The 224,611-nt window shown below is 58.7% G+C and carries 235 protein-coding genes, 3 tRNA genes and 1 pseudogene (1 of these 239 cut by a window edge); 129 read left to right on the top strand and 110 right to left on the bottom strand.

Annotated features, from left to right (window positions below; genetic code table 11):
* A protein-coding gene (locus R6Y96_RS01190; protein WP_318621664.1) for a pyridoxal phosphate-dependent aminotransferase crosses the window boundary here: on the top strand, positions 1-473 show its 3' end. The gene continues 658 nt to the left of window position 1, outside the view; only the last 473 of its 1,131 coding nucleotides appear in the window; its start codon lies beyond the left edge, outside the window; its stop codon occupies positions 471-473.
* 6 nt (positions 474-479) lie between these two features.
* Here the strand turns inward: R6Y96_RS01190 and R6Y96_RS01185 are convergent, their stop codons facing one another.
* On the bottom strand, positions 480-2,132 hold the full coding sequence (locus tag R6Y96_RS01185; RefSeq protein WP_318621663.1) for a tetratricopeptide repeat protein: 1,653 nt from the start codon (positions 2,130-2,132) through the stop codon (positions 480-482).
* A 191-nt stretch (positions 2,133-2,323) separates the two neighbouring features.
* On the opposite strand from R6Y96_RS01185, the gene radC reads away from it, so the two are divergent.
* The 14 genes from radC to R6Y96_RS01115 all read left to right on the top strand — a co-directional run bounded on the left by radC (position 2,324) and on the right by R6Y96_RS01115 (position 16,092).
* Positions 2,324-2,995: a RadC family protein gene (gene radC, locus R6Y96_RS01180; RefSeq protein ID WP_318621662.1), complete on the top strand. Its 672-nt coding sequence runs from the start codon at positions 2,324-2,326 to the stop codon at positions 2,993-2,995.
* 208 nt (positions 2,996-3,203) lie between these two features.
* Entirely contained in the window at positions 3,204-3,860 is a 657-nt protein-coding gene (locus R6Y96_RS01175) for a YIP1 family protein (RefSeq protein ID WP_318621661.1), read from the top strand.
* 1 nt (position 3,861) lies between these two features.
* On the top strand, positions 3,862-4,998 hold the full coding sequence (locus R6Y96_RS01170) for a COG1361 S-layer family protein (RefSeq protein ID WP_318621660.1): 1,137 nt from the start codon (positions 3,862-3,864) through the stop codon (positions 4,996-4,998).
* A gap of 5 nt (positions 4,999-5,003) precedes the next feature.
* Positions 5,004-5,675 carry an ABC transporter ATP-binding protein gene (locus R6Y96_RS01165; protein WP_318621658.1) on the top strand — a complete coding sequence of 224 codons (672 nt, stop codon included), beginning with the start codon at positions 5,004-5,006 and terminating at the stop codon, positions 5,673-5,675.
* Entirely contained in the window at positions 5,672-6,817 is a 1,146-nt protein-coding gene (locus tag R6Y96_RS01160; RefSeq protein WP_318621657.1) for an ABC transporter permease, read from the top strand. The genes R6Y96_RS01165 and R6Y96_RS01160 overlap by 4 nt, the downstream gene beginning before the upstream one ends.
* A gap of 389 nt (positions 6,818-7,206) precedes the next feature.
* Positions 7,207-8,565, top strand: coding sequence for a TrpB-like pyridoxal phosphate-dependent enzyme (locus R6Y96_RS01155; RefSeq protein WP_318621656.1), 1,359 nt, complete (start codon positions 7,207-7,209; stop codon positions 8,563-8,565).
* A gap of 52 nt (positions 8,566-8,617) precedes the next feature.
* Positions 8,618-10,066, top strand: coding sequence for an anthranilate synthase component I family protein (locus R6Y96_RS01150; RefSeq protein WP_318621655.1), 1,449 nt, complete (start codon positions 8,618-8,620; stop codon positions 10,064-10,066).
* Complete coding sequence (locus R6Y96_RS01145) at positions 10,066-10,647, top strand: anthranilate synthase component II (protein ID WP_318621654.1); 582 nt, start codon at positions 10,066-10,068, stop codon at positions 10,645-10,647. The genes R6Y96_RS01150 and R6Y96_RS01145 overlap by 1 nt, the downstream gene beginning before the upstream one ends.
* Entirely contained in the window at positions 10,644-11,660 is a 1,017-nt protein-coding gene (trpD, locus tag R6Y96_RS01140) for an anthranilate phosphoribosyltransferase (protein WP_318621652.1), read from the top strand. Before R6Y96_RS01145 ends, trpD begins: the two co-directional genes overlap by 4 nt.
* Positions 11,657-12,415, top strand: a complete 759-nt coding sequence (locus R6Y96_RS01135; RefSeq protein WP_318621651.1) for an indole-3-glycerol phosphate synthase TrpC — start codon at positions 11,657-11,659, stop codon at positions 12,413-12,415. Before trpD ends, R6Y96_RS01135 begins: the two co-directional genes overlap by 4 nt.
* Before the next feature lie 11 nt (positions 12,416-12,426).
* Positions 12,427-12,984, top strand: coding sequence for a phosphoribosylanthranilate isomerase (locus R6Y96_RS01130; RefSeq protein WP_318621650.1), 558 nt, complete (start codon positions 12,427-12,429; stop codon positions 12,982-12,984).
* Entirely contained in the window at positions 12,981-14,156 is a 1,176-nt protein-coding gene (gene trpB, locus R6Y96_RS01125) for a tryptophan synthase subunit beta (protein ID WP_318621648.1), read from the top strand. The genes R6Y96_RS01130 and trpB overlap by 4 nt, the downstream gene beginning before the upstream one ends.
* On the top strand, positions 14,153-14,959 hold the full coding sequence (gene trpA / locus R6Y96_RS01120; RefSeq protein WP_318621646.1) for a tryptophan synthase subunit alpha: 807 nt from the start codon (positions 14,153-14,155) through the stop codon (positions 14,957-14,959). The genes trpB and trpA overlap by 4 nt, the downstream gene beginning before the upstream one ends.
* Before the next feature lie 29 nt (positions 14,960-14,988).
* Entirely contained in the window at positions 14,989-16,092 is a 1,104-nt protein-coding gene (locus R6Y96_RS01115) for an ATP-NAD kinase family protein (RefSeq protein WP_318621645.1), read from the top strand.
* A gap of 528 nt (positions 16,093-16,620) precedes the next feature.
* Here R6Y96_RS01115 and R6Y96_RS01110 read toward each other — a convergent pair.
* Entirely contained in the window at positions 16,621-17,547 is a 927-nt protein-coding gene (locus R6Y96_RS01110; RefSeq protein WP_318621644.1) for a LarC family nickel insertion protein, read from the bottom strand.
* A 233-nt stretch (positions 17,548-17,780) separates the two neighbouring features.
* Positions 17,781-18,272 carry a DUF367 family protein gene (locus R6Y96_RS01105; RefSeq protein ID WP_214023019.1) on the bottom strand — a complete coding sequence of 164 codons (492 nt, stop codon included), beginning with the start codon at positions 18,270-18,272 and terminating at the stop codon, positions 17,781-17,783.
* 35 nt (positions 18,273-18,307) lie between these two features.
* Here R6Y96_RS01105 and R6Y96_RS01100 point away from each other — a divergent pair, with 35 nt between their 5' ends.
* From R6Y96_RS01100 to R6Y96_RS01080, 5 genes are all read left to right on the top strand, one after another.
* Complete coding sequence (locus R6Y96_RS01100) at positions 18,308-19,153, top strand: nucleoside 2-deoxyribosyltransferase (RefSeq protein WP_318621642.1); 846 nt, start codon at positions 18,308-18,310, stop codon at positions 19,151-19,153.
* Positions 19,154-19,575: 422 nt separating this feature from the next.
* Positions 19,576-21,285 carry a PAS domain S-box protein gene (locus R6Y96_RS01095; RefSeq protein ID WP_318621640.1) on the top strand — a complete coding sequence of 570 codons (1,710 nt, stop codon included), beginning with the start codon at positions 19,576-19,578 and terminating at the stop codon, positions 21,283-21,285.
* A 104-nt stretch (positions 21,286-21,389) separates the two neighbouring features.
* Positions 21,390-21,953: a LemA family protein gene (locus R6Y96_RS01090; protein ID WP_318621638.1), complete on the top strand. Its 564-nt coding sequence runs from the start codon at positions 21,390-21,392 to the stop codon at positions 21,951-21,953.
* A gap of 13 nt (positions 21,954-21,966) precedes the next feature.
* Positions 21,967-23,793, top strand: coding sequence for a DUF2207 domain-containing protein (locus R6Y96_RS01085; protein ID WP_318621636.1), 1,827 nt, complete (start codon positions 21,967-21,969; stop codon positions 23,791-23,793).
* 126 nt (positions 23,794-23,919) lie between these two features.
* Complete coding sequence (locus R6Y96_RS01080; RefSeq protein WP_318621635.1) at positions 23,920-24,648, top strand: putative hemolysin; 729 nt, start codon at positions 23,920-23,922, stop codon at positions 24,646-24,648.
* Positions 24,649-24,726: 78 nt separating this feature from the next.
* Here the strand turns inward: R6Y96_RS01080 and thiC are convergent, their stop codons facing one another.
* Complete coding sequence (gene thiC, locus R6Y96_RS01075; protein ID WP_318622534.1) at positions 24,727-26,016, bottom strand: phosphomethylpyrimidine synthase ThiC; 1,290 nt, start codon at positions 26,014-26,016, stop codon at positions 24,727-24,729.
* 25 nt (positions 26,017-26,041) lie between these two features.
* Between thiC and R6Y96_RS01070 the strand changes: the two genes are divergently transcribed.
* Genes R6Y96_RS01070 through R6Y96_RS01060 form a run of 3 tightly spaced genes read left to right on the top strand, consistent with a single transcriptional unit; the run spans position 26,042 to position 27,640 of the window.
* Positions 26,042-26,644, top strand: a complete 603-nt coding sequence (locus R6Y96_RS01070; protein WP_404810321.1) for an MBL fold metallo-hydrolase — start codon at positions 26,042-26,044, stop codon at positions 26,642-26,644.
* The gene (locus R6Y96_RS01065) at positions 26,637-27,092 is read left to right on the top strand and encodes a GIY-YIG nuclease family protein (RefSeq protein ID WP_318621632.1); all 456 of its coding nucleotides are present in this window, start codon (positions 26,637-26,639) and stop codon (positions 27,090-27,092) included. The genes R6Y96_RS01070 and R6Y96_RS01065 overlap by 8 nt, the downstream gene beginning before the upstream one ends.
* Positions 27,089-27,640, top strand: a complete 552-nt coding sequence (locus tag R6Y96_RS01060; protein WP_318621631.1) for a flavodoxin family protein — start codon at positions 27,089-27,091, stop codon at positions 27,638-27,640. The genes R6Y96_RS01065 and R6Y96_RS01060 overlap by 4 nt, the downstream gene beginning before the upstream one ends.
* Before the next feature lie 138 nt (positions 27,641-27,778).
* Here the strand turns inward: R6Y96_RS01060 and cofH (R6Y96_RS01055) are convergent, their stop codons facing one another.
* The 3 genes from cofH (R6Y96_RS01055) to R6Y96_RS01045 all read right to left on the bottom strand — a co-directional run bounded on the left by cofH (R6Y96_RS01055) (position 27,779) and on the right by R6Y96_RS01045 (position 30,821).
* Positions 27,779-28,873, bottom strand: a complete 1,095-nt coding sequence (gene cofH / locus R6Y96_RS01055; protein ID WP_318621630.1) for a 5-amino-6-(D-ribitylamino)uracil--L-tyrosine 4-hydroxyphenyl transferase CofH — start codon at positions 28,871-28,873, stop codon at positions 27,779-27,781.
* Between the two features lie 144 nt (positions 28,874-29,017).
* Entirely contained in the window at positions 29,018-30,124 is a 1,107-nt protein-coding gene (cofH, locus tag R6Y96_RS01050; protein WP_318621629.1) for a 5-amino-6-(D-ribitylamino)uracil--L-tyrosine 4-hydroxyphenyl transferase CofH, read from the bottom strand.
* 28 nt (positions 30,125-30,152) lie between these two features.
* Positions 30,153-30,821 (bottom strand): signal peptidase I, encoded by a 669-nt coding sequence (locus tag R6Y96_RS01045; RefSeq protein ID WP_318621628.1) that lies wholly within the window; start codon positions 30,819-30,821, stop codon positions 30,153-30,155.
* A gap of 219 nt (positions 30,822-31,040) precedes the next feature.
* Between R6Y96_RS01045 and R6Y96_RS01040 the strand changes: the two genes are divergently transcribed.
* The 9 genes from R6Y96_RS01040 to R6Y96_RS01005 all read left to right on the top strand — a co-directional run bounded on the left by R6Y96_RS01040 (position 31,041) and on the right by R6Y96_RS01005 (position 44,784).
* On the top strand, positions 31,041-32,441 hold the full coding sequence (locus R6Y96_RS01040) for a DNA-directed DNA polymerase II small subunit (RefSeq protein ID WP_318622533.1): 1,401 nt from the start codon (positions 31,041-31,043) through the stop codon (positions 32,439-32,441).
* A 91-nt stretch (positions 32,442-32,532) separates the two neighbouring features.
* Positions 32,533-34,557 carry a sodium-translocating pyrophosphatase gene (locus R6Y96_RS01035; protein ID WP_318621626.1) on the top strand — a complete coding sequence of 675 codons (2,025 nt, stop codon included), beginning with the start codon at positions 32,533-32,535 and terminating at the stop codon, positions 34,555-34,557.
* Positions 34,558-34,727: 170 nt separating this feature from the next.
* Entirely contained in the window at positions 34,728-35,444 is a 717-nt protein-coding gene (locus tag R6Y96_RS01030; protein ID WP_318621625.1) for a DUF2162 domain-containing protein, read from the top strand.
* Positions 35,441-36,061, top strand: a complete 621-nt coding sequence (locus R6Y96_RS01025; protein WP_318621624.1) for a MotA/TolQ/ExbB proton channel family protein — start codon at positions 35,441-35,443, stop codon at positions 36,059-36,061. The genes R6Y96_RS01030 and R6Y96_RS01025 overlap by 4 nt, the downstream gene beginning before the upstream one ends.
* On the top strand, positions 36,058-36,399 hold the full coding sequence (locus R6Y96_RS01020; protein WP_318621622.1) for a DUF2149 domain-containing protein: 342 nt from the start codon (positions 36,058-36,060) through the stop codon (positions 36,397-36,399). The genes R6Y96_RS01025 and R6Y96_RS01020 overlap by 4 nt, the downstream gene beginning before the upstream one ends.
* Positions 36,400-36,589: 190 nt before the next feature.
* Positions 36,590-41,287, top strand: coding sequence for a cobaltochelatase subunit CobN (locus R6Y96_RS01015; protein ID WP_318621621.1), 4,698 nt, complete (start codon positions 36,590-36,592; stop codon positions 41,285-41,287).
* 298 nt (positions 41,288-41,585) lie between these two features.
* Positions 41,586-43,037: an AMP-binding protein gene (locus R6Y96_RS01010; RefSeq protein ID WP_404810320.1), complete on the top strand. Its 1,452-nt coding sequence runs from the start codon at positions 41,586-41,588 to the stop codon at positions 43,035-43,037.
* Positions 43,009-43,488 (top strand): AMP-binding enzyme, encoded by a 480-nt coding sequence (locus R6Y96_RS10380; RefSeq protein WP_404810319.1) that lies wholly within the window; start codon positions 43,009-43,011, stop codon positions 43,486-43,488. The genes R6Y96_RS01010 and R6Y96_RS10380 overlap by 29 nt, the downstream gene beginning before the upstream one ends.
* Before the next feature lie 6 nt (positions 43,489-43,494).
* Positions 43,495-44,784, top strand: a complete 1,290-nt coding sequence (locus R6Y96_RS01005; RefSeq protein ID WP_318621619.1) for an L-lactate MFS transporter — start codon at positions 43,495-43,497, stop codon at positions 44,782-44,784.
* On the opposite strand, the gene R6Y96_RS01000 is transcribed toward R6Y96_RS01005, so the two are convergent.
* The gene (locus tag R6Y96_RS01000; RefSeq protein WP_318621618.1) at positions 44,781-45,251 is read right to left on the bottom strand and encodes a ribonuclease III domain-containing protein; all 471 of its coding nucleotides are present in this window, start codon (positions 45,249-45,251) and stop codon (positions 44,781-44,783) included. The genes R6Y96_RS01005 and R6Y96_RS01000 overlap by 4 nt on opposite strands.
* On the bottom strand, positions 45,248-45,736 hold the full coding sequence (locus R6Y96_RS00995) for a peptidylprolyl isomerase (RefSeq protein ID WP_318621617.1): 489 nt from the start codon (positions 45,734-45,736) through the stop codon (positions 45,248-45,250). Before R6Y96_RS00995 ends, R6Y96_RS01000 begins: the two co-directional genes overlap by 4 nt.
* A 148-nt stretch (positions 45,737-45,884) precedes the next feature.
* Between R6Y96_RS00995 and R6Y96_RS00990 the strand changes: the two genes are divergently transcribed.
* A complete protein-coding gene (locus R6Y96_RS00990) occupies positions 45,885-46,604 on the top strand; it encodes a nucleoside-triphosphatase (protein WP_318621615.1) in 720 nt (239 codons plus the stop codon).
* Positions 46,605-47,064: 460 nt separating this feature from the next.
* A pseudogene (locus R6Y96_RS00985) lies at positions 47,065-47,460 on the top strand (hypothetical protein); the annotation flags it as partial.
* A 57-nt stretch (positions 47,461-47,517) separates the two neighbouring features.
* Here the strand turns inward: R6Y96_RS00985 and R6Y96_RS00980 are convergent.
* From R6Y96_RS00980 to R6Y96_RS00955, 6 genes are all read right to left on the bottom strand, one after another.
* Positions 47,518-47,859, bottom strand: coding sequence for a putative zinc-binding protein (locus tag R6Y96_RS00980; protein WP_318621613.1), 342 nt, complete (start codon positions 47,857-47,859; stop codon positions 47,518-47,520).
* Between the two features lie 7 nt (positions 47,860-47,866).
* The gene (locus R6Y96_RS00975) at positions 47,867-48,259 is read right to left on the bottom strand and encodes a DUF2703 domain-containing protein (RefSeq protein WP_214023478.1); all 393 of its coding nucleotides are present in this window, start codon (positions 48,257-48,259) and stop codon (positions 47,867-47,869) included.
* Positions 48,256-49,380, bottom strand: coding sequence for an ACR3 family arsenite efflux transporter (gene arsB, locus R6Y96_RS00970; protein WP_318621610.1), 1,125 nt, complete (start codon positions 49,378-49,380; stop codon positions 48,256-48,258). Before arsB ends, R6Y96_RS00975 begins: the two co-directional genes overlap by 4 nt.
* Positions 49,381-49,670: 290 nt before the next feature.
* Positions 49,671-50,576 (bottom strand): permease, encoded by a 906-nt coding sequence (locus R6Y96_RS00965; RefSeq protein ID WP_318621607.1) that lies wholly within the window; start codon positions 50,574-50,576, stop codon positions 49,671-49,673.
* A gap of 24 nt (positions 50,577-50,600) precedes the next feature.
* Positions 50,601-50,756 carry a hypothetical protein gene (locus R6Y96_RS00960; RefSeq protein ID WP_318621606.1) on the bottom strand — a complete coding sequence of 52 codons (156 nt, stop codon included), beginning with the start codon at positions 50,754-50,756 and terminating at the stop codon, positions 50,601-50,603.
* Between the two features lie 167 nt (positions 50,757-50,923).
* Positions 50,924-51,334, bottom strand: a complete 411-nt coding sequence (locus tag R6Y96_RS00955) for an arsenate reductase ArsC (protein ID WP_318621605.1) — start codon at positions 51,332-51,334, stop codon at positions 50,924-50,926.
* A 298-nt stretch (positions 51,335-51,632) separates the two neighbouring features.
* Between R6Y96_RS00955 and R6Y96_RS00950 the strand changes: the two genes are divergently transcribed.
* Positions 51,633-52,028, top strand: a complete 396-nt coding sequence (locus tag R6Y96_RS00950) for an ArsR/SmtB family transcription factor (protein ID WP_318621604.1) — start codon at positions 51,633-51,635, stop codon at positions 52,026-52,028.
* Between the two features lie 11 nt (positions 52,029-52,039).
* On the opposite strand, the gene pdxT is transcribed toward R6Y96_RS00950, so the two are convergent.
* The 10 genes from pdxT to R6Y96_RS00900 form a co-directional block, all read right to left on the bottom strand.
* Positions 52,040-52,618 (bottom strand): pyridoxal 5'-phosphate synthase glutaminase subunit PdxT, encoded by a 579-nt coding sequence (pdxT, locus tag R6Y96_RS00945; RefSeq protein ID WP_318621603.1) that lies wholly within the window; start codon positions 52,616-52,618, stop codon positions 52,040-52,042.
* On the bottom strand, positions 52,608-53,504 hold the full coding sequence (gene pdxS / locus R6Y96_RS00940) for a pyridoxal 5'-phosphate synthase lyase subunit PdxS (protein WP_318621602.1): 897 nt from the start codon (positions 53,502-53,504) through the stop codon (positions 52,608-52,610). The genes pdxT and pdxS overlap by 11 nt, the downstream gene beginning before the upstream one ends.
* 3 nt (positions 53,505-53,507) lie before the next feature.
* Positions 53,508-54,428, bottom strand: coding sequence for an adenosylcobinamide-phosphate synthase CbiB (gene cbiB, locus R6Y96_RS00935; RefSeq protein WP_318621601.1), 921 nt, complete (start codon positions 54,426-54,428; stop codon positions 53,508-53,510).
* Entirely contained in the window at positions 54,407-54,931 is a 525-nt protein-coding gene (locus tag R6Y96_RS00930; RefSeq protein WP_318621599.1) for a DUF7524 family protein, read from the bottom strand. The genes cbiB and R6Y96_RS00930 overlap by 22 nt, the downstream gene beginning before the upstream one ends.
* Positions 54,932-54,940: 9 nt before the next feature.
* Positions 54,941-55,126, bottom strand: coding sequence for a methytransferase partner Trm112 (locus R6Y96_RS00925; protein WP_318621598.1), 186 nt, complete (start codon positions 55,124-55,126; stop codon positions 54,941-54,943).
* Positions 55,123-56,133 (bottom strand): adenylosuccinate synthetase, encoded by a 1,011-nt coding sequence (locus R6Y96_RS00920; RefSeq protein WP_318621596.1) that lies wholly within the window; start codon positions 56,131-56,133, stop codon positions 55,123-55,125. Before R6Y96_RS00920 ends, R6Y96_RS00925 begins: the two co-directional genes overlap by 4 nt.
* 129 nt (positions 56,134-56,262) lie before the next feature.
* Positions 56,263-56,865, bottom strand: coding sequence for a CDP-alcohol phosphatidyltransferase family protein (locus R6Y96_RS00915; RefSeq protein WP_318621595.1), 603 nt, complete (start codon positions 56,863-56,865; stop codon positions 56,263-56,265).
* A 194-nt stretch (positions 56,866-57,059) separates the two neighbouring features.
* A complete protein-coding gene (locus R6Y96_RS00910) occupies positions 57,060-57,941 on the bottom strand; it encodes a hypothetical protein (RefSeq protein ID WP_318621594.1) in 882 nt (293 codons plus the stop codon).
* Between the two features lie 35 nt (positions 57,942-57,976).
* Entirely contained in the window at positions 57,977-59,155 is a 1,179-nt protein-coding gene (locus tag R6Y96_RS00905) for an FAD-dependent oxidoreductase (RefSeq protein WP_318621593.1), read from the bottom strand.
* Between the two features lie 81 nt (positions 59,156-59,236).
* Positions 59,237-59,737, bottom strand: a complete 501-nt coding sequence (locus R6Y96_RS00900) for a rubrerythrin family protein (protein WP_214022494.1) — start codon at positions 59,735-59,737, stop codon at positions 59,237-59,239.
* A gap of 148 nt (positions 59,738-59,885) precedes the next feature.
* On the opposite strand from R6Y96_RS00900, the gene R6Y96_RS00895 reads away from it, so the two are divergent.
* Positions 59,886-60,830, top strand: a complete 945-nt coding sequence (locus R6Y96_RS00895; RefSeq protein ID WP_318621592.1) for a cation diffusion facilitator family transporter — start codon at positions 59,886-59,888, stop codon at positions 60,828-60,830.
* Here the strand turns inward: R6Y96_RS00895 and R6Y96_RS00890 are convergent.
* Positions 60,770-61,381, bottom strand: coding sequence for a flavodoxin family protein (locus tag R6Y96_RS00890; RefSeq protein ID WP_214022496.1), 612 nt, complete (start codon positions 61,379-61,381; stop codon positions 60,770-60,772). The genes R6Y96_RS00895 and R6Y96_RS00890 overlap by 61 nt on opposite strands.
* Positions 61,382-61,486: 105 nt before the next feature.
* Between R6Y96_RS00890 and R6Y96_RS00885 the strand changes: the two genes are divergently transcribed.
* Genes R6Y96_RS00885 through R6Y96_RS00870 form a run of 4 tightly spaced genes read left to right on the top strand, consistent with a single transcriptional unit; the run spans position 61,487 to position 62,870 of the window.
* The gene (locus R6Y96_RS00885; RefSeq protein WP_318621591.1) at positions 61,487-61,729 is read left to right on the top strand and encodes a zinc ribbon-containing protein; all 243 of its coding nucleotides are present in this window, start codon (positions 61,487-61,489) and stop codon (positions 61,727-61,729) included.
* An 11-nt stretch (positions 61,730-61,740) separates the two neighbouring features.
* Positions 61,741-61,866, top strand: a complete 126-nt coding sequence (locus tag R6Y96_RS00880) for a desulfoferrodoxin FeS4 iron-binding domain-containing protein (RefSeq protein WP_214022498.1) — start codon at positions 61,741-61,743, stop codon at positions 61,864-61,866.
* Between the two features lie 5 nt (positions 61,867-61,871).
* Positions 61,872-62,222 (top strand): carboxymuconolactone decarboxylase family protein, encoded by a 351-nt coding sequence (locus R6Y96_RS00875; RefSeq protein ID WP_214022499.1) that lies wholly within the window; start codon positions 61,872-61,874, stop codon positions 62,220-62,222.
* A 3-nt stretch (positions 62,223-62,225) separates the two neighbouring features.
* The gene (locus R6Y96_RS00870; RefSeq protein WP_318621590.1) at positions 62,226-62,870 is read left to right on the top strand and encodes a peroxiredoxin; all 645 of its coding nucleotides are present in this window, start codon (positions 62,226-62,228) and stop codon (positions 62,868-62,870) included.
* 23 nt (positions 62,871-62,893) lie between these two features.
* Here R6Y96_RS00870 and R6Y96_RS00865 read toward each other — a convergent pair whose 3' ends face one another.
* From R6Y96_RS00865 to R6Y96_RS00810, 12 genes are all read right to left on the bottom strand, one after another.
* A complete protein-coding gene (locus R6Y96_RS00865) occupies positions 62,894-64,177 on the bottom strand; it encodes an IS110 family RNA-guided transposase (RefSeq protein ID WP_318621588.1) in 1,284 nt (427 codons plus the stop codon).
* A gap of 302 nt (positions 64,178-64,479) precedes the next feature.
* Entirely contained in the window at positions 64,480-64,845 is a 366-nt protein-coding gene (locus tag R6Y96_RS00860) for a hypothetical protein (RefSeq protein ID WP_318621587.1), read from the bottom strand.
* 184 nt (positions 64,846-65,029) lie between these two features.
* Positions 65,030-65,212 carry a hypothetical protein gene (locus R6Y96_RS00855; protein WP_318621586.1) on the bottom strand — a complete coding sequence of 61 codons (183 nt, stop codon included), beginning with the start codon at positions 65,210-65,212 and terminating at the stop codon, positions 65,030-65,032.
* A gap of 54 nt (positions 65,213-65,266) precedes the next feature.
* On the bottom strand, positions 65,267-66,406 hold the full coding sequence (locus tag R6Y96_RS00850) for a hypothetical protein (RefSeq protein WP_318621585.1): 1,140 nt from the start codon (positions 66,404-66,406) through the stop codon (positions 65,267-65,269).
* A 50-nt stretch (positions 66,407-66,456) separates the two neighbouring features.
* A complete protein-coding gene (locus R6Y96_RS00845) occupies positions 66,457-67,404 on the bottom strand; it encodes a hypothetical protein (RefSeq protein ID WP_318621584.1) in 948 nt (315 codons plus the stop codon).
* Positions 67,405-67,644: 240 nt separating this feature from the next.
* Positions 67,645-68,376 (bottom strand): hypothetical protein, encoded by a 732-nt coding sequence (locus tag R6Y96_RS00840; protein ID WP_318621583.1) that lies wholly within the window; start codon positions 68,374-68,376, stop codon positions 67,645-67,647.
* A 1-nt stretch (position 68,377) separates the two neighbouring features.
* Entirely contained in the window at positions 68,378-69,166 is a 789-nt protein-coding gene (locus R6Y96_RS00835; RefSeq protein WP_318621582.1) for a hypothetical protein, read from the bottom strand.
* A gap of 807 nt (positions 69,167-69,973) precedes the next feature.
* Positions 69,974-70,420, bottom strand: a complete 447-nt coding sequence (locus R6Y96_RS00830) for a hypothetical protein (RefSeq protein ID WP_318621580.1) — start codon at positions 70,418-70,420, stop codon at positions 69,974-69,976.
* Between the two features lie 27 nt (positions 70,421-70,447).
* The gene (locus R6Y96_RS00825) at positions 70,448-70,897 is read right to left on the bottom strand and encodes a hypothetical protein (RefSeq protein ID WP_318621578.1); all 450 of its coding nucleotides are present in this window, start codon (positions 70,895-70,897) and stop codon (positions 70,448-70,450) included.
* A gap of 140 nt (positions 70,898-71,037) precedes the next feature.
* The gene (locus R6Y96_RS00820) at positions 71,038-72,231 is read right to left on the bottom strand and encodes an META domain-containing protein (protein ID WP_318621576.1); all 1,194 of its coding nucleotides are present in this window, start codon (positions 72,229-72,231) and stop codon (positions 71,038-71,040) included.
* Between the two features lie 11 nt (positions 72,232-72,242).
* A complete protein-coding gene (locus R6Y96_RS00815) occupies positions 72,243-72,926 on the bottom strand; it encodes a hypothetical protein (protein ID WP_318621575.1) in 684 nt (227 codons plus the stop codon).
* A gap of 19 nt (positions 72,927-72,945) precedes the next feature.
* Positions 72,946-73,848, bottom strand: coding sequence for a phospholipase C/P1 nuclease family protein (locus R6Y96_RS00810; protein WP_318621574.1), 903 nt, complete (start codon positions 73,846-73,848; stop codon positions 72,946-72,948).
* A 550-nt stretch (positions 73,849-74,398) separates the two neighbouring features.
* On the opposite strand from R6Y96_RS00810, the gene R6Y96_RS00805 reads away from it, so the two are divergent.
* The 3 genes from R6Y96_RS00805 to R6Y96_RS00795 are packed head-to-tail and all read left to right on the top strand — an operon-like array spanning position 74,399 to position 75,622.
* The gene (locus R6Y96_RS00805; RefSeq protein ID WP_318621573.1) at positions 74,399-74,647 is read left to right on the top strand and encodes a hypothetical protein; all 249 of its coding nucleotides are present in this window, start codon (positions 74,399-74,401) and stop codon (positions 74,645-74,647) included.
* Positions 74,648-74,661: 14 nt separating this feature from the next.
* The gene (locus R6Y96_RS00800; RefSeq protein ID WP_318621572.1) at positions 74,662-74,835 is read left to right on the top strand and encodes a hypothetical protein; all 174 of its coding nucleotides are present in this window, start codon (positions 74,662-74,664) and stop codon (positions 74,833-74,835) included.
* A gap of 40 nt (positions 74,836-74,875) precedes the next feature.
* Positions 74,876-75,622 (top strand): winged helix-turn-helix transcriptional regulator, encoded by a 747-nt coding sequence (locus tag R6Y96_RS00795; protein ID WP_318621571.1) that lies wholly within the window; start codon positions 74,876-74,878, stop codon positions 75,620-75,622.
* Between the two features lie 93 nt (positions 75,623-75,715).
* Here R6Y96_RS00795 and R6Y96_RS00790 read toward each other — a convergent pair whose 3' ends face one another.
* A complete protein-coding gene (locus R6Y96_RS00790; protein WP_318621570.1) occupies positions 75,716-76,408 on the bottom strand; it encodes a hypothetical protein in 693 nt (230 codons plus the stop codon).
* Between the two features lie 372 nt (positions 76,409-76,780).
* Here R6Y96_RS00790 and R6Y96_RS00785 point away from each other — a divergent pair, with 372 nt between their 5' ends.
* The 6 genes from R6Y96_RS00785 to R6Y96_RS00760 all read left to right on the top strand — a co-directional run bounded on the left by R6Y96_RS00785 (position 76,781) and on the right by R6Y96_RS00760 (position 80,987).
* The gene (locus R6Y96_RS00785; protein ID WP_318621569.1) at positions 76,781-77,746 is read left to right on the top strand and encodes an ABC transporter permease; all 966 of its coding nucleotides are present in this window, start codon (positions 76,781-76,783) and stop codon (positions 77,744-77,746) included.
* Between the two features lie 347 nt (positions 77,747-78,093).
* Positions 78,094-78,612 (top strand): hypothetical protein, encoded by a 519-nt coding sequence (locus R6Y96_RS00780; protein WP_318621568.1) that lies wholly within the window; start codon positions 78,094-78,096, stop codon positions 78,610-78,612.
* A gap of 49 nt (positions 78,613-78,661) precedes the next feature.
* The gene (locus R6Y96_RS00775) at positions 78,662-79,150 is read left to right on the top strand and encodes a hypothetical protein (RefSeq protein WP_318621567.1); all 489 of its coding nucleotides are present in this window, start codon (positions 78,662-78,664) and stop codon (positions 79,148-79,150) included.
* Positions 79,151-79,412: 262 nt separating this feature from the next.
* The gene (locus tag R6Y96_RS00770) at positions 79,413-79,694 is read left to right on the top strand and encodes a hypothetical protein (RefSeq protein ID WP_318621566.1); all 282 of its coding nucleotides are present in this window, start codon (positions 79,413-79,415) and stop codon (positions 79,692-79,694) included.
* 49 nt (positions 79,695-79,743) lie between these two features.
* The gene (locus R6Y96_RS00765; RefSeq protein WP_318621565.1) at positions 79,744-80,355 is read left to right on the top strand and encodes a flavodoxin family protein; all 612 of its coding nucleotides are present in this window, start codon (positions 79,744-79,746) and stop codon (positions 80,353-80,355) included.
* Complete coding sequence (locus tag R6Y96_RS00760) at positions 80,352-80,987, top strand: flavodoxin family protein (protein WP_318621564.1); 636 nt, start codon at positions 80,352-80,354, stop codon at positions 80,985-80,987. Before R6Y96_RS00765 ends, R6Y96_RS00760 begins: the two co-directional genes overlap by 4 nt.
* 49 nt (positions 80,988-81,036) lie before the next feature.
* Here the strand turns inward: R6Y96_RS00760 and R6Y96_RS00755 are convergent, their stop codons facing one another.
* Positions 81,037-81,621 (bottom strand): site-2 protease family protein, encoded by a 585-nt coding sequence (locus tag R6Y96_RS00755; protein ID WP_318621563.1) that lies wholly within the window; start codon positions 81,619-81,621, stop codon positions 81,037-81,039.
* Positions 81,622-81,717: 96 nt separating this feature from the next.
* Between R6Y96_RS00755 and R6Y96_RS00750 the strand changes: the two genes are divergently transcribed.
* Entirely contained in the window at positions 81,718-82,002 is a 285-nt protein-coding gene (locus R6Y96_RS00750; RefSeq protein WP_318621562.1) for a chorismate mutase, read from the top strand.
* A gap of 10 nt (positions 82,003-82,012) precedes the next feature.
* Here the strand turns inward: R6Y96_RS00750 and argB are convergent, their stop codons facing one another.
* Genes argB through R6Y96_RS00725 form a run of 5 tightly spaced genes read right to left on the bottom strand, consistent with a single transcriptional unit; the run spans position 82,013 to position 86,437 of the window.
* A complete protein-coding gene (gene argB, locus R6Y96_RS00745) occupies positions 82,013-82,882 on the bottom strand; it encodes an acetylglutamate kinase (protein WP_318621561.1) in 870 nt (289 codons plus the stop codon).
* The gene (gene argJ, locus R6Y96_RS00740) at positions 82,879-84,018 is read right to left on the bottom strand and encodes a bifunctional ornithine acetyltransferase/N-acetylglutamate synthase (RefSeq protein WP_318621560.1); all 1,140 of its coding nucleotides are present in this window, start codon (positions 84,016-84,018) and stop codon (positions 82,879-82,881) included. Before argJ ends, argB begins: the two co-directional genes overlap by 4 nt.
* Entirely contained in the window at positions 84,015-84,500 is a 486-nt protein-coding gene (locus R6Y96_RS00735; RefSeq protein ID WP_318622532.1) for a CBS domain-containing protein, read from the bottom strand. The genes argJ and R6Y96_RS00735 overlap by 4 nt, the downstream gene beginning before the upstream one ends.
* 13 nt (positions 84,501-84,513) lie before the next feature.
* Positions 84,514-85,500, bottom strand: coding sequence for an N-acetyl-gamma-glutamyl-phosphate reductase (argC, locus tag R6Y96_RS00730; protein ID WP_318621558.1), 987 nt, complete (start codon positions 85,498-85,500; stop codon positions 84,514-84,516).
* A 25-nt stretch (positions 85,501-85,525) separates the two neighbouring features.
* Positions 85,526-86,437 carry an ADP-ribosylglycohydrolase family protein gene (locus R6Y96_RS00725; RefSeq protein WP_318621557.1) on the bottom strand — a complete coding sequence of 304 codons (912 nt, stop codon included), beginning with the start codon at positions 86,435-86,437 and terminating at the stop codon, positions 85,526-85,528.
* A gap of 632 nt (positions 86,438-87,069) precedes the next feature.
* On the opposite strand from R6Y96_RS00725, the gene R6Y96_RS00720 reads away from it, so the two are divergent.
* The 11 genes from R6Y96_RS00720 (at position 87,070) to R6Y96_RS00670 (ending at position 94,468) form a co-directional block, all read left to right on the top strand.
* The gene (locus R6Y96_RS00720; RefSeq protein WP_318621556.1) at positions 87,070-87,534 is read left to right on the top strand and encodes a Na+/H+ antiporter subunit E; all 465 of its coding nucleotides are present in this window, start codon (positions 87,070-87,072) and stop codon (positions 87,532-87,534) included.
* Positions 87,531-87,794, top strand: a complete 264-nt coding sequence (locus R6Y96_RS00715) for a monovalent cation/H+ antiporter complex subunit F (RefSeq protein WP_318621554.1) — start codon at positions 87,531-87,533, stop codon at positions 87,792-87,794. The genes R6Y96_RS00720 and R6Y96_RS00715 overlap by 4 nt, the downstream gene beginning before the upstream one ends.
* Positions 87,782-88,096 (top strand): monovalent cation/H(+) antiporter subunit G, encoded by a 315-nt coding sequence (gene mnhG, locus R6Y96_RS00710; protein WP_318621552.1) that lies wholly within the window; start codon positions 87,782-87,784, stop codon positions 88,094-88,096. The genes R6Y96_RS00715 and mnhG overlap by 13 nt, the downstream gene beginning before the upstream one ends.
* Positions 88,093-88,338, top strand: a complete 246-nt coding sequence (locus tag R6Y96_RS00705; RefSeq protein ID WP_214022839.1) for a hydrogenase subunit MbhD domain-containing protein — start codon at positions 88,093-88,095, stop codon at positions 88,336-88,338. Before mnhG ends, R6Y96_RS00705 begins: the two co-directional genes overlap by 4 nt.
* The gene (gene mbhE / locus R6Y96_RS00700; RefSeq protein WP_318621549.1) at positions 88,335-88,610 is read left to right on the top strand and encodes a hydrogen gas-evolving membrane-bound hydrogenase subunit E; all 276 of its coding nucleotides are present in this window, start codon (positions 88,335-88,337) and stop codon (positions 88,608-88,610) included. The genes R6Y96_RS00705 and mbhE overlap by 4 nt, the downstream gene beginning before the upstream one ends.
* Complete coding sequence (locus R6Y96_RS00695; RefSeq protein WP_214022841.1) at positions 88,607-89,038, top strand: MnhB domain-containing protein; 432 nt, start codon at positions 88,607-88,609, stop codon at positions 89,036-89,038. The genes mbhE and R6Y96_RS00695 overlap by 4 nt, the downstream gene beginning before the upstream one ends.
* Positions 89,038-89,412: a cation:proton antiporter subunit C gene (locus tag R6Y96_RS00690; protein WP_318621548.1), complete on the top strand. Its 375-nt coding sequence runs from the start codon at positions 89,038-89,040 to the stop codon at positions 89,410-89,412. Before R6Y96_RS00695 ends, R6Y96_RS00690 begins: the two co-directional genes overlap by 1 nt.
* On the top strand, positions 89,409-90,914 hold the full coding sequence (locus tag R6Y96_RS00685) for a monovalent cation/H+ antiporter subunit D family protein (RefSeq protein ID WP_318621547.1): 1,506 nt from the start codon (positions 89,409-89,411) through the stop codon (positions 90,912-90,914). Before R6Y96_RS00690 ends, R6Y96_RS00685 begins: the two co-directional genes overlap by 4 nt.
* Position 90,915: 1 nt before the next feature.
* Positions 90,916-92,406 carry a monovalent cation/H+ antiporter subunit D family protein gene (locus tag R6Y96_RS00680; RefSeq protein ID WP_318621546.1) on the top strand — a complete coding sequence of 497 codons (1,491 nt, stop codon included), beginning with the start codon at positions 90,916-90,918 and terminating at the stop codon, positions 92,404-92,406.
* Positions 92,403-94,199, top strand: coding sequence for a proton-conducting transporter transmembrane domain-containing protein (locus R6Y96_RS00675; RefSeq protein ID WP_318621545.1), 1,797 nt, complete (start codon positions 92,403-92,405; stop codon positions 94,197-94,199). The genes R6Y96_RS00680 and R6Y96_RS00675 overlap by 4 nt, the downstream gene beginning before the upstream one ends.
* Positions 94,200-94,330: 131 nt before the next feature.
* Positions 94,331-94,468, top strand: coding sequence for a hypothetical protein (locus R6Y96_RS00670; RefSeq protein WP_318621543.1), 138 nt, complete (start codon positions 94,331-94,333; stop codon positions 94,466-94,468).
* 528 nt (positions 94,469-94,996) lie between these two features.
* On the opposite strand, the gene R6Y96_RS00665 is transcribed toward R6Y96_RS00670, so the two are convergent.
* The 3 genes from R6Y96_RS00665 to R6Y96_RS00655 all read right to left on the bottom strand — a co-directional run bounded on the left by R6Y96_RS00665 (position 94,997) and on the right by R6Y96_RS00655 (position 96,652).
* Positions 94,997-95,302, bottom strand: a complete 306-nt coding sequence (locus tag R6Y96_RS00665; RefSeq protein WP_318621542.1) for a hypothetical protein — start codon at positions 95,300-95,302, stop codon at positions 94,997-94,999.
* Positions 95,295-95,660, bottom strand: a complete 366-nt coding sequence (locus R6Y96_RS00660) for a hypothetical protein (RefSeq protein WP_318621540.1) — start codon at positions 95,658-95,660, stop codon at positions 95,295-95,297. Before R6Y96_RS00660 ends, R6Y96_RS00665 begins: the two co-directional genes overlap by 8 nt.
* A 62-nt stretch (positions 95,661-95,722) precedes the next feature.
* Positions 95,723-96,652 carry a ribose 1,5-bisphosphate isomerase gene (locus tag R6Y96_RS00655; RefSeq protein ID WP_318621539.1) on the bottom strand — a complete coding sequence of 310 codons (930 nt, stop codon included), beginning with the start codon at positions 96,650-96,652 and terminating at the stop codon, positions 95,723-95,725.
* Between the two features lie 55 nt (positions 96,653-96,707).
* Here R6Y96_RS00655 and R6Y96_RS00650 point away from each other — a divergent pair, with 55 nt between their 5' ends.
* The 11 genes from R6Y96_RS00650 to R6Y96_RS00600 all read left to right on the top strand — a co-directional run bounded on the left by R6Y96_RS00650 (position 96,708) and on the right by R6Y96_RS00600 (position 107,329).
* Complete coding sequence (locus R6Y96_RS00650; protein ID WP_318621537.1) at positions 96,708-97,559, top strand: HAD family hydrolase; 852 nt, start codon at positions 96,708-96,710, stop codon at positions 97,557-97,559.
* Positions 97,560-97,599: 40 nt separating this feature from the next.
* Complete coding sequence (atwA, locus tag R6Y96_RS00645) at positions 97,600-99,213, top strand: methyl coenzyme M reductase system, component A2 (protein ID WP_318621535.1); 1,614 nt, start codon at positions 97,600-97,602, stop codon at positions 99,211-99,213.
* A gap of 10 nt (positions 99,214-99,223) precedes the next feature.
* Positions 99,224-100,750 carry a methyl-coenzyme M reductase-associated protein Mmp3 gene (gene mmp3, locus R6Y96_RS00640; RefSeq protein WP_318621534.1) on the top strand — a complete coding sequence of 509 codons (1,527 nt, stop codon included), beginning with the start codon at positions 99,224-99,226 and terminating at the stop codon, positions 100,748-100,750.
* Positions 100,750-101,211 (top strand): methanogenesis marker 6 protein, encoded by a 462-nt coding sequence (locus R6Y96_RS00635; protein ID WP_318622531.1) that lies wholly within the window; start codon positions 100,750-100,752, stop codon positions 101,209-101,211. Before mmp3 ends, R6Y96_RS00635 begins: the two co-directional genes overlap by 1 nt.
* A 5-nt stretch (positions 101,212-101,216) precedes the next feature.
* The gene (locus R6Y96_RS00630) at positions 101,217-101,669 is read left to right on the top strand and encodes a methanogenesis marker 5 protein (protein WP_318621533.1); all 453 of its coding nucleotides are present in this window, start codon (positions 101,217-101,219) and stop codon (positions 101,667-101,669) included.
* Positions 101,666-102,904, top strand: coding sequence for a methanogenesis marker 15 protein (locus tag R6Y96_RS00625; RefSeq protein WP_318621531.1), 1,239 nt, complete (start codon positions 101,666-101,668; stop codon positions 102,902-102,904). Before R6Y96_RS00630 ends, R6Y96_RS00625 begins: the two co-directional genes overlap by 4 nt.
* On the top strand, positions 102,905-103,489 hold the full coding sequence (locus tag R6Y96_RS00620; RefSeq protein WP_318621530.1) for a methanogenesis marker 17 protein: 585 nt from the start codon (positions 102,905-102,907) through the stop codon (positions 103,487-103,489).
* The gene (locus R6Y96_RS00615) at positions 103,486-104,427 is read left to right on the top strand and encodes a methanogenesis marker 7 protein (RefSeq protein WP_318621529.1); all 942 of its coding nucleotides are present in this window, start codon (positions 103,486-103,488) and stop codon (positions 104,425-104,427) included. The genes R6Y96_RS00620 and R6Y96_RS00615 overlap by 4 nt, the downstream gene beginning before the upstream one ends.
* Positions 104,428-104,432: 5 nt before the next feature.
* Positions 104,433-104,882 (top strand): carboxymuconolactone decarboxylase family protein, encoded by a 450-nt coding sequence (locus R6Y96_RS00610; protein ID WP_318621528.1) that lies wholly within the window; start codon positions 104,433-104,435, stop codon positions 104,880-104,882.
* 24 nt (positions 104,883-104,906) lie between these two features.
* The gene (gene asnB, locus R6Y96_RS00605; RefSeq protein WP_318621526.1) at positions 104,907-106,733 is read left to right on the top strand and encodes an asparagine synthase (glutamine-hydrolyzing); all 1,827 of its coding nucleotides are present in this window, start codon (positions 104,907-104,909) and stop codon (positions 106,731-106,733) included.
* Between the two features lie 170 nt (positions 106,734-106,903).
* Positions 106,904-107,329 (top strand): rhodanese-like domain-containing protein, encoded by a 426-nt coding sequence (locus R6Y96_RS00600; protein WP_318621525.1) that lies wholly within the window; start codon positions 106,904-106,906, stop codon positions 107,327-107,329.
* Between the two features lie 77 nt (positions 107,330-107,406).
* On the opposite strand, the gene groL is transcribed toward R6Y96_RS00600, so the two are convergent.
* The gene (gene groL, locus R6Y96_RS00595; protein WP_318621524.1) at positions 107,407-109,020 is read right to left on the bottom strand and encodes a chaperonin GroEL; all 1,614 of its coding nucleotides are present in this window, start codon (positions 109,018-109,020) and stop codon (positions 107,407-107,409) included.
* Between the two features lie 12 nt (positions 109,021-109,032).
* Positions 109,033-109,305 carry a co-chaperone GroES gene (groES, locus tag R6Y96_RS00590; protein WP_318621523.1) on the bottom strand — a complete coding sequence of 91 codons (273 nt, stop codon included), beginning with the start codon at positions 109,303-109,305 and terminating at the stop codon, positions 109,033-109,035.
* Positions 109,306-109,438: 133 nt separating this feature from the next.
* On the opposite strand from groES, the gene R6Y96_RS00585 reads away from it, so the two are divergent.
* The gene (locus R6Y96_RS00585; protein ID WP_318621522.1) at positions 109,439-109,852 is read left to right on the top strand and encodes a winged helix-turn-helix domain-containing protein; all 414 of its coding nucleotides are present in this window, start codon (positions 109,439-109,441) and stop codon (positions 109,850-109,852) included.
* 398 nt (positions 109,853-110,250) lie between these two features.
* On the opposite strand, the gene R6Y96_RS00580 is transcribed toward R6Y96_RS00585, so the two are convergent.
* The 9 genes from R6Y96_RS00580 to R6Y96_RS00540 are packed head-to-tail and all read right to left on the bottom strand — an operon-like array spanning position 110,251 to position 116,063.
* Complete coding sequence (locus R6Y96_RS00580; RefSeq protein WP_318621521.1) at positions 110,251-110,988, bottom strand: proteasome assembly chaperone family protein; 738 nt, start codon at positions 110,986-110,988, stop codon at positions 110,251-110,253.
* Complete coding sequence (locus R6Y96_RS00575) at positions 110,970-111,137, bottom strand: RNA-protein complex protein Nop10 (RefSeq protein WP_318621520.1); 168 nt, start codon at positions 111,135-111,137, stop codon at positions 110,970-110,972. The genes R6Y96_RS00580 and R6Y96_RS00575 overlap by 19 nt, the downstream gene beginning before the upstream one ends.
* Before the next feature lie 11 nt (positions 111,138-111,148).
* On the bottom strand, positions 111,149-111,928 hold the full coding sequence (locus R6Y96_RS00570; RefSeq protein ID WP_318621519.1) for a translation initiation factor IF-2 subunit alpha: 780 nt from the start codon (positions 111,926-111,928) through the stop codon (positions 111,149-111,151).
* 7 nt (positions 111,929-111,935) lie between these two features.
* Positions 111,936-112,124: a 30S ribosomal protein S27e gene (locus R6Y96_RS00565; RefSeq protein ID WP_318621518.1), complete on the bottom strand. Its 189-nt coding sequence runs from the start codon at positions 112,122-112,124 to the stop codon at positions 111,936-111,938.
* Between the two features lie 7 nt (positions 112,125-112,131).
* Positions 112,132-112,410: a 50S ribosomal protein L44e gene (locus R6Y96_RS00560; RefSeq protein ID WP_318621517.1), complete on the bottom strand. Its 279-nt coding sequence runs from the start codon at positions 112,408-112,410 to the stop codon at positions 112,132-112,134.
* A gap of 37 nt (positions 112,411-112,447) precedes the next feature.
* Positions 112,448-113,104, bottom strand: a complete 657-nt coding sequence (locus tag R6Y96_RS00555) for a hypothetical protein (protein ID WP_318621516.1) — start codon at positions 113,102-113,104, stop codon at positions 112,448-112,450.
* Entirely contained in the window at positions 113,101-114,216 is a 1,116-nt protein-coding gene (locus R6Y96_RS00550) for a DNA primase small subunit PriS (RefSeq protein ID WP_318621514.1), read from the bottom strand. Before R6Y96_RS00550 ends, R6Y96_RS00555 begins: the two co-directional genes overlap by 4 nt.
* The gene (locus R6Y96_RS00545; protein WP_318621512.1) at positions 114,213-115,787 is read right to left on the bottom strand and encodes a tRNA uridine(34) 5-carboxymethylaminomethyl modification radical SAM/GNAT enzyme Elp3; all 1,575 of its coding nucleotides are present in this window, start codon (positions 115,785-115,787) and stop codon (positions 114,213-114,215) included. Before R6Y96_RS00545 ends, R6Y96_RS00550 begins: the two co-directional genes overlap by 4 nt.
* Before the next feature lie 3 nt (positions 115,788-115,790).
* Positions 115,791-116,063: a UPF0058 family protein gene (locus R6Y96_RS00540; protein WP_214022174.1), complete on the bottom strand. Its 273-nt coding sequence runs from the start codon at positions 116,061-116,063 to the stop codon at positions 115,791-115,793.
* A 68-nt stretch (positions 116,064-116,131) separates the two neighbouring features.
* On the opposite strand from R6Y96_RS00540, the gene R6Y96_RS00535 reads away from it, so the two are divergent.
* Positions 116,132-117,004: an ADP-ribosylglycohydrolase family protein gene (locus R6Y96_RS00535; protein ID WP_318621509.1), complete on the top strand. Its 873-nt coding sequence runs from the start codon at positions 116,132-116,134 to the stop codon at positions 117,002-117,004.
* 84 nt (positions 117,005-117,088) lie between these two features.
* Here R6Y96_RS00535 and R6Y96_RS00530 read toward each other — a convergent pair whose 3' ends face one another.
* Positions 117,089-117,541, bottom strand: coding sequence for a UPF0179 family protein (locus R6Y96_RS00530; RefSeq protein ID WP_318621508.1), 453 nt, complete (start codon positions 117,539-117,541; stop codon positions 117,089-117,091).
* A 7-nt stretch (positions 117,542-117,548) separates the two neighbouring features.
* Positions 117,549-118,631, bottom strand: coding sequence for an NAD(P)-dependent glycerol-1-phosphate dehydrogenase (locus R6Y96_RS00525; protein WP_318621506.1), 1,083 nt, complete (start codon positions 118,629-118,631; stop codon positions 117,549-117,551).
* An 11-nt stretch (positions 118,632-118,642) separates the two neighbouring features.
* Here R6Y96_RS00525 and R6Y96_RS00520 point away from each other — a divergent pair, with 11 nt between their 5' ends.
* Genes R6Y96_RS00520 through proS form a run of 3 tightly spaced genes read left to right on the top strand, consistent with a single transcriptional unit; the run spans position 118,643 to position 121,517 of the window.
* Positions 118,643-119,488 carry a DUF63 family protein gene (locus tag R6Y96_RS00520; protein WP_318621505.1) on the top strand — a complete coding sequence of 282 codons (846 nt, stop codon included), beginning with the start codon at positions 118,643-118,645 and terminating at the stop codon, positions 119,486-119,488.
* On the top strand, positions 119,481-120,047 hold the full coding sequence (locus R6Y96_RS00515; RefSeq protein WP_318621504.1) for a stage II sporulation protein M: 567 nt from the start codon (positions 119,481-119,483) through the stop codon (positions 120,045-120,047). The genes R6Y96_RS00520 and R6Y96_RS00515 overlap by 8 nt, the downstream gene beginning before the upstream one ends.
* A gap of 36 nt (positions 120,048-120,083) precedes the next feature.
* Complete coding sequence (gene proS / locus R6Y96_RS00510) at positions 120,084-121,517, top strand: proline--tRNA ligase (RefSeq protein WP_318621502.1); 1,434 nt, start codon at positions 120,084-120,086, stop codon at positions 121,515-121,517.
* Here proS and R6Y96_RS00505 read toward each other — a convergent pair whose 3' ends face one another.
* Both R6Y96_RS00505 and R6Y96_RS00500 read right to left on the bottom strand, forming a co-directional pair.
* Positions 121,518-121,973 carry a hypothetical protein gene (locus tag R6Y96_RS00505; RefSeq protein ID WP_318621500.1) on the bottom strand — a complete coding sequence of 152 codons (456 nt, stop codon included), beginning with the start codon at positions 121,971-121,973 and terminating at the stop codon, positions 121,518-121,520.
* A gap of 300 nt (positions 121,974-122,273) precedes the next feature.
* The gene (locus tag R6Y96_RS00500) at positions 122,274-122,834 is read right to left on the bottom strand and encodes a manganese efflux pump MntP (RefSeq protein WP_318621499.1); all 561 of its coding nucleotides are present in this window, start codon (positions 122,832-122,834) and stop codon (positions 122,274-122,276) included.
* Between the two features lie 23 nt (positions 122,835-122,857).
* On the opposite strand from R6Y96_RS00500, the gene R6Y96_RS00495 reads away from it, so the two are divergent.
* Positions 122,858-124,870 carry an agmatine deiminase family protein gene (locus tag R6Y96_RS00495; protein WP_318621498.1) on the top strand — a complete coding sequence of 671 codons (2,013 nt, stop codon included), beginning with the start codon at positions 122,858-122,860 and terminating at the stop codon, positions 124,868-124,870.
* 95 nt (positions 124,871-124,965) lie between these two features.
* Here the strand turns inward: R6Y96_RS00495 and R6Y96_RS00490 are convergent, their stop codons facing one another.
* The 4 genes from R6Y96_RS00490 to R6Y96_RS00475 all read right to left on the bottom strand — a co-directional run bounded on the left by R6Y96_RS00490 (position 124,966) and on the right by R6Y96_RS00475 (position 130,114).
* Positions 124,966-125,838, bottom strand: a complete 873-nt coding sequence (locus tag R6Y96_RS00490) for a thiamine pyrophosphate-dependent enzyme (RefSeq protein WP_318621496.1) — start codon at positions 125,836-125,838, stop codon at positions 124,966-124,968.
* A complete protein-coding gene (locus R6Y96_RS00485) occupies positions 125,835-127,523 on the bottom strand; it encodes a 2-oxoacid:acceptor oxidoreductase subunit alpha (protein ID WP_318621495.1) in 1,689 nt (562 codons plus the stop codon). The genes R6Y96_RS00490 and R6Y96_RS00485 overlap by 4 nt, the downstream gene beginning before the upstream one ends.
* A gap of 145 nt (positions 127,524-127,668) precedes the next feature.
* A complete protein-coding gene (locus tag R6Y96_RS00480) occupies positions 127,669-128,421 on the bottom strand; it encodes a hypothetical protein (protein WP_318621494.1) in 753 nt (250 codons plus the stop codon).
* A 103-nt stretch (positions 128,422-128,524) separates the two neighbouring features.
* The gene (locus R6Y96_RS00475; protein WP_318621492.1) at positions 128,525-130,114 is read right to left on the bottom strand and encodes an FMN-binding glutamate synthase family protein; all 1,590 of its coding nucleotides are present in this window, start codon (positions 130,112-130,114) and stop codon (positions 128,525-128,527) included.
* Between the two features lie 156 nt (positions 130,115-130,270).
* Here R6Y96_RS00475 and R6Y96_RS00470 point away from each other — a divergent pair, with 156 nt between their 5' ends.
* Positions 130,271-130,732: a hypothetical protein gene (locus tag R6Y96_RS00470; RefSeq protein WP_318621491.1), complete on the top strand. Its 462-nt coding sequence runs from the start codon at positions 130,271-130,273 to the stop codon at positions 130,730-130,732.
* Between the two features lie 57 nt (positions 130,733-130,789).
* Here the strand turns inward: R6Y96_RS00470 and R6Y96_RS00465 are convergent, their stop codons facing one another.
* Positions 130,790-131,470 (bottom strand): 2,5-diamino-6-(ribosylamino)-4(3H)-pyrimidinone 5'-phosphate reductase, encoded by a 681-nt coding sequence (locus R6Y96_RS00465; RefSeq protein ID WP_318622530.1) that lies wholly within the window; start codon positions 131,468-131,470, stop codon positions 130,790-130,792.
* 446 nt (positions 131,471-131,916) lie between these two features.
* Positions 131,917-133,203, bottom strand: a complete 1,287-nt coding sequence (tnpB, locus tag R6Y96_RS00460; protein ID WP_318621490.1) for an IS200/IS605 family element RNA-guided endonuclease TnpB — start codon at positions 133,201-133,203, stop codon at positions 131,917-131,919.
* Positions 133,204-133,232: 29 nt separating this feature from the next.
* On the opposite strand from tnpB, the gene R6Y96_RS00455 reads away from it, so the two are divergent.
* Complete coding sequence (locus tag R6Y96_RS00455; protein WP_318622529.1) at positions 133,233-133,475, top strand: sensor histidine kinase; 243 nt, start codon at positions 133,233-133,235, stop codon at positions 133,473-133,475.
* Between the two features lie 76 nt (positions 133,476-133,551).
* On the opposite strand, the gene R6Y96_RS00450 is transcribed toward R6Y96_RS00455, so the two are convergent.
* The gene (locus tag R6Y96_RS00450; protein WP_318621489.1) at positions 133,552-134,196 is read right to left on the bottom strand and encodes a phosphoribosylanthranilate isomerase; all 645 of its coding nucleotides are present in this window, start codon (positions 134,194-134,196) and stop codon (positions 133,552-133,554) included.
* 42 nt (positions 134,197-134,238) lie between these two features.
* A tRNA-Phe gene (locus R6Y96_RS00445) sits at positions 134,239-134,312 on the bottom strand.
* Positions 134,313-134,424: 112 nt separating this feature from the next.
* Here R6Y96_RS00445 and R6Y96_RS00440 point away from each other — a divergent pair.
* Entirely contained in the window at positions 134,425-135,402 is a 978-nt protein-coding gene (locus R6Y96_RS00440; protein ID WP_318622528.1) for a DHH family phosphoesterase, read from the top strand.
* On the opposite strand, the gene R6Y96_RS00435 is transcribed toward R6Y96_RS00440, so the two are convergent.
* Positions 135,389-136,153: a hypothetical protein gene (locus tag R6Y96_RS00435; RefSeq protein ID WP_318621488.1), complete on the bottom strand. Its 765-nt coding sequence runs from the start codon at positions 136,151-136,153 to the stop codon at positions 135,389-135,391. The genes R6Y96_RS00440 and R6Y96_RS00435 overlap by 14 nt on opposite strands.
* Positions 136,154-136,219: 66 nt before the next feature.
* Between R6Y96_RS00435 and metG the strand changes: the two genes are divergently transcribed.
* Positions 136,220-138,214 (top strand): methionine--tRNA ligase, encoded by a 1,995-nt coding sequence (metG, locus tag R6Y96_RS00430; protein ID WP_318621486.1) that lies wholly within the window; start codon positions 136,220-136,222, stop codon positions 138,212-138,214.
* Positions 138,215-138,320: 106 nt separating this feature from the next.
* On the opposite strand, the gene R6Y96_RS00425 is transcribed toward metG, so the two are convergent.
* The 3 genes from R6Y96_RS00425 to R6Y96_RS00415 form a co-directional block, all read right to left on the bottom strand.
* Positions 138,321-138,395, bottom strand: a tRNA-Arg gene (locus R6Y96_RS00425).
* An 84-nt stretch (positions 138,396-138,479) separates the two neighbouring features.
* Complete coding sequence (locus R6Y96_RS00420) at positions 138,480-138,869, bottom strand: DUF473 domain-containing protein (RefSeq protein ID WP_318621485.1); 390 nt, start codon at positions 138,867-138,869, stop codon at positions 138,480-138,482.
* A gap of 5 nt (positions 138,870-138,874) precedes the next feature.
* Positions 138,875-139,588 carry a proteasome assembly chaperone family protein gene (locus R6Y96_RS00415; protein WP_318621484.1) on the bottom strand — a complete coding sequence of 238 codons (714 nt, stop codon included), beginning with the start codon at positions 139,586-139,588 and terminating at the stop codon, positions 138,875-138,877.
* 59 nt (positions 139,589-139,647) lie between these two features.
* Between R6Y96_RS00415 and R6Y96_RS00410 the strand changes: the two genes are divergently transcribed.
* Positions 139,648-139,974: a DUF5611 family protein gene (locus tag R6Y96_RS00410; RefSeq protein WP_318621482.1), complete on the top strand. Its 327-nt coding sequence runs from the start codon at positions 139,648-139,650 to the stop codon at positions 139,972-139,974.
* A 587-nt stretch (positions 139,975-140,561) separates the two neighbouring features.
* Here the strand turns inward: R6Y96_RS00410 and leuS are convergent.
* From leuS to R6Y96_RS00390, 4 genes are read right to left on the bottom strand one after another with little or no spacing between them, the layout of a single operon-like run.
* The gene (gene leuS, locus R6Y96_RS00405) at positions 140,562-143,339 is read right to left on the bottom strand and encodes a leucine--tRNA ligase (RefSeq protein ID WP_404810318.1); all 2,778 of its coding nucleotides are present in this window, start codon (positions 143,337-143,339) and stop codon (positions 140,562-140,564) included.
* Between the two features lie 40 nt (positions 143,340-143,379).
* Positions 143,380-145,269, bottom strand: a complete 1,890-nt coding sequence (locus tag R6Y96_RS00400; protein WP_318621481.1) for a PINc/VapC family ATPase — start codon at positions 145,267-145,269, stop codon at positions 143,380-143,382.
* Between the two features lie 23 nt (positions 145,270-145,292).
* Complete coding sequence (gene hisI / locus R6Y96_RS00395) at positions 145,293-145,658, bottom strand: phosphoribosyl-AMP cyclohydrolase (RefSeq protein WP_318621480.1); 366 nt, start codon at positions 145,656-145,658, stop codon at positions 145,293-145,295.
* Positions 145,659-145,663: 5 nt separating this feature from the next.
* Positions 145,664-146,455: an A24 family peptidase C-terminal domain-containing protein gene (locus tag R6Y96_RS00390; RefSeq protein WP_318621479.1), complete on the bottom strand. Its 792-nt coding sequence runs from the start codon at positions 146,453-146,455 to the stop codon at positions 145,664-145,666.
* Between the two features lie 331 nt (positions 146,456-146,786).
* Between R6Y96_RS00390 and R6Y96_RS00385 the strand changes: the two genes are divergently transcribed.
* Genes R6Y96_RS00385 through R6Y96_RS00370 form a run of 4 tightly spaced genes read left to right on the top strand, consistent with a single transcriptional unit; the run spans position 146,787 to position 151,743 of the window.
* Positions 146,787-147,419 (top strand): hypothetical protein, encoded by a 633-nt coding sequence (locus tag R6Y96_RS00385; RefSeq protein ID WP_318621477.1) that lies wholly within the window; start codon positions 146,787-146,789, stop codon positions 147,417-147,419.
* On the top strand, positions 147,412-149,772 hold the full coding sequence (locus R6Y96_RS00380; RefSeq protein WP_318621475.1) for a type II/IV secretion system ATPase subunit: 2,361 nt from the start codon (positions 147,412-147,414) through the stop codon (positions 149,770-149,772). Before R6Y96_RS00385 ends, R6Y96_RS00380 begins: the two co-directional genes overlap by 8 nt.
* A complete protein-coding gene (locus R6Y96_RS00375; RefSeq protein ID WP_318621473.1) occupies positions 149,769-150,692 on the top strand; it encodes a type II secretion system F family protein in 924 nt (307 codons plus the stop codon). The genes R6Y96_RS00380 and R6Y96_RS00375 overlap by 4 nt, the downstream gene beginning before the upstream one ends.
* Position 150,693: 1 nt before the next feature.
* Complete coding sequence (locus R6Y96_RS00370) at positions 150,694-151,743, top strand: type II secretion system F family protein (RefSeq protein ID WP_318621471.1); 1,050 nt, start codon at positions 150,694-150,696, stop codon at positions 151,741-151,743.
* Positions 151,744-151,934: 191 nt separating this feature from the next.
* Here R6Y96_RS00370 and R6Y96_RS00365 read toward each other — a convergent pair whose 3' ends face one another.
* On the bottom strand, positions 151,935-153,407 hold the full coding sequence (locus R6Y96_RS00365) for a cobyric acid synthase (RefSeq protein WP_318621469.1): 1,473 nt from the start codon (positions 153,405-153,407) through the stop codon (positions 151,935-151,937).
* A 47-nt stretch (positions 153,408-153,454) separates the two neighbouring features.
* On the opposite strand from R6Y96_RS00365, the gene R6Y96_RS00360 reads away from it, so the two are divergent.
* The 3 genes from R6Y96_RS00360 (at position 153,455) to R6Y96_RS00350 (ending at position 155,930) form a co-directional block, all read left to right on the top strand.
* Positions 153,455-155,113 (top strand): adenosylcobalamin-dependent ribonucleoside-diphosphate reductase, encoded by a 1,659-nt coding sequence (locus R6Y96_RS00360; RefSeq protein ID WP_318621467.1) that lies wholly within the window; start codon positions 153,455-153,457, stop codon positions 155,111-155,113.
* Between the two features lie 42 nt (positions 155,114-155,155).
* Complete coding sequence (gene yciH, locus R6Y96_RS00355) at positions 155,156-155,461, top strand: stress response translation initiation inhibitor YciH (RefSeq protein ID WP_214022729.1); 306 nt, start codon at positions 155,156-155,158, stop codon at positions 155,459-155,461.
* 139 nt (positions 155,462-155,600) lie between these two features.
* Positions 155,601-155,930, top strand: a complete 330-nt coding sequence (locus R6Y96_RS00350; protein ID WP_318621465.1) for a type II secretion system protein E — start codon at positions 155,601-155,603, stop codon at positions 155,928-155,930.
* A gap of 4 nt (positions 155,931-155,934) precedes the next feature.
* Here R6Y96_RS00350 and R6Y96_RS00345 read toward each other — a convergent pair whose 3' ends face one another.
* Both R6Y96_RS00345 and R6Y96_RS00340 read right to left on the bottom strand, forming a co-directional pair.
* Positions 155,935-156,198 (bottom strand): hypothetical protein, encoded by a 264-nt coding sequence (locus R6Y96_RS00345; RefSeq protein ID WP_318621464.1) that lies wholly within the window; start codon positions 156,196-156,198, stop codon positions 155,935-155,937.
* On the bottom strand, positions 156,191-156,688 hold the full coding sequence (locus tag R6Y96_RS00340) for a YkgJ family cysteine cluster protein (RefSeq protein ID WP_318621463.1): 498 nt from the start codon (positions 156,686-156,688) through the stop codon (positions 156,191-156,193). The genes R6Y96_RS00345 and R6Y96_RS00340 overlap by 8 nt, the downstream gene beginning before the upstream one ends.
* A 153-nt stretch (positions 156,689-156,841) precedes the next feature.
* On the opposite strand from R6Y96_RS00340, the gene R6Y96_RS00335 reads away from it, so the two are divergent.
* Positions 156,842-158,020, top strand: coding sequence for an NDP-sugar synthase (locus R6Y96_RS00335; RefSeq protein ID WP_318621462.1), 1,179 nt, complete (start codon positions 156,842-156,844; stop codon positions 158,018-158,020).
* 96 nt (positions 158,021-158,116) lie between these two features.
* Here R6Y96_RS00335 and R6Y96_RS00330 read toward each other — a convergent pair whose 3' ends face one another.
* The 4 genes from R6Y96_RS00330 to R6Y96_RS00315 form a co-directional block, all read right to left on the bottom strand.
* Entirely contained in the window at positions 158,117-159,127 is a 1,011-nt protein-coding gene (locus tag R6Y96_RS00330; protein WP_318621461.1) for a hypothetical protein, read from the bottom strand.
* Positions 159,111-159,938: a hypothetical protein gene (locus tag R6Y96_RS00325; RefSeq protein ID WP_318621460.1), complete on the bottom strand. Its 828-nt coding sequence runs from the start codon at positions 159,936-159,938 to the stop codon at positions 159,111-159,113. The genes R6Y96_RS00330 and R6Y96_RS00325 overlap by 17 nt, the downstream gene beginning before the upstream one ends.
* 3 nt (positions 159,939-159,941) lie before the next feature.
* Positions 159,942-160,451, bottom strand: coding sequence for a hypothetical protein (locus R6Y96_RS00320; RefSeq protein WP_318621459.1), 510 nt, complete (start codon positions 160,449-160,451; stop codon positions 159,942-159,944).
* A 65-nt stretch (positions 160,452-160,516) separates the two neighbouring features.
* Positions 160,517-162,205 carry an IS1634 family transposase gene (locus tag R6Y96_RS00315; RefSeq protein WP_318621458.1) on the bottom strand — a complete coding sequence of 563 codons (1,689 nt, stop codon included), beginning with the start codon at positions 162,203-162,205 and terminating at the stop codon, positions 160,517-160,519.
* Between the two features lie 725 nt (positions 162,206-162,930).
* Between R6Y96_RS00315 and R6Y96_RS00310 the strand changes: the two genes are divergently transcribed.
* Entirely contained in the window at positions 162,931-166,902 is a 3,972-nt protein-coding gene (locus R6Y96_RS00310) for a PKD domain-containing protein (protein ID WP_318621456.1), read from the top strand.
* A gap of 1 nt (position 166,903) precedes the next feature.
* On the top strand, positions 166,904-167,389 hold the full coding sequence (locus tag R6Y96_RS00305; RefSeq protein ID WP_318621455.1) for a hypothetical protein: 486 nt from the start codon (positions 166,904-166,906) through the stop codon (positions 167,387-167,389).
* A gap of 168 nt (positions 167,390-167,557) precedes the next feature.
* Here the strand turns inward: R6Y96_RS00305 and tnpC (R6Y96_RS00300) are convergent, their stop codons facing one another.
* From tnpC (R6Y96_RS00300) to R6Y96_RS00285, 4 genes are all read right to left on the bottom strand, one after another.
* Positions 167,558-168,895: an IS66 family transposase gene (tnpC, locus tag R6Y96_RS00300; protein ID WP_318621454.1), complete on the bottom strand. Its 1,338-nt coding sequence runs from the start codon at positions 168,893-168,895 to the stop codon at positions 167,558-167,560.
* Between the two features lie 609 nt (positions 168,896-169,504).
* Positions 169,505-171,154: an IS1634 family transposase gene (locus R6Y96_RS00295; RefSeq protein WP_318621453.1), complete on the bottom strand. Its 1,650-nt coding sequence runs from the start codon at positions 171,152-171,154 to the stop codon at positions 169,505-169,507.
* Positions 171,155-171,223: 69 nt separating this feature from the next.
* Entirely contained in the window at positions 171,224-171,514 is a 291-nt protein-coding gene (locus tag R6Y96_RS00290; protein ID WP_318621452.1) for a hypothetical protein, read from the bottom strand.
* A complete protein-coding gene (locus tag R6Y96_RS00285; protein ID WP_318621451.1) occupies positions 171,480-172,508 on the bottom strand; it encodes a transposase in 1,029 nt (342 codons plus the stop codon). Before R6Y96_RS00285 ends, R6Y96_RS00290 begins: the two co-directional genes overlap by 35 nt.
* A 481-nt stretch (positions 172,509-172,989) precedes the next feature.
* On the opposite strand from R6Y96_RS00285, the gene R6Y96_RS00280 reads away from it, so the two are divergent.
* A complete protein-coding gene (locus tag R6Y96_RS00280; RefSeq protein ID WP_318621450.1) occupies positions 172,990-173,373 on the top strand; it encodes a hypothetical protein in 384 nt (127 codons plus the stop codon).
* Between the two features lie 716 nt (positions 173,374-174,089).
* On the opposite strand, the gene R6Y96_RS00275 is transcribed toward R6Y96_RS00280, so the two are convergent.
* Together R6Y96_RS00275 and R6Y96_RS00270 are read right to left on the bottom strand one after the other, a co-directional pair.
* Positions 174,090-174,878, bottom strand: coding sequence for a CBS domain-containing ParB/RepB/Spo0J family partition protein (locus R6Y96_RS00275; protein ID WP_318622526.1), 789 nt, complete (start codon positions 174,876-174,878; stop codon positions 174,090-174,092).
* A gap of 548 nt (positions 174,879-175,426) precedes the next feature.
* The gene (locus R6Y96_RS00270; RefSeq protein ID WP_318621449.1) at positions 175,427-175,900 is read right to left on the bottom strand and encodes an Hsp20/alpha crystallin family protein; all 474 of its coding nucleotides are present in this window, start codon (positions 175,898-175,900) and stop codon (positions 175,427-175,429) included.
* A 155-nt stretch (positions 175,901-176,055) separates the two neighbouring features.
* Here R6Y96_RS00270 and R6Y96_RS00265 point away from each other — a divergent pair, with 155 nt between their 5' ends.
* On the top strand, positions 176,056-176,757 hold the full coding sequence (locus tag R6Y96_RS00265) for a hypothetical protein (RefSeq protein ID WP_318621448.1): 702 nt from the start codon (positions 176,056-176,058) through the stop codon (positions 176,755-176,757).
* 45 nt (positions 176,758-176,802) lie between these two features.
* Entirely contained in the window at positions 176,803-177,081 is a 279-nt protein-coding gene (locus tag R6Y96_RS00260; RefSeq protein WP_214023322.1) for a thioredoxin family protein, read from the top strand.
* A 110-nt stretch (positions 177,082-177,191) separates the two neighbouring features.
* Here the strand turns inward: R6Y96_RS00260 and tnpC (R6Y96_RS00255) are convergent, their stop codons facing one another.
* On the bottom strand, positions 177,192-178,631 hold the full coding sequence (gene tnpC / locus R6Y96_RS00255; protein WP_318621445.1) for an IS66 family transposase: 1,440 nt from the start codon (positions 178,629-178,631) through the stop codon (positions 177,192-177,194).
* Between the two features lie 134 nt (positions 178,632-178,765).
* A complete protein-coding gene (locus R6Y96_RS00250; RefSeq protein WP_318621444.1) occupies positions 178,766-179,389 on the bottom strand; it encodes an HVO_0476 family zinc finger protein in 624 nt (207 codons plus the stop codon).
* A 32-nt stretch (positions 179,390-179,421) separates the two neighbouring features.
* Here R6Y96_RS00250 and R6Y96_RS00245 point away from each other — a divergent pair, with 32 nt between their 5' ends.
* Complete coding sequence (locus R6Y96_RS00245; protein WP_318621443.1) at positions 179,422-179,859, top strand: DUF371 domain-containing protein; 438 nt, start codon at positions 179,422-179,424, stop codon at positions 179,857-179,859.
* 33 nt (positions 179,860-179,892) lie between these two features.
* Here R6Y96_RS00245 and xseB read toward each other — a convergent pair whose 3' ends face one another.
* Both xseB and xseA read right to left on the bottom strand, forming a co-directional pair.
* Complete coding sequence (gene xseB, locus R6Y96_RS00240) at positions 179,893-180,078, bottom strand: exodeoxyribonuclease VII small subunit (protein WP_214021906.1); 186 nt, start codon at positions 180,076-180,078, stop codon at positions 179,893-179,895.
* Positions 180,062-181,309 carry an exodeoxyribonuclease VII large subunit gene (gene xseA, locus R6Y96_RS00235; RefSeq protein ID WP_318621441.1) on the bottom strand — a complete coding sequence of 416 codons (1,248 nt, stop codon included), beginning with the start codon at positions 181,307-181,309 and terminating at the stop codon, positions 180,062-180,064. Before xseA ends, xseB begins: the two co-directional genes overlap by 17 nt.
* A 63-nt stretch (positions 181,310-181,372) precedes the next feature.
* Between xseA and R6Y96_RS00230 the strand changes: the two genes are divergently transcribed.
* From R6Y96_RS00230 to R6Y96_RS00120, 23 genes are all read left to right on the top strand, one after another.
* Positions 181,373-182,173, top strand: coding sequence for a sugar phosphate isomerase/epimerase family protein (locus R6Y96_RS00230; protein WP_318621440.1), 801 nt, complete (start codon positions 181,373-181,375; stop codon positions 182,171-182,173).
* A gap of 94 nt (positions 182,174-182,267) precedes the next feature.
* Positions 182,268-183,563: a hemolysin family protein gene (locus R6Y96_RS00225; protein ID WP_318621439.1), complete on the top strand. Its 1,296-nt coding sequence runs from the start codon at positions 182,268-182,270 to the stop codon at positions 183,561-183,563.
* A gap of 6 nt (positions 183,564-183,569) precedes the next feature.
* Positions 183,570-184,199 (top strand): phosphoribosylglycinamide formyltransferase, encoded by a 630-nt coding sequence (purN, locus tag R6Y96_RS00220; protein ID WP_318621437.1) that lies wholly within the window; start codon positions 183,570-183,572, stop codon positions 184,197-184,199.
* 65 nt (positions 184,200-184,264) lie between these two features.
* Positions 184,265-184,582, top strand: coding sequence for a ribonuclease P protein component 4 (locus tag R6Y96_RS00215; RefSeq protein WP_318621435.1), 318 nt, complete (start codon positions 184,265-184,267; stop codon positions 184,580-184,582).
* Positions 184,579-184,821: a YhbY family RNA-binding protein gene (locus R6Y96_RS00210; protein WP_318621433.1), complete on the top strand. Its 243-nt coding sequence runs from the start codon at positions 184,579-184,581 to the stop codon at positions 184,819-184,821. The genes R6Y96_RS00215 and R6Y96_RS00210 overlap by 4 nt, the downstream gene beginning before the upstream one ends.
* Positions 184,822-184,889: 68 nt before the next feature.
* The gene (locus tag R6Y96_RS00205) at positions 184,890-185,339 is read left to right on the top strand and encodes a 30S ribosomal protein S19e (protein WP_318621431.1); all 450 of its coding nucleotides are present in this window, start codon (positions 184,890-184,892) and stop codon (positions 185,337-185,339) included.
* An 18-nt stretch (positions 185,340-185,357) separates the two neighbouring features.
* Complete coding sequence (locus R6Y96_RS00200; protein ID WP_318621430.1) at positions 185,358-185,696, top strand: DNA-binding protein; 339 nt, start codon at positions 185,358-185,360, stop codon at positions 185,694-185,696.
* A 2-nt stretch (positions 185,697-185,698) separates the two neighbouring features.
* Entirely contained in the window at positions 185,699-186,289 is a 591-nt protein-coding gene (locus R6Y96_RS00195; RefSeq protein WP_318621429.1) for a DUF7411 family protein, read from the top strand.
* A 22-nt stretch (positions 186,290-186,311) separates the two neighbouring features.
* On the top strand, positions 186,312-186,464 hold the full coding sequence (locus tag R6Y96_RS00190) for a 50S ribosomal protein L39e (protein ID WP_214022562.1): 153 nt from the start codon (positions 186,312-186,314) through the stop codon (positions 186,462-186,464).
* Between the two features lie 5 nt (positions 186,465-186,469).
* Positions 186,470-186,733: a 50S ribosomal protein L31e gene (locus R6Y96_RS00185; protein ID WP_318621427.1), complete on the top strand. Its 264-nt coding sequence runs from the start codon at positions 186,470-186,472 to the stop codon at positions 186,731-186,733.
* Between the two features lies 1 nt (position 186,734).
* Positions 186,735-187,397 (top strand): translation initiation factor IF-6, encoded by a 663-nt coding sequence (locus R6Y96_RS00180; RefSeq protein WP_318621426.1) that lies wholly within the window; start codon positions 186,735-186,737, stop codon positions 187,395-187,397.
* Between the two features lie 6 nt (positions 187,398-187,403).
* Positions 187,404-187,595 (top strand): 50S ribosomal protein L18Ae, encoded by a 192-nt coding sequence (gene rpl18a / locus R6Y96_RS00175; RefSeq protein WP_318621424.1) that lies wholly within the window; start codon positions 187,404-187,406, stop codon positions 187,593-187,595.
* The gene (gene pfdA, locus R6Y96_RS00170) at positions 187,588-188,043 is read left to right on the top strand and encodes a prefoldin subunit alpha (RefSeq protein WP_318621422.1); all 456 of its coding nucleotides are present in this window, start codon (positions 187,588-187,590) and stop codon (positions 188,041-188,043) included. The genes rpl18a and pfdA overlap by 8 nt, the downstream gene beginning before the upstream one ends.
* Positions 188,044-188,045: 2 nt before the next feature.
* The gene (ftsY, locus tag R6Y96_RS00165; protein WP_318621419.1) at positions 188,046-189,101 is read left to right on the top strand and encodes a signal recognition particle-docking protein FtsY; all 1,056 of its coding nucleotides are present in this window, start codon (positions 188,046-188,048) and stop codon (positions 189,099-189,101) included.
* A gap of 6 nt (positions 189,102-189,107) precedes the next feature.
* A complete protein-coding gene (locus R6Y96_RS00160) occupies positions 189,108-190,439 on the top strand; it encodes a signal recognition particle protein Srp54 (protein ID WP_318621418.1) in 1,332 nt (443 codons plus the stop codon).
* Positions 190,436-191,014 carry a tRNA (pseudouridine(54)-N(1))-methyltransferase TrmY gene (gene trmY / locus R6Y96_RS00155; protein ID WP_318621417.1) on the top strand — a complete coding sequence of 193 codons (579 nt, stop codon included), beginning with the start codon at positions 190,436-190,438 and terminating at the stop codon, positions 191,012-191,014. Before R6Y96_RS00160 ends, trmY begins: the two co-directional genes overlap by 4 nt.
* Positions 191,005-192,243, top strand: a complete 1,239-nt coding sequence (locus tag R6Y96_RS00150; protein WP_318621416.1) for a tRNA pseudouridine(54/55) synthase Pus10 — start codon at positions 191,005-191,007, stop codon at positions 192,241-192,243. Before trmY ends, R6Y96_RS00150 begins: the two co-directional genes overlap by 10 nt.
* 2 nt (positions 192,244-192,245) lie before the next feature.
* The gene (locus R6Y96_RS00145) at positions 192,246-192,539 is read left to right on the top strand and encodes a 50S ribosomal protein L21e (protein WP_214022422.1); all 294 of its coding nucleotides are present in this window, start codon (positions 192,246-192,248) and stop codon (positions 192,537-192,539) included.
* 21 nt (positions 192,540-192,560) lie between these two features.
* Entirely contained in the window at positions 192,561-192,911 is a 351-nt protein-coding gene (locus R6Y96_RS00140) for an RNA polymerase Rpb4 family protein (protein WP_318621415.1), read from the top strand.
* 20 nt (positions 192,912-192,931) lie between these two features.
* Complete coding sequence (locus R6Y96_RS00135) at positions 192,932-193,498, top strand: DUF655 domain-containing protein (RefSeq protein WP_318621414.1); 567 nt, start codon at positions 192,932-192,934, stop codon at positions 193,496-193,498.
* A complete protein-coding gene (rsmA, locus tag R6Y96_RS00130) occupies positions 193,495-194,268 on the top strand; it encodes a 16S rRNA (adenine(1518)-N(6)/adenine(1519)-N(6))-dimethyltransferase RsmA (protein ID WP_318621413.1) in 774 nt (257 codons plus the stop codon). Before R6Y96_RS00135 ends, rsmA begins: the two co-directional genes overlap by 4 nt.
* A 2-nt stretch (positions 194,269-194,270) precedes the next feature.
* Positions 194,271-194,840 carry a HemK2/MTQ2 family protein methyltransferase gene (locus tag R6Y96_RS00125; RefSeq protein ID WP_318621412.1) on the top strand — a complete coding sequence of 190 codons (570 nt, stop codon included), beginning with the start codon at positions 194,271-194,273 and terminating at the stop codon, positions 194,838-194,840.
* A 432-nt stretch (positions 194,841-195,272) separates the two neighbouring features.
* The gene (locus R6Y96_RS00120) at positions 195,273-196,145 is read left to right on the top strand and encodes a S16 family serine protease (protein WP_318621410.1); all 873 of its coding nucleotides are present in this window, start codon (positions 195,273-195,275) and stop codon (positions 196,143-196,145) included.
* Between the two features lie 11 nt (positions 196,146-196,156).
* Here R6Y96_RS00120 and mutL read toward each other — a convergent pair whose 3' ends face one another.
* Both mutL and mutS read right to left on the bottom strand, forming a co-directional pair.
* Positions 196,157-197,905, bottom strand: a complete 1,749-nt coding sequence (gene mutL / locus R6Y96_RS00115) for a DNA mismatch repair endonuclease MutL (RefSeq protein WP_318621408.1) — start codon at positions 197,903-197,905, stop codon at positions 196,157-196,159.
* Positions 197,902-200,523 carry a DNA mismatch repair protein MutS gene (mutS, locus tag R6Y96_RS00110; protein WP_318621407.1) on the bottom strand — a complete coding sequence of 874 codons (2,622 nt, stop codon included), beginning with the start codon at positions 200,521-200,523 and terminating at the stop codon, positions 197,902-197,904. The genes mutL and mutS overlap by 4 nt, the downstream gene beginning before the upstream one ends.
* A gap of 148 nt (positions 200,524-200,671) precedes the next feature.
* On the opposite strand from mutS, the gene R6Y96_RS00105 reads away from it, so the two are divergent.
* The 7 genes from R6Y96_RS00105 (at position 200,672) to R6Y96_RS00075 (ending at position 206,274) form a co-directional block, all read left to right on the top strand.
* Complete coding sequence (locus tag R6Y96_RS00105) at positions 200,672-201,925, top strand: 3-isopropylmalate dehydratase large subunit (protein WP_318621406.1); 1,254 nt, start codon at positions 200,672-200,674, stop codon at positions 201,923-201,925.
* Positions 201,926-201,930: 5 nt separating this feature from the next.
* Complete coding sequence (locus tag R6Y96_RS00100) at positions 201,931-202,422, top strand: 3-isopropylmalate dehydratase small subunit (RefSeq protein WP_214023123.1); 492 nt, start codon at positions 201,931-201,933, stop codon at positions 202,420-202,422.
* Entirely contained in the window at positions 202,407-203,528 is a 1,122-nt protein-coding gene (locus R6Y96_RS00095) for an isocitrate/isopropylmalate dehydrogenase family protein (protein ID WP_318621405.1), read from the top strand. Before R6Y96_RS00100 ends, R6Y96_RS00095 begins: the two co-directional genes overlap by 16 nt.
* Positions 203,529-203,561: 33 nt before the next feature.
* Positions 203,562-204,725, top strand: a complete 1,164-nt coding sequence (locus R6Y96_RS00090) for a nitrogenase component 1 (protein WP_318621404.1) — start codon at positions 203,562-203,564, stop codon at positions 204,723-204,725.
* A 96-nt stretch (positions 204,726-204,821) separates the two neighbouring features.
* The gene (locus tag R6Y96_RS00085) at positions 204,822-205,193 is read left to right on the top strand and encodes a tautomerase family protein (protein WP_318621403.1); all 372 of its coding nucleotides are present in this window, start codon (positions 204,822-204,824) and stop codon (positions 205,191-205,193) included.
* Between the two features lie 312 nt (positions 205,194-205,505).
* Positions 205,506-205,661, top strand: coding sequence for a hypothetical protein (locus R6Y96_RS00080; RefSeq protein ID WP_318621402.1), 156 nt, complete (start codon positions 205,506-205,508; stop codon positions 205,659-205,661).
* Positions 205,662-205,689: 28 nt separating this feature from the next.
* Complete coding sequence (locus R6Y96_RS00075; protein WP_318621401.1) at positions 205,690-206,274, top strand: PH domain-containing protein; 585 nt, start codon at positions 205,690-205,692, stop codon at positions 206,272-206,274.
* A gap of 27 nt (positions 206,275-206,301) precedes the next feature.
* On the opposite strand, the gene R6Y96_RS00070 is transcribed toward R6Y96_RS00075, so the two are convergent.
* From R6Y96_RS00070 to R6Y96_RS00050, 5 genes are all read right to left on the bottom strand, one after another.
* On the bottom strand, positions 206,302-206,775 hold the full coding sequence (locus R6Y96_RS00070) for a universal stress protein (RefSeq protein ID WP_318621399.1): 474 nt from the start codon (positions 206,773-206,775) through the stop codon (positions 206,302-206,304).
* Positions 206,776-206,862: 87 nt separating this feature from the next.
* Complete coding sequence (locus R6Y96_RS00065; protein WP_318621397.1) at positions 206,863-207,930, bottom strand: nitrogenase component 1; 1,068 nt, start codon at positions 207,928-207,930, stop codon at positions 206,863-206,865.
* A complete protein-coding gene (cfbC, locus tag R6Y96_RS00060) occupies positions 207,890-208,708 on the bottom strand; it encodes a Ni-sirohydrochlorin a,c-diamide reductive cyclase ATP-dependent reductase subunit (protein ID WP_318621396.1) in 819 nt (272 codons plus the stop codon). Before cfbC ends, R6Y96_RS00065 begins: the two co-directional genes overlap by 41 nt.
* Positions 208,709-208,949: 241 nt before the next feature.
* The gene (locus R6Y96_RS00055; protein ID WP_318621395.1) at positions 208,950-209,903 is read right to left on the bottom strand and encodes a galactose-1-phosphate uridylyltransferase; all 954 of its coding nucleotides are present in this window, start codon (positions 209,901-209,903) and stop codon (positions 208,950-208,952) included.
* Positions 209,904-210,033: 130 nt separating this feature from the next.
* Positions 210,034-211,026 carry a 5,10-methylenetetrahydromethanopterin reductase gene (locus R6Y96_RS00050; protein ID WP_318621394.1) on the bottom strand — a complete coding sequence of 331 codons (993 nt, stop codon included), beginning with the start codon at positions 211,024-211,026 and terminating at the stop codon, positions 210,034-210,036.
* A gap of 323 nt (positions 211,027-211,349) precedes the next feature.
* Between R6Y96_RS00050 and R6Y96_RS00045 the strand changes: the two genes are divergently transcribed.
* Positions 211,350-213,125: a tubulin/FtsZ family protein gene (locus R6Y96_RS00045; RefSeq protein WP_318621393.1), complete on the top strand. Its 1,776-nt coding sequence runs from the start codon at positions 211,350-211,352 to the stop codon at positions 213,123-213,125.
* On the opposite strand, the gene R6Y96_RS00040 is transcribed toward R6Y96_RS00045, so the two are convergent.
* Complete coding sequence (locus R6Y96_RS00040; protein WP_318621391.1) at positions 213,109-214,077, bottom strand: DUF128 domain-containing protein; 969 nt, start codon at positions 214,075-214,077, stop codon at positions 213,109-213,111. The two genes, R6Y96_RS00045 and R6Y96_RS00040, sit on opposite strands and share 17 nt — an antisense overlap.
* Positions 214,074-214,499, bottom strand: a complete 426-nt coding sequence (locus R6Y96_RS00035) for a dCTP deaminase (protein ID WP_318621390.1) — start codon at positions 214,497-214,499, stop codon at positions 214,074-214,076. The genes R6Y96_RS00040 and R6Y96_RS00035 overlap by 4 nt, the downstream gene beginning before the upstream one ends.
* A 55-nt stretch (positions 214,500-214,554) precedes the next feature.
* Here R6Y96_RS00035 and R6Y96_RS00030 point away from each other — a divergent pair.
* Positions 214,555-214,626 (top strand) — tRNA-Arg (locus tag R6Y96_RS00030).
* Positions 214,627-215,105: 479 nt separating this feature from the next.
* On the opposite strand, the gene R6Y96_RS00025 is transcribed toward R6Y96_RS00030, so the two are convergent.
* From R6Y96_RS00025 to R6Y96_RS00005, 5 genes are all read right to left on the bottom strand, one after another.
* The gene (locus tag R6Y96_RS00025; protein WP_318621389.1) at positions 215,106-218,216 is read right to left on the bottom strand and encodes a VWA domain-containing protein; all 3,111 of its coding nucleotides are present in this window, start codon (positions 218,214-218,216) and stop codon (positions 215,106-215,108) included.
* A gap of 153 nt (positions 218,217-218,369) precedes the next feature.
* Positions 218,370-219,767 carry a carboxypeptidase regulatory-like domain-containing protein gene (locus tag R6Y96_RS00020; RefSeq protein WP_318621387.1) on the bottom strand — a complete coding sequence of 466 codons (1,398 nt, stop codon included), beginning with the start codon at positions 219,765-219,767 and terminating at the stop codon, positions 218,370-218,372.
* Positions 219,768-219,806: 39 nt separating this feature from the next.
* Positions 219,807-221,330: an AMP phosphorylase gene (locus tag R6Y96_RS00015; protein ID WP_318621386.1), complete on the bottom strand. Its 1,524-nt coding sequence runs from the start codon at positions 221,328-221,330 to the stop codon at positions 219,807-219,809.
* Between the two features lie 592 nt (positions 221,331-221,922).
* Positions 221,923-222,057 (bottom strand): hypothetical protein, encoded by a 135-nt coding sequence (locus R6Y96_RS00010; protein ID WP_318621385.1) that lies wholly within the window; start codon positions 222,055-222,057, stop codon positions 221,923-221,925.
* Positions 222,058-222,301: 244 nt separating this feature from the next.
* On the bottom strand, positions 222,302-224,590 hold the full coding sequence (locus R6Y96_RS00005; RefSeq protein ID WP_318622525.1) for an MEMAR_RS02690 family S-layer glycoprotein: 2,289 nt from the start codon (positions 224,588-224,590) through the stop codon (positions 222,302-222,304).
* Positions 224,591-224,611: the final 21 nt, after the last annotated feature.

Here is a 224,611-nt window from a genome sequence, read left to right as displayed (position 1 = left end):
CAGGAATGGCGGAACGGACGATCACGGTCAACGGGTTCTCGAAGGCCTACGCGATGACCGGCTGGCGGATAGGCTACGCCGTTGCTCCCCGGCCGATCATCCGGCAGATGGAGAAGGTGCAGCAGCACACCGTATCGCACCCGACGACGTTTGCGATGTACGGCGCCCTCGCTGCCCTCCGGGGCAGCCAGGATTGCGTGGAGACGATGCGCCGTGAGTTTGAACGGCGCCGCGATTACCTCGTGCCGGCGCTGCAGGACCTTGGCTATACCACCGCCCCTGCAGACGGGGCGTTCTACGCCTACATCAATGTGGCTGGCGACGATATGGCGGTCGCCCGGTCATGGCTCCAGGACGCGCACCTGGCTGTCACACCCGGCACCGCGTTTGGCACACCCGGCTGGATCAGGCTCTCCTACGCCACCTCGATGGAGAACCTCAAGGAGGCGGTTGAGCGGATAGCGCGGGTTTAGCACCGATTAACCCCGCTGCAACCGCTGCAGCCTCATGTAGCACTTGGCCGCCTCGACAGGTTGGTCAAGGTTGATGAGAGCCGCCGATTTTCCTTTGAGCGCCCCGGTATCGTCAGGGTTCACCTCCAGAACCCGGTCGTAGCACTCGACCGCCTCCTCATAGCGTTCCAGGAGCACGAGAGCGTTGCCCTTTGTTGTCCAGACCTCGAGCCTTGCGGGATCGATCTCCAGCGCGTGCGAGCAGCAGGTGACTGCCTCGCTGTAGCGCCCCAATATGAAGAGCGCGAGGGCCTTGTTGTACCAGGCGTCAGCGTTCTCCGGGTGGGCCCGCAGTTCCCTGTCGTAGCAGGCGAGGGCTTTATCGTAGTGTGAGAGGACCGAGAGAACGTTTGCCTTGTTGCTCCAGACCTTCAGGTTATCGGGTTCAATCTCCAGGGCGCGTTCATAGCAGATGAGCGCCTCCTCGTAGCGTTCAAGGCGATATAATGCGTTGCCGTAGTTGTTCCAGGCGATGACGTTCTTTGGGTCCTTCTCGACGACGGCGCGGTAGCACTCGATCGCTGACCCGTAGTCCCCGAGGGCGTAGTAACTCTCGCCTCGGTAGTATTCGGCGTCGGGATGATCGGGCTTGAGCCTGAGAGCCTGGTTGAAACACTCTATTGCATCCTCGTAACGTTTCAGGAGTGTGTAGAGCATTCCTTTCTGGTACCAGATCTCTGCATCGATGGCGTTCTCCCGGATCGCCCGATCAAAGCAGGCAAGCGCAAGGTCGTAGCGTTTCAGTTTCTTGAGGACGATGGCCTTGCGGTACCAGATCAGGGGGAAATCCGGGTTGATCCGGAAGGCGCGTTCGAAACTATCGAGCGCCTCCTCATAGCGCTCCAGGTTCTGGAGCACCAGGCCGCGATTATACCATGCCTCCTCATCATCGGGCCGGATGCTGAGTGCGCGATCAAAGGAGGCGATTGCCCCTTCGTAGCGATGGAGGGCTGCAAACGTGCAGCCCCGAGCATACCAGGCGTCCGCGTGCCCAGGGCTGGCGGAAACGGCCCGGTCGAATGAGATGATCGCGTCTTCGTAGCGGAAGAGGAGGATCTGGATCGTCCCTTTTGCATACCATGCGTTTACGTTACCTGGATCGAGCGTGAGGACGCGATCATAGCAGTCAAGCGCCGCATCGTAGCGGCGTTCGGAAGCAAGCGCGGTTCCACGGGCAAGCCAGGCCTCAACACGGTCGGGTTCGATCTTTACAACCCGGTCGTAGCACTCGATCGCCTCGAGTGTCCGGCCGATCCTTCGCAGGGCATGGCCGCGGATGAGCCAGGCGTCGGTGCAGTCAGGTGCGAGTTTCACCGCCTGTTCGGAAGAACCTGCCGCTTCGCCGTACTCCCCGAGGTCGTACATCGCCCGTCCCCTGGCCTGCCAGAACCTGGCGCAGGTCGGGTCGATTCTGATGGCCTGGTCGAAACACTCTGCCGCTTCCCGGTCTCGCCCGGCTGCAGCCAGGGCAACTCCCTTGTAGTACCAGAGGACGGCCCTATCACTGTCCTGGCGGATCGCTTTATCGTAGCACTCGACCGCCCGGTTGTACTGCCCCTCCCTAGTGTATGCGCGCCCCTTCCTGCACCAGGCCTCGACACTCTTCCAGGGAAGTTCCATCCTGCTGATGGATTATCGAACACCGCTTGAAAAGGATTTCGGTAGAACCCGTTTGCTCCCCAGATCCGGGACGGCGAGATCCCCCCGCAGCTGGGATCGGAGATGAGCCGTCCACCGCATCATTTGGCAACATATACATGCTCCTTCATCCAGATCAGGTTACAGAAGAACCCCGATCCGGCAGTGTAAGCATGAGAAAGAGGATGCGTGATACCCCAAACCACGACCGCCCGCGAGAGAAACTGGCCAGTCGGGGCCCGCAAGCGCTCAACGACGCTGAGCTGATTGCCCTCCTCCTCGGGCGCGGCACAAAGGAGCGGGATGTCTGGCAGGTTGCAAACGATGTCAGGAATTATCTGAAGGATGCCGGCGGCACCCCGTCCTATAGCGATCTGCTGGAGATAGAGGGTATAGGTTCGGCGAAGGCCTGTGAGATTATGGCCTGTTTTGAGCTCGGGCGTCGCTATCTTGCGGGCGATGGGGTTGCGGGGCAGCGTGTCCTATCTCCTGAGGATATCCTCCCGCTTGTTGCGGAGTGGCGGGGCAAGAAGCAGGAGTACTTCATCTGCATCACCCTCAACGGCGCCGGTGAGGTGATCGAACGCCGGGTCGTCACGATCGGGATCCTGAACCAGAGTCTGGTCCACCCCCGGGAGGTATTTGTTGATGCTATCACCGACCGTGCGGCTTCCGTCATCCTGGTCCACAACCATCCTTCAGGCAGCCTCGAGCCCTCCACGCAGGATCTCGGTATCACGCGGCAGCTTGCCGAGGCCGGGTCAATCCTGGGTATCCGGGTGCTCGACCACATCATCGTCACAAAGAACGGGTATGCGAGTTTGAAGGAACTCGGTCACCTGTAGCAACGGTGAGGGCAAAAGTTATATTTTTCTAACACAACGTCATATGCAGACAGCGCGTGAACCGATGGCGTCTGGCAGCGGGTCTCCCCGAAAGAACCACAAAAAGTTTGGCCTCGCCGTTGAAACCGGAGATAGAGGGGTCGAGATTCCTGTCGCCCGGCAAAGGTTTATCGCCTTAGTTAGGGCAGAATTATAAAGGTGTGGTGAAATGGAAACAGGTTTTCTTCAGGTGCTGCTCAATCCCGGGCGGTTCTTTGAGTCCCGCATGCAGAAAGACCCGAGCCTTAAGGTGCCGGCGCTTATAGCGCTTGTCTGCGGGCTTATCGGTGCGGTCTCGGCCTTAATGATGGCTGATATAACCGTTGCCATGCTGCCCGCCGAGACGAAAGGGCTCGGATGGCTCATGGTGGCGTTCTTCGTCGCCATTGCCTTCATAGGCGGATTCCTGGCCTGGATCATATATGGTTTTATCTTTCATATCATCTCCATGGCCTTCAAGGGTCAGGGTTCACTCAATCGGACGCTGGAGGTCACGGGTTATGGACTCCTCCCTCAGGTCTTTGGTGGCATAATCGGGTCGATCTTTTCATACCTCCTCCTCTCAGGTCTGACTGTCCCGGTCATGAGCAGTGCTGAAGAGATTGCGGCATTCTCCGAGAACCTGGTGACCGTTCTTACAACCGACCCACTGGCGCAGGTTGCAGGTATCGTGAGTATCCTCTTCGTGATCTGGAGTGCAAACATCTGGATCTTCGGCATGAAATACGCGAGGAACCTGTCGACAAGGGATGCGGCCCTCACCGTCGGGATACCCGTGGGCGTCTACATCCTCTATACGGTAATAACCCTTGCTGGATGGCTGTAAGATGAAAGATCTCTACATTTTCATACTGGCACTCTCTGTCGCACTGGCACTGGCTTCACCTGTCGCGGCCGCCACTGCGGATATCGCCGTCGTCTCCTCCTCCCTCGATCCGCCGGTCATGATGAGTGGGGATACCGGGACGCTCACGATCGTTGTCCAGAACAACGGTGCCGACCCGGTCGCGATCCAGAGTGCCAGGCTCTACGGCAAAGGAGTTGTGCCAACAACCGACCCCTACCTGGCGGTCGGGGAGATCGGTGGAGGGAACACCAGGTCGTTCACCTTCACCGTCCGGGCTGACGCCGGGGAAGGGACGTTTTATCCCACTTTCGTCCTTGACTTCCGCGACGGTGGCAGTTTACGCAACCCTGTCCTGATCCAGGTCGAGGACACCCCGCTCAGCATCTCCATGGTTAAAAAGCCGGATGCCTTTTCCGAAGGCCGGACAGCCGGGATCACTCTCATGGTCGGCAACCCCCGGCCGAACGCTGTCTCCGGTGTCCAGGTGGTTCCGGAGGGGACGGGTTTTTCCGTCACCCCCACCAGTGGTTTTGTCGGCGGGCTGGAGCCTGACGCTTCAGGAACCGTCACCTTCAACCTGACGCCGGAGACGGAGACGGACGTCACGTTCCGGGTGGTCTGGCGCAACGGGATAAACACCCACACAACTGACCTGGTGCTGCCGGTCACGTTTGGCGAGGACAAGAAACGGGCCAACCCGGTCATCACCAACGTCGAGGTCACGCCTATCAGCGGCGGTTACCGGATCGTGGGCGATGTCATGAACGCCGGCCTCGAGTCGGCACGGTCGGTGATGATCGCCCCGGCCTCGCCTGCGATCCCGATCGACCCGTTCCGTGTCTACGTTGTCGGGACACTCGATCCCGACGATATATCATCGTTTGAGGTGACGCTTCGGGTCGATGCTGCTGTGGAGGATGTCCCGCTGGTCGTCGAGTACCGGGACGACGATGGAAACCTCTACACCAGCACGAGAACGGTCGGGCTTGGCGGCGGCACGGTGGCACCGGTTAAGGAGCAGGAGAGCGGCGGGTTCCCTGTCCTCGGGGCTGTGGTCGTCCTCCTGATCGCGCTCGGCGTCGCGGGGGCAATCTACCACTCCTGGAAGCGGACGTAACGACGATGCCGGTCATAAGTTTCGAGAACGTCACCAAGGTTTATCCCCTCCCGGCGGGCGACGTGGTGGCGCTTGACGGTGTCGATATCGCCATTGAGGAGGGTGAGTTCGTCCTCATCATGGGCCCCTCGGGGTCGGGGAAGTCGACCCTCCTGAACATCATGGGTTCGCTCGACGTCCCGACCTCGGGCGAGGTCACCATCGCCGGGAGAAAGATCAGCAGGATGGACGACGACGACCTGACGTTGCTGCGGCGTGACCATATCGGGTTCGTCTTCCAGCAGTTCAACCTGATCCCGCTTCTTTCGGTCGTGGAAAACGTCGAGTACCCGCTCATCCTGAAAGGACGGCAGAACGGTGCCAGGAAACGGGCAGAAGAGGTTCTGACGGCGGTCGGGATCGCAGCGACCCACTTCAGCCACAAACCGGGTGAACTCTCTGGAGGGCAGCAGCAGCGCGCGGCGATCGCCCGTGCTCTCGTCAACGACCCTGACTTTCTCCTCTGCGACGAACCGACCGGGAACCTTGACTCGAAGACAGGAACCGCGATCATGGATCTACTCTCCCGGATGAACCGCGAGGAGGGTAAGACCGTCGTCATGGTCACCCATGACATCCGGATGACCGAGTATGCCGACCGGACGATCCACCTCGAGGACGGGAAGGTGGTGGCATGACCTTCTTTGATCTCGCCGTTCGGAACATCAGGCGTCACTGGCTCAGGTCGTCGCTTGCGGTAATCGGGATCGTTATCGGCGTCATCGCTATCGCCACCCTGGGGATCATGGGCAACAGCATCGGTCTGATGTTCAGCGAGATGGTCACCGATGTCGGCGACACCCTGATCGTCTCGCCGGCGGCAGGCGTTGGCGGCGGAAAACTCACCGATCGGCAGGTGAGCGATATAACCAGGGCGGTCGGGTCCAACGTGGTCATACCCTTCTCGACCACCGCCGATAAGGTCACTGTGGGTGAAAAAGAGAGTGTGGTGATGATCTATGCCATCCCCGCCGAGGATATCCCCCTCCTCCTCGAGAAAGAATCGGGGAATTACCCCCGTGATACAGGCGGTGGATGCATGATAGGAAGCCAGGTTGCCGCAAACAGCCGGGAGAACGGTCTGAAACTCGGCGCCAGGGCCAGGATCGGCGGCGATACCCTCCGTGTCGTTGGGGTGCTCAAGGAGCGGGGGCTCGGGTTTGATATCAACCCGGACTACTCCATCATCGTGCCCTACTCCTGGTACTCGAACCACTATGATGAGGAAGATTACGACCAGGTGATCGTGAAGGTCCGGGATATTAACGACCTGGACGCGGTCAAAGAGGCAATCGAGCAGAAGATGAACCGTCGTGAGGATGTCGTCAACGTCATGGATACGCGGGGGATCCTGGAGAGCATCTTTGCGGCTACAGATGCCATCACCGTCTTTTTAGCCGGGATCGGCGCGGTATCGCTCGTCGTAGCCGGTGTCTCGATCCTCAACGTGATGCTGATGTCGGTCACCGAGCGGACGAAGGAGATCGGCATCCTGCGAAGCATCGGCACCCGGCGGAAGGAGGTGATGCGGATGTTCATCTACGAGGCGCTCATCCTGGGGTTTGTGGGTGCCGTCATAGGCGGGGTGCTCAGTTTCTGCGCGGGGTATGTGACGACTGCGGTCTTTGTCGGAAACCCCGATTACCTCTTCCATCCAAAAAGCCTCGTCTACATCTTCTTCGGGATGGCGTTCGGGGTCTTCACAAGTGTGGCCTCCGGCCTCTATCCGGCCTGGAAGGCGGCGCACTTAAACCCGATCGAGGCGTTGCGCTACGAGTGAGTGCCCAGGCCTATACACCGCTCTTTTTCCCGATTGATATCGTCACGGAAAGGTTTGAGGGGATCGTCGATCGCCCGTGGCGCACCCCTTCGTGGCCATTGTGACCGGTGAAAGAAGGCAGAGCGCCTGGATCGGTGCCGTAGCCCACGCACCTAGCGAGGATGACTCTAGCGGGGTGGTCTGTCCCGTTCAGGCCGTGTTCGATCGCTGCGCTAACGATGCTGAGGGGAGGACCATCGTGTTGTGGGTGAAGAAGGCAGATCGTTGCCCGGTGGTGGAATGGGTATAGGCCATTCCTCTGTCTTCTGACTGGTTTTCAGGATAATCAGATCATCACAGATCAACAGTGGATAATAATGTATATATGTGTGCAAAGAACACGTTGATCTATGCAGACCAAGATCCTCCTTGACGAGGGGGAGATGCCAAAGCGGTGGTACAACATCCAGGCGGATCTCCCGACACCAATGGATCCGCCCCTTCACCCGGTGACGGGAAAACCGGCGACGCCGGATGACCTCCGTCACATCTTTCCCATGGAGCTGATCCGGCAGGAGATGAGCACGGAGCGCTACATCGATATCCCTGGCGAGGTCCGGGATATCCTCACCCTCTGGAGGCCAAGCCCCCTCTACCGTGCAAGAAGGCTTGAGGCGGCCTTGAAGACGCCGGCGAAGATCTACTACAAGTGGGAGGGTGTGAGCCCGCCGGGCTCGCACAAGCCCAATACCGCCATAGCCCAGGCCTATTACAACCGGGAGGAGGGGATCGAGCGGCTTGCAACCGAGACCGGGGCGGGGCAGTGGGGTTCTGCACTTGCGTTCGCAACGAGCCTCTTCGATATGGATTGCACCGTCTACATGGTCCGGGCCTCCTACGACCAGAAACCCTATCGCAAGAGCATGATGCAGGTCTACGGTGCCGAGTGCATCCCGAGTCCCTCTGATAGGACGCAGGCCGGCAGAGCGGTGCTTGCCCACGACCCGGAGACACCGGGCTCCCTCGGTATCGCCATATCCGAGGCGGTTGAGGACGCCGCGAACCACGATAACACCAACTACTCGCTTGGTTCCGTCCTCAATCATGTCTGTCTCCACCAGACGGTCATCGGCCAGGAGGCAGAAGAGCAGGTTGCGATTGCAGACGATTACCCGGATGTGGTGATCGGCTGTGTCGGCGGGGGGAGCAACTATGCGGGGCTCACCTTCCCGTTTGCGGGCGCGAAGTTGACCGGAAAGCACCCGGATACCGAACTCATTGCGGTTGAGCCCGCCGCCTGCCCGACCCTGACAAAGGGGTTATACACCTACGACTTCGGGGATGTCGCAGGGCTGACACCGCTCCTGCGGATGTTCACTCTCGGGCACGACTTCATCCCGCCGGCGATCCACGCTGGAGGGCTCCGCTATCACGGGGCATCTCCCCTGGTATCGAGGCTCGTCCACGACGGGGTGGTCAGGCCGGTCGCCTACCATCAGAACGAGGTCTTTGAGGCAGCCTTGACCTTCGCCCGGACGGAGGGCATCATTGTCGCGCCCGAGGCCGCCCACGCGGTTAAGGCCGCGATCGACCAGGCGCTCCTCTGCCGTAAGACTGGTGAAGAGAAGGTTATACTCTTTAACAACTCCGGGCACGGTAATTTCGATTTCTCCTCTTACGAGGCCTACCTTGCGGGAAAGCTTCCCGACTACGAATACCCCCTCGAGTTGGTCAAAGAGTCTCTCTCCAGGCTGCCGGTGAGGGGGTGATGCCGGTGGACTGGACTGCGCTCGAAGAGAGCTGACCCCAATCCAGGGATTCATGGAGGCCGCGACCGACCGGCCTCTCGTAGTCCCGGTATTTCTTGAGGTTCCACTCCCTCCCTCTTCTCCGGCAGATATCTATGCGTCCCTCCGGGACGGCCCCGGGTTCCTGCTGGAGTCGATCGAGGGGAGCGAGAAGATCGCTCGCTACTCTTTTATCTGCACCGCTCCAACCGCGATGATCGCCGTCGCCCCGGACGGGGCGCTGACGGTCTCCGGCGATCCCTGTATCCGCGAGGTTGCCGCCGGAATCGAGGCCGAAGACCCGGTCGATGCCGTCCGCCAGTTCATGGAACGGTTCCGGGTCGTGCCGTCCACGTTACCGCGGTTCTCCGGCGGGCTTACCGGCTACTTCTCCTACGACCTGGTATCGTCTATACACCCCGTCCGCTGTGTGGAGGAGACCACAGACCCGGTCGCCCGGTTCATGCTGGCGCAGGACTGCCTCGCGCTCGACCACCGGCGGGGTCGACTTGCGGTGATCGAGAACCTCCTCCTCACCGATGAATCCGACCTGGAGGAGGAGTACCTCCGCGCCCTGACGGCTATAAAGAACCGGATCACAGGGCTCTGCCACCTTCCCCCATCCTCTCCCGTCGAGGCGTTCAGTGCCGGTGCCGTGACGTCGTCCTGCACCCGGGAAGAGTTCTCAAACGCTGTTTTAAGGATCAAGGAGCATATCGCGGCAGGCGACATATTCCAGGCCGTTCTCTCCAGGCGGCTTGCCTGCCGGTTCGAGGGCGAACCGTTCGGGGTCTACCGGAGACTCCGGGAGAAGAATCCCGCTCCCTACACCTACTTCCTGGACTTCGGCGACCTGGTGGTTGCCGGGAGCAGTCCCGAGATGCTGCTGCGGGTGGAGGACGGCCGTGTGACGACCGTCCCCATCGCCGGCACCCGGCCCCGGGGACGGACAGAGGCGGAGGACGACCAGCTCGCGGCTGAACTCCTGGCGGACGAGAAGGAACGTGCAGAGCATGTCATGCTCGTCGACCTGGCGAGGAACGATATCGGGGCGGTCTCGGCCTATGGGAGCGTCTCGGTGACCGATTTCATGGGTATCGAACGGTTCTCGCACGTTCAGCACATCGTCTCGACCGTCTCTGGGAGGCTCCGGGAGGGCTACGACCGGTTCGACGCGCTCCGGTCATGTTTCCCGGCGGGAACCGTCTCGGGCGCCCCGAAGGTCAGGGCGATGCAGATCATAGGTGAGGTGGAAGGGTTCCGGCGCGGGATCTACGCAGGTGCTCTCGGGTATATCGCGTTCTCCGGCACGATGGATCTCGCGATAACCATCCGGACGGTCATCGTGCAGGACGGGATCGCTTCCGTCCAGGTTGGTGCCGGGATCGTGGCTGATTCCGAACCCGGTCGCGAGTTTGCCGAGACCGGTAGCAAGGCCAGGGCGATGCTTGCGGCGCTCGGCAGAGAGGAGGAGGTGGACTGATGCGGGTGCTTGTGATCGATGCCTACGACAGTTTCACCTTCAACCTCTGCCAGCAGATCGGGGTGCTCGGGGCCGAACCGGTCGTGGTGAAGAGCGACACCCCGTTTGCGCTGATCAGGTCGCTGAGATTCGATCGCGTCGTCCTCTCGCCAGGGCCGGGGCACCCGGGCGAGTGTACCCTCTACCGTGAGGTCATCGAGACTATCAGCAGGATTGTCCCAACGCTCGGGGTCTGTCTCGGCCACCAGGCGATCGGGCTTGCATTCGGCGCAAATGTGGTCCGGGCAGAGCGGTTGATGCATGGAAAGCGGTCGGTCATCCACCACGACGGTGCCGGGATCTACGAAGGGGTGCCCGACCCGATCATCGCTACCCGTTACCACTCGCTCCTGATCGACCCCGAGACCGTCCCCGACTGCCTCGAAGTGACGGCAAGAAGCGACGACGATGGGGCGATCATGGGTGTCCGGCACCGTGAGTTCCCGATCGAGGGGGTGCAGTTCCACCCGGAGAGTATCCTCACCCCCGATGGGGACAGGCTGATTGCAAACTTCCTCTCCGGCAGAGGCGGTGCAGCATGATCCGCGAGGCGATCGCCCGTGTATCCTCGGGCAGCGACCTCACCGCTGTCGAGGCGGAAGGAGTGATGGAGGAGATCATGCGCGGCGCCGCGACTCCTGCCCAGATCGGAGGTTTCCTGACAGCGCTAAGGATGAAGGGGGAGACCGTTGCTGAGATCGCAGCATTTGCCCGGGTGATGCGGGCGTCGGCTGTCCCTGTCCCTCTCCCCGACGCAGGGATGCGGGTGGATACCTGCGGGACGGGGGGTGACGGCGCGGGGACGTTTAACATAAGCACCACGGCCGCTTTTGTGGCGGCAGGGGCGGGCGTTCCCATCGTGAAGCACGGGAACCGGGGGGTGTCGAGCAGATGCGGTTCGGCCGACGTTCTCGAGGCGCTCGGCGTCGCCGTAGCGATCCCGCCCGACCGGGTGGCGGCCGTCCTCTCTGCTGCCGGGATCGCCTTCCTCTTCGCCCCCGCCTACCACCCGGCGATGCAGTATGCCAGGGCGGCCCGCCAGGAGATCGGGATCAGGACGGTATTCAACCTCCTTGGGCCGCTCACCAACCCGGCGGGGGCGGCAGGTCAGCTCCTGGGGGTCTACAACCCCCATCTTGTCGTCCCGCTTGCCCGGGTTCTCGGCGATCTCGGCGTCCGGCGGGCAATGGTGGTCCACGGTGCAGGGCTCGATGAGATCACCACGACCGGGGAGACGACGGTTGCGGAACTCCATGACGGGGAGGTGGTCTCGTATACGCTTGACTGCACAGAGTTCGGTATCCCGCGCTCGCCGCCTGCCGTCATCAGGGGTGGCAGCCCGGAGGAGAACGCCAGGATCCTCCTATCGGTCCTCGCCGGTGAAGACGGCCCGGCACGGGATATCGTCCTCCTCAACGCCGGGGCGGCGATCTACATCGGCGGGAAAGCCGATGACCTTGCCGGAGGCATCGAGTGCGCGGAGGCGTCGATCGACTCAGGGGCGGCGCTTGACCGGCTCCACAGGCTTGCCAGGGTGAGCGGAGGTGGGGCATGATACTCGATGAGATCGTCCGTGCGGCAGGTGAGCGGCTGGCGGGTCTTGACCAGACGAAGGCCGCCGAGACCGGAGGAATGCCTCACCGGAGCCTTGAAGCGGCCATTCTTTCCTGCCGGGAGCGGCACGCGATCATCGCCGAGGTGAAGTACGCCTCCCCCTCCCGCGGCAGGATCCATGACGGCGCCACACCGGCGGCGATCGCCCGGGAGTTTGCCGATGCCGGAGCTGTAGCGCTCTCGGTACTCACCGAACCCAACTACTTCGGGGGGAGTATCGAGAACCTTGCCCGGGTGCGTGGGGCGGTCTCCCTCCCCATCCTTCGCAAGGACTTCATCATCGACGAACGCCAGGTCGCCGAGACCCGGGCGTTCGGCGCCGACGCTGTCCTCCTGATAGCCCGTCTGCTCGGCGATCAGCTCTCTGCGTTCGTCGAGGCGGCGTTTGAGATCGGGCTTGAGCCGCTTGTTGAGGTTCACAACCGGGACGAGATGGAGCGTGCTCTTGCGACAGGTGCAAACCTGATCGGGATCAACAACCGCAACCTGGAGACGATGACGATCGATCTCTCGACGACCGTCCGCCTGGCGGGGGTGGCCCGGGATGCCGGGAGGATCGTGGTCTCTGAGAGCGGGATCGCCTGGCCCTACGATGTCAGGCGTCTATCGCGGCACTGTGACGCCTTCCTGATCGGTTCGGCACTGATGTCGGCAAAAGATCGCCAGAAACGGCTGGAGGGGTTTGTATTCGCGTAAAGATCTGCGGGATGACGAACGTTCGCGACGCACTCCTCGCCGTTGAGGCCGGGGCCGACGCGATCGGCGTGGTGCTTGCAAGCCCCTCCCCCAGGTCTGTGAGACCGGAAGAGGCTCGCGAGATATTTGCGGCGGTCCCGCCGTCTGTGACCACCGTCGCCGTTTCATCGATCGGAAGACCGGAAGACCTCCCGGCCATCCTCTCTTTACGGCCGGACGCGGTCCAGGTGCCGGCTGACCTGGAGGTGCCCTCCCGTGCGGGTCTCCGGGTCATCAGGATGCTTGCTCCCGGCGACCCTCTGCGGGACGACTGCGACGCTGTGATCATCGATGCAAGCCACGGCAGAGGGCGGGCGTTTGACCCCGATTATGCCCGGCGTTGCGTGGTCTCCTCCAGCGTCCCTGTAATCCTGGCGGGCGGCCTCAACCCGGGGAACGTGGCCGCGGCCGTCCGGGCGGTGCGGCCGTATGCCGTCGATGTTTGTTCAGGTGTCGAGGCGATGCCGGGTCTGAAGGACGGGCGGCTTGTGCGTGCGTTTGTAAAGGTATGCAGGATGATGGATCCATGAAAGCAGGACGATACGGTATATACGGTGGGCAGTACGTGCCCGAGACGCTGATGAGTGCGCTGATCGAACTTGAGGAGACCTACACCAGGGTGCGGGATGACCCGGATTTCTCCAGCCGGCTCTCCTGGTATCTTCACGAGTACGCCGGCCGGGAGACACCGCTCACATTCTGCGAGAACCTCTCCCGTGACCTGGGTTGCCGGGTCTACCTGAAACGGGAGGACCTCCTCCATGGGGGTGCGCACAAACTGAACAACACCCTGGGTCAGGGGCTGATGGCAAAGTACATGGGGAAGAGACGGCTCATCGCCGAGACCGGCGCCGGGCAGCACGGTGTCGCGACCGCGATCGCGGGGGCAGTCCTTGGGCTTCCCGTGGAGGTCTACATGGGGGAGGTGGATACCCGGCGCCAGGCGCTAAACGTCTTTCGGATGGAACTCCTTGGCGCCAGGGTCATCCCTGTCACCTCGGGGACGCGGACGCTCAAAGACGCCATCAACGCGGCGATGCGGGACTGGGTGGCAAACCTCCGGGACACCCACTATCTGCTCGGCTCCTGTGTCGGCCCGCACCCATTCCCCCGGATCGTCAGGGACTTCCAGTCGGTCATCGGCGAGGAGACGCGGCGGCAGATCCTTGAGCGGGAGGGAAGCCTCCCGGACATGATAGTTGCCTGTGTCGGCGGGGGATCGAACGCAATCGGTATATTCTACCCGTTTGTGGGTGATGCCGACGTGGCTCTCGTGGGCGTGGAGGCCGGCGGCGAGGGGCCGGAGTCCTGCAGGCACGGCGCTTCTCTCTCGCGGGGTTCGGTCGGGGTCTTCCAGGGCTCTCTCTCCTACCTGCTACAGGACGACGACGGCCAGACCCTTGAGACGCACTCGATCGCCGCCGGGCTCGACCATCCTGCCGTCGGCCCGGAACACGCCATGCTGAAGGATTCCGGCCGGATCAGGTATGAGATGGCCACCGATACCGAAGCGCTCCAGGCCCTCAGCTGCCTCTCCCGCACGGAGGGCATCATCCCGGCGCTCGAGTCGGCCCACGCCGTCGCCTTTGCCCTCCGCGCGGCGGATGAACTTGACCGTGACGGGATCCTGGTAATCAACCTCTCGGGGAGGGGCGACAAGGATGTCGTCGAGGTCGCGAAGCATCACGGAGGTCTGGAATGAGCCGGATCGAGAGGGTCTTTGCCAGGGGCGGCCCGGTCTTCATCGGGTTTACCGTTGCCGGTGACCCTGATATGGAGAGATCGTTCAGCGCGGCAACGGCCATGATCGACGCGGGAGCGGATATGCTTGAGATCGCTGTACCTTACTCCGACCCGGTTGCCGACGGCCCGGTGATCGAGCGGGCGCACCACCGCGCTCTGCGGGCCGGGACCAGACCTGTAGACGTCTTTCTCCTTCTCAGGAGGCTCCGCGATTATGCACCCGATCTCCCCCTCGTCCTCTTCACCTACTACAACATCGTCTACCGGCGTGGAGTAGACCGGTTCTTTTCCGAAGCCGCGGCCGCCGGCGCGGACTGTCTCCTCATAGTCGACCTTCCCGTCGAGGAGTCAGAGGAGGTCGCGCCTCACGCCGCCAGATACGGCATCGACCGGATCGCCCTCATCGCCCCGACGACCTCGCCGGAGCGGCAGCATGCAATCCTCCGGGAGGCATCGGGGTTTGTCTACCTCATCTCGCTTGAGGGGGTGACCGGCGAGCGCGACCACCTCCCGCCCGGTCTCGCGGGGCTGGTCGGCGCGGTGCGGGAGAAGACCGATCTCCCGCTCGCCGTCGGGTTTGGGGTCTCGCGCCCGGAGCATGTCAGGACGGTTCTGGATGCGGGGGCGGACGGTGTCATCGTGGGGAGTGCGCTCGTCAGGCTGATAGAGGAGCATATGGACGATGGGCCCCGGTTGTGCGAGGCGCTCCGGGCGGCTATAGTCTCCCTGCGGGATGGGTTTTCATCCTCATCCCGAACCTGATATATGCCCTGATGCGAAAGACTGCATGGATGATGCGGAGTATAGGGTTCCTGGTAAACCCGGTTGCAGGGATGGGCGGGGCGGTTGGCCTTGCGGGGACGGACGGCAAGGCCGATGAGGCGATCCGGCGGGGTGCGGTTCCGCGTGCTGCTGACCGGGCGCTCCAGGCTCTCTCCCCACTCCGCGGCGAGGAGATCCGGTGGTACACGTCTGCGGCGCCGATGGGTCGGGATGTCCTGGCGTCGGCGGGGATCGAGCGCTGCACCGTCCTCCACCACCCCGCCACCCCGACCACTGCCGCCGATACAAGGGCAGCCTGCCGGGCGTTTCTTGAGGCGGGGGTTGACCTGATCCTCTTCTGCGGCGGGGACGGGACGGCCCGGGACGTCCTGGATGCAGTGGGCCGGGAGGTTCCGATCCTGGGGATCCCGGCCGGTGTGAAGATGTACTCGGCGGTCTTTGCGGTCAACCCGGCGGCCGCGGCCGACCTCATCCGCCGGGCGGGCGAGATCCCCTGCCGCGAATCCGAGGTGATGGACGTCGATGAGGAGGCCTACCGCTCAGGCCGTCTCACCACCCATCTCTACGGCTACGCCCGCGTCCCCTTCATCCCGGAGCGGATCCAGGGCGGGAAACAGGTCTTTGAGCAGCAGGACGAGGAGCGGGCAAAGGACGATATTGCGGCGTTTATAAGCGAAGTGATGCTCCCTGAGATGCTTTACATCATCGGCGCCGGGAGCACGACGGCGCGTATCATGGAGCGGCTCGGTCTTGTCCCGACGCTGCTAGGGGTGGACGTCGTCCGAAACGGCGAGATCCTCGTCCGGAACGCCGATGAGCGGACTCTTCTTGCCCTTCTGGACAAACACCCGCGGGCGAAGGTCATCCTCAGCCCCATCGGTGCCCAGGGGTTCGTCCTTGGCCGGGGAAATCAGCAGATCAGCCCGGCCGTCCTCCGGAAGACCGGACTACGGAATCTGATCGTGGTAGCCACGCCGGGAAAGCTTGCCGCAACGCCTCTTCTATACGTCGATTCCGGGGACCCGGACCTTGACCGTGAGGTCGGGGACTCTCTCCAGGTCATCTCCGGCTACCGGATCGCGCAACGGAAACGGGTCATCCACCCTGATTAACGCCCGCTCGCTCTTCTCGATGGATTGCTGCACGGCAAGGCTGCGGAGGTCCCGCACCCTGGCGTTCGCCGCCCAGATGGTGGGGAGGTCCTCGAGGCAACGGCTGTCCCCGAGATCCTCTTCCCTCTTGAGGCTCACGAGCTGCTCGTGGTAGTGCTCGTTGATGGATCGCGCTCCCTGCAAAAGTACACCCGCATTGAGGCTTGATCTCAGATCCCGAGCAGGTTCACCCCGCGGATATAGTGATCAGTCCCACCGCGACGGCGAGGTAAGAATCGAAACCGCCGGGGGACAGCGCCGCAACGCTCGACCATATCTCACCGAGCGTATCCTCAATGGTCGCCCGGGGTGAGCTGCTGATCCCCTGGATGAGGTTGTTGGATCGATGGCCTCCGATTGGTGGTCGATATGAAATAGGATCCTATAAATATCGCCTCCATCCTCTAATTAGGTGGGGAGCCAATACCCCGGTGACATGAGAGAACTGTAGATGCGAGTGGCGCACGTCCCGGGGGGACGTGCCGGTATTCACTCGTCGCGTGCGGAGTTCGCCGCGTTTGTGCGGTCGGGTGGGCATCCACCCCCTGCACCCCCTCTGGGGTTGTAGCCCCTTCTTCGTTCCGATAAACGCAGTCTGGCCTCTTCATCCACAAATCGGAGAGGGATCCCCTCTTCGCGTGCGATTGCCGCAAGATCTTCATATTCGGGTTTCTGGGCGATAAGGCGGCCATCTATGGTCGAGGTCTTTACCCGGACGGAACGCTCCCTTTCACCGACCCGGATTAGCATTGTCTCTTTCTTACGGGCGGCCACAACCTTCCGGAACTCATACACCCGCACCCCCAGACTACCGGTCTCCTCCATTAGAACCCTGATCAGGTTATCCTCCTCCCCTGCCGTTGTCATCACAGAAATGACACTGACAGGCCGGTTCTTCTTCCCGAGCGCCGGGGTGACAAAGACATCCACCGCCCCTTCCGCAAAGAGGCGCTCGACCGCATAGCCGATCACCTCCCCCGAGGTGTCGTCGAGGTTGGTCTCAAGGATGATCATGCGCTCCTCCCCGGCGGGGAGGCTCTCTCCCTCCACAACCCTGAGCAGGTCGGGCCGTCCAGGAATATCGCGGCCGCCGCTGCCGTGGCCGACCCTGACGGGAACCATGGTCGGGTATTGCTGTAGCGCGCGCTCCGCAAGACCGGTGAGCAGCGCCGCCCCTGTTGGGGTTGTCATCTCCATATTGATGGGGGCGGAGGTGAAGGGGAACCGGTGCCGTGTCAGGATATCGAGGGTGGCAGGCGAAGGCGCCGGGATCTTGCCGTAATCTGTTTCGATCACCCCGCAACCAACTACCGGCGGCGTCGCGACTATTGCTCCCTCGAAAAACGCCGCTCTATCGAGGAGGAGCAGCGTCCCGACGATGGAAAAGACCGTCGCCACCGGCGGATGCCCCGACATCGCCGCCGTTCGAAAAGAGCAATCGCAGCGCCAGGAGAACCCTCTCTCTTTCGGTATCCATCTTCTGATTACCTCCTTGTCTCTGTCTGCGAGACCATGGTTGAATATATAAAAAGATGCTGTTTGGGGAAGAGGGCGACGTTTCAAAATTGTACCCCTGTTTCCGGTGAGCGGAAGGAAAGGTTTTGGCGATGTATGAGGTGTTGACTCATCCAAAGGCCGCAGGAGGCATCTCACATGTAGAGCGCCTGGAGGGCGACCACCTCGGCGCTGTCCTTTGCTCCTGCGTAGTCTTCCAGGGGTTCGGCGTTCACCTCAAGGAACCGGAGCCCCCACCCAAACGGCGCCAGAATGGTTTTTGCATCTTCCTTCTCTCCCAGGATGTAGAGCGCTGCTGCCATCGCTTCCACCGTTGTCAGCCTGAACGGTCGGCCGAAGTTCACCGGGTTTGCGGCCACCAGGAACGGCAGTGCCCGGCGGTTGCGCCACGAGGCGACGGCTCCTGTATCGAGAACCTCCCAGGAGCAGTCTAGCGCTGTTATCGAGGGGAGGTTACGGTCGGCGGGGGAGAGCGCTCTCTCGGCGGTAGGGTCGAGGAGGATGGTCGAACGCGGGATCTTTGCGATTGCCGGGACGATACGGGCAAGTCCGCGCCTTGCGAGTTTCTTTGCCGTGCACTTCGCCGGGTCACAGGTGTTGTCCCGGTAGATGTAGAGCGGTATCATCTGTCTTGTTATGGTAGGCCGCCCAGGTAGTATCAATGTACGTACTTGCCGCTCCCTGCATCCTCGATCCCGCCTGCCGCGCCCGGGGGATAACGACCCGGGAGGACATTCGCTCCTTCCTCCGCGCCGTCGAGCGCTGCCGGCGTTTCTCGATCGAGATGGTCCCGCTCCCCTGCCCGGAGACGATTTACCTTGGCGCCGACCGGGAACCGGGCTCGTTTATGGAGCGGCTCGCAACCGATGAGTTTTCAGCGCTCCTGGATGCGCTCGAGGCGGATGTTCGTAACGCGATCAGGGAACGGGGGGAGCCGCCGCTTGCGATAGTGGGGGTGGACTCCTCTCCAGCCTGCGGGGTCAATATGACCTACCGCTCCTCCGAAAAAGAGCCAGGGCGCGGAGCGTTTATTGCCAGGTTCCCGGATATCCGGGCGATCGACGTCAGGGAGTTTGCGCGCTACCGCGTCTACCTTGCCGCGCCGCTCTTCTCGGAAGCGGAGCGGGTCTACAACCTGATGCTCCGCGATCTCCTCGAGGCGCACCTCTTCGATGTCTATCTCCCCCAGGAGGTGGGGGATACCAGCCACACCCGGTGCCGGGACGAGCACAGGGTCATATTCTCAAGGCATCTTGAGGCGCTCCGCGACGCCGATCTCGTCGTTGCGGTCATCGACGGTGCGGATGCAGACTCAGGCACATCCTGGGAGATGGGGTATGCTTACGCTCTTGGCAAACCTCTCGTCGCGCTCCGCACCGACTTTCGTATCGCTGGATACCACGAAAGGGTCAACCTCATGCTTGAGGAGTCCGCCGAAGTCATCACGGCAAAAGAGGACCTTCCCCGGACGCTGGGGTCGCTTCTCTCAGGCGCCGGCGCACCATGAGTCATGGGCAAAAAGGAATATTGGAGGGTGTGTGATAACCATGCGATGCCTGCATGTGGCCCGGAGACGGTTGTGCCGCCCGTCCCGGCGCCGCAGGGCATCCATCGGAGGTTTAGTGTTCAGAGAGGTGTGCCCAGATGTACCTGAAAAGCGCCAGGTACACCTGATCTTTGATACAGTCAGCGTGGTGAAGGTTTCCGTTCACCGTTCCCGGCCAGACCGGATCACCTGTGCCCGCATGATCCGGTGCCTGTCGGAGAGATTCCCCTTTTTTCCGACCCCGGGGATCATGAATTGATCGGATTAAGTGATAAAGTTTTTGTTCATTGCCATGCATTATGGTCTTGCGTTGTATACTGGCACCGTTGAATGGCAAAAAGCATAAAATACTATAACTCCGGCCGATAAACACTCCTCTGCGCATGGGCTCCACCACCGATCCACTCTCTCTCCTGCTTGCTGCTCTCAAAGAGCAACCTCGCGGGATGTCCGTCTCAGATCTCGCAGCAGCCGTAGGGATCAACCGGAACACCGTCTCCCGCTACCTCGACGTCCTCCTGGTGGCCGGGCAGGTGGAGATGAAGACATACGGTAAGGCCAAGGTTTTTTATCCCTCGCAGCGGGTTCCCATAGCCGCCATGCTCAACTTCTCCTCCGATCTCGTGCTGGTGCTCGACCGGGATCGCAGGGTGGTTCAGGCAAACGATGCCATATGTGCATTTGCCGGGAGAGAAAGGGACAAGATCATCGGGAAACCCATCGAGACATCGCCGCTTGCTGCGTTTGACCACCCGCTGATACGAAGCCGGATCACCGACGCCCTGAACAGCCGTGAATCCACCGAGGAGCTCCGCTTCCTCCGGCACAGCGATGAACTCTTCTTCCGGGTCAAGTTCCTGCCCACGGTCTTCAATGACGGCACGCCCGGCGTCACCATCATCCTTGAGAACATCACCGAGGCGCGGCGTGCCGAGGAAGCGCTGCGCGAGAGCGAGTCGCTCTTCCGGAGCCTGGTCGAGAACATCAGCGACCTGATACTGAACGTTGAAGGGGACTCCACCTTCTCTTACGTCAGCCCAAAAAGCATGGAGATCCTTGGCTACACCCCGGAAGAGATGCTCCAGAAGACGCCATTCGATTTCATGCCCCCGGAGGATGCCAGAAAGGTGAGAGAGCAGTTTGATGCTCTCTTCGCCGATCCGAGGCCGCGTGTCCTCTTTGAGTGGACGATGCTCCATCGTGACGGGAGTCCAGTAATTCTCGAGGTGAGCGGGACACCGATCTACGATATGATCGGGGACTTCACCGGTTACCGGATGGTCTGTCGCGACGTAACCGACCGGGCGCGTGCCTTAAAAAGGGTGGCGCAGTGGAAGTCGTTCCTCTACTCCGTGGTCAACAACATCCCGAGCATGGTCTTTGTCCGGGAGATCGAGAGGGACAGGTTCGTCTTCGCGAACAAAGCCGCCGAGATCTTTCTTGGGGTTACACGGGAGGAGATGGCCGGAAAACGGGCGGATGAGATCTTTCCGCAGGAGATGGCAACGTTCTTCGCCGACGGTGACCGCGATATCGCCGGGCGTTCTGCGCCCGTGGAGGCGCGGATCTCTCTCTCCGGTGGCCGGACACTCATGCTGAAGAAGATCCCGATCTACAACTCGCGGGGTGTCCTTAAATACGTTCTCGGGATCGCCGAGGATATCACCGATCGCGTATCCGCCGAGAACCGCCTTGTCGCCGAGCGCGACCGGGCCAAGGGCTACCTTGAGGCTGCGGGTGTTATGATCGCGGTGATCGGGGCGGATGGCACAATCGATCTCGTCAACCGGAAGGGAAACGAGATCCTGGGCTATGCCGAGGGGGAACTCACAGGTAAGAACTGGTTTATGACGGTCGTTCCGGAGCGTCTGCGCGAGAGGCTCCAGCGGAACTTTCAGCGGCTGGTGGTCGGGGGGGTAGAGCCACCCCATTCTGAGAAGAGCCCGGTAGTCACCCGCGATGGCCGGGAGCGGCAGGTCCTCTGGCACAACGCCCTCCTCCGTGACACGGATGGCAGGGTCGTGGCGATGGTGAGTTCCGGCGAGGAGATCGCAGAAGACCCGGATGACCAGAAGCATGCTTCATGCGCCTGACCCTGCCCCATCTTCCACGCAAAGGTCGTCTACTGCATATCTGTGCGATATTAATGGCTAGCTCTTAATACGCTGCAGGGCACACAGTTTATTGGTGGCAAACCTTGGATATCGTCTCCATAATTCTCATTGTCGTGGTGGTGCTGGTCGTCATCGGTGTGGTGGCATTCTCGATCAGCGCCTACAACCGGTTCTTCTCCCTGAAAAATTCCGCTGAGGCGACGATAGGACAGGTAAAGGTCGCGATGAAGAAGCGGCTTGACATGATCGAGCAGCTCCTCGGCGCTGTAAAGAGTTATGCGGCGTTCGAGAAGGAGACCCTGACCGGGGTGACCGGGATGCGGGCGCGTATCGGCAGCGCCGGACCGGCGGATTTGAGCGAACTTGAGCGGGAGTCTCGCTCGGTGCTGGGACGGCTTATCGCTGTCGCGGAGAACTATCCTGACCTCAAGACCTCGCAGACGGTGAATGACCTTATGAGCGCGGTTAGAGAGGTCGAGAACGAGATCGCGCGGCACCGTTACACCTACAACAACATCGCCCAGCAGTACAACACAATGATCGATACGATCCCCTCGAAACTTATCGCCCGGATGATGGGCTTCACGAAGATTGAGTACCTGGAGTTTGGCGAGGAGACCGAAAGGGTTCCGACGATAGCGTTCTGATCCGGATAAGACCATGCGGATGACCGAACGACAGCAGATACTCACCCTGACCGTCCTCACCCTGCTCATAGGGGTCATGGCGGTTGCCGGAGCAAACGCCCTCCCCGGATTCTTTGCGGGCGGCCTCGAGGTTGAGCACTACGATGCTGTCTTCTACGGGAACGGAACACTAATCGAGCGCTATACCTACGACGTCAGCGTACCGGGGGAGTACCGGATGCTTTTCCGCTACTGGGACGCACCGCTCTCCTTTCATGCTATCGACCGGCCGCATATCGAATTTTCCGGGATGACCTCCTCTGCCGGAACCATCGGGTATGTCAGGGATTACAGGGGCGAGGTAAGGACTATCACAGGGACAGCCGGTTCTGATGAGATCGGGACGATCCAGAACCTTGCACTCGATAACGAGGTCGGTATCTTTAACCCGGATTACTTCGCCCCCGGCACCTACACAGTGGAGTATCGTTACGTTCTCCGGCCGCCGGTCGAGTATGACAGGGAATGGGCTCACCTGAACCTGAAACTTGTGGATGAGCATGTCCCATTCCGGGATATCCGGGTCACGCTGCCGTTTGCCGGTATGATCGAGGAGGTCTACACCCATCCCCCGACCCTCGCGGTCGAGCGGACGGGAGAGGCTGTGGTCATAACAGGAAATGCTCCAGAGAACGATGCCCTGAACATCGAGATGATCCTTGACCCGGCTTTCATGGAGGAGATCAGCTGTTTCCCGACATATGTCAGCGACGTCCGGCAACAGGCGGCCGACGCCAACCGATGGCCGCCGATACTGTATGGTGCGGCGGGCGTCCTCCACGTTCTTGGAAACGTTCTCGTGCTCCTTATGCCGTTCATCTTCCTTGGTGTCTACCTCCGCTACGGCAGGGAGAAGTCCTTCACTGTCCCTGAATACCTCAGTTTCACGCCGAACACCGCGCTAAAGCCCTGGCAGGTGAACCTCCTGTTCAAGGGGGACGCACTTGATTTCGATGAGGACGGGTTCTACGCGACGCTCCTTGACCTTCACCGGCAGAAGAAGATCCTGGTGACCGAAAAACCCGAGGGCAAAGGGGTTACGGTCCGGATACTCTCGACTGAGTCCACCGACCCATACGAGCAGCGGGTTTTAAACTTCCTTGCAAATCTCGCCGATGACCATGTTGTGGACACCGCCGATCTTGAGGACCTCGCCAGGACCGCCAGGCGGAGTCCGGGTTACCAGCACCGGATCGTGCAGTACCAGCAGTCGCTTGCGGCGCTTACACGCGATGTGGATACCTCGTTTGCCTATCGCTACATCAAGGACGGCAGGACGCTGATCCTGCCGCTCGCCTTCCTCGGGGCCATCCCCTGTGGTTTGTCCATCCTCCTGTTTCTCATTGCACCTGGCGCGGCCTATCTCCTGGTGCCCGCCGCTGTCCTCTCTCTCATAGCCGCAATCCAGGTCGGTATTGCGGCCCTCTTCCCCTCGACACTGTTTGGGTTCTGGAAGGGCGAGAGTTACCGGGAGAAACTCGAGTGGGACGCGTTTGCCAGGTTCCTCTCCGATCTTGCCCTGATCAGGGATTACTCGCCAGAGGATCTCTCCATGTGGGGGGAGTGGCTTGTCTACGGGACAGCGCTCGGTCTCGGGGATAAGGTCGAAGCGGCGATGAAGAGTCTGAATGTGAACCTCCCGGACGTAGGGGTGCCGCTCTACTCGAGCATGCCAGTGATCTTTGCCCCTATACTCCTCTTCTCCCCGCCATCAGGCGGTGGCAGTGGTGTGGCCGGTGCTGGTGGCGGGTCTTTCGGCGGTGGCGGCGGTTTCGGTGGCGGCGGTGTCGGGGGACGGTGAGATCCACCGGGCCACAAAATCCTGGAACCTCTTCATCACGCCCCTCCTGGTGAATAGGTTCGAATTTCTTCGTAGTTAAGGCAACCTACTTACCGGGAGCGGTAGAATGGATCCCTGTTGATGCCTATGACGGGATCAAGTACAGGATACCTGGTTGTTCTGGTCACCCTGTTTGGGGCCATCCTGGCCTGCGGGTGCATGGCTGCCGGGGGTGATGATACGGTGGATGTTCGTCTCTCTGGCAATGGCACGGTTGTCTTCATCGACCTTGAGGGCGGATTCTACGGTATAGTTGCCGACGATGGTGGCCGTTACCTTCCGCTCGATCTTCCGGCGGATTACGAGAAGGACGGTCTTCGTGTCCGGTTCTCTGCCGATTTTGTGAACGATACCGCGACGATCCAGCAGTGGGGAACACCTGTGAAGATCGTCGAGATCGAGGAGACCGATGATGGCTCCCGGCAGGTGGTTACGGGCACGGGGACAGTGACCTACATCGACCTTGAGGGCGGGTTCTACGGGATCATCGCCGACAAGGGTGGCCGCTACCTGCCGCTCAACCTGAACGAGACCTACCGGGTTGACGGGATGCGCCTCACCTTCGTCGGAGAGGTGAAGAGGGATACCGCGACGATTCAGCAGTGGGGGACGCCGCTTGAGATAATCGACATCCCCTGGGCGTGCGCCAAATGTGGCGGGAACGCCGGTGTCGCAAACCCTGCCGCTGTCTGGTGTGTGGAGCAGGGGCACAGATACGAGATCCGGAAGAACCCAGACGGCAGCGAGTACGGTGTCTGCATCTTCGAGAACGGCACCGAGATCGATGAGTGGGAGTACTACCGGGAGACCCACTGACCTTTCCTCCAGCCGTCTCTGAAACTCCCCGGGGGGTTGGGGCTATCCCGGGCCAGCCCCCTGGAACGTTCCTGACCTCTATGGTTCCAGATGCTCTTCCGGTAGAGGGAGGATCTCCCGCATCATCTTCACGGCGCAGAGGTCGCCGCACATAGAGCAGGTCTCAAGCCCGCTGTCCCGCTCGTGGATTCGGCGGGCCTCATCCGGTATGAGCGCCAGTTCAAACTGTTTCTCCCAGTCGAGCGCCTGCCGCGCCTCTGCCATCCGGATCTCGCGGTTCTTTGTGCGCGCGGCGGCGCGGGAGAGACTCCCCACGTGTGCCGCGATCCTCGCCGCCCGTGTCCCCTCCACGATATCGCGGATCTCCGGCAGCGCCAGGTGCTCGCTTGGCGAGACCATGCAGAGGAAGTCGGCGCCGTTCATGCAGGCGATCACGCCGCCGATCGCCCCGACCAGGTGGTCGTAGCCCGGTGCTACGTCAGTCACGAGCGGCCCGAGCAGGTAGAGCGGGGCACTGTCGGTCAGTTCTTTGAGCATCCTGACGTTGCAGCCGATCTGATCAGCCGGGATATGCCCCGGCCCCTCGATCATCCGTTGTACCCCGGCAGCGAGCGCCCGTTTTGCAAGGTGTCCAAGCGTCAGGTACTCGGTCGACTTCGCCAGGCGCCCGGCATCCACGAGCGCGCCCGGTCGCATACCATCCCCAAGGCTCGCGACCACATCGTGCTCCGCCAGGATCTCAAGGAGGTAGTCATACTCGGCGTAGAGGGGGTTTTCCTCACCGGTCGCTGCCATCATCGCCACGTGAAACGCCCCCCCGCGGGAGACGACGCCCATCACCCTTGGATCGGCCTTGAGCGATGCCAGAGCATCCAGGTTAACACCGCAGTGCAGCGTCAGGAAATCGACGCCCTGCTCGCAGTGCTCCCGGATGACGTTAAAGAGGAGATCGGCATCGACGTCCGCCGCGCTCCCCGCCCGTCGGACAGCCTCGTAGACCGGGACGGTTCCAACCGGCGCATCAAGCTCAAGAATCCGGCGGCGGATGCGGGCGAGGTCTCCGGCGGTCGAGAGGTCCATCAGGGTGTCTGCGCCTTCACGTAGGGCGGTCTTTGCCTTCTCAACCTCGAGATCCTCGTCGCACCGAACGCCCGACGTTCCGACGTTCACGTTGACCCGCACCCTGCACCCCTCTCCGATGGCGCAGAGGCGGTGCGGCCGAACGGGGTTTGCCGGGATGACGATCCGGCCGCGGGCGACAGTCCGCGCCGCTGCGTGAGGAGCGAGATCCTCATCGCGGGCGATCGTCTCTACCTCGGAAGGAACCCCGCGCAGGCACGCTTGAACAAGGGTGTGCATAAGAACCATTTGTCCGGAGGCCATATTAGTCTGCATGCATGTCCGGTGGATCACAGGTGGCATGACCTATGCGAACTCGTTTGTTTACGGAAACATACTGATCGATGCCGGCGTCCTACCGATGGCGGTGGAACCGTATGCCGCTGCTATCGATACGATCGTTATCACCCACGCTCATTACGACCATATCGCCCATCTTCCAGAGATCGCGACCATGTGCGGTGATGCCACCGTCTGCATCCACCATGCGGACGCACCGGGCCTTGTCGACGACGCCAGGAGTCTTGCGATGCATTTCGGTGCCCGGTCTCCTGGGATGGTCCCGGACGTCACGCTCGCCGACGGCGACCGCATAGGAACCCTCCTCGTGCTTCACACCCCTGGCCACACCCCGGGCGGGATCTCTCTCTATGACCGGAAGGCGAGGTTGCTCTTCTCGGGCGACACCGTGTTTACCGGCGGGTCGTTTGGCCGTTACGACTTTCCGGGAGGCGACCGCAGGGCACTCGCGGCATCCATCGAGCGCCTCAGCGGCCTGGAGGTTGACTCTCTCTACCCGGGGCACGGCGAGCCCGCCCAGCGTGACGGCTGGAGGCATATAGCAGCCGCACGGGAGGCGCTCCGGTTGTATGGATAAGGGGGTCTACGCCCTCCTCATTGAGAACTCCTGCTGCAGGGTTCGCATCGGTGCTCTGGGGGTGCGGGAGTTCGCTCCGGGCTATCATATCTACATAGGATCCGCGCAGGGGAGCGGGGGTCTTGGCCGCGCAGACCGGCATGTCAACCTTGCGTTCAGCCGTGACCGCCCTCCCCACTGGCATATCGACCACCTGCTCCTCGATCCGCACTTTAGACCGGTCGCCGTTATAACCGCAGTCACCGGGCGTGACTGCGAGTGCGACCTTGCAAAGGCCATCGGTGACCCATCCGTCCTGGGATTCGGGTGCAGCGACTGCAACTGCCCCTCCCACCTATTTCATCGCCCTGGTGACCCCGTCCCCGAGATCCTGGCGGCGTTCCGGCGTCTCGATCTGGATGCCCGGATCACAAGAATCAAGAACGCGGGAGATAAGCATAGGGTATGACTGTTCTTGGAATCTCCGGAAGCCTGCGCAAGAACGGCAACACCGCGACGCTCGTCAACACGATTCTCGAGCGTGTGCGGGGGGCGGGTGTCGAGACGGAGTACATATCGCTTGCCGGTATGGAGATCCGGCCATGCACCGGCTGTGAGACCTGCCGTGAGACGAAGTGGTGCGTGACGGAGGACGATGACTGGGGGTTTGTTGCGCAGAGGATGGTCGAGTGTGAGGTTCTTGTTCTGGGTGCTCCGACCTACTACTACGACATCAACGGCCAGACGAAGAACCTGATCGACCGGACATACTCACTCTTCCACGACAGGAAACTCTCAGGGAGGAGAGCGGTTGCAGTGGCGGTCTGTGCGGACCGTGGATGCGAGCGCACTCTGGAGACGATAGAAGGTTTCCTGAACGCTCACGAGTTCTCGTATCTCGGCTACGTCTGCGGCAGGGGGTATGCTGCGGGGGATGTCCGTAACGACGACCGGGCAATGGCGCGGGCAAGGGAGGTTGCGGATACGATAGTCCGCTACATCCGTCCGGAGGATTGAGGTCCCGCCACCACCGCCTCTGCAGGGTACCACTTTCTGCGGAGAAAGCCCCTCAAACTCCCGGAAGGGGTGCGCAACCCGTCTTCCCCCATCATATCGCCGGCATCCTGAGGGTTAACCCGACCTTCCGGGTGTGATTCAGCCCTCAAGAAGGGTGTATGTCGTCGTCCGTCGCCGCAGCGTCCTGCCGAGATCCTCTGCAATCCTGCGCATCTCCGCCGGGTCAAGGTAGTCGGTGTCCCTCGCGCCAGCCTCCCGGGAGATGCTCTCCTCAAAGAGTGTTCCACCCAGATCGTCGGCGCCTGCAAGAAGCGCCATCCCCGCCATCTTTGTCCCTATCTTCACCCATGATGCCTGGATGTGGTCAAAGTTGTCCAGGAATAGCCTGGATACCGCAAACAACAGCAGATCCTCCCGCCCCGTTGCACCGGGCCGGGCAAGCCCCGCACGGTAGAGCGGCGTATTCGGGTGGACGAACGAGAGGGGGACGAACTCCGTGAACCCGCCGGTCTCGTCCTGGATCTCGCGGAGGATCTCGAGGTGTCTTGCGCGGTCGGCCTCGCTCTCGCAGGAGCCATACATGATCGTCGCTGTCGACCGGATGCCCATCTCATGCGCCTCCTTTATGATCCGGATCCATGTCGCAGTGTCTATCTTGTCCGGGCAGATCACACGCCGTACGTCATCGACAAGGATCTCGGCTGCCGTTCCGCAGAGGGTAGACAACCCCGCCTCTCTCATCAGTTCCAGTACCTCACGGCTGGAGATGCCGCTCTTCCTCGCGGCGTAGGCCACCTCCATCGGGTTGCTTGCATGGATATGGACACCCGGCGCCTCCTCCCTCATCCAGGAGTAGATGTTGACGTAGGACTCTACGTCAAAGGCCGGGTGGAGACCGCTAACCGTGCAGATCTCTGTGACGCCGCGTTCGCGTGCAGCCCTGGCTTTCTCCCGAACCACGGCTTCGTCGTGACAGAAAGAGTCGGGATCTCCCGGTTTCCGTGAAAACCCACAGAACCCGCAGGCGTTCACGCAGAGGTTGGTGACGTTGATGTTCTGGTTCCTGACGTAGGTGACAATGTCTCCGACTTTCCGCTCCCGGAGTTCGTCTGCTGCGGCGGCGATCCTCCAGACGTCCCGACCGCGCGCCGACAGCAGGCTGACAGCCTCCTCCTCGGTTAGCCGGTGGCCGGCAAGCGCGTCGTCGAGCACCTGTTGCAGTGGTGGTGTCATACTTTCATCTCGCCTTCCTGGGTGCGATGGATTGATCTGGCGGGGTCAGGAGAAGAACCTTCGGGTCTCCCGGTCAGGTCTCGATGGATATAACCCTAAAGAGCGTTTCAGGAGCATTGTGAAGAGCGTGGTGCCCCCCCGAGTTCAGTCGGGGGTAGTTGACGCAACAATCTTGTATGTCGTCGTCCGCTGCCGGAGCGTCCTGCCGAGATCCTCTGCAATCCTGCGCATCTCCGCCGGGTCAAGGTAATCGGCACCCTCACCCCCGGCATCGACCGAGACGTCGTCGCAGAACATCGTCCCGCCAAGATCGTCGCCGCCCGCCAGCAGCCCGAGTTCTGCCATCTTCGTTCCGACCTTGCCCCAGGAGATCTGGATATGGTCGAAGTTGTCCAGGAAGAGGCGCGCGACCGCAAAGAGCAGCAGGTCTTCGCGCCCGGTGGCGCCTGCGGGCGCAAGCCCCTGCCGATAGAGCGCGGTGTTCTCATAGAGATAGGAGAGCGGCACAAGTTCCGTGAACCCGCCGGTCTCGTCCTGGATCTCGCGGAGGATCTCGAGGTGCCTTGCGCGGTCGGCCTCGCTCTCGCAGGAGCCATACATGATCGTCGCTGTCGACCGGATGCCCATCCCGTGCGCCTCCTTTATGACACGGACCCAGGTTGCGGTGTCGCACTTGTTCGGGCAGATCACCCGCCGGACGTCGTCGACAAGGATCTCGGCCGCTGTCCCCTGCAGCGTGCCAAGACCCGCATCGCGCACCTGTTCGAGCGCCTCCCTGGTTGAGACTCCGCTTCGTTCCGCTGCCCAGGCGATCTCGTCAGGGCTTGCGGTATGAATATCCACGCCCGGCGCCTCCTCGCGCACGCACCTGATTAGGTCGATGTAGGAGTCCAGGGTGTAGTCCGGGTGGACTCCGGAGAGGATACAGATCTCGGTGACGTTACGCTCGCGTGCGATCCTGGCCTTCTCCCGCACCGTATCCAGGTCGTCGCGGAACGCGCCAGGGTCATCCGCACCCCGCCCGAAACCACAGAACCCGCAACGGTTCTTGCAGATGTTGGTGACGTGGATGTTCTGGTTCCTGACGTAGGTGACAGTCTCCCCGACTTTCCGCTCCCGGAGTTCGTCTGCTGCGGCGGCAATCTTCCAGACGTCCCGACCGCGCGCCGATAGCAGGCTTACAGCCTCCTCCTCGGTGAGTCTGTAGCCGGCAAGAACGTCGTCGAGCAGGTCATTCAGCGAATATGCCATCTTAAGCACTTCTTTTGTGGTTCAGGTTTTATACCTCTTTCTCTTCTCGGCGCGCGAGGATGAGATCGTGGATAATTATGATCAGGATGACGACAGCGGCAAACTCTGGCAGGTGGAGCGGGAGGTAACCTATGAGCGGCACCGCTGCCAGGGCTTTTCCAACGACCCATTCCTCCTTCACCGGTTCGATCACACCGATGCCGGAGATCATGAGGTTTGGCTGGTCGGTGTAGGGGTTGTTATCACCTTTGGTGATGTAGCCACCATGCGGTTCATCGTAGTAGGCCCCGAGTCCCGACTCTATCACCCCCTCTGTGTCGAGGTAGATCATCGCCCGATGGATGATCGGGTGGACGGAGTCGGCGCCGTTTGGCCGGTAGACGATCACGTCGCCGTAGTCCCCGAAAGACGAGTAGCCAATCATCTGACCTTCGGCCCAGGTGACGAGACCCCCGAACCGGTTCTCGTCGACGACAAACACCAGGTCACCCACGTTCATGTGCGGAACCATGCTCTCCGACTCTATCGTGACCACCGCCGGCCAGGTTCCGGCAAAGAGATAGAGGATAAGGGCGATACCCCCAACGACCGCGACGACCCAGAGGATGTCCCGGGCAAGCGAGATACCGGGGTGATCGCTATCGCGGAACGCCCTCACGGCATTTGCTGCACGCTGCAGCCAGTTTGTAGCCGCCATCTGCTCTAAAGATGTTACCCATCCATCATATACATAGATTCCCAGGCTGGTCTTCTCATCGGTTCTGCAGGGTGAAATGTAAAGAGGGTGTGACGGGTTCTGCCCGCAGATCGCCGGAATTTTGTGGATCTGATGTCAAATCCCTGTCCCTGTCTTCATCACACGGGGGTGTGCGGAAGGGTAAAGCCAATATTCTCAGGGGAGAATAACATGAAGTCCATGCTTGCCAACGCCGAGATCGTACGCCGGTTCCTTGAGACGAAGCATCAGGTCCACCCCGACGTGGTGAACTACATCCGGGAGCAGAACGATCCTTCGCTCATCGACCGGATTGCGGCGGCAGCCGGTGACGCCCTGGTGGTCTCCACCGAGCACGTACCGGGTCTCAAGAAGGTCAGGGATGGGACGAGGTTCCTGGTCGACCCTGAGCTTGAGGTGATCGTGGGGAGCGCCGGAAGCAGCGGGAGCGTCAGCGGTCACGAGGACGCCGTTCACTACTTCCGGAACCGCTACAACACCCTATCCTCCATGATCCGGACGCGGATGACCGCTATGCCGGTCGAGGCGCTGCTGAAGTCTCCCGGCCGTTACCGTGACGAGGAGTGCAGCATCATCGGGATGGTTGTAGAGGTGCGGACGACCCCGAAAGGCCACAGGATGATCGAGGTGGAGGACCCAACCGGGGTGATCCGGGTGCTTTTCAACAAGGGGCACGACGAGGCTTTCGAGGAGGCCGAACGTATACTCCCTGACGATGTGATCGGGGTCAAGGGAAAACTCTCCGGTGATGGGGGGCTCCTCTTTGCCGAGCAACTCGTCCGTCCGGACGTCCCCATCAACAACGCCCCTTTCAAGAGCGATCGACCCGGAAAGGCTGTCCTGATCTCCGACGTCCACGTTGGGAGCGACACCTTCCTCCAGGATGCCTGGAACCGGTTCGCCGACTGGCTCCAGGACTCAGATGCCTCCTACCTCCTGATCGCCGGCGACCTCGTCGACGGCATCGGCATCTACCCCGGACAGGAGAACGAACTGACGATAAAGAACATCTACGAGCAGTACGACGTCTTTGCGGAGATGCTCTGCGACCTCCCATCCCGGATCCGGATCGTTGCCGCCCCCGGGAATCACGATGTTGTGAGGATGGCCGAACCTCAGCCTGCGATCCCGCAGGAGTTTGCCGCGAATTTTCCGTCAAACTGCACCCTCGTCGAGAATCCCTGTCTGCTGAACCTCCAGGGCGTCCGCGTCCTGATGTATCACGGCCGGTCGATAGACGACATGATCGGGCTCATCCCCGGCGCGAGTTACGAGCGTCCCGGCGAGATCATGGTTGAGATGCTCAAACGCAGGCTTCTCGCCGCCCCTTACGGGATGCGGACACCGATCGCAGCGATGAAGACCGATCGGCTTGTCATCGATCCGCTCCCGGAGATCCTCCTCACAGGGCACATCCATATCTGCGGTCTCACACGTTACCGGGGCGTTCTCGGGGTTAACGCCGGTACCTGGCAGTCGCAGACGTCGTTTCAGAAACAGATGAACGTCCACCCCACACCGGGGCGGGCTGTTGTCGTCGACCTCCAGACGCTCCAGCCAGGGGTGATCGATTTTAGTTAAACGTTTCATCCGATCTTCCGGGAGTTTTTCCACATATTTAAAAACGTTGAATTCCTCTCTATATGGTACTCAATCGGAGGAATGCTGAGAGATGGATCTGGTGTATCTGGCGCCCCTGGGTGCTATCCTGGCTCTCCTGTTTGCAGGATACTCGTATTTGAGTATCAGGCGGGAGGGCACTGGTACCGAATCGATGCAGAAGATTGCTGCCGCCATCCACACGGGGGCAATGGTCTACCTGAACAGACAGTACCGCGCAATAGCGGTATTTGTTGTAGTGCTTGCCGTTGTCCTGGCACTCGTGATCAATCCTCTCACGGCGGCGTGTTTCGTCCTCGGTGCGGCTCTTTCGGCGACCGCAGGCTACATCGGCATGTTCACCGCAACCGCCGCCAACGTCCGGACGACCAACGCCGCGCGGCGCGGGGTTGCCGATGCCTTCCGCGTCTCTTTTGCGAGCGGTTCGGTCATGGGTATGGCTGTGGTAGGGCTCGGTCTTCTTGGTCTCTCGATCGCCTATGTGGTCATCAGCACCGTAACCGGGCTTCCCCAGGCTGAAGTCCTTACCATCGTGACCGGTTTTGGTCTCGGTGCAAGTTCGATTGCCCTCTTCGCCCGTGTCGGCGGCGGTATCTTCACCAAAGCCGCGGACGTCGGTGCTGACCTGGTTGGAAAGGTTGAGGCCGGCATCCCGGAGGACGACCCCCGGAACCCCGCGGTCATCGCCGACAATGTCGGCGACAACGTCGGCGACGTCGCCGGCATGGGTGCTGACCTCTACGAGTCCTATGTCGGCTCGATCATCGCTGCTATGGTCCTTGGTGTCTCTGTCGCGGCCACAATGTTCCCGAACGTCGAGATGATGAACGTGATCCTCCTCCCGCTGCTGATAGCAACGGTCGGGATTGTTGCGTCCATCATCGGCTCGTTCTTTGTGCGGACCAACAAGACCGAGAGCAGCGCCATCCACATGGCCTTCAACAGGGGGCTGCTTGCTGCAATCGTTGTAACCGTCGTTGCTACCTACTTCCTCGTGACAACGCTTCTCGGTGCAGAGTACATCGGAGTCTTCTACGCCGCTGTCGCCGGGCTCATAGCGGGTTTCGCCATCGGCCTGATCACGGAGTACTACACCTCCTTTGAGCGTAAACCCACCCTGGCCATTGCAAAGTCGACCGAGACGGGGGCTGCGACCACCATCATCACCGGGTTTGCAAAGGGGATGGAGAGCACCATCTGGCCGGTTCTGATCATCTCTGTCGCGATCTTCGTCTCATACCAGGTTGCCGGGCTCTATGGCATCGCGATCGCCGCGGTCGGTATGCTCGCGACACTCGGGATCTCCCTCTCGGTCGATGCTTACGGCCCGGTTGCCGACAATGCCGGCGGTATCGCCGAGATGTCCCACCAGAAGCCGGAGGTCCGCGAGATCACCGACACCCTTGACGCCGTCGGCAACACCACCGCCGCCATCGGCAAGGGGTTTGCCATCGGTTCAGCAGCGCTGACGGCGCTCGCGCTCTTCTCTGCATACACCCAGGCTGTGGGCCTCTCGGTAATCGATGTCTCCATCCCGAACGTCTTCATCGGCGTTCTTATAGGTGCGATGCTGCCGTTCCTCTTCTGCTCCATCACGATGATGGCAGTTGGTAAGGCAGCATACAGCATCGTCCATGAGGTCCGCCGCCAGTTCAGGGAGATCACCGGGCTTATGGAGGGGACGGCCGATCCTGATTACGCCACCTGCATCGCTATCTCCACGCGCTCTGCGCTGCGAGAGATGATCGCGCCAGGCGTCATTGCCGTTGCCGCCCCGCTCGTCGTCGGGTTTGTCCTCGGGAAAGAGGCGCTCGGCGGGTTGCTTGTCGGCTCGCTTGCGGCCGGGTTCCTCCTCGCCGTCACGATGGCAAACGCCGGAGGAGCCTGGGACAACGCAAAGAAGTACATCGAGCAGGGTCACCTCGGCGGCAAGGGCTCCCCCGCCCACAAGGCTGCCGTCGTCGGCGACACCGTGGGCGATCCCTTCAAGGACACCTCGGGGCCGTCGCTCAACATTCTCATAAAATTGATGTCCATGGTCGCGCTGGTCTTTGCACCGCTGATCCTGGTCATTTAATCCCATTCACTTTTTCGGCAGATCCACCCGCTCGGGCGCGATTATACTAGTGTACTGCTCCGGCACAGGCATCTGCGAAGCTGTATGCCGAATCAGGACGACAAAACACCCCAGTTCCGGATCCAGAACAGGCCATTTTATAAGGTACACTTGTTTAAACTTAAATTATTATGAGTGACGTTGTCAACTTCCTCACCGCCGGCGTCTTCGGCGGCACCACCCTTCTGGCGTTGAAGAGCGGGGTCGGGTGCGGGCTTTCGGGACTGCGAAGATGCGAGACGCTCTGTCTTGCATCCATGTATGCGCTCACCGCGCTCATTATAGGAGCAATCGCTGGCAGCATCCCGGTGAGCGCAACAGAGCAGGTCATCGGGCTCGGCGTTGTCATGCATCTCATCATCGGGCTCGCGCTCGTCTATTTCGGCATCAGAACGAAAAAAGCCTGGCTGGCGGATCGCAGAGATCTATCGCGCCGAACATTCCTCCTGGTGTCGCTTCCCTGCCCGGCATGCCTTGCAGCAACATTCCTTTCGTGCCTCGTCTTCACCAGCACCACCGGAATGAGCGGCGTTGCGGCGGGCGCCGTCATCGGGGGCTTATTCTTTGCAGGGATTACGGGAGGGGGAATTGTCACGAGCTGGATAACGAAAAAGGCCGGTATGGACAATCCCTCCACCCTGGGTAACGTCATGCTGTTCCTCGGCCTCTTCTACCTGCTCTGCCTCCTCCTCATCCCGGCCTACCTGCAGGCGCAGGACGCACCGGCATTCGGCATCGCAACGGATCCGGTCGGCATGCTCCGTGCGCTCGTCCTGATGACAGCCCTGATCGCGTTCGGGGTGTTCACCGACAGAATCCGGCACACCGCGGAGCGTGGTGGCAGATGACGGACCTGTCGACACTGATCATGGAGACCATGTTCACCCTGTCCGGGGCGTTGTTCTATCCTGCAATCATAGTGCTCCTTGCCTTCGTTGTCTGGACACTGACGGCTCTCGGCCAGTTCATCTCCGAGTACTCGGCAAGGACCCGGAACCTCGAACGGCTCAGAGACGGTTGCCGGGAGACCCGGGCGCTCGTCCAGGCCCGGTCGTACGGCGAAGCCGCAGAGACGCTTGCAGCGTCGGGGTCAAACCCGCTTCTCAGATCGTTTACCGGCGACCTTGCGAAACTTCTCGGGGACGATCGATTTTCGATCGAGTCGGAAAAGCTCCTCCAGGACTACGAGATACGCATTGCAGCCGAACTGGAGCGGCTCAAGATCCTGACGCGGACGGCCCCAATGCTCGGGCTCATGGGAACGCTGATACCCCTCGGTCCCGCACTGATGGGCCTTTCGGCAGGGAACGTCGAGGCGCTGGCATCCAACCTGGTCATCGCGTTCAGCACGACGGTACTCGGGCTGTTTGCCGGAGGCATCGCCTATGCCGTCATGCTGACGAAGCGCCGGTGGTATCTACAGGACTTGAGCGACATGGAATACGTGGTGAGGATGGTGGCATGAGGAGAAGACGCATCATTCTCGACGACGAGGACGAAGACCCTCTCTCCGGCGTTGCCAACCTCTTTGACGTCGCTATGGTCTTCGCCGTCGCCCTCCTGGTCGCGCTCGTCGTCGCCTACAACGTTCCCGAACTCCTCGACGATGAAGCGGACCTCACGGTGGTGAAAAACCCGGGACAGCCGAACATGCAGATCATTATCAAGGAAGGCAAGACCCTCAAGGTGCTGAATATGACCGAAGAACTTGCCGGCGGCCAGGGCAGCCGCATGGGTACGGCATACCGCCTGGAGAACGGCGAGATCATCTACGTTCCCGACGATGGGGACGAGGATAACTAACTCTTTTGTCCAGAAACCGGGCTCTACCACCGCATCGATGCGTAACGTATATTAATAATCAATCGTACTTGATCTACCTAAAAATAAGTTTGGTAAACACCCGGCCGCAGCAGTCGGCTCCGGGAGGAAAAGAGGCTAACGTATGAGAGTTACGAAAAAAAGCAACCTGTACTGGTTATGTGCGCTGATTATGATCACGCTGCTCCTGGTCGCGCCTGCGGCAGGTGAAGGCGCCGCGGACCCAGCCGGGAGCGAAGAAGTTTCGGAGAATGGAACGAACGGGCTGGATACCCGGAACCCGGTTGAAAGTCCTTCGATGCCGGAAGCGGCCGGAACAGAGGAGCCTGCAGCCCCTGAAGAGGTGGAGGAGACGCCACTCCCTGACGAATCCGGGAACGCAACGGGGACCCCGATCCCGACTGCAACCGCCGGCGGCCCGCTCCCGTTGGGGGACTCTGGAACTCCTGCTGGTGAAGGGAACACGATCGAAACAGTGCGGGAGGCCGCTGTGGAGAACAGGATCGCGATCGTCACGGGCGACAGCCAGAGGAGGGCAGCGATCACCAATGTGACCGGGAGCGTCCCGTTGAACGTCTCCCTCTTCTCCGAAGAAGAGGCACTGCTGCACGATTTCGCCGGGGAACCGCTTATCTTTGCCGCGTCCATCGGCAATGAGACCGCTGCGCGTATCAACGGCACAGCCGGTGAGAACGCAACGATCATCCTCTATGGCCTTTCCCCGGATACTATATTCGGTATGCCCGCGGACCAGAACATCAGCCGATACTGGCAGTACGGGGGTGACGGTAATATCCTGAACATGCTCCTGTATATCGACAACACCTGCTTCGGGAACTCAACACCCGTGGATCCTCCACAATCACCACAAGAGGCGATCAGGATCGTCATGATCATCGGTGGAGAGAGTTATGTCCCGATGTACATCGATGCAGCTGCGAAGAGCACTGCAAACGTCACGGTCTATCCCTCAAAGAACCTGCCTGCCGATCTCAACCTCACCGGCTATGACCTCATCTTTCTTGAGATGTTCGGGGCCGGAATAGATATCATCGAACCGGCGGTAAAGGACGCCACTGCCCTCGGGATTCCGATAATGGTCCTTCATGGAGGGACGCATGAATCCCTCGGAACCGTCGATATGACCGCCCACCCGGCAGTGGAGACCTACTGGGACAACAACTGTCCCGAGAATGCGCTCAGGCTGATCGACTACATTAGTGCCAGGTTATGCGGGGCCGACGTCCCGGTGAAGGATCCGATCACCATCCCCCAGGAATGCATCTACCATCCCGACAGCGGGGAACCGTTTGAGAACCTGGATGACTATCTGGCGTGGTACTCCATGTATGATCCGGCAAAACCGACCATCGGCATCATCTTCTATGACAGTCACTACCGTTCCGGCGATCTTCGCGGTGATGACGCTATCATGAGAGCATTTGAAGCCAGGGGAGCGAACATCCTCCCGGTCTTCCTCGATCATAAAAACCCTCACGTGATCGACCGGTTCTTCGTCAGGAACGGGACGCCGGTCATCGACGCCATCGTCAATATCAGGTGCTTCAGGTTTTACGGGTCCGGTGAGAACGCCGAACGGGGAATTGCGGAACTGGCAGCCTACAACATCCCGATCATCAACGCACTTGTTGATTACTCAAAGACCCCTGAAGAGTGGGCGGAAGGCACCGACGGCATCACCGCTTCAAAGATCGGTTACTCGATCGCGATGCCCGAACTTGACGGCCAGACAGAGTTCATCTGGACCGCCGGGAGGGGAATCGACCCCGAGACAGAAGCGATCGGGTTTCGCCCGATCACACCCGTCGACGAGCAGGTTGCTTGGCTCGCCGACAGGGTTCTGGCACTCGGGAAGCTCCGGCATACTGCAAACCCCGACAAGCGCATCGCCGTCATCTACTACAACCACGGGGGAGGGAAGAACAACCTCGGCGCAAGTTACCTTGATATCGTGCCGAGCCTCACGAGCCTCCTCAACGCCATGAAGGCGGAGGGCTACTCGGTAGCCGGCGAGGTCCCGGACGAAGACGTCCTCCTCGACCTGATGCTCCTCCAGGGAAGAAACGTCGGCACCTGGGCCCCCGGGGAGCTCGACCGTATGGTAAAGGACGGAGACGTTGTTTTGCTCCCTGCAGAGATCTACGCCGGATGGTTCCACAGCCTGCCTGCAGAGAGGCAGCATGAGGTTATTGAGAAGTGGGGCGAGCCGCCGGGTGAGATTATGGTCTACCAGAACGGCGGGAAGGAGTACCTGGTGATCCCCACAATATCTTTCGGCAACGTACTGCTCGCGCCGCAGCCGACTCGGGGCTGGCTGCAGAACGAGGAGATACTCTACCATGACAAAGATCTCCCGCCACACCACCAGTATATCGCCTTCTACCTCTGGCTCCGGAACGAATTTGGGGCAGACGCCATCGTCCATTTCGGCAGGCACGGGACACACGAATGGCTCCCGGGCAAAGAGCGCGCCCTCTCCGCAACAGATTGGCCGCCCCTCCTCATCGGGGACTGCCCGAACATCTACCCCTACATCATGGACGGGCTCGGAGAGGGGACGCAGGCCAAGCGGAGAGGAAATGCGGTCATCGTGGATCACCTCACCCCCCCGATCGTCACGGCAGGACTCTATGGCAACTTCGCGGTCCTCCACGAGAAGGTCCACGCCTACGGCACCGTAAATGCGACGCTGAAGGGGGAGTACAGGAAGAGCATCACTGAACTTTGTGAGGAGATGAACATCTGCGATAACCTTGATCGCACGGTCGAGGGGATCAAGGCGATGTCGGAGGAAGAGTTCGCCGCGTTCATTACCAGCGACCTTCATCAGTACCTCCACAAACTTGGCGACGAGCTCATCCCGTACGGTCTGCATATCCTTGGAGAGCCGCCGGAAGGGGACGAACTGGTCTCGCTTGTCCGGGCGATGCTCGGCGAGGAGTTTGAAGAGCACGTTGGTATGATCTACCCCGACCCGCATAGCCTCTCGGCAGCGCACGGAAACTGCACCGTCATCGAGGCCCTGCTCCATGAGGTACTTGTCAACGGCACAGGACCGGAGGCGGCACAGCAATCCATCCTCGGCGGGGTCTCTGCCGATGTGACGGCAGATTTGAATACCGCGACCCGCTACCAGATGGATATTGCGGCCTGCACCGTTGAGATTCCGGCGATCATCAACGCACTCGACGGCGGTTTTACCCCGCCGAAGACGGGCGGCGATCCGATCAGGAGCCCGCACAGCCTCCCTACGGGCAACAACTTCCATTCCTTCGATTCGCGGACCATGCCGACACAGGAAGCGTGGAACGTGGGCATGCAGATGGCGGACGAGATGCTCAGGCAGTACCGGGATGCGCATGACGGAGCATACCCGGAGAAGGTGGCCTTCGTCCTCTGGGCGTGTGAGGCGATGCGCCACGAGGGAGTGACGGAATCGGAAGCCCTTTACCTGCTCGGCGTGAGGCCCGTCTGGAGCAAAGGAAACGTGAAGAGCCTGGAACTTATTCCATCTGGGGAGCTCGGGCGGCCGAGGATCGACGTGCTCTTCCTCGCATCGGGACTGTACCGGGATACGTTCGCGGACAAGATCGAGCTCCTCGACGAGGCCGTCAGGCTCGCTGCACAGGCCGAAGAGAGCGAATACCCTAACTACGTGAAGCGGCACAGCGAGGCACTCTACCAGCATCTCCTTGCCGGCGGCTACGACGAGGCTGCCGCACGGAGCCTTTCTACGGCACGGATATTCTCGTCCGCACCCGGAGCATACGGAACAGGGCTATCCTCCGCGATCGACGCCAGCGGGACGTGGACCGACGAGGCAAAGCTTGCGGAGCTCTTCATCAACAAGATGGGCTACGTCTACGGATCTGGCACGTGGGGCGAGCCAGGTACAGACCTCTTCCGTGCAAACCTTGGCGGTGTTGAGGCAGCGGTGCACACCAGGAGTTCGAACCTCTACGGCCTCGTGGATAACGATGACTGCTTCCAGTACGTCGGGGCGCTCTCCCTTGCCGTACGCTACCTTACAGGGACGGCGCCGGAGACGTTCATCACCGACCTCAGGGCTGCAGGCAAACCGGAGACGACAACGTTGAAGGAGTTCATCTTACGAGAACTCGATGCCCGGTATTTCAACCCGAAATGGATTGAGGGGATGATGGAGCACGGGTATGCAGGTGCGAGATGTATGGATGGAGAGTTCCTGCAGAACCTCTGGGGCTGGACCGTGACGAATCCCGAGATCATCGGGTCGGATATCTGGAACAGGGTGTTTGACGTCTATGTGAAGGACGAGCACCACCTTGGCCTCTCCGAATTCTTTAAGGACAACCCGTATGCCTACCAGTCCATGCTCGCACGGATGATGGAGACGGCACGAAAAGGCTACTGGGATGCGGATAGCAAAGTTCTGCAGCACCTCGCACAGGAGTTCCAGCAGTCGGTCGAACTCCATGGGATGACATGCTGCCACCACACCTGCGGCAACCTCCAGCTGGAGGCCTACATCCAGAGCCAGATCCCCGCACCCCAGGCGCCCGATTCCGGCAGCAGCGGCAAACGCCCATCCTCCCGCTCCTCCTCATCGCCGCTCCCCACGTTCACACCGATTCCTTCCGGAACGGGAGACCAGGCCACCAACACGACGGGTGCATCGGGGGTCGGGAAGACCCTCGATAAAATGGCCGGCGATATGGCGAAGGCCGCACAGGAGGTGAGCGGCCACGTGATGCGGGAGGTGCAGGACGCGGTTACCGGTCCGACCTCCAGCACGCCCCTCATTCCCGTGATGCTGGTTATCCTGGTCGTCGGCGCAATAGCCGCCGGGTTCAGGCTTAAGCAACGGTAAGGACTCATCCTTTTTTGACATCTGCGAATTGGGGGCAGGCCGGAGATCGGCATCCGCCCCTCCGCGTCCTTTGCACAAGACCCCGCCTCCCATCCCCGTTGTTCCGGTGGCCGCAAAGTTTATCACATATTATACATTATTAATCATGTAAAATACAGTGGCGGTCGCGTACGGAAGAGACCGGTGTTACGCTCCCGGCGGGGACCGGCACCGGTTGCCGGCGACCGGTATGCATGGTAGCACGACCACGGGCCGAACAAGCGAGCCCGGAAGATGATTGAAGATGGAAGGAGGAGATATGACAGATTCGTTCGCCGTGAAACTGGAAGAGAAGAAGCACTACCCGGACCCGCTTCTCAAGGCTAACGCCTGGGTGACTGACTACGCCCGGACATACCGGGAGTTCCTGCGCGACCCGGAGGGTTTCTGGGACGGGATCGCCCGCGAACTCTCCTGGTTCGAGCCCTGGGACAGGGTTCTGGAGTGGAACTACCCCTACGCGAAGTGGTTCGTCAACGGGAAACTCAACATAACCTATAACTGCCTGGACAGGCACGTTTCCAGCAGCAGGAAGGACAAACCGGCGATCATCTGGCATGGGGAGAGCGGAGAAAAGCGGATCCTCACATACGAAGACCTGCATCGTGAGGTGATGCGGTTTGCAAACGGGCTTTTGAGTCTGGGGATCAGAAAGGGCGATCGGGTCTGCATCTACATGCCGCTCGTCCCGGAGCAGATAGTCGCGATGCTTGCCTGCGCCAGGATCGGGGCCGTTCACTCGGTTGTCTTCGGGGGGTTCGGGGCGGGTGCGCTTTCGATGCGGATCAACGATGCCGAGGCGAAGGTTCTGATCACCGCTGACGTCGGTTACCGCCGGGGAAAGACCGTCCCTCTCCGGGAGATCGCGCTTGAGGCGCTCGCTCAGGCGCCATCGATCGAGCGCGTCGTCGTCCTCAGGCGGGCGAGGCCGGCCGTCGAGCTCGACGGTGTGCGCGAGGTGGACTACGCCGAACTTATGGCCCGTTCCGGGCCAGAATGCCCGCTGGAGGTGATGGACGCCGAGGATCCGCTCTTCATCCTCTACACAAGCGGTTCGACCGGCGCACCGAAAGGGATCGTGCACACCTGCGGTGGGTATGCGGTCGGGACGTACTACACGACGAAATGCGTCTTCGACATCAAGGAGAATGATATCTACTGGTGCACCGCCGACACCGGCTGGATCACCGGCCACAGCTACATCGTCTACGGCCCGCTTGCGGTCGGCACGACAGTTGTCATCGCCGAAGGTACGCCCGACTACCCGGATCCGGGCGCCTACTGGCGGATCGTCCAGGATCTCGGGGTGACGATCTTCTACACCGCGCCCACAGCCATCCGGATGTTCATGCGCTACGGCGACGAGTGGCCGAAGAACTACGATCTCTCATCGCTCCGCGTTCTGGGCTCAGTCGGGGAGCCGCTCAACCCTGAGGCGTTTGAATGGTTCTACCATGTCATCGGCGGCGGCAGGTGCCCGATCGTCGATACCTGGTGGCAGACCGAGACCGGGATGCACATGGTCACCACGATGATCGGCGAGCCGATGAAACCCGGGTTTGCCGGGAAACTTTGCCGGGAAACCCATCCCTGGCGCCGTTGTCGACGTCGTCAACCGCCAGGGCGAGCCGGTCCCTCCCGGCACCGGCGGGTTCCTGGTCATAAAGGAACCGTGGCCTGCAATGCTCCGGACGGTCCACGGGAACGATGAGCGTTACCGCACCTACTGGAACACCATCCCGGGGTGCTACACCGCAGGCGACCTGGCGGTGAAGGATGAGGAGGGCTACATCATGGTTCTCGGCCGTGCAGACGACCTGATAGTCGTTGCCGGGCACAACATCGGGACGGCCGAGGTCGAGAGTGCGCTCGTCTCTCATAGGGCGGTGGCCGAGGCTGCAGTCATCGGAAAACCCGATCCCCTTAAAGGAAACGTCATCAAGGCCTTCGTCACCCTCTGTGTGGGGGTGGCTCCCGGAGACGGTCTCACGGCTGAGCTCGCACGCCATGTCAGGAAAACCCTGGGACCGATCGCGGTGCCTGCCGAGATCGAGTATGTGGATAGGCTCCCAAAGACCCGGAGCGGCAAGATCATGCGCCGTGTCCTGAAGGCCCGCGAACTCGGTATGGACCCGGGCGACATCTCCACCCTGGAGGAGTAGGTCTCCATGCCCGATACAACACCAGCGATCTTCGGTATGCGCGCAGAGAAGGGACGGTGGGGGCTGGTCGCCCTTGGGCTCATAATCAACCTCTGCCTTGGGAGCATATACGCCTGGAGCGTCTTCACCGCGCCACTTGCCGCGCACTTCACGGAGGTGCTCGGCCGGCATGTGACGGCCGGGGAGGTCCTCCTCCCGTTCTCGGTCTTCCTGGCGTTCTTCGCGATAGCGATGCCGCTTGCCGGGAAGTACATCGAACGCTACGGCCCAAGGAATGTGACGATAGTTGGCGGGATCCTCACCGGTTTCGGCTGGCTCCTGGCATCGACGGTATCTTCGGTCGAGGCCCTATACATTGTCTATGGGGTGATCGGAGGCCTCGGGGTCGGTATCACCTATGGGGTGCCGGTCGCTGTGGCCACCCAGTGGTTCCCTGACCGCAGGGGGTTTGCGGTTGGGCTCACACTGCTCGGGTTCGGGTTCTCGGCCTTTATCACCGCAAACATTGCTGGAGCCCTGATCGCTGCCTACGGTGTTATGACAACATTCCGGATCTTCGGCATCGCCTTCATCGTCCTGCTGGTTCTCTCGGCCCTGCCGCTACGGTTCCCACCGGCCGGCTGGCGACCCGCCGGCTGGACGCCTCCGCCGCCCGGCAGTGGCAGCGCACCGGCCTGTGAGTGTGATCGGGGCACGATGCTCCGGACGGGGACATTCTACGGGCTCTTTGCCTGTTATTTCATCGGTTGCCTGGCCGGGTTGACAGCCATCTCTATCGCGCAGCCGGTTGGAACGGAGGTTGCCGGGGTCAGTGCCGCGCTCGCGACAGCTCTCGTCGGGTTCTTCGCCATATTCAACGGCCTTGGCCGCCCGGTCTTCGGAAGCCTCACCGACCGTATAACCCCGCAGAAGACTGCGATGCTGACTTTTGCGCTTATAGCGGTGGCATCTCTTCTGCTCTGGCTTGTACCGGGGGTGCCGTCTTACATCATTGCGTTCGCCATACTCTGGGGATGCCTGGGTGGCTGGCTCGCCATCGCGCCGACGGCGACGGCCTCGTACTTCGGGACGTGTGACTACCCGCGCTGTTACGGAGTTGTCTTCCTGGCCTACGGTGCGGGGGCCATCGCCGGGCCGCAGGTTGCCGGGTTCATCCGGACGGCGAGCGGGACATACCTCGGTGTCTTCCCGCTGGTTGCGGCCCTTGCCGTCGTCGGTTTTATCATCGCCTGGCTCCTGATGCGCCCGCCGTCCAGGGTTCCGGCGCCGGAGAAGGAAAAAGAGGAGGGTCTTTAAGCCCTCTTGATGAGCCCGAGCCGCCGGAGCACCTCCGCGGCCGGCTCCATACCGCCGTCCAGATAGACAGCGCCTATGAGCGCTTCCAGGCATTCGGCGAGAACCCGGCCGGATGTCCAGACCCTCTGGGCGGCTTCACCCTTTCCCCACCGGACATGCTCGGCAAGGCCGATCTCTTCTGCAAGGGCGCGGAGCCTGGACATGTTCACCAGGTTCATCTTCCGGTTGGTGATCGCGCCCTTGTCGTGCACCCCCTCCGCCACCACAGCCTCCACGACCGCGACGTTGATCACGGCGTCGCCGAGGGTTGCCAGGGCGTCCATGTGCATCTCCGGGGGAAGACCGGTCTCCAGGGTGCAGGCCAGGCGGGTTAGCGCCCGCTCAAGCAGGGAGGGGTTGCGGAATGTGTAGCCAATCCGCTCCTCTACCGCCCGCAGGTTGCGGTTGCTGTTCTCCCACTGGTTCATCGCTCCACGACTTCAGCCTTCGTTATCCGGACGGCGACCTTTGGTCTGTCAGCGGAGTCCGTCTTCACCTTCCCGATCCTGTCAACGACGTCCATCCCCCCGACCACCTCACCAAAGACCGGGTGGGCGCTCGGCGTGCGTGGGTCGTCCCAGTCGAGGTAGGCGTTATCTACCAGGTTTATGAAGAACTGGCTGCCGCCGGTGTTCGGGCGGCCGGTGTTCGCCATCGCGATCGTGCCCCGCTGGTTCGAGTGGCCCTTCACGAACTCGTCGGGGATGGTATAGCCCGGCCCGCCGCTTCCGGTGCCGGTGGGATCACCACCCTGGATCATGAACCCGTCGATCACACGGTGAAACACAGTGCCGTCGTAGAAACCAGAACGGACCAGTTTTTCGAAGTTTCCGGCGGTCACCGGCATATCATTGTAGAGCCGGATCGTTATATCGCCCATTGTCGTGTGGAGCACGACTCTCTTCTCTGCCATGGCCATTAACTCCGTATGATATTGTCCGCTACCACATTTATACTGCGGCGGGGGTATCGGCGCGGGGCCGGCCACGCATGTTAACTATATTTGCCCAACAATACCTGCACGTAAAACTGATTTATACAGGCAGCCCGGAAGTATATGTATGTACTCTGGAGCGAACGTCTACTCCTATATGAACGGCAGGCCGCCGGTATTCATCATCACCGGCGAACAGGGTCAGTGCAAGACGACGTTCCTGCACCAGGTTCTGGGGCTCATCGTCGGGGCAAATGTTCGGGTGAGGGGGATCATTGCCCCAGGCCATGTGCGGGACGGCAGGAGATCGGGATTCACGCTGGTCGACCTGGCCACCGGTGAACACGAGGAACTCTGCTCTATCGACCCCGACCCTCGGTGCGAGGTTCACGGCCGTTTCTACTTCCGGCCGGAAGCGCTCGCGTTCGGGCGGAGAGCGCTCGCGCCGCCCGATCCCCGGTCTACCGATCTGCTGGTGGTTGACGAGGTCGGGAGGTTTGAACTGCAGGGTGCGGTCTGGGCGGACAGCCTCGATCGACTGGTCGGTCATCCTCATCCACCGATGATCTGGACGGTCAGGCGCAGGCTGCTCCACACGGTTGTCGAGCGCTGGAACATCAAGAACGCCGTCGTGGTGGACGTGGGGGCAGCGAGCGTCATGGCGACGGCCGATGCCGTGATGGATGCGGTCTGGGAATGGCGGGAGGCGCAGGCGTTCTCCAGGGTCACGCCAGCAGCACCGCAGGCGGATTGCATCCCCTGTCTCTCTTTGCTGGTTGCGGATGCGGCCGCTGCCGGAGCCTCACAAAACAGCCCGATAATCCTCCGGAGATGCTATAGCCCATAGGGGTGGTGCGGGTCTTCCTCCTGGCCCGCACGTCACGTTCGAAAGCGCAGGCGATAACAACGCGCGCTGTCAAGAACATACCACCCGCTCTTTTTCATACCCTGGATCGTGCATAAGACGGAGCGAAGGTGCTGCACGCATGAATGCAGCCTGTTTTGATCGCAGGTGGTTCGCAGGAGAGATCCGAGTTGTCTTCCCCGCCGGGCTCGCCGCCGATGTATTGATGGGCCGTGGGGACCGGTCGCGTCCGGCCATCCGGTCGGCTCACCCCCTTTTGATCCGGCACCCCATGCACCAGTGGTTGGAGGTTATGACTCCTGGCGTGCGTGGTTCTGCATCACGCCCGGAACGGGTTTCAACCAAACACTTTTACCAGTGAAGTAAACGTTATATCATTTATATTAACCGAGAATTAAATAAACTTCATATACAAACGTGGTATGAGGGGGGAGTGCGCGAGATGACCTGCGGGAGAGAAACGATCACAGAAGCGGGGCAGGAGCCAAAAAGGAACATCACGACCAATCCTCCGCGTTTGGTCTCCCGCAGCGCGACACCGATCTCTGAGACCGTCCTCCGGCTAATCCCGGTAGAGAGGGCGATCTATATCCTCCCGGTCGTCCTCTTATTCGTCTCCCTGTTCGTCGGGAGGTACATGATGGACCCTGTGGAGACCTTCCGGATCCTCACCATCGGAACGGCGAACGCGCTCCTCGATGGGACATCAACCCTGCTCTCCACACTCTCAGGTCATCAGGTCGTCCTCCCCTCCTTCGAGCAGACCTGGGGGGTATCAGAGCAGACGGTCGTCTTCCGGATCAGGCTTCCGCGGGTGATAGCGGCGATGCTCGTCGGGGGAGGACTCTCCCTCTCCGGCGCATCGTTCCAGGGGCTCTTCCGGAACCCCCTTGTCTCACTTCCTCCCGTCCCGGAGGGCCGCGATCACGGCCGCCGCCAGCCGTTCGATCTCGTCGAACCGCGGCTCCTCCATCCCGTTTTTCACGATCCCGCACTCGGTCGCGACGATGTGGAGGTCAGGCATCACCCCGGTCTCCCGGAGTTTTTTGAGTGCACAGGCATCTTCGCAGCCGTCCAGGGCGAGAATTCTGCCGCATGGCGGTTCCTGGAGCCTGGCTGCCGGGATACACTCCTCAACGCTGCCCGGAAACCGCTGCAGGACCACCATTCCGGCCCTGGCGGTCACCTTCCCTGTGCTGGAGAGCCCGGAGCAGGTGACCAGGGTTATGGGCTCCATCGCGGCATCACTCCATCTCGAGCGCTCTTGCGACCGCCCGCCCGATCAGTTCCGGCGGGATGGCCTCGTAGTCCTCGCCGCTGTAGCGGAGCGCCCTGCACTCCGTATCCTCCTCGCAGGTTATGCAGGCGCAGGAGGCGCAGGGTGTCGAGATCACCTCCACGCCTTCCAGCAGTTCCTCGATCGGTACACCGTTGAAGAGGAGGGAATTTGACTCTTCAACGGCCGTTGCCGGGAGCACGGTCTCGATCAGCCTGACGCTGACACCTTCCATCTCAAGGATTGTAGTGATCTCCGAGATAACCGCTTTGAGAGCCGTTCCAGTATCGTGGCACCGTTCGCAGGTGGTATCGAGATCCTCTCCAACGTGTTTCCATTCGATGATAAGTTCTTTCTTCATGCTGTATCTCCTCCATTGGCATCGACGGGACATCTTCCTGTCGCCTCCTCACCATACCACCGATCGCGGAGTCGGAGCGCCGCGTTCACCAGGGACATGAGCACCGGCACCTCGATCAGCGGACCTATGACGGTGGCAAACGCCACCCCCGACCCGATCCCGAAGATCCCTATGGCAACAGCGATGGCGAGTTCGAAGTTGTTGCTCGCCGCCGTAAACGAGAGCGCTGTTGCCCTGCCGTAATCCACCCTGAGTCTCCAGGAGAGCCAGAACGAGACGAAAAACATCAACAGGAAGTAGATCGCAAGCGGGATGGCGATCCGCAGGACATCCAGGGGAAGTGCGACGATGTTTCCGCCCTGGGTTGAGAAGATCACGACGATCGTAAACAGGAGGGCAAAGAGCGTGATCGGCGATATACGAGGGATAAACCGCGTATCATACCAGACATGCCCTTTCAGTTGCAGGAGCGTAACCCGTGTCATAAACCCGGCGATGAAAGGGATGCCGAGGAAGACAAAGACTGTTGCCGCGACGCTCGCGATCGTTATCGGCACCGCTGTACCTGCCGCTATGCCGAGAAGCGGGGGCAGGACTGTGATAAAGACGTAAGCGTAGAGGGCGTAGAAGAATACCTGGAATACGGAGTTTAAACCCACGATGGCGGCACAGTAGTCGCGGTCGCCGCATGCAAGGTCGTTCCATACGATCACCATCGCGATGCACCGGGCAAGTCCCACCAGGATCAGACCGTACATGAACTCCGGTTGGCCTGCAAGGAAGACCGCTGCCAGGAAGAACATCAGAACCGGGCCTACGACCCAGTTCAGAACGATGGAGAGACCGAGCACCTTTCGGTCGCGAAAGACCCGTCCCAGATCCTCGTAACGGACTTTTGCAAGTGGCGGGTAGATCATCAGGATCAGGCCGATGGCGATAGGGATCGATGTTGTCCCGACCGAGAACCCTGTGATTGCTGCAGGCACCCCGGGGAAGAAGTAGCTGATTGCGATTCCGGCGCCCATCGCAAGGACGATCCAGAGGGTCAGGTAGCGGTCGAGGAGGGAGAGCCGCGAACCGGCAGCGTTCTCCGTCTGTATCTTGTTTCGGCCGCTCATCATCGGTCACCCCCGGTCGGCGTGAAACTTCTCCCAGGGTGCGGCGGCATACAGCCCCGCGGCATCGGTTGGGATTTAGTCATGCTCGCGCACCATCGAAACCAGTTCTGCGCCGAGAGCGGTGTCATCTCTGATCTCCAGGCGGCGACCTCTGCAAAGACCGCATCAAGCATCTTTAGCCCCACAATTGACCTCCCGACTCTGGCCCTTTCCGGTCACATGCCGCAGGGCATCTGTGGCAGCAGGGTATACAGTCTCATCTCCAGATTCATCCTGTCTGCTCCATGGTCTGTTCAGATCACGCTGAGCACCTGGAAGAGGACGCCGGCAAGGACGGCGACCGTGAGGATCGTCGCCACAAAGGCGGCGACCAGCCTCCGCTCAAAGATTGCCGCGAGAAGCGTCACCTCCGGAATGCTCGCCCCCGCGCCGCCGATGATCAGCGCCATCACGGCGCCGATCCCCATACCCTTCTCGAGAAGGACGGCGCTGATCGGGATGAGCGTCTCTGCCCGGATGTACATCGGTATCCCTATGACCGCCGCCAGTGGTATGGCGAGGGGGTTCCCCGGTCCTGCGACCGCGATGATCAGGTCTCCGGGGACGAACCCGTAGATGAACGCCCCGATCCCCGCGCCGAGGATGAGGTAGGGGAAGACCTGCCGGAAGAGACGGACGGCGAAGGAGAACGCACCGCGAATCCGCGTTCCGTGGCTGCTGTTGCAGTCGCACGGTTCCGGCCTCCCTTCAACCATGACGTCCTTTACGTATCGCTCGTAGCCGAGCCGGCCGAGGAGCCAGCCGAGCACGACTGCGGCCGTGAAGGTGAAGGCGGCGTAGATGGCTGTCGGGACGACCCCGACGAGCGCGACGAGAAGGGCGAGGATCACCGGGTTCAAGAGCGGGGACGCGAGCAGGAACGACATGCAGACCCCGAACGGGATGCCGACGTCAAGAAGCCCGAGCAGGATGGGGATCGTCGAGCAGGAGCAGAACGGGGTGAGCGCCCCGAAGATGGCGGAAAGGACATTCCCGACACCCTGCCGCCGCCCGGCAAGCACGCCCCGGATCCGCTCTTCCGGGATGTAGGCCTGGAGCAACCCGACGAGGAACGTGATCCCGACAAAGAGCAGGACCAGTTCGGCGGCTATCGTGACGAAGAACTGCCCGGCGGTGGCAAGTGGGGTCAGGATATCCATCCAGGTTGCTCCGCTGCCGGGCGTTTACTCCTCTTTCGTTGCTGACCCTTCCTTCTTCTCCTTCGGGACAATCCTGGTGCCACAGCAGCCCTCGCTGCAGCCGCATCCGGAGGAAAAGATGCTCTTTTTTAGCCTTGAACCGATTCCATCAGCCTTTTTATTCTCACTTTTGTCTGCCATGATCATCACGTCCGTCCTGGCGGGTTTTCCCATAGTTTCAATTTTGTTTGAATTACTTCTGTGCTACATGGGTATCAAGTTTTCTAATTCAACAAAAATCGAACTTTCCTGAAGTTGCCGGAGTTTACCGAAAGGCCGGTGCATGACCCTGGCCCTCGCCAAAACTGCTATCCCGATGCCCCGAACGTCGTGTCGATCCGGGAGGTGATCTCGTCCCGGATACGCCGGATTCCGGCCATTATCTCCTCGTCGGTGCCGGTGAGTCCCGATGGGTCCGGGAACCCCCGGTGGACCTCCTCCACCGCCCAGGGGAAGATAGGGCAGAGCCCTCCCTCGCAGACGGCGACGAGGACGTCCATTTCCCGCCCGTCGAACTCACCGAGATCCTTTGCGCGGTGGCCGGAGATATCGATTCCGATCTCGGTCATGGCTCTGACCGCGTAAGGATTCAGTCTGCCGGGTCTGGTGCCGGCGGAGAAGCCCTGGTAACGGTCGCCATACCTGGCGTTCAGGCAGCCTTCCGCCACCTGCGAGCGGGCGGAGTTGCGGGTGCAGACAAAGAGCACTCTCTTCTTCATCACATGTTCACCTCATACCTGCTCTCGATAAGAGGCGTCTCTGAATATGGTTTTCGCCTCCCCTGGCGGAGGCGGGTGTAGACCCGTGAACCGTCCCCGAGACCGGGTATTTACCCGGCAAAACCGTCAGCAGTCTCACCCCCTTCCAGGGCGACCCCCCTCCCCTCCCGGTCGTCTATCTTTTGAGGCCGGGGTGTTGAACGGACGGGATGCATTCAGGGAGGATAGAGCGTGGGCCAGCCTGGAAAAAAGGTATATACTGTTTCTTTTCATACCACTGTGAATCGGAAAGGTTACAGTGACGGCAAAGAAACGAGAGTGCGTGGAAGATGTCCACATTCCCCCGGAGGTCGAGGAGTCTCTATGCCGGTGCGGCGGTATCACAGGACTGGTGGAGCAGTTGCCGCGTGATGAGGCGCTGGAGCGGGAGAGCAGCATCCACCGCGCGCTTGCCGACCCGCTCCGTCTCAAGATCCTGGCGATGCTCGCCATCCAGCCTCTCTGCGTCTGTGTAATCAAGGCGGTGCTCGGGATAGCCGATTCAAAACTCTCCTACCACCTCTCCGTCCTGAAGAAGACGGGGCTTATCACCGGCGAGGCGCAGGGGAACTGGATCATCTACAGCCTCACCGAGATGGGGCGCAGGGTCTGGACGCGGCGGATTCGTGCGGCCGGAAACCAGGAAAAAGAGTGAGTTTCCGGCCCTTATACCCCGAGAACCTCTAAGAACATCCGGTGCAGGCGGAGATCCCCTCCAAGCTCCGGGTGGAAGGCGAACGCCATATGCCGGTCGTGCCGGACGGCAACAATCCCCTCGGGGATGCGGGCAAGCACCTCGACACCGCGACCTGCCTCCGTTGCCACCGGCGCCCGGATGAAGACCGCCCTGAAAGGTTCTTCAAGCCCCTTCACCTCCAGCATCGCCTCGCGGGAGTCGACCTGCCGCCCGAAGGCGTTCCGCTCGACACGCATAGGGATGAGGCCGAGAGGCCGCACACGGGGGTCATCCACCCTCTCTGCCACAAGCACCATACCTGCGCAGGTCGCAAATACCCCGCCCTCAAACTCCCTGAGCGCCTCATACAACCCGTTCTTCTCGATCAGCCTGGAGATGGTGGTGGACTCGCCGCCGGGTATCGCGAGCGCGTCGAGCCCTGCCAGGTCTGCAGCCTTTCGGACGGGGACGACAGAGGAACCCGGCCTCTCGGTGAGAGCCTCCCGAAACGCCGTTATGTGCTCGGTTACATCGCCCTGAAGCGCGAGAACGCCAACTTTAACGTCCACGGGTCTGCAACACCTCGTCTTCGCGGAGGAGATGGACGTCAAGACCCTTCATCGCCTCGCCGAGCCCCTTGCTCACTTCGGCGATGACCTTTGCGTCGTCGTAGTGGTTAACCGCCTCCACGATCGCCCTGGCGGTCGCCTCCGGGTTTGAGGATTTGAAGATCCCCGACCCGACGAATACCCCATCGGCGCCGAGCTGCATCATCAGCGCCGCGTCGGCAGGGGTCGCGATACCGCCTGCGGAGAAGTTCACCACCGGCAGTCTGCCGAGTTTCGCACACTCGATGACCAGGTCAGCAGGCGCCTCGATCTCGCGGGCACGGGTGATGAGTTCCTGATTATCCATACCTTTCAACGCCCGGATCCCGCCCATGATCGCCCGCATATGGCGGACCGCCTCCACAACGTTGCCGGTTCCTGCCTCGCCCTTCGTCCGGATCATCGCCGCTCCCTCGTTGATCCGGCGCAGCGCCTCCCCGAGGTCGCGGGCGCCGCAGACAAACGGTATCGAGAACCTGGTCTTATCGATGTGGAACTGCTCGTCCGCCGGGGTCAGCACCTCACTCTCGTCGATCATATCCACGCCGAGGGCTTCCAGAACCTGTGCCTCGACGAAATGGCCGATCCGGACTTTCCCCATCACCGGGATGGAGACCGCATCCATGATCTCGATTATCTTCTGCGGGTCGGCCATGCGGGCCACGCCACCGGTTGCTCTGATATCGGCCGGGACGCGCTCAAGTGCCATGACGGCGACGGCACCGGCATCCTCGGCGACCTGCGCCTGCTCTGCGTTGACCACGTCCATGATGACGCCCCCCTTCTGCATCGACGCAAAGCCGCGCTTGATGAGCTCGGTGCCAAATCTGAGTTCCTCAAGTTTCATTACTCATGTATAGCTCATGAACCACAATAAAAATACTGTGGCTATCTCAAGGATGGCAACCAGGATCACTGCCGCTCTGACCGCAGAGACAATCCCGGCACCCGCCTCTTCAAGCGTTCTCTCCGGGTTGCCTATGGTGTAGACACCGGGTTTCTCGAACCTGATCCCAACCCCGCCGGCGATGACGGCCATTGGGATCCCGCCATTGAACCCCGGTCGATTCTTTGCATCCCGGCGGAGCACCTCAATGGCGGGGGTGAACCGGCCCTTTGCCGCAAAGTAGGCGAGAAGGACCAGCCCGGTGAGCCTTGCCGGGATGAAGTTTGCGATGTCATCGGCACGGGCCGGAAACCATCCCAGCCGGAGCCTTTCGTCCCGGTAGCCGAGCATAGCATCCATGGTGTTGACCGCCCGGAATACCGCGGCGCCCACAAGCCCGAACAGACCAAAGTAGAGGAGCGGCGAGACGATGCTGTCGACAAGGTTCTCGGTCATGGATTCATATGCGGCCGAGAGGATGTGCTCCTGATCGAGGTGCGCCGTATCCCGGCTCACCATCATCCCGGCGGATGCCCGGCCGGCATCGATCCCCCCCTCTTTGAGCGCCCGAACCACGGCCGCCGTGTGTTCTTCAAGCGCCCGCCAGGCAAGAGTGGCCTTGAGCAGGAAGGGTGCAATGATGAGGTATACCCACAGCGGCGCCGCAACCTGGACGAGGGCAAACGGTGCGGCAAAGAGCGCGGCGGTCAGAAAAGCCCCGGCAACCCCTGCCGCCCGCTGGAGGCTCCGGGGGTAACGCGCCGGAACCCCCCACCAGCCGATGAACCGGCCCAGGAGCGCCACAGGATGGTATCGGGACTGCGGATCACCGACCAGACGGTCAACCAGCAGCGCCGCGGCAACTACGAACGCCGCCGCAACCATGCAAGGATGACCCCGAGGAGCAGCGCCACGAACGCAGCGGCGTTCAGGAGATCAGCCCGGTAGACAACCCAGAGCCCGTAGAGTACAACGGCGGCAATAACGAGGATGAGGATGCTGAGGGAGTAATGCAAACCCCTCGACGGAGCAAGTTCGGTTGCCTGAGCGGGCGTCCCTCTCGGTTCTGGCGCCGGTTCCGGCCGCCCCCTGACGACGACGCGGAACTCCTGCCGTCGGGTCCCGTAGCCGGTGACGACCTGGAGGGTAAAGAAACCTGGAGGAGCGTCTTCCTTGATAGGTATGTGAAACTCCTCTGTCCCGTTCACGTAGAGGTTCTCGTGGAAGAATCCGGTGAAGGCCGAGGAGTTCGTTGAGGCGAGGGTGATGTGCAGCGGCGAACCGTGGTTGATGAGATCCAGGACGAGATCGCTCCCCACCGTTACCTCAACCTCCTTTGGCACCTCAATGGAGTTGATCCCCCGGCGGTTTAGATGAATCTCAGGCATCTGCTCTCTTCAGTCCTCACAACCGGTCTGCGGGAGGAGGTTTGGGATACCCTCGCTTATGGGGTAATCGACGCCGCACGCTGGACACCTGAGGCTGCCCTCAAGCACCTCCTCCCCGCTCTCTTCGGTCACGGAGAGCGTGAGTTCACTCTTGCAGACAGGGCAGCAGAGGATCTCCATCAGGTTTTTTCTCATACTTCACCTCTCAGATCGATGATCTGGGAGAGTTCGGGCCCGGTCGAGATCAGGGTTACAGGCCTGCCTATGTCCTCTTCTGCCTGCTCGATGAACTCCATCGCCGGTTTTGTCAGTTTGTTGTAGTCCGTTACGCCAAAACAGGCAGGGTCGACCCGGTCTATGCCGGTGATCGCCGCCTGGGTGCAGCCGTTGATCATCGCAGAGTAGCGGGCCATCTCCCCATCCCAGGTGCCGATACGCCGCTGGCGGTGTGTCACTGTGCCGAACTCCTCGATCCCGAGTTTGTGCGACCGTTCCATCGACATCTCGGTGGGGAACGGCCCCTCACCGACCCGGGTCGGGTAGGCCTTGAAGACGACGATGACATCGTCGATCCGGGTCGGACCAACACCGTTGTCGGCGGCGATCTGCGAGGCGGAGGTGTCCTTGCTGGTCACGAAGGGGTAAGTCCCGAAGTAGAGAGATATCCCGAAGCCCTGTGTCCCTTCCAGGAGAACCACCTCATCGTTGTCCAGAGCCAGGTTGATCCTCTCTGCAACATCGGTGATAAAATCAGAGAGTTCCGGGAGATCTTTTGCCTGCCTGCCCAGTCTGAGGACGCGGTCGGCGTTTGCCGGGCCACAACCTGTCCCGGTGCTCCCGATCCTGTCCCTGAGGTGCTCGCTCTCCCTGTCGCGTGCAACATGCTCCTCCTCGATGATGCCGCAGCGACCGTCGATGAAGATCCTGTCACGGGCACCAACCAGGTCGATCTCATGAAGGAAGACCCGGGGGTCGACGAGCACGCCGCTCCCGATCATGAGGGTTGCATCCGGGTATACGAACCCCGATGGGACCATCCGGACACCGTAATCCTTCTCTCCGACTCTAACGGTATGTCCAGCGTTTGGACCTACACCCCCTCTGGAGATGATGGATGGCCTATCGTGATGAGCGATGTGGGCCACGATCTTTCCTTTGCCCTCGTCACCAAAGAACCCGCCGACGATAATACTGCAACTCATTGTTCTATCATGTAGGGTAGAGCGATACATGCTGATAAAAACATCGAATGTGCCCGGTCAACGGGTAGTTCACTTGTAATTCTCGTGATTATGCCGGTCTTCTCCGTGTGTACGAAATGCCCCAAAAGGTCACTGTGCGCCCGGGGGTTGTGGCGGGGCGAGCGTAGCCCGCCTCACAAGGATGAGCCGCTCGATCGCGGTGGCGTTCGTTGCGATCGCCAGAATTACGAGAGCTGGGAGGACAAGACCGGTCAGGAGCCCGATGATCAGGACCACGATTCGCTCCGCCCGGGCGAAGAGACCGGCCCGGCAGTCTACACCGATCCCCTCCGCTCTGGCGCGGGCGTAACTCACCATCAGCGAGCCTATAGCGGCGGCAAACGCAGCCTCAACCCCCCAGGGGATTGAGGCGCCGGCGTAGTAGACGAGCAGCCCGGCATAGACCGCAGCCTCAGCGTAACGGTCCAGGAACGAATCAAGGAAGGCGCCGAAGGGGGTAACGGCCCCTGTAATCCGGGCAAGCGCCCCGTCCAGGGCGTCAAAGACAGAGGATGCAGCAACGAGGAGGCCCGCGGCGGCGAACGATCCCCCGGCGCAGAGGAGACCCGCGGCCGCCATCCCGAGAAACCCTGCCACCGTGAGAGCGTTCGGGGTAACCCCCGTCCGGCTGATCAGGCCCGCCGTCCGTGCCAGCATCCCGTTCGTCCTTCCACGAAGGGTATCCTCGATCACGCTCACCACACCCCCATGAAGCGATCGGGGCGTCTCCACGGCCGCAACATGAGGAGAGATCTTCGCTCCCTGGTGATAAAAAAAGGTGCCTGTTGAGTCTTACCGCTCCCTGATGCGTATCGAAGAGCCATTCGTGGGTGGACTCTATAGTCAGTTGGGACTGTAACGAAATTTCGGTCTTGGCGCCGGCAGGTCTACACTGCGCGGAATCCGGTGCCCTTCTTACTTAGCAGGCCAATCTTCCTGAGGTCATCAAGGACGCCTTTCACAAACTCCGTGGAGAGATTCAGCGATATCGTCCATATTCCGTCGGGATCTTCTACAACGCTCTCTTTCAGGATCCTTGCAACCTCCTCCGGAGCCAGGGTTCCGCATTCCTCGATGATCTCCTGCACCCTCGTGGCAACAAGTTGTTTCAGGAAGACCGCCTCACGGAACGCCGCGTAGGTGTCAGGATCGAGATCGAGTTGCACTGCAAGATCGTCGATATTCTCGAGATCTGCTTCCAGGATCGCCCGAGGGTCGAACAACAGCCGGTATTCGGGCACCGACGAGACGGTCATGTTCGCAGTGATTCCGCGGTCTTTGAGGATCTCGGGGTCGATACCCTCTATGATATCCTCCGGCAGAGCCATCACGAGGCTCCCGGGGTCTGCATGCTTCTGCAGGATCACCCTACCGTCCTCTTCTCTGGCCAGGCCGTTTCCCTTCAGCGTCGAGATTGCTATGAACCACTGCATCTTATCCTTCCAGGGAGGTTGCCGTCCTGTCTCCCCGCCTATCCCGGATAAACCCGTCCAGGGTAGAGGATCGCCCGGTTTATATCGTTCCATTATCCCGGCGATGACCCCGGCGACCTTCTCCACGATCTCAAGGTTGGTCACTTGCAGGCTTCCGGCGTCTTCATCTTCCTCCTCGAGTTGCGCGAGCCGTTCTTTCAGAAGCGATCTGGTACTCCCTATAGTCCCCATTACAAAGGTCATCTGCTCCAGGACGGTGGTCATATCCCTGACCTGTGCCGGCATACCGGCCTCCTTAAAGGCCCCGCGGATACGGAGTGCCTCTTCAAGCGTCATCTTTTTCCTCCTCCTGTATTGGCGGTGGAGTTCATCTACCCCCCAAAGTTGTTGTTGCCGGAGAGCCCCTGCTCCAGGATGTGGTCATGCGCCTCGATCGCTGCCTTCGCCCCCTCACCGGCGGCGACGATGATCTGTTTGGCCCGGACGCAGGTTGCGTCCCCGGCGGCAAAGATCCCGGGAACGTTTGTGTGAGTGTTCACGTCTATCAGGATCTCGCCCATCTCGTTCAAAGCCACCAGGTCACCAAGGAACCCTGTCCTTGGCATGAGCCCTATGGCCAGGAACAGCCCTGCGACGTTGAGAACGGTCTCCTTCCCGGTCTCTCTGTCGTGGATCGTGATCCCGGTCAGGGCGTCGTGGCCGTGGAGTGCCGTCACCTCGTGGTGGAGGTAGATCTGCACACCGAGTTCCTTTGCGCGGGTGGCGTAGACCTCGTCGCAACGGAGGTCACTTCTGACGATCATCGCCACGGAACTTGCTATCTTCGCCATCTCGACAGCGGTCTGGGCAGCCGTGTTCCCACCGCCGACGACGGCAACAGGCATACCCCGGAAGAGCGGAGCGTCACAGGTCGCGCAGATCGAGATTCCGCGTCCCATCAGTCTTGTCTCACCAGGGAGGTCGAGCGTCATTGGCTCTTTTCCAGGGGCCAGGATAACCGTCCGGCACTTGAATACGTTCCCGGAGGCTGTCCTGACGAGAAAGAGATCGCTCTCTCTTGCGATACTCTGGACGCTGTCAAGTTCAAGGCTGACATCGAACTCCCTGACCTGCTCCTCGAACTTACGGACGAGTTCCTCGCCCGTGATTGCCGTAAAGCCCATGTAGTTCTCGACCATCCAGCTCCAGGCAGCCTGCCCACCGATATCCTCCGAGACCACGACCGTCTTGAGGAGTTTGCGGGCAGAGTAGACCGCGGCCGTCAGCCCGGCGGGGCCGGCACCCACGATGACCGTATCGTAGACCCGGTCGATCGCTGCCGTCCCGAAGACCTCGCGGAGCCTCTTTGCATCGAACCCTACGATCACCTCATCGCCGACCACCGTGACCGGCACCCCTCGCTGCCCCGAGATCCGGATCATCTCCCGCGCCGCCTCGCGGTCCTTCCCTACATCCACGACCTCATAATCGATGCCGTACTTCCGGAGGAACGCCTGAACCATCCGGCAGTAGGGACAGCTCTCAGTCGTGTAGACCTTCACGCCTGCCATGGTGAAGAAATAACACTGAGAGAGTATTTAACTTGCGGGGGAGAGAGCGGTGTGAGATCTGGTTGAAAAGAAGAAGAGAGGTTACTGGATCTCGCGGAACATCCGTTGCGGAACACCGCAGATGGGGCACTTCTCCGGTGCCGTGCCGAGTTCGATGTTGCCGCAGACGGGGCAGAGGAAGACCTTCTCCGCATCCAGGTCTTTTCCGTCCCGGACGGCCTCGAGCGCCTGGAGGTAGATGTTTGCGTGCACCTCTTCGGCACGCATCGCGTGGGTGAAGACGATCGAGGCCTCGTTTTTGCGTTCCTTCTTTGCCTCGGCTACAAACGCGGGGTACATCTCCGTGAACTCGTAGTTCTCACCCTCCATCGCGGTCTTCAGGTTCTCCTCCGTGGTTCCTACGGCGTCCAGGAGGAAGAGGATCCGTTTTGCATGGATGGCCTCGGCCTCGCTTGCCGCCTTGAAGATCTTTGCCACCGTTGAGTAACCTTCGGCGCCTGCCTTCTCGGCGAAGGCTGAGTACTTCCGGTTTGCCTGAGACTCGCCTGCGAACGCTTTCTGAGCGTTTTCTTCTGTTGACATGATGAACTCTTTTCTGGATGCCCGTATTAAATCTTTCACCCCGTTTAGCAGAAGTGACGTTTGATCCCCAGGCCGGTATGCCTGTAGCGGCGGGGTTCATGCGGTCTTTTCGGAAAACCCTATACCACTCGCATACTTATCATGGTGTATGGGGGAGGATGCGACCCGTCAGCGGTCAGGAGGCAAAAGATCGGAGGTCCAGATCCAGGTGCGGCGGATATTAATCCTCATCCTTGTTCTGAATCTCGCAGTTGCGCTTGCAAAAGCTGTCTTTGGCTTCCTCGCCGGTTCGGCGAGCATGGTGGCGGATGCCGTTCACTCCGGGTTTGACTCTTTCTCAAACGTGGTCGGGATAACCGCACTCTACTTCGCCGGGAAACCCCCTGACACCGGGCATCCCTACGGCCATGGCAAGATCGAGACGCTCGCCACCCAGGTGATCGGCCTGATGCTTCTCCTGACCGCCGCCGGCATCATCTACGGGGGCGTCCAGAGACTCGTCGAGCCCGTCATCCCGGATATAACGGTGGTCACCGTCTCTGTCATGTTCGGGACGCTCATCATCAATATCGGTGTCTCCACCTACGAACGGAAGAAGGGTCTTGAGTACGGGAGCCAGATCCTGGTCGCCGACTCGCGACACACCCTGAGCGATGTTTTCGTTTCTCTGGCAGTTCTCAGCGGGTTCCTGGCTGTCAGTCTTGGCTATCCGCAGGCCGATCCCATCATCGCTCTCGGTATCGGTCTCCTGATCGCCAGGATGGGGTTCAGGGTCCTCTACGAGGCCGCAGAGGTTCTCGTCGACACGATGAACATCCTCTGCGATCCCGAACTTATCCAGATGGTGGTGATGGAGACGCCCGGCGTCACCGGCTGCCACGAATTCAGGTGCCGTGGCAAACCCGACGAGATCCTTGCCGACATCCACGTAACCGTGGACCCCGAGACTCCTGTCTTTCAGGCGCACGAGATCTCGGCCGAGGTTGAGCGCCGACTTAAAGAGGCTGTGCCGGGGCTTGCCGACGTTGTCGTTCACATCGAGCCTTCAGACTCCTCCCCCAGCAGCCGGCCGAGTTCGAAGCCCTTCCGGTAGGCCGCCTCAACAACCTCCGGGCGCGTCCGTATGTCCCGGATCGTGTCCATGTCGTTCTGGAGCACCTCGTCCCGGTAGGGACAGTCGATGATCTCTCCAAACGCCCGTGCGGTTGCTTTTGCGCCGTCAAAGACGGACGGCAGGTTCATCCCGGCGATCGAGATGAAGAGCATCCTGCGTTTTTTCCGCCGTTCGGGCGTGATGAAAGAGCGGCCCCGGTGGTACTTCGCCATGTAGAAGACCTGGAACCTGTCCATGAACGACTTGAGTCTCCCCGGGATGCCCATCGTCATAACGGGCGTGGCTATGATCAGCCCGTCCATCTCCCGGAACATCTTGAAGTATCTCTCCATACCATCCTCGATCAGGCAGTTTTCGCTACCCATGCACTGGAAGTACTCCATGCAGGGCATGATATCGAGGTGAGCGACCTCGATCTTCTCGACCTCGCAACCCGCCTCCTCTGCGCCCCTGATGGCTTCATCGAGGAGATAGGCGGTGTTTCCGTCAAGGAGCGGGCTTCCAAGCAGCGCGACTACCTTCCCTGGCATGATTGGAGGGTTGCGCGTGAGTCTATTAATAGGATGCGGATGCCCCAATGAGCAAGGGGAACTGCTAAATACCTTGCGCGGTAATTATCGCTCTGGTGAATATCAATGGTTGAACCAGAGACGAAAAAGACAGCAAAGGCAGGAGAGAAGCCAGGCCCTGGCAGGTATATCTGCATAGACTGCGGGCGCGAGATCCTGATCGACAGCACAGACCAGGATCTCGTCAGGTGCCCATCCTGTGCCTGTGAGATGTACAACTGCCTTCCGATGACCCACATAAGGCCGGACATCAAGACACCGGAGGATGTCATGAACCCTCCTGAGAGGAAGAAGCCAGGGAAATCCTGAAGGTGAGATGAATGGTGAACGTATCGGCGGAAGGTCAGGTTTACCGCTGCGAGATCTGCGGAAACGTCGTCCAGGTGCTGGAAGTCGGCGGCGGCGAGCTGGTCTGCTGCGGCGAACCTATGGTGCTTGAGGAGTGATTGAGATGGATGAGAAGAAACTCGAGGAGAAGATAGGAAAGGTTCCCGTGATCTTTAAGGATCTCAAGGAGACCGATCCAGACCTCTATGCAAAGGTTATGGGGCTTGACCAGGTGATCTGGGATGATGGCGCCCTCTCAAGGCAGACAAAGAAGGTCATCGCGATCGCGATTGCAGCGGCGCTCCGGGATGGGCACGCTGTCCGCGCTCAGATGGCCGGAGCGGCAAACCTTGGTGTATCGAAGGAGGAGATCGAGGAGGGACTGCGGGTTGCGTTCCTGCTGGCAGGGATGCCGGCCTACGTCCACGGCAAGACCGCCCTCGAGGAGTATTTCGGCAAACGCGCACAGAGATGAGTTATGGAGCCTGAAGAACAGAACAGGATGCCTGTGATCGGCGAACCGGCGCCGGAGTTTGAGGCGCTGACAACCCATGGCCCCCTGAAACTCTCCGATTTCAAGGGGAAATGGGTCATACTCTTCTCTCACCCGGCCGACTTTACGCCGGTCTGCACAACCGAGTTCATAGCGTTCACCGATATCGCCGACGAACTTGCGAGGCTGAACGTCCAGCTCATTGGTCTCTCCATCGACAGCGTCCACTCGCACCTTGCGTGGGTTCGGAGCATCAAGGAGAAGATGGGGGTTGAGATCCCGTTTCCGGTCATCGCCGACCTAGACATGAAGGTCGCCCGGCGTTACGGGATGATCCATGGCAAAGAGGGCACCACCGCGACCATCAGGGCGGTCTTCTTCATCGACGAGAGGGGGATCCTTCGTGCAATGATCTACTACCCTGCGTCCAACGGCCGGTCCATGCCAGAGATCCTCCGCCTCATAAAAGCCCTCCAGACCTCGGACGTGCACGGTGTCGCGACACCGGCGAACTGGCAGCCGGGAGACAAGGTTGTCGTGCCGGCTCCAAAGACGCCGGCAGAGATCGAGAGACGGTTGAAGGAAGGTTACGAGTGCAAGGACTGGTACCTCTGCTTTAAGCAGATCTAAAAACCCACTTTCGTATGAAAATGTCAAAGGGGGTGGGTGGCCCTCTCCGCTCTCACCCCCTCAGCGGTTGACTTTTGGTTCTCAGGCGAGTAAATTCGGTACCCCGCCCTCAACAGGGTTTCGACGGCATCATCAATCGAGATCTTCGGCAGGGTCATGCGCGCCGGGAGTTTCCGCACCCTCTTGAGTCCCGGTTCGACGTAGGATTCCCGGTTCACCAGGAGATGCCACAGGATACTGAGGATCTTCCGGGCGAGAGCAACAATTGCCTTATTCCTCCCTCGGCGGTAGGCGATCCGCCGGAAGAAGGAGGAGAAGACAGTACCTGTAGTCCGGCTGGCCGCCTGGGCCGCCTGCACCAGGATCCAGCGGAGACTCTTTGACCCCTGTTTCGTGATCTTGCCGCACACCTGGGTATCAGCAGATTGATAGACCGACGGTGCCAACCCAGCCCAAGAAACCAGACGACTCGCGGTGGAGAAATCCCGGACATCACCCAGTTCTGCGAGAATTGTTGTTGCTGCGGTGATGCTGATCCCCGGCACCGAGGTACAGATCGCGACTGCCTCCAGCTGGGGATCCTCGAGCGAGGCAAGGATCAACTCATCCAGATGAGCGATCTTCTCCTCGATCTCCTCAAGCAGATGCAACTGGGTCGTAAGGAGATGCAACTGGATGGGGGAGAGTGGGCTACCCTGGAGGATCTCCCGGAGTTGATCGGCACGGCGGAGGATCCGGGGCGAGGGGATAGTCGCGAGGGTGGTCTCCAGGTCCTTCTGTTCGGCAAGACCTGAGAGGAGATGACGACCTGATTTCCCGAAAAGATCTTTGAGCGCCAGGTTCAGGCGGATACCCGCGCTATCCAGGATCTTATGAATCCGGTTCTTGATGGTTGTCCGGGTTCTGACCAGTGTCTCCCGGTTGCGGGTCAGATCCCGGAACTCACGATCGCGCCGGGGAAAGATCCGGGAGGGCCGGATCAACCCGTGGAGAGCGAGTTCGGCAATCCATCGGGCATCGTTCATGTCTGTCTTGCGTCCTGGGATACTCTTGATCTGACGCGCGTTGGCAACAATCGTTCGAATATCTGACTCGAGTTCCAGGAAGAGTCGATACCAGTAGATCCCGGTCGATTCCATGGCAACGATCTCACACCCTTCAGCAAGCACAAGGTCTTTTAGTGCCAGAATCCCATTGAGAGTGTTGTGGAAGCGATGCTGAGAGGCTTCTCCAGATCGTGAGAGAATGCAGACCTGGAGAAACATCTTGTGAACATCGATTCCACATGCTATGGTTGGTTCCTTCATAATACCTCACGAGATGGGGTAGCTCCAAAACGCTTCAGGAGCGTTTTCGTATACGCATTCGCTGATGCAGGTATGCTTCCGAAACGATGGCTGGGTTAGTTTTTTGCACGGGCTCAGGTCCCAAAAAGGGGTCAGCCTTCACTACCCCAGGAGAAATGGCCACCCGACTATTTTAATAGGGTATGCTTGTGGCCCAAAGGGCATCATGTAGTTTTTTGTAGCATTCGTCCAGGTCTATATCGAGACAGAAAACCCACCAGGCTCAGCCCCGTTATTTGCCGTGGTTGCCGAAATAGGGCGTTTTACACGACCTGTTTTGAGTTTTCTTCGAGCGCCACCTTTTCGAGGTGACTCCTCCATCCTCTCAACTCCTCTTTCTCTGTCACCCCCGGGATTTCCGCGACGGTTCTCGCATCCCGCCGTCCGCGCTCACGCAGGAAAGAGGGTTCCGGGGTGAGAAGAGTCCCGGCACGTTTTTTGCCTCCGCCGGGACAACACATCATGTATGACCATAGACGTCCTCGCGTTTTCGGCCTCGCCCCGCCGCCACGTCCGCCGGTATCTTTCCTGGAGGCGCTGGAGGTCGGGAAGGGTGCTCTCCCGCGCATGCCGAGCACATCCCCGATGGCGGCCTCGAGGAGGCAGCAGCCTTTGAACTGATCGCGCATCTTGGGTGGTAACTCTCGTACGGTTGCTCTTAAGCGTTGTTGTTCCGCGCGCGCGTTACCACGCACTGCATGGGCAGGCGAGGGAGAATCACTCTCGCCGGAGATCTCTTTCCCCGGACGCCTTTTTCAGCGACCGCAAGGCCGGGGCACCCGGGTTACAGGCATTCAGGTTGACCGGGTGCGGTTAAGATACCCTACCCGATCCTGCATGGTCCCCGGCATCGTCCAGTTTCAGCACCCAGACGTCCCCCTCCAGCGTGCGATGGCCTGGGGTCAGCGGCCGATCGAAGCATCCGGCGGCGACGGTTAGCAGGATGAGCGCGGCAACCACTTCCAAGGTCCGGATTATCCCCTGAGCTGTTTTCATCGAATCATGCTCCTCGATGGGTTGTAAAAAGGTGTAGTATGGAATATAAAGCGCTCAGAAATCATATACACTCCCGAGGACTGCAACCCCATCGTCCGACGTCCGGATGATCGAGACAACCGATCTATCATCTCCGATGTCGTACGATGCATCCCATGCGACCATTCCCTCGTCATCGAGCCTGACAACGTGAAGGGGGGATCCCGGATAGCCCTGCGGCTGGAGTCCGATAAACTCGGGAACGATAAAACCGGCATATGCATATCCGCCGTCCTCCGTCGCGACGATGACCCGGGAGGCATTCAATGGTCTTTCCCCGATCAGCCTGCCGTCCGCGGCAAGAGAGGCTTCGATCGTCTCCGTAAATCGCCCGTCAGCAGTTTCATTTCTTGCATCAAGGACGGTGCCATAGACGAGATCGTAGGTCCCGGCAGGGGAGATGCGGACAACGTAGAGGTCATCGCGCGACCGGCTCCCGAGCGTCTCATCCCAGACGGTATTTCCCTCTGCATCGAGTCTTGCGACCCATACATCCGCTCCGGTGGTCCCTCCTGCGATGAAACCTCCCGAGGGTATCGCAGCGATCGTACCAACGTTTAGGCCGGTTTCAAACGCTGCAGTCCATGCGATCTCCCCGTCCTCGCCTACCTTGACGATCCTGGTATCCCCGGCTACAGCATACCCGCCGCCCGGCGCCCCGACGACCTTCCACCAGTCGCTCCCGCCGCCGAGCGACGTACTCCAGAGGACGTTCCCATCTTCATCCACCCGTGTTAGAAACCCAGAATACGTGGCAACGACGTATCCGCCGCCCGGTGCCTCGACCAGCGAGCTGCCGTAATCCGGCGACATACCGAAGGTCATGGTTGATATGACATTCCCGTCTCTGTCGAGAGTAACGATGCGGGGGACCGGGCCGTTCACATCGGCGTTCGTTCCCGTGCCCGTGATTGCGTACCCGCCGTCGCGGGTCTGAATCATCGCCTGCCCTCTGCCGTTCGGGTCGCCGTCGACGAACGCAGTCCACTGGAGGGATCCGTCCGAATTGGTCTTGAGGATCCATGTGTCCAGAGTGAGGTCTCTATGCCCCCTATCAGTGCATCCAGCAAAGAACGGTATGGTTAACGCTAAAAGAAGAATGAGTATTACATATTTTGCACTTCTTCGGGGGTAGTGAAAGGTTGTGGTCTCCATGATTACAGCCTGTTTTCCCAATTTCTCATTTACTCGAATTAAAAAAGAGGTTACTGTTGAATGTAGGGCACCGACATGACAAGCTGCCCGATATTCGGGTTGCTGTTGTAAGTGTCGATATCATGGTTCCAGATATTGCTGGTGTAGATCACGGAGGTCTTGGGCCTGTACTGATACCCATGAATTCCATAGAGCCAGGCATACGTGTAACCATCATTCCAACAATACCTGAAGTAGATCTGGGAGCCCGTGACATCAAACAGGGCACGGTCTTCAAGGGTCCCGTAGTATAAAAGCCTAAAAGCGTCATACTCGATATCCGTCACCGGGCTCGGGTGATCCTCGTCATAATAGCGCAGCTGATATGTGGTCGGGCTGCCAGGCCAGACACCCACTTCATAGAGGTTATTGCCTCCATTTACCAAGTAAGGTAGGTTTGCACCGTCAAGTCCGATTCCGCCGTACACATCCGGCGAGCACTGGGCCAGGATGAAGGTATCCCACCGGTCTGTTCCTGCTAGCATCTTATCCATATCTTCCTGACAATCCGCAACACCAAGGATCTGCGGCTGGACGATCACAGCGTCCTCCTCCCGAAGATCACGCTGTTCCATCAGTATTTCGTCGCACACTCGTCTGAAATGCTCACCGACAATCACTTCCTTCAGAACGGTTCGGTCCTTCTCGTCAGGTTGAACATCTGTGGCCTTCTCCAGAATGGAGATAATGTCCTCAAGGTTTTGGTCATATTTCTCCATGATTTCCGATAACAATTCAGAACATCTCACTGAACTCGCACGATCGGATACCACCAAATTCTCTGCGGCAATCACACGGATGTCTTCGTCGACAGGTTCGAATAATCCCTGGACTTTGGCTTGATCTTCGATACAGATCGGATCGTTTTCCGTCCAGGCACTCACTGCAGGCACCACCACGCTCACCAGCATTACTGCCAAGAGTATAGAGAGAGCTCGCATTCCGATTCTTTTTCCCATGTTCTCTACCCCTCTGCTCGTTTTGGTTACCGGAGGCGGGGCCAGGCGTACCAGAGAAAGAAAACAACGGCAAATGTGGCGATAAGGAAGAGATAGACCGGACCCAGGGAAACTACGGTCTCCAGGGTCACACGAACCGCCTGAGTAAAGCCGAATTCGGTCATGCATGTGCTCCGGATGGCGCATCCGCGGGCAGATTTCTCCTATGGGCCTTTAAAAACCGGGGAAGAAGGGCGGATCTCACTGCTTCCCCTCCTCGGGAGACCGGAGGCTGACATTCCCATCCGGTGCCACCTCCCGCCAGGTCTTCGCGAGTCCGACGACCTCACCGCCGTCGCCCAGGATCGCCGCGAATTCATCGCCGTAGACCGGCAGCCCGTCGAGCGACCGGCCGAACCTGACTGCCTTGGTGATGTCATACGACACCTCCGGTTCGCTGCCGCCGGATTTCCAGACCTCCTGCTTCTGGTTCACCTCGGTCTTCACGACCCGGGCGTCCGGCGACTTCATGCCGTTTTTCTCCAGGAATGCAAGAGCAATCTTCTCTGCCTCCGCGTTCGTTGGGAGATCGGGCTGCTGGGTCACTTCGGTCGGCAGTTCCAGGTCAAGGATGTGGTAGGCCACGGCGCCGGAATGTGCATACACCGATACCTGCTCCTCCGGCTCCTTCGAGACGTCGACAAGGAGGAACTCCCCGGTCACCTCGCTGACCGCTTTCGATTCTCCCGAGAGCCCGAACCACTCTGCAATCTCCCGGACCCGATCCTCCGTGATGGTGACCGGAACCACCCGGTAAAGCGTATACGAATCCTGCACTTCCGGGAACTCTGTGGCGAGAGAGTATGTACCTTCACCTGCGCCCGCCACGGCGGGAAGAGGATTCGCCGGGGTCTGGCCCTGACCAAGAACCCATGCGCACCTGGCTATGATCGCGAGAGCGAGACAGACGAGTGCACCGATCTTTCGTGGCATTTTAAGACCTCCTATGTACTATCCCGGGAGATTTCGCTGCCCGGGGCGAGAGGGGCATGCCTTCGCACACGGAATGCGTAGACCCTGTTGCCGCTTCCTGTGCCGAGCAGGGTGCGAGCGGCCTTGCACCATGAAGCGAATAACTCCGGAGCATAAGATTCTCCAGGGTAGCAGTGTGATCAGGGAGAATAGCCGGCCCGATCACCCCATAGTAAACAACGAAGTAATCGTCGTGCTCCGGGGACAGCGGCTTCTCAACAACGGTGAAATAACCAAAAGACGTTTCGTTATCGAATTTTGTTACGGCAACGGGACTAAAGATCGGTTCCCCCTGTGATAAATCAGGTTCTTTGGAGAGGAACAGCTCAGCGGAAGAGACATTCCCAGATGCTCGGAGGTGGCTGCAGAGGACCATCTCAGCCTGTAAGAGGTCTGCCTTATCATCGAAGTACCAGTTGACGACCAGATACCGATCACCCGACACGGTGTCGACATACATTGCATAGCTGCAGTGCCGTGAGAGGACCGGGAATAAGGATGGACACCCGTCTTCGATATCGCCGAGCAGGACAACATTCCCATCGATCGTTCTATTTACGGCGACAGAGCCGTTCTCCGCATACTCATACCGGGGCTGCGGGATATACCATTTCTGCAGGGCCTCAGGGGGAGGATACCCAGGACCGATGGCGAGGAGGTCAATGAGCAGGAGGATACCGAAAGCACCGATAGCGATCAGGAGGAGAATGAATGCGAATTTGCTGGTTCTATCGGTTTTCAGGGATTTCATCTGGATCTACCACCATAAAGAGGGGTCAGGGCCTCACCCAGGTCGCCATGGCACCCCACCGGTTACTATAGACTACGTTATGGATCTGAGTATCCCATGTGTCATGTATGGACACCCAGTCCTCCGTATAGATAACCTACACAGGCAACGCTGTGATCACCATAAGGCCTATCTCCTCCTATAGGCATGCCGCCGCCCCACAGGCTGAACAAAAGGCCTCTGTGCACCCACCCTCGCTCTTTACCTCATCAAACGTCATCCAGGCATCGTCGCTTGAATCCATTGAAGAATCACACATCTAAGTGCACAGAACGCCTACGTTTCCTTTGCCTCCGGGCATGCGGGGCGCGTCATCCGGGCGTCAGACCAGGGGGTGGGCAGCCCCCGCACACGAGCGGGCACCGCACGCGGCACCCAATCCAATTCTGGGTCGTTAGAACATATAAAATCAGCAGCATCGTTCGGTTTTTTCCGAAATCATCTTAAACCATCTCATTGTGGGGCGATCGCACGGCAGTGTGCCCCCGTCCCCGCCGGGGGTGTGCCCGAAAGGATGCACTCACCCGATCTCTGGAGAATCGGTTCGGAACAGAAAAACCCAAACCTTTTCTTCGCTGAGGGGGGAGGATGATACCTCCCGGGATTTTCCCGCAGTCGGCCTCTAAGGCTGGATAATAGCTGGATAGGGTGGCCCGAGGCCAGGCGGTGACGCCCAGACTGATGTTGTGGTTCAGTTCACTCCCTCCGACTTGCCTCCCCCGTGGAAAGAGGCGATGCATATCGAGCACGGGCGACGGTGACTCCCCTTCACGGCCACGTCGTCAGGACCACGTAATACGCACCCTCGTACTCCATGAGCGGGTACAGTCCCCTCTCCCCCTGGGGACCGTAGGCATCGTGGAGCGCCTTGCTCTCCCGGTACGAGACCTTAGTTCCCCCAATGACACGCTGGTCCCGGTAGCCCCACTCCCACGCTGAGGGGTTCCGTTCCTCGCCCCGGATGACCGCATCGAGCGCCGGGTGATCGGCAAAGTCCTTCTCGGTCAGGGGGACGATCGTGCTCTCCCCCGGCTCCGCACGTTCCATGACATAGAGCATCGGCTGCTCGCCTGAACTCTCGTAAGCATAGACGATGAGGGCGTCGGCGAGCATGAAGCCGAGGACGACGGCAACGACACCGACGAGGCCGCAGGCGAGAACGATTCCTGCCGTTTTGAGCTGGTTCCTTGATTTCGGATTCTTATCTTCTTCCATTCCGATAGCCACCTTTTTGACACGACCCTAGGGGATCAGGGTGAGGAAGTAGTAATACGCACCCTCGTATTCTAGGTACGGCTGGTACCTTGCCTCGACATCGGGACCGAACGACTCGATAAGTACTCCCCGTTCCACATACGTCACCGGAGCACTCCCGATCGTTCGCTTGTCGAGGACACCGTACGGTGTGTCCCCCTGATACCAGGCTCCAGGATCCCGGTTGTCGCCCCGGATCGCGGAGTCGAGCGCCGGGTGCTGCTCAAAGTCTTTCTCGGTCAGGTGGATGATCGATGCATTTTCCGGCGGCAGTTCGTCCCTGATCTCCCAGACGTCCAATATCGGGGATCCACCGCTTGCTTCGAGCCAGGCGAAGAAGGCGGTATACCCGAGCACGACCGTCGCAACGAAGAGGATAACGCCGATGAACGCAAGAGCCCCCATAATGAGCAAATGTTTGTTGTTTTTCGATTTCATGAGATCTCCTCTGTGATTTCACCCAATCCCGCTGAGATAGGCCCGTCCTATTTCCATTCACCTTTGTTGGCGTATTCTGCTCCAGATTCCTGTACCGCCCAGATTCATAGGGTCGCCGGGGTCCCCGGACGGCACCCCGCTTATACCGCAGGCATGTTCGCCATCGTCACCAGGGGTTTCCCGTCGCCGGAAGAGAGTTCCAGCGTGCCGTTCTGGACCAGGTATGTTCTTGCCTCCCGGAATATCGACTCGATCATCTCCCGTGATTCACTCGCTTTTCCGGGATCGTCGCTTTCCGGGATTAGCAGGGATACGGGACCAAACGATATCGATGAGTTGTCTGCGTCATACTGCGCGGTGAACTGGATTCCGCGGATGGTTCCAAAGACGTTGCCATCCGGGGTAAAGTATACCATTTCGAACGTCTCCTCTGGCGGCAGGAGGACGGATCCATCCGCCGCCCGGTACTGTTGCGGATACCAGTCGGCCGAGACCAGTGAAGGGGGCATCCGGGTAAACGACATGATGGAGTGACCGTTCTCGTTCCTGATATCGAGTTGAGCCCCGGTTATCCGGTAACCGTGCGCCTGTTTCAGGAGCGATGAGTACCATTCGGGCAATTCAGCCCACCCCTCCACCGGCCCGAACCGGATGGTATCCCCGGGCGCTTCATACGTCCCGCAGTAATCGGTGCCCGCGGCGGTCCCCCGGAACTGGCTTTCATCCAGAAACTGCAATGAAATCAGGTCGGTACCCGGGTCCTGAACGGCCCCTCCCGTATCGTTCCGCGGGGACCAGAGATACCACGCTTTTCCCTGGAGCGGTTGTGTCTGACTGGTGAAGGAGAGGATCTCCCTTCCGGATGCATCGAACAACCGGAGGCAGTCACCGTCTATTGTGTAGGTCTCCGTTTCCATGAGCAGTGCGAAGAACGCTTTCTCTTGGTCGAGCACCTCAGGGGTCGAGGTCATCTTTGTCGATTCTATCTCGTGGATCCTGAGCCTGCTGCCGGAGAGGCCATAGCCGCCGAAGAAGATGTTGCACCCGGAGGTGCCGCTGACCCGCCCGGCGTCGGTGAACGCGATGATTGGGTCCGTTTTCTCGATGACGGGGACGGCTCCTTCCTCCGTCCAATAGGAGGTAAGATGCCATGACCGCCCGGATAGCGGGGATTGATTATCATTCGCCGGCAACGATGGGTTTCCGTCCGGCGGCAATCGAGTATCGTCCCGGGCCCCTGCAGAGTGCGTGAAAACGAGAACTCCCAGGCAGACGACGAATACAAGCAGTCCGGCGAGAGCGACCCTCACGGCCCGCCGGGAGTTCTTTCGCATGGGTTCGCCCGTCAAAGATAAAGCCCCCCGGGAGTGACATGATATTCGGCCGGGACCGGGATGAACCCGGATGCTGTGCCCGGAACGGTCGCATTCACCGTCGCCGTCCAGACATTCTCCTTTATCAGGTGTTTCATGCCTCCGCCTCCCTGGTACCTGAGGTTGAACGTGATCGGGGTGGCGTTCTCCGGCGGCGGGATGAAGCCGTCGAGGAAGACGACCGTGGTGTAGGTCCCGCCCGATGTTCGGCTGAACTCTTCGACGCTCATGTTATCGGGCGTCGCAAGCACAGGGACGAGCAGCCGGGGTTCTTCTTTCTTCTCGAACTCACCAGACGATACGGAGATACCGGGCGCGTAGTCGTCCGTCGTCGTGAACGCGAGCATCTTCCCACACGGTGTCTCCCGGACCGCCGTCTGCCATCCGAAGGCCTGATAACGACTAGTAAGCACCTCCTCCGACATCGCCGGAACACCATCCACATTCGCCGGGATCGGGACCATGACCGTGGCGATGCCGTTCACGGCAAGACTGGATAGGCCGGTGATCTCGATCGCGTAGGAGTTATTCGGTGAGATGATCTCGACGAACCCAACAGCAAGGAAGATGAGGAAGATCATCAGGGCGAGGATGCAGACCGCGGCGAGCCCGATCAGTATAGCTTTCCGGATTTTCTTACGTTGCTCGTTCATCATTTCACCAAAAAGGTTTTGGTTAGTGTGTCGCGTACTCGACGAGACCCATGTTATACTTGAGACCCTCTTTCAAGAGATCTTTGGTTGTCGACTTGACCCAGTCATCTTCTCCCCACCCAAAAGGAATAGTCACAATCTTCAATTGAAGTCCAGAATACCTTGCTGAAGAGTAGGATGCTAGAGATCGCGCACTCGAAGCGGGGTCAGATATTACGACCCAGGTATTAGGGGCCGACACAAGAGCCGCTTTAAACCCATACTCAGGATCGGTGAACTTTTCCTGCACGTATCCCTCATAAAGGGTATGCGTCGCCAGCTGTGCCGGATCGGCTGCACCCTGAGTATGCCACGGCATGGACAGATCGCTCATATAATGCATCGACCAGGATAGGCACCGCCAGGCAGACTCACTATAGGGGTTCGACCTCATCTGGGTCCTCGCTTCATTTGCGTAATAACTGCATTTATCCGGGGCGTTGCTGAAGAATGGGGCACCGTCCAGATAGTGCTCGACCATCTGCACAAGACCCCAGGTATCTGGGTCTCTCGAGTTTGCATCCAATATTTTTGTCTGTGAGTATCCCCAGCCCCTCTTTTGCCCGGCAATCCCAGCAAGGGCATTGTGAACCCCGTCAGGATTCTCACCAATTGCACCACCCCACATGGGGCTTATCTGACGAGAAGTGTCCGGACAATAGTAGGTAAACACACTGGCGATTACCGATGCCAGTAGTTCCCGCTTTTCTGTCTCTTCCAGCGCTGACGTTCCATCCCTGATCTTCTTCAGTTCTGCGGTGGTCTCCTCAAATTTGCTCTCTGAGTATGTCTCCTCTAACGCTTTGAGCACTATCGTTTGCTCATCGGGGGATAGGTGCGCGTAATGATCAAGCGCCGCCTCATCTTGCAGAAATGAACGCTCCAAGAGTAACCTCCCCTGCGCTCGCTGTCGATATAAGTGCTACACAAAGCAGCACTCCCAAGAGGATGGATATTCTTCCAATCCTGCGTAGTTCATTCATGATTGTTCTCCTCGATTCCTTCCCGGAGGACAGAAGAGGCACACATTTTAAGTACACGGAATGCGTACGTTCCCTTTGCCTCCGGGCATGCGGGGCTCTATCATCCGGGCGTCAACCGTGGATGGAGGGACCCCCGCGCTTCGGGATACCGGTTCCGGTATCCCACGATTGAGAGCTCAACGTTCTGCTATAAACGATTTCTGTCGAACCTCTCTACACGTTGGGACGGCTTGATCTCTTTTGGTCCCAGAAGCGTGCCGGATTTGTGCTGTATCGAGCGACGGGGAGCCCATGCAGTGGAGGGAGGGGCGGCACCGGTACCCGCCCCGCACACTCCTCTCAAATATCGCGCGGGTCCGACTACCGGGAAACTGGTCTGCGCCGGACCCGGGAACGTGTAGAGAGGATCGACAGAAAACTTAAGTGAAGGCATTTGAGAAGTTCTCCCGTAGTATGATGACATACAACCACTTCTTTGCACTGATGCTTGCACCGGTCCTGATGGTGCCGTCGGCTTTTGCCGGGAGCAGCGAATGTAGCGTGAAAACCGCCCCGGGAGGAGAGGCCCCGACAGGCGACGCCGGTATTTGTGCCTTCTATTCTATACAGCAGGGGGAGACGAACCATCACAGCGCGAATGTGCCTCCCGGGAGTTCAACGCTGTTTGTGAACCTGGACTGGTTCATTCCCAGCAGTCGTTGACGCTGAAGATCATCTTGCCGAGCGGAAGCACCTACGCCTACTATCACGACACCGATCTGGATGGTGATAAAGACGCGCAGATCCGCACACGGATCTCCTCTCCGGAGGCCGGGATGTGGCGGTTCCAGGTTTATGGGGAAGAAGTCCAGGATACGCAGAGTTATTTCTTTGAAGCCGCGGCGGAATAAATCAAATCTTTTTTATATTTACGGCCGTCTAATTCTCCTCATGGTGAACCAACCCGCCCTCGCGAGGTTCGCACTGTTCCTCATCGTCTTCACGTTGCTCATCACCCCCGGGAGCGCCACCAGCACCATACTGAGCGAGGGTGAGTTTCCAGAGATGGTACCGGACGATCCGATCCTGGAGTATGTCTGGAATATACCGTTGAAACTGATCCTGCTCGACTTCGTCTTCATGACCGCACCCCTGCTCTTCCTCCCGGTGCAGTTCCTCATATCGGTGTCCGTATGGCTCGTTCTCGGTCAGAGGAGGATCTCCAGAAAGAATGCCCTCGAACACGACACTCGCCGTGCGGCGTACCTCTGCATCCGGGAGAACCCCGGAATCAACCATGCTACGCTCTCCCGCAGGCTGGGGGTTAGCGTTGGAACGCTCCGGTACCACATTGAGATCCTCTGCGAGACGGGGCAGATAGTATCGGAGAACGACCACGGGTTTTTGCGGTACTATACAAACAGCAGGGCGGCCCGCGAAGGCAAGAGAGGCGCCTATCCCCTCAACGAGACGAGAAAAAGAATGCTCGATCTTCTCGGCCGGAATCCGGGGATGATGCGAAAAGAAGTCGCATCCGCGCTCGGTATCACCGGTGCATCGGTGACTTGGCATATGGCGCTGCTCATCCAGAGTGGTGCCGTCCGGAGCGAGAAGGACGGAAGGATGGTGCGATACTTCCCCGGGCATGATGTTGTGCGGCATTCCAGGGCGGACAGGAGCGTGGACGCAACCGGCTAGACCCTCGTCACCCAGGGGTGGGCTGAACAATCCGGGGGCGCCCGGGCTGGAGACGGTGAACGAGTCCCGGCTCTGTCGGTTTCGCACGCCCACCTATCCATAGATCACAGAGTCGGCCGCCGCGAGGTCTTGCCGGGTGAACGCAATAATACAGTCCGGAAGTTCTTCTCCGGACGGCGGGGACCCCGCACCCGAGTTCGGGATGATCGTGATGGTGTACCAGGATACGTCCGGACCAAACGTCGCCTCTTTCACCGGCATGAACGCCCCCTTCGAGACCTCGTAGAGCCTTCCCCGGGTCTCGTTGTAGTGGTCCCCGTACGCGTTCACGCTCACAAGAAGCCTCATACCCCGGTCCCGGAAGGGAATATCTTCCAGGGCGATAGCGTCGACCTCCCGCAAGAGTTCGAGGGGGTGCACCCCCTGCACGGAAAAATTGAACTTCTGCGATTTAGCCGATACCGTTCCGCCCGGCCCCACATACGCCTCGTAGCCGTGCTGCTCGCCAGCCTCCATCCCGTAGAAGTAGAGCCATATTACCCGGATCGCTCCGTCTTCGGCGAGATTGACCTCAAGTTGCAGCAGTCTCGCCGACTCGTTCTCGACGCCGGTGCTCTCGACGGCGATCTCCCAGAGAGCCAGGATGGCCGGATGGTATGCCGGGGACTCAAGATGGGTGATATTCTCGATACGGGTGACGTCCGGGGCCTCCGGTAAGATGAAGAAGTGCATGCAGGCGTAGACAGCTATTACTCCGACGATAACGGCAAGGATCGGTCGTCTCATGGTAGTTCCGGGCCGATGGAACCGGCGTGGTTAAAGTCAGTATGGGACCGGCCGGGCTTGAAGTTTCCGAAAAGTGACTGGTGCAGAGTATCGTCAGTTTACCACGGCCACTGGTCGGATCCACTCCTCTCACGCCACGACGTGTAGAGGAATGTGAGAGAAAAGGTATATGGAGTAACGATCCAGTCTCAAGACGGCAACACCCGTGGAAGTGCATCTGAGTAACCCTTGCCCGTTCCGGGCGGCGGAAAAACCTCGGTTGTCACTTTAAGGGGCGATGCCGCGTATTGTCGTGGGCCTGCGGTACTCTTGCGACCACGGACGGAGAACGAGCATGAAGATAGATGTATGTACACTGACCGGTGATAACGCATGACGGCGGAACGGGTCGTCATCGTGGCCAAAAAAGAGTTTGCCGACCAGATCACGGGCTGGCGGTTTCTGGTGATCCTCGCCCTGTTCCTCACAATCGCCCTGGTGGGAACCTACAGCGGGGTCGGGAGCTACGAGAGAGACCTGGATAGGTATGCCCAGCAACTGGCGACGATGGATGACCGGTTCGATGAACCGGGGCGGATGATGATGCCCGCAAAACCGCCGGTCGAGGGCGTTTACTCCTCGATGTTTCGGACGCTGGTCTCCTACGGGGGCCTCCTTGCGCTTGCGCTCGGGTTCGACCGGGTCTCCAGGGAGAAGGAGTCCCGATCGCTCAAAAGCCTGCTCTCCCACCCGGTCTACCGCGACGAGATCATCAACGGCAAGGCGCTCGGGGGCGTTGCGCTGCTTGCCCTCGTCGTCGGGAGCGTGCTCGCCATCTCCACCGCGCTGCTCCTCGTCTTCTCGATCGTGCCCGCCCCCGGCGATCTCTGGATGATCCTGACCTATGCCGGCGTCACCCTCCTCTTCCTCGTGACGTTCTTCTCCATCGCGCTCGCCCTCTCCACCCTCTGCCGGGAGAGCGGCAGCGCCCTGCTCCTTTCGGTGGTTGTCTTCATCCTCCTCGTCTTCCTGGTCCCCTTCGCCACCGCGAATATCGGCACGGCCCTCATGATGGAGGAACCCGACCCCGCTGCATACGACGGGGATACCCAATCGGAAGGCTACCAGGCGGAGATCGCGGCATACTCCAAGCAGATGAAGGTAATCGAGAGTGCCGTCAACCTCCTCTCGCCGCAGATGGCCGTCAACGCCCTCATCCAGGGGATCAGCAACTCTCCAGGGGCAACCCTTGAAGATACGCTCGGCGAGATATGGTCGAGCGTTGCGGCCCTGACCATCTATCCCGTCGCCTTCTTCGCCGTCGCGTACACGAGGTTCATGCGGATGGATATCCGGTGACCACGCCCAGGGGGGAGCAGGACCGAGTATGGAGCCCCGGCACTCCCGGTTCCGGCCGGGACCCTCTCCTGCTCCGTGGGCCGTGCAGGATGTATCCAGCCTTCCGCTTTCCGAAGAAGACAGCGAACATGTAGAGAGAAGTGAGAGAAAAGGTAAATAGCCCGACGTTGAGGTTGCAGTGCGGATGCCGGCATCAGGCATTCGCATAAGTCGCGGGGCCACACATCCGCGGTTCACTACAGGATGATGGACCCCGCATGCCCGGAGGCAAAAGGAGGGTTGTTATTACCTTTACTTATAGGTACGTTCTCTCTCCTCCGGTGCTGTAATAATGGAGGAAACAGAAAATGGAAAGCCGAAACAGATTTCTCTCGGTTTTGGCAGTACTGATGCTATTTGTATCAGTATCTGCCGGGGTTGTTTCTGCAGCCCAGACCGATCAGGAGAACATCGAAGTCGGAGAAATACCCCCTATGGTGGGCACAGATGATGCCGGGGCTCGGGCCACAATACACCTGGGAAGCATGTCAACAGATGGCGACGGCGACACAGCAAGCGTGGCCGGTGTGGGATCAGTCACTGCTCCAGCCGGGCAGAACACCTTCACAGCAACATACAGTAATGTTAACGATGTGGACAACGACGGTCAGGGAGCGATCTACCGCCTGACGGTCTATGATGCTCTGGGCGTGGCGCACACTACCCAAAAGCGGGTCGACTGGGCGACCAGCGGCACCATCAGCGTGAGCTTCAATTCGCAGGGCAGCGGCGATGCCCAGTACGAACTCTGGTGCGAGACGCACAACTGGTTCGATACGACGACGGCGACAGGTGGCCCCTACATTGGCGACCTCGATTATGTCTAAACAGGTGCATCTCTAGGCTGCACTATTTTTAAAGCGGAGTGATGACCTTTTGAACAGGAAAATAGCGTGCATCATCATCCTGATGATAGGTCTTGTTGGTGCTCTGGCATATGTGATCTCATCCGCCCAGGAGGATGTTGCCGTTAACACCACTACGTCCAGCGGCAAAATCGTCTTTCAGGACAGTAACTCACGTGGTGTCTTCTTCCTTGGCGAGGGGTCGGCCGACTTCGGGGCAAACACAACTTCTTCAAACGCCATCTCCTTGATCGAGACGGGGATGGAAGCAAGCACCTTCACTGTCTCGTGGAGAAGTGACCAAGAAAATAAACCAAGCAGCGCAAAGAAAGCCACCTTCACCCTAACGGTCTGGGACCCTGCGGGGATGCCACACAGCACAACTCAGGAATCAGAAGGTATCAATTCCGGAACGTTGAGCGTATCCTGCTCCCCGTCTGAACCCGGAGAAGGGCGGTTCGAGCTCACATCGACCGTCCATGAGAGGTTGTTGAACCTCTCGGCGGTACTCCACAGCTGATACCAACGATTTTCAGGCCGCCCATCGATAAAAGCGAGCTTCCCTCACCCGGACGAAGGATGAATGGGAGCTATACTGCCCCCGGCCCCTGCATAGTGTCAGAGCGATAACGGGCGCTGGCTGCCTCTCTTTAACCGACCGTGACCCGACGTGTAGACGATCATGACAGAAATCGTATATAGTAAGGAGGTAACTTCTCAGGAAGAGTTACAGGATCCGACAGCCGAACCGCGTCCCCGGTTCACGTCCCGGACGGTGCAGTGTGTCAGGTAAGATCATCGCCTCTCTTCCCCGGAGCCGGTTCTCGCCGCTCGTCCCCCGCTCGTCCCCCGCTTGTTGCAGTCGTTGCATCCGTGATCTGGGTGGGTACTGCGAGAACCGTCTCCGGGTGGCTCCTCGACGGCATCATGGGCGTCCTCCCCCTCACCGGGGGCTTGATCCGCTCCAGGTGATGGCGATCACCGCGGCGTTCCCGTTCATGCTCGTGATGATCGGCCTCTGCTACACGCTCGCGATCGGGCTGTCGCAGGAGAAGGTGCAGTGAAAACAAGTCCCGTCACGTTTTTTGCCTCCGCCGGGACAACACATCATGTATGACCATAGACGTCCTCGCGTTTTCGGCCTCGCCCCGCCGCCACGGCAACTCCGAGACCCTGCTTGACTGGGTGCTTGAGGGAATGGAGGCGGAAGGCTGTTCCATCGAGAAGATCGTCATCCCCGAGGTCGATATCAGGCCGTGCCGCGGCTGCAACGCCTGCGAGAGACTCAACCGTTGCGTCCAGCGGGACTACATGGACTACGCCCACGACAGGATAATCGCGGCCGACTGCATCATCCTTGCGTCACCCATCTACTGCATGGGGCTTGCCGCGCAGGCGAAGATCCTGGTCGACCGCGCCCAGGTCTTCCGCTCAAGGAAGTACGTTCTCCACCTGCCAGTCGTCCCGCCCGAAAGGAAAGGAAAACGGGTGGGAGTCTTCCTCTCGGCGGCCGGGCAAAACTGGGAGAACGTATTTGATGCGGCCATCCCCTCGGTGAAATGCTTCTTCCAGGTCGTCGATATACCGAACAGGGATATCAGGTACCTGATGATAAACGGTGTCGATGAGAAGGGCGCGATCGAGCGCCACCCCACGGCGAAAGACGATGCCGGGCGACTGGCGCGTGAGGTCGCGGCGCGCCTCCGGGAGGTTCGTGCCGCATGAGAAGACCCATAAAAGTCCTCGGGATCTCCGGCAGTCCGCGGCGGCACGGAAACACCGAGACGCTGCTCGACGCCGTGCTCGATGGCGCGGCGGAGGCCGCGGGCAGCATCGAGAAGGTCATCCTCCGGTCGCTTGACTACGCCTCGTGCCGCGGCTGCAACGCCTGCCACAAAACGGGGGTGTGCGTGATCAGGGACAGCCTCACACCTGTATTTGATAAGATCGCTGATGCCGATGTCCTTGTTCTTGCATCCCCCATCTACTCGATGGGGATCACGGCGGAGACGAAGGGGCTGATCGACCGCACCCAGTTCCTCTGGGCCCGCAAGTTTATCCTTAAGAACCTCTACTACCCGGCCAATCAGATCCGACGCCGTAAAGGGATCTTCGTCTCGACCGCGGGGCTTGGCTGGGAGAACGTCTTTGACGCGGCGTTCCCGGCCGTCACCGCGTTCTTCAACACAACCGGGTTCGATTACTGGGACAACGTCATCGCAAACGATCTCGACCGTTACGGCGGGATTGAGGGGCATCCAACCGCCCTTACGGAAGCGCACGAGAAAGGGCGGCGCGTGGTCGAACTCCTCAAGAGGATGGAGGAAGAGAGTCTGTCCAGCGCGCCGGGAACCTGAAATAACGCGCTTTTATCCCCAATAAAGTTCCTGGGTGATGTCACTCCACTCAAAGGAGTGACCAGACCAGGATCCCCAGGGAAGCGGCCATGAGCACGGCAAAGACCGCCGGGTTCCAGGCCAGAACCTTGCGTCCGTCAAGGACACTTATCGGGAGCATGTTGAAGGTTGCGATCATCGCGTTGACCCGGAGCCCGACCAGACCGACGATGGCCAGGAGATCGCCGCCGAGGAGCCAGAGGGCCGCGAAGGGTATGCAGAGGAGGAGGTTTGTTATCGGGCCTGCTGCCGATATCCGGCCGTTCTCCGTCCGGGTTGCGTTTCCGTAGATGTAGGTTGCCCCCGGCGCCGCAAAGACGATACCCACAAGCGCCGCCATAACCACGGCAACCAGGAGCATCTGGTTGTCCTTCTGAAACTCTGCCCAGTAGCCGTAGCGCATGGCGGAGAACTTGTGCGCCAGTTCGTGGAGGACGAAGGCAACACCCACCGTTATAAGCGACATCACAAAGAAGAAGACCAGTCCCGCGACGTTTACGCCCCCCCTGATGTAGATCAGGGTGAAGGCTATTGATATGGCAAGCCACGCTATAAGGAGATCTCTTCTCTCGCGAGGCGGTATTCGTTCCAGCATCCGGTACCTCGTTTGTCACTCCACGATAATATCCTTCGCCTCGCCGATGCAAAGAGCCGTCAGGTTTATCCGACCCCCGCGTTCAATCATTGTTGTATGTCCCTTGATGCGGTCAGGAACGAGATCCGTGAGATAGACGAGAAGATCATCGATCTGATTGCGGAGCGGCAGAACCTTGCGGCGGAGGTTGCCAGGATCAAGCGTGAGATGGGTCTGCCACTCCGTGACGAGGCGCAGAGGATGGCGGTCATCGACCGGGTCTTCACCCGCGCAGCCGAGAGCCGGATAGACCCCATCGCCGTCCGCAGGATCTTTGAGATCCTTGTCGAGATGAGCGAGGAGCGGCAGCGGGAGTGCAGCGGCGACGGCAACCTGCCCTGATTAAAAGAAGTCAGGGGGTGATCATCGTCCCGACGCCCTCGTCGGTGAAGAGTTCGAGGAGGAGGTTGTGCTCCCGGTTGCCGTTGACAACGTGGGCGCTCGTGACACCGTTCCTGATCGCTTTCATGCACCCCTCGAGTTTCGGGATCATCCCGCCGGCGATGACCCCTCTCCCGATCATCGCCTCCGCATCGGCGAGTGATAGACGGTGGTAGACCTTCTTCCGGTCGGCATCCATAACCCCATCGACGTCGGTCAGGTTGACCAGTTTGTATGCCTTGAGTGCAATCGCGATCTCGGCCGCCGCGGTGTCGGCGTTGATGTTCAGGCTCTGCCCCTGGCGGTCGATGGCGATCGGCGCCACTACCGGGATGTAGTTCTGGGCGAGGAGACAGTGGAGCACCTCGGGGTCGACCTCCTCGATCTCGCCGACATGTCCAAGATCGACCTCCTCGAAGGTTTCCCCGATCTGCACCCTCTGGGGTTCCATCTTCCTGGCGATGAGAAGGTTGCCGTCGTTTCCTGAGATCCCGACCGCGCGGGTGCCGCAGTTTGCGATGAGGGAGACGATCCCGTCGTTGATCTTTCCCACCAGCACCATCTGGGCGATCTCCAGCGTCTCGGGGTCAGTGATCCGCAGGCCGCCGACGAACTTCGGTTCCTTGCCCATCGCCTTCATCTTGGCGGTGATCTCGGGCCCCCCGCCGTGGACAAGGACGACCTTCATCCCCACGTAGTGGAGGAGGACGGCGTCCCTGATCACCGTCTCCAGGATCTTCTGATCGACCATCGCGTGGCCGCCGAGCTTGATCACGATCGTCTTACCGTAGAACTTCTGGATGTAGGGGAGAGCCTCCATCAGCACGTCTTCTCGCTTCATGTCGTATACTTCCCGTTGATCTCCACGTACCTCTCGGTGAGGTCGCATCCCCACGCTGTCGCCTGCCCATCCCCGACGGCAAGGTCAAGGTCGAACACGACGGTATCACCGTGCATCGCTGCTCTCGCGGCCTCAAGTTCGGCGACGATCTCACCACGGCAAACAAGGGTCACGTCCCCGATCCGGAGCGAGACCGCGTATGGGTCAAACTCCACACCAGCCCTGCCCGCTGCCGCGACGACCCGGCCCCAGTTCGGGTCTTCGCCATAGACGGCGGTCTTTACTAGCGGGGAGGCGACGATTGTCCTTGCAACTGCCGCTGCCGCCTCCTCGTCGGGGGCGCCGCGGACGGTGACCTTCAGGAGTTTTGTTGCCCCTTCACCGTCGCGGGCGATCTGGATGGCAAGGTCGCGGCAGACTGCCTCGATGCCCCTCGCCAGGTCGTCGCGGTCGACCCGGCCTGCGGCGCCGGTCGCGGTGCAGAACGCCGCGTCGTTTGTGCTTGTATCACCGTCGACCACCACACGGTTGAACGATCGGCGGGACGCCTGCCGCAGGATCTCCTGGAGCATCCCCGCCTCTACATCCGCGTCGGTGTAGATGAACGCAAGCATCGTTCCCATGTTCGGGGCTATCATCCCGCTCCCCTTGGCGATACCGCCGACGGTAAATGACTCTGTCCTGAAGAGGGCATGTTTTGGGAAGGTGTCGGTGGTCATGATCGCCCGCGCTGCTGCATCCTCTGCATCGCTGTTCCGGGCAAGGAGCGGCGATACCCGGCTGCACTGCTCCCGGATGCGGGGGAGATCCAGGTATCGCCCGATCACCCCGGTGCTTGCGACACCGACCGACTCCGGTTCAAGGCCAAGCGAAGAGGCTGCGATGGCGGCCATCTCCTTTGCGTCGCGGTAGCCCCGCTCGCCGGTGTAGGCGTTAGCGCACCCGCTGTTGACGACGATGGCCTCGAGCGCTCCCTTTTGCAGCCGCTCCATCATCAACTCGACCGGGGCGGCTCGAACCAGGTTGGACGTAAAGACACCGGCCGCGGTTCCGCTCGCCCGGATAAGAGCAAGCCCGTACTTTCCTTCCCTGATCCCCGCGGCGGTGACGCCTTCGACCGCACAGATACTCTTCACGCTCTCTCCTCGCCGGCAGACGCCCCGAGACCGTTGACGATATCCGCCCTGGTGACGATCCCGATCAGTTTCCCATCGCGGAGCACCGGAAGGCGGGCGATCCCTTCGTGGAGCATCAGGGATGCCGCCTCGGAGATATCAGCCTCCTCATCGATCGCGATAACCGGGCTGCTCATCACTCGCCGCACCTCCATGTTGCTTATATCGGTGAGCGCCCTCTTTGTCCTCTCCCAGTTGATAAACTCCCTTACAGGGATCTCGATCACCTCGAGCGGCGAGGGAAGCCAGAGGTCATCGGAGAGGTCGCCAACGTCCAGAAGCGAGAGGATATCCGTCTCGGTGATGATCCCCGCTACCCGGTCGCCGTCCATCACAGGAAGCCCACCGATATGATACTTACGGAGCAGTCCCGCTGCCTCACGAATAGGCGAGTCGACCCGGACGGTCACAGGGTTCGGGGTCATGATATCTTTTACCTTCAACATCACCATCACCTCAGGGGAGCATCCCGGCGAACCGGAGACCTGCGTCTTCCGCAAACCCGCACATAAGGTTCATGTTCTGGATCGCCTGACCGCTCGCTCCCTTGACCAGGTTGTCGATCACCGAGACCGCGACGACCCGGTCGCCCTCGCTCTCCACCGCAACGTCGCAGAAGTTCGTCCCGCGGACGGCTGCAAGTGTCGGTTTCTGGTATCGGACGAAGAACTCGTCTGCATAGTAACGCCTGTAGAGCGCCTCGACCTCCTTCTGCTCCATCGGTTCGGATAGGAGGATGTGGGCGGTTGTCAGGATGCCCCGGTTCACGGGGAGGAGATGTGGCGTGAAGTAACATCTTGCACCCGAACCGAGCCTCGCAATCTCCTGCCTCATCTCGGCAAGGTGGCGGTGGGTTGTCCATTTGTAGGCGCTGAAGTTGTCGCCGACATTGGGGTAGTGAGTGGTCTCAGAGGGGGTGTTTCCTGCGCCGGAGACCCCGGTCTTTGAGTCGTAGATTATGGTGTGGGCGAACTCTGCAAGCGGCGCTGCTGCAAGCGTCGCACCGGTCGGGAAACACCCCGGGTTTGCGACGAAATGGGCGCCCCTGATCTCGTCCCGGTGGAGTTCTGTCAGGCCGTAGGGGGCCTCAAAGTAGGCCTGGTGGGTCATGCCATAGACCTTTTCATACACGTCCTTCGGGAGGCGGTAGTCGGCCGAGAGGTCGACGGCCTTTATCCCACGCTCTACCAGCGTTCCGGCAACCTTCATCGCCGCGGTGTGGGGGACGGCCAGGAAGACAAAGTCGGCATCGATATCGCCGGCTTCGGTGTTCCGGAAGACAAGATCGGTCAGACCACGGAGGTGGGGGTGGACGGATGCGACGGGGGTGCCGTCAAGTCGCCGGGATGTTGCAACGGCGACCTCCGCTGACGGATGGTTCAGCAGCAGTCGCATCAACTCACCACCGGTGTAGCCGGATGCGCCGATAATCGCAATCTCCATAAGATTGAGTCTCTATTATAGAATCTTAAGGCTTTGCGGTGTAGCGCTGATAGAGCCGGGCAGCCACGGATTCAATCTCGTCTTTTCCCTCAAGCCCTTCCAGGAGACCCTGTGGGAGGGCGGATCTCCCGTAAACCGCGCCAACGTAGGCACCGCAGATGAATGTGATGGTGTCGGTGTTCCCCCCGATATTGGCGGCGGTTGTGAGGAGAATTGGGACATCTTTTATGCGGCTGATCAGGAAAAATGCAAGCGGGATGGTCTGGTAGACGGTTACATCGTTCCCTATCACCGAGAATGCACCCTCCAGGCTGATCCCTTCCTGCTCCAGATTCAGGGCGTCGCGGATCCTGTTGCCAAGTGTGACGTCCTCAAGCGTGGCGTGTTTCCCGGCAAGGGTGATGGCGTCGGGCCGGCCACGGACGGCGTGGTGGACAAGCATCGCGACGCTGACCGCTCCAGCGTGTGCTGCTGGATGGGTGTGGGTGACGCTGCAGGCCTTGACCACCCGTTCGGCCACGTCGATCGGGTCGTCATAGAAGAGACCGAACGGGACGGCGATACCTGTGCAGCCGGCGGTGCTGGAGTAGACCCCCTTCGATCCCGAGACTTCACCTGAGAGGAGGATGTGGCGGCACGCGGCGTCAACTGCGGCGTCAGGGAACCGGAGTTCTCCGTTCATATACATCCGGGCAAGGGCTGCAGCGTACTCCTGTTCTGAGTAGGTGCTCTCTGCAAGCATCCCGGCCACAAGGAGCATCGTCTGGGTGTCGTCGGTGAACTGCCCCGGTTTAAGCCCGGCGTTCGGGTGTCCCCGCCAGGCGCGGCGGTAGCCCGTGTGGAGGCGCTGGAAGTTGGGGGGTGCTGTCTCCCGTGCCATACCGAGCGCGTCACCGATGGCGGCCCCGAGAAGGCAGCCCCTGAACTGGTCGAGCATTTTTGAGTAATACTCTCTGATCACCTTCTTAAGGGTTGTTATTCTTCGGTGCGCGCGACATACCGGTGGAGATGGGGGCTATTTCCCCTGGCAATTAGAATCAACCGCCCTGTTCCCGGATTTTGCCCTCGCCTGGAGTGGTTTCGTCCTTCCTCTTTCCCGTCAGCCATTCCTCGAGAGGCGATTCCCCCTTGGTCCGGTGTCCGGTGCTGATGTGGGAGCATCAAACCATGATCGAACCGGTTTGATGAGTTCTGCACAATGTTACCGGAAAAAGGTGGGGTGTTTATATCACGGAATCGTTGATCCAATGGGCTCCACACTCCAACCGTGGAAAAGGGTTGAGTTTGTACCCCGGATCCGTTGATCGAATGCATCAGATGAGTGGGTGATTGAGAAGCAGGACGGCGTGACGGGCTCCTGGGTTTTCTATGGTTGCACAACCCGCGCGTAAAGGTCATGGATGGGGGATCGGTGAGGGATAATGGCTTGCAAAGGAGCGCCAAAGCACAGTTTTTATACGCTGCCCTCTCAAAGTAAGGGTGTTAACACTGTGCAAGAGAGGGTGTGCGTTGTCTTCTGGTAGGAAAAGGCCGTCGGTGTCGCAGTATATTATCACATTTGCGGTATTGATGCTATTCTGGTATATCCTGTCGGGCTACCTGGAACCGTTCTACATCGGCGCCGGGATCGTATGTTGCGCCGTCGTGGCCCTTATATCAACCGATCTTCTCTTCCTCTCCGATGAGACCGGCATTTTGCGGTCGGTCGGGGCATTCATCCGGTTCGTCGCCTATCTCCCGCGGCTGATGCTGGGTATCGTCCTCGCCAACATCGACGTAGCATACCGCGTCCTCCACCCTCGTATGCCGATCGATCCCGGTATCATCACAGTCGATACACCGTTTCAAAACGACATCCTGCGTACAGCGTTTGCAAACGCGATCACGCTGACGCCGGGGACGGTGACAGTCGAGGTGGCCGGTGGGAGATACACGGTGCACGCCCTTGTCCGGGGGGCGGCGGAAGAATCCCTCCTCAAAGAGAGGGGCTTGCAGAACAGCCTTGCGCACGTCTTTTGTGAGGGTGAAGAATGATCGATCTCTTCTATGCCAGTGTGATCGTACTCATATTGACGATCTTTCTCTGTCTCTACCGGGTGGTTATCGGCCCCGGCGTTGAGAACCGGCTGATCGCGGTGAACACGATCGGAACAACGACTATCATCATCCTGGTACTCATTGGCCTCATATACGGGCGGCCGATCTTCCTGGACATCGCGATCGTCTATGCGATGATAAACTTCATAGCGACGCTTGCAGTCGCCAGATACCTCAAGGAGGGGTGCATCTGCTGAACACTCTGGCCAGCATCTTCATCATCGTCGGCCTCTTCTTCATGGTCGTCGGCGCCATAGGTCTTCTCAGGCTTCCCGATCTCTATACCCGTGTTCACGCGACTGGCAAGTGCGACACGATGGGGGAGGGGATGATGCTGTTTGGCTTCATCCTCTACGAGGGGGTGAGCCTGCTTACGATGAAGATGCTCCTCCTGGTGCTTTTCATATTCATAACCTCGCCGACGGCGGTGCATGCCATCATGAATGCAGCGCATACCTGCGGGACTGAACCCTGGGAGAAGGGGGATGAACGGCGATGATCTGGGCGCTTGACTTTGCCCTCCTCCTCTTTATGATAATCTGCGCGATCGCGGCGATAACCGTCCGCGACCTCCTCCACGCAACGATCATCCTTGCCGCCTACTCACTGATAATGACGGTGCTCTGGTCGGAGATGAACGCCGCCGACGTCGCCTTCACCGAGGCGGCGGTGGGGGCAGGGGTAACCACCGTTCTCTTCATTGCGGCCATAGCACGAACCGAAAGGAGATCTTCAGATTGAACGTAAAGGCTCTGCTTGCAGTTCTCTTCATAGGCGTGGTCCTCTTCTGGGCGGTCGAGGATATGCCGGCTTTCGGCGACCCTGACGCCCCGGCCACTCGCTATACCGGCAAGCTCTACATCGATCTGGCCATCCATGATGTCGGGGTCGAGAACATCGTTACAGCAATACTTGCGAGTTACCGTGGGTTCGATACGCTTGGAGAGATAGTGGTGATCTTCACTGCAGGGATAGCGGTCGCTCTCCTGCTCAGGCGGGGTGGACGACTTTGAGGGAGAACGTCGTCATCCGGACGGTATCCCGGCTTTCGGTGCCGTTTATACAGGTCTTTGCCCTCTACGTCATAGTGCATGGTGCGGTGGGAGCTGGTGGAGGGTTCCAGGGCGGTGTCGTCTTTGCTGCATCGTTCATTATGATGTTCATCGCTTTCGGATTATCGGGCGTCGAGAAGCGGCTTGGAAAGAAGTGGCTCATGATCTACTCCGTCATCGGGGTTGCTATCTATGCAGGTATCGGCTTTCTCTGCCTCGCCGCTGGCGGGAATTACCTGGAGTACGGAGCAGTCGAGTCGGCGCTTGGGGTGGCCCATCTCCATGGATACCTGATTGACGCGGTCGAGATGGGGATCGGGATCACCGTGATGGCGGTGATGGTCTCGATAATCTCGGATATCTCCGATAGGGGAGGTGAGGCTCCGTGATGGAAACGGTCGTTGAGGCATTCCTCTCGCACTACAACTACTGGATGGTAATCATCCTGATGATGATCGGGCTATATGCGTTGATTGCAAAAGAGAACCTGGTAAAGAAACTCATCGGGCTCAACATCTTCCAGACCGCGATCTTCCTCTTCTACATCTCGCTTGCCGAGGTGGAAGGCGGTATAGCCCCGATCTACCTCCCTGAAGGGATGGAGGCCATATACGTCAACCCCATCCCGCACGTCCTGATACTTACCGCGATCGTCGTCGGTGTGAGTGTGACCGCGGTCGGTCTTGCGCTGATCGTCCGGATATACGAGGAGTATGGTGTCATCGATGAGGCCGGTCTGTTAAAGGCGGTGAAGAGGCGATGATCGAACACCTCCCGGTTATCCTGATCACCGTCCCCATACTTTCGGCGCTCCTAATACTCCTGCTTGGCTGGCATGACCGTCGGTTCTGCTACCCGATCACGCTTGCAACGATACTCTTCCAGTTCGTGGGCGGGATCGCCCTCCTTATCGAGGTGATGCGGCAGGGGACGATCCACTACCATCTCGGGGGATGGGCGCCACCGCTCGGGATTGAGTTTGTCATCGATACCTTCAACAGCTACATCCTGCCGATCATTCTCTTCCTGGCCGTTGCGGCGGCGGTATATGCGCGACGGAGCGTCGAGAAGGAGATCGAACCGGAGAAGATCGTCTCGTTCTACGTCCTCTTCCAGATCCTTGTGACCGGTCTTGTCGGAATGACGATCACAGGGGACATCTTTAACCTCTACGTCTTCCTGGAGATCTCGTCCATCGCCGCATACACCCTGATTGCCTCCGCCAGACGGCCGCGCGCCTATGTTGCGGCCTTAAACTACCTGATTCTTGGCTCGATTGCAGGAGGTTTTGTCCTGCTCGGCATCGGGAACCTCTATGTTGCGACCGGGACACTGAACATGGCAGACATTGCCCGTCTTCTCCCTGCGTCATATGGGCTTGCAACAGTTCATACCGCGTTTCTCCTCCTGATCATCGGGTTCTCCATAAAGGTCGCACTCTTCCCGCTCCATCTCTGGCTCCCCGACGCCTACACGGAAGCCCCGTCCGCCGTGACCGTCCTGATCTCGACCGTGATGGCCAAGGTGAGCGTCTATGCGATGTTCCGGGTCGTATTCTCGGTCTTCACGATGGCATACTTCGTCGAGACCGTCCCTGTGACCGAACTCATCCTCCTCATAGCAGCGGTCGCGATAGTCGCCGGAGCGGTGCTGGCCATCGCACAGGATGACCTCAAACGGATGCTCGCATACTCGAGCGTCAGCCAGATCGGCTACATCGTCTTTGCGCTCGGCGTTGCAAACCAGATCGCACTGGAAGGCGGTCTCCTGCATATCCTCGGCCATGCCGTGATGAAAGGCTGCCTCTTCATGGTCGCGGGGGTGATCATATACCGGCTGGGGACGTCCAGGTTCTCCGACCTCAAAGGCATTGCAGCAACGATGCCGGTCACCTGTGCGGCGTTCGCCCTTGCCGGGGCGTCGATGATCGGTGTCCCCCCAACAATCGGGTTTGCAAGCAAGTATTATCTGGTCATGGGGGCGCTTGAAGCGGGTTACTGGGTCTATGCGGCCGTCCTCCTGGCGGGGTCACTCCTCGCGGTCGGCTACATCTGGCGGTTCATCGAGGTCGCTTACTTCAGCGCCTCGAGCCACCACGAGGCCGGCGGCGATCACTGCCCGGCGCCTGCGGTGCGCGAGGCGCCCCTCTCGATGCTCGTCCCGATGGTCATCCTGAGTTTCCTCTGTCTGCTGCTCGGCATCTTCGTCGAACCCCTTATAGAGATCGTCGCTCCTGCCGTCTCACTGCTGCTCGGGGGTGCCTGAGATGGTGGATGCAACCGGTCTGCTCCCGGTGGTAACCGTGGTGATCCCGCTCCTGGCGGCGGTGATGATCCTGGTCTGTGGACGGCACGAGAACATACGGGACGGGTTCACGGTGGCGGCCGCGGTGGCGATGCTCGTCTCTGTCGTCGCCATGCTCCCCTCGATCCTGGCCGGTGAGAGGATCGCGGTCTCGCTCATCCCGCTCCTGCCCGGCGGGGATCTGGCGCTGCGGGTGGACGCGTTCGGGATGGTCTTTGCCCTCACCGCTGCCATCCTCTGGCTGCTGAACTCCTTCTACTCCATTGGCTACATGCGTTCGCTTAAGGAGCACGCACAGACAAGGTTCTTCTTCTGCCTTGCAGTTGCGATAGCCTCCGCAATCGGGATAGCGTTCTCGGCGAACCTGGTGACGCTTCTCGTCTTCTACGAGATCCTGACCATCATCACCTATCCTCTCGTTGTCCATGTCGAGACTCCGGAGGCGATGGCAGCGGGGAGGAAGTACCTGGCCTACCTCCTTATCGGGGGTGTCTTCCTGCTGGCGGCGGTCGTCCTGACCTATATCCTCACCGGGACAACCGGGTTTGCCCCGGGTGGGTTCCTTGCCGGGTCGGCACCGCCTCTCATCCTCCAGATACTCTTCATCCTCTTCATGGTGGGCTTCGTGAAGGCGGCCTGGATGCCTCTCCACGGCTGGCTTCCTGCGGCGATGGTCGCCCCGACACCGGTGAGCGCGTTCCTCCACGCTGTAGCCGTCGTCACGGCGGGGGTCTTTGGGGTCGTCAGGATCGCGGGGTGGGTCTACGGGCTGGATCTCCTGGCCTCGCTCGGTCTCGGGACGCTCCTTGCCGTTATAGCCTCGTTTACAATCATAACCGCGTCCCTCTTCGCCCTGACTGAGGATAACCTCAAGCGGAGGCTTGCCTACTCGACGGTGAGCCAGCTCTCATACATACTTCTCGGCGTCTCTATGCTCTCCGTCGCCGGGATGACCGGAGCGATGGCGCACATCCCCATCCACGCCTTCCTCAAGATCACGCTCTTCTTTGTTGCGGGAGCGGTCATTGTTGCTGCAGGGAGAGAGCGGATCTCCGATATGAAGGGTATCGGCAGGAAGATGCCGGTTACGGCCGTGATGTTCTCAGGTGCTGCGATCGGGATCTGTGGTCTGCCTCCGTTCTCAGGGCTCATCAGCAAGGTATACCTGGCACTCGGGGCGGTTGAAGGCGGTGTGCCGATTCTGCTGCTGGTCCTGGTCGCAAGCACGGTCTTAAACGCCGCTTACTTCTTCCCGATAATCCATACTATGCTGGTCGCCTCGCCGGATGACGAGCGCTCGCTTGATTCCGTCAGCGAACCGCCTCTCCTGATGCTCGTCCCGATCATTCTGACGACGGTGGCATCGGTGTTGATCTTCTTATATCCCGCAGTGCCGTTTATGGACCTTGTTGAGATCGCTATTGAAGAGATCACGGGATCGGTGATACCATGACCGGGTTACCACCAGCCTTAATCTACCTGATCGGGATCCTCTTCCTCCCCCTCCTCGCCGGCGGGGCCAGGAAGGCATGGACGCTGTTTATAGGGGTTGTCGGGCTTGGCCTAACACTTGGACTCTCGCCCGCGGTGCCGGAGATTGTGATCCGGGTTCTGCCGGGGATCGATACGGTTCTTCTGACGGTTGACCCCGTGCGAGACCTGGCGGGCGGTATCTTCGCCATCTCGGGTCTCCTCGTCCTGGTCTACGCGGTATACCGGGACCTCCCGCTCGTGGAGACGATCGGTATCCTGGCCTCGATTGCAGCGGCGATGGGGGTGGTCTACGCCGGGGACTTCATCACCGTCTTCGTATTCTGGGAGGCGCTTGCCGTTGCGTCGATTGCAATCATCTGGTCATCGAGATCGCCCGGCTCCTCCGCTGCCGGTTACCGCTACATCCTCTACCACGTCTTTGGCGGGGCGTGCCTTCTGGCCGGGATCGTCTACACGCTGTCCGCCAGCGGGAGCGCTGCCATCGGTCCGGTGGCGGATGGCCCCGCTCTGGTCTTCATGCTGATCGGGATCGGCATGAACGCGGCGTTCATCCCCATTCATACCTGGCTGCCCGACGCGTACCCCAAGGCATCGGTTGTCGGATCGGTCGCTCTCTCCATCTTCACGACGAAAGCCGCGGTCTTCCTGCTTGCCGGAGTGGGTGGATGGGGTGTTGCGGTCGCCTGGATGGGCGGGGCGATGGCGCTCTACGGTGCCGTGTTCGCGCTCATGCAGGACGATCTCCGCCGACTCCTGGGCTACTCGATCATCAGCCAGGTGGGTTATATGGTCGCGGGCATCGGCGTGGGGTCGGTGGCAGGGGTGGACGCCGGGCTTGCCCACATGGTCAACGACATACTCTTCAAGTCGCTGCTGTTCATGGCGGCGGGCGCGGTCATACTCAGAACCGGTTCGCACAGGCTCTCGGAGATGGGCGGGCTCTGGCGGACGATGCCGGTGACCACTCTCTCCGCTCTCATCGGCGGCCTTGCTCTCGCGGGCCTCCCGGGGCTGAACGGTGCGGTCAGCAAGGGTATGGCAATCGAGGCGGCAGGAGCGGTGCCCTATCTTGCACCAATCCTAATGGTATCGGCCGTAATAACCGTAATCTACGTCTTCCGGATCCTCTACCTCGGGTTCTTCCGCCCGGCCGAAGGTACGCGGGAGGGTATCCTCCCGAGGGATCCGCCGGTCCCGATGCTGCTGGCGATGGGGGCAACCGCCATCCTCTGTGTTGCAATAGGGCTATTCCCGCACCTCCTGACGGACCTCCTCCCCGGCGGGACACCCGCTCACCCCTTCGCCGCCTCGCACCTGCTTGAGTCTGCGGGTATATTTGCTGTTGCAGGGGTGCTCCTGGCCCTCGTGCGTCCGCTCAGGCGCTCATGGGGCGGGTTCGAGACCGATATAGACACCCTTTATATCCAGGCAGGCCGGGCGGTCGTGTGGTTCTCCTCACACCCGCTTGTAGAGGTCACGGATGCTATAGGCCGCGGGATAGGACGTGTGGTGGCGTTTTTCCAGCACGTCTCGGCAAACCCGGCGGCTGCCATCCAGATCGCGTGGAAGACCCTTGCTCTGCCGTTCGTGCGGATTTTTTGGGGTCTGGAAAGGTCAGCAGCATACGAGAAGGATCTTGTCTTCTTGAGAGATAATTACCCGGAGATCCAGACGAGCATCTGGGGCGGGAGCTACGGGATCATATTCGTCTGCATCCTTGTGTTCCTCTACTTCCTCTTCAGTTTAACGTGATTGGGGGAGTTTTCTCTCACCTCACCCCCTGTGACACTGTTTGCAGGCGAATCGGGGATGCTTCATGCCTTAACTCCCGCGCCCTTCAGGCGCACGCTTGTGCCACTCCCCAAAACTTGGTGGAGGGGGTGTTGCTCGAACTTGAAAGGTGGAGGAAGGTCGCCCTGGCAGATGGCCGGGTGATGACAGCAGAGATGACCGGGAGACAGAGAGGGATCCAGGATGCATTCAACCTCATGTGCCCGATCTCTCCGGGAGGAGCGGGTTAACCATTCATGCATGCAGGGTTTCTGCCGCTTATGAAACCTATCCTTCCAGGCTGGGACAGAATTCCCCGTTTTGTCATGAGCATGTTACCCCACCACCACATCCCTGAGCACCAAACCTGATCCTTAAATGTTCAGATCCATCATCTGCCCCACCCCGGTGACGCCGATACCAACCTCCACACGAAAAAACCGATGAAGAAGACCCATCATTCACCTGTTACCGGGGCAAAGTCCTCAAAAAATTGACCGATTTGAGATGTTGAACCTGTTCAACCGACACAAGTCTACATATGAGACCAAGAGTGTGCCCTATTGCATGAAGAATCCACTCATCTTTCACCTTCCTCTTACCCCGATGACTTATTGAGTCCAACGTTTATTCCATTTCATATTTCCAAACGGAGCCTCAGCCACAGTGATCCGTTTGGCATATTCCCTTCTTTCCAACAGGAGTTGCCAACCGGGCTCTCATCTCATCTTTCAGCCCCCTCCTGGGGATGCCGTGTGATCGTTCGCTGCAACGACGTTTTACAACTCAGGTGGAGGGGACACCGGGCACAATTGCCACTTTTTCCTGTTCTTCTGTGTCGCAATAAATTTCATTATCCTTCCAGCTGGACAGGTATACCAGTCGTTCTCAGGGTCATACCTGAATAGCGACTTCGGGTAATATTTCGGTCTCCCATACGTATCAACAAAATGCCTTGAATCTGGAATCAGACCATATAACCCATTCTCTTTCAGGAATGCATAGTTGTCAAAGGTGGCATAACCGGGATCGGCACTGATGACAGCAGGCGCACTGGAAGTATTCTTCACGACCTGTTCAACCATTGGAACGAATGAGTTGATGGTAATCGGTTTCTTCGGTCGTGAGATCAACAGCAACGATGAGATTGGCTCTATCATCCACCGCCGTCTGAACATTATACGCAGCAAGACAGGACTTCTTGCATATCATAAGGTTGGCATCTTCATCGGTGAGGTTAATGCGTCTTTCACCGGATTCAACAAGACGGTTGTAGGCTGATACAAGTTTCTCGATCTTCTTCATCAGGTCAGGATCATCGGCACATTCCTCTGGAATGGTGAACGGGGAACCGGTTCCAAATAACTCCCTCTCTTCTTCATCAACCTTTTTCGCCGTCTCAAGGAGTTTCTTGATCCTGCGCTTGAGTTCTCCCCTGGTCATAGATTTCTTTGGAGAGGCGTTTGCTTTGACCTTTGAGCGTCCTGTATGCCACCCCGACAGACCTACCGCCACTCCTCGATCGTCCATCCCAGGTAATCCCGGATCACCGTGAACGCAAGTTCCGGCGGGATCGCACCCTGCTCTGTGACTATCAGATCGATGTAGTCAGCAGGAGTCACATCGAAAGCCGGGTTTCTCACCCTGACATAGGGGAGTTCCTCCGCAACCTCTCGCGGCAGCACCTCGGCAGGATCGCGCTCCTCTATCTCGATCAACTCCCCCAGGATCGTCCTCGGCGCGAACTTGTAGGTCTCGGCGGCAACGATGAAATTTGTTCTTGCCTCGTGTGCCGCAAGCGCGATCTGGGCGGTCCCGATCTTGTTTACCACCGCCCCGTTCACCGCGATCGCGTCGGCACCGACAAAGACCATGTCAACCTCGTTGATGAAGTGGCGGACCGCCGAGTCGACAATGTAGTTTGTAGGGATTCCGGCCTCGTTCAGAGTCCTTATCGTGATGAGACCCTGGCCCCGCGGGCGAACCTCCGTTGCGTAGACCTCTATATCTTTACCCTGACGATGTGCCTCCAGGATGCACCCGAGCGCCGCCTCGGAGTTGCAGTGGGTAAGGAGGATATCACCGTCAGAGATATGGCGTGCTCCGATCTCTGCTATCCGCTCAACCGCATGCTCGGAGCGCTGAATGAACTCCGCCGCCCGTGAAAGGACAGCCTTCTTTGCGGCTTCCACCGACTCAAACTCATCCAGCGCTCTTATAACGCTCCTTACAGCGTTTGGGAGCGAGACGGCGGTTGGTCTCGTCTCGATAAGGATCCCGGCCGCTTTCTTCATCTCCTGCCTGAATACCGCCGGATCGGATACATCGAGACTTCTCGCGTAATCAGCCAGTGCTTCCACCGCCGCCCGTGCGATCCTACCGGCGCCCCGGATCTCCATATTCTTTATGCTTTCTGCCGTCTCACTCAGTAGCATGGTTCTCATTCAAGAGATGACCTCAGACCACATAGACTTATTGACGTGAGAGCAGATGTCGGTTGCCGTTGTATTTGATAGTGCGGGCACACTCCTGCGGACATACCGCGTAGCGCGCGATGTCCTTCGTGGCGAGATGTTGACCGGGGTCGAGACCACGACACTCACTTTCGGTGCCGAGGCACGAGTCCTCGTCGTTCTCCATCTCCATTCGCGTGATGTCATGGACGCGCCTGGAGATCAACTCCTATCTGAGTTCCTCTCCGAGCACTCGATCGGGTTCGGTGTAGCCTGCTCCAGGAGGGTCATCCCCGCTGAAGAGGTCGCCCATGTCCTCTACAGCGACAAAAACGCTCGTGTGAGCGACCTGCAGGCGTGCATCCGCAAGGTCTGGTCGTGCTGCAAGCAGGAGTCCATCATTACCATGAACAGCGGCGTGATCCTTAACATGGACATCCCTGGCATAGAGTTCACGGTGACAACCGGCGGGAGACCTTTTGATGGTGCGAGAGAGGCAATCAGCGAACTGCACCGCATTGGCGTTCCAGTATATATCGCATCGGGCGACCGGCTTGAGAAACTCGAGCGGATGGGGGACTATCTTGGCATACCCAGGGAACGGGTTTATGGTGTTGCAACCCCCTCGATGAAGGCAAGGGTCGTGGAAGAGCTAAAATCTCAATACGATAGGGTTGTTATGGTGGGGGATGCCATAAACGACCTTAACGCCTTCCAGAAAGCAGACCTTGCGGTGCTCACAGAGCAGCAGTCCGACCGGAAACCGGATATCCTTTATGCGACTGTTGACCGGGTGATCCACAACGTCAGCGAGGTGCCTGGCATCGTGGCGGAACTACTCTCCGGCGCCCCGGCAACCGGGAAGAAAGTGCAACAATATAAACCCTAATATGATACCACAGAAAGATCAGTTTAGCGAGGACCTCAATATGACACCACTTATTACGGTGAAAGACCTCTGCATGGAGTTCAACGGAACTACCGTACTCAAAAACATTAATTTCGAGGTAGCAGAGGGGGAGACTGTCGGCATAATAGGAAGGAGCGGTGCCGGCAAGACCGTTCTTATGCACCTGATGCGGGGTGTTGACCAGCCCCCAACAGGAGGCGCAATCATCTACCACATCGCAGCCTGTGAGAGGTGTGATTACATCGGTACCCCGCGCGAGCGAGGAAAACCGTGTCCCGCCTGCGGTGGCGAACTTAGGCCGGTGGATCTCGACTTCTGGGCTGAAGAGAACGCACCGATGAAACGCCGGATCATGCGAAGGACTGCCATCATGTTCCAGCGGACGTTCGCGCTCTATGGCGACGACCGTGTGATAGAAAACGTCCTGCGGGCGCTCGATGATATCGGTTACCCGAGTGAGAAGGCCATCAGCAGGGCGGCTGACCTCATTGACCAGGTCAGACTCTCACATAGGATGATGCATATCGCGAGGGACCTCTCGGGCGGCGAGAAACAGCGGGTGGTGCTTGCCAGGCAACTTGCAAAAAACCCGTTTATCCTTTTTGCTGACGAACCGACCGGGACGCTCGACCCCGAGACCGCCACACTTGTCCACCGGATGCTCATCGAGAGCGCGCAGGCGAACAATATGAGTATGGTTGTCACGTCGCACTTCTCACACGTCATCGATGAGGTTGCTGACAGGGCAATACTTCTTGAGAACGGCGAGATCGTGGAGATCGGAGTTCCTGAGAACGTGATCCAGAGGTTCATGGAGAACTACAGCGACACCGAGGAGCACAGGGTAGCGGAGGTGGGTGAGAAGATCCTGGTAGCCCGGGACATCGTCAAGCGTTACCTCTCCATCGACCGCGGCGTTGTTCGGGCGGTCAATGGCGTCTCCTTTGAGGTCTACGAGAAGGAGATCTTCGGGATAATCGGCAAGAGCGGTGCCGGCAAGACGACCCTCTCCCGGATCATAGCCGGGATCCTTGAGCCCACAACCGGTGAGATGAACATCCGGATCGGGGACGAATGGATCGATATGACAAAACCCGGCATTGAGAACCGCGGCCGGGCGAAGGCCTACATCGGGCTTCTCCACCAGGAGTATGACCTCTATCCCCACAGGACTGTGCTGGACAACCTTACCGACGCGATCGGTCTTGAATTCCCGAAAGAACTGGCAATGCGCAAGGCGGTCATCACGCTCGGTATGGCCGGGTTTACGCCAGAAAAGAGCAGGGAGATCCTGGACCGTTATCCGGGTCAGCTCTCTGAAGGGGAGAAACATCGGGTGGCTCTCGCCCAGGTGCTCATCCGCGAACCCAGGCTTGTTGTCCTTGACGAGCCGACCGGTACGATGGATCCCATCACGAAGCTCGATGTGAAGCACTCAATCCTCCACTCCCGCGAAGAGATGGATGAGACGTTCATCGTGGTCTCACACGACATTGATTTTGTGCGAGATATCTGTGATCGCGTGGTTCTCATGCGGGGAGGCAAGATCATCCAGATGGGTCCGACCGAAGAGGTGCTCGCTCATCTCACCGAAGATGAACGAAAGGTGATGGGTGGGGCCGAAACCACCTGAGGTGCGCGTGATGGAGATCCACCTGGACGGCAAACGTGTTGAGGTTCCAGAGGGTTCGTCTCTTGGCGATCTTCTTTTGGGATGGGACTGGCAGTGCAGCGTTGCCATCATACGTCCGAGAGTAGAGGAGGGCGCGGCCGAGTCGGCGGAGATCAGGTTGACCACCACAGCGGGAGGTCTGGTGATCGAGACGTCGGATCCTGCGGTAGCCAGCCGTCTCCTTCAGCCAGAGATCACGGGGCGGCTGCGCCTGCACTGGCAGGATCGCTATGCCGCTGCTTTCGGGCCGTTCAAGTCAGATATCCGGCCTGTGCGGGAACCCTGGCATTACGAGCGCGGAGACGTGATACTGGGATGCGGCGGCTACGATCCCTCCAGGTCATACCTGATCTTCGCGCGCATCAGGCATGTTGCCGACCACGGTGCCCCGAGAGGGGGCGGTGTTGTCGGCCGGGTCGTCACCGGCCGTGGCGTGATCGATCGGTTCGGGGAGGGTGATCAGATAACGGCGGTCGAACGTGTGCTCCAGAGTACCGACCGCTCCCACGCCATCATCACCCACGATGCAGGGTTTCCGCTTGAGGATGGGATGCAGGTCATCTCCTACCTGGAGGTTGATGTGCAGGGTTTCAGCAAAGAAGAGATCGATACCACAGCCGCGAGAAGCGTTGAGTACTTCCTTCTCTCAGTGCAGGACGGGAGGTTCAGAGTGGATCGTTCAAGCAGCACCTATATCTCTGATACACACCTCGTCCCGACAGCCGTCCCGGCGGAACTTCCCCGTTCAAGGCTTGAAGGGACTGTCACGGTCAGGACATCGGGAAAATCCAGGGGATCGGTCTACATCTACACTCAGGGTGTATCACCAAGTCCGGCACATACCGTTGTAGGCCAGGTCGCCCACGGCATAGAACTTGCCCGGTTTGCCGGCGAGGGTGACATTCTGGCAATCCGGGCGGAGCCGGAACGGTTTGATCTGATCGGTCTTGCGGTGGATGAGGCAAAGGAGGTTGCCGAGAGGCGCGGAATCTCCCTCATCACCGATGTAGCCGGAGGCGATCGCGTCGTCGTCGGCCAGACCCCCGAGACGACGCTTGAGGTTCTTGCCGCCGGTGAGGTCAGCGTCAGGACCGAACCCCCCGAGCGTGTTATCGCCATCACCCTTGATGATGAGGCCGCACCAAGGTCGGTCAGGATATTCCGTGAGGTGACCGGGCTCAAACACCACGCCATCGGAAAGATGCCGCTTATCTTCATCTTTGAGGATGTCTATCTCTTCAAACCGAAGATCGAGAAGAGTGTTGGGATCATACCTGAGAACACACCCACGGATGAGGTACCGGCATTCATACTCGCGATGACGAATGACTCTCGCAGAGGGGTTGGGATGGTCGGTGTCCGCACCGTAGTCAGCACCGAGTTTGGTCCAACCTCTGAGCCGTTCACGGGAACGAACATAATCGGCAAGGTTCTTGATACGGAGAAACTGGCGGGGCTGCGTGAAGGCTCGACGGTATATGTAAGGGAGGTTAAATGATGGCCGAATACACTCCCGAATATGCAGGGACGGTGACCAAATACGTCTTCGTTGAGTCCCCCAGCATGACACCTGGTGAACTCGCGCTTCGGGCGTATGAGGTTTCTGAAGGCGTCCTGATCAAAGAGACCTGCTTTGGGCTGCAGGTTACCGGTGAAGCGGATGCAGTCGATAGACTCATTGAGGTGATCCGCAGCATCGATCCCGAGCACATCTTCGTCAAAGACAGGGGGTTCCCCCCGGGTGATTCGAGACGTTGCCGGGCGAACCTTGGCGGGGCGAGACCGGGCTATCTCGGGCACGAGCGGGAGTTTCGACTCCTCCGCCACATCGGCCGCGGACTTGAGGAACTCGACCGACGAAGGGGTGAGGAGCCCGAACCGGTGCTTCCTGCCCGCGAGAAGAGAACAAAACTCGATATAAGGCGATTACAAGAACTGATAGAGTCAGAGGAGTCCTGAATTCAATGGCAAAGGTGTTTATCTACCCTGCAACGAGCCTTATCCTCTCCGATCTGGTGGCCAGGTTCGGCCATAAACCGCTCGGTGCAGCCCTCGGTATCCGGGAGCGGATACAGACCGCCGGGGTCGACTCCCCGCCACTGCAGATCACGCCCGAAGAACCAAAGCGCGGCTTGAAGTATGCGGCAGTCGAGGTGCCCTCGGGCGTCAGGGGCAGGATGGCAATCTACGGCCCGCTCCTCGAAGAGGCCGAGGCTGCAATCATCGTCAACGATGCCGATCTCGCGTTCGGGTGCATGGGATGCGCCAGAACAGATGAGTTGCTCCTCTTTATCCTGCGCCAGAGTGGTATCCCGATACTGGAGTTGGATTACCCGGGGAACGAGGAAGAGGGTGTGCAGTTTGTAGCGGCTGTCAGGAAGTTCCTTGACAATCTTCCAGGGGAGGTTGAAGCGTGAGCAGGAAGGTGCGGATCGCGCAGCTCTCCTGCGGGTCGGAGTACAGTGGTGTCCAGAACGAGATCTACAAGGCCGCTGAAGCGGTGAATGCAGAGGTCTTCTTCCCCGACATAGCTCTCGGTGACGTTGAGCGATCGTTCGATGCGTTCGGCCTGGATGTTCGGAGCGCCGATTTAAAACTCATGATTGCCCGTGGTATGGCGCTGGTGGAGGGGAAGGTGGATGCCGACGCGGTTTTCATCTGCACCTGTTTCCGGTGCGCCGAGGCGGCGATCGTCCGGAACGAACTCCGGCGCTACATCCACGAAAATTCAAGGCTGCCGGTGGTGAGTTACTCCTTCACCGAGCGGACGACAGCGGGAACCCTCCTCACCCGTATGGAGGCGCTGACCACTATAGCCCGCCGGAGGGCGCTTCTCGCCCGCGAGGCGCAGACCGGGATCACGATGGGGATCGACTCTGGTTCGAGCACCACGAAGGCGGTCGTGATGAAGGACAACAGGATCCTGGGAACCGGCTGGCTTCCAACGGTTGAGGTGATCAAGAGCGCCGAAGGTGCCGTTGCCCAGGCGCTTGAGATGTCCGGTATTGCACGCGAGGAGATCCAGGCGATCGGGACGACCGGTTACGGGCGGTTCCTGGTCGGCAGGCACTTTGGGGCTGACCTGATTCAGGAGGAACTGACAGTGAACTCGAAGGGTGCCGTCTACCTCGCCGATCACCAGCGAGGTACTTCAACCGTCATAGATATCGGCGGGATGGATAACAAGGCGATCAGCGTGATCGATGGTATCCCCGGGACGTTTACAATGGGTGGGATCTGCGCCGGGGCAAGCGGCCGGTTCCTGGAGATGACCGCAAAACGTCTTGGTGTTGATATCACCGAGCTCGGTCCCCTGGCCATGAAAGGGCTGGCGAAGAAGGTCCCGATGAACAGTTACTGTATCGTATTTGGGACGCAGAGCCTTGTGAACGCGCTCGCCGCAGGTAGCATGCGGGAGGACGTTGCGGCCGCGGCCTGTCACAGCGTGGCGGAACAGGTATTCGAGCAGCAGTTGCAGGAGATCGATATCAAGGAACCGGTGATAATGGTCGGCGGCACCTCCCTGATCGAGGGTCTGGTTCACGCGATGGGCGAACTCCTGCAGGTAAAGGTCGTTGTTCCGCCGCACTCACAGTACATCGGCGCGGTCGGGTCTGCCCTGCTTGCTTCAGGGTTCGTTGAAGGAGAGTAGATGCCTCCGCAGAACTACTTCGTTGTTGAGTCGCCGGATGAGGTCGGGAGGAAGGCCTATGAGCGTGTTGCAGACGACGTTCTCCAGGATCTGGATCTCATCAAGGTGATCGATCGGCTGCATATCTACGTCGACCCGAAGATCCCTATCTTCATCGCTGCGGGTGTCCTGCGCCACATGCCACGCGCAATCCATGTTGGCGACTTTGCAAACGTCAAACGTGGCGATACCGAGATCATACTCGATATCGGTGATGAGACCTATCTTGCGCCGCTGCTCAGGGTCCTCTGGGATATTTATGGCAAGGAGAACGTCGAACAGCCTGATCGTTTCACCATCATCCTCCCTGCGGGTATGGCAGGAGAAGAAGACCTCGAGCAGGTGGTGGTTGCCGATCCAAGCGAGACTCTGCATAAAGACATCATCTATGCTATGCAGTATATGGCTCCAGAGGGGTTCAAGGTCCGTCGCCAGTACATCCGGGAAGGTAAATTTTACTATGTTGCAAGTGAGGATACGCTACCCGGTGATGTCGTGGAGAGGATGGTTATGCCGCTCTTTGAGAAGATGGGGGTGACGCTGTGACAACGCTCGTTCCGGTGACCTACAAGGGCGGCGTCTACCGGCATGACGAGATCATGGACCTGATCGATGACCTTGGCGGCTACGTGGTGCAGAAACACGTCATGGCGCAGGATGTAGTGCTCCAGTCGTTTGTGCCCCGGGATGACATCGACCTGATACGCGCGGTTGCCAGACCGCTTGCCGGGCAGGTGACGGAGGCCCCCCTTGTTGGGACAGAGATCGCTGTTGTCAGCCCGAGCCTTGAGATCCATCACCTCCCCCACGCCTCCTGCGATATCGCCGAGTACCTGAGGCGTTCGGGGGCAAAGACCAATATGGTCGGGCTTGCCAGGGGGTTCGGGAAGCGAATTGCAAACCTCAACGACGAGGAACGGGACGTCATCAACGAGCACGACCTCGCTGTATACATGCTCGGCAACTTTGAGGAGTGTATACAGCATAAGTTCCCGGTGCTCCGCCGTGGGATCCACGTTCCGATCGTGGTGACCGGTGCTCCAGACCGCGAGACATTGATGCGGATCATCGATCCGCCGGTCGAAGGGTATGTCGGGGGGATCGGCAGGATCATGCACCGGTTCAAGCGCCCGGAGGAACTCGCGAAACTTGATGAACTGGTGGACGAGGTCTCGCGGGTGCTGGACGCACGCCGTGATGTTCTTGCAAAAGATCCTCTCTCAGTCTTTCCCCCGCGCCTGATGACGATCATCGAGGAGGAGGTCCCGGAGGTCACGCTGCTGACGCACCCGACGCCGGTGACAGTGCAGATGGAGGGGCTCAGGGTGAAACTCCCCTACGACTCCTACGCTCCGGAGATCAGGTCGCTTGAGGTCACGGAGGGCGTCACACTCGGGGATATCGCCGAGGTTACACCGTCGCGGATGCGCAACTACATATTGATCAGGGTAAAACCTTTTTCGGAAACCAGGATATTGGTGTAGTTGTGATGGACTTTGAGAAGATACTCACGAGGATTATGGAACGCGGGCCAGATGCCATCGCGGAGGACCTCCTCCGGGAGATCGAGAGTGAATACGGCAGGGTCCCCCTGATCTTTGAGAGGATGGCAGAACGGCCTGAGATCCTGATCTCACACCTCCTCTACAAGGGTGCCGTCACGGAGACCAGCCAGCTCGAGCCCAAGGTGATCGAATTGATCAGCCTTGCGGTGGGGGCTGCCCTCAAGTGCAGCCACTGTGTTGAGTACCACATGCAGACGGCGATGGCAAAGGGCGCAACCCGGGCCGAGATCCTCGAGGTGATCCTGATCGCGGGGATGCTTGCAAACTCTGCCGTCCTGGCGGATGCTTACCGGGTGGTGGATGGCCCCTCTGCCTCCTGCCCAACATGCGATCTCAACGGAACCGGGCTGAATAAGACCTGTTCGGATAAGTAATAACCGGTTGCCGGTATCCCTGGTATGTGTGGTATTGCCGGGCAGTTTGCCCTTGACGGCGGAGAGGCGGATGCGGCCCTCATCGCGGCGATGGCAGAGAGACTTGCCCACCGGGGGCCAGACGGGGAGGGGTGTTTCTTCTCGGGCCCGGTCGGCCTCGCCCACCGGCGTCTTGCCATCATCGACCTATCCGATGAGGGACGGCAGCCGATGCCAAACGAGGACGGTTCGATATGGGTAGTCTTCAACGGTGAGATCTACAATTACCGTGAGCTCCGGGACGAACTCCTGGCTGCAGGACATTCTTTCTTATCTGCAACCGATACGGAGGTGATCCTACATGCCTACGAGGAGTGGGGGAGGGGCTGCCTGCAGCGGTTCAACGGGATGTGGGCTTTTGCCATCTGGGACGGCCGTCGGCGGGAACTCTACTGCGCCCGCGATCGCCTGGGTGTCAAGCCCTTCTACTATACAGTGGCTGGTGGTTCGTTCCTCTTTGCCTCGGAGATCAAGGCGCTCCGGGTGCACCCTGATGCCGGGAAACGGCCGAACGACCGGATGCTTCTGGCTTTCCTGGCCTGGGGTGTTGCCGACCATACTCCAGCGACGATGTATGATGGCGTCTTCCAGATTCCTCCTGCGCACGTGCTTCTCGTCACAGAAAGTGGTGTTGGGGAGCCGGAGCGTTACTGGGATTTCGAGATGAACCCCACACCGCGTGGGGCCGGGATCGATGATGAGGCCGCAGCACGAGATCTCCTGAACCTCCTGACCGATGCTGTCAGACTCAGGCTCAGGAGCGACGTCCCTGTCGGGACGTGTCTCTCTGGCGGGATCGACTCATCAACTGTAACCGCCCTGATCAACCATCTGCTGCGTTCAGAGAGCCCTGAGAGCGTTGGTGACCGGCAGAAGACGTTCTCGGTCTGTTTCGAGGACGGGAGGTTTGATGAGAGCCGCTACATCGATACAGTGGTTGCGGCGACCGGGGTCGAGAACCGCCGGACGAGCCCGGGCACCGACGGTCTCTGGGAGGATATTGAGCGGTTGCTCTATATGCAGGACGAACCGTTTGCGTCACTCTCGATCTACGCTCAGTATTGCGTGATGCGGCTTGCACGGGAGGAGGTGAAGGTGGTTCTCGACGGGCAGGGCGCCGATGAGCAACTTGGGGGCTACATTGCCTATCTGGTGCCCTATATCCGCACCCTTCTTGGGCATGGTGAGGTCCTGGCGGTCATCAGGGAGGTTATCGGAATCCTCAGGCTACATCGTTCGTTTTTCTGGTGGGCGTTACGCCAGGTTCCTGTCCGGTCGCAGCGGCGTGATCTCCTCCTGGGGTCTCCGCCGGAGGTTCTCCGCTACGCAGGAACGCTTGATGAGGTGCTGAAACGGGAGATCACGGTCTCAAACCTCCCACTACTGCTCCACTGGGAGGACCGGAACTCGATGGCCTTCTCGATCGAGGCCCGGGTTCCTTTCCTGGATTACCGGGTTGTGGAGTACCTTGCGTCGCTCCCGCTCGACCAGAAGATACGTGGTGGTGTCACAAAGTACGTCCTGCGGCGGGCGATCAGGGGGCTGGTCCCTGACCGCATCCGTTGCAGGAGCGACAAGATGGGTTTTGTCACCCCCGAGGAGGTCTGGATGAGGGGGGAGCTTGCACCCCGCGTCCTTGAACTCTTCTCCTCGTCGGAGTTTTCAGGTAGGCCCTACTGGGATGCAGAGCGCGTGCTCCGAAACTATCGGGAATTTCTTGCGGGGAAGAGTGCTTACTCCACCGAGTTCTGGCGGATAGCCTGTGCGGAGCTGTGGCTCCGGGGGTTTGAAGAGGGAAGTGCAGTTATCTGAGACGTTGCTGAGCGTGGCTTCAGCATCTTCCGGTCGTGGCCCCGGATGCCGCACCGTTTGAATCTATAATTCGGCCTGAAACGACCGGACTTGGTAGCAGGGGGAAGCCCGGGGGTGAGGATGGCGGATGACCGAAACCTCTTTATCGTTGCTGCCGGTGATATGGAAGTATGGTCGATACCTTCCGTATTCCGCCGCTCCTCCTTGCCGTTCTCGGCATTACCCTCGCCTGTGCGTGTCTCGGAAGTGATTCGGACGGGGAAAAACCGGGTTCTAAGGTGATCCATCCTGCCGAGGCCGCCATAATGATCGAAGATATGGAGAACGACCCCGGATTTCTCATCATCGATCTCAGGACGGCTGATGAGTTTGCCGGGGGGCACATCCCTGGCGCAATAAACATCGACGCCGCGACCTTCCCAGAACAGATTGAGAGGCTTGATCCAGATGGAACCTACCTTATATACTGCCGGAGGGGGATGCGGAGCGCAGGTGTTCACAAATTGATGGATGAGGCCGGGTTTCGCGAGGTCTACGAGATAGAGGGCGGGATCAGCGCCTGGCAGGCTGCAGGAATGCCCCTGGCAGAGGGCTGAAGAGGGCAGGCCCCGGGCCCACCCCCCTCCGGCCGTGCATTGGCAGGGGCTGGCGGGAAAAAAAGAGGCAATTTGCCTCAGATTATGATTGCTGCTGTCTTCGTATCCTTCTCCTCGTCGAAGTCGGTGATTGCAGCCTCCGTCGTGAGGATCAGCCCTGCGATGGAGGCGGCGTTCTGGAGCGCAAGACGGACCACCTTCGTCGGATCGATGACGCCATTCTCCATCAGGTTCTCGTAGGTCTCGGTCTTGGCGTTGTAGCCGAACGCGGGATCGTCGCTACTCTTGACGGTAGCGATGACTTCAGCACCCTCAACACCGGCGTTCTTTGCAATCTGACGGATTGGCTCCTCCAGCGCCCGGCGAACTATGGAGACCCCGATCTTTCGGTCGTCATCGAACTGCAGCGCATCCAGGTTCTTGGTTGCCCGGAAGAGAGTGACGCCGCCTCCGGCAACCACACCCTCCTCGACCGCTGCTTTGGTGGCGTTTAAGGCGTCGTCGATCCGTATCTTCTTCTCCTTCAGTTCGGTCTCGGTTGCCGCCCCAACCTTGATGACCGCGACGCCGCCGCCGAGGTTTCCAAGCCTCTTCCTGAGTTCGTCCTTCTTCCACTCTGAGTCTGTGATGTTGATCTGAGACTCGATCAGGCGCATCCGGTCTTCAAGAGCCTTACGGTCGCCCTTGCCACCGACTATCAGGGTCTTCTCCTCGTCTACCCTGACGGTGTGGGCCGAACCAAAGACCTGCCTGGATACGTTCTCCAGTTTCATCCCCTTATCCTCGGATATAACCGTTGCACCCGTGAGGACGGCGATATCCTCCAGGAGTTCCTTGCGTTCATCGCCGAATCCAGGTGCCTTGACCGCGCAGGCCTTGAGTGAACCGCGTATGATGTTTAAGATGAGCGCGGCCTGTGCCTCGCCGTTGACATCTTCGGCGATTATCAGGAGCGGTTTGCCATCCTGTGCGGCGATCTCGAGGATGGGGAGCATCTGTTTGAGTGAGGTGATCCCCCGGTCGGTGATCAGGATGTAGGGGTTTTCGTATTCGCAGATCATCTTCTCCGGGTCTGTGATCATGTATGGCGAGATGTAGCCCTGCTCAAACTGCATCCCCCTGACCACGTCGAGACTGGTCTCAAGGCTCTTTGCATCCTCAACGGTGATAAGTCCGCTGTAGCCGACCTTATCCATCGCATCGGCGATAAGTCTCCCGATCTCCTCGTCGTTGTTGGCCGAGATTGTAGCAACCTGCAGGATCTTGTTCCGCTCCTTGACAGGAACACTTGTCGATTGGATATACTCCACTGCCGCCGCAACTGCTGCCTCTATGCCCCGCCTGACATCGTTGGGGTTGGCGCCTGCGGATATGTTCTTTAGTCCCTCGGTGAGGATGGCCTGTGTGAGCAGGGTTGCTGTTGTGGTACCATCACCGGTCTTGTCCTGCGTGTTCTGCGCAACCTCTTTTACAAGTTTTGCCCCGATGTTCTCGAACTTGTCATGCAGTGAGATCTCTTTTGCAATCGTTACACCGTCGTTTGTAACGATGGGGTTTGTTGGCCTGTCGATCACAACATACCTGCCTTTCGGGCCGAGTGTGATCTTGACCGTGTCTGCAACTTTGTTGACACCGACAAGGATTGCCTTCCGTGCGTCTTCATCGAACATCAACTGCTTTGACGATGCCATACTTTCTCCTCCTCACTCGATCTTTGCCAGGATGTCCTTAAAAGGGACGAAAACATAGGTTTCAGAGTCGATCTCAAACGTGTCCGAGGTGTAGCCACCGTAGAGAACGTGGTCGCCTGGTTTTAGCGGGAGGTCTGATCCGTCATCGCGCCTGCCTACCGCAATAACGGTTCCCTCTTTTCTGGTTTCGCGTGCCGATTCGGGGATATAAATACCGCTCTTTGTAACTTCTTCCTTCTTGATCGGCTTGATAAGAACCCGTTCTCCGATTGGGACAATCTTCATGTTTATCACCTTCAGAGGAACTTTACAAATATTTACGGATGTATGAATATTTAAACCTTATCAAAATTATCGAAATCTTCTCGATATTATAGATATGTTTATACGTTCTAGGTGCCATAGACATGGATTAGCGATGGCACCGATGGCGAGGCAGATTACATTCAGGCAGATCGAGAGACCGAGGGGGAGAGGGGCGGAAGAGAACCTTGAATGGCTCTTCAACAGCCTCGGTGTAGGTGAGGGGAGAGACGTTGACCAGGTTGCCAGGCGGATCCTGGCTGCACTCATCTCCTACCAGAGTGCCGGAGAGGGTGTATCGGTGGAGAGGATATCCCGTGACTTGAACATCTCCAGTTCACGTGTCAACCACCACATAAGAAACCTTGTCGATGCTGGTGTCGTCTACCGCCACAGGAAACGGATCTATCTGCGCGGGAACTCCCTCCAGTCGCTGGTGCAGGAGTTACGCAAAGACGCTCTCCGTGTTCTTGAAGACCTCGAGGCCGCGGCTGCTGAGATTGACCGGTCTTTTGGCCTTGATAAATGACTGGCGATGCCTGAGGTGAGAGCAGCATCCCCGCAAACCCCTCCTGGAGAGGTGTCACCATCGGGTTCCTCTTCCCGGCGCCGATGGCGGTGAGGAAAACCACGGAAAACACGGATACGCTCCGGCGTCCGGGGTTTGGCCCGACGAAGGAAAGACAGTTGATGCACACCTGTATTGCCAGTAGAGGTTGTCCCGTTCAGGCAACTCAGCGGGAGTTCAGGGCAGGGTGCAATTGCTATGTTCGCTGCCGGGAACCGGACTGCTCTAAAGAAACGTGGAGATCAAAAAGGCCTGTCAGCGGCCTTGCGGTTAACAGGAACGGCCTGCCCATCAGGGAGATGGGCAGGACAATCTCACGGGCCAAAGACTATCTGTATTTTGCGATTCTGCGAAAAAAATTACCCGATATAGTTCAGGTCTTCACGGCCTCTGGCCTCTTCGGTCTCCTGGATCTTTGCTATGATCCGTTCCATCTCCTCGGCACGCTGTTGCAGAAGGGTATGGTCGACCTTGATCCCGAGGAGGCAGGAGAGCACCGTGAGCAGGTTGTCGGCACTTCTTGGATCGACGATATAGCCGCTTGTCTCGCCCATCAGGCATACACCCTCCATGCCCCGTGCGAACCCTAGGCCGAGCAGAAGGCCTGAAGCCCCGACGATCATCCCGCCGCCCTCAAATGCTCCTCCGGCGCCCTCCACCTCGGAGAGGAGGTGCTCCATGTTAACCGCGGCAAGCACCCTCGGGTTCTCGACCAGGTGGCCAACACCGTAGCCTCCCAGGGTGTATATCCGCCGCACACCAAGATCCTGCGCAATGTCCAGATAGCATTCGGTCAGGATATAATGGCCTTCGGCCGAGGTGCTCTGGAAATCCCCAACGAGAAAGAGTATCGCCAGCCCGTTCTTATCACAACGATAGATCTCATTGTTGACAAGATGTGCGACGCCACGCTCGTCGACCACCACCTGCGGCGGGAAATAGATCGAGGAGATCTCCCCGATCTTCTCGGCCTCAAGTTCATGGATCAGGTGCTCGGCAACAAGTTTCCCAACGTGTCCTATGCCGGGCAGCCCCTCGATCAGGACTGAGGCCTCGATCTCATCATCTCTTGTGAAGGTTACTGTGACGTCTTCCATCTGCGCAGCGTCCTCCTGTAATACCCGTACCTATCCTGTGGTGAAAAACGTGCCGGGTGAGCCGGCCCGCATGGCCGACAGCAGACCGGGCAGATGATTGAGAGAGTGTATCTCCCGTCGTGTGGACATCGGCGAATACGACTGCTCATATTATAAAAACCTATCCGGTCTTCTGTTTCCGGATAAACTTCCCAGCGCCACCGGCCCGCTCAACCACACCGATGGCGGCGTTTGCCGCCTTCTCGATTGCCTTCTCGGCCTCCTTGTAATCCGGTGCGGTCACCTTTATCCTGTATTTCGGGGCGCCGATGTAGACCAGATCGATATCCACGTTGTCCATCTTCGGCTGCGCACTCCGTAGCGCCCGGCGGATCACGTTGACACCATCGGGCCGTGGTGTTGAGAGGATCAGATATCCGCTGATCGTCACCCTTGGAACTTTTACGTTCTCGTTTGCGATGGTTATGAGTGCTCTTTTGACAGGTTCATCCAGGTTCAGCCTCTCTGCAGCCTCTCCGCCTGTGCCGACGATCTCTTCGAATGCGGGGTACAACTGACCATATTCACGGTATATGGCTTCTTCGATTATGCCCCTGTCCACCCCGGCAGCCTCGGCAGCAAACCCGATCCATTTTGCGGCTTTCTGCTCGTTCTTCCACTCGTGAATCTTCTCACGCCGCTGGTGCTCGTTCACGTCTTTTAACGAGAGATCGATGTGACCACGGTCAGGATCCACGTTCAGGACCTTGCAGACGACCTTCTGCCCTTCACGTACGTAGTCCCGGATGTGCTTAATCCAGCCCCGCGCTATCTCGGAGATCGGTATGAGCCCTCTACGGCCGTTGTACTCATCAAGGCTCACGAACGCCGCAAAGTCCTTGACATCAGAGACGGTGCAGACGACAAGTTCTCCTTCCTCGGGCCACTCTCTCTCGTGCATGGAACGATCACTCAACTACAGCAACAACCTCAGCCTTTATATCGGCTTTTCCGCCACGGGGTTCTGCAAGAACCCGCCCGCAGATGTTACACTCAACAATTGTGCTTGCTCGCTCAAAAACGAGTTGCTCGTTCTCGCAGTCGGGGCACCTTACCTTCAGGAACTTGCTCCTGTTCTCCCTGCTCACCTGGACCATTCTGTTATCACTCCGTAAGTTCGAATTTGCCGATCCTGACCCCGGGGCGGAGATGGGACTTTCCACAGACCGTGCATCTGTATTTGACATTTGTCCTCTTTGTCGGTTTGTCGCCGCCAGGAACCTTGCTGAACTTGCCCATGTTTCCAACCGTGCTCCTGCGTGCCTTCTGGCGGTCGATCCAGTTGAAGTGACGCACTTTGCCCCTCTTAACCTTCACAACCTCGTGAATCTGGTGACTCCTGCAGAACGGGCAGTAAGTCTTGAATTTGGACGGCATTTTCATGATATTAACCTCTATTCAATAGATTCGGGTACCTATATTACTTGTTAAGCCTGATATTTAAGCCTATGTTGTGCTCGCAGAGGAGTTCCGCATTCTTTTCGGGGAGGGTGATGATATCCCCCTCTTTCAGCACATAGGTTCTCCCATCCAGTCCCATGAACGATTCCACATCGGAGCACACATGTACAAGGGCGTATGCTGTCAACCCCGGGGTTCTTGGGGTGGGGGGTGACGTTAGCGTTGGGGTTTGTTCCATCTCCTCACAACTCACCTCATCGGTCACCCCCTCCCCGGCAAAGAGTTTTGCCTCACCCATGATGAGCGCCTCCCGGCACTCCTCAATGGCCTCCACGATCCGTTTGAACATCGCCCGCTCCTCGGGGAGCATCTTTCGGGTCTCCTCCTTATCGACGTACTCCCCCTCGATCTGCTGGAACGCAAGGTCCAGGATCTGTCTTGTCCGGATGGAGAAGATCTCCTGGACGGTGTCGTTGACGCTGCCGATCGCCTCGATGATCAGGCCCCCCTCCCGGTTCTCCAGCGGGTTCTCAAGGCTGTAGTAGTCCTCCTTGAGTTTCTCGATGTAAGCCCTTGCATTCTCGTAGAGACCGGGCTCGATATGTGAAAGCCTTCCCGAGTGCTGCATATCCAGCAGCATCTGCCGGAGTTTCTCCAGAATATCTGGGACCATCATCCACCCCCTGCTATCTCTGCCATGTTCCTGCAGCATAGATAGATCGCAAGCGCTTCCGGGACTGTCTGGGTCCCTGCCTTGAGCGTGTAGGTGTTCCCGAGCATTGATGCGACGAAGTTTGCCTTAACGTCCACCCGGATATCCCTCTCGCCAAAGACCACCGCGTCCACAAGGGGGTCGAAGTCCTCCAGGTCGTGGAGATCGAGTGGGACGACCCGCATCCCGCTGCCGCCGTGCAGCGTTCCCGGTGTCCGGATAAGCCGTTTGATATCGGTCGTGACTGGTTCATCTGCATGCGCACCGGCGTCCCTGAGCCTCTTCTCAAACTCGGGTGATGCCGTGATTGCCCGAACAACCCTGTTCTGCAGGAGTTCCTCTGCCGGGGCCCTGGAGAGGGCCCCGGCATCTGCCACGAACTGTGCTGCCGTCCGTTTGCCGATACCCTCAAGACCTGTGAGGCGGGCTGTTGCCTCCGCAGGGTCGAGAGCTGCAAGGTGTGAGAGGTAGCCTCGAAGCGTCTCCGTGTAGCGCCGTCGCCATCCCCTCGGTTCGCCCCCGGAAGAGAGCATAATCTCTGGATCGAGTCCTATCCCGCATACGTAATCCACAATCTCGCGCCGCTCCTGGCTTCCCCAGCCTGAAACAGCGATATCGGTGATGTGTATGTGATAGCCCCGCCCCCCGGAGAAGACGATACGCATACGGTTGCGCGAGAACCCCAGTTCTTCGGTCAGCATCTCGATCAGTTTCAGTGTCTCCTCCTTGACACGTGCAAGCATCATCGCGTAGGGACCGCGAACTATCTGGTCGGCATCGAGATCGAAGACAAGGTCGGCACCGGCCCAGTCTTTCTCGTTCATCTTTGGTGCCGACGGTGTCTGGTAGTAGGCCGTCGAGTAGTATACGTGCGCGGGGACCAGGTTTTTAACGTAGGCGGTGAGCTCATCACGGTCGGTAAAAGCCATATGCCGCCGCATCCGGAGTTCTGGTGCGGCGTCGAAGAAGACAAAACCCCATTCGCGCTGCTCGAAGGATGAAGGGACGATGAGGTTGCACCGCCGGTAATAGTCGGCAAACCTCTGTTTCACGAACTCGAGGGTCGCGGGTTTCATGGGAATGTCTTGATCATGTATGGCCCCACACGTTCATATCCCTGTTTCCTGTAGTAGGGCCGCACACCCACACCGCTCATCACCGCGATACGGCGGCAACCATGATCCCGTGCCTCCTCTTCCGCTCGTGAGAGGAGTTGCGCACCGTAACTGCGGTGCTGCCACTCCTCAGGGGACGCAGGGGTGCTTATCGGGACCAGACTCCCGTAAACGTGGAGTTCGCGCAGGAGTGCCGCGCCGGTGAGTTCCTCGCGGAACGTCTGCTGCGGAAACCGGAGCCTTGCAAACCCGATGAGGGTGTCTTTTGAGCCTGCCTGTATGAACCGCTCCTCCCCACCGCATGCACGATAGACCAGGGTCGAGATACTCACCTCTTCCGGAGCCGGTGACCGCCCTGCCTCACGGCACCGGATGCACCGGCATCGGCCTCCCTGCTCTCGGAGTCGCGCTCCTGCAAGCTGCCTGAAGTTGCTGTGCCTTGAACCCGCGGTGATCAACCTTGCCGGAATATCCCGCTGGATGCGCTGGAGCCGGACATACTCCGGGAGGAGAGACTTTGCATAGGCGACGAGATCGATCAGTTCATCCTCTGTGTAGGGCTGGTATTCGCCGCGTTCCCAGAGTGCCTCTATCTCCGTGCCCGGCGTCACCAGTGTCGGGTATATCTTCAGGAAATCCGGTCTGAACCGCTCATCGGCGAAGAGGTCCTCAAACATCCGGCGGTCATCAGCCATGCTCGCTCCCGGGAGATTCGGCATCACGTGGAACCCCACCTTCAACCCGGCATCGCGCAGGAGACCGTTCGCCGCAACCGTCTCTGCGACGGTATGCCCGCGTCGGTTATACTCCAAGATACGGTCGTCCAGGTGCTGGACGCCAAGTTCCACCTTGGTCACGCCCATCCCAAGCATCCGGTTAATATGCTCTTTGAGGCACCAGTCAGGCCGCGTCTCAAAGGTTATCGCGACACACCTGACCCTTGCAGACTCGTTTGAGGCGGCGATTGCATCGAGATCGGGTCCTGCTGGTGCCGTGCCCGCCCGCGGATAATCGTTCATAGCCTGAACGGCCGCGCCGACGAACCACTCCTGGTAATCGATCGGTCGGGCGGTGATCGTCCCGCCCATCACGATCACCTCCGCCTTCTCGATGTGGTGGCCGAGCGCCTCAAACTGCCCGAGACGTGCCTGCACCTGGGCGTAGGGGTCGAAACCGTGCTCTCTTGCCCGGAGTGCAGCTGGCTCCTCACCCGTGTAACTCTGCGGCGACCCGAAGGGGTGCTCAGGCCCGCCGGGGCATGGGAGACATCTGCCGTGGGGACAGGGATGAGGGGAGGTCATCACCGCAACGGGGGCAACGCCCGATAGCGTCCGTGTGGGTTTCACCTGGAGGAGATGCCTGAGCAGTTCACGCTCTTCCGCTGAAGCGGCGGCAAGGATCGCCGAGTTTCGGGGCATATCGATCCCGTACTCCCGGCAGAACTCCAGTTTGATCTTCTGGACGTCGGCAGGGCTGTGCCCGGTAGAAAGGATGCGGGAGATGATCTCCCGGTATGTATCGGTATCGCTCATCGTTTAGTGTTCGGTTGCAATACGTTCGGACTGTGACTGAAAATCGGTTTGATACTGGATGTAGGGGTTGTGGTTGGCCCTGATGTGCTGGACGATCTCGTTTCCAAGAGTCAGTATGGCTTTCTTGTGTGTTACCTTGTTCTTGTGGATATGCACGGGGGATATGTGGAGAGCGTTATACTGGTCGGCCTGGATCTCTTCCCCGGTGACGGTCTCGTAGTACTTCTTGACTTGAACTAACAGCATATGCAGGTGGAGCAGCTCTTCCTTTTGCACGGTTATCACCTTTCCTCGAAGAATACTACTGTTCGCGGGTAGATATATTTTGTTGGTGATCTTTTTATATGCTCAAGACGCGCGGCGTCGGAGCCCTTATCGGGCTTGCAATCGGGGATGCCATGGGCGCGCCCCTTGAAGCCCTTCCTCCGCCTCGAATGACCGTAACGGAGATGGAGGGTGGAGGGGTTCATGACGTCCTGCCGGGGCAGTACACCGACGACACCCTCCAGGCAGCGGCCCTGGCGCAGACCCTTCTTGCGTGCGGAGGTTTCGACCCCGATGACTTCGCTCGGCGACTGGTTCGGGTATATCACGCTAACCCGAAGTTCTTCGGGCCGACATCGCGTGCCGTCCTCGATCTGATCGAGAGGGGTATTCCAGCCGGGACCGCCGCAAGACTGGTCCACGAAGAGCGGGGGGGCAGCCGGAGTAACGGCTGCGTCATGCGCGGCATCCCGATCGGGATCTTTTATCCACCGGATGAAGTGCGGGAGGTGAGTCTTGCCGCCTCGCGCGTGACCCACTTTGATCCCGCGGCCGGCGAGGCTTCGGCGTTCGTCAACATGATGGTCAGCGGGATGTGCCGGGGTGAGGAGGCTGCAACTTCCTTCGGGCGGGCGCTCAGAGCCTGCCGTGATCATGAACTCCTGGGGATGCTCGAGAATTATCGGGCATACCCGCCGGTGCCGTCGCTTGATGCTATAGTCTGCACCCACTGCGCTGTCAGGGTCTTCATGGATGCCAGGTCGTTTAAAGACGCGGTCATTGCGGCTATAAACCTGGGGGGTGACGCAGACACCGTTGGTGCGATCACAGGCGGGCTTGCCGGGGCGAGGTTCGGGCTTGAGGCCATCCCGTCATCGTGGCTTGCCAGACTTCGTGACCTCGACGAACTCCTCTCTCTCGCCTGGCGGCTTGTAGGGGTCAGCAGGCCGTAGGAACTCCATTGGTGAAGCCTCTGTGGGCCCACCAGAGCACAGAAACCCTGGTTAGAAGAAATTTGGGCCTGAAGCAGCAGTATCTCAGACCGGCCGCAGTTCCACGAGTTTGAGAGTCCAGCCTCGCTCGCATACATCGGGGGCGTTGCCAAGAACCTCATCGATGATGTACTTTCCCCCGTCGATGATACCATCTGGGTGGCAGAGCCGGTAGCCCCGGCAGCCCGTTCGTGGACAGGTAAACTCGTAACTGACCTTCGAGTTCACGATTGCCATCTCAGCGCTGATCAGCGCGACGACCGGCCCTTCCACGACGTCGACAGCGATCACCGCCTCGTGGTGGACGGGGCAGTCGTGCCGGGTGTTCGGGCGGACAGCAGCGATCCGATACTTCTTTTGTGGCTGAAGGTTGTGACAGATCTTGCGCACCTTGCAGCCATCGCACTCAGGAGACAGAATGCCTTCATAGACGAAATCAAGTCCCGGTTTTGCGAGTGTTACCCCGATCAGGGTCACCTTTACCTTCTCCTCTGCCATCACACACTCACTCCTGGTAGAGCATCCTCACCAGGTTCCGCGCAGACTCGCGCGTCAACCCCATATCCAGTATCGTGAACCGTTCCGGCCGGATCGTCCGCGCCGCAAGCAGTGCCTCCACGGCGGTCTCGTCATCCACCCCGATCTCCGCGGGGGTTGTCGGAGCGCCGATCTTTCGCAGTGAGTCGCGAATCCCTCTCCAGTCCCCGCCGTGGAGGTACATCGTGATGATCGCGCCAATACCGCACTTCTCGCCGTGGAGTCCCTTTCCTGGCGCCAGACGCTCCAGCGCGTGGGAGAACTTGTGCTCGCCGCCGCTTGCGGGTCGGGACGAGCCTGCGATGCTCATGGCAACGCCTGAGGAAACCAGGGCTTTCGTTACGATCCAGGCACTCTCCTCGGAGTTCGGCTTGATGAGGTCTGCGTTATCAAATAGGATCTCGGCGGTCATGCGGGAGAGCGTCAGGGCATACTCCGATATGGGTTCGCCCCTGAGACGGTGAGAGAGTTCCCAGTCGAGGATCGCGGTATAGTTTGCGATGATGTCCGCACACCCGGATGCGAGCAACCGGTGTGGTGCTGATGCGATGACGGCGGTGTCGGCAACCACAGCGATGGGAGGCTCAGCGGCGAGCGAGACGTTCCCCTCGGCGGTAGGAACCGATGCCCTTGACGAGGCTATCCCGTCGTGCGACGCAGCAGTCGGGACGCTGATGAAGTGGCGGTCGGTGTTGTAGGATGCGATCTTTGCAGTGTCAATCACCCTGCCCCCCCCGACACCGATCACGAACGCAACCTCTGCCGCCGCTGCCTCGGCCTTTCTGATCGTCTCGAGGGGGTCGCCATCTATCGCGATGAACGTCCTGACGTCATAGGACGCTGAAAGAAGAGATTCGACCCGCCTTCCGGCAACATCCCGCGTCCGGCCCCCTGATACGATGAGCACAGAGTCGCCGAGGGCAAGGTCTTCGCAGACGGCCGGGATCTGCTCGATGACATCATGACCGATGAGGACATCACGCGGGAGCTGCATCCATTTGGACTTGTCAAAGACCTTTGTTCGGAGTAAGTTTATGCGGTCTGCGCTCATTTAGATCAACAATGATTAGGGAGTTCCTCTACAAATATTACATCGATCCTATACGCTATGGTGAAGCGTATACACTTGTCGATACCCTGACATACGCCCTGATCCTTGTTGTAGCGGTTTATCTCCTTTACCGGGGGCTCCGTCGCTATGGGATTGCCATCGATGACGAGCTGGTGCTTGCGACCCTGCCCTACGTTGTCTTTGGCGGTCTCCTGAGGGTCGTTGAGGATACCGGGATGATCACCTCCGATCTCAGGTTTCTCCTGATCACGCCATTGATCTTCTTTCTGATCGCTCTGATCGCAGGCGTTGCCCTCTTTGGAGGGAAGATCGCGGAGAACGCCGGCCTTGTCAGCCGCTACAGCAAGGTATATGCTGGTGTGGGGGTTGCTGGTTCTCTCCTCTCTGGCGCGGCGCTTGTCTGGTTTGGCCTCACAGAGACGACGATCGCGCTCGGCGTCCTCGCCGCCATCCTGGCTCTTGCAGCGGTAACCTCGGTTGCCCTCTGGGTGTTCTTGGCATACGTGCTGAAGTGGGGCTATGTCTCAAACCTGCTCTACAAACTCCTTATATTTGGGCATATGCTGGATGCGAGCGCAACAAGTTACGGCATAGATCTCCACCCAGTCCATTACGTCGAGCAGCACGTTGTTGGTGGGGCGCTTATCGATGCGACAGGCACCGCGTTCTCTATGTTCCTCCTGAAGTTCGCTGTGATCGTGCCTGCCGTGTATGTCCTGGAACTCTACCGCCGCGAGGGGGATACGGGGTTCTGGCACCTCATACTCCTTGCCATGATAATAGTCGGGATGGCGCCGGGGATACGTGATCTCACACGGATGGTGCTTTATGTCTGAGAACAGTCTTACCCGTGCCACAATATTTGCGGCCGTCTTCTTTGCGGTATCGATCGCCATCGGCGCAGGCTTCGTCGTCCTCAATCCGGGGTTTGGAGATGAGGTTCTATCGCTATTCAATGAGCAGGTGGTAGGTCAGATACTCTCCGATTCCCTGGCGGTGCTGGCGTTCAGGATCTTCTTGAACAACCTGAGCACATGCCTCCTCCTCTTCCTGGGGGGCGCATCTCTTGGCCTGGTCACGATGCTGATCATCTCGGTCAACGGGCTGTTGATAGGTGTGGTGACAGAACTTGTGAGATCTCAGCAGGGGGCGCTCTACGTCGTGGCGGCGCTCGTCCCGCACGGCATCTTCGAGATACCTGCCGTCCTGATATCGGGGGGGCTCGGTTTTCTCCTTGCACGTGCGCTCATCGCTGAATGGCATGGTGCCGGGGATGCCGCTGCAGAAGCCCTCTCTCTTGCTCGCCTCTTTCTCCGGGTCGTCATCCCTCTTCTTGCGGTCGCTGCGGTTGTGGAGGCATTTATTACGCCCGCAATCCTAAGTATGATAACTTAATAGCGGCAGATCAAGAGTTTCGAGGTAGGAAAACGGATGGAAGAAGATACAGGTGCAATCCCCCGGAAAGAAGATTTTTCGAGCTGGTACAACGAGATCCTCTGGCGAGCCGAGATCATGGATGTCCGTTATCCGGTCAAGGGGCTGTATGTCTGGTACCCCCACGGTTTCGGTATCAGGAAACGTGCATACGCAATTCTCCGGGAGATCATGGACCGCGACCATGCTGAGACGATGTTTCCTCTTCTCATCCCGAAGACCGAGTTCATGAAAGAGGCCGAACATATCAAGGGGTTTGAGGATGAGGTTTACTGGGTCACCCACGGCGGCAGGACCGAACTCGACGTCCCGCTCGCCCTCCGTCCTACGAGCGAGACCGCCATCTATCCGATGTACTCACTCTGGATCCGGTCGCACACCGATCTGCCCTTAAAACTCTACCAGATCGTCAATACGTTCCGCTACGAGACAAAGCACACCCGCCCGCTCATCCGTCTCCGGGAGATCACATCGTTTAAGGAGGCGCACACCGTCCACGCAACAAGGGAGGAGGCGGAAGCGCAGGTTGAGGCTGCGATTCGCCTCTACCGTGAGTTCTATGACCGAATCCGGGTGCCGGTGATAGTCTCCCGCCGCCCGGCATGGGACAGGTTCCCTGGCGCAGACTACACCGTCGCCCTCGATACCATCATGCCCGATGGCAAGACGCTCCAGATCGGGACGGTTCATATGCTTGGCGACCACTTCTCCCGCACCTACGAGATCACCTACGAGGACGTTAACGGGGAGCAGCAGTATGCCTATCAGACCTGCTACGGCATATCAGAACGGTCTATTGCGGCTGTGATCAGCGTCCACGGCGACGATAAAGGGCTGGTGCTGCCGCCGGAGGTGGCGCCGATCGAGATAGTAATTGTACCGATCATCGTCGGGAAGAGGCGTGATGAGGTCATCTCGGCTGCCAGGGCGCTTGAACTGGAACTCCGGGATGCTGGCTACACCGTTAAGGTTGACGACCGGGATATGCGGCCGGGGGCGAAGTACTACCACTGGGAGATGCGCGGCGTCCCGTTGCGGATCGAGATCGGGCCCAGAGACATCGATGCAAACACCGTTGTCGCCGTCAGCCGCACCGGCAGGAAGACCACGCTCGACCGGCGTGGTGTTGTTGAAGGGATTCATTCGATCCTTGCAGAGTTTGGCGAGGAGATCTCCGAGGTTGCGCGGCGGGCAATGGCCGACCGCATCACCACCACGTCAAGTCTTGAGGAGACCGCAGAAGCGTTGAAGACCGGGGTTGCAGTGGTTCACTGGTGCGGGTCGCGCGAGTGTGCAGAAAAGATTGAGGCGGTGGTGGATGCGGGCATCATTGGCTCCGAGATCCACTCCGGCCTCATCACAGTCTCGGACGGTCCGTGTATCGCCTGCGGCAGCAAAGGCACGTCTGCCCTGGTTGCCAGAACCTACTGATCAGCAGGATGGGCAGATATGGGACCTCCGGTAGTCGGGGGACACAAGGTCCCCTGATATAACCGCTCTACCACCCCGGAAGAATATCCTCCCGCACCTTTCACACCTCTTCGGGAGGAGTCGCTCCAGGCGACGCATTGGTACTTCCAGAGTGAACTGCATCTTCTCCGCTTCCAGGGGGTTGCAATGGCAGGCCTCCTCGTAGCGGGAGAGAATCTGCATGACCTGGAGGGGTGTTGCACCCTCCCCGCAGAACCGCTTGAAGACATAATATTGGAAGACCATCCACCCGAGATCGGAGCGCTCAATAGTCTCCTCGTATTCACTGCATGTTCCATCGTCGTCATCGAGGGAATACCCGCAGAGGGGACAGTGCCCACCCACAAGTTCGTCCAGGAATACCTCTTCATGGCAGCCTGGACAGGTGGTGTGGGGGGTATGCATTCTGGAAGTCATGATTGAACTTGCCTCATTGGTTTTGCTCTTCCGAATACGGCTTTCGGAAGCGTTCCACGCGGGATGCGCGGTCTATACGGTTTTTCATGAGGTTTACTACGTATTGCGTCTGGTGTGTTCTTATACGTGTCGAATGGGGTATACGGGATCGGTTGAGACCACCAGGAGCCCATCAAACCAGTTTGCTCATGATTCGATGCCCTCCCGCGTGGAGGGGCAGTGCATGGAGATTGCCGGGAGAAATTTTGACCGCCTCCGGTTACGCATATTGGCGGGGCAGTATCATCTCTCGATCCTGTCTTAGAAGAGAAGATGTTCGTGCAGGATCTGCAGACCGATGCCGATAAGGATCACACCGCCGATGACCCCAGCGTTTCGCCCGGCAATCCGGCCAATAGATCTCCCTAGAACCACTCCGGCAGCAGAGAACGCGAATGTCACGATCCCGATGATGGCTGCGGGCCAGAGGATAGGGGTGTCCAGCATGGCGAACGAGACACCGACAGCAAGCGCATCGATGCTTGTCGCGACGGCAAGCAGCAGGATGGTGACTGCACTCAAGTTTGCAAACTGCGCGTTCTCACCATCCCCGCGCACCGCCTCGAGGATCATCTTTCCGCCGATCAGCACAAGCAGGAGGAACGCAACCCCGGGGCCGTAGAATCCGATGACCCCTGCGACCGCTGTCCCGCCAAGACAGCCGAGCACCGGCATACCCGCCTGGAACCCGCCGAAGAGTGCGCCTGCGATCAGGGGCCAGCGGTGCCCTCCCTCCCGCATACCCACCCCACCACTGATCGAGACGGCAAACGCGTCCATAGCAAGCCCGATTGCGATGAGGATGGTTGCGGCTGTGTCCATCGCGTCCGTAGAGATCTGGTGGGATGCTGGATAAACGCTGTGTTACGACGATTGTTATAAGACGCTGGAGCGTCCTACGGTATGAGGAGATGATGGAGATGAGCAAGCAAACGATCGCCCTCATCCAGACAGCGGTAAGCGAAGACCCCGATCACAACCTCAAGCACGCCCTGGATATGGCAGGCTCGGCGATCTCAAAGGGTGCGCGGATCATCTGCCTTCCGGAACTCTATCGTGCCCCTTACTTCCCTCAGTATGAGGATGCGGACGCCTCGGCCTACGCCGAGACGATCCCCGACGCTTCGACAGAGGCGTTCTCGGCACTTGCCCGGGAGCATGGTGCGGTCTTCATTCTGCCTATCTACGAACGGGCCGCGTCCGGTGAACACTACAACTCCGCGGTGGTGATCGATGCTGACGGTCGGGTGCTCTTCCCTGCCTACCGGAAGGTGCACATCCATCAGGATCCGCCCATCTACGACAAAAGATACTTCCACGCCGGCGACCGCTACAGGCTCTATGACACCCGCTATGGCCGTATAGCCGTGCTCATCTCCTATGATCAGTGGTTCCCCGAGGCTGCAAGGGTGGTTGCGCTGCGGGGCGCCGAGATGATCTTCTACCCCTCCGCAATCGGCTGGATCTCCGGTGAGAGATCTCCCGGCAGCGACTGGCGTGAGGCGTGGGAAACCGTCCAGCGCGGTCACGCGATAGCAAACGGTCTTCACATCGCCGCTGTAAACAGGGTGGGCGAGGAGGGGTGTATCCGGTTCTTTGGGAGTTCGTTCATCGCAGATGCGTTTGGAAACGTCATTGCCCGCGCGAGCGAGGCCGATGAGGAGGTCCTCATCGCAGAGGTTGACCCCTCGATGAATGAGGCTGCCCGGGAAAGATGGAATCTATTCCAAAACCGGAGGCCGGAGACCTACAGGGCGCTCATCCGGAAGTTCCCGCCGGGCAAGACGCCGCAGGCACTGGGTTACCGGATGCCTGCAGAGTGGGAGCCGCACGATGCTGTCTGGCTCGCCTGGCCTTATGACCGGGAGATGCTCCCTGACCTTGCCGCGGTGGAGTGGAACTATGTTGAGATCATTGCAGCGCTCCGCCGCTCGGAGACTGTCAACCTCCTTGTAACCGGGGAGCAGATGCATACCCGTGTTGGGGGGATACTCCTTGAGGGCGGCATCGATGCGTCCGGTGTGCGGTTCCACATGCTCGATTATGCCGATGTCTGGCTCCGCGATTACGGGCCGATGTTTGTGATCAACCGCAGGACAGAGAGCCTTGCGATGGTGCACTGGAACTTCAATGCCTGGGGAGAGAAGTATCCTGACCTCAAGAAGGATTCAGAAGTCCCGCTCATGATGAACCGTGACCTGAACCTCCCGATATTCACCCCCGGTATCGTTCTCGAAGGGTCTTCGGTCGAGGTTAACGGCGCCGGGACGGCGATCGTGACTGAGTCGTGCCTCATGAACCCGAACAGGAACCCACGGAGCGCACGTGAGGATATCGAGGCCTATCTGGAGGCATACCTCGGTGTCAGCCATGTCATATGGCTGAAAGAGGGGATCGCTGGCGACGAAACCGGTGGTCATGTCGATAACATCGCGCGGTTCGTGAACCCGACAACCGTCCTCTGTGTCATCGAAGACGACAGGGATGACGAGAACTACGCTCCGCTGAAGGAGAACTACGAGATCCTGCGGTCGTCAACCGACCAGGACGGTAAACCCTTAACGGTAATCCCCCTCCCGACACCAGGCAGGGTCGGCGGTGAAGTACGATTGCCGGCCAGTTACGCGAACTTCTACATAGGAAACACCGTTGTGCTTGTGCCGACCTTCAAACACCCCAACGATGCTGCAGCCCTGGCACGGATTCGGCAGGCTTTCCCGGGCAGGAAGGTCATCGGGATAGACTGCACGGCACTGGTCGAGGGGATGGGCGGAGTTCACTGTATAACTCTTCAGCAGCCATCAATTTCGTCCGATGTCACCGGCCAGAGGGCAGAAAGCCCCTCCCGAAAGAAGTAAGCGGGTCATGGGAGATTGAAGTTATAAGTCGCGGAAAGAGTTGGCTTTGAGGGCAGTTTGCCGGAAAAGCCGGCGGGGGTGTAAAATGACCCCCCTCACCTCCAGCCCTCGACCAACCTCTGGACGCGCCCGCGCCGCTCTTCAAGCCCGCTCGGCGGTACACTGAAACCCTCTTCGTAGAGGGGCCGCTCAATCGAATAGAACGTCCCGATCGCGATAGGCGCATCCCGGTCGTAGTCCCATTCCCTGATCTTTTGAAGAGCGCTCTCGAACCGACCGGTATCGAGATCGCCATCCTGCATCTCGTAGATATGCGCGTCATAGTAGTCGGTCAGGTTGGAGTAGGTTGCACAGATCTGGAGGAGATCGACGAAAGAGAATCCGCGGTGCATTATCGCCTCTTTGAAGATATCTTTGAGGTGCCGGGTCTTCCGGGTGTAGCCCCGTGCGATGTGGGTGGCCCCGGCGGCGAGCATCACCTCGAGCGGGTTCATGGGCTGCTCCGCCACCCCCCGCGGCGTAGAACGCCCCCGGAACCCTGTGGGCGACGTCGGGGTGTACTGTCCGGTCGTCAGACCGTAGACCCGGTTGTCGTGGACGATCACGGTTATATCGGTGTTCCGCTTGGCCGCAAAGATGAGGTGGTCAAGCCCCTCGGCGTAGATGTCACCGTCGCCGACGTGACAGATTACCCGCAGGTCACGGTTTGCCAGGCGTATCCCGGTGGCTGCCGGGATTGAACGGCCGTGGATGGTGTAGAGGCTGTTGACGTTCAGGTAATCCATCAGTTTCCCGTGGCACCCGATACCGCCAAGGAAGACGAACTTCTCGATGGGTATACCCTCCTCCTCCGAGATTTCTGCGATGGCCGATCTCATCATGTGCTGGATCGAGAAGTTACCGCAACCAGGACACCAGGTGTTCTGCACCGGAGTTATAAGTCCAGCGGCAGACCGGTCCGGGGTCATACAAACACCTCTTCGAGCCTTGCAGTGAGTTCATCGACCGCAAACGGTCGACCATCGTACTTCAGGATGGATCTGCCTGGATCGAATCCATGCTCCCTGAGAAGACGGGCGACCTGACCCGTGGCATTGTTCTCGACGCAGACCACCTCTCCCGCGCCGGCCATCGCCTTGCTCCAGGCCTCAACCGGGAACGGGGCAAGCACAACAGGCTGAACAACCCGCGCGCCGACCCCGGCGGCGGCCTCGATACACACCCATTTCTGCGATCCCCAGCATATGATGGTCCTCGCCGCGTCAGGTGCACCGTAGGTCTTCACGGTCTGGTAGCCCTCAAGTTCCGCTTTCAGGCTCCCGGCTTTTCTGAGCAGTTTCTCCTGCAGTGCACGGATCTCCTCTGCTTTCTCGGTTGTAAACCCCCTCTCGTCATGGGCGTAGCTGTTTGCCTTGACCGTCACCCCTTCCATTCCCGGGAAGGCAAGCGGGGATACTCCATCCTCAGTCAGGCGGTAACGCCGGTATTCTCCCTCTCCATCCTCGAGCAGCGGTTCGTGGTCCCGCGGCGGAGTTGATGCATCGAGATCGAAGGAGCAGGCACCTTCAGCGAGCGTCTTATCCATCAGGATGATCGCCGGGACCTGGTAGCGCCAGGAGAGCATCAGCGCGGTCGCGGACCAGGCGCAGGCCTCATGCGGATCCCCCGGGGCGACGACGAGCCTTGGAAACTCCCCCTGGCCGGCGTTCAGGGCGAAGTGGAGGTCGCTCTGCGCGGTGTATGTAGGCACACCGGTGCTCGGGCCGGGCCGCTGCGACAGCACTATTGTCACCGGCATCTCCGACATCCCGGCAAACGAAAGCCCTTCGGTCATCAGGCAGAACCCTCCACCGGAGGTTCCGACCGCTGCTCTTTCCCCTGTGTAGGCAAGCCCAAGAGCCATCAGGATGACGCTTATCTCGTTTTCCGGGTGGATCACCCTGATCCCGAGATCTTCGGCGCGGCCGGCCAGAAAATGGAGAACCCCCGATGAGGGTGTCATGGGGTAGGCGACGTAGGTATCAAGCCCGCCGTAGACCAGTCCGAGCCCGGCGGCCTCGTTACCCGTCAGGACAGGGAGTGCCGGGGCATCCAGCTGTTTTACGGAAAAGACGCTCTCCACCGCGCTGTAGCCCCTTGCAGCAACCCGGAGGTTTGAATCCAGGTGTTTTTCCGGGACGGCTGCGCGGAGGACATCTTCGAGTATCTCCCGGTCGATCCCTGCAACACGGGCAAGCGCTCCGAGCATCGCGGAGTTTCTGGTTATCGGGGACGCTCTCTCTTCCGCAATGATATCATCAAGGGGGAGGCCGTAACCCATCCCCTCTTTCACCTGCGAGGAGTCGTAGATGACCGTTGTCTTCCCGTCGATCCGCTCCTTATGGGTCTCAATGGTTTTACGGTCAAGGGCCAGCAGAACGTCGACCCTGGTGCGGTGCGCCCCGATTGGCCTGTCCGCGGCGCGAATGATTGCAAAGTTGTGCCCGCCCCGGATGAGCGAGGGGTAATCGAAGTACATGTAGACGCGGTAACCGAGGCTGGAGAAGAGACCTGCTATGGAGAGGCCTGCCGTGTTGATACCCTCGCCAGCCTTTCCACCGATCAGTAACGAGTATTCTTGCATGGTGTTCAGACCTCGCATAAGTTCGCTCATGGATAAATAGGTTCCTGCAGGCGTCGGGAGACGGTGTCTGAGACGGGGTGGCAAAAATACCGCAGGCCGTACAGTACCGCAAAAAAAAACTACATGATGCCCACAAGGCCACATGCATACCAGATGAAAATATAGAGGGCCATTTTCATACCCTCACGATCGGGGACGCCGTCTCATCGAAGGGGTTGCTCCGCATCGCAAGTGAGAAGAGATAAGGATAGTTGCGCTGGAGGTACTCCATGTAAGCGAGCCATTCCCCGGTCAGGCGATTGTAAACCCTGTCCACATCCCCGGCGAGATGCCCCACGTCGCTTGCCGGGAGAGCGGCAAAGTCCCCCCGGCGCTCAAGTTCTTCGGTAAGGTGAAAGACCGCCCGGAGGAGTTCTGTGAACGACTCGTGCTCAAGCAGCACAGGGTTCTCCAACAATCGGAGGAGAAAACCACGTTTCTCTGTCAGGTAGCGGCAGAGTTCCTGCAGGTCTGCTGCATCTATGTTGAGCCTGGAGTGACGCCTCCGGGTACGTTCGCGAACTGTGGAGAACTTCTCCGGTGTCCAGGCGTCTGTTACGATGAGGTCCTGCCGGATCTCCGGAAGGGCCGGATCGCGGTCAGAAAGGAACGCCAGGAGGCCGGTACCCACCTCCGAGAAGAAGGTACCGATGACCATGTTCAATTTATCCAGCCGCTTGCGCTTCTCCCTGACGCTCAGGAGTTGGTTCAGGATCAGGGTGACCAGGAGAACATTTATCGGCAGAAACCCCAGGGCGTTGAAGATGTAGTGGTAGGTGTTCTCCGGGTCGCCGAGCAGGAGATACTTCACGGTATAGACGACGATGGATGAAAGAACAAGAGCAATCCCCAGCCGCGCCTCCCAGGTCCGGATGTTTATGCTGCGCATATTATGCCATCGATCTTTTACGCAGAAAAAGTGTTGGCCGGCCCCCTCAATGCCTCACAGGGGGTATGGCAGCGTTCATCCCCGGCAGGGTGGAGATCTCCGATCACGAATCCAGGATTGCCTCGGCAGCATCGCGATAGGCGTTCATCACGTAGGGGATACCGGAGACCGCTTCCGCCTCCTCGGTCAGGGCCATCAGATCGTTGCGGGAGATCATCTTAAGGCTGAAGTTTCTGGACCCGGCCATGATCTGCTGGAGCCCCGTCCTGAACTTCTGGGTGTAGGTGTAGATCCCAAGCGCTCCAAGCGGAATCTCGTCGATCCGGTCGGGATACTTCTCTCTGAGCTCCTCGTAACAGACGAAGATCTCACCGACGCTGTTGCCATACTTCGAGACCGATCTCGGGAGTTCACCGGCTGCGAGCCACTTCTGGATGTTCTTCCCGACCATACCCGGGATCATGAGGGCACGGCCCATGCAGACAGCCCTGACGTAGGGACTGCCCATGGCGATCGCTTTGAAGACGTTTGCTTCATCCGAGAACCCCCCGGCAATGGCGATATCAGGAACACGGATACCGCGTTCTCTCAGCCGCCCGGCGAACCGATAGGCGAGTGCCTCGATATAGAACGTCGGGATTCCCCATTCGTTCATCATAGGCCAGGGACTCATTCCCGTGCCGCCGGGCGCGCCATCGATGGTGAGGAGGTCGATCTTTGCTTCAGCACTGTAGCGCAGCGCCATCGCAAGTTCGACAGCCGAATAGGCGCCGGTCTTCAGGGTTACCCGCTTGAATCCGATATCGCGGAGGCGGTCGACCTCCTCGAGGAATCCCTCCCTGCTGATGAAGCCAAGACGTGAATGGCGTTCGAACTCCTTTATGGCGCCGTCCCTGAAGGCTGCCTGGACTTCTGGCAGTGTAGGGTCAGGGAGGACAATGTAGCCGCGACTTTTGAGTTGCAGCGCCCTTTCGAGACTGTTGACCTTGATCTCTCCGCCAATGCACTTTGCGCCCTGCCCCCATTTCAGTTCGATCGTCTCCAGGTTGTGTTTCGACGAGACGTACTCCGCGGTTCCAAGCCTTGTGTCCTCGACGTTTAACTGCACCAGGAGTTCGCCGTATTTGTCGTGGAACTTCCGGTAGGTCTCGATACGCCGGTCCATCTCGGGCGACCTGCTGATCTTGCCGTTGTGATCGAGTTCCAGTCGGGGGTCAACACCGCAGACATTCTCACCACAGACCAGGGTTATGCCCGCTATGGCAGCGCCAATGGCAAAGTGCTCCCAGTTCGCCCGGGCGATCTCGGTTGATCCGAGCGCCCCCGTAAAGATCGGAACCCGCATAGGGACCTTTATGTCCCAGCCGTACTCCGTTCGGGTATCGACATCCTGAAAGACGGCGGTATCGGGGTTGGCCTCGACGCCTTCCGGAAACCCCTTTGCACCCCGGGCATAGCCCTGGATGTTCAGGTGTGAGTAGTCGACCGGGTAATTCTTCTCCGCGCCGGCAGTGATCTCGCCGAATGGACCCGGATAGAGTACTTCTCTGCCCCGGAATGATGAGAGCCAGATCTCACAGGCCCCCTTGCACCCATCTACACACTTTGTGCAGAGGCCCGACATCGGTACAACATCGCGGGAGCGATTGGTCGTTCCTGTTGCCTCGTTGGCGTTTGGTCTTCGTAGATTCATCGGTTGCACCTTCGCTGATGTGGATAGGAGTTTCCTTCCCGCGCCTAAAAACATATCTACTGGTGTGGGTAAACGGCAGCATCCCCTCAAGATGTTTACAAGGCCATACCGGGACGTGGCGAAAAGGTGAAATACATTGGTACCCACTCATGGCATATGAACTTCAGGTTGCTACCCCTACTGGTTGCGCTTCTGCTCGTCTTCTCATTCAGCGCAGGATGCACAGGCTCTGAAGAGTCAAACGGCCCGACCCCGACTGAAACCGCTCAGGCGACAGCCGCGCCCACGGGAACACCGCCATCATTGATCCCTGAACCGACACAGACCCTGCCGCCCGGAAAAGAGGTTACATTCGATGTCTCGGAAGGCCTGACCCCAACGATAACAGACGATCTGCGGATCGTCTTCAGCGGCGGTAAAGGCCAGGATTTTGTGAAGAGTATCGACGTTGTCGTGATCAAGTCAACCGGAGAGGTTGTCACCGGTTCGATGAAGCCAATCACGGGCGATGAACTCATCATCAGTGATGCTAAAGGGGAGAATCGCGTCCAGATAACTGTATCACTTGTCACAGGAGGCTCTTACAAGGTCGTTGACAAGATCGTAGAAGTCAAATAATCCCACCTCTCTCTTTTTATCGCCATCGGCGTGCATTCATCCACTCGAACCGTATCATCACGCCCTCTTTACCCTCCACCTTATCAGCAGACCCTCATCCAGCCGGTCGGCTTCGATGAGCGCGAGCCGTGGGAAGTCCTCATCGCGGAAAGAACCGGTGCCGTCGACAGGGGTGGGGGCATCTTTTCCGCCGATTATGATGTTGCCGATGAAGGTCTGAAGTTCGTCGACCAGACCTTTTTCCATAAGCGCCCAGATTAAAGTCCCTCCCCCTTCAACCATCAGGCGCCGGACACCCAGCCGGTAGAGTTCTTCGAGCAGGGCTGAAAGATCGACTGTCTCATCGCCGGTTACGATGACGGTGGCGTACCGCCTGAGGACATCCAGCGTTTCTGGCGATGCTGCCCGTGAGACGGCTATGATCCGCTTTCCCGCTCCCCTGTGCAGGATGTCTGCATCCGGGGGAGTTCTTCCCCTGCTGTCCACAACGACACGAATCGGGTCTTCATCCTTTCCGGCCTCTCTCCGCCATGCCCTGAGATCGGGTGACTTGACCGTGAGCGAGGGGTTGTCGGAGAGCACCGTGCCGATCCCGACCATGATGGCGTCGCTCTCTGCCTTGATCCGGTCGACCCGCGAGTAATCGTCATCGCCTGAAATCCTCACCTGCCGGCGCTCAGCGGTCGAGATCTTCCCATCAGCGCTCATGGCAACATTTACAAAGACGAAAGGACGCATATTTCTGGGTTGAACGACGACCATCATAATGCTACCTTCGGTTGCGGCAGGAATCATCATCGGGCAGGCTGCACCGCCTCTCCGGGAGATCTGGAGAGGTTCATGAGAAAATCCAGTAATGCGCGGGTATATCGGATTATTTTTGTAAAAATCATTTTAAAATCGGATGATGTTTTCGGAGCCTATAAATATAGATAATGGTGAGATCTCTCTATTGGACATGCCAGAGAACCGGCATCTCTTGAGTTGCCTAAACCAGGATCGCTTCACCGCGACAGATCTCGTCAAAATGATCGTTCTATCGTCATTCGCAGGGGTATCGCTTATGCTCACGGCGGTTGCGCCTGTGAATCTCTCCACCCCCTGCACCCTGGTCTACTGCGTCCCGATCCTCCTTACCGCTCTCTGGTTCCCTCCACAGGCGTTCCATGTGACTGTGATCCTCGTCACCGGTTTCGTGCTCGGCCAGACCAGCCTCTCCCTCCTTGGATACAGGGTCGCCCCTTTTGGGGGTGCCTGCGATCAGGGTGAACTACCACGCGCCTCTCGGGCGTGGCTTCCTGCTTCATCCTCCTCCCCACCGGGAGCGAGTCCACAGGCTCAACGGTGCGTCCCGCACCTGATACCCCGACAAGATTCTGTTCTTGCAGGGCGAACTTCTTGATATTGATCGCCGCATTGATATCGCGGTCGTGATGAGTATCACAGACCGGGCAGACCCATTCCCTGTCAGAGAGGGCAAGATCCCGCTCGAGATATCCACAATTATTACATATCTTTGAGGATGGATCGAACCGCCCGATCTTCAGGAGCGTCTTCCCATACTTTCGACATTTGTAATCCAGCATCGTAAAGAACGTGCTCCACGATACATCTCCAATCCCCTGTGCCAGACAATGGTTCTTCATCATCCCGCCAACATTCAACGACTCCACTGCAATAGCTTGGTTCTCGCTCACAACTCGAAAAGAGATTTTGTGCAGGAAATCGTTTCTTTGGTTGGCGACTTTTTCATGGCACCGGGCAAGTTTCCGGATCGCCTTCTCTTGGTTCTTTGACCCCTTCTTCTTCCGTGACACTCGCCTTTGCAACACTTTCAACCGCTGGAGGGAGGTCTTCAGGTATCGGGGGTTCTCAATCTTCTCTCCAGTGGAGAAGGCTGCGAAGTCGGTTAAGCCAACATCAATCCCGACCGTCGTGTCAGATGTGAACGCTACAGGTTTAGGCTCAGGTTCCTCGTCGTCGACAAGGATGCTGACAAACCATTTTCCCGTCGATGTTACAGACACCGTGGCATACTTCATCTTCCCGGTGAAGATTCGGTGGAAGACGGTCTTAACCTCACCGATCTTAGGGAATTTGATCGTCCTCTGGTCAAAATTCACATGGTAATGTTGTGGTACCTGAAAAGACCGTACAGGGTTCTTCTTTGACTTGAATCGGGGGAATTCCTTCTTCTCCCTGAAGAACCGGGTGAAAGCGTTGTCGAGGTTCTTGTTTGCACTCTGGAGCGACTGCGAGTTGACTTCCTTGAGCCACGGATATTCTTCCTTGAGGGCAGGAAGACGATTGTTCAAGTCGAAGCAAGAGAGTTTTTGGCCATCTTGTTCGTATGCTTTGATCTTCTGTTCCAGAGAATGGTTGTACACAAACCGACAGGCATGGATGTGCTTCATGAGGAGCGTGATTTGCTCTCTTGAAGGATACATCCGATACTTGTAGGCTTGGAGCACAGAAGCAATATTAAGCGTTATAATAGGATATAGTTTTCTGTAATCTCCGGATCTATATCAGAAGGGCGGCTCCGCTTTCATCCCCGCGCCTCTCGACCGGGGTCTTCCTGCTCCGCCCCCTTCACTCCCTGCAAGATAAAAAAGGCGGTGGGGTGGGCCTGAGCCTCTCGATCGCAAACAGGTATGTCCGGTTGCATGGAGGGGAGATAACGGTGGCAAGCCAGGTTGGCGAGGGGAGCACCTTCACGATCAGGATACCGAAAGAGGTATGAGAGCCTGAAGGGATCATATAATCATCCGGCGGGATCTGGCCTGATTTTTGTGCTACCTAAAGTTTATACGGCGGTCTTACTTCAGAGCGTCTCTTGCTGCCCTGGCAAACGCAAGCGTCTTTTCCAGGTTGCGGACACCGTCTTTCTTGACACCGGTATGCACATCGACAGCGTAGGGGCGAACCTTCTGTATCGCGTCTCTGACATTCTCCGGGGTGAGCCCCCCTGCAAGTATCACGGGAACCGTTGAGTTTGCCACTATCTCTGCACTTATATTCCAGTCATGAGGAATCCCCGTTCCCCCGATCCTCTCTTCCGTCCTTGTGTCGAGGAGGATGGCATCGGCATAGGGCTCGTAGCGTCTTGCTGTTGCAATGGACGATCTATCCATCACGTGGACGGCCTTAACGATCTTTACGCAGGGGAGAGCCTGGCGGATGACCTCCAGGTCGGATGGATCGACGTCATTCTGGACCTGCAGCGTCGTGCAGTGCGACTCTCTCACCAGGTCGATCAGTGCCTGCGTTTCCTGGAGGTGGGTGACCGTGACCGGCTCGATGAACGGCGGGAGCTGACGTATCATCCTTGCGGCTTCTGCCGGGGTTACAGCATCGCTGCTCCGGTGTATCACACCCATGATGAATCCCACGGCATCGCATTCCGCAGCGACTGCACACCGCAGATCAGCAAGGCTGGCGGTTCCACAGAATTTAACCCGCATCAGAAGATCTGATGCAGCAAGACCAGAAAAAGGCATCGGGAGTGCCCCCGCCCGGATTTGAACCGGGGACAACCAGATCTTCAGTCTGGCGCTCTCCCAGTCTGAGCTACAGGGGCCCCTGCCTAAGAGTGTTGGCAGTAGTTCTTAATAAACTCTGTGTTGCCCCCCTGGGAGTGGACGGGATAGCAAACCGCCTGTTTATCTCATCATAAAACCGATGTTTGAATGATGGACGGAATCGATCGAAAACCTGAAGCCCATCCAGGGAACTTGATGCAGGCCCTCTCCACAAGGAAGGAAAGCGTCGTGCACCTGACGCACAACGACCTCGACGCCGTCGGGAGCGACGCCATTCACCGTAGAGCCCTGGGTGACGACGTCTTCACCGTCTGGTCTTCGGTAGGGAGGTTCCTCTCTCTCCTTGATGCCGTTGCTGCCTCCCCCGGCCGTGGCGATCTCCTCAGCATATCGGATATCGGTTATCAGGACGGGGTTGAGCAGCGGCTGGCCAGGGCGCGTTCAAATGGCTGGCGGATCGAGTGGCGCGATCATCACCGCTGGACGAAGGACGAGATCCGCACAGTCGATAAGAGGACGGACATCCTCCATATCGACGTTGCCACCTGTGCAACCGGGATCGTCGCCCGCGACCTTGCTCCAGGCGATACCGTGGCAGAAGAGATTGCGCGTGTCGTCTGCGACTACGACCTCTGGAAGCACCTGGACCCAAGGTCGAAGATGCTCGGCCAGGTGGTGATGCGGAAGGGTCTCAGGGATTACGTCCGCGACAACTTTGTCCGGGGCATCATCCTCGATGAGCGTATCGAGAACGAATATAGGGAGATCCTCCAGGAGATGGAGCGTGACATCAGAAGGAGCATCCGGCATGCCACCATCATCCAGGGCGGCCGCTACAGGATCGCTTTCGCCCCGCTCTATGGCTACCCAAGTGAGACTGCCCATGCCATCCGCCAGGAGATGGGGAGCGATATCGAGGTGATCGTCTCTTCAAACGGCCGCATCTCCATTCGTTCCGTCCCGCCGATCAGCCATCTTGTCGCCCGGCAGTTCTCCGGTGGGGGTCATCCTCACGCGGCAGGGGGGACGTTCACCTTCAGCCTGCTTGACCGGTTTCTATTCTGGCTGATCAAGCGGAACCGCCATTACCGCGACCTTGCGGCGGTTGCAGAGTCTATCGAGGAATGAACGCTCTGTCCAGAAGTCTCTTCCAGTAGTCAGGGCAGGCGGTATCTGCACAGTAGCCACCCACCTCGAGGCTATCAGCGTCGACTATCCCGGTCGCCGCCACAACGTCCCCTTCCTCCGGGTTGAGAAGGATTAACTTCCGGAGACGGAACCGTTCCATAAGGTCGGGAAGGCGGTCGAGATCAGTCGCCGGGAGGATGAGAGAGTCCTGGTACTCGAGCAGGAGTTCAATGTCGAACCTCGTCGGGTTGCGAGGGAAGAAGAGGACTTTTCTGCCAGCCAGCCGCTCGAGTTCGATCACCTCAGGTGTATCCGCTATCAGAACGTGCCCCGCGAGACCCTGGTCGCGCATATCCCGCATGAGTCCAGCGTAGAGGTCTGAGATAGTCTCGGCGAATTCTTCCCGGTCTCCGATGTAGTTGTCCCGGAACCCCATGATGTGCGGTGCAGGAAGAGCAATCCTGGCGTCTTTACATCTCCCCCGCACAAACAGGGCATCTGCGGTCACGGCCGCCGGTTCGACACCGGGTTCGTCGATCAGCACTCCGTTCTTCATGCTGGTAAAGACCTCCCGTAACCGTTCGGCATAGAAGAGGCCGCCAGCAGCTGGAATTGAGACACCGTCCTGGGCGTCAAGCGAGCGTTCGAGCCGGTAGGTGGTAAGATCCACCTCTGTCCCGGTTTTCCCTTTCAGCCATTCCGCAAGTTCCGGGACGCCGGGCCTCCCGACCTCTGAGCCAAACGATCTCACCGGTATTCTGATTCGTCGTGCCATGCGCTGGTATCTTTATTAGCATCGCAACGAGAGTAGATAAGGATGAGTGGTAAGCCGTTGCTGGTAACGTGCGGGCTCCCGTACACGAATGGTCCCTGCCACATTGGGCACCTGCGGACCTACGTGCCGGCGGACTTTTACGTCCGCTATATGCGCCGGTCGGGAGAGGAGGTCGCTTTTATATGTGGTTCTGATAACCATGGAACGCCGATCGTGATCAGCGCCGAGCAGGAGGGCTCGACGCCCAGGGCACTCTCGGAGCGCTATCACGAGCATTTCTATGATACGTTCCGACGGATGGACGTCGTCTTCGACCACTTTGGCATGACCGACGACTCCATGAACCATGAGACCACCCGCTCGGTCGTGCAGCGGTTGATAGATAACGGCTATGTCTACGAAAAGACTGTCAGCCAGAGTTACTGCCCGCAGTGCGAGCGGTTTCTCCCGGACCGCTATGTGGAGGGTGTCTGCCCTCACTGCGGGGCGATTGCGAGGGGCGATGAGTGTGACCAGGGCTGCGGACAGCACCTGGAGCCTGGTGAACTCAGGGATGCTGTCTGCAAGATCTGTGGTAGCAAGGCTGAATATCGCAAACAGGAGCACTATTTCTTCAGGCTCTCGGCATTCCGGGACTTCCTTCTGGACTACCTGCCCACCCTCCGGGGCACGGCCACCGCCAGGAACTACGCTCTCGGCTGGGTGAAGGATGGGCTGCGCGACTGGTGCATTACCCGGACGCTTGACTGGGGTGTTAAATTTCCGGGGCGTGACGACCTTGTCGTCTACGTCTGGGTGGACGCGCCAATCGGTTACATCTCGTTCACGAAGGAGTGGGCAAACGCTGTCGGGGTCGACTGGAAAGACTACTGGTGCGGCGATACTACGAGGGTTACTCACTTCATCGGCGGGGATATCATCTACCACCACTGCATCTTCTGGCCGGCGCTCCTCAAAGGAGCAGGATACGGTCTCCCGCACGCGGTGGTTGCAAGCGGCATGGTCACAATCGATGGCAAGAAGTTCTCAAAGTCTCGCGGGTATGTTGTCTGGACAAACGATGACTACCTGGACCAGGGGCTCCCTGCGGACTACCTCCGCTACTATCTCCTCTCCTACACCAGCCACACGAAGGAGCTGGACTTCTCCTGGAAGGTCTACGCCGAGCGGGTGAATAATGAGATCGTGGGGACGCTCGGGAACTTCATATACCGGACGATGTACTTCGCCGAGAAGGAGTTCTCCGGTGTGCCAGACGTTGCTCCACAACCGGGTATCATCGAGGAGATCGAGCGCTCGCTTGCCGCGATAGATGCCCGGATGCGCGATTACGACTTCAAGGGTGCCGTCGATGGTATGATGAGCCTGGCCTCGTTCGGGAACGCTTACATCCAGAACAACGCCCCCTGGAAACTGATCAAGGAGGATCAGGCCGCTGCAAAGCAGGTTATCGCTGACTGTCTCCAGATGGTCAAGGCCCTTACAGTGGTCTTCCAGCCCCTGATGCCGGGCTCCATGCAGCGGGCGTGGACGATGCTCGGCTACGACGACGATCTCGCGGCACATCCGATCGCTGAGGCTACAGCGCCGATTGGGGCGAGAGCACTTGGAAAACCCGTTCCACTGTTTAAAAAGATCGAGAAAGAACAGGTCGAGGCGCTTGAGAAGGTCATGGAGGCGCGGGTTGCGAAGGCCGGGGAGGCTGCAGGGGCAAAAGCACCGACAGTCTCCATCGATGAGTTTTCAAAACTCGACATCCGCATAGCAAGGGTTGTTGCGGCCGAACCGATCGATGGATCAAAGAAACTCTACAAACTCATCCTCGACGTCGGTGGCGAGAAACGCCAGGTGGTCAGCGGGATCGCGCAGTTCTACACCCCCGAAGACCTTGTGGGCAGAGAGGTTGCTGTGGTCGTAAACCTCGCCCCGGCAAAGATCTTTGGGGTCGAGAGCAGGGGGATGATACTTGCCGCCGGTGACGAGGCCTCGCTTCTTGTCCCCCTCCGTCCAGTCAGCCCTGGGACGAAGGTGCGGTGAGAGGGTCAGGACTGATACAATCATTTTTCCAAGATCAATGAAGAATGGGCCGCCGTTATGCGGTTAGAAGATACCTGGAACTGCAATCTCCTGAGAAGCGGTCAGACGGGCCTGGAGGGATTCGAACCCCCGACATCCGGGTTAGAAGCCCGGCGCTCTATCCTGACTAAGCCACAGACCCACGTGGTGGTTTTATACATTGGTTGCCTGGTAATATTAACCCTTTGAGGGTCTCATTTCCGAGGGAGAAGGGTGTAAGGGTGTGTCACCCGGCCCGGTAGCAAGCCGGTGTGACGATCTCAACCCTGGTTGGCTCCCCCCATTTCCGCCCCTCCACGTCGCGGGCTATGGTCACCCCCCGGAACCGGACCTTGATCCTTGCAGACATCCTCTCCCTCTCCTCGTAAAAGACCGGGTTGACAACCTCAACCCGCCTCATGCTTATATCGAGGGCGAGGAGATCGACCATTATCCCCGGGTCTCCTGGAGAGAGGTCTTCCTCGGTGATCGAGGTCATGAAGATGCAGTCTCCGGGTGCGGTCCCGGTCAGGGTTATGATGTTGTGAGCGCTGTTCAGTTCGAGGGTTCGTGGCTTTCCGCTCTTGAGTTCAGCGATTACTGATGGTGAGATTCCTGTTAACGCTGCGTATTTCATGCAGATCACCCGTACATCGGCAGCTGCTCTCTTCGAGGCTGCCCCTCCGTATTCTGCACCTGCTCGGCGATCTGGGCCATTGCCGCCTCGATCTCAACCACCTGTTCGAGCAATGGCTGGACATCCAGGTTGAGGTCGTAGATCTGGTTCAGAACTTCAATCGTTGCTGCAGCTGCCCGCGGGTCAGGTGTGTTCATCGTCTCCCCGAGCAGCCCTACCCCCGGGATCCCACGCGTCTTGCACTCCGTGAGGATGCTTGCTGCAACACCTGATAGGCTCGCCATGGGGAGGATGATCGCTTTATCCTCGATACGCTGCAGTAATTCGGCGCTGGTTGCGACCCCGAAAACTCTCTTTTCCGGTTCGTTTGTGATGATCCCGGCGATCGTGACGACCTCCTTTATATCAAACTGGGTGAGCCAGTCCATGATGCCGTTTGCCACCTCGTAACAGATCGCTGGATGAATGGGGACATCGGAGACGACTGTTAAGAGGTTATCCTTCTCATACAGGCGTACCGGGGCGCTGATGACACCTTTTGCTATCAGGGCGACAGGCGGGAAATATTTGCTTGTAATGGTCCCGATCTGCTCAAATTCCATCTGCTCAACGAGGTACTGGAGGGCAATACTCCCAACGAGCCCACTGCCGGGAAAACCAATCAGCACGGTATCATCGGTGCCGCCAGGCGCTCTGGCTGTAACCTTTATATCGTCCATGGGATCAATCACTCGCTCTTCGGTTAGGTTAAGATAGATGGATATCCCTTAAAAATATTATGCAAGAATACCAGATCAAACGCGGATACACGAAAAAGCTTACAGAATCAATGCTACAGAGTCTCCGCGACCAGTTCGGCGTCGAACCCCGCCTGACGGAGGATGGGCATTATATCGTGTCCTACGGAGCGCTCCTGCGCCTTGAGGTCTGGGCAGGTGCCGGAGGGAGGACGCTGTTTGTCCATACCGAGTCAGACTCATCCGCAGATGATGAGACGATCCTGGACACAAACCGTCGATTCCGCAACTACCTCCAGCAGGTAACCGGCTACACTGCAAAAGAGCGGGCGAAGAAAGCCCAGCAGTCCGTGAAGGGAAAGGATTAGACGGGTTATCCTCAGGTACAGGGCACCATATTCTATTTTGCGGCCAGAACGGCCATTAAGAGGGGGCTGCAAAACCAATTCTTTCGGGCTGCGCCTCTGTTTGATGAACTTCGCCACGGGCAACGGACCCCCGCGGCTCTGTATTGCCGCAGACCGCCTTTATACCGCCATTATACCTGTGCCTGGGGGTGGCCGGGTTTTTGCGAGACGCTATTACCTGGAGGGGGTCAATGAACGAGAGCCTCCGGATGAGACGCGAGTGATGGGGAGGTGGCGAGACATCTCCTGCTATAGTGCCATTTTCACGGAAGCCTCTTTGAATACCCCGTTTCCATCCCTGGCGCGGCTTCACCATGCCAATCGCCATCAACTGCCTGCTCTCCCGTGAGCGGGAGTTGTCGACGAAAGATTTTTCCCGGAGGTGATTTAATACCTCAGAACCGTTTATTTGATGGCCTCCAGGAAGCCCCCTCGGGAGGGCTGGCATGCGGAACCTGGAATTCAACATTCCTGGCCGGTTTCCCCCACGGTTCAGCGCCACAAATGGCAGCAAGACAAAAAAACTGGCAGGAGGATGAAAAAGGGTCCTACTCTATCACTATCGCCGGCTTAAACGGCAACGCAACCGAGGCCTTGGGGTGCACGCTCTCCTCGGCGATCTGAACACTCACCGGAACGCCGAACTCGTGTTCCAGGAACGTCCGTGAACTCTCAAGGATCTCCTGCTCATCGAGTTTCAACTCAGCGATCTGCTGCACGAGAAGCGGCGGCAGTTTCAGCACGAGTTTCGTTATCTGCTTTGTTGCATCTGCCGCCTCACGACCGCGCCTGCGGACCTCCTCGTTCTGCATCACCTCGCGCATACCGCTGGTCCTGTCGTCTGAAGATGCAACGATCCGGAAGATCTCGTGTTTCCAGGCTGGTGCGACGAAGAGGGTGATCGATTTCGGTTCCATCGGTATGAGCTTTTTGATCGACTCGATATCCTCGACGGTCCTTGCGAGGAGTTCCTCCGCGAGTTCAACCTCTGGATTTACCTTCGTCTCGTCGGCCTCCGGCCACGGGGCGAACGAGACCATTCCCTCCTCGCCGAGATCCCTCCATAGCGCCTCGCAAGTGAACGGTATGAAGGGGGCAAGCAGCCGGACCCAGGTGTGGCAGAGGTCACGCAATACCTCACTGCCGGTCACGCCATCCGGCAGGCGGCGGCGGTACCATTTCAGGTCGGCCTCGATACCAAAGAACGCCTCCTGCAGAGCCTGTCGCGTCTGGAACGACTCGAGCGCTGCCGTGGTGCTCTCTATGCGGCGCTGCAACCTGCTTTCAAGCCATGCATCGATCTCGCAGGAGCCCTCAGCCCCCTTTCCCTCCTGGATTGTGTTCAAGAACCGCTCGATCTGTTTTTTAGTCGACGATACAAGGTCGTTGCGCCAGTCAAAGTCCTGCCAGGGCTCAGCGCTTCCCACAAGGAACATCCTGACAGTGTCGGCGCCGAACTCCGAGAGGGCGTCCTCGAGAAGGAAAACGTTACCTTTGCTCGAGGACATCTTCGCGCCGTTCAGGAGCCCCATGCCAAAGACCACCATGCCCCGGGGCTGCAGTTCCGGTGGGAAGATTGCGGAGTGGTGGAAGACCTGGAACGTGAGATGGTTTGAGATGAGGTCCTTTGCCGAGAACCGGTAGTCGTAGGGGTACCAGTAGAGGAACTCGCTCCTGAGACGCTCAAGTGTGCTGCGATCGAGGGTCGCTGGCTCACCCTCACCGAGGAAGATGTAATCGAAGATCTCCGGCGTCAGGTTTTCTGCCGGTATTTCTTTCAGGTGGTGGGCGATCGTGTAGTAGGCCATGTAGATCGTCGAGTCAGAGAGCGGCTCGACTATCCAGGTCGGGTCCCAGGGCAGTTTCGTCCCGAGTCCAACGCGGCGGGTGCAGGCCCAGTCCTTCAGCCAGTCGACCGTCCGCTCAAACTCCGCCCTGACCTCGGGCGGGACAAGCGCCATCCCCTCCAGCACGGTCTTCACCTCTTCTTTCCAGGACGGGTCGCTGTAGGCCAGGAACCACTGGCCGTGGAGGATCTTCACATAGACCCTGCTGCCGCAGCGGCAGATCACCTGTCGGGTGTCGAACTCATACATCGGGATGGAGCCATAACGCTCCATCATCAGTGCAGCCACCTCATCCCGTGCCTCTTTCACAGGTTTTCCGCCGTATTTCTCAAAGACCCTCCCCCGGGAGAATTCAGCGTTGTAGACCTCCTGGGTGAGTTTCTCTATATCTGGATCGTTCTGGTCCTGGATACCCGCCCGCTCAACCGCGTCCTTTGCCGGTATATCGCCATACCCCTCGACTGAGATGAGCGGGATCGGTTGTATGGATGTATATCTCCCCTCTCGCTGCAGGTCACGGATTGCGACGTAGTCAAAGGGCGCGTGTGCTGGAACGCTCATAACGATCCCGGTTCCCATGTCCGGGTCAACAAACGTCGCCGGCAGGATGGGGACCTCACCGCAGAGCGGGTGGGACACCCTCTGGTCGATCAGCGACGTCCCGGCTACCTCCCCGGTGATCTGGACATCGTGATCCTGCAGCGCCAGTTTTGCTGCCGCCTCTCGGCTTAAGATCCACTCATCGCCATCAATCTTCGCCCGGACATAGGTGAGATCGGGTCTCACCCAGAGGTTCGTCACACCGTAGATGGTCTCGGGGCGGAGGGTTGCACACGGGATTTTAATGTCGCCGAGCAGGAAGACAACGAGAGTAAACCTGACGATCTCGGCCTTATCGCCCTCGAGGAGGTCGTGGTCTCCGACGGGGTTCTCGCACTGGGGGCAGTACTTGACCGGGTGGGCACCCTTTACAACGCGCCCCTTCTCGTGCAGGTGCTGATACTGCCACTCTATAAACCTGCTGTACTGCGGGTCGATGGTGATGAACCGGCGCCGCCAGTCGATCGAGAGGCCGCACTTCTGCATCACCCGCCGATACTCATCCGAGAAGTAGCGGACAATCTCCATAGGGTCGATGAACCGGTCGAGAATATCCTGGGGCACCCGGTAAATGTCACGGTAAAGCCCTATCGTCTGTTCATCGCCTTTTGCAATCCTCTTTGAGATCCCTATCACCGGCGTACCGGTGACGTGGAACGCCATCGGGAAGAGGACTTGTTTTCCCTTCATCCGCTGATAGCGGGCGACGACGTCCGGAACGATGTAGGTTCGCCCGTGGCCGACATGCATCGCCCCGCTGGGGTAGGGGTATGCCACCGTCAGGTAATACTTGTCCTTATCCGCCGGATCCACCTCGAACGCATGCTCCCACCGCTCGAGACAGCCTCTCTCGTTCTTTTGCATATCAAGTCCGCTCACACTATTCCTCCAGATATCTCTTCTTCACAGTCCCCTCATCTCACACCGGCCGCAGCCGGATCGTCTCAGCATCGTTGTAGCGCTTCATCAGTTCCTGCGCAATCGTGCTGTTCCTGGCCAGGATGACTTCTCCTTCATCGTTAACCGTCGCTGTGAATAGATACTCCTTTCCTGCAAAAACATCCACGATCCTGCCCCTGTGCTCCGGGGAGACTATGGTAAGCTGCTTCTTGTCCAGGCGGATCGTGAGACCGCCGGCAAGGTGCATCTCTCCCTCCGCTGGTTTTTCCGCATCGAGTTCACTCCTGGGCCGGATGTCAATACCTATCCCGAGTTTGTTCACGATCGCTGATACGTTCTTGCCCCCCTTTCCGATCGCTGCCGGGACGTCCCTGTCCTCGATGTAGACTACAGCCTTGTTCTCGTTGATGATCCTCACATCCACCGGACCGTTTGTGTAGCGCCCGATCTCGCGCTGGATCTCTTTCTCTGCAATCTTCCGGGCGGCACTCTCCCTGGATTCTGCTGCTGGTGTCACGATGGCCGGCGGTTCTGCAACAGCAACGGGCTCCGTGGCCTCCCTGTTTGCAAGCGGCATCACCAGGGTTTCGCCCTCGTAGCGGAATATCTCGATCTCAGGCTCTCCGCGGGTGTGGTTGCGAACGACGATCACCGGGCGTGCGTGCGCGTCAGGTGGCATGCCCTCAGGGGCCTTGATAGTCAATTCAAGGTCGTAAATTTTCTTGATTTCGCCATGAGCCACAAATATGATGGTGTTAATGATCTGGGGGAGGATGCTGTAGTCCACCCGGTCGCAGAACCGCCGGAGGCAGTCGTGCACCTCCATCGCATGCACCACGCCGACCATGCCCATCCCGGCAAGCCGCATGTCAGCGTAGACAGCAAAGTCCTCACTCTTCCGGATCTCGTCAAATATGACGTAATCAGGCCGGACAAGCAGGAGGGCCTCTGCAGTGTTCACCATGCTGCCTTCAAGCGCCGTGTACTGGGTGATGTTGTCGGACACCTGAAGGTCCCGTGGTGCCTCCATCGTCTTGACAATGAAGTTATGGTCGGCCAGAAATGTGGCGAGGCTCTGAGCAAGGGTTGTCTTTCCAGCGCCCGGGGGTCCTGCGATCAGGACGCCGCGGCGGTCACCAAGGATCCGTTGCTTGATCTCCGGTGCCATAGCGTAATCGTCGAGCGAGAGGTCAATAAGCGGCCTGACCACTGTGATCTCCATGCCGTCTGAGAAAGGTCTCCTCGCGATCGAGATCCGGAGCGACCCGATCTGGACGACGGTGATCCCCCTTTTTTCAAGCTCGATGAAACCGTCCGGATCACGTTTTGCTCGCTCCAGCAGTTCCTGTGCCATCACTTTCAGTTCGTGTTCGGTCATAGGGGTGTCCCGGAGTGTGACAAGCCTGGTTGCCTGGAGTTTACCTATCTTTGCCACCGGCAGAGCCCGCTCTTTGAGGGTGATAGCGATCGTCTCTTCATCGAAGAACTGGTCGATCGAGAGCGGCGAGAAATCGCCGATCTGCGGTCGGAGATAGAGAACATCAAGCCCTTTCGCCTTTGCAACCTCCGCCTGCACCAGATCGCTCGTGATAAACCGGGCTTTATGGTCGATCGCCACGTTCCGGATGAGTGCATCGATCTCGCCGCCGCTTGAGAGTTTCACCTGATCGAGGCTGGGGCGCTCTCCAGCAAACTGGAGTTCGATGAGACCCTCTTCTGACATCCTGAATAGTTCCTGAAGTTCGGTCAGACCGGAAAAACCTATCTCCCGCCCCTGATTTGCCTGGGCCTCCAGTTCAGCGACGACGGCTTCCGGTATGATTATTGTTGCTCCTTTATATTCCCCGGTTTTTATCAGCGAGGTTATACGTCCATCTATTACGACGCTCGTATCGGGTACAATTTTCATAAAAAATCACCATAGTTATGAAGTCATTCATCCTTATTAGCGTATACCTTCTCCGGATCGAAGACCAGTCCGGCGATCTCCTCTCCCTCGATCGTCCGGAAGAAGCAGGATGTGTGGCCGGTATGACACGCTGCGCCGGTCTGTTCCACCTCATAGAGGAGGGCGTCCGCATCACAGTCGACAAGTATCCGGCAGACCCGCTGTATGTGGCCGCTCTCCTCCCCTTTCTTCCAGATCTTCTGTCTGCTTCTGCTGTAGTAGTGCGCGTATCCGGTTGTTCTGGTAAGTTCCAGCGCCTCAGCGTTTGCGTAGGCGAGCATCAGGACCTCACGTGTCCGCCTATCCTGTGCTATGACAGGGATCAAACCGTTTTTGAAATCTATATCCATACCTATCACATTCCTGCGATCGCTTTCATGATCACAAAGAAAATGTCTCCCACGAACAATGCTGTCAGGAATCCCGCTGTAATCGGGATGATGAACGGAATACCGTAAGATATCCAGACCCTGCCGGCCTTCCTGTAGAGGGTGAGTTCCTTCTGGTATTCATCGGGGTGCTGTCTGAGATCTTTTGTGTAGATCCTGCGCTCTCCCCGTATGATGCGGCGAAGCGACTCAGTAAAACCGATGAACCGTCGAACCAGTCTACCGTCCTCCCCTTCTTCTAGATCTTCCATAACAAAACCAAACTCGTTCTGGATCTTCTCTCCACTAACAGGAAAACCAAGGAATAAGCATGAGAGTGGAGCCCGGTTCCCCTCAACAAGGTTCTTCAGAAGTATGGCAAGGGGTGCCGCGATGTTGATGAGCACAGCATTTATCAGCACGGTGAAGGGGAAGAACCCCAGGGGCGAGGTGCCAAAGATGGTTTCAAACGGGTGGAACGGGATGCATGCCGTGATGACGATGAGGGCATACGCGTCTGCCCCCCCAAAGAGGTTCATCGCCTGGAAAAGGTAAAAAAAGCCGCAGAATACTGCGACCAGGGTAAGATACGCTGCCGCCGTCCGCCAGTCCGCGATAAAGGTCAGCACATATACCCAGACAGCTACCGGGACCGCGATCGCGAGGGCGGGCCGCCATGTTTTATGCGGCACCCGCCGCTCTCTCAGGTCCAGGATCGAGGCGTATATTAGCGTGATCCCGATTGCACCTGCTGAAATCATAAGCGGAATTGCTGCCATGGGCTGAAGAATCATGGGCAGGTAGTTTGTTTACGTGTTATCTCTTATTTCTGGCGGTCTTGTCCTGCAGAATGTTTCAATGCGGTTTTTCGCGATTGACCGGAGATTCGCATGCATTGCACCTTTTTCTCCGGGCAGGAGGGTATGAGGGGTGCCCATCGCCAGCAAACCTCTCTCTCGCTCTGCAGCCGGTCTATTCCCCGGAAATTTTTTTTGTCTGATGTTTGACAATCATAAGATATTAATAATAGCGTATAGATGTGGTATATTGTGATAGGGGTGCAAATCCCCTTTCCAACATGAAAACACAGGGCATTGCCAGAAGATCCTCATGGAAATAAACGACCTGATGGCAGAGGTCCTCGGCCAGTCGGTGTGCGAGGGGCGCTTTACTTATGAGGAGTTGCTGCACTACAGCGCTGCTCATTCTCCAAGTGGTATAGGTGTATCGAGAGGTGAGGCGAGCGATTTTTTCCTCATCATCTCGAGGGGCGAACCGGACGGCGCAATCCTTGTCGACGGGAAGGGAACGCTCTTTGGTGACCAGGCAGCACTGCACCTGACAGGGGATGAAACGTTCGAACTCTACCTGGTTGCGCAGACTGTCGTCGATGCTCTCACGTCGCGGTGCAGGGTCTTTGAGAAGAGTCACCTGATGAAGAACGGCCGCCTCGATATTCCGATAGTCGGGGCTACAGACAGACAGCGGGTTGGTGTGCTCTGTCTGATCGTGCATGATGGCCGCGCACCTGTTGCGGGGGCCCGCGTCACAATCCGGAAGGGGAAGGTTATGCTTGCAAGCGATGTGACAGATGTGGGGGGACGGGTCTGTTTTCGGCTGCTCAATGGGCGGTATATGTGTATTGTATCTGACCGGATAGGGGAGCGTACACGCTGCATCGTGGAGTTTCATGAACCCAGGGTAGAGGTAGGTATCGATATTGCGAGGAGACCGGATGAGTAAGAATGGTGACGAGGAGCGCGAGTTGATAGCGTCGGTCAGAAACCTCCTCTCCCGGCCACAGAAACTGGGTTTTGGGGAGGAGGATGCCATAGCGAATGATCCTGCCAGCGAACTCTTTATCGATACGTGGTGGGGGGAACGCCCGGAACCGGTGCCGGTGCATGTCCGGAAGGATGATGAGATCAGGGCTCTCATCGAGAGCGTGGCAAGAACAGGAAGTGCGGCGGAACGGCGCACAACCACGGCTGAAGACCCGATCCAGGCTCTCCTCAAGCGGATCGAGGGGCAGGGGCCGGGTATTGTTGAGGAACCGGTCTCTTCTTATGTGGAGGTGCCCGGTGAGGCCGGCACCGCGCTGGAATCGCCCGCTGAACCGCCGGTGGTGGAGAAGCCGGCCCGGCCGGAGCCGGCGTTCACGCCCGCCGCTTCGCGCCATCCCGTTCATGCAGGCATCCGCGAGCGCAGATGGGGATGGCGGGAGACCGATGAATCCGGCACATATGAAGAGACTTTTGAGGGGGTGAGATCGGTCGATGAACTCGGGAACCTTGCAGACCTGATCCTCCCCAGGAGCGCTACCTTCTCCATCGATGAACTGAGCATCAACCGCAATGAGCACTTCTATGACTTTGTCGACAACGCCCGGGTCGTATCGGAGTTTGACGAACTATTCTCCCGGTCATACACGCCCTCATCTTTCGCCGCTGCAGCCGCAGAGGTGGCAATCCCTGCCGAGGAGGTTCCAAAACCCCGGTTTGGGGTTATCAGGAAGTTCCAGGTGCCCACCCTCGAGCAGAAGGTCGAAGACTACAACCCCCTCCTGCATGGACCCCTCGTCGACCTCACCTTGCACCCCTCCCTGGGGGTGGAGGAGATTGAGCTCTACCCGGTGAACGAACCCTACGCCTACATCCGCGTGACCTATGACACCTCGACGCATGAGTACACCTACCACGTCATAGAACCGGTACTCACGCCAGGGGAGCGTGATCTCTTCCAGGAGATCAGGGAGCGCCTCTTTGAGACCCTCAATATCACCTGCCGGAACCTCAGCCGCGAGGAGGCGCGCAGGGTGTTGCGTGATGCGGTTAACACGATCATCGCCGATTATGGGATTCGCCTCGATCCTGTCGGCCGGGAGAAAGTCCTCTACCAGGTGGAGAAGGAGTTTCTTGGCGATGGTCTGATCGATCCAATTATGCATGACAAGTATGTCGAGGATATCTCCTGTGACGGTGTCGGTAGCGCTATATTCGTCTACCACACAACCTACGAGTCTCTGAGGACGAATCTTGTATACACCGACGCAGCGGAGCTCGACTCCTTCGTCACGAAACTTGCGCAGCGGGCGGGGAAGTACATCTCGATCGCCGAACCGATGCTGGATGCCACCATGAACGATGGCTCGCGCATCCAGATGACTCTCGGTTCAGAGGTGACCGCTCACGGCTCGACGTTCACCATCCGGAAGTTCCGGGATGAACCGATCACTCCAACAGACCTCATCGAGTGGCACACCTTCTCCCCGCTCGGGATCGCTTTCCTCTGGCTGGCAGTTGAGAACGGTAAATCATGCATCTTTGCCGGCGGTACGGCTTCCGGGAAGACCACGACGTTGAACGCCATATCGCTCTTTATCCCGCCGCTTGCAAAGATAATCACCCTCGAGGACACCCGGGAACTTAAACTGCCCCACCCGAACTGGATCCCGAGTGTCACCCGTGACTCGTTCTCACAGGATGGACGGGGGGAGATCGATATGTATGAACTGCTCCGCGCCGCCCTCCGGCAGCGCCCGGAGTACCTCCTGGTCGGCGAGGTTCGCGGTCGCGAGGCCCTGACCCTCTTCCAGGCCATGAGCACCGGTCATGTAACCTACGCGACGATGCACGCAGATTCGGTGGCAAGTGCGGTCCATCGTCTTGAGAACCCGCCGATCGGTGTACCCAGGAACATGCTCTCTGCGCTTGACCTTATGTCCATCCAGGTGCAGGCCCGGGTGGGCGGCCAGCGGATCCGGCGCAACAAACACCTCATCGAGATACTGGACGTCGATCCCCGGACGAACGAACTGATCACAAACGAGGTCTTCCGGTGGCACCCGGTGACTGATGAGATCCGGTATTCCGGCAAATCCTACATCCTGGAGCAGATCATGGAGGACCGGGGCTGGAGCGAAGAGCGGATGCGCGAAGAGTTGAAACGGCGTCAGGAAGTGCTTGAGTGGATGCGCATCAAGAAGATCAGACATTACCAGGATGTTAGCAAGATACTGATCTCCTACTTCAGGGACCCGGAGGCGGTCATCCAGCGGGTGCGCGCGGACCTATATGGGGAGGGGGGTCCTGCATGAACAGTTACGAGCGTTTCTGTTTCAACCTTCTCGGCCACAGATTAAAGGATAAACGGGCGGATTATGTTAAGCTCCGCAACGATATGATGGGGGCGCGGATGACGACGCCATTCGAGGCCTACCTTGCGACCGCCTATGTCACATCGATCATGGTTGGTCTCGTAGCGGCCGTTCTGATCGGGCTCCTGACATATATCCTTCGCGTCCCTGATATGATAGTCTACCGTGGGGCGGTCCCGGAGTTCCTCTATGCTTTGAATGACTACAAGATGGTGCTTGGCACCATCGTCATCACGATCATCGCCCTCCTGGTATTCGGCGGGATCACCTACATCGTCTTCATCATCTACCCGGGTATACTGGCAGGGGAGCGCCGCCGGAACATCGATGCCACCCTCCCGTACGCCATAAATTATGTTACAGCCATGTCCTCGGCGGGAATAACACCAGATGAGGTCTTCCGGTCACTCGGTCAGAGTCAGATATATGGTGAGAGCGCCGTAGAGGCACGTTACATCACCCGCGAGACCGACTTCTTCGGTAAAGACCTCCTTGAGGCCCTGCGGGCGGTTGCGCAGGCGACGCCGAGTGACCGGATGCGGGAGTTCCTCCAGGGAGCGGTTGCAAGCATCTCCAGCGGGAGTAACCTGACAGAGTACTTCCGCACGAAGGCACACCAGTATACGCTTGAGAACCACCAGCAGCAGAAGGCGTTCCTGGAGACGCTCGGGCTGGTCGCGGAGTCCTACGTCACCGCAATCGTTGCGGGCATGCTCTTTTTGATCATCCTCCAGTCGGTCATGACGATCTTATCGGGCGACTCGAACCCGCTCTTCCTGTATATAATCATCTACCTGCTTGTGCCCTTCGGGAGCCTGATGTTTGTCATCCTGATCAGTTCAATAACGCCGGAGGTGTGATATGGGATTTAAAGACCTTTTTGACGATCTTTTGAATCGAAACCGGCCGCAGCCGGTTGATATGCCGGAGGAGGCGCCTCAGCCCGATCCGGTCGTGGTGCGGGACGAGGAGATCCTTAAGAGGATCCAGCAGCGGCGGAAGTACCAGGAAGGGTTCTACCGCTTCCTCAAACATCCGCTCAGGGTGATGATTGAGGAGCCCTACACCGCCCTGTTTATATCCGTTCCTGCAGCTCTCCTCCTCTTCATCGGTGGATTTGTAAGCATAGTGACGTCTTACGGTTTCGCGGCAATCTTCGGGACGACCATGCTTGACGATGTCGCCGTATTCGCGATAATCATCGCCATCGTGCCTTTTGCCATCCTCGATCTCAAGGAATCGATTCGCGTATCGAGCGTCGAGGCCTCTCTCCCGAACTTCTTCCGGGATGTGGCCGGGATGAACGATTCCGGTATGACGCTCCCACACGCCATACATATAGTCTCGGAAGGCGATTACGGGGCACTCACACCCCATATCCGCAAACTCGATACTGAGATGTCCTGGGGCGTCCCGTTTGTGGAGGCGATTCGCAGGTTCGGGAAGGCCGTGAGCACCCCGCTTGCGGAGCGGAGCGTCGAACTGATCGCTCAGGCAAGTTCCGCGGGCGGCGATGTCAGCGAGGTGCTTCGGGCGGCTGCGCACGACGCCTATGAGTTTTTCAACCTGAAAACGGAGCGAAAGACGGGGATGATGATCTACATGATCATCATCCTGATGTCGTTCTTCGTCTTCTTATTCGTCATCGCCGTGCTCTCAGGTACTTTCCTTGCAACGATGGCGGAGGCTGGGGAGACTGTTGCGGCCTCAGGGTCAGCGTCCGCGCAGTCGTTTATGGGTAGTGTGGATATCTTCCTCTACAACCGCGTCTTCTGCCATGCGGCGCTTATCCAGGGGTTCTTCTCAGGGCTTGCGGCGGGCGTCATGGGCGAAGGACGGGCGGTCGCAGGGCTGAAGTACTCGGCGTTGATGGTGCTGATAGCCTGGGTTGCGTTCCGGTTCTTCCTCTGAGGCGGCCGGGATGCGTCATTCTTCCTTTTGATCCGGCTTGATCCCCACTTCCAATGCAAAAGACCGATCTTCATGATGCAATCGATGGCCCCCTCGGGTAACAGGCATTTCAATCTCCGGAGGTATGGGCTCTTCCCGAATCTCTGGAATAGATGCCGGCCATTTTGCCAGGAAATGCAGGAGAGATGCTTTCATCTGGTAAAAAAGCCCAGGATCGTATCCATATCAACATGCGCCTCAAAATGCCTGGCCAGGTCACCGTATGCTGCGGATGCGCCCAATGCGCCGCCGTCCGCCTCCGTTATAGGCTCAAACGGCAGCCCCCGGCGTTTCGATAGATAGGCGAGGAGGGCGTTTACAGCACCGGGGTTCTGGAAGAGCCCGTGCATGTATGTCCCGAAGACCAGGCCGTCGGGTGTCGCAGCGCCTTCTCCGGCGAACGCCTCTGGCAGTCCTCGCCGCTCGGTCTCGCCCATATGTATCTCGTAACCCTCCACCTCTCCCATAGCCTGGAGTATGGGGCCAGGGCCTGTTGCCCGCCGCCTGACCTGCACCGTCGTCTTGCGATATCCGGTAAACGCCGTGACAACGTCGAGGAGCCCGAAACCCGTATACTCGGCAGGGTCGCCCCCAGACTCGATACCCCTATCGATGATAGCCTTCCCGAGCATCTGGTATCCCCCGCAGATCCCGATGATCGGGACACCCCTCTCCCCGGAAACCTCGAGTTCCTTCTCCACGCCGTGCCCGCGAAGGACGTTGAGATCCTCCACGGTGTTCTTCGTCCCCGGGAGGATGATACAGTCGTATCCGGCAAGCGATTCTCCTGGCGTGACATACTCAACAGAAGCGTGCCGCTCGAGGAGCTCGAAGTCGGTGAAGTTTGAGATCCGTGGGAGCCGGATGACGGCGATCCTGATCGCGTTTTCTGTCGCCGCGCATTGCCTCTCGCTTATAGAGAGGGAGTCCTCGCTTGGAATACGGATATCGTTGTATGGCACCACACCGAGGACCGGCACACCTGTGAGTTCTTCGAGTCTGGCAACACCCGATTCAAACAGCGCGGGATCGCCCCTGAACTTGTTGATGATAACCCCCTTTACAAGCGATCGGATCTCTTCGGGAAGGAGGGCAAGAGTGCCGTAGATCTGGGCAAAGACCCCGCCCCGCTCTATATCTGCGACCAGGAGAACTGGAAGGCGGAGTGCCCGGGCGAGCCTTATGTTTGCGATGTCACGCTCGTAGAGGTTCACCTCAGCCGCCCCTCCGGCACCCTCCACCACAACGTTTCCGAACCGTCTCTGCAATCGTTCGAAAGCGGCAACCGCCTCTGCAAGAAGTTTATCCGTCTCCATGTAGTAGTCCCGGATCTGCACATCCTTGTAAGGCCGGCCGAGTAGAACCACCTGCGAGACCGCCTCCCCCTTTGGTTTGAGGAGGATCGGGTTCATATCGGCCTCTGGTTCGATCCCGGCAGCAAAAGCCTGGGCGGCCTGAGCGATCCCGATCTCACTCCCGTCGGCGGTGACGTAGGAGTTGAGGCTCATGTTCTGGGATTTGAAAGGCGCAACCGCGATCCCGCGCCGGTATAGCGCACGGCAGAGTGCTGCAACGGTCACGCTTTTGCCGACGTGGGATGCAGTTCCGAGCACGATAAGAGACATCGTCAGCAGAAGAGTTGGACACAACGGCTTATTAAGGCCGGGGTTCCATGAAGGGTAATATGGAACTCACTCCAGCAGCCCGTCTCCTCCTGGAACGCCGCTACCTCCTTCCAGGCGAGAGTCCTGAGGGTCTTTTCTGGCGTGCTGCCAGCGCCGTTGGTGGAACGGAACGATCGCGCGAGTTCTTCTCACTCCTCTCGGATCTCCTTTTCCTGCCGAACTCACCTACCCTGATGAACGCTGGCACTCCCGGAGGACAACTCTCCGCGTGCTTTGTCCTCCCTGTGGAGGACTCGATTGAGGGTATCTTTAGAACCCTCACACATATGGCGCTCATCCATCAGTCCGGCGGGGGGACCGGGTTCTCGTTCTCACGCCTCAGGCCTCGCGGGGACATAGTCAACGGTGTGAGGGGTGCCGCAACCGGGCCGGTCTCGTTCATGCGGGTCTTTGATGCAGCGACAGCGGCGGTACGTCAGGGCGGGCGGAGAAGGGGGGCAAACATGGGCGTGCTCGCTGCCTCTCACCCGGACATCGAGGAGTTTGTTACCTGCAAACGTGAGGGCGGGCTTACAAACTTCAACATCTCTGTCGGGGTTGATGAGCAGTTCCTCCGGAGCCTGGAGGGTGGTCCCGACTACGACCTCGTAAACCCGCGTGACGGCAGCGTCTGGAAGAGTATCAACGCTCGCTCGCTCTGGCGCATCATTGCTGAATCGGCCTGGATCTCAGGTGAACCTGGTGTAATCTTTCTCGACGAGATCAACCGGCGGAACACCACACCGCACCTTGGTCTCATCGAGGCTACCAACCCATGCGGTGAGCAGCCCCTCTACCCCTATGAGAGTTGCAACCTGGGTAGCATTAACCTGGCCAGGTGCATCAGGAAGAGCGAGATCGATGATGACCTGCTGGTCAGGGTGGTCCGATGCGGCGTCGAGTTTCTCGACTCGGTCATCGATGTTAACCATTTCCCTCTCCCTCAGATCCGCGAGAAGACCCTGGCCACAAGAAAGATCGGGCTCGGGGTGATGGGGTTTGCCGAAGCGCTCATACGCCTAGGTATTCCCTACGAATCGGAGGAAGCGCTCCGGTTTGCCGAGAACCTGATGGAGAAGGTTCAGACCACGGCGCGGGAGCGCTCAGAGGAACTGGGCATGGAGAAGGGCCCGTTTCCGGCGATCGAGGGTTCGGTCTTCCACGGGGATATGCGCAACGCCACCGTCACAACCATTGCTCCAACGGGGTCGATCCATCTTATAGCCGGGACGACGAGCGGTATCGAACCGGTCTTCTCTTTTGCCTACGAGCGGACGATCGACGGCCAGCCTGTGAGGATTGTAAGCAGCCTGATCACTGAGTTCCTGCCCTCCACCGCCGGCGGAAAGGACGTGGTCGAACACGTCCGCCGCCATGGAACGGTTGCTGGCCTCCCTCTGGACGACCCTACTCTTGACCTCTTTAAGACGGCCCTTGAGATCACCCCGGAGCACCACGTCCGGATGCAGGCCGCATTCCAGAAGTATGTGGATAATGCAGTCTCAAAGACGGTTAACCTCCCGGAGCGCGCAACCGTGGGGGAGATTAGTCAGATCTATTCCCTTGCTCATGAACTCCGCTGTAAAGGGATTACAGTCTATCGTTATCGCAGCAGGCCAGACCAGGTGCTATCACTTGGCTGTGACGTATGCCAGATCGATGGATGACCATACCAAATAATATATAACGAGAGCTGAAAGGTACATGCAATGAACGGTGGGATCTGTCCGACATGCGGACTGCCAAAAGAACTGTGCATCTGTGAGGAAGTTGCAAAGGAACAACAGAGAATTACTGTAAAGATCAATAAACGTCGGTATGGAAAGGAGGTCACGGTCATCGAGGGTCTCGACCCATATGACATAGATCTCGATGACCTTTCAAAGTTCCTGAAGGCAAAACTGGCCTGTGGCGGTACGGTCAAGGACTCTTCGATCGAACTGCAGGGCAACCATCGCGAACGGGTGAAGGCCTTGCTCGCGCAGAAAGGTTATAACCTGGAAAATATCAGTTGACCTGCCCCCTTTCATGGAGAGGCAGGGGAGAATTTTTTTCGAGTTGCTATATGGTGAGTGGATCGTCTCTCAGAGTTCTCGGCAGACAGTATAATCAGCAAAGAGGTTGTATAATCGGGGGTGTTGACGATCCATGGCGATGAGATGTTCGTTTGCACTCGATCCCGACCTGATGGAGCAGATCGATCAGTTCGCGAGAGAGCATTCCCTCGACAGAAATGAGGCCATCCTGGAGTTGATCGAGGCCGGTCTCTCCTGCAAGGATGCTGGAGAGGCTCCAGTGCGGCAACCGCGCTCGTTTGAAGAGTTTAACCGGCTGCAGCAGGAACTTGAGGAGGTCAAGAATGTTCTTGCCGAACTCAAGAAGGAGGTCCGGCTGGTTCATCACACGATCGAGACCGACTGGAACCGCGAGACAAAAGGGGTTCCGTTCCAGACGAAACACCCCTGGGAGTTCTGGCGGAAGTGACCTGCTAACTTATAACGTTTGCTATGCTGCGGAAGCCCTCGCCCGTGTGGTCGTCGCAGAGGACGGCCTCAACCTTTGTCATATCGATATCTGGCGCGCCACGGCAGAGGCTGCAGTAAGCCCGCGCCGGTGACGGCAGTTCTCTTCCTGCGATCACGACCCGTGAGGAATGGACACAGAGCCCGCATCTCTCCACGGGAACTGCCTCGTTTTGCGTACACGTGACCCGGCCCCCGATGACGGGGAGGCGACGCTCACGCTCATTCATAGGCCTCTACCCGATAGCCCGCATGGTCGAGGATGGCGGCAACCTCCTTCTTCCAGGCGTTATCGTCGTCGATCGCAAGCGGTGCCACCTCCTCCTCCCAGCACTGCCGCAGTGCAGGATCCTCCGTGACAAGGCTCCGCCTGCCTTTAACCTTTCCTGCCTCCTCTCCGGAGGAGTCGTAGATTCGCATGCTGCAGCAGATGTATGATCTGCAGATCGGAGGACGTGTGTTGTGGATGGTGCAGATGTACTTCCCTTTGCGGCCCGGCATGGGCCGCAGGAAGGGGCACCAGGAAGGGTTTGCATCTCTCTCTGAGGTCTCCCTGAAAGCATCGAGAAACCGCTCCTCGACGCGGGCGCGAAACGTCCCGCCGACGATCTTCTGCCGACAGAGATACTCACGACTGTTCAGTTTTCTATCGATCTCGATGAGAGCGTCTCCGGCGTTCATACAGCACTTGCCGCAGAGCCTGCACTCAAACTCTGTCATTCAAGATGAGTCTCTTGCGCACGGGAGGATAAAGATTCGGAATGACCCGCCCCCGGGGTGGGGGGCGGTTTTTCAGCATGCGGTCTGTATCAATGGGACACATGCAGATTCAATCTCAATAAGGTTAAATCGATACGCACACAATGGAGTGGCATGAAGGTGTGCATAATGTGTGGAGGGGAGGGGACACGGCTCCGCCCCCTCACATTCGGGCGTCCAAAACCCTGCATTCCAATCGTCAACAAACCCTCGATCCAGCACCTGGTCTCACACCTCTCAAACCTGGGGTTCAACGATGTGGTGGTCACCCTCGGTTACATGAGCGAGGCCATCGAGGGGGCGCTTGGCGATGGGTCGCTCTTTGGTGTCAATATAACCTACGTCCACGAGAAGACAAAACTAGGGACGGCTGGAAGCGTCAAGAACGCCCAGAAATACCTTGATGGCCAGCCTTTTCTGGTCGTTGGCGGCGATCATGTGGTGGACTTGAACCTGCTTGAGCTATACCGCGAACACCTTGCCAACGACTCGATCACCACCATCGGGCTGATCAGCATCGACGACCCCACAGGTTACGGGATAGCCGAGATCGATGCAGACTGCCGGATAAAACGGTTCAGGGAGAAGCCCGGTCCCGGGGAGATCTTCTCGAACCTGGCAAGCACCGGGATATATGCCTGCGATCCGGGGGTCTTTGACCACATCCCGGCAGGGGAGAAGTTTGACTTTGCCCGGAACCTTTTTCCAGCCTTGATGGAAGAGGGCTATGTCCTTAAGGGCTGGCCCGTCCGGGGCAACTGGTCTGACGTGGGGAACCCGAGGTCGCTGCGCGAGGCCGAGCGCTGGAAACTGCAGGGGATCAGTTTCACCAGCATCTCCGGAGACCTCGCCATCAGGGGTGGCCGAATCCTTGGTCCGGTGCATATTGGCGGTTTTGTCTCGATAGGTACAAACTCCAGGGTGATCGGGCCGGTCTCGATCGGTGCCGGGACTACAATCGCGGAGAACGTCATCATCGGCCCTTACACGAGTATCGGCGAGGGGTGTATCATCAAAGAGAGCGCGAAGATCTTCTCCTCATCCCTCTACAACCGGGTGGTGGTCGGGAGAGGCACCACGGTGTGCGGAAGCATCATCGACAACGATACAGTAATCGGCAATAAATGCAGCATCGAGCACGACACGGTAATCGGACCGCAGGTGGCGCTGAAAAACGGTGTGGTCGTCCACGCCGGGGCCAGGATCTGGCCGGAGGTCATCATCCCGGAGGGGACGGTCGTGAAAGAGCACGTCTTGAACGAGAAATATGATACCCGGATCGAGGGGTCGTAAGGGCCCGGCATCCCCGGTTCTCTTTTTTACCCGCAACGACTCTCCTGCGGGCATTTCTCTCCGCAAGGTGCCGGCGGAGCGTGGAGCCAACCTGCTTTAGACCACGAGGTTCATGACGACGAGCTCCGAGCCGTCAACTCCGTGGGCCATGACCACGACGCCCACCGGCGTACCGTTGTTCAAGACCCCGGCCCCCGTCCAGGTGGCCTCCGACCCTTTAATGGCCTCAAGTCCTCCGGCCGGCTCGACCGTCGCGGCAAAACCGCTTGCGGTGCACGCGGAGGCGTTGGAGACGTCGACGCCGTTCATGAAGACCGAGAACGGCGCACCGGGGTCGAGCACGGAGGCGGGAGGCACTTCGCGGGCGGTGAGGACGAGGGTGTCGGGCGCGGTGCGTTCGACGGAGACCGCAGTTGTCATCAGCGCCGTTCCGGGGTTCACGTCGACCATCCCTGCACCGAGCATTGCATGAGCGGCGAGCGGGGGGAGAACCACGGCGACGAGGATGAGGGCGACCGTGGAGCAGAGGATGAGCCGGGATGCCGCGGCACCCTCGCTTGGCCCGGCGGCTCTCTCCCGGAAGAACGAGACGACGAATGCCCCGAGGGCGGCGAGGGCCGCCATAGCGAGGCCGATGGCGAGGAGGGGGAGAGCGTGGTTCGCGAGGGTGTCATGGGCCAGAGAGAGGACGTCGGAGAGCCCGGCGGCGTATCCGTGCCCGAAGGCCGCTGTTACCATTGAATACATCTCGAGGACGAGAAATGCCGTGAACCCGGCGATCCCGCCCGCTAGGACGGCCGAACCCCTCCTCGTCCCGCCCTCCCGCGAGAGGGCGGCCGGGAGCATCCCGGCGAGGAGGAGGGAGAGAATGCCGAGCACCAGGTTCTGGAACGTGCCGATGGCGTCGAAGAGTCCGTGGTTGTAGCAGGCGATACCACCCCAGCACCATGTATGGACATAGGTCAGGAGCACCAGCAGTCCGCCGCCGGCGAGGCCGGCGATGAGCGAGGCGGGGAGGAGGCGCTTGAGGTTCCGCAGGGTCGTTTGACGGTCGGGTGTCATGATTGCACCGGCTAAAAACGAGGGGAGGTTAGAGATACGGATCAACCTGTACAACCTTCCCGCTCATCGCATCAACGAGGACCGTTCCGCCCCGTATAGTGCTGTCACTTTCCTCTCCGTCGATGGTAACAACCCATGTAAGGCACTGTTCATTCTGATCCGTGTATATAACTGCTAACTGAGTGTCCACGTTTGACACTTCGATTTCTTTAAACTGGGTGATTGCCGTCTTGATCGCATCCTGTCTGGAGATCTCCGGATCAAGATCAACATCCAGTGTCCTTTCAATCCCGATGTATGAAATTACTTCTCCACTGTTTGGATTAATAGAGATCGAGACGTAATTTGGGGTCAAGGCGCCGTTTACAATCTCACACCAGACGAAAAGGTATTCTTTCCCTCCGTCTCCGTGATCCAGAAGATCTGATCTGATTAATTGCATGTTCTTCTGTGTAAATGGCCTATACTTTGATTTGGCGTAGTCCTCGGCAATTTTTTGGGCATTTTCTGCATTTAACTGCACTTCATTCGAGTTATCGAGTGATTTAAAGAACATTGCTCCTTCAATGGATCTCGATTGAGAATTTATATAATATATCTCATCGTCGGATCTGAACAGCATCATCTCACCGGAGGGAGTGGGCATCGTACCCTTGTATTCAATGCTGATGTCTTTACCCTCCATAAATGCCTGAATCTGGTGTTTTGCCTCTTCACAGTCAAGGATGTTGTTTTGATTGACAATTTGACTTTCAACGTTTTTCTCTCCCTGAGAGATTGCGCTGGCTCCAGATACCAATATGATGCCGATGCAGCACATCAAAGCGCAAGCAAGTAATATGTTGTGAGTTCTCATGCTTCAGACCCCCGCGACTGCCGGATCAATTTTCAAGTTCGAATTCCCATAAATGATGTACGACTCTACTCCCCCAGTCTGCCAGAGGTAGTAAATTCTTGTATACTGCAAAGCTTCTGCTGCTCCATCTCCAACTGTTTCTCCCTGATCAAGTTGACCCCAGAAATTATCCGACCAGTATCCCGCTTTATTGGATTCAATTTGATCGGTAAATCCAAGTGCACAATCTGTACCCCTCGACGTGGACTCTGTCAACAGATTCCCGAGGCCTCCAGAACTTGTTAAGCCAGTGTTGCAACCCACAAAAACGGCCAGAGCCAGATCATTTAACTGCCCTGATGTGAACTCTGAGATTGAATCATAACCAGAAACGGATGCGTAGAGATAGGTCGTACCGAAATCTATCATCCCTGGTCCTCCATGGCCGTTGAAGTAGAACACTTGGTCATCCGGCAGCCGGTTGAATGCATAATTTGCGTCGACTCCTATGAACGTACTTGCTGAATACCCCATGGATGTCTGCTCTTGCGCTGCTTGCTGAATGTAAGGGTACGTCCTAAACAGCGCACCTATGATCACTAGGTTTCTCGAACATTTGTTCCGAAGATGCCCCTCATCCCGATTCTCTCCAGAACTGCCTGCGTCTTCTTCTGAAGCCCCGTATACCAGATCTCCCGTTCAGTATCTTTCTGGAGGTCCACTCTATGGACCCGACCAAGTTTCTTCAGCAATTCCTCAGCACTTATCTCCTTCTTCCCTTCAGTCTCCAGCATCACCCGTAACGCCGTCTTCAACCGGAGCGCAAGCGTGCAGACAAAGATAACCCCAAGAACCCTGGACTCACGCCGGTGTCGTATCGGTGCAACCTCCTCAAACGTCTTGAGATCCCGAAACACCTTCTCGACGTAATCCTTCTCAAAGTAGATCCGAACAACATCGGTCGCAGAGAGAGATGGATCCGAGGCATACAGCAGATACTTGCCATCCATCCGTTCAGCCTCGACTCTGGCCACATCGTTCACTTCCCAGACAAGAGATACACCCTTCTCACCGTCATCCACAGAGATCCGGAAGAATTTCCGGTATGCTTTCGGCACGATCCGGTCAACCTTCTCGATGACAGTATCCCGGCCAAGTCTGCTACAGGTTTTCTGAAGTTCAGCCAGTTCCTGCTGGATCTTGAAGATCATACCGTTTCGGGCCTCCATCTCCCGAAACCGTCGTTCAGCATTCAGGTAGACCACAACCGACCCCTTCCTCCCGAACAGCGGGGTATCGACCTTCTGCGCGTAGATATGCATACACTGGGTCGGGACCAGATGATACGGGTCCACCGGAGGTTCTGTTACAGAGAGAAGATCTCGAACCTCCTTTGTTCGTTTAGCAACACCACAGATGAGTTTCCAGCCCTCATCCTCGACACACCCGATCTCGGCGTTACTGGTGTAGCCCCGGTCCCAGACGATCGTTCCCGGGGCAGTCATCAGGTCGTTCAACCGGATCATCAGATCCGGGACAGTGGTGATCGAGTGGAAACTCCCAGGATGAACAAAGTGTGAGATGGGGTAGGAATCAAAGAACGAAGTCATCACCGAGAGATTTAGCTGGTTTAGGTGTGTCTCATGGGTCTCACTTCCAGGCTCTATCAGAGGACACTCTGTGCCGTAAGTTGGAATTGGGGTGAGATCAAAGGCGATCGTTTCGGGGTTCTGGACAGGGAGAGGATGGAGTTGACGCCAGCGCTGGTATAGTTCCACCTCGATCGTCGGAATGTGGCTCTGGATCCGTCCTGTTTTACGGGATTGAGAACAGATGGCGTCAAGCGAACGAAGATAGGCGTCTTTTGTGAAGTCAGTTGGTTCCATTCCAAGGATGTCCGGGAGGGCGGTTGAGCGCACCCATGCATCCAGTTGGGTTGCACTCTCAGGGTCAAGAATACGGTTGATCGCCCAACTCAGCAGATACTTGCCGGGGGAAGGTCCTTCGATGTCCTCCAGACCCATGACGTAACGGTCAATTGTGTTGACGATGTTGAGCGACTCTGCAATCTGCCAGAGGAGCATGACATCTCCTGCTACCAGGCTCTGGAGGGGGTAGATGCGTTCGGGGTGCATCCGTTTGGTCTTGGGTTTTGGAACCTTCTCCTGGTCGCTCTCGACGCCGAGATACTGGATCATTTTCTGTTTTGGTCGACCGTCTTCCCATATGCTGGTAACCTCATAGAGGTAGACCTGGTTTCCACGCTTGATTCGCCGGATCCAACTCATGGTGATCAATTGGACACTAGGTGAAATAAAAGTGTCGGTTTGATTCTAAGCGGCAATCAGGAATAGGAAGCAAGAGGGACGAGATTGGAAAATGGCGGACGAGACCTAGTGATCAAAATAAGTCTGTTTAGGGTACGTGTAGATCCCTTCATCATTTACAGCGTAGTTACTCGCTCTATACGCTGATGCGGGCTCAAAAACTGGACTTAGTATCATTAGAGTACAGAATACTAACGTCCCCAACACCAGAGATCGATTATCAATTCTCCATTTTGCTTCCATATCAACTCACCTTTCAGTCGGGAAGTTGAGAGAGGCATGTCCAGACTTCAGAGTGAGAAGATACGGGCTGATGCCTCAGGACGACGGGGTTTCACCGTTCCTTTGGATGAGGAGTGAACTCTCCCGACGGTTTGGAATGCACTTTGATTATAGATATACTTTCTGATGTGGTCGGGCAAGTGTAGTATTCCGAAAGTTATTTAACCTATATCATATATTAAGTTTCATCGTGATAACCCGATTGCGGTTAACACAGTATGAGCAGCCCTGAACGTCCTCACCATGGAACCGAACAGGGCGATCAGAAATGAGCGGGGTTCACCTCAACCATCCACCGTTAGATGAACCCCACAATGGCCCGAAGGCAAAAGCATGTTAGTGCCCCTCCTACTTAAGGTTAGCTTCCGACTCTTTTCGCCTCCGGTCTGAAGTGGAGGTAGCGTATGAGCACATCTTGGACTGGAAGATTCTTCCCTCTCCTCATGGTAGTGTTGCTGGTTACGACAGCATTCTTCCCTGCCGTGAGTGCAAACGAAACGATAGAAAATGTGACCGATGCGAGTGTCCTTTCGCATACGTTTCCTGACGATATGGTAGGAGGAGAGAGTACCTCTGCCACCGTCACCATACTGGAGGTTGAACCGACAGAGAGTCCTGAGCAGACCCCCGCTCCTACGGAAACACCGGTCGCCGACCCGACGACGGTCGTGAATCACTCTGGATTGGTTCCTGAAGACGTCACGTTATCGGATGCCGAAGATCCTCCGACGGCTGATTTCATCGCGAACACGACCACTCTTGCCGTGGAGGAGGCCGTAGCCTTCACCGATACGTCTGCGAATTCCCCGACCTTCTGGTCGTGGGATTTCGGCGACGGCGGCACCTCGACTGAACAGAACCCGGTTCACGCGTATCAGACCGCCGGCACCTATACTGTGGCGCTCACGGCGACGAACACGTTCGGCAACGATACCGAGACCAAGACCGACTACATCACGGTGATTGATACCCCCGCGTTGCCAGTCGCGGATTTCACTGCAAACGTGACTGCCGGGCTGCCTCCTCTCGCGGTCCAGTTCACCGAGACCTCTCTGGTCACCGACCCGACGGCGTGGTACTGGGAGTTTGGAGATGGAAATTCCAGCGATCTCCGGAATCCTGTTCACACGTTCGAGTCCAACGGAATATATTCGGTCTGTCTCCAGGTAATGAACGCTTCGGGTTCCGGCTGGGAGAACAAGACCGATTATATCGCCGTTGAGGTGCCCCGGGAACCTCTCGACGCCAACTTCACCAGCAACGTCACATCCGGTTATTCGCCGCTTGCCGTTCAGTTCACCGACCTCTCCGCGGGGACTCCCATTACCTGGAATTGGAGTTTCGGCGACGGTACATGGTTCAATACGACAGACGAACTTGAGAGGAACACTTCGCACACCTATACCCAGCCGGGGTTGTACGACGTGCGGTTGCTCGTGACCGACGCTTCCGGTTCCGATTGGGAGAATAAATCGGGATACGTCTCGGTCTCCTCATCGGAACTTCTCACGATCACTTCGCCGCTGGACGACACCGTGGCGAACGGGAACATAACGGTGGCGGGTATGGTCGGCGATCCCACGGTGTCAAACGTCACTCTGAACCACAACGGCGTACCTTCGACGATTCCGGTGGAGAACGGGAATTTCTCGACGACGATGAACCTTTCTGCGGTCAACACCATCATCGTTACGACCGTCGACTCCGGAGGCAACCCGCAATCGATAACCCTCCTTCTCGACGGCGATATGCTGCCGGCCGCCTTTGAGCAGGCGATCGGATTTGATCCTCTTGACGCCGACTCCGACTGTTCGCAACAGCCCGGAGATCAGTCCGGGAACGGGATCATCGACGGGTACGAGGTCTTCGACGGCAGTCTGCCGGTCTTTGCGAAGTACCGGATCGGCGCCGATCCGTTCCTCGCCGACACCGACGGCGACGGCCTGACCGATGCATTCGAACTGCTCAACCTCGGGTTGCTGACCGATCCCACCCTGATTGATACCGATGGCGACGGTACCCCCGACCAGAACGAAGATCTTGACGATGATAGCCTCACCAACCTGCAGGAACAGACGTACGGGACAGATCCCCTCCTCTCCGACACCGATTCCGACACGCTCGACGACGGTGCCGAGATTGCGGCAGGAACGAGCCCGCTGCTTGCAGACACCGATTCCGACGGTTTAAAAGATGATTCCGAACTCCGCCTGGACACCAACCCGAACCTCGCCGATACCGACGGCGACGGCACCCCTGACGGCAACGAGACCTACACGACGGTTGCGGAAGATCCGATACTCGGCGTGACGGTCGAAGCCACCGGGACCGGGGATCTGGCGCGGTCTCTCCAGATCTGCAACGTCACGTCGCCGATCTACACCAGCACTCCGGCGCTTGTCGGCCATGTCGTGGACCTGAGTTTCACCGATCCACAGTTGAACGATACGGCAGCTCCGGCGCAGGTCACCCTGCCTTACGACCCCGCTCTGGTGAACGCCACGACCAATGTCTCGGTCTTCACCTTCAACGAAACGATCGGCACCTATGAGGCGGTGAACACAACTATTGATAACGTCACCTACACCGTATCGGCGAACGTTTCCGTCCCTGCCACCCTCGCGGTCTTTGACGCCGATGTCTGGGCGGGGATGTTCCTTGACCCACGGGAGCAGCAGCAGGCCCAGAGCATGATGCTCGGTGCGGAAGGCAACCTCACGGACCTCGATGGCATAATGACGACGCGGGGTCTGGAAGACGAGTCCTGGACCGTGCGCCTCACCACGTCCCAGCTCCGGTCTCTCAGCGTCCAGTGGTTCAACGGCGGGGCATCGTTCCCGGAGGGTGTCTACCAGATCGATTGCAGCGGCGCCTACAACAACGCGGTGCTGTCGCCATGGATCGACTGGCACATCGGGGCGAAATCCGCATGGGACGACTACGGCAACCTCGGGATGACCGTCCGCTACTCCGGCCCGGGCGGTACCTGCAATTCCCTGGTCAGCGACCTGGTGGTCTCCGCCCCGGTTCTCCAGATCACGCACGCGGGCGGCCAGATCGGGATGTGGAACCATGATTCGGGTATACTGAGCGACAACAACGGCGACGTGACCTACACCCTGCGGTTCTACCAGGATATCGACACCGACGGCGACGGCATCCCCGACTGGCTCGAAGTGGCCGGGTGGTGGGACGGGTTCGGGAACCGGCACTTCACCGACCCGAACAGCGCTGATTCCGATGGCGACGGCCTGACCGACGGCGAAGAGGCCGGCCAGATGGTCATGGTCGACGGGAAGATCTACTTCATCCTCGTGAGCGACCCGAACAGCGTCGACGGGGATCGAGATGGGATCAGCGACGCACTCGAACTGAACGAGTTCGGTACCGACCCGCTGGCGCGCGACTCGGACCACGACGGCCTGACCGACTCCTACGAACTGGACAACGGTACCAACCCCACCAACCCCGATTCCGACGGTGACGGCTGTATCGACGGCAAAGACGGGGAACCCCTCGATGGCAGCACGCACGAGTACAGCGCCGGGCATGCGGCGGCCGAGCTGGTCCTCGGGTTCACCCTGGGCGCCTACGCCGAGGAGAACCACGACAACATCTACTACCTGATCGGGTCGTCGCTGAGCGGGATCGTCCTCGTCGGCGATATCCGGGACGCCGGGGTGTACATCTCCCAGGGGGACAAGCAGATGGCGCTCGTCTGCCTCGTCGGGCTGGTTCCCACGGGCGGCGACGGTGCCCGGTACATCTCGAAGATCGGGAAAGAGATGGCCGAATATTCGGCGGAAAATGCTGCAAAAGTGTCCGCGAAGATCGAGTTCCGGCGCACGGCCGTCGAGGCTATCCATAAGAGCGGTGCGAGCGAGGCGGAGAAGGTTGCCCTGCTCGACGAAGCGTTCCTGGGGTTGGGGACGAGGACGGTCAGGGCCGCGGATGGTGTTACTGCCGATGACGTGCTCGATCTCGTTGGTGACGAGGCAAAGAAACTCACGCCAACCGAGATGCTGCGGGTGACCAAACGAGGGGACGGAACTGCTGTCTGGCTGGAGGAAGGTACACTTGACTCGGCTGGTGGTGAAGTTCTGGGGACCGTATATGACAATGGTGGATCCGGATGGATTCATATCCAGAATAACCACATCTATTACCATGGTACCAACGATTTCAAGAAAGTGTTTGGCCCAGATTATGAAGATGAAAGCGCAATAAAGAACCTGATCCTAGATGGGGCGAGATATGGACAAAAGATCAATGACAATGGAGTTTATCACTACGTGGAACCAACTTCTGGTAAAACGCTACGCCTCATTATTGGAAGTAATGGGTATATTGTGACCGCGTATCCCTTATTGGTGTAATATGAAGGGCGATTTGAGAGAAAAACTCATTTTTTCAGTTCAGATAAAGGGTACTGAACCTAGTGCTGTGTATATGGGGAGAGTCTATACTCAGTTGGTGCTCATTGAGTTCGCCAATGGTATCCAGGAATATGTCTCGGATGATTTTATGCTCTGTACGCCGGATATGGTTGAGGAGACAAAAGAAATCATCTTGGCTATGTTAGTATTATCTCTGGAAAAAACCGAAACCACAACTATGGGCATAGATACGCCGTTAGATCCTCAAAGAAGTTCTGCTGGACCTAAATGGGATCTCAATGGTCGCATAGAAGAGATCATCATCCCGGACGACCCCGAGAAAGCCGAGCGATGGCGCGACGCTGTTGTCGATTTTGGGCTTGGAAAAATCCTAATTGATATCGATAGTGAATATTTTCCCCTCAAGCTTAAAGCAGGAGATTACATCCATGTGTACGGCCGCATAGATCTCCGGGGAATTGAGTAGACTTTACCCCGGTACTTTTTTGTTGTACGATTTTTCGTAACAGGTCAGGTATACCTGTAAGCCGCAGTTGGCATGAAGGGTTCTCCCTCGAATGCCTTCCTGATGGCCGTGATTACCGACCCTCCATTCTTCCTCACCGTTGAGATGTACCCCCAAACCCTGCAGAAGTTAGATGCCCCCTCCACACAACTGAGACGTCCCTGAGATCTTCTGCTGAACCTTCACCATCCTGATATCGCGCTCTGCAAGGTTGTTCGTAAACGGCACCCTGAAATCGGTCATGAACCGGAGAATCTCTACACGATATTTCTGACACCGGTCAATGAGGTTTTCTGCAGGGGTTTGTCTCTTCCGACTGCGTCTCCCTCCTTGAACCGGCAGAGGAGAGGAGGGGTTCTCTGCATTCCCGTTCTCGAGGATCAGATCAAATCGTCTTTGAAACTCCTCGATCTCAATCGGTGTGAGAGAACCCGCTGATTCCGGGGCTCCATCAACAGCGGCGTAGATCTCAAGAAGGAGATCATGCATCTCATCAGACCAACGCTGGCCGGTATCCTCCGATATACCTTTGAGATCGCGGAGGATATGGGCATTACAGACCGCATGCTCGCATGCATACCCGAAGTATGGCGACCAGCAGTCATGGACCATGATCCCTTTGAACGAGGGAAGTACACCGATCGCATCCATCGCCGCCGATCCTCTTTTCGGATGATGACCATACAGCGTGAGGAGATCCGTACTGGCTGTATGCAGCCATTCTCGTTTGCCGTTCACCCGGAATCCGGTTTCATCAGCATGCAGAACAGGTGCTCCCTGCAGAAGGTGTTTCACCTCTTCTTCAAAACCGTCAAGGTTTGCTGCACAGGCTGAAACGGACTGCATCAGGGTTGCCTTGACCGGGGAACACCCAAAGATGTCCGTGAAGATCTCCGCTGAACGTTCATACGGAAGCAACTGGTAGATGCAGAAGTAAACCATCAACGCCCGGGTATTGTAGCCGTATTGGAGGTAAGCCGGAACCTCCTCCGGGAATGACCCTTCATGTATCCGACCACAGTGTGGGCAGACGACCGTTTCAGCGTGATGTTCGGTAACAACTACCTGGAGGGGGGAAATGTCATGAACCTGTCTCTTCTGAACAGAGGATGCCGGGACGAGAGCAAGGGATGCACCACATTCTTCACAGACATCTGCGCGGTGTGTCTGGATGATGTCTGGAGCCTCACACCATTCAATCGTCCGACCTTCATGTCCTTTCTGACCCCCCGGACGTTTCCCGGTCTTTTTACGCTCTTTCTGAGGCCGTTTGAAGCCATCGGTGGATGGGGGACGACTGCTGTTTTGACTGTTCATGTTGAGACGTCGTTCGAGTTCAGCGATCCGGGCCTGCTGAAGTGAGCAGAGTTCTTGAAGTTGCTTGACTTCTTCTTCCAGACGCTGGATGATCGTGACGATCGCTTCAGGGTCGTTCTGTATCAGTGCAAGAATATCGTCACGTTCCATGATGACATGTCCCGAATATCTATTTATCTCTCATTATATAAAGATCTAACGGTTGTATGGGCGTATTTTCAGAAAAGGGGGATTGTGATATGATGGGTAAGAGCAAGGGACCGATGAAGGGGGTCCTGACCTGTTACCCAACAAGTTACTCCCGAGAAGGCGATTCATGTATTTGTCGGTAGCAATAATTTCATTGTGACCGCACATCCAATGAAAATTGCAGAGGTCCCCATTCCACTATAAGCATTAGACAGTCGGTGAAGACCATGGATAACGTATCGGTCAAAGGAAAGGTAATTAAAATCGAGCCAGGAGCACAGCATGAGGGCAGAACCTACACTCAATATGTTTTTCTTGAGTTATCACCAGGAAAAATCATTTCGCAATCCGCACCCTCTGAACCGAAAGAGTTGAATTAGGACTCCTTAAAGACAAAAAGTAGTCAATTAGTCCGACATTCGATCCCTTCCCATCTCTCTCCCGGCAAGATAAACACTCACTCTCACCGTCCTGATGACGTCTCCCTCCTTTCAACCCTTCAGAACATCCATGCCGTCAGCTATCCAAGTGTGCCTCACCGGGAGCGATTAGGATGTACTCAGGAAGTAATCAGGATACTCCCTCCTCTGAACCCATGCCGATCAGATAGAGCAGAACCGACAGACGATACCTGTTTTGTTCAGTAACACCGGTGATCTGGCGGTTTTCATCTTCAGTGAGAATATCGAATGAGCCAAGTGACTGTATCAGAAATGCCGCGGTTGGAGATTTCAGGGGTTTATTATCGATGTAGATCCTGGGTGGTTCCGGCAGGTTCCTGATATTCATCCGTGCAATCATCTGCAGAATCCCCATCACAAGATACGAAACATACAGTATCGTCATCATGGCATCGATCCGCTTTGGATTATTCAGATAGATCCGGTCTGCCATAACCGACCATTTCATTGTTCGGAAAATATTCTCGACAATGTGCTGTTGTTTGTAATGCCGGAGCACGGCTCTGTCATCCATATCCGACTCGGCATGGTTTGTCAGGAGAGCGAATGTCTCTTTCTTATCCCTGAACCTTTTCACCCGTTCCTCGTGCACACGGATCTCCTTCACCCGGACATGGTAGACCGACCACTCTTCAAGAGGTTTCGTCTCCTCTCCCCTCCGCCCCCGTGGCCATCGTTGTTTTAGTTCGGATTCAATCTCGATCACCGGTTGGACAAGCAGTTTCCGGGACTGTTCGTTCAGTTCTTCAATTGCCCTCAGTGCATCAGGTTCACAGGCAAATGGTTTTTTGAATTTCTTATCCTTGATCAGTGTCTCCAAATCAGTTGTATCCGTCTTGATCTGGCTCTTCACCCGCTCATCTGCTGCCGATGTTTCATAGACGACAAGTGTATAGGGCAATCCATAGATATCAACCTCAAATCGCTGTGAACGGTAGATTGCCCGTTTGTCGGGCGTCTCTTCCTCGGTGCAACATTGACCAAGGTCAACCCATTGATTCCGCTCACGAGCGATCGATCTGTATTTATCGGCAATTTTTCCGGCGAAATTCGCTGGAATATGCGATATAAATCGCACTTTTGAACCCTGCCGATTTAAAACCTCCAGGTTAGGGCGATTAAGAAGTTTGGAGTCAGCAATATAGGTATGGTTTCTGAACTCTTCCCCGAAGATCTCCTGAAGAACGGTGAGCGCTTCCATATTCCAGACGGAATCTGCATGATTCCCATCCATGGTTCTGCAATACCGGATCAGTCCATTGCCATCTGAGACAACCCCTGTCTGAAAGATCCTGCGATCTCTTCGACCGGTTTTGTTGAGACCAAAACAGACAGTTGGACCATGAGCATCTGGTGTGTCATCGAGCTCATACTCGCCACAGACCTCATGTGAGGTTACGTCACTATGGAGCATGAGTGATTGTGGGATGTCGTAGGTGGCATAGGCCCGGAGAGAGAGCTGTTGAAAGAAGTTGGCGGGACAGGCATCTGCGAACTTGTCAAGGAACCTTCCGAGACAATCGTCAGTGAACGATGTGGCAGGTATGGCTGAACCAAAGATCAGTTCTGTATCGATATTTTCGAGTTGCTGGCTCACATGAACCAGTGCAACCCGCTGCTTTGTGGAGAGAAAAGGCAGCAGAACAAGGGCGAGTGCTCTGTTTCCCGGGCTGATCGAACACTGATTTGGATCCCAGGATACCGTTTCGTTTACCAGTTCAACAAACCCGATTTTGTCGAGTATTGACCGAACAATCAATGCAATGAGAGGTGTTATCTGTGTTTGAGAGGGTGATTCCGGTATACAATCTATTAGATCCCAATCTCCTCATATATTAGGGAATATATTCAGTTCAAGCCTCTCTGCGATCTTCCGTACCTGCTTTGGCACCTCGGTGATCGCTCTCTCCTCCCCGCTCCTCACTGCATACACCTTTGAAAGTTTCAGGAGGAGACCATGCGGTGAGAGATGAGCGGTCATTCCCGCTTTCTTGATCCTATTCAGGATCTTGCAGTAGAGGTAGAGACACAGGAACCCCACAAAGACGTGGCCAAAGACCGCCGTTGCATCGCGGAGGTATAGTTTATCCGCCTGGATTAAACTCTTGAACACAAGCATTATGTTCTTCCACCAGGCTTCTGGACTTGTAGAGGTCGTAGACCTCCCGGGGTTCTGCCGCGAGGGAGGAGACGATCAGGATCCGGCCGGCGCGCTTCAGTCGCTTATTCAGCGTCTCTCGGTCGATCACCCCCTCTTCCAGCAACCGGTAGAGCGTCTTCTCCTCCTCCGCCACCAGATCGACATCCTCATAGAGGTAGAGCGTCACCCCGTCCACCTCACGTTTCCCCGCATGGATCAGCCGTTTGTGGTAGAAGAAGTGGTCGGTGAGGTGGATCCGGGTCTCATACCGGGTGCTGTTGCGGCGCTGGGGGAGGACGAACTGGAGTCCTGACTCTCGCAGCAGGTTCTCGTTTGCCTCCGAGACGAAACCCCTATCGAGAACGAGGGTCGCGTCAGGGGCATCGATCTCGGCGAGGGACCGGACAAGCGTGGCGACATCCAGGACCGAGCCTGGCAGGCCCCGGATCATCACAGGAAGTCCTGTATCGGTCGCGCTGAAGAGCGCGATGTTGACCTGCGGGAGCCAGATATCATCGGCGTTGTAGCCGAACTCGGCCAGGTTCACGGTATCGGAGCAGGAGAAGACAAATGAGAGGTCATAGACGAGGTGCTGTGCACGTGAGGAGAGATGCTGGAAGACCATCTGTTGAGCGGTGCGGTCACCGCCGACCGCTGTTAGTACCCGGGAGAGCGTTCTTGGGTCACAGTCAGGTTTGATATCAAGGATGTTGTCGAGTTTCTCCCAGGCATCCGCAACCCGCGAGAGCGGTGTGTAACCGGTGACCCGGGTGAATGTCAGTACAACGAGTTCCTGCCAGTAGTCCGGGAAAGCGTCCTGGAGAACCGGTAACAGGTCAGTGAACTCCTCTGTCATGAGGGCGGCGTTCCCATACTCCCTGACCGTCCTGAAAGAATGGAGGTGACGGCTACCACGCGATCCTTTCGGGATGAGACCAGCTTCTTTTGTGAGACGGCCAAGATACGTGCTCACCTTCTTCGGCGATTTGGTGGTCTTGTCGTAGACACTCGTTGAGCGGTAGACGTAGGGTTTGTTCTGGATGTATTTGATCTATTTGATCTCCAGGCACTTCTCACCCTTCCGGCGCTGCTCTTCCAGCCAGGCACGAACCCAGTCTTCCATATGATATAATATTAGGGATTATAGGTATATAGATCTTGCGATTTGAGAGACGGGATTGGAAAAATGAGGATGATTTGGAGAGTATAATCCCTAAATCATGCGGTGTTTGGGTTAGATTTCTGATCTCCTTGATCGGATCGGTGACACTCATTTTGGTTTTCGGATAGAGGTGATCCATTTTTGTCTGGCCATTCTTCCTCTGTTTCGGCATGAAGGATATAGAATGAATATATATTTATAATTAATCTTTAAATTGAATAATAGTTGTACTAGTTGGTACATTGTTAAATGAAAATATAATTAAATGTGAATTGGGAGAAGGGTGCGGATTGTGAAAATCATTGATATTTTTGATTTGAATATGTTACTCCATCCCGGATGGGTTGGAAAAGATGTATCTTTAACTCTGTTGATGTTTCTTTCAAAGGTTGAAAGCATTACAGATGAGATTTATGATATATCTCCAAATCCGAACCCAGAAGAACATCGTATTCCAACAAGTGGAGGCCATTGTTTTTCGGGTAGAATCAATGCTATCGACGACAACCATAAAGAATTGGTCGTCGACATCGGAATAGGTAATATAATGGTTGATCCTCTCTTGAAATGGCCATTTTCAATAGGGGAATTCGTACGTATTTGTCCATCGAGAGTGGATCTAAGGGATGTGGTTGGTTACGATAGAGACCATAAGAACTGTGAACAAGTCGCATGAGAATATGTGAAAACCAATATTCCGAGGAATTATCGAACCGCTTACTTCTGGGTACATATTACTTGGGAATGAGAACGAGTTTGTCCCAAAACGCGGTTGCCGGGAGGGGAACACTCGTTCGCGCCTCCGGTGCTCACACACCGGTTCTTACGAGCATATCAGAGGAGATCATTTCCCTGATTTAGAGGCAGCAAACCAATTCGCTGATGTCTTCGGTGAGGAATATCGCGATGAGAATTAGATAAGAGAACTCATCATGGAAGGGGCGAAATATGGGCAGAAGGTTAGTGACACTGGAACTTATCACTATGTAGAACCCAATTATGGGAAAACACTGCAACTGATTATTGGAAGTAATGGCTATCTTGTGACCGCATATCCTTTCGGGTGAAGTAGCATGGGGGAGGACTTGAAAGAAAAACTCAAATTATATGTCCGCATACTCGCAATAGAACCCCGGGCCGGCCTGCCGAATACCTCCGCTGACAGCCACACTGGAGCTGTCCAGAAAGACAGTTACGCGCCGTGTGCCACAGGCGACGATCTCGCGGGGACCCGATCGGGACGGACTTCTCCCTCACCACGCTGATTCCGGCCTCCCGGGGCGCGGCGAAGGTTGCGGTGACCCCACAAAGGCGATTGTGGGGGGTACGGGGACCGCGTCCAAACTCGCGGTTGAAATATCCTGACAGTCTCCAAAGAGAAGAGGGGCGCGCTCACCCGTGCCCAACCTGCCGGTGGGTCAGCGCGACAAGCGGATGGCGGGCGTAATCGAGCACCTTGATGTCGTCGAGCGAGTTGAGGTTGAGCGCCCTGGCCGTCCTCTCCATCCCGAGTTCAATGTTATCCCGGATCTCAATGATGTAGGCATCCAGGTTCTTGATGCCGAGCCTTTTCGCTGCTATTGCCCGGTGGTGCCCGTCGACAAGGATCCAGCGGCCCGGCCGCCGGACGACGATCAGCGGTTCGGCAAGCCCCTTCTTGATCTCGTAGATCCTCCCTTCGAGTTCATCCTCGTAGATCTTTGACTGCGTCGGCAGCAGTTCGTCGACCGGGACCGAACCGCGCCTCAGTATCGGTTCAATCCCGTAGAGTTTCTTGAGAGTCTCCATGAGTTTGAAGACTTTCTCCGGTGATACGTGCTCGATCTGGGATCGGATAACGTCTGCGTTCGATATGATCCCGATGAGTTCGTTCTTTTCGTTGAGGACCGGCAGTTTCTGGATGCCGGAGCGAAAGATGACCCGGGCAGCATCATTCACGCTCATCTCCGGGTCAGCGACTATGAGGTGGCGGGACATCACCTGCTCGAGCGGCGTTGAGGGATGAGCAAAGAGGATGTCCCGCGCCGAGACGTAGCCTACAACCCTGTTTGAGTTCTCCACGACCGGAAAACCATCATGATGCGTCTTTTTTATTGTATCAATGACGTCTTTGACCGTCCCTTGAGCCTCGACGGTGACGACATCGTAGGTCATGTAATCCTTGACCTTCTTTTTGTCCATCATGATAGTCTCACGCTGGTCGGTCATGAACCATTCGGTTATACCTGGATGATGCTCAGAATCCACCAGATCAACAGTTCTGCGATATAAACCTCGCCACCTCTTCCCGGTAGCATGCGCGAGTTCACCGATGCTCTCGAACCGCTCCCGGTGAGCGTCTCTTCCGGTGACAACCCCCACCGCCCGGCCACTCACGCGGCCTCCCCCAGCCTCCTTCCCGGGGGGCGGGCAAGTGTCTGGCGATTGGCCCGGATACCCCGCCGGGGGTGGAGAAAGGATCTTCGAGGAGTTTCTCGCTTGAAACCGGTTGAAGAAATCTCCGCCGTCGCAGTGTATCGATAGGGAATCATCCCCCGGGGTGGGGCTGACGGGGAGGGGATGGAACAATCCCCCGCCCCTGTCTCTGCATATCCAAGTAAACATCCTTCGTCGACCGCCCCCATCTCTCCCCGGGATAATGAATCCCTCGCGCGGCCCCCGCATCCCTTCACCAGACCGGCGCACCCGTCTGATAACCTCGCTCACGCCGGCGTAAAAATTGAGATTATTCAATCGACAGGGATTGACGTCCCGGTCTCCCGCGCCACTTTCTTCAACCGGACCTCAAGGACGCCGTTCTTGAACGACGCTCTGGCTCCATCCTCTGTCACCTCGGCAGGAAGCGGCACCGTCCGGCTCATCTGGCCGTAAATGCGCTCCCGGACGAAGAAGTCCTGGCTCTCCTCCTCGGTTTCATCCGTCCGCCGGCTGGTGATCTCCAGGTGCCGCGGATCGATCAGACGGACACTTACGTTTTCTTTCTCGACACCTGGCAGATCGGCGACGATAATAACCTCGTCTTCATGGTCCCTGATGTCTACGCGGAGATCGCGGGCCGCCGGCAGGGCACGCCCTCTAGCCTCCTCACCGCCAAGGCCGATCCCACCCAGCAGCGACTGGAACCTGTTCTCCATCTCGGCCATGAGATCGTCAAACTCCTGCCAGATCGACCTGTAGTAAGGTGCACGCTCGATTCTTGCCATCCTAATCACCTCTTATTTATTCACCCTGATCGCCCCGGAAAGTCGGTTCACCCGAGGCTAACCTTAAGGTAGTGTTATGAGAATATAAATCTTTCTATTGTGTGACTACGCCCTCCAGAACATTATTATCTTACCCGACGGTGACTGTACTCCTGATGAAAAAGACGCAACAGAAGAATTCTAAGGACGGGGGCGCTGGGCGGATGAAATGGGCGTATGTGGCGATTGCCGTCCTGATTGCGGTTGCCATGGTGGGAACCTACCTGGCTCCGATCCTCGAGAAGAAGCCTGCCGCGCAGGTAGGAGATACAGCGGTGATTGACTACACCATATTTACCGAGGACGGGCGCCCGGTTATCACGACCGATCAGACTCTCCTTGAGAGTGAATACAGGAAAGGGAATTATGACCTCCTCCTGACACAGCGCCTGGAGATGACAGCGGGTGCGCAGGTATCGGGCGAGAATGTTGCCGTTCTCCCGGTCGTATACCCGCCGATCACCGGCTTCTCGGGTTTCGGTCTGCTTGGTTTTGAGACCAACGCTATATCCGCCGGGCTTATCGGAATGCGACAGGGTGAGACAAAGACCATCAGTTTCTCCTATGGTGGCAACGATCTTGAGACGAACCTCAGCCGGGAAGACGCAGATGGGATCGGCCTCAACTTCACACAGGCTGCTGTGGGTGATATGATTACGCTTGGTCTGACGACATCCCCGGAGATCCCGCTCGGTGGCGAGACCAATTCGACCACGGCGCTGCGTTTCGGCCAGGTCATCGATAAGACCGATGACTCGCTGGTCATTATCTACCGCTACGGCAGCGCCAGTGTCACGCTAAACGGTATAACCGGGTAGGGGATCCCACAGTTTTTTATAATCCCTGTGCTCTCACTTCCATATATGGCGGTAAGGGTGATATGCTTCTACCAGGAAGGGTGCATGGGCTGCGAGGAGCAGACTCCTATACTTCGCGAGGTGGAGAAGGAGCTCGGGATCGAGATAGAGGAGATCGATGCTGTGAGGAACCCGGAGTACATCAGGACATATAAACTCCGGGTAACCCCGACAATCCTGGTCATCGAGGACGATGTGGTCCGGGAACGGATGGAGGGGCTAGTCCACCGTGAGGAACTCGAGGCCGCGATCCGGCGTCACATGCCGGAGCTTGCACCAGAGTGATCTGAGAGGTCATAATAGTCAGGGGGTCATGGTTCGCGGCGGAAACCTCGCGGTTAGGTTTCGACTGCCGCCCCGCTCACCACGGGCTTACCTTCTTTCGCCGTAACAGGTCAGGTATACCTGTAAGCCGCAGTTGGCATGAAGGGTTCTCCCTCGAATGCCTTCCTGATGGCCGTGATGACCGACCCTCCATTCTTCCTCACCGTTGAGATATACCCCCGAACTCTGCAGAAGTTAGATGCCCCCTCCACACTTCTGAACGTCCCTGAGATCTTCTGCTGAACCTTCACCATCCTGATATCGCGCTCTGCAAGGTTGTTCGTAAAGGGCACCCTGAAATCGGTCATGAACCGGAGGATCTCTACACGATATCTCTGACACCGGTCAATGAGGTTCTCAGCAGGAGTTCGTCTCTTCCGACTGCGTCTCCCTCCTTGAACCGGCAGAGGAGAGGAGGGGTTCTCTGCCTTCCCGTTCTCGAGGATCAGATCAAATCGTCTTTGAAACTCCTCGATCTCAACAGGTGTGAGAGAACCCGCTGATTCCGGGGCTCCATCAACAGCGGCGTAGATCTCAAGAAGGAGATCATGCATCTCATCAGACCAACGCTGGCCGGTATTCTCCGATATCCCTTTGAGATCGCGGAGGATATGGGCATTACAGACCGCATGCTCGCATGCATACCCGAAGTATGGCGACCAGCAATCATGGACCATGATCCCCTTGAACGCGGGAAGTACACCGATCGCATCCATCGCTGCCGATCCTCTTTTCGGATGATGACCATAAAGCGTGAGGAGATCCGTACTGGCTGTATGCAGCCATTCTCGTTTGCCGTTCACCCGGAATCCGGTTTCATCAGCATGCAGAACAGGTGCTCCCTGCAGAAGGTGTTTCACCTCTTCTTCAAAACCGTCAAGGTTTGCTGCACAGGCTGAAACGGACTGCATCAGGGTTGCCTTGACCGGGGAACACCCAAAGATGTCCGTGAAGATCTCCGCTGAACGTTCATACGGAAGCAACTGGTAGATGCAGAAATAAACCATCAACGCCCGGATATTGTAGCCGTATTGGAGGTAAGCCGGAACCTCCTCGGGGAATGACCCTTCATGTATCCGACCACAGTGTGGGCAGACGACCGTTTCAGCGTGATGTTCGGTAACAACTACCTGGAGGGGGGGAATGTCATGAACCTGTCTCTTCTGAACAGAGGATGCCGGGACGAGAGCAAGGGATGCACCACATTCTTCACAGACATCTGCGCGGTGTGTCTGGATGATGTCTGGAGTCTCACACCATTCAATCGTCCGACCTTCATGTCCTTTCTGACCACCCGGACGTTTCCCGGTCTTTTTACGCTCTTTCTGAGGCCGTTTGAAGCCATCGGTGGATGGGGGACGACTGCTGTTTTGACTGTTCATGTTGAGACGTCGTTCGAGTTCAGCGATCCGGGCCTGCTGTTGCTTCACCAACTCTTCCAGACGCTGGATGATCGTGACGATCGCTTCAGGGTCGTTCTGTATCAGTGCAAGAATATCGTCACGTTCCATGATGACATGTCCTGAATATCTATTTATCGCTCATTATATAAAGATCTAACGGTTGTATGGGCGTATTTTCAGAAAAGGGGGATTGTGATATGATGGGTAAGAGCAAGGGATCAGTGAAGGGGTGTCCTGACCTGTTACCTTTCGCCTCTCCCTCCGGGAGCTGCGGTGTCATTGAACCTGGAATGCCCGTCCAGGTAGCCGTAGACCCGTTTTACCCGTCTGGCCACGGTCTTCCAGCCCTCTTTTCGCATCAGGGGGCCGTCACGGAGTTTGATATGGGATATACGGATACGTCTGCCCGCAAAAGAGCGGGTCTCCCCGACGACAAGTTCATCCTCGCCATCCATTGTCTGGTAGAGCGGGATGGTCGTTCGCCCGGTGTGTATCGACGCCCTCACAACGACCTGGTCGATCTTCCTCGTCCAGAGGCAGGTCACATCCCTGGCCGTTGCCCGCTGAACCCGCTTTGCTCCAACCTCTATACCGGTGACCTCGATCCCGAATGCCTCGTCACCGCACTCCGCCGCGAGCGGGTCACCGAGGGAGACGGTCTCGTCCTCGAACATCTCGAGACTGCAGACCTTCGATTCGGTCTCATGGCTAACGATCGTCTTGATGGTGATGGTCGCGGGTTCGGCGGGTTTCTCCACCCGGTGTACATGGCCGCATTCGCAGCACTGCACAACCAGATCTGTGGTCTCCCGGAGAATCTGGTGCTCGTACTCTTCCTTGCAAACAGGGCAGACGATGCTGATCATTCATTAGCAGTGGTATCCCACTCCTAATAAGCATGAAGGCAAGAGATACGGTGCGTGCCCGTGGAGATCCGCTGGTAAGGGCAACCCACCCGACAACGTTCGAGGTGACGAAGGATATGAGACTGACGGGGGCCGGCGACTGCATCATCGGCGTGGCCGCCGATAAGGGGGCCGCCGACCTTGACCCCGACCTCCGGGCGCTGCTCCGGGACGATCGGGCGGTGCTGACGACCCGGCTTGCGGCAGGGGGCAAGACGGTCATCGTCCGCTCAAGAGGCAGTTCAGCGTTCAGTCTCGATCACCCCACCGATCTCGTCTGGCGGCGGAGCGACTTCATCTCCGACCGGACAGTTGGCATCCGCTCGGACCGGGTTGCAGCGACCCTCCCCAGGGAGTTCGTGGCGGCGCTCCAGCGGGGGGAGGAACTGGTGGTAGAACTCGAGGCGGAGATACCCGGCGAGGGCAACTGATCGAAGGCGAGCAACCGCCGTAGTTCCAATCTCTCAGCGGTCTCGCCCGAGTTCTGTTAGTTTCATCTCGGCTGCGGCAAGGAGATCCTCGCACCGCTTAACAAGGAGCGCCCCGCGCTCGTATATGGCGATGCTCTCCTCGAGGCTTGTATCACCGTCCTCGAGTTTACGGATGATATCCCGGAGTTCCTCAAGCATCTCTTCAAAAGTCTCTGTCATACGTTATTTCCTCAACAACAGCGTTCGCCCTGCCATCCTTCATCCGGAGCGCAACCCGCGCGCCCGGCCGGAGATCGCGTGCACTCCGCACGACCCTGCCATCCGCTTCTATGATGGAGTAACCGCGCTCGAGCACTGAAAGCGGGTTCTGAGCATCAAGCCTCGTGTGGAGTTCCGCAAGAACGGTGCGTTCACGCTGCAGCCGCCCGAACGCCGCCCGCTCAAGGCGCTCCTCCATCTCGGCAAGACGCTGCATACGTTCGTGAACCCGCCGCGCGAGCCGTCGTGGGTGCATCCGCTCCCGCAGGTCGTCAACATCGTTCTGTGCGGCGGCCAGGCGGTGCTGCACAAGAGAGAGCATACGTTCCTCGTATCCAAGGAGTTCACGGAGCACCTCCTGCCGCTCGGGCACCGCCCGTTCTGCCGCCGCCGAGGGTGTCGGCGCCCGGAGGTCGGCAGCAAAATCACAGAGGGCGGTATCCACCTCGTGCCCGACGGCGCTGATCACGGGTGTCCTGCATGCGGCAACCGCCCGCACAACATCCGGGTGGTTGAATGGGAAGAGATCCTCAAAACTCCCGCCGCCGCGGCCAACGATTATTACGTCCACAAGACCGTCGACCCGCCGGATCGCCTCCGCGATCTCTGTGTGCGCCCCCTCCCCCTGAACGGTCGTCGGGGAGACGACCACCTCGACCGGGTAGCGCCTTGATATGACGGAGAGTATGTCCTTCAACGCCGCGCCGCTGCTCGATGTTACCACGCCGACCCGTCGGGGAAAGACCGGAAGGGGGCGCTTCCGTCCGGGGTCAAATAGCCCTTCGGCTTCGAGTTCACGTTTCCAGCGCTCGACCATGAGATGACGCTCGCCAGCCCCCGCAGGGATCATCTCCCGGACGATAAACTGGTACCTGCCGTGCGGTTCATAGACCTCCACAGACCCCCAGGCAAGGACGTCCATACCATCTTTCGGGGTGAAGGAGAGCGTCGATGCAACGCTGCGCCACATGACGCAGTTGATCACTGCAGTCCTCCCGGCGCCCTGTTCGGAGAGTGAGAAGTAGCGATGGCCGGAGGTGTGGTTGCGGTAGTTGGTCACTTCCCCCCGCACCCAGATCTGGTGCAGCCGTGGATCGTCAAGGAGGTCGCAGATAAGCCCGGAAACCTCTGAAACCCGGAGGATCGGGCTGCCGAACCGTTCCGGACTGGTGGCATGACTGCCCGGCATCATCACAACCTATTAGGCCAATGGTTTATATCAAGTAGTATTATGGGCCGTTTCGCCGTCTCAACCATGTTCTTTCACGAGTACCCATGCGACCAGATCTTCGATTACATCGCGGAGTCCGGTTTTGATTCTCTTGAGTTCTGGGTTGAGACACCGCACTTCTGGGTTCGCGGCTGCCCTGAAGAAGAACTTTCAGATTGTATCGCCGGGCACCCTGAACTCTCACCCATCACCGTCCATGCCCCCTCGTTGGACTTAAACCCCTGCTCCATCAACCCGCGGGTCGCCGCGATCTCGGTCGAATACGCAATCGAGGCGATCCGGATGGCAGAGAGGATCGGCGCGGCTCTGGTCACCGTCCATCCCGGGAGACGAACGGCGAAACGAGAGCCGAGCGCCCCCGACTACACACGGTTTGAGGCGTACGTTGCCGGGCTCAGGGAGGCAGCGGAGGAGACAGGGGTGAAGGTGGCGATTGAGAATATGGAGCCGCGAATAAACACACTGCTCGCAACGGCAGAGGATACCTCCGAGGTGCTCGAACGGGAGCCATGGCTCTGGCTCACGTTTGATATGGGGCATGCCATGATGAACTCCCCGGCGGAGGTTGGCCGGTTTATTGATCTCTGCATTGAGCGGATGGCAAACATTCACGTCAGTGCTCTTGGAGGGAACGGCCGGCCGCACCACCCAATCCATGACGATCCGGCGGCGCTGCGGGTGCTTTCAGACCTTGCCGAACGCGGGTATGGGGGCTGGCTCACCCTTGAGGTGGATGATATGATCTTTCCGGGAGCACTTTCAGCCGAAGAGAAGGTTGTACTCCTTTCGCGGGAATTGGCGGCTTTGAGAGAGGTGTTCTCCTGAAGCGCTGGTTTTATTATATCTGAATGAGACCTGATCCATTAATCCCGGCAAGATGCCATTGCCGGATGCTGCCGTTCTATGCGGCGTGGAGCAAATGGTAGTAATAGACCTTCTGGCTGTAGAGATAGTTTTATTCATCGTTTGTCTGCTTCTTTCAGGCTTCTTCTCAAGTTCAGAAGTCGCTCTCATATCGATAACACGGGCAAAGGTACGCGCCCTCTTAAACCAGGGGCGAAAGGGAGCGGAAGCGCTTGATAAACTGAAACGCTCGACAGATTCCCTGCTGATCACCATCCTGATAGGGAATAATGTGGTCAACGTGGCCGCTGCATCGCTTGCGACCGCGATCGCCATAGGACTCTATGGTGATCTGGGTATTGGGATAGCAACCGGTGTTACCGTCATCCTGATGCTGATCTTCGGTGAGATCGGGCCGAAGATGTATGCTTCCAGGCACACCGAGAAGCTGGCGCTCGCTGTCGCCAGGCCGATCCTGTTTCTCTCGCGGCTGATCTCTCCTATCCTCTGGGTCTCGGAGCGCATCCAGCGGCATCTTTCATCCAGCACCTCGACGACCGAACCGGTCGTTACAGAGGAGGAGATCAAGGAGTGGATCGATGTAGGTGAAGAGGAGGGCACAATAGAGGAGGAGGAGCGGGATATGCTCTATTCCGTTCTACGGTTTGGTGATACCACGGTTCGCGAGGTGATGACGCCCCGTGTGGATGTAGTCATGATCGAGGATACGGCGACCATCGAGAACGCCCTCTCCATATTCAACGAGACCGGTTTCTCCAGGCTCCCAGTCTACCACGGGCATATCGACAACGTAGTCGGGCTCTTAAATGTAAAGGACGTCTTCTCTGCGGTCTTTCGGCAGCAGGCGGGAGCGACGATCAGAGACCTGATGTACGAACCGTACTTCGTCCCGGAGAGCAAGAAGATCGATGACCTCTTAAAAGAACTCCAGATGAAGAAACAGCACATGGCGGTTGTCCTCGACGAGTACGGCTCGTTTGCCGGGATAGTGACGGTTGAGGACATGCTCGAGGAGTTAGTCGGTGAGATCATGGACGAGTTCGATGAGGAGGAGCCCGAGATCCAGCAGATCGAGGAAGGTGTATACCTGGTTGACGCGCGGGCATGGGTGGAGCACATAAACGAGGATCTGAATCTTAACCTTCCGCTGATGGATACCTACGAGAGCATAGGTGGGCTGGTCATCGAAAGACTGGGGCACATCCCACGCCGCGGCGAGGTGGTCAGGATCGAGGAGAGCAGCGTCACCTTGGTGGTGATGCAGATGCGCGGCCGGCGGATAGTCAAGGTGAAGTTGATCATCGAACCTCGAGCGGTCAGGGAAGGCGGCGGTGAAGAGCCCAAAGGATGATGGAGAATGGAGCAAGTGATACCTCTTCGAAAGAAGCGCATCGGCTTTCTGGCCTCCGGCAGGGGATCGAACTTCCAGGCGGTGATCGACGCCATCGCTGCCGGCGAGATACCGGGAATTGGCGTCGGGCTCATCACCGACAACCCCCGTGCCTATGCGATCGAGCGAGCGAGAAATGCTGGTATACCGGTGCGGGTAATAGACTATGCAGAGTTCCCCTCAAAGGCTGTATATGAAGAAGAACTCCTGGCCGCTATGCGGGATTTCCAGGCCGACCTCTTCGTCCTCGCTGGCTACATGCGAATACTGGGGCAGGAGATCGTCCGCGAGTTCTCGGGCAGGATGATGAACATCCACCCGGCCCTTCTCCCGGCGTTTCCAGGCCTCCACGCCCAGAGGCAGGCGGTCGACTACGGGGTGAAGGTTGCGGGCTGCACCGTCCACCTGGTGGATGATGGAACGGATACCGGCCCAATCATCATCCAGCGATGCGTCCCTGTTCTCCAGGACGACGATGAGACCACGCTTGCCGACCGGATACTTGCTGAAGAGCACAGCGTCCTTCCTCTTGCAGTCAAACTCTTCTGCGAAGACCGCCTGGTTCTTGAGGGGCGGCGTGTCCGGATCCGGCCGTAGGCCGGCATCAATTTATATAGCCTCACACCCCTAATTCAAGATCCACCGCTGGAACTGATCGCACCATGGCAGACACGACACGAAAATCAGGCTCCCGCAGGCTTGCCCGGGAAAGGATCGTCATTCTCTTTGAGCGGGCCGCGGAGTTCTACCCGGAGAACCCCGAGTGGAGCAACCGGTGCGTGGAACTGGCCCGCAGGATCGGTATGCGTCACCGGGTGCGGATCGAACCGCCGCTGAAACGCCGGTTCTGCCGCCGGTGCAACTCATACCTGGTACCCGGGTCAAACGCCCGGGTCAGGATTCACCGGGGTCGGGTGGTTGTCACATGCCTTAAATGCGGACATCGGTCGCGATACCCGATCGGGAGGTCACGGCTATGAGCAGGGGGTCGTTCCAGGACCTCAGGCCCACCGTCTGGATCGGGAAACGGGGTGTCACGGGCGTCATGATCGATGAGATCCAGAGACAGCTCAAAGACAGGAAGGTTGTCAAGGTGCGGTGGCTCCGCAACACCGAGGTCGATCCTGTGGAGGTGGCGGATGTTGCCGGTGCGATCCTGGTCGAGGTTCGCGGTCGGACACTTGTTCTCAGGGAGCGGCGGGTGGGTCGTCAGGATTGAATCCTCGAAATATATAAAACATTACTGGACGAATATGTAAAGACTGTTAGCGAGAGTGAGGATCATCCATGACAACTGTATATGATATCCCCGCCGATATGTTCATCAGGCGGGTGGCAGAAGAGCTCAAGAAGAACCCAGAGATCCAGCCCCCTGACTGGGCCGCATTCGTAAAGACGGGGGTACACAAGCAGATGCCGCCGGAGAACGATGACTGGTGGTATGTACGGGCGGCGGCGATTCTTCGTCGTATCTATACCGACGGACCGGTCGGGACGCAGAGGATGCGCTCTGCCTACGGCGGTAAACGCGACCGTGGGTCGGCCCCATACCAGTTCCGGCGGGGAAGCGGCTCGATTGTGCGAAAGATCTTTCAGCAGCTCGAGGCGACCGGTTACGTCGCCAGGTCAAGTGCAGGACGTACGATCACGCCGGCGGGCAGATCGTTCCTTGACAATGTTGCTCATAGCCTGAAGGAAGAGGCTGCTGAGGTTGCACCGCAACTTGCAAACTACTGATCGAAGGAGGCGTGGTTGATGGTTGATGACGAACTCGCGGAACTCCGTCGCCGGCGACTGGAGCAGATGCAGCGGCAGGCGATGGAGCAGCAGGCCATGGAGGAGGAACTGGCACGACAACAGCAGATGGAGTCGCAGATTCGAACCGTTCTGATGGAGATCCTTGAGCCTGAAGCGAGGGAGAGGCTAAATACCATCAAGTTGACACGGCCGGATTTTGCAAGAGGTGTTGAACAGCAACTGGTTATGCTGGCCCAGAGCGGCCGGATCCGGCAACGGATCAGCGACGAACAGTTAAAAACCATACTGGTCCAGCTGACACCGTCAAAGAAAGATTTCAGGATAACGCGGAAATAGGAATGGAAGCGGGGTTGCTCTTCTCGGGAGGCAAAGACAGCGCGCTGGCGGCAATCATGCTTGCGCGCGACTACGGCACAGAACTGAATACCTGTGTCTTCGATCCTGACCGGGAGGTCCCGCAGGTGCATGCCGCCGCGACTCTCCTAGGTCTGCCTTTCCGTAAAAGGGTGCTCGGCCGCGATCTGCTTGATGAAGCTGTAGACCTTCTGCTGGCCTGCGGCTACCCGAATGATGCGATCGATACCGTCCATCGGGCGGCGGTAGAGATGCTGGCCGGAGACTACGCTGTGGTCGCAGATGGCACCCGCCGGGACGACCGCGTTCCAGGGCTCGACCGCTCTGAGATTCAGCGCCTGGAGATGACCACCGGCTGCTCGTATGTCAGACCGCTCCTTGGCTACGGTAAGCCTGAGGTGGAGCGTCTCGCAGAAAGGTTTTTTCTGGTAGTCTACGGGGAGACAGGCAGCATCGGGAACGGCGACTACGAGCAGGAGATCCGCAGCGCAATCCGTGCCCGCGGCATCGACCCGGCACCGTTCTTCCCCTCCCATCACCTCCAGTCTCTGGTTGTCGGCAGAAGAAAGACGTGATTAATTATCGAGAGTGAGAATCATGAGTAAGTTGACAAAGGGCCGGAAGATCCGGCTGGCAAAGGCATGCGAGCAGAACCGTCGTGTGCCTGCATGGGTTATGATCAGAACCAACCGTAATGTTACGTCGCACCCGAAGCGGCGGAACTGGAGACGGAGCAGCCTGAAGGTGTAGGAACTATGGTAGAACCATTGAAGGAGCATGTCTATGTCATCCCCCTCCGCGACGCGAAGCGTGCACCGCGGTGGAAGCGGGGTAAAATCGCTATGAAGGATATCAGGGCGTTCCTGGCGCGGCACATGAAGAGTGAGGACGTCAAACTTGATCAGAGCATCAACGAGAAGATCTGGGAGCGGGGGGGCGAGAAGACGCCCGGAAAGATCCGCGTCCGCGCGATGAAGTTTGAGGACGGGCAGGTCCAGGCCGAGCTCGCCGAGGAGTGAGATGGCCGGAACGATCGATCTTGCCGGGGATCCAAATATCGGCGTCTTCGCCCGCGTCTTTGAGGATATAGCGATAGTCCATCCCGCTGCGCCGGCGGCGTTCACAGCGGCGCTCGAGCGTGAGCTCGATGTTGAGATCGTGAAGACCTCTGTCCAGGAGAGCAGCATCATCGGTTCGCTTGTTGCTGGAAACAGCCGGGGACTGGTCGTCAGTGGCCTTGCCATCGACGAGGAACTCGCTGTCCTGAGCGACTACCGGGATATCTTCCTGCTCGAGGGCTCGATGAATGCGGCGGGCAACGTGATTCTCGCGAACGATTACGTTGCCGCTGTTCATCCCGGGATGCCGGTCGATCTTGTCGAGGAGATCGGGTTGTTCCTCTCCGTGCCGGTGATCCGGCTCTCACTGGGAAGCATCAAGACCGTCGGCATGGCCGGGTTCGCGACGAACAGGGGTATCCTTGTCCATCCGAGGGCCAACGATACAGAGATCGCGAGCATCGAGCGTGTGGTCGATCTCCCGGTCGGTCTCGGGTCGGTAAACATGGGAAGCGGCCTTGTGGGTACAGGGTTGCTCGCAAACAGCAAGGGCTATCTCGCTGGATCCGCCACGACAGGGATTGAGCTTGGTAGAATAGAGGAAGTTCTTGGGTTTCTGGAGTGATAAGTCATGGAGAACCAGTATTTTGAGATTGTAGGTGCGTGCAGGATCGATAACGACTGGAAGCCGTTTCGCAAGGTTGTCGCTGCAGCGAACGAGAACCTGGCTAGAGAGAGGGTTTTCACTGATATCGGGAGCAAACACCACCTGAAGAGAAATTATATCAAAATCGAATCGGTTAACGTAGTAGCTGGTGAGTGACGTGGAGAAGGTTGACCCTCGCGAGATACAGACCCTCCAGGTTTACTTAAACGAGTACGCGCAGCAGATCGAGATCCTGACAGAGCAACTCTCGATGATCGAGCAGCAGCGGATTGAGGCTGCCGCTGCCATCGAGACCCTCCGTGCGATCCAGGAGAACGAAGACGCCACCGTCCTTCTCCCGGTCGGCGGCGGGGCTCTTCTGCGGGTGAAAGTTCTTGATACCGGGCATGCAATCGTGAACATCGGGGCGGACGTCTCTGTTGAGAGGTCTACAGAGGATGCGGCGAACTACCTTGAAGGCCGGATAACTGAACTTGAGGCGCTGGGAAAGAAGGTCGCAGGTTCGCTTGAGCAGTTGCAGGCACGGGCCACGGAGATATCCCGGCGCCTTGAGGCGGCGCAACGAGCGGCCCAGCAGGCTCAGGCAGGCCAGGGCGGAAGTTGATAATGTTTGACTCTTTAAAGAATAAACTTCAGAATATCCGGACTAAATTTGCCTCGAATATCGAGGAGGCCGCCGGCGCAGAGGTTGAACCCCCGCAACCCCCGGGGAAGGCGGAGGCTGCGCCCCCTCTCCCCAGGTCAGAACCCCCTGCAGAGGCGGAGGAACGGGAGAAGCCCACCCTCATAAGCAGGGTGAAGGTCTTCGTCAGGGAGCGGGAGATCCTTATCCAGGAGAAGGATATCGAGGAACCGCTCTCTGAACTTGAGATGGTTCTCCTGGAGAACGATGTTGCCCTCCCGGTCACGGATGAGATCATCTCCCGGATGCGGGCGGAGCTGGTTGGCCGGCACCGGAGGATCGGCGACTCTGTGGACGACCTGGTTGTGTCGACGCTGCGTTCGGCCCTCTGCGGTGTGCTGGGGGAGGGGTTTGACCTCCTGCGCTACGTCGAGGAACACGAACGCCCGGTGAAGATCCTCTTCACCGGCGTGAACGGGACAGGAAAGACGACAACCGTTGCAAAGGTAGGTCACTACCTGCAGAAGAACGGGTTCTCGGTTGTGATCGGTGCCGGGGACACCTTCCGGGCCGGCGCGATCGAGCAGATCGTTACCCATGCTGACCGTCTTGGCATCAGGGTTGTCCGCCATCAGCCCGGTGCCGACCCTTCTGCTGTTCTATTTGACGCTGTTCAGTATGCAAAGGCGCACAACATCGATGTGGTCCTGGCCGATACGGCCGGGCGTTTCCACAACCGGGCAAACCTTATGAACCAGCTGGAGAAGATCCGGCGGGTGATGAAACCGGATCTCGTCGTCTACGTCGATGAGGCGGTGGCCGGGAACGATGCGGTCATCCGGGCCGATGAGTTCAACAGGACAGTCGGCACCGATGCGGTCGTCCTGACCAAGGCGGATATGGATCCCCGTGGTGGCGCGGCGATATCGATCGCACACACCGTTGGAAAACCGATCCTCTTCCTGGGGACGGGGCAGGGGTATGACGACATCATGCCGTTTGAGCCCCGGGCGATGGTCGACGAACTGCTGGGGAGGTGAGGTGTGATGCTCGAGACCCTGGGCAACTCATTGAAGGACGCAGTCAAGAAACTCTCCGGAAAGACCGTGATCGATCGGGCAGCGGTCGATGAACTGGTGCGCGATCTCCAGCGGGCTCTCCTCTCCGCCGATGTCAACGTCAAACTGGTGATGCAACTCTCTCAGTCGGTCAAGAAACGCGCTCTCGAGGAGGAGCCCCCGAAAGGGATGGGTGTCCGGGCGCATGTTCTCCGGATCGTCTACCAGGAACTTGTTAGATTGATGGGCCGACCCGGCGAGGTCTCGCTTGAGCCCCAGACGATCCTTATGGCAGGGCTGCAGGGGAGTGGTAAGACAACAACAACGGCGAAACTTGCCCGATATTTCCAGCGCAAAGGGTTGCGGACAGGGGTGATCTGCGCCGATACGTTTCGGCCTGGCGCCTACGACCAGTTAAAGACTCTCTGTGATCGGATCAGCGTTCCATGCTTTGGTAAACCGGGGGAGCCTGACGCTCTTGCGATAGTCCGTGAAGGTCTCTCTGCGTTTCGCAGGCAGTATGAGGTGATCATCATCGATACCCAGGGTCGGCACGCCCTGGAGGAGAATCTGATCGAGGAGATCATCCAGATTAACGAGATCGCGCACCCGGATCACAGGTGGCTCGTGATCGATGCAGCGCTTGGACAGCAGGCAAGCGAGCAGGCCCGCCGGTTCCACGAGGCTATCGGGATAGACGGCGTCATAGTCACCAAGATGGACGGCACCGCAAAGGGCGGCGGGGCTCTCTCTGCGGTCGCTGAGACCCGGAGCGGGATCGTCTTTATCGGGAGCGGTGAGACGATCGAGGATCTCGAGAGGTTCGATCCCGATGGTTTCATCTCGCGGCTGCTCGGGATGGGCGACCTGAAGGCGTTTGTTGAGCGTGCCGAAGAGGCGGTTTTGAACGATGAGATCGATGTAAACGCGATGCTCAAGGGGAAGTTCACACTCCGGGATATGTACAAACAGCTCGAGGCGTTGAACAGGATGGGCCCTCTCAAACAGATCATGAGCATGCTTCCGCTGGGGGGCATGCAGATCCCGGACGATGCCTACGATATCACCAGCACCAAGATGCAGCGTTATCGGGTGATCATGGACTCGATGACGCCCTCGGAGCTCGACGACCCGTCGATCATAGGGAGTTCGCGCGTCCAGCGGATTGCCCGCGGCGCCGGGGTGACACCCGAGGATGTCCGGGAACTTATAAAATACTACAAGATAATGCAGCGCGCTTTAAAGGGAATGCGTGGCATGGACGGGGGCAGGTTCAACATGCAGCGCATGATGAAGAAGTTCGGCGGACCGGGTAAATGAAACGGTTCGCCATCGTGGGTCACGTCGCCGAAACAGGCGGCACCTTCAGCCTGAACGATCTCCCCGGTAGCGGCGGGAGGATGGACGTTCTCTGCCGCTGTGTCAACTCCTCGTTATTCCTCTCCCACGACCTGCGGCGGGATGTGGAGTGTTACCTCGTCCTCTGCGGGGAGCCGGATCCGGAGAAGACCATTCTATTTCGCGGGAGCGGGGTGCGCCACCTCTCGCCGGACGAACGGAGCAGCGCTGCCTTCATCAAGAAGGCTCTCTCGATCCCCTGCGGGGATGAGTTCCGGGAGTCGACACCGGGGGTCTACGTCCGCCGCGGCGGACTTTCACGGCTGCTTGCAGAGATCCCGTTTGCGGTGCTCGACGAGGCCGGGGAGGATCTCAGGAGGGTTCCAGAACTCCCGGAGAACTATCTCCTATCAGATCACCAGAACTTTACGCCGGCGGAGGAAGAGGCCATCGCCGGGGCTGCCCGCTACTCGGTCGGACCGCGGTCGCTGCATGCCGATCATGCCATCACAGTCCTCTTAAACGAGATTGACCGGAGGGAGTCAGGTTGGGTATAACTGAAGAGGTAGAAGCAATCCTTGAGTACGGTGAGATCTGCGACCATTGTCTCGGGCGGTTCTACGGCAAGAGGTCATTTGGGCTGACCAACGATGAGAGGGGCCGGGCGCTCCGGATCGCCTGCGAGGTCTCGGGAAACAGACCGCACCGGGAGCCGGATCCGGCCTCCTGCTGGGTCTGTGGCGGCGAACTCTCCAGGATCGATGACTGGGCAGAAAAGGTTGCCGGGGCTTTATCGGGTATTGAGTTCGAGACCTTCCTTATAGGGACGAGGGTGCCGCCGCTTGTTGCGGAGAGCGAAGAGATGGTCTGGAGCGACCTTACCCTTCACGACCCCGAGCCGCTCAAAGCCGAGATGAACAGGGAGGTGGGAAAGGCTGTGTCGGGGCTCACCGGGAAGAACGCCGACCTTAAAAACCCTGACGTTGTTGCAATCCTCGATCTCAGCGAGGGCACTGTCGAGGTGCAGGTCAACCCGGTCTTCTTTGCCGGACGGTACCTGAAGTATGAGCGCGGGATTCCGCAGACCCACTGGGACTGCCGGGCGTGCCGCGGAGCGGGGTGCGAGCGGTGCAACTACACCGGAAAACAGTATCTCGACTCCGTTGAGGAACTGATAGGCCGGCCGGCGGTCGAGGTCTTTGAGGCGAAGAACGCGATCCTGCACGGGGCAGGACGGGAGGACATCGACGCCAGGATGCTTGGTTCCGGGCGTCCATTTGTGATGGAGATCGAGGCGCCCCGGAAGCGGTCGGTGGATCTCGCGGTGCTTGAGGAGAAGATAAACAGGGATGCTGCCGGGCGCGTGGCTGTCCGCCTTGATGGCTGGGCTGACCGGAAGATGGTGCAAAGCATTAAATCAGACAAAGGGCATAAGAGATACAGGATCCTGGTTGAGATCGACGGTTCTGTAACACCAGACGAGTTCAGGGCAGCCCTCGACCAGTTAAAAGGTGCAACGATACGGCAGCGCACCCCGACAAGGGTGTCGCACCGGCGGGCAGATAAAGTTCGGGAACGGCGGGTCCTCGATATCGAGTGTACTGGTGGCGTTGACGGCAGATACTGGGTAGAAGTCGCCGGTGAAGCGGGTCTCTACATCAAGGAACTGGTATCGGGTGACACCGGCAGAACCAGGCCCAGCCTTGCCCAGATCCTGGGGCGCACCGCACATGTAGTCAGCCTCGATGTGGTGCAGGTCGAAACAGCAAACGAGTATGGTGAGTAATCATGGCACATCACAATGGACCACGCAAGAAGACGCGGTATAAGTTCAAGAAGGACCTTAGAAAACGTGGCATCCCTCCAGTAACCTCTGTGATCCAGGACTTTGAGATCGGGCAGAGGGTGCACGTAGTGGTCGAACCGAGCGTCCAGAAGGGGATGCCCCACCGGCGGTTCCACGGGAAGACCGGTACTGTTATCGGGCGGCGTGGACGTGCATGGGTGCTCGAGGTCAGGGACGGCAATACGATAAAACAGGTTATTGCAAGACCGCAACACCTGAAAGCGCAGAAATTATAACCCACAACACTGGTGATTGGCATGAAGGTAAAACGAGTCGTAAGTGAAGAGCGGATACTGCTCCCCGATGTGAGGGATATTCTCCTCGCCGTGGAGGCCGCCCGGCTTGAGTCGGGGGATGAGATGTCATACGAGCTCCGTAAGAGCATTGAGCACGCCAATCACCTCTCAAAGACGTCTGCCGAGAAAGCCCGCGCCCTTGTTGCCGAGTTGATGAAACTCGAGAAGATGAAAGAGGATATCGCCTACCGCATCGCGAACCTGATGCCGCGAACCAGGGATGAACTGCGGGCCATCTACGCAAAAGAACGTTTCAATCTGACGACGGAAGAGCTGGACGAGATCCTCGAACTGGTAATGACCCATTTCTAACCCCTTGGGGGGTGGAGCATATGAGAGCCGAAAAGAAAGAGGTGAACGCGGTAGTTCTCGATGTCCTTCCTATGGGTTATATGAGTGCTGACCAGCGGCCGGGCTACAGGCGCGAACCGGTCGTCCAGGCGGTCGGCACCGACCAGTTCAAACTGCTCGAACTCGTTCCGAAACCAGGCGCGGATATCCAGATCCACGACCGCGTCTACATCGGGGATGAGGAGCGTGATAAGATCGAGCGTGTCAAGCGGCGTATCGGCTACGAGGATCTGACGGCGACAGCAAAACTCGAACTGCCTTTCGTGGTCGAGCAGATCGTCCGCGAGAACGAGCAGCGGTTCGTTGATTTCTTCAATAAGTCCGTTCCGATCACACCGAAGTTCCACATGCTGCACCTTCTCCCTGGTATCGGGAAGAAACTGCTCTGGGAGATCCTGGAAGAGCGGGGGAAGAAACCGTTTGAGAGTTTTGAGGATATCTCCAGGCGGATCAGGTTGCTTTCCCACCCGGATAGGATGATCGTCACCCGGATCCTGCGCGAGATCGAGGATCCGAACGAGAAGTATCACGTCTTTACATCGAGATGAGGGCTCCAAGGGGTCAGCACTTTCTCATCGACCGCAGGGCGGTCGAGAAGATTGCCGGCTTTGTCGATGTCTCCGGTCGAAGGGTTCTCGAGATAGGTCCCGGGGAGGGGATCCTGACTCGAGCGCTCCTTGAACGGGGTGCAGAGGTTATCGCGGTAGAGATTGATCCGGCCCTTGTGGAGGAACTCGAGGTCACGTTTGCCGACGAGATCGAGAGGGGGCGTCTGGATATAATCCGGGGGGATGCGAGGAAGGTTGATCTCCCGCCGTTCGATATCGTCGTCGCAAACCTGCCGTACTCTGTTTCTGCAAAGATTACGTTCCGGCTGCTCTCGATCGGGTTTGAGACGGCGATCCTGATGTACCAGAAGGAGTTTGTCCAGCGGATGATCGCGCCGCCGGGAACCTCTAACGTCGGCCGGCTCTCGGTGATGGTGCAGACCTACGCTTCCGTAAAACCCCTGCTCGAACTCTCACCCTCTGCCTTCCGCCCGAAACCGCAGGTCCGCTCCTGGGTTGTCCGGGTCATGCCGCACGAACCGCCGTACCCGATCGTGGATCGTGAGGTCTACGCTGACGTTGTGCGGGTGCTCTTCTCCAACCGGCGAAAGACTGTGCGGAAAGGGCTGCAGAGCGGGAGGGCGGCGTTTCCTCCCGGCACGATCGAGGGAGCGATCCTGGATCTTCCCGCCGAACTCCTGCAGCGCCGGCCGCAGGATCTCTCGCTTGAGGAGTTTGCAATGATTGCAAACAGGCTCACCGGGTGCTGAGCATGAGCAAGGGCGATCAGGTCTACACACCGGCCGAGGACTCGTTTCTACTTCTTCGAGCGGCGCTCCGTGAGGTCAGGCCGGGCGACCGGGTGCTGGAGGTGGGGACGGGGAGCGGTTATATCGCGGCCGGTCTCGTGGGCAGGGCGGCGAGGGTGGTTGCAACCGATATCAACCCGCACGCCGCCGCATCCGCCCGCGCCAGGGGGGTGGAGGTTGTACGGACGGACATGGCAGCCGGGATTTCCGGGCCGTTTGACCTCATCCTCTTCAACCCTCCATACCTCCCGACCGCCCCGGAGGAGCGGATCGACGACTGGCTGGAGTACGCCCTGGACGGCGGGCCGACCGGGAGAGCGGTTATTGAGCGATTCATCGCTGATGCCGGTCGGGTGCTTGCGCCTTCAGGCAGGATACTGCTGCTTATCTCCTCCCTGACGGGGCCCGATGAGGTGAGGGAGGTCTTTACCCGCCATGGTTTCGTCTCGTTTATCGTCGACGAGGAGCCGCTTGAGGGCGAGACCCTCTACGTCCTCCGGGCGATGCGCGACATCTGCCGGATGAGGCTTTGAGCGGTCGGGGAAAGTTCTTCCGCCTGCAGTCTCCAGGCGAGGGGGGCCATCAAACCGGTTCTTTCAGGCTGTCCCCGGCTTGAATCAGGTTCGTCGATGAACCGGGGATCTTTGCCGGGGCATGTAGAGACTGGTGAGGAGGTGCCCAGCGCCCATCCCCGGAGGAAGGATGTTTTCCTGGGTGAGACTTGGAGACAGGGGCGATTCTTCATCGATGCTGTGCGTCTGAGTGCATCCTCACCGCGTTGCTGCTGAGAAACTTCCCTGAAATCCCGTCTCCGTCATGGCACCGCGTCTCCTGCTAACCGCCCCTCACCGCCCGCCCGAGTTTCCGGGGCCTGCATGTGGGTGGTGGTTGGCGAAAGAGGTTCAACACAACTACTGCTTGCCCCCGCGCAAGTTACATCTTCTCCGAAAGAATAGAGTACATTCATGGGGCGCAATACACACCTGCTGGAAAAGACCCTGGCGGTTCTGCTCGTGTTATCGGTTGCTGCAAATATCTTTCTTCTGGGTCTCATCCTCTCCCCCGCAGGAGCCGGCCTATCCCCGGCCGTCCCGGAGGCGGAGGATGGGGTCGGCACCCCCTCGGCCGCGCTCGCGCCAGCCTCAGCGACGGGTGGGACCGCCACGATGGAGGTGCCGGTGGTCATCCAGCGCATTGAGGTCAGGCAGGGCGGCCCCTTCCCCTACCAGGAGGTTACAACCGGGGGCGGGATGGTAAACATCACGGTTGAGGTTGCGCCAGGGAAAGGGCGTGTTCTCGTTCAGACAACGCCGCTGATGGGGACGGTCTTCCAGGACGCTGCAAACCACGCGGTCGCTGCTGCCGCCAGGCACTCCGGCGTGGACATATCAGGGACCGATGTCATCTTCAGCATCAGGAGCGCGGAAGAGGTCTCCGAGATCGATGGGCCCAGCGCAGGAGCGGCCATGGCCGCGCTGCTGGTCTCGGTGCTTGAAGACTTCCAGATCAACGAGAGCGTGACGGTGACGGGGACAATCGATGAGAACGGGAATATAGGCGCGATCGGCGGTGTTCTGGAGAAGGCTGAGGCCGCTTACCGCAGCGGAAAGACGATTCTCCTCCTCCCCCGGGAGAACAACCAGGTGGTTGGTTACCGTGAGGAGGTCAGGCTACTAGGCAACCTCAAGGTCGTGCGCCAACTGCCGGTTGCCATGGACGCACAGACCTGTATCCAGGAGATCCTGGGGATCCAGGTGGGGTATGTGGAGACCCTCGATGACCTGCTCACATACCTCCGTGCAGACGAAGGTTCAAGAACGGTCTCTGGCGCAGTCTGAAGGGTGCGGACTCATCTCCGCCCGAAGATCTTTTCGAGTTTCTTTCTATCGAACGCCACAACCGTTGGTCTCCCGTGCGGACACGTCCATGGGGTCTTCGTCCGGGCGAGCTGCGAGATCAACAGTCGCTGCTGCTCTGGCGTGAGACGGGTGCCGGCCTTGATTGCGCCCCTGCAGGCGATTATGCAGGTGACCGCCTCCCGCCGGTCGGTGTGAGCGCGGGACTCGCCGCTGAGGAGATCGGCGATGGTCTCTCTGACCGTGCCGGCGGCGTCCTCCACCGCACCGAGGGCGGCGGGGACTGCCCGGACGGCGAATGTGTCCCGGCCGAACTCCTCCACCACAAACCCCTCCCCCGCCAGGAGCGGGATCGCCTCCCGGAGCGCGGCGGCCTCTTTCGGAGAGAGGGGGAGGATGACCGGGACGAGCAGTTCCTGTGCGGCGGATTCGGCATCACGCTGCTCCACGACCTGGTCGTAGAGGATCCGTTCATGGGCGGCATGCTGGTCGACGAGGTAGAGGGTGCCGTCGACCCCCTCCGCCGCGATGTAGGTTGCGGCCACCTGCCCTATCGGCTCCATCGCCGGCAGAAGGTTCTTCTCCCCCTCCCTCTCTGTCCGGCGGAGGCGTTTATCGGCCAGGGCGGGTCCGCCGCGGTGAGCGGCCGCGTAGACCGCTTCAGTCTCCCGCGCCACCGGTGGCGTATCATCCGCCACGATCTGCTGCTGCACTGGCTCTCCTGGCGCATCCCGTGAGAGGTCGTGGTCTGCGAGCGCTTTCCTCACCGCTGCGGTGACCGCCTCCAGGATCTCGCGCTCCCTGGATAGCCGGACCTCTCGCTTGGTCGGGTGGACGTTGACGTCAACAAGCCCGGTATCGATCGCAAGGTCCATGAACGCTACCGGGTATCTGTCTTTAGGGAGGAGGTTTCCGTAACCCTCCCTGACGGCGGCGGCGATCTTGCGGGAGAGTATGCTTCGTCCGTTGATGCTGAGAGAGATCTGTGAGGGGCTCCCCCTGTTCTCCTGGGGCCGGGATACGTAGCCGCGGATGGTAAGGAACGGAAGCCTCCCCTCGACGGGGAGGAGCGATCGGGCCAGGTCGGCACCATACAGTCCCGCGACGGTTGCAAGCAGTCCTGCGGATCGCTGGGTTGCCATCCGCTCTTTCCCGTTGTGCACCACCCTGAAGGCGATCTCGCCATGCGCCAGCGCCAGGCTCTCAACGACCGCGTAGACGTGGGCAAGCTCGGTGTTCCTGCTCTTTAGAAACTTCCTGCGGACGGGTGTGTTGTAGAAGAGCCGTTCGACGGTGACCGTTGTCCCCTCCGGCGCCCCTACCTCGGCCGTCTCCACGATCTCGCCGCCCCTTACCACGAGGCGGGTGCCGCTGAGCGCTTCGCCTCCACGCGGCCGGGTGACCATGGTCACCTCCGAGACCGCGGCGATGCTCGCGAGCGCCTCACCTCGAAACCCGAGTGTCCTGATCGTGGAGAGGTCGGTGATATCCCGGATCTTGCTCGTCGCGTGAGGCTGGAACGCAAGGACGGCCTCTCCCGGCGTCATCCCCTCTCCGTTGTCGGTCACCTGGATCTTAGTTATCCCGGCAGCATCCGATGCGATCTCAAGCAGGATAACCGTTGCCCCGGCGTCGATAGCGTTCTCCAGGAGTTCCTTTGCCACCGATGCCGGCCGTTCCACGACCTCTCCGGCAGCGATCTGGTTCACGGTCTCGGGGTCGAGGACGTGGATCTCTGTCATCGCTCTTCATCCTCGCCGTTTGCAAGCCTATGGAGACGGCATAGGGTGTTCAAAGCCTCTATCGGCGTCATCTCGTTGGGGTTCAACGCTCTGAGCTCTTTGATCGCGGGATTCTCCTCCACAACGCCCTCGCCCGGATCGATCAGGAGCATCTGGGTGTAGAGGGGTGCCCGGGGACCGTCGGGGAGTTGCCGTGCCGATGCCTCTTTCATGAGTTGTCTTGCCCGGTCGGTCACCTTCTTCGGGACACCTGCAAGGTGGGCGACGTGGACACCGTAACTCCTGTCCGTTGCGCCAGGGATGATCTTACGTAGGAAGACAACGTCGGTTCCGGTATCCTTCACCGCAAAATGGAAGTTCTTCACCCGCGCAAGCGAGCCCTCAAGGTCGACCAGATCGTGGAAATGGGTTGCAAAGAGCGTCCGCGGGCCCACAACCGCTTTTCCGTGCAGGAACTCCACAACCGCCCTGGCGATGGCAGAACCGTCCAGCGTGCTCGTCCCCCGGCCGATCTCGTCCAGGATGACGAGACTCTGCGGTGTTACGTTGTTGAGGATGTTTGCGAGTTCCAGCATCTCGACCATGAACGTGGACTGCCCGGATGCCAGGTCGTCAAACGCCCCCACCCTTGTGAAGACCCGGTCGACGATCCCGATGGTTGCATGCCGCGCCGGGACGAAACTCCCCATCTGGGCCATGATGCAGCAGAGCGCCACCGCCCGCATGTAGGTGGACTTGCCCGACATGTTCGCCCCGGTGATGATCATGATCTGGGTGCCGCCGCTGTCAAGTTCGGTGTCGTTGGGAACAAACGGGGTCTGGAGGTTCCGCTCCACCACGGGGTGGCGGCCGTCGCGGATGAGGATCCGGCCGCTCTCCTCGATCCTCGGCCTGGTGTAGCCGTAGCGTGCGGCAACCTCGGCGAGCGCCGAATAAACGTCGAGCAGCCCTACAGCCCTGGCGGTCGCCTGCAGCCCGGGAACCTCCGCTGCGAGTGTCCTTATGAGGTCGGCGTAGACTTCTGCTTCAAGTGCCGAGAGTCGGTCCTCAGCGGTCGCGATCATCGCCTCCTTCTCCCGGAGGTCGGGGGTCGTGTAGCGCTCGCCGTTTGCGATCGTCTGCCGGCGTTCATACTCCGGAGGAACAAGGTGCAGGTTGGGTCTTGTCACCTCGATGTAGTAACCAAAGACACGGTTGTAGCCGACCCTGAGCGACCTGATACCCGTCCTCTCCCGTTCCTGCTGCTGGAACTCGGCGATCCAGTCCTTCCCGGACGTCGCCAGGTGCCGGAGGTCGTCGAGTTTCGCGTTGAACCCATCGCGGATCATGCCACCCGATCTGGCGAGCGCCGGGGGGTCGTCGACTATAGCCCGGGCAATTAGGTCTGCAGCCGAGGCGTGGTCGGCCATCATATCCAGGGCCTCACGGATGAGCGGCGGAGCATCGGCGTCAAAGAGCGCTTTTATGCCAGGGATCGCTTCGAGCGAGTCCCTGAGCGTTACAAGGTCACGAGGGCCGGCGTTTCCATAGGCGATCCTCCCGGCAATCCGCTCTATATCAGCAACATCGCCGAGAGCCGCGCGAAGCGCCTGCCGCTCAATGGTGCGGTCAAAGAACCATTCCACCGCATCGAGCCGCGCCTCGATAGCATCCTTCCGGAGCAGCGGCGCGATCAGAAACGACCTCATCATCCGGCTCCCCATCGGTGTCTCCGTGATATCGAGGGTTGAGAGGAGGGTGTTTGCATCGTTACCTCCACGGATGGGGGCTGTGATCTCCAGGTTCCGGAGGGTGATCGCATCGAGCAGCATATTCTCAGAGGGCACCCGGGTCGACAACCCGGAGATGTGAGGGAGGGGTGACTGCTGTGTCTCCTGGGCGTAAAGGAGCGCTGCACCTGCCGCGGCGATGGCTCCAGTCATCTGCGCACAGCCGTAGCCGTCGAGGGTTGTCGTCCCGAACTGGCTGCAGAGACGTTTGTATGCAACCCCTGGGTCGAAGGCATCGTCGCGGTAACGGCTCACCGTCACCCCCAGTGCCTCAAGCCTGGCGGGGAGGTCACCTCCAGGGCTCTCGGGGACGATCGCCTCCGTCGGGCGGTAACGCACAACCTCCGAGATGATATCGGCGTAACCGCGTTCCCCGCTCCCAGATGATACAAAGAACTCGCCTGTGGAGACGTCCAGGAAGGCGAGGCCGAATGAGTCCGCCCGATCGGGGGCGACCGCCATCAGGTAGTGGGCGCCGGCCGAACCGAGCATCGAGGAGTCGATCAGCGTCCCCGGGGTGATCACACGGGTGACCTCCCGTTTCACGATCCCCTTAGCGGTCTTCGGGTCCTCCACCTGATCGCATATGACCACCTTGTAGCCCTTGTTCACCAGGCGTGCGATGTAGCCGTCGGCGGCGTGGTGGGGGACGCCTGCAAGAGGCATCCGCTCACCGTTCCGGTCCCTGCCCCTCGCCGTGAGGGTGATCTCGAGTTCGCGGGCCACCACACCGGCATCATCCCCGAAGGTCTCATAGAAATCTCCCATCCGAAAGAAGATGATAGCGTCCGGGTAGCGTGCCTTCACAGCATAGTACTGCCGCATTGCCGGGGTAGGTCCGTCGGTCATTGCTTCTGTTAAGAAGTACCGCGCGGAGAAACATAAGACTACTGCCGTGCAAAATCGGCCGAAACGAGCCCGGATTCAACTGCACCACCCTCCCTTGTTCCGGCAAACTACATACGTCCCGAGCACCTACAGAAGAGAAGGATACTGTATGTCGGCGACTATCGTAGAGAAGATATTTTCGCAGCACTGCAAAAGACCCATCCGGGCGGGCAGGGTTGTTATGGTGCCGGTGGATGCGGCGATGATCCACGACATCACCGGCCCGCTTGCAATCAGGGTCTTTGGCGAGATGGGTGGGGAGCGTGTATTCGATCCGGAACGGATCATCATGCTCTTTGACCACCAGGTGCCCGCCGACTCGATACCCGCCGCCGAGAACCACGTCTTCATGCGGCGGTTTGCAGATGAGCAGGGGATCCGCAACTACGACCTGCGCGAAGGCGTCTGCCATCAGGTCGTGATGGAGAAAGGAAAGGCGGCGCCAGGCGAGATTGTCGTTGGGACCGACTCCCACACCTGCACCTACGGCGCCGCTGGAGCGTTTGCGACCGGGATCGGTTCGACTGATATGGGGTTCGTCCTGAAGTTCGGGGCGCTCTACTTCCGGGTGCCGGAGAGCATCCTGCTTGAGATAGATGGAACGTTTGGCCGGAGGGTGGGGGCAAAAGACCTGATCCTCTCCCTCGCAGGCGATATCGGTGCCGATGGCGCAACCTACATGGCACTCGAGTTCACGGGCCGGGCGATACGCGAGATGGATATGGCGGGCCGGATGACGTGTGCGAACATGGCGATAGAGATGGGGGCGAAGGCCGGTATAGTCCCGCCCGATGCAACCACATGGGGCTACGTCACCGAACGGCGCGCAATCGAGCCGTTTGATCTTGCAAGCGACCCCGATGCCTCATACAGGGAACGGAGGCACTACGATGTCACCGATCTCGCCCCGCAGGTTGCCGTCCCGCACAACGTCGATAATGTCGTGGACGTAACGGAGGTTGCCGGAACGAGGATCGATCAGGTCTTCATAGGTTCCTGCACCAACGGCCGTTACGAGGACCTGGAGGAGGCGGCGGAGGTGCTCGGGTCGGCCGACCGCTTCGCGGAGAGCGTCCGGGTGATAGTCATCCCCGCCTCCCGAACGGAGTATCTGAAGGCTCTCCGGGCCGGACTCATCGAACGGTTTGTTGAAGCCGGGGCGCTCGTTGAGGCGCCATGCTGCGGCCCCTGTATGGGCGGAGCGTTCGGGCTGCTTGCACCGGGCGAGGTCTCGCTCTCGACATCCAACCGGAACTTCCGGGGCCGGCAGGGGAGCACCGCGGCATCGGTCTACCTCTCCTCGCCGGCGACGGCAGCGGCAAGCGCACTCTACGGCGAGATCACCGACCCGAGGGAGGTGTGAGAATCATGCGGGTATGGAAGTTTGGAGATGATATCGATACGGATGCTATCATCCCCGGCAGGTTCCTGACGATCTACGATCCGGCGGAACTTGCAAAACATGCGTTCGAGGGGACGCGGGATGAGTTTGCAGTAGAGGTGCGGGACGGGGATATCGTGGTCGCCGGCCGCAACTTCGGGTGCGGGTCGTCGCGTGAGCACGCGCCGCTTGCTCTGCTCGGCGCCGGCGTTAAGATCGTGGTAGCAAAGTCGTTTGCCAGGATCTTTTACCGGAACGCGATCAACACCGGGCTCCTGCCTCTGGTCTGTCCGGAGACCGATGCCATCCAGGACGGCGAGGTCATCTCGGTGGATATCAAAGCGGGCTGCATCGATCTGGAGGGAAGAAGGCTTCCGGTCGAGCCTGTGCCTGATTTCATGAAGAGGATCGTCGAGGCCGGCGGTCTCGTGGCCTATGCGAGGAGCCTGGACCGGGTGGAGACATGCAATACCGCGTAGCCGCAATAGGCGGGGATGGGATAGGACCCGAGATCGTAGCAGCGGGCAGAGACGTCCTGGACGCCGCGGGAGAGCGTTACGGGTTTGATATCGACTGGACAGAGTTCGATATAGGTGCCGAACGATACCTTGCAGCAGGCGAACTCCTGACGGAGGAGGATATCCAGGACCTCTCGAAGTTCCCCGCGATCTATTTTGGGGCGATCGGTGATGAGCGGGTGAGACCCGGTATACTGGAGAAAGGCATACTGCTTGCTATCCGGTTCCATTTCGACCAGTACATAAACCTCCGGCCTATACGGCTGCTTGAGGGTGTCCAGACGCCGCTTGCGAATAAGCGTCCTGAGGATATCGATTTCGTGGTGGTCAGGGAGAACACGGAGGACTTCTATGTCGGGATCGGATCCAGGTTTGCCGGGGGACGCGAGCAGAAGACGCTGGAGGTTCTGCGGGAGATGTACAGCATCAGGTTCGGTCTGGACGTCGAGACCGATGCTGAAGAAGTTGCATACCAGATCGGTGTCATCACCCGCGAGGGGGCGGGGCGGGTCATCCGCTACGCCTTCGACCTTGCCATGCAGCGGAGGAAGAAGGTCACCTCGGTCGACAAGGCAAACGTCCTCTCCGACGTCTACGGTCTCTGGCGGGACGTCTTCTCGGAGGTTGCCGCAGGTTATCCGGGCGTCTCGACGGAGTTCAACTTTGTCGACGCTGTCACGATGTGGTTCCTGAAGAACCCTGAGTGGTTCGATGTTGTCGTCACCCCGAACATGTTTGGCGATATAATCACCGATCTCGGCGCCATGATACAGGGCGGACTCGGTCTTGCGCCGGGCGGGAACATCAACCCCTCCGGCACCTCTATGTTTGAACCGATCCACGGTTCGGCACCGAAGTACCGCGGCCAGGACGTTGCAAATCCGTTTGCCACCGTCTGGGCGGGCTCGATGCTCCTGGATCACATCGGTGAGCACGAGGCCGCGGCGGCGGTTCTCCGGGCAATCGAGCGGAGTATCCTCGAGGGGTTCGTCACCAGGGATATGGGCGGGGAGAAGAAGACGAGCGAGGTGGGGCGCCATCTTGCCGCGCTCGTCCGGACGGTTTGAAGGGGTTTTATTCTCCGCCTCCTGCTGTTTGCCATGATGCCAGAAGAGCAGCATAATCCTTGCGAGAACCCGCTCTGGCCCTGCGCGATGACCGGTGCGGCGGCCTGCCTGGCCGGGTTTGAGGACGTTGCCGTTGTCGTCCACGGTTCAAGCGGCTGCTACTTCTACCCCGCCTCGCTCATCGGTGCTCCCATATACGGGACGTTTCTTCTTGAGAACGAGGTTATATTCGGCACGGAGTCAAGGCTGCGGGAGGTTATAGCGGAGATCGACGACCGCTACAGCCGGATAGCCGTGGTCAACACATGTGTGCCGGCGATCATCGGCGAGGATATGAGCGATCTCGGCCATGGTGACCGGGTTCTGTTCATCGACAGTCCCGGGTTCCTCGGCTATCTCGAGACCGGTTACAGGGCGGCGCTTGAGGCGATCTCACCGGAGGTCGATCCCGCCGCGCCGGGCGTCAACATAGGCGGGATCTCTCTTCTCGACCCTTTCTGCCGGGGAAACGCCATAGAGGCGCGGCGGCTTCTCAATCTCGCCGGTGTGCCTGTGCAGACCACGTTCTGCCTTGACCGCTACGCCGCAACCCGGCGGGCGGCGCCGTTCACCGTCGAGACAAACCCGGATCTTGCGCCCGGTGTTGGCACAACCTGTGGTTCGCTCCTCGGTCTTGATCTCCTCGGCGAGACCTTCGAGCGGCTTGGAGCCGCGATCGATGGAGTCGATGCCCGCCCGGTCGCAGAGGAGGCGGCGTGGGCGGATGCCAGGATCAGGAAAGGCTGTGACAAATACCTGCGCCGGTTTGATCCTCCTGTGGTGGCGATAGCGGGCGGCGCCGCCTACGCTGAGTACGCCGCCGACCTTCTCGACCGGTATCTCGGTGCGGATATAGCCTTTATCGCCGCCAGGAACGACCCGGGTCCCGGGAAGACCGGGATCACCCATACGACCGACCTTGCCCTGATCCGGGAGATGATCATGGACGCAGAGCCCGACCTGATCCTTGGCTCGTCCTACGAGCAGGCGCTCGCCCCGGACGCCGCGTTCGTCGGGTTGACGCCCCCGCTCAGGAACAGGGTCACCCTCTCTTCACCCGCGGTTGCGGGGGTTGAGGGTGCGCTCCGGTTGATGGAGGTGGTGCTCAACGCCTGTATCGACCGGCACCGGCGCAGGGGTTCCTCTGCGGTGGACTGATGCCTGGGAAGCGTTAAGACCCGGCTATCGGAACGCTCATACAGGTAAGCGGGGGAGCCGTCTCCGTCTCCCCGAGGCCTGCCGGATGTGGTCTGAATGCCGCTTGTAAAGATTGAGATCCGTATGGGAAAACCGGTCGAATACCGGAGGTCGATGATCGAGAGCGTCCGCAGGGCATTCATCGAAGCGCTGCAAACCCCGGAGGCCGCCCTCTGGATCAGGGTCTGCGAGCGAAAAGAGGAGAACTTCCCGCTGCCTCCAGGTCGGTCGGACGATGCTATCCTGATCGAGGTCAGCCTTATGCCCGGGCGCACCGCCGAGAAGAAGGAGGCCCTCTTCCGGGCGATCGTCGGGAACCTTGGCCGTAGCCCCGGGATCCGCCCTGAAGATCTCTGTATCGTCCTCTACGAACCGCCAGTCGAGAACTGGGCCGAACGCGGGGAGCGGTTTGCCGCGCCTCCGGGATGAGTCTCACCTCACCGGCGGTGCAAAAAACCTCTCCATGGACGGATTCCGGGGGTGCAGTCACGAAAGGCGTTCATCGCTTTGGTGATTCGAGGATACCAAACTGGATTTATGCCCTCCAGCAAGCCAGTTCTGTATGAAGATGAGGATCAGGGGCCATCTGGACGGCAATTCCCGGGCGGTCTGCAACATCGAGCGCGGAGAACGGCCGGCTTCCTCTCCCCCCAGATGTTCCCTGTTGCGGAATCCGGCGGCCAGATCGCCGGTTAAACCATCGCGGCTCATCTGGAGAGCCGGCCTAAAACGGGATGGGTCATGAGGCTTCCTGCTGGCGTCATCGAGGGTTTCAGGGGGATAGGCGCCGGGGAGGTCTGCCTCGCGGCCGCACCGGAGAACCGCGGCGCCACGAGCAGCGATTCACGGCAGACCGCTGCATCCTCCGGAGATGCCCTGGGGATCGTAAAGGCTTAACCCTGCTGGATTGAAAGCCTTTTGTAACATGTCCCCTCTCACCTACCCTATCGGCAAAGAGTTCAAACCGGTGCCGGCGTACCGCACCTACCTCTACACTACCTTCCTGATCTGTCTCGTCGTCCTGATCCTGCCCTGGCTTATCCCGACCGTGGTCTTCACCCCGCGTGTGGTCGGCCTCGGCCTTGCCATACCAACGGTTGCCGTCATAATCTTTGTCGCCTGGTGGATACCTCTCTACTGCGAGAGTATAACCTACCGCCTCACCCAGACCGAGATCACCTGGGAGCGCGGTGTCTGGTTCCGGCAGACCGGGATAGTCCCGTACAACCGGATCACAAACGTCGATATCTCCCAGGGGCCGCTGATGCGGTTCTTCTCTTTCTCATCCCTCCGGGTGCAGACCGCCGGCTACTCGGGGCAGGCGCGCTCAGAGATCGTCCTGACCGGGATCGCCGACCCAAAAGACCTCCAGGAGACGATCATGGGGTTTGTCCGGAAAAGCGGCCCCGTTGCAACCGAAGGCGAACCCGAAAGGGCGGCAGAGTTCGGTGCGGTGGTGGAGGAACTGCGGGCTATCCGGAACCTGCTTGAGGCCGGACAGAGGAGATAAGAGAGGAAAAGGGGGTGGCGGCCCCGCCTATCTCCCGCTCTCCTTCCCCCGCTTGATGACCAGGACGGGCTGATTGGCATTCTTGATAACATACTCCGAGACCGTCCCGAGCAGGCGGTCCCGGATGTTTGACCGGCCGTGAGAGCCAAGGACTATAAGCGATGCTCCCTCGGCATCGGCGGCGGCCACAATCTCTTTTCCGGGGTTGCCGGCGGGCGTCAGGACGGTCACCTCAAACCCCTGCTTCTCAAGCGCCCGGCGGGTGTCGATTATCCGGTGCTGGACCTCGGTCTGCAACCCCTGCCGGGCCTCGGTCTCCTGGTTTGATACCGTTCCAAGGAACCCCTGTCCACCGGAGGCGCCAAGCCCGATATCCTTTGAGTCGATTACGTGGACGAGGATGATCTCACGGGTTCCCACCCCGTGCAATGCGGGGATGTAGTCCAGAACCTTCATCGAGGGCTCTGAGAAGTCCGTTGGAAACAGGATGCGTTCAAACATACTCTGGCACTCTCTCCAGATGTAGTCTTTTCTATCAGGGGTATAAAATGGATTCTGTGCGCTCCGCGGGCAGCGCCAATACACCCTTCAGCCGCGCCCCTTATCCCGGATGAGCACCCTCCACCGGTGCAGCATCCGGCCGACCCCTCCTGTCCCGACGGGCGGAGGATAGGGTGAGGGGACGGCGACCCCCTCCGGGTCTATGGTGAGGCTGAGGGCGTCGGCACACTCCGTGCAGATGGTCTCCACCTCCGGGTCGCCTCTGAGAATGGGATGGGGGGACTGGAACCGGATCCGGCTTCCGGCTATATCATCGAATCTTTCAAGCATTGCCGCCTGGTATGCCCGCTCCTCCTCGACGGCGGCCAGGGTATCGATGCCACACGCCCGGCCGACCTCCTCAAGGAACCGGCAGGTCCCCCCAAGTCCGGTCGGGAACGACTCGATGTATGGTGTGCCATACCGTTGTTTGAGATCCTCGCCGATAGGCCCGAGCGCGGGTTCCCGGAGGATGTTCACGGCGGCGGCACCGAGCCGGTCGAGATCATGCGTCCTGATCCCCCGCACGAACCGCAGGTTGACCGGGAGCCCGAGCCTCTTTAAGAGCCGGGAGACCTCGGCGGCGTTCTCGTCGACGCCGTACTCCAGGTTCTTCTCCCCGATCAGGTTTGCCGAGAGAGTCCTCTCGCTCGATGGCGGGGCAAGCGATGCGACGGCGGCCAGGGCGTTTTTTACCCCGGTCTCAAATACGCCGCCAAGGAACCCGGCGGTAGGGATCGGGATCACCGGGACGCCCCGATCCTTTGCGCAGACCGCAGCGATGTCGTCCCCTATAGTCTCGACGATGCAGGTCGAGAGGACGAAGATGGACGCCGGCGAGAGGGCGAGCGCACGTTCCAGGGCGGTCTCGAGGGCGTCCTCACCCCCGAAGATGATATCGCTCTCCACCAGGCTGGTGGAGAGCAGCCGGGGGAGAGCAGGGCGGTCGTTCGAGAGGCTGGTGGCGTGCAGGAGAGAGAAGTTGTGGTGGGTGCAGCCCGCCGGGCCGTGGATGACGCAGACGGCGTCCCTCACCTCAGTTGCCACAGATAGAGCCCCGGTCAGGGTGCAACCCTCAAACCTGGACGAACTCGAGGGCGAAGGATTCGATCTCATCCATCTCCATGGGCGTGGGGATGCTCGTTGTATCGTTACCGTATACCAGCCGTGCGAGATCCCGGTAAACCCCGGCCTGCTCGGATTCGGGGGCATACTCGATGACGGTCCGTTTCTGCAGTTCTGCAACCTGCACGATCCTCGACCGCGGGATATAGGCGATCATGCGGGAGTTGATCCGGCGGGCGAACTCCTCCACCAGTTCCGCCTCGCCCTCGATGTTCTTTGCGTTGCAGATGACGCCGCCGAGGGAGCACCTGCTCCGCGCCCGGCGGGATAGACGGGCGATGGCTCTGGCTATGTTGTTTGCGGCGTAGATGGACATGAGTTCACCGGAGGTGACCAGGTAGATCTCCCGGGCATAACCCTCGCGCATAGGCATCGCAAACCCCCCGCATACGACATCCCCCAGGACATCGTAGACTATAACGTCGCCCTTCAGGGCGTCGAGGCGCTCAAGGAGCTGGAACGTTGCTATGATCCCGCGGCCGGCGCAGCCTATGCCGGGCTCCGGGCCGCCGGCCTCCACGCAGCGCACGCCCGCGAAGCCCCTGTAGACTACGTCGTCGACGGTGATGTCTGCGTCTCCGCGCTCCCGGATGAGGTCGAGGACTGTCGGGATCCATGTGCCGTGGACCAGCATACGGGTGCTGTCGTGTTTGGGGTCGCAGCCGATCTGCAGGATATCGAGCCCCTCTTCTGCAAGTGCTGCCGAGAGATTTGCTGCAGTGGTGGATTTCCCGATTCCCCCTTTCCCGTAGAGGGCAATCTGTTTCATTGGATCAGTATTGAGTCCGCATGGATAATTAGGTCTCGGGTGCGGTTCATGGCAGATGAACCGGATCGCCATACTCTCCTCGAGTTGCATACCGCGAACCCTTCACCCCGCCGCACGGGATGTCCTCAAGCCGGAAGGCCGGCCCCGAAGGCTCTTGAAACGCCTTGCAGCCCATATTTCCGGGTCGTTTGCCGCCTCCAGGAGAACGGCGTCCGGTGAGACCGATCCCGCGAGAGCGGGTTCAATGGGTGGTGGATGTCTTGCCGGATCTCTTTCTCCTGAAGAGTGCGCCAAGGTCCTCAGGGAGCGTCAGGATGACGGGTTCGAGGTGCAGCCTCTCCATGAACGCCGAGTCGCACATGGAGAGTGTGTTCGGGTTTAAACGGGCGATTATGGAGCAGAACGCTCGATGCCCACTCCCGGAGTTTCCGTCTCTGTCAAAGTAGATTGCGGCATTGAACGCGTATGTGCCAAGACCCCGGTAGAAGTCGATGACCCGGAGGATGCCGTCTGCCAGCGGTTCGATATGTGGCTCGAACTCCTCAAGCGTCGATATGGGGAGGATACCCCTGACCTCTCTCTCGCCAAGGGGGACGGGGTTTGCCGACCAGAAGATCTCGTCCTCGAAGAGAAACCGTTCCGAGGTGCGTTCGTGCTCCACGAAGTCGTCCCAGTATGGGTGACCGTGTTTGGCAAGGTAGCGGCGGCCGGCGGTGAGGTAGATCTCAGCCAGATGGGTGGGTTTCTCATCGGCGATCCCCTGGAGGTGGGGATGAAAGATGCTTGCACCGGCTGAAGGGAGGTAGTTCCAGTTGATGCTTGCATATCCAGGAAATCTGATCAGCGCCTCAAATGTGCTGGATATGGCATCGGTGAGGTTTTTCCTCTCAAACCGATCGGGTGCATGCTCAGGTGTGATCACCGTGACGACGTGGCGGCCGGCAAAAGGGTAGAGGTTCGGGAACGTGACGCTCTCCCCGCGCCGGATTCGGCTGCCGTCTTCAAACGTCGGGGTCGAGGTCTCCAGGACGCCGGGGCAGAAGGGGCAGTCATCACGTGAGGGTGGCATTATAGGAGCGGTGTCGATCTCTCTTTCCATCCGGCCGGGGCTGATCCTGCACTGGAGCCCGGTGAGGCTCTCCCTGCGGTACTGCAGGATCCCTCGTCTCGTCCGGGTCTCTTCTATGGTGAACATGGCCCTCCGTATCCCAGTTGGTTTGCCGGGTGTATAAACCTGTCAGAACAGCGGATGAGGAGGATGGAGATAGCGGAGTAAACTTCAGCGGTGGTATCTATAAAAAAAGCAATGGTGTTTTTCTCCCGCCTCAGACAATGTACTTGCCCAGTAGGCGGATGGAGGTGGTCATGTCGGGGCCGAGCGGCGAGCCGAAGATGATCTGGGTAACTCCAGCCTTCGCGAGATCCTCGCACTTCTGCTTGACCATGTCGGGGGTTCCGGCGATGGTGAAGGCGTCGATCTCGGCGTCGCCGACGAGTCCACCGACGGTCTTGAAGTCGAAGCGACCGAGCGCCTCCTTGATCTTGGCGACGTTGTTCAGGTCAAGGTTGTGGCGCTTGAGGAGATCGGGCGGTGATCCGGCGGCGATGAACGCGGCAACGATCTTCGCGGCGTTCCGGGCCTTCTTCTCGTCCATGTCGATGGACATGGCCGTGTAGGCGCCGACGTCGAAACTCTTCTTGCCGACCTTATCCATTGCCTGTTTGATGATCGGAATGGCAACCTCGAAGTCCTTCGGGTTGGAGGCGTTGATCAGGGCACCGTCACCGATCTCACCGGCGAGTTCGAGCATCTTGGGTCCCTGGGCTCCGATGTAGATCGGGATCCCCTTCTTGCCGGGCAGGGTTACACCTGTCAGCTTGGCGCCGTCGTAGTCGAAGAACTCCATCTTGCCGGTCTTCTTGACCTCTTCGCCGGTCAGGAGTTTCCGGATCTGCTCAACACCTTCGCGCAGGCGGGCGAGGGGCTTGACGGGCTGGATCGCGATCTTGGGAAGCGTCGAGAGGTCGCCGGGCCCGATACCAAGGATTGCGCGTCCGTCTGAGATCTCGTTTAAGGTGGCCGCAAAGGACGCTATCGCTGCCGGGGTGTCGGTGAAGGTGTTCATGATACCCGGTCCTAGCTTGATCGTATCGGTGTTTGCCGCGATCATGGCAAGGGTCGGGTATGCGTGGCGGTTGTTGTAGTGGTTGGTGATCCAGGCGTAGTCGATGTCCTTTGACTCTGCAAGCTTGGTGTACTTCACCACCTGCTTTACGTTGATTGCTCCGGGCACAAATTCAATTCCATATGTAGTCAAGGCTATTCACCTCATTGAGTAGTTACGTGCAGGAAGTTATATAAATTATCATTTTGTGCTCGGCCGGACTGCACCCAATCGTGTACGCAGCTCGAAAAGTGGGTGGGTGGAGGGTTTTACAGGGTATCGGCTGGTCTAACAACCCCATCTTGCGAGCAATCCGGAATGGTTAAGGCTACCCATCGGCGTTAAATGTCGCAGGGAAATATATATCTTCGTCCGACCATATAATCATCAATAGTTCTCGATAGGTTCCATGCTTCTTTCGCGGCAGAATCTCTTCGGCTGTACATGGAAGGTGCCAGGTAAGGGGTATAATCGGTATGCGCGTTCTGACAATCGGGCTTGGCGGCGCCGGGTCGAGGGTGGTGGACAAACTCTATGACCACGACCAGCGAAGTGGAGTTCATTGCACGAACGCGGTGGTTATCGATGTTGATCCAAACTCCCTGCTCCAGCTTCCCCACCTCCCGAACGATGCCCGGATCTTCTTTCCGGGCGTCAATATAACCGATCATGCGGCTGCAGCAGATTTGATAGATATCGATGAGGTGATGACCCGCCTTCAGCGCATGGATACGATCGAGATCGACTCGATCCTGATCTGCTGCGGGCTGGGGGGCAGCGTCATCGATATCGCGCCGTTCATAATCGAGAAGATCCGGGTATCCTATGTTGAGCCTATTTTTGCCCTTGCCATCCTACCCTGCCTCGGCGAGGGTAAACGGGTCTCGGCCAAAGCCGCTGATGACCTTGAGATGCTCCAGGAACTGGTCGACGGGGTCATCCTCTTTGATAACGAGACCTGGTCGAGGAAGCTTCTGGCCTGCGAGAGACCGGAGAGCGCTGGCGGTTCCGGCCGGCGGCGCCAGCCGCTTGAAGCACCAGACCCGAGAACGCACTACAACATGCTCAATGAACGGATTGCCCGTCAGGTAGGGCTTCTCCTGCGTGCCGGGGAGTTCAACGAGGGCGGGGTTGAGGTCGCCGAGGTGGTCCTGGACGCGGGGGAGGTACTCAACACCCTGAAGGATGGGGGGCTTGTCGCGGTCGGTTACGCCACGGAGCGTCTGCCAACGGGGTTGACGAACCTCCTCCGCCGGAGGCGGTCGTTGAAGGATCTGATCCAGGGCTCGCACGAGAGAACCGCACGGATAATCTCGCTTGCAAAGCGGGCGGTCTATGAGGATATATCGATCCCCTGCGACCTCACGAGCGCTGACAAGGCGCTGGTTCTGATCGCCGGCCCTTCGGCCGAACTCTCGATGAAGGGGTTCCATGCAGTCCGCAAATGGATTGACAGGAGCATCGCGGGGCTCGAGATGCGTTCCGGCGACTACCCGGTGCGGAACACGGCGTATGTGGGGATCATAGTCGTGCTCTCGGGGCTCTCAAACATACCGAGGGTTGGAGAAATCCAGAACATCCGGGCGGATTACATGCTTGAGTGCGAGGAGGAGGCATCCCGGGCACCAGGGGATCTCGAGGGGGATGATCATGCCTCTTCTTTTGAGGTTCTCTCTCCGGAGTGGGCTGAATACGGTGATGAGACGATGATGGAGAAGGATGAGATGATCGATATGCCGGCTGGTGCCGGCACCAGGCAAAAAGATGAGACGATCGATATCTCCCCAAAACCGGGGAAGAGAGAGGAGGATGGAGACCTCATCCTCCCGCCCAGGGAGAGTGGACGGGAGATCGACCTTGCGGGGTCGGCCTCTGTGACGTCCTCGGTGCCCGCGCCGAAGAACAGCACATTTGACCTGAAGGGTATTCGTGTTGAGAAGACGGCGCCAAGGGATGATGGTATGAGCGGTTCGGCGTCCTTTAAGCCGGTGCAGCGGCCGAAGGAGGGGGCTTTAAGCGGTGAGCGCGTCACGTTCGGCCACGGCCAGCGGCCGAGGGACGACCTCTTTGATGAGGCGGGGGTGCGGATGCATGGAGGGGTGCCTGCACCGAAGGACAGGCTGCCGGATGGCGCCGCCAGGCCGGGGCCCAGGCCAAAAGAGGTCGAACCGGGACGGGGGAAACTCCGGGTGCTTGATGCAGCCGCCCGCGAAGAGGAAGAGCCAGACGACGGGATCACCTGGATCCTGTAGCGCCAACCAGGTCTTCAAAAGGCGTCGTTCCGGCGCCGATCTCTGTTTTGACGGTGTAGCCCTTCTCAATGGCGCTTCCCACCATGTTCATCCCTGTGAACGCGACGATGAATAGCCGGTAGGGGTGTTCGGGGAGGTTGAACTCACCGATGCCTCTCCTGGCCGGGAAGTTGAACCCCCGCTCTTCCATCAGGCCGACAACCTCTTCAACCCTTGAGCCTGCGGCCGAGGGGACTGCACGGACGTTTGCAAGCGCCACGCCCGCTCCGGTCGTCACGAGCCGGTTGATCGATGTGAGCCCGGCGGAGACGAAGAGGTGGAGCGGGTCGACTGACGTTCCGCGGTAGCCGATGAGGTCGAGGAAACTTGCCGAACCGTTCTCGTCGACGGCGATCCTGCCGGCGTACTCGAGCCTTGTGGGGATGCCCTTCCTCTGGAGGACGCCGTCCAGGGTGATGCTGCATGCCGTCATGATCCCGATATGGCCGTCAGGTATCCTGGGGTCGGTCTCGACGACCCGGTAGGTGTTCAGGAACCCGTAGCCCGTTTTTGCCACCTCGTCGAAGGCCGCTGTGACGCCGGGGAGGTCCTCCTCACGGACGAGGGAGAGGTTGTAGGCGACGGTTCCTTTGCCGGTCAGAGGGTCAAAGGTGCTCCTGAAGGCGAGCCGTTCGAGTTTTGATATGATGAACCCGATCTGCTCCTCGACAAGCGCCCGCTTGCTCTCGGCGATCCCGGCCTCGGTGAGGAGGCGGCCGCGGTTCCCGACCTTCGCTGTAAACCCCATCTCGTCGAGGTACTGGAGGTAGTACTGGACGGCGCGGTCGCTCAGGACGAACCCGCGTTCGGCCATCTTCTCGCTCAGTCTCTTTGCGCCCAGCGGTTCGTGCGACTCGGCCAGGATCCGCAGGATCTCGAGGTACTTCCGTTCAGAGCGGATGGAGGGGGTCATCGGGTGTGCACCACGCCAACGCTGTCCTGGTAGCGGCCGGCATAGGCCCGGTCGGCGTTCAGGACCTCATGGAGGACGATCTGGACGACGCGGTCACCCTCCTGGACATGGATCTCTTCTCTGCCGGCGTTTGTAAGGCAGAGCGTCAGGTGGCCGCGGAACCCGGGGTCGACAAACCCGCCGCCGAGGAGGACGCCGCGGCGGGCGAACGAGGAGCGGCACCGGAGTGTCCCTGCCAGGTCTTCCGGGAGTTCCACACGCTCGATCGAGGCTACAAGTCTGCATTCGCCGCGCGGGAGGACGGTTGTTTCGCAGGCACGCAGGTCGTAGGATGCCGGTTGCTGGGACGCAGCGTGGTATGGTTCGATGACGAGATCGCCGTCATGGAGCCGTCGAACGATTTCGCTGGACGAGAGGATCATCGTATAGAGTAGTGCTATAAAAACGCTTAATATCTTATGATAGAAACCGATGTGGGGACCCATGGGGTAGGGGACATCCTTTTGGGCTTCGAACCCAAGGACGCGGGTTCAACTCCCGCTGGGTCCGCTGTTTTTTGCCGTTCTCGCGCTGGTTCATGCTCACTCCGGCGTGGAAGGCGCTCCCTCCCTGCAAGATGCCATGACGCCATCGTTCAGGCGGGCTTGCAAAGCCGGTCTTCCACGAGGTTACCAGACCGATGCGCTGGTCTGGTGAAGGCATTTGATGAAGGGATGCGTGGGGGGCGCGAGGGATTCGTTATCCCGGTGAGAGATGGGGGTTACGCAAGAGACAGGTGAGGGGGTGATTCCCTATCGATACACTGCCACGGTGGAGATTTCTTCAGCCGGTTTCAGGCGAGAAACTCCTCGAAGATCCTCTCTCCACCCAGGGGCACGGTATCCGGGCCAATCGCCAGACACTTGCCCGCCCCATCCCGCGAGCGGGAGACACACGCGTAAGATGCAGGTCTTCTGGTTTCCTCGTGAGAACTATCAGGTTTCCTGAAGGGCGCCATTCAATCATATGCGCGAAAAAGGGTTTGGGGGTTACTCGATCTTTATGTAGGCGCGGGACGTGCTCCCGATAGGAATCGTGGTATTTGTTGTATCCCTGGCGTCGGGTGCGTCAGCCGCCGAGGCGGTGAGCCGGATCCAGTAGTCACCGGCGGGCAGGCTTCTTGCGTCCAGCCAGGCGTTGTCCCCTGTGGTCGAGTTGGCAACCGTCTTTTTCCAGAAGACCGTCCAGGATAGTTTATCGTTTGAGTATGCAAGCGTCTCATGGATCTCACTGGTGCCGTTGTAGGTGATCGTCCACTTCAGCGGGACGGTGTCGGTGAACGACTCCTGGTCGGCCGGGAGTTTCGGGTCCTCAAGATCCACCTCGAGCCAGGCGGACGTTATACCTGTGTTGTTCAGGTCGGGGAGGACTGTGAGGAAGGTATCCGGGAGATCGAGCGTGTCTTCACCGTTGTTAAACGAGAGGCTTGCGCCAGGGCCGAAGATGTTGATGTTATTGTAGTCGCCCGCCTCGTATGATGAATTCACCGCGAGGCGGATTTTGGCCTCCCAGACCTGGTTGAGATGGATGGTGCCGATGTCAAAGTGGAGGTTGTGATTGTTTTTCCACCCGGTGGTCTGGTCGATGGTGCCTTCATAGAGGATGGTGTCGTTTCCGCTCTTGTTAAGTATGTAGGTGGAGACTCCATTCTCGTGCCTGTAGTCAAACACTTTGAACGCGTCTATGGGCGTTTCGTTCACCTCAACATTCTCGAAGACGGTCATCGTGGTGTTGACGCCGGCCTCGGTCTTGAGTTCGCCGGCGATCGTGGTATAGACTTCCCGGAGTTCGTCCTCGTTCCCTGCCCAGACGTATTCGCCCCCGGTCGCCTCGGACAGAACACCAAGATCTTCCTCAACATTGGAATTCAGCACCGAAGCAAACCCAATGCTGTAGATTCTCACTTTATCGGTTTCATTGCCGCTATTGGCGTACACCGACATGTTCTGGTTGGTAAACTGACCGTTGTCGCAGACTCTACCGTTATATTCCCGGTAATATGGAGAGTATCGATACCAACTCGACTGTCTATCCAGCGTACCGTTTGGATCAGGGAGAGCCTGATACCACTCGTACTTTTCACTCCCGAAGTCATAGTCGGACCCACTCCAAGGGTAACCAGAGAGGATAGCAGTATTATACTGCGGATACCGTGTTGAAAGGTGGAGATCGCTATCCGGGTAACCAGTTCCTTTCGCGAGTGGGGAACCATGGTAGTTCCAGTCGCCGTCGCTCATGAGGATGACTGCCTTGACTGCATTGGACCTTCCGTTCTCCTTGAGGTACTTGATCGCGGTGTAATACGCCAGCCTCATGTTCGTTGCACCTTCCGCTGACAGGCTGTTGTTGATCGCGCCCTTAATCTTGTCAGAGTCACTGGTCAACCCCTGGTTCAGCGTGGCGTCGAAGGCAAACGAGACCAGCGCCACCCGGTCCTGGTCGGGGGTAAAGTCCATCTGGTCAACAAAGTTGTTTGCCGCAGCCTTCGCCGCTGCCATCCTCGTTTCGTCTCCTTCCATGTCCGTCTCACTCATACTCCCCGACCGATCGATCACCAGCACAACATCTATCGGATCCGGCTGCAACTCATACCCATCGCCCTTCAGCCTGATCGTTACATCGACGGTATCGTTCATCCCGATAGTCGCCGGGGATACCTCCGTCTCCACCGAGAGGTAGGGGTAGTTCATCCAGGTCAGGATGAGGTTTCTGACAGCAGTCCCCCACGTGGCTATGACGGTTGCATTCCCTCGCGCCGCGATCCTCTTCCCATCGACAGGTTCGGCAAACTCTCCCGGGTGGAAACTGACAGTGGCATAGCCGTTCTCATCGGTCACGGCTGTCAACTCGTTCTGCCCCGGTGTCTCACCCAGATAGGGATTGCCGACCAGCTCGACCCCTTCGTGATTGATCGAACCGGTATCGATCTCAAACGTCACCGTCTCCCCCTCGACCGGGTTCCCCTTGATATCCATCACCTTCGCCCGGAGTTGCGCTACCGAATCGGGATCGACATCTCGGCTCGGCATCGACTGCGGGCTTGCGGAGAGGACCATCTCCACAGGCTCGGTGCTGGTGAACTCCACCACCTGCGTTACGCTCACGCTTGAGTTCGCGGCAGCGGTTGCAGTGATGGTCGCAGTGCCCATGGAGTCTTCAGGGCCGTAGGTGACCATCACCTGACCGTAACGGTTGGAGTAGAGGAGAACGCTCTGCTCGTCAGGTCCGTCCACCCGCTGTATCGTGGCGTTCACCCAGAGCCCCTGCGCGGGAGCGCTGTTGCCGAAGGCGTCACGCAGGGTGTAGGTGAGCCTGATCATCTTATCCCCATCCGCCGGAACCGAGGCGCTCGCGGGATCTACGACCAGATCGATCCCGGCCGGCTCACTCCCGGCAGTGGTGATGGTGATGTACCTGCCCGGTCCAGCCGATGCCGGTGGCCCGATGTAGACTATATTCTCCCCGGCCACCGTATCGACACAAAGCCTCGCGGTGGCATTCCCGGTCTCATCCACCTCCACCGTGGCCTTATCGCTGCCGCTTTCTTCAAACCTCGCCCCCCCGGTAGGCGAGCCCACCATGAAGGTCACCGTCTCGGCAACCCGCCTGCTGTCCACAGGGTTCCCGTAGCGGTCCTCCATCCGGAGAACGATATCCGTCGTCTCGCCAACAATCACCTCCGGGTCGTACCAGAGGCCGGCAAGCCTGTAGGGCGCCGCGTGGTCGATATGCTGCTCGACACTGTCAGTCAGCGGTTCATCCAGCCCCTCGTACAAAACCGTTGCCGTGATCCTTGCTGTCCCGCTCTTCGTTCCGGGCCTGAACCTGGCCGTTGCCTTACCATCCGCGGCCGTCACCACCTCTGCGGGAGTTATGCTTCCATCAGTGCCGTCCACCGACAACTCAACCCTGACGCCCCCCACCCCGGCCGCCGGGGTGCTGTTTGTCACACTCACCGTGATGGCAGCGGTCTCACCGCTCCCCGCCGTCAGCCACGCGGTATCCGTGCTGACGGTAACTGCATCCGGAACCTGCCCCGCGACCGGCGCCGCCAGCAAGACCAGCCCGATCACCAGGCATGCATACACCCATCTCATCATACAACACACTGTATCTTTTCCTGTTTCATTATCCAGGGATAAAGGTTGCCAATTTGGGTGAAAAACAGACACCGGTCATCAGAGTCCTGCGGTGATCAAACCCCGGGCGATGAGCCCGCAAAACCCTGGCCGGTAAAAAAAAGACTGGAAGGTCTAGAGACTGTCGCGGCCGCCGCGTGATCTTCCCTTGCGCTGGTTGGAGGTCCTCCTCCGCAGAACCACCACCACCGCGATCAGGAGGACGATAACAATCCCGATCCCGACCAGGGGCACCCAGATATTGAACTCCCGCTCCATGACAAGCGGAACGGAGAACTCGGTTGTTCCAGGCGGGATATCTGCCTCGACCGAGATGTTCCGGTAGCCGTCATGAGCAGCGGTGACGTTATACACCCTGTTTGTGACAAGCGATCTCGTGAGGAGACCCTGGCTGTCGGTCACCCCGGCGGCCTGGCCGTCGATGACGATCGTCACCCCGGCCAGCGCGTTCCCGTCAGCATCCTTCACGCTGAAGGTCACGTCCGCTCTGTCGTAGCCGAGTTCGACCACGATCTCCTCTCCTTCCCCGGCGATCCGGCGCGTCTCGCTCCAGTCGGCGTAGCCTGACGCCCGCACCATGATCTCGTATGTGCCTGCGGGGAGTTTGGGGAGCGTGAACCTGCCGTACTGGCTGGTCCTTCCTTTCAGCGTCCCGTTGAGGTAGACCTCAGCCCCCTCGACCGGTTTTGTTGCCTCATCAAAGACCGCTATCGAGACGGAGTAGGCTGACTTCGAGAGTTTGGCACCCAGGAAGACATCATCCTCGTCCAGGTAGATGGTCTCCTGGTAAGGCTGGTAGTCCGTAGCCGTAATCCTGAAAGTATACCGCTTCGCGCGCTCCAGGTGGAGTTGCAGCCCGCCGTCAGCGTCGGTCTTTCCGGCAAGCGTGTTGTCTATATACACCTCCGCACCCTCAATGGGGGCGGAGGTCCCGGCATCCACTACCCGGATACCCAGGATGTCGCTTGGGAAGAGCAGGTACTGGACGGTCCGGTCGCTGCTCTCCATATCCACGGTCTTTGAGAGGTCGGCGTAACCCGACGCGCGGACCTCGACGTTGTAGACCTCCCCGGCCTTCACCGCGAAGTTAACGCTCCCGCTGCGGCCGCTGACCTCAGAATCGGAGTAATCCTCGGACTCGACCCGCACCACAGCACCGACGATCGGTTCAAGAGTGGTTGCATCGTAGAGTTCGATGGTGAGCGTCACATCCTCGCGGATCATATCGACATACACGCGTGTCGCGTCGTAGTCGACGTAGTCCACCCAGTTCCGGTAGCCTTTCTTTACAACCTTAAGGTAAAGGTCAGTTTTACTCGAATGGACGTAGGAGTATGTTCCGTCCGAGGCGGTCTTCCCGATATAGTTGCCGTCGATGTAGATGGAGGCGTCGGCGATTGCCTCGCCCGTGTTATCATCGGCCACGTTGATCCGCAGGGTGACCGCCTGCGCCGTGCCGCAGAGGAGGGCGCAGGAGACGAGAAGGATCAAGATGAGATGATTTTTCTTCATGATGAGATGTAAGGAGGGGTAAAACTTGAGGGCATCGGTTCACACCCAGCGATCCTGTGGAATGCGCTCGATCACCATGCCCTCCACAACCACCGGCATAAGCGCCCGGCCGACCTCGATCGCGCGTGAAAGCCGCCATTCCCGTTCGGCATAGATGGTGAATATGGGGTCACCCTTTTTGACCCGTTTCCCCTTCTTTGCGTGTATGTATAGCCCCGCGCCGTGATCGTAAGGCGAACCCGCGAACCGGGCGAGCGTGACAAGCGATCTGTTGTTCAGCTCGATCACATAGCCGTCCTGCGGCGCCCTCACATCGAATTTGTACTCCCCGGGCTGGAGGTCTTCGGCCTTCACGTTCGGGTCTCCGCCCTGGATCTCTATGATCTGCCGCATCTTATCAAGCGCCTTGCCGCTGCGGAGGACATCCGCGGCGACCTCAGCACCCTGGCCGGGTGCGGCTTTCCCGGCCATCTCGAGCGCCATTCCGGCCAGGGAGATGCTCTTCTGGATCAGGGAGTTCGGTTCGGTTGCACCCTCCAGGACGGTGAGCGCCTCGCGCACCTCCAGGTTCGGGCCTATGGTGTGGCCGACGGGCGATTCGCCGTAACTTAAAGCGCACTCGACCCGCATTCCGAGCCGTTCGCCGATGTCGATGAACTCGCGGGCGAGTTTCCGGCCATCCTGGACGTCCTCGACCTTTGTATTCCGGCCGACAGGGATGTCTATGATCACAAGGTCGGCGTCAACGGCGGTCTTCTTGGCCATGACGCTTGCGATCATCTGTCCCCGGGCATCGATCCGGAGGGGGTACTCGTGGGCGATGATCTTGTCATCGGCGGGGGCTATGTTCGTGGCACCGCCCCAGACTATGACGCCGCCGGCCTTCTCGGTCATCCGCTGCACCTCGGATGCCGGGAAATCGACAGGTGCAAGAACCTCCATGAGGTCTGCCGTCCCGCCGGCGCCGGTGATGGCGCGGGAGCTGGTCTTCGGTATTAAAAGACCGCTTGCAGCGATGATCGGCACGATCAAAAGGGAGATCTTGTTCCCCGGCACACCGCCGATGGAGTGTTTGTCAACGATGGGGTGCCTTGTGAAGCGGAGGCGCTCCCCGGTATCGACCATTGCCCTGGTCAGGTATTCTATCTCGTCCAGGTCCAGGCCGTGGATGTAGGACGCGGTGACGTAGGCGCTGATCTCGCCGGCCGAGAGGGTGTCATCGACGACGTCCTTGATGACCTCCACCGTCTCGTCCTTGGTGAATCGGCCGCCATCCATCTTCTTCTTGATGTGGACGAGGGAGCGGGGGCGGTCGGCGCTCCTCACCTCGACGGTTGCGCCATCTCCGGCGGCGAGGGTGGCATTCACCGGTTTGTATACACCAACGACCCCGGGTTCGATGATCGAGTCGGTGGTGTCGACATAGGCCTGGGCGGTCCTCCCTGTCACCTCATCGATGAGCAGGACGCGGTCGCCGTCACGGACGCGCAGCGTCCGTGCGTCGGTGCTGTTGAGGAGAACCCCGCGGCTTGCGATGTCCAGCAGTTTTACGTTAAGTTTCATCTGGCTCTTCTCCCTTCTGATTCTGATTGGGGTTTTCTACTACATCTAACTACCCCGCGCCTCTTGAGGCAGGGTCTCCTGTTTCCCGGAGAGCACCTGCACGAGGGCGATCTGATGGCAGAGGTATTCTCTCCAGAGGTTCAAAGGGGTTCAGAGGGCTGTTTTTCCAAATCTCCGCGCGATGACTCTTCAGCGCAGCGTTATGATCTCTATCGGCAGCAAACCCGCTCTGCCTCTCCTCATTTGTGTGAAAACGCTTCCCGGCCTTCTTCATGTGGTATGCCTGTGGATACAGGCCATCGTATGGTCTCCTGGAGCATATAGGGACAGGGGCGGAAGGGTTTCCCCATCGATACAGTGCCCCAAAGTGCATACCTACTGCCAGGTGAAACCGTCATTGGAACCCGGTTTCCACCCCTGGCACGGTATCCGGGTCAATCGCCACGCACTGCCCGCCCCCTGTGAAGGGGGCGGGAGGAGGCCGCGGAGCGGCCGGGCGGTGGGGGTGTTTTTACCTCACACGGAAAAGAGTGTCTGGTTGAAACGCAGGAGACAGGAGAGGGGGGAGCCGTCTCCGCCTCCCCCCTCCCCGTCAGCCCCACCCCCGCGGGGTGATTCCCATCGATACAGTGTCCGGGGAGGAGATATCCCTCACCACGTTCTCGTTGAGAAACTTCCCTGAGATCCCGTTTCCGTCCTTCCACGGCTTCCCAGGATCTATCATCATTCACCGCCCGCCCGCCCTCCGGGGCGCAGTTGGTCAGCTGCAAAAGACGTTCACCGCGGGTGATTCGCGGATATCAAACCACGAGCAAACTGGTTTGATGGGTTTGATGGGCTCTGCCTCTGCCCTCACTGGCATCACTATAGCGGTTTGTTCTGTTGCGAAAGAGATCTCTCAGGAGCAGTCGCAATACATGAAAAACCGCTCAACAAAAGCAGGAAACAAAAAAATTAGGGTTTGTCAGGGTTTAGTCCCGACGGAGAACCAGGTAGGCAACCGCACCAAGTCCGGCAAGGGCAAGGAGTGCTCCAAACCCTGGGGTTTCGGTTTCGGTCGGGGGTACTGTGGTTGTGGCCGGGGGTGTGGTCGTTGTCACAGTCTCGGTCGGGGTTACCGTGGGCGTGGTCGGAACAGCCTCAATCACGTTGAAGTTCGCGGTTGCGGTTGTGTCGGTCTCGATGCACTCAACCTTGACTATGTACTGGTCGGGCTTGAAGTTCGATCCGTCGATCTCGACAGACCAGACGTTCGCACCATCGCCAGCCTTGACCTCGGTCGTCCTGGCAACGCTTGCGAAGCCCGCGGCTTCGCCCTTCTCGGTCGGGGTGAACGCAGCGGATGTGACCTCGACGTTCAGGGTGTCACCGACAGCGAGGTTGGTGGTGCCGCTGATTGTGAACGTGCTGCCTGCAGGCACGTCACCGATCGGGTCGATCAGGATCCGTGGCTCCTCGACGACGAACGTGAGCTTCACGTAGGTGTCGTCGATGTTCGGGGAGTCAAGCGCCTTGATCAGCGCGTTTGCTGCGTCAGACGCCTGGAGCCCGGATATCTTTACAGGATTAAAGCCAGACTCAAGTGTTCCGACGATCCAGCCATCCCAGAAGCCAGTACCGGCAGAAATGTCGAATTGACCGTTCATCATCGGGTGCTGGATGACAACGAAGTACTGACCTGCGGAGTAATCCTTGGTATCTGCTCCCTTGAGTTCGAACTCGAAAGAGCCGTCATCCTCAACGGTTGCAGACCCGATATCCTGCTTGTTCTTGCCGAAGATCCAGACCTGGACCTCGTCGGGGTCGCCCTGTGCGATGCCGGTGAGTTTCAGGTCGTCACCCTTCGCTACGACTGCACCGCTCGATGTCGCGGAGATGAACCCGGACCGGAGCTGGATTGAGATCGTGTCATACTCGGCTTCGGAGAGGTGGTCCTTGTCTTTAGGTGCCGAGACGGCGTAGATCGTGTAGCCGCCAGAGTCAAGCGACCTATCCAGGTCAGCGGTGTTCCACTTGTACGACCAGGTGTCATCAGCCTCGACAACCTCAGAGGTGAAGTTGACTGGATTGTCGTTCACCACGTCGAGCATGTTTCCGGTGAGCTCGACACCGTTGCTGTTGAGGTTCGGGCCGGTCAGGAAGAGGTAGACATAGTCGCTCTCGGTGCAGGTACCCTCGAGGGTGATCTCCTCACCGATGTAGTAGGTTCCGGTGCCGGCTGCCGTGATGGTGACGGCGCCCTTCTCAACTTTTACCTTGACCTCGTCGTAGTTGGTGGTGTCAGTGGGATCTTCGACTCTGATGGTGAACTGCCGGTCGTCGGTGGTCGAGTTGGTGTTGAACTGGACGGTGCGCGTGCCGCCGGCGGTGGTCGTAACGTTTACGTTCCGGTGGTCCTTAGCGGGCCCACCAAGACCAGGTGTCACACCGTTCTGGCCGGGCAAGATAAACGGATACTCGTTCTCATTAATACTGCTGACATCTTTGATGAACAGGTTGTATGTCTTCTTCGACTCGCCGGTGACCGTCACGGAGAAAGTCTTGCCGCGGACAACGCTGTCCTTGTCGGACGTGATGACGAGCTTCTTCGTAGAGACCTCAAAGGTCACGGTGTTGGAGTCAAAGCCCTTGCCGTAGAAGTCAGAAGTGCTGGGCCACTTTGCAATCGCTGTGTATGTCCCGGCTTCGGCAGTCGAGAGGTTGACTGGACCGATGTAACTGGTCCCGCCGGTGAGGGGGGTTCCATTCAGGTACTTTCCGCCAAACTGGGTCGTCGTACCGCCGCCAGGCATGGTGACCTCGATGTTGATTGTATCGGTCAGATTGAGGATGTTGTCAGTCAACTTGAAGTCCAGCAGGTTGTCCCTGGTGACGGATTTTCCGGCCACGGAGTCCTTCTGAGAAGTGTTCAGCACAACATCAAGCTTAACCTCCGGGTACTGGACGTTGATGTAGCCGAGTGAGGTGGATCGGTTTGTCGGGTCTCCAGTGTTGTCGAACACGTAGTAGGGCCCGGTCACCGTGCCCACGGCAGTGCTGGTCAGTTCAGGGATGACGCCAGCAGGTGACAGAGAAATGGTCTTGTCAATCGCTCCCGCAGTGGGGTCACTGTAGTGTACTATCTGGTTGGCGCCAGGGGCAAATCCTAATGTAACGTTTTCTTCGCCTACATAGACAGTTGCACCACTAATAACATTCCGCGTCCCCGCCGCCGCCGGTGCTACCACCAGCGCCGCCGCGAGAAGCATGGCGACAACCATCAATTTTGTTATACTCTTCAT

Source organism: Methanoculleus receptaculi (assembly GCF_033472595.1).
In the GTDB taxonomy this organism is placed as follows: domain Archaea; phylum Halobacteriota; class Methanomicrobia; order Methanomicrobiales; family Methanoculleaceae; genus Methanoculleus; species Methanoculleus receptaculi.
This window is presented reverse-complemented; position numbering and strand designations above follow the sequence as displayed.

Coding starts and splice junctions, on each gene's coding strand:
- R6Y96_RS01185 (WP_318621663.1), bottom strand. CDS start 2,132: ATGGAACTTCCCTGGAAGAGTGTCGAGGCCTGGTGCAGGAAGGGGCGC.
- radC (WP_318621662.1), top strand. CDS start 2,324: ATGAGAAAGAGGATGCGTGATACCCCAAACCACGACCGCCCGCGAGAG.
- R6Y96_RS01175 (WP_318621661.1), top strand. CDS start 3,204: ATGGAAACAGGTTTTCTTCAGGTGCTGCTCAATCCCGGGCGGTTCTTT.
- R6Y96_RS01170 (WP_318621660.1), top strand. CDS start 3,862: ATGAAAGATCTCTACATTTTCATACTGGCACTCTCTGTCGCACTGGCA.
- R6Y96_RS01165 (WP_318621658.1), top strand. CDS start 5,004: ATGCCGGTCATAAGTTTCGAGAACGTCACCAAGGTTTATCCCCTCCCG.
- R6Y96_RS01160 (WP_318621657.1), top strand. CDS start 5,672: ATGACCTTCTTTGATCTCGCCGTTCGGAACATCAGGCGTCACTGGCTC.
- R6Y96_RS01155 (WP_318621656.1), top strand. CDS start 7,207: ATGCAGACCAAGATCCTCCTTGACGAGGGGGAGATGCCAAAGCGGTGG.
- R6Y96_RS01150 (WP_318621655.1), top strand. CDS start 8,618: ATGGAGGCCGCGACCGACCGGCCTCTCGTAGTCCCGGTATTTCTTGAG.
- R6Y96_RS01145 (WP_318621654.1), top strand. CDS start 10,066: ATGCGGGTGCTTGTGATCGATGCCTACGACAGTTTCACCTTCAACCTC.
- trpD (WP_318621652.1), top strand. CDS start 10,644: ATGATCCGCGAGGCGATCGCCCGTGTATCCTCGGGCAGCGACCTCACC.
- R6Y96_RS01135 (WP_318621651.1), top strand. CDS start 11,657: ATGATACTCGATGAGATCGTCCGTGCGGCAGGTGAGCGGCTGGCGGGT.
- R6Y96_RS01130 (WP_318621650.1), top strand. CDS start 12,427: ATGACGAACGTTCGCGACGCACTCCTCGCCGTTGAGGCCGGGGCCGAC.
- trpB (WP_318621648.1), top strand. CDS start 12,981: ATGAAAGCAGGACGATACGGTATATACGGTGGGCAGTACGTGCCCGAG.
- trpA (WP_318621646.1), top strand. CDS start 14,153: ATGAGCCGGATCGAGAGGGTCTTTGCCAGGGGCGGCCCGGTCTTCATC.
- R6Y96_RS01115 (WP_318621645.1), top strand. CDS start 14,989: ATGATGCGGAGTATAGGGTTCCTGGTAAACCCGGTTGCAGGGATGGGC.
- R6Y96_RS01110 (WP_318621644.1), bottom strand. CDS start 17,547: ATGTCGGGGCATCCGCCGGTGGCGACGGTCTTTTCCATCGTCGGGACG.
- R6Y96_RS01105 (WP_214023019.1), bottom strand. CDS start 18,272: ATGATACCGCTCTACATCTACCGGGACAACACCTGTGACCCGGCGAAG.
- R6Y96_RS01100 (WP_318621642.1), top strand. CDS start 18,308: ATGTACGTACTTGCCGCTCCCTGCATCCTCGATCCCGCCTGCCGCGCC.
- R6Y96_RS01095 (WP_318621640.1), top strand. CDS start 19,576: ATGGGCTCCACCACCGATCCACTCTCTCTCCTGCTTGCTGCTCTCAAA.
- R6Y96_RS01085 (WP_318621636.1), top strand. CDS start 21,967: ATGCGGATGACCGAACGACAGCAGATACTCACCCTGACCGTCCTCACC.
- R6Y96_RS01080 (WP_318621635.1), top strand. CDS start 23,920: ATGACGGGATCAAGTACAGGATACCTGGTTGTTCTGGTCACCCTGTTT.
- thiC (WP_318622534.1), bottom strand. CDS start 26,016: ATGGTTCTTATGCACACCCTTGTTCAAGCGTGCCTGCGCGGGGTTCCT.
- R6Y96_RS01070 (WP_404810321.1), top strand. CDS start 26,042: ATGCATGTCCGGTGGATCACAGGTGGCATGACCTATGCGAACTCGTTT.
- R6Y96_RS01065 (WP_318621632.1), top strand. CDS start 26,637: ATGGATAAGGGGGTCTACGCCCTCCTCATTGAGAACTCCTGCTGCAGG.
- R6Y96_RS01060 (WP_318621631.1), top strand. CDS start 27,089: ATGACTGTTCTTGGAATCTCCGGAAGCCTGCGCAAGAACGGCAACACC.
- cofH (WP_318621630.1), bottom strand. CDS start 28,873: ATGACACCACCACTGCAACAGGTGCTCGACGACGCGCTTGCCGGCCAC.
- cofH (WP_318621629.1), bottom strand. CDS start 30,124: ATGGCATATTCGCTGAATGACCTGCTCGACGACGTTCTTGCCGGCTAC.
- R6Y96_RS01045 (WP_318621628.1), bottom strand. CDS start 30,821: ATGGCGGCTACAAACTGGCTGCAGCGTGCAGCAAATGCCGTGAGGGCG.
- R6Y96_RS01040 (WP_318622533.1), top strand. CDS start 31,041: ATGCTTGCCAACGCCGAGATCGTACGCCGGTTCCTTGAGACGAAGCAT.
- R6Y96_RS01035 (WP_318621626.1), top strand. CDS start 32,533: ATGGATCTGGTGTATCTGGCGCCCCTGGGTGCTATCCTGGCTCTCCTG.
- R6Y96_RS01030 (WP_318621625.1), top strand. CDS start 34,728: ATGAGTGACGTTGTCAACTTCCTCACCGCCGGCGTCTTCGGCGGCACC.
- R6Y96_RS01025 (WP_318621624.1), top strand. CDS start 35,441: ATGACGGACCTGTCGACACTGATCATGGAGACCATGTTCACCCTGTCC.
- R6Y96_RS01020 (WP_318621622.1), top strand. CDS start 36,058: ATGAGGAGAAGACGCATCATTCTCGACGACGAGGACGAAGACCCTCTC.
- R6Y96_RS01015 (WP_318621621.1), top strand. CDS start 36,590: ATGATCACGCTGCTCCTGGTCGCGCCTGCGGCAGGTGAAGGCGCCGCG.
- R6Y96_RS01010 (WP_404810320.1), top strand. CDS start 41,586: ATGACAGATTCGTTCGCCGTGAAACTGGAAGAGAAGAAGCACTACCCG.
- R6Y96_RS10380 (WP_404810319.1), top strand. CDS start 43,009: ATGCTCCGGACGGTCCACGGGAACGATGAGCGTTACCGCACCTACTGG.
- R6Y96_RS01005 (WP_318621619.1), top strand. CDS start 43,495: ATGCCCGATACAACACCAGCGATCTTCGGTATGCGCGCAGAGAAGGGA.
- R6Y96_RS01000 (WP_318621618.1), bottom strand. CDS start 45,251: ATGAACCAGTGGGAGAACAGCAACCGCAACCTGCGGGCGGTAGAGGAG.
- R6Y96_RS00995 (WP_318621617.1), bottom strand. CDS start 45,736: ATGGCAGAGAAGAGAGTCGTGCTCCACACGACAATGGGCGATATAACG.
- R6Y96_RS00990 (WP_318621615.1), top strand. CDS start 45,885: ATGTACTCTGGAGCGAACGTCTACTCCTATATGAACGGCAGGCCGCCG.
- R6Y96_RS00980 (WP_318621613.1), bottom strand. CDS start 47,859: ATGGAGCCCATAACCCTGGTCACCTGCTCCGGGCTCTCCAGCACAGGG.
- R6Y96_RS00975 (WP_214023478.1), bottom strand. CDS start 48,259: ATGAAGAAAGAACTTATCATCGAATGGAAACACGTTGGAGAGGATCTC.
- arsB (WP_318621610.1), bottom strand. CDS start 49,380: ATGATGAGCGGCCGAAACAAGATACAGACGGAGAACGCTGCCGGTTCG.
- R6Y96_RS00965 (WP_318621607.1), bottom strand. CDS start 50,576: ATGGATATCCTGACCCCACTTGCCACCGCCGGGCAGTTCTTCGTCACG.
- R6Y96_RS00960 (WP_318621606.1), bottom strand. CDS start 50,756: ATGGCAGACAAAAGTGAGAATAAAAAGGCTGATGGAATCGGTTCAAGG.
- R6Y96_RS00955 (WP_318621605.1), bottom strand. CDS start 51,334: ATGAAGAAGAGAGTGCTCTTTGTCTGCACCCGCAACTCCGCCCGCTCG.
- pdxS (WP_318621602.1), bottom strand. CDS start 53,504: ATGAAACTTGAGGAACTCAGATTTGGCACCGAGCTCATCAAGCGCGGC.
- cbiB (WP_318621601.1), bottom strand. CDS start 54,428: ATGGTTGCGGCGGCGTTCGTAGTTGCCGCGGCGCTGCTGGTTGACCGT.
- R6Y96_RS00930 (WP_318621599.1), bottom strand. CDS start 54,931: ATGCCTGAGATTCATCTAAACCGCCGGGGGATCAACTCCATTGAGGTG.
- R6Y96_RS00925 (WP_318621598.1), bottom strand. CDS start 55,126: ATGAGAAAAAACCTGATGGAGATCCTCTGCTGCCCTGTCTGCAAGAGT.
- R6Y96_RS00920 (WP_318621596.1), bottom strand. CDS start 56,133: ATGAGTTGCAGTATTATCGTCGGCGGGTTCTTTGGTGACGAGGGCAAA.
- R6Y96_RS00910 (WP_318621594.1), bottom strand. CDS start 57,941: ATGACGCTTGAAGAGGCACTCCGTATCCGCGGGGCCTTTAAGGAGGCC.
- R6Y96_RS00905 (WP_318621593.1), bottom strand. CDS start 59,155: ATGGCAGGCGTGAAGGTCTACACGACTGAGAGCTGTCCCTACTGCCGG.
- R6Y96_RS00900 (WP_214022494.1), bottom strand. CDS start 59,737: ATGTCAACAGAAGAAAACGCTCAGAAAGCGTTCGCAGGCGAGTCTCAG.
- R6Y96_RS00895 (WP_318621592.1), top strand. CDS start 59,886: ATGGGGGAGGATGCGACCCGTCAGCGGTCAGGAGGCAAAAGATCGGAG.
- R6Y96_RS00890 (WP_214022496.1), bottom strand. CDS start 61,381: ATGCCAGGGAAGGTAGTCGCGCTGCTTGGAAGCCCGCTCCTTGACGGA.
- R6Y96_RS00885 (WP_318621591.1), top strand. CDS start 61,487: ATGGTTGAACCAGAGACGAAAAAGACAGCAAAGGCAGGAGAGAAGCCA.
- R6Y96_RS00880 (WP_214022498.1), top strand. CDS start 61,741: ATGGTGAACGTATCGGCGGAAGGTCAGGTTTACCGCTGCGAGATCTGC.
- R6Y96_RS00875 (WP_214022499.1), top strand. CDS start 61,872: ATGGATGAGAAGAAACTCGAGGAGAAGATAGGAAAGGTTCCCGTGATC.
- R6Y96_RS00870 (WP_318621590.1), top strand. CDS start 62,226: ATGGAGCCTGAAGAACAGAACAGGATGCCTGTGATCGGCGAACCGGCG.
- R6Y96_RS00865 (WP_318621588.1), bottom strand. CDS start 64,177: ATGAAGGAACCAACCATAGCATGTGGAATCGATGTTCACAAGATGTTT.
- R6Y96_RS00860 (WP_318621587.1), bottom strand. CDS start 64,845: ATGCGCGATCAGTTCAAAGGCTGCTGCCTCCTCGAGGCCGCCATCGGG.
- R6Y96_RS00855 (WP_318621586.1), bottom strand. CDS start 65,212: ATGAAAACAGCTCAGGGGATAATCCGGACCTTGGAAGTGGTTGCCGCG.
- R6Y96_RS00850 (WP_318621585.1), bottom strand. CDS start 66,406: ATGGAGACCACAACCTTTCACTACCCCCGAAGAAGTGCAAAATATGTA.
- R6Y96_RS00845 (WP_318621584.1), bottom strand. CDS start 67,404: ATGGGAAAAAGAATCGGAATGCGAGCTCTCTCTATACTCTTGGCAGTA.
- R6Y96_RS00840 (WP_318621583.1), bottom strand. CDS start 68,376: ATGCCACGAAAGATCGGTGCACTCGTCTGTCTCGCTCTCGCGATCATA.
- R6Y96_RS00835 (WP_318621582.1), bottom strand. CDS start 69,166: ATGAAATCCCTGAAAACCGATAGAACCAGCAAATTCGCATTCATTCTC.
- R6Y96_RS00830 (WP_318621580.1), bottom strand. CDS start 70,420: ATGGAAGAAGATAAGAATCCGAAATCAAGGAACCAGCTCAAAACGGCA.
- R6Y96_RS00825 (WP_318621578.1), bottom strand. CDS start 70,897: ATGAAATCGAAAAACAACAAACATTTGCTCATTATGGGGGCTCTTGCG.
- R6Y96_RS00820 (WP_318621576.1), bottom strand. CDS start 72,231: ATGCGAAAGAACTCCCGGCGGGCCGTGAGGGTCGCTCTCGCCGGACTG.
- R6Y96_RS00815 (WP_318621575.1), bottom strand. CDS start 72,926: ATGATGAACGAGCAACGTAAGAAAATCCGGAAAGCTATACTGATCGGG.
- R6Y96_RS00805 (WP_318621573.1), top strand. CDS start 74,399: ATGATGACATACAACCACTTCTTTGCACTGATGCTTGCACCGGTCCTG.
- R6Y96_RS00795 (WP_318621571.1), top strand. CDS start 74,876: ATGGTGAACCAACCCGCCCTCGCGAGGTTCGCACTGTTCCTCATCGTC.
- R6Y96_RS00790 (WP_318621570.1), bottom strand. CDS start 76,408: ATGAGACGACCGATCCTTGCCGTTATCGTCGGAGTAATAGCTGTCTAC.
- R6Y96_RS00785 (WP_318621569.1), top strand. CDS start 76,781: ATGACGGCGGAACGGGTCGTCATCGTGGCCAAAAAAGAGTTTGCCGAC.
- R6Y96_RS00780 (WP_318621568.1), top strand. CDS start 78,094: ATGGAAAGCCGAAACAGATTTCTCTCGGTTTTGGCAGTACTGATGCTA.
- R6Y96_RS00765 (WP_318621565.1), top strand. CDS start 79,744: ATGACCATAGACGTCCTCGCGTTTTCGGCCTCGCCCCGCCGCCACGGC.
- R6Y96_RS00760 (WP_318621564.1), top strand. CDS start 80,352: ATGAGAAGACCCATAAAAGTCCTCGGGATCTCCGGCAGTCCGCGGCGG.
- R6Y96_RS00755 (WP_318621563.1), bottom strand. CDS start 81,621: ATGCTGGAACGAATACCGCCTCGCGAGAGAAGAGATCTCCTTATAGCG.
- R6Y96_RS00750 (WP_318621562.1), top strand. CDS start 81,718: ATGTCCCTTGATGCGGTCAGGAACGAGATCCGTGAGATAGACGAGAAG.
- argB (WP_318621561.1), bottom strand. CDS start 82,882: ATGAAGCGAGAAGACGTGCTGATGGAGGCTCTCCCCTACATCCAGAAG.
- argC (WP_318621558.1), bottom strand. CDS start 85,500: ATGGAGATTGCGATTATCGGCGCATCCGGCTACACCGGTGGTGAGTTG.
- R6Y96_RS00725 (WP_318621557.1), bottom strand. CDS start 86,437: ATGCTCGACCAGTTCAGGGGCTGCCTTCTCGGGGCCGCCATCGGTGAC.
- R6Y96_RS00720 (WP_318621556.1), top strand. CDS start 87,070: ATGCTATTCTGGTATATCCTGTCGGGCTACCTGGAACCGTTCTACATC.
- R6Y96_RS00715 (WP_318621554.1), top strand. CDS start 87,531: ATGATCGATCTCTTCTATGCCAGTGTGATCGTACTCATATTGACGATC.
- R6Y96_RS00705 (WP_214022839.1), top strand. CDS start 88,093: ATGATCTGGGCGCTTGACTTTGCCCTCCTCCTCTTTATGATAATCTGC.
- R6Y96_RS00690 (WP_318621548.1), top strand. CDS start 89,038: ATGGAAACGGTCGTTGAGGCATTCCTCTCGCACTACAACTACTGGATG.
- R6Y96_RS00685 (WP_318621547.1), top strand. CDS start 89,409: ATGATCGAACACCTCCCGGTTATCCTGATCACCGTCCCCATACTTTCG.
- R6Y96_RS00680 (WP_318621546.1), top strand. CDS start 90,916: ATGGTGGATGCAACCGGTCTGCTCCCGGTGGTAACCGTGGTGATCCCG.
- R6Y96_RS00675 (WP_318621545.1), top strand. CDS start 92,403: ATGACCGGGTTACCACCAGCCTTAATCTACCTGATCGGGATCCTCTTC.
- R6Y96_RS00665 (WP_318621542.1), bottom strand. CDS start 95,302: ATGGTTGAACAGGTCGTGAAGAATACTTCCAGTGCGCCTGCTGTCATC.
- R6Y96_RS00660 (WP_318621540.1), bottom strand. CDS start 95,660: ATGACCAGGGGAGAACTCAAGCGCAGGATCAAGAAACTCCTTGAGACG.
- R6Y96_RS00655 (WP_318621539.1), bottom strand. CDS start 96,652: ATGCTACTGAGTGAGACGGCAGAAAGCATAAAGAATATGGAGATCCGG.
- R6Y96_RS00650 (WP_318621537.1), top strand. CDS start 96,708: ATGTCGGTTGCCGTTGTATTTGATAGTGCGGGCACACTCCTGCGGACA.
- atwA (WP_318621535.1), top strand. CDS start 97,600: ATGACACCACTTATTACGGTGAAAGACCTCTGCATGGAGTTCAACGGA.
- mmp3 (WP_318621534.1), top strand. CDS start 99,224: ATGGAGATCCACCTGGACGGCAAACGTGTTGAGGTTCCAGAGGGTTCG.
- R6Y96_RS00635 (WP_318622531.1), top strand. CDS start 100,750: ATGGCCGAATACACTCCCGAATATGCAGGGACGGTGACCAAATACGTC.
- R6Y96_RS00630 (WP_318621533.1), top strand. CDS start 101,217: ATGGCAAAGGTGTTTATCTACCCTGCAACGAGCCTTATCCTCTCCGAT.
- R6Y96_RS00620 (WP_318621530.1), top strand. CDS start 102,905: ATGCCTCCGCAGAACTACTTCGTTGTTGAGTCGCCGGATGAGGTCGGG.
- R6Y96_RS00610 (WP_318621528.1), top strand. CDS start 104,433: ATGGACTTTGAGAAGATACTCACGAGGATTATGGAACGCGGGCCAGAT.
- asnB (WP_318621526.1), top strand. CDS start 104,907: ATGTGTGGTATTGCCGGGCAGTTTGCCCTTGACGGCGGAGAGGCGGAT.
- R6Y96_RS00600 (WP_318621525.1), top strand. CDS start 106,904: ATGGTCGATACCTTCCGTATTCCGCCGCTCCTCCTTGCCGTTCTCGGC.
- groL (WP_318621524.1), bottom strand. CDS start 109,020: ATGGCATCGTCAAAGCAGTTGATGTTCGATGAAGACGCACGGAAGGCA.
- groES (WP_318621523.1), bottom strand. CDS start 109,305: ATGAAGATTGTCCCAATCGGAGAACGGGTTCTTATCAAGCCGATCAAG.
- R6Y96_RS00585 (WP_318621522.1), top strand. CDS start 109,439: ATGGCACCGATGGCGAGGCAGATTACATTCAGGCAGATCGAGAGACCG.
- R6Y96_RS00580 (WP_318621521.1), bottom strand. CDS start 110,988: ATGGAAGACGTCACAGTAACCTTCACAAGAGATGATGAGATCGAGGCC.
- R6Y96_RS00575 (WP_318621520.1), bottom strand. CDS start 111,137: ATGAGCAGTCGTATTCGCCGATGTCCACACGACGGGAGATACACTCTC.
- R6Y96_RS00570 (WP_318621519.1), bottom strand. CDS start 111,928: ATGCACGAGAGAGAGTGGCCCGAGGAAGGAGAACTTGTCGTCTGCACC.
- R6Y96_RS00565 (WP_318621518.1), bottom strand. CDS start 112,124: ATGGTCCAGGTGAGCAGGGAGAACAGGAGCAAGTTCCTGAAGGTAAGG.
- R6Y96_RS00560 (WP_318621517.1), bottom strand. CDS start 112,410: ATGAAAATGCCGTCCAAATTCAAGACTTACTGCCCGTTCTGCAGGAGT.
- R6Y96_RS00555 (WP_318621516.1), bottom strand. CDS start 113,104: ATGATGGTCCCAGATATTCTGGAGAAACTCCGGCAGATGCTGCTGGAT.
- R6Y96_RS00550 (WP_318621514.1), bottom strand. CDS start 114,216: ATGAAACCCGCGACCCTCGAGTTCGTGAAACAGAGGTTTGCCGACTAT.
- R6Y96_RS00545 (WP_318621512.1), bottom strand. CDS start 115,787: ATGAGCGATACCGATACATACCGGGAGATCATCTCCCGCATCCTTTCT.
- R6Y96_RS00535 (WP_318621509.1), top strand. CDS start 116,132: ATGCTCAAGACGCGCGGCGTCGGAGCCCTTATCGGGCTTGCAATCGGG.
- R6Y96_RS00530 (WP_318621508.1), bottom strand. CDS start 117,541: ATGGCAGAGGAGAAGGTAAAGGTGACCCTGATCGGGGTAACACTCGCA.
- R6Y96_RS00525 (WP_318621506.1), bottom strand. CDS start 118,631: ATGAGCGCAGACCGCATAAACTTACTCCGAACAAAGGTCTTTGACAAG.
- R6Y96_RS00520 (WP_318621505.1), top strand. CDS start 118,643: ATGATTAGGGAGTTCCTCTACAAATATTACATCGATCCTATACGCTAT.
- R6Y96_RS00515 (WP_318621504.1), top strand. CDS start 119,481: ATGTCTGAGAACAGTCTTACCCGTGCCACAATATTTGCGGCCGTCTTC.
- proS (WP_318621502.1), top strand. CDS start 120,084: ATGGAAGAAGATACAGGTGCAATCCCCCGGAAAGAAGATTTTTCGAGC.
- R6Y96_RS00505 (WP_318621500.1), bottom strand. CDS start 121,973: ATGACTTCCAGAATGCATACCCCCCACACCACCTGTCCAGGCTGCCAT.
- R6Y96_RS00500 (WP_318621499.1), bottom strand. CDS start 122,834: ATGGACACAGCCGCAACCATCCTCATCGCAATCGGGCTTGCTATGGAC.
- R6Y96_RS00495 (WP_318621498.1), top strand. CDS start 122,858: ATGCTGGATAAACGCTGTGTTACGACGATTGTTATAAGACGCTGGAGC.
- R6Y96_RS00490 (WP_318621496.1), bottom strand. CDS start 125,838: ATGACCCCGGACCGGTCTGCCGCTGGACTTATAACTCCGGTGCAGAAC.
- R6Y96_RS00485 (WP_318621495.1), bottom strand. CDS start 127,523: ATGAGCGAACTTATGCGAGGTCTGAACACCATGCAAGAATACTCGTTA.
- R6Y96_RS00480 (WP_318621494.1), bottom strand. CDS start 128,421: ATGCGCAGCATAAACATCCGGACCTGGGAGGCGCGGCTGGGGATTGCT.
- R6Y96_RS00475 (WP_318621492.1), bottom strand. CDS start 130,114: ATGAATCTACGAAGACCAAACGCCAACGAGGCAACAGGAACGACCAAT.
- R6Y96_RS00470 (WP_318621491.1), top strand. CDS start 130,271: ATGAACTTCAGGTTGCTACCCCTACTGGTTGCGCTTCTGCTCGTCTTC.
- R6Y96_RS00465 (WP_318622530.1), bottom strand. CDS start 131,470: ATGCGTCCTTTCGTCTTTGTAAATGTTGCCATGAGCGCTGATGGGAAG.
- R6Y96_RS00450 (WP_318621489.1), bottom strand. CDS start 134,196: ATGCGGGTTAAATTCTGTGGAACCGCCAGCCTTGCTGATCTGCGGTGT.
- R6Y96_RS00440 (WP_318622528.1), top strand. CDS start 134,425: ATGGACGGAATCGATCGAAAACCTGAAGCCCATCCAGGGAACTTGATG.
- metG (WP_318621486.1), top strand. CDS start 136,220: ATGAGTGGTAAGCCGTTGCTGGTAACGTGCGGGCTCCCGTACACGAAT.
- R6Y96_RS00420 (WP_318621485.1), bottom strand. CDS start 138,869: ATGAAATACGCAGCGTTAACAGGAATCTCACCATCAGTAATCGCTGAA.
- R6Y96_RS00415 (WP_318621484.1), bottom strand. CDS start 139,588: ATGGACGATATAAAGGTTACAGCCAGAGCGCCTGGCGGCACCGATGAT.
- R6Y96_RS00410 (WP_318621482.1), top strand. CDS start 139,648: ATGCAAGAATACCAGATCAAACGCGGATACACGAAAAAGCTTACAGAA.
- R6Y96_RS00400 (WP_318621481.1), bottom strand. CDS start 145,269: ATGAAAATTGTACCCGATACGAGCGTCGTAATAGATGGACGTATAACC.
- hisI (WP_318621480.1), bottom strand. CDS start 145,658: ATGGATATAGATTTCAAAAACGGTTTGATCCCTGTCATAGCACAGGAT.
- R6Y96_RS00390 (WP_318621479.1), bottom strand. CDS start 146,455: ATGGCAGCAATTCCGCTTATGATTTCAGCAGGTGCAATCGGGATCACG.
- R6Y96_RS00385 (WP_318621477.1), top strand. CDS start 146,787: ATGGAAATAAACGACCTGATGGCAGAGGTCCTCGGCCAGTCGGTGTGC.
- R6Y96_RS00380 (WP_318621475.1), top strand. CDS start 147,412: ATGAGTAAGAATGGTGACGAGGAGCGCGAGTTGATAGCGTCGGTCAGA.
- R6Y96_RS00375 (WP_318621473.1), top strand. CDS start 149,769: ATGAACAGTTACGAGCGTTTCTGTTTCAACCTTCTCGGCCACAGATTA.
- R6Y96_RS00370 (WP_318621471.1), top strand. CDS start 150,694: ATGGGATTTAAAGACCTTTTTGACGATCTTTTGAATCGAAACCGGCCG.
- R6Y96_RS00365 (WP_318621469.1), bottom strand. CDS start 153,407: ATGTCTCTTATCGTGCTCGGAACTGCATCCCACGTCGGCAAAAGCGTG.
- R6Y96_RS00360 (WP_318621467.1), top strand. CDS start 153,455: ATGAAGGGTAATATGGAACTCACTCCAGCAGCCCGTCTCCTCCTGGAA.
- yciH (WP_214022729.1), top strand. CDS start 155,156: ATGAACGGTGGGATCTGTCCGACATGCGGACTGCCAAAAGAACTGTGC.
- R6Y96_RS00350 (WP_318621465.1), top strand. CDS start 155,601: ATGAGATGTTCGTTTGCACTCGATCCCGACCTGATGGAGCAGATCGAT.
- R6Y96_RS00345 (WP_318621464.1), bottom strand. CDS start 156,198: ATGAATGAGCGTGAGCGTCGCCTCCCCGTCATCGGGGGCCGGGTCACG.
- R6Y96_RS00340 (WP_318621463.1), bottom strand. CDS start 156,688: ATGACAGAGTTTGAGTGCAGGCTCTGCGGCAAGTGCTGTATGAACGCC.
- R6Y96_RS00335 (WP_318621462.1), top strand. CDS start 156,842: ATGAAGGTGTGCATAATGTGTGGAGGGGAGGGGACACGGCTCCGCCCC.
- R6Y96_RS00325 (WP_318621460.1), bottom strand. CDS start 159,938: ATGAGAACTCACAACATATTACTTGCTTGCGCTTTGATGTGCTGCATC.
- R6Y96_RS00320 (WP_318621459.1), bottom strand. CDS start 160,451: ATGGGGTATTCAGCAAGTACGTTCATAGGAGTCGACGCAAATTATGCA.
- R6Y96_RS00315 (WP_318621458.1), bottom strand. CDS start 162,205: ATGAGTTGGATCCGGCGAATCAAGCGTGGAAACCAGGTCTACCTCTAT.
- R6Y96_RS00310 (WP_318621456.1), top strand. CDS start 162,931: ATGAGCACATCTTGGACTGGAAGATTCTTCCCTCTCCTCATGGTAGTG.
- R6Y96_RS00305 (WP_318621455.1), top strand. CDS start 166,904: ATGAAGGGCGATTTGAGAGAAAAACTCATTTTTTCAGTTCAGATAAAG.
- tnpC (WP_318621454.1), bottom strand. CDS start 168,895: ATGGAACGTGACGATATTCTTGCACTGATACAGAACGACCCTGAAGCG.
- R6Y96_RS00290 (WP_318621452.1), bottom strand. CDS start 171,514: ATGCTTGTGTTCAAGAGTTTAATCCAGGCGGATAAACTATACCTCCGC.
- R6Y96_RS00275 (WP_318622526.1), bottom strand. CDS start 174,878: ATGGACAAAAAGAAGGTCAAGGATTACATGACCTACGATGTCGTCACC.
- R6Y96_RS00270 (WP_318621449.1), bottom strand. CDS start 175,900: ATGGCAAGAATCGAGCGTGCACCTTACTACAGGTCGATCTGGCAGGAG.
- R6Y96_RS00265 (WP_318621448.1), top strand. CDS start 176,056: ATGAAAAAGACGCAACAGAAGAATTCTAAGGACGGGGGCGCTGGGCGG.
- R6Y96_RS00260 (WP_214023322.1), top strand. CDS start 176,803: ATGGCGGTAAGGGTGATATGCTTCTACCAGGAAGGGTGCATGGGCTGC.
- tnpC (WP_318621445.1), bottom strand. CDS start 178,631: ATGGAACGTGACGATATTCTTGCACTGATACAGAACGACCCTGAAGCG.
- R6Y96_RS00250 (WP_318621444.1), bottom strand. CDS start 179,389: ATGATCAGCATCGTCTGCCCTGTTTGCAAGGAAGAGTACGAGCACCAG.
- R6Y96_RS00245 (WP_318621443.1), top strand. CDS start 179,422: ATGAAGGCAAGAGATACGGTGCGTGCCCGTGGAGATCCGCTGGTAAGG.
- xseB (WP_214021906.1), bottom strand. CDS start 180,078: ATGACAGAGACTTTTGAAGAGATGCTTGAGGAACTCCGGGATATCATC.
- xseA (WP_318621441.1), bottom strand. CDS start 181,309: ATGATGCCGGGCAGTCATGCCACCAGTCCGGAACGGTTCGGCAGCCCG.
- R6Y96_RS00230 (WP_318621440.1), top strand. CDS start 181,373: ATGTTCTTTCACGAGTACCCATGCGACCAGATCTTCGATTACATCGCG.
- R6Y96_RS00225 (WP_318621439.1), top strand. CDS start 182,268: ATGGTAGTAATAGACCTTCTGGCTGTAGAGATAGTTTTATTCATCGTT.
- purN (WP_318621437.1), top strand. CDS start 183,570: ATGGAGCAAGTGATACCTCTTCGAAAGAAGCGCATCGGCTTTCTGGCC.
- R6Y96_RS00215 (WP_318621435.1), top strand. CDS start 184,265: ATGGCAGACACGACACGAAAATCAGGCTCCCGCAGGCTTGCCCGGGAA.
- R6Y96_RS00210 (WP_318621433.1), top strand. CDS start 184,579: ATGAGCAGGGGGTCGTTCCAGGACCTCAGGCCCACCGTCTGGATCGGG.
- R6Y96_RS00205 (WP_318621431.1), top strand. CDS start 184,890: ATGACAACTGTATATGATATCCCCGCCGATATGTTCATCAGGCGGGTG.
- R6Y96_RS00200 (WP_318621430.1), top strand. CDS start 185,358: ATGGTTGATGACGAACTCGCGGAACTCCGTCGCCGGCGACTGGAGCAG.
- R6Y96_RS00195 (WP_318621429.1), top strand. CDS start 185,699: ATGGAAGCGGGGTTGCTCTTCTCGGGAGGCAAAGACAGCGCGCTGGCG.
- R6Y96_RS00190 (WP_214022562.1), top strand. CDS start 186,312: ATGAGTAAGTTGACAAAGGGCCGGAAGATCCGGCTGGCAAAGGCATGC.
- R6Y96_RS00185 (WP_318621427.1), top strand. CDS start 186,470: ATGGTAGAACCATTGAAGGAGCATGTCTATGTCATCCCCCTCCGCGAC.
- R6Y96_RS00180 (WP_318621426.1), top strand. CDS start 186,735: ATGGCCGGAACGATCGATCTTGCCGGGGATCCAAATATCGGCGTCTTC.
- rpl18a (WP_318621424.1), top strand. CDS start 187,404: ATGGAGAACCAGTATTTTGAGATTGTAGGTGCGTGCAGGATCGATAAC.
- ftsY (WP_318621419.1), top strand. CDS start 188,046: ATGTTTGACTCTTTAAAGAATAAACTTCAGAATATCCGGACTAAATTT.
- R6Y96_RS00160 (WP_318621418.1), top strand. CDS start 189,108: ATGCTCGAGACCCTGGGCAACTCATTGAAGGACGCAGTCAAGAAACTC.
- trmY (WP_318621417.1), top strand. CDS start 190,436: ATGAAACGGTTCGCCATCGTGGGTCACGTCGCCGAAACAGGCGGCACC.
- R6Y96_RS00145 (WP_214022422.1), top strand. CDS start 192,246: ATGGCACATCACAATGGACCACGCAAGAAGACGCGGTATAAGTTCAAG.
- R6Y96_RS00140 (WP_318621415.1), top strand. CDS start 192,561: ATGAAGGTAAAACGAGTCGTAAGTGAAGAGCGGATACTGCTCCCCGAT.
- R6Y96_RS00135 (WP_318621414.1), top strand. CDS start 192,932: ATGAGAGCCGAAAAGAAAGAGGTGAACGCGGTAGTTCTCGATGTCCTT.
- rsmA (WP_318621413.1), top strand. CDS start 193,495: ATGAGGGCTCCAAGGGGTCAGCACTTTCTCATCGACCGCAGGGCGGTC.
- R6Y96_RS00125 (WP_318621412.1), top strand. CDS start 194,271: ATGAGCAAGGGCGATCAGGTCTACACACCGGCCGAGGACTCGTTTCTA.
- R6Y96_RS00120 (WP_318621410.1), top strand. CDS start 195,273: ATGGGGCGCAATACACACCTGCTGGAAAAGACCCTGGCGGTTCTGCTC.
- mutL (WP_318621408.1), bottom strand. CDS start 197,905: ATGACAGAGATCCACGTCCTCGACCCCGAGACCGTGAACCAGATCGCT.
- mutS (WP_318621407.1), bottom strand. CDS start 200,523: ATGACCGACGGACCTACCCCGGCAATGCGGCAGTACTATGCTGTGAAG.
- R6Y96_RS00105 (WP_318621406.1), top strand. CDS start 200,672: ATGTCGGCGACTATCGTAGAGAAGATATTTTCGCAGCACTGCAAAAGA.
- R6Y96_RS00100 (WP_214023123.1), top strand. CDS start 201,931: ATGCGGGTATGGAAGTTTGGAGATGATATCGATACGGATGCTATCATC.
- R6Y96_RS00095 (WP_318621405.1), top strand. CDS start 202,407: ATGCAATACCGCGTAGCCGCAATAGGCGGGGATGGGATAGGACCCGAG.
- R6Y96_RS00090 (WP_318621404.1), top strand. CDS start 203,562: ATGATGCCAGAAGAGCAGCATAATCCTTGCGAGAACCCGCTCTGGCCC.
- R6Y96_RS00085 (WP_318621403.1), top strand. CDS start 204,822: ATGCCGCTTGTAAAGATTGAGATCCGTATGGGAAAACCGGTCGAATAC.
- R6Y96_RS00080 (WP_318621402.1), top strand. CDS start 205,506: ATGAGGCTTCCTGCTGGCGTCATCGAGGGTTTCAGGGGGATAGGCGCC.
- R6Y96_RS00075 (WP_318621401.1), top strand. CDS start 205,690: ATGTCCCCTCTCACCTACCCTATCGGCAAAGAGTTCAAACCGGTGCCG.
- R6Y96_RS00070 (WP_318621399.1), bottom strand. CDS start 206,775: ATGTTTGAACGCATCCTGTTTCCAACGGACTTCTCAGAGCCCTCGATG.
- R6Y96_RS00065 (WP_318621397.1), bottom strand. CDS start 207,930: ATGAGATCGAATCCTTCGCCCTCGAGTTCGTCCAGGTTTGAGGGTTGC.
- cfbC (WP_318621396.1), bottom strand. CDS start 208,708: ATGAAACAGATTGCCCTCTACGGGAAAGGGGGAATCGGGAAATCCACC.
- R6Y96_RS00055 (WP_318621395.1), bottom strand. CDS start 209,903: ATGTTCACCATAGAAGAGACCCGGACGAGACGAGGGATCCTGCAGTAC.
- R6Y96_RS00045 (WP_318621393.1), top strand. CDS start 211,350: ATGCGCGTTCTGACAATCGGGCTTGGCGGCGCCGGGTCGAGGGTGGTG.
- R6Y96_RS00040 (WP_318621391.1), bottom strand. CDS start 214,077: ATGACCCCCTCCATCCGCTCTGAACGGAAGTACCTCGAGATCCTGCGG.
- R6Y96_RS00035 (WP_318621390.1), bottom strand. CDS start 214,499: ATGATCCTCTCGTCCAGCGAAATCGTTCGACGGCTCCATGACGGCGAT.
- R6Y96_RS00025 (WP_318621389.1), bottom strand. CDS start 218,216: ATGATGAGATGGGTGTATGCATGCCTGGTGATCGGGCTGGTCTTGCTG.
- R6Y96_RS00020 (WP_318621387.1), bottom strand. CDS start 219,767: ATGAAGAAAAATCATCTCATCTTGATCCTTCTCGTCTCCTGCGCCCTC.
- R6Y96_RS00015 (WP_318621386.1), bottom strand. CDS start 221,330: ATGAAACTTAACGTAAAACTGCTGGACATCGCAAGCCGCGGGGTTCTC.
- R6Y96_RS00010 (WP_318621385.1), bottom strand. CDS start 222,057: ATGATGATAGATCCTGGGAAGCCGTGGAAGGACGGAAACGGGATCTCA.
- R6Y96_RS00005 (WP_318622525.1), bottom strand. CDS start 224,590: ATGGTTGTCGCCATGCTTCTCGCGGCGGCGCTGGTGGTAGCACCGGCG.